This window comes from Nostoc sp. DSM 114167, assembly GCF_052692655.1.
This window is the reverse complement of the sequence record NZ_CP195116.1, coordinates 8,180,614-8,411,299: the sequence shown is the minus strand read 5'-3', so window position 1 is coordinate 8,411,299 and position 230,686 is coordinate 8,180,614. Positions and strand designations below refer to the sequence as shown.

The 230,686-nt window shown below is 40.7% G+C and carries 164 protein-coding genes, 2 tRNA genes, 4 pseudogenes and 1 CRISPR repeat array (2 of these 171 running past the window's edge); of the genes and pseudogenes, 93 read left to right on the top strand and 77 right to left on the bottom strand.

The genetic code is table 11. The features are described 5' to 3' along the window. From NSTC731_RS35415 to NSTC731_RS35305, 23 genes and pseudogenes are all read left to right on the top strand, one after another. On the top strand, nucleotides 1-1,245 hold the 3' portion of the coding sequence (locus NSTC731_RS35415; RefSeq protein WP_445629020.1) for an acyltransferase domain-containing protein. 162 nt of this gene lie to the left of the window's left edge; only the last 1,245 of its 1,407 coding nucleotides appear in the window; the start codon falls outside the window, past its left edge; its stop codon occupies nucleotides 1,243-1,245. Between the two features lie 51 nt (nucleotides 1,246-1,296). Beyond that, on the top strand, nucleotides 1,297-2,151 hold the full coding sequence (locus NSTC731_RS35410; RefSeq protein WP_445629019.1) for a 3-hydroxyacyl-CoA dehydrogenase family protein: 855 nt from the start codon (nucleotides 1,297-1,299) through the stop codon (nucleotides 2,149-2,151). A gap of 19 nt (nucleotides 2,152-2,170) precedes the next feature. Continuing rightward, on the top strand, nucleotides 2,171-2,419 hold the full coding sequence (locus tag NSTC731_RS35405; protein WP_375501059.1) for an acyl carrier protein: 249 nt from the start codon (nucleotides 2,171-2,173) through the stop codon (nucleotides 2,417-2,419). Nucleotides 2,420-2,458: 39 nt separating this feature from the next. Further along, nucleotides 2,459-3,598 carry an acyl-CoA dehydrogenase family protein gene (locus NSTC731_RS35400; protein ID WP_445629018.1) on the top strand — a complete coding sequence of 380 codons (1,140 nt, stop codon included), beginning with the start codon at nucleotides 2,459-2,461 and terminating at the stop codon, nucleotides 3,596-3,598. A gap of 109 nt (nucleotides 3,599-3,707) precedes the next feature. Next, nucleotides 3,708-4,013 carry a hypothetical protein gene (locus NSTC731_RS35395; RefSeq protein WP_445629017.1) on the top strand — a complete coding sequence of 102 codons (306 nt, stop codon included), beginning with the start codon at nucleotides 3,708-3,710 and terminating at the stop codon, nucleotides 4,011-4,013. A gap of 93 nt (nucleotides 4,014-4,106) precedes the next feature. After that, nucleotides 4,107-5,177, top strand: a complete 1,071-nt coding sequence (locus NSTC731_RS35390; RefSeq protein WP_445629016.1) for an HAD-IIIC family phosphatase — start codon at nucleotides 4,107-4,109, stop codon at nucleotides 5,175-5,177. A gap of 38 nt (nucleotides 5,178-5,215) precedes the next feature. Further along, nucleotides 5,216-9,964 (top strand): amino acid adenylation domain-containing protein, encoded by a 4,749-nt coding sequence (locus NSTC731_RS35385; RefSeq protein ID WP_445629015.1) that lies wholly within the window; start codon nucleotides 5,216-5,218, stop codon nucleotides 9,962-9,964. Further along, nucleotides 9,961-11,364 carry a condensation domain-containing protein gene (locus NSTC731_RS35380; protein WP_445629014.1) on the top strand — a complete coding sequence of 468 codons (1,404 nt, stop codon included), beginning with the start codon at nucleotides 9,961-9,963 and terminating at the stop codon, nucleotides 11,362-11,364. The genes NSTC731_RS35385 and NSTC731_RS35380 overlap by 4 nt, the downstream gene beginning before the upstream one ends. Before the next feature lie 215 nt (nucleotides 11,365-11,579). Continuing rightward, complete coding sequence (ectB, locus tag NSTC731_RS35375) at nucleotides 11,580-12,836, top strand: diaminobutyrate--2-oxoglutarate transaminase (RefSeq protein WP_445629013.1); 1,257 nt, start codon at nucleotides 11,580-11,582, stop codon at nucleotides 12,834-12,836. Nucleotides 12,837-12,890: 54 nt separating this feature from the next. Then, entirely contained in the window at nucleotides 12,891-15,662 is a 2,772-nt protein-coding gene (locus NSTC731_RS35370) for a non-ribosomal peptide synthetase (protein ID WP_445629012.1), read from the top strand. A gap of 35 nt (nucleotides 15,663-15,697) precedes the next feature. After that, complete coding sequence (locus NSTC731_RS35365) at nucleotides 15,698-20,449, top strand: SDR family oxidoreductase (RefSeq protein WP_445629011.1); 4,752 nt, start codon at nucleotides 15,698-15,700, stop codon at nucleotides 20,447-20,449. Next, nucleotides 20,446-25,101: an amino acid adenylation domain-containing protein gene (locus tag NSTC731_RS35360; RefSeq protein ID WP_445629010.1), complete on the top strand. Its 4,656-nt coding sequence runs from the start codon at nucleotides 20,446-20,448 to the stop codon at nucleotides 25,099-25,101. Before NSTC731_RS35365 ends, NSTC731_RS35360 begins: the two co-directional genes overlap by 4 nt. A 1-nt stretch (nucleotide 25,102) precedes the next feature. Beyond that, entirely contained in the window at nucleotides 25,103-29,665 is a 4,563-nt protein-coding gene (locus tag NSTC731_RS35355; protein WP_445629009.1) for an amino acid adenylation domain-containing protein, read from the top strand. Nucleotides 29,666-29,822: 157 nt separating this feature from the next. After that, the gene (gene panP / locus NSTC731_RS35350) at nucleotides 29,823-31,469 is read left to right on the top strand and encodes a pyridoxal-dependent aspartate 1-decarboxylase PanP (protein ID WP_445629008.1); all 1,647 of its coding nucleotides are present in this window, start codon (nucleotides 29,823-29,825) and stop codon (nucleotides 31,467-31,469) included. Between the two features lie 46 nt (nucleotides 31,470-31,515). Further along, nucleotides 31,516-36,198 (top strand): SDR family NAD(P)-dependent oxidoreductase, encoded by a 4,683-nt coding sequence (locus NSTC731_RS35345; protein ID WP_445629007.1) that lies wholly within the window; start codon nucleotides 31,516-31,518, stop codon nucleotides 36,196-36,198. A gap of 40 nt (nucleotides 36,199-36,238) precedes the next feature. Continuing rightward, nucleotides 36,239-40,855 (top strand): beta-ketoacyl synthase N-terminal-like domain-containing protein, encoded by a 4,617-nt coding sequence (locus tag NSTC731_RS35340; RefSeq protein WP_445629006.1) that lies wholly within the window; start codon nucleotides 36,239-36,241, stop codon nucleotides 40,853-40,855. Between the two features lie 54 nt (nucleotides 40,856-40,909). Continuing rightward, nucleotides 40,910-41,671 carry a class I SAM-dependent DNA methyltransferase gene (locus NSTC731_RS35335; RefSeq protein ID WP_445629005.1) on the top strand — a complete coding sequence of 254 codons (762 nt, stop codon included), beginning with the start codon at nucleotides 40,910-40,912 and terminating at the stop codon, nucleotides 41,669-41,671. Between the two features lie 187 nt (nucleotides 41,672-41,858). Beyond that, nucleotides 41,859-45,941 carry a non-ribosomal peptide synthetase gene (locus NSTC731_RS35330; RefSeq protein ID WP_445629004.1) on the top strand — a complete coding sequence of 1,361 codons (4,083 nt, stop codon included), beginning with the start codon at nucleotides 41,859-41,861 and terminating at the stop codon, nucleotides 45,939-45,941. Between the two features lie 23 nt (nucleotides 45,942-45,964). Then, nucleotides 45,965-47,344, top strand: a complete 1,380-nt coding sequence (locus NSTC731_RS35325; RefSeq protein WP_445629003.1) for a cytochrome P450 — start codon at nucleotides 45,965-45,967, stop codon at nucleotides 47,342-47,344. 38 nt (nucleotides 47,345-47,382) lie between these two features. Next, complete coding sequence (locus NSTC731_RS35320) at nucleotides 47,383-48,717, top strand: cytochrome P450 (protein WP_445629002.1); 1,335 nt, start codon at nucleotides 47,383-47,385, stop codon at nucleotides 48,715-48,717. Nucleotides 48,718-48,735: 18 nt separating this feature from the next. Continuing rightward, complete coding sequence (locus NSTC731_RS35315; protein WP_445629001.1) at nucleotides 48,736-50,112, top strand: MATE family efflux transporter; 1,377 nt, start codon at nucleotides 48,736-48,738, stop codon at nucleotides 50,110-50,112. Between the two features lie 82 nt (nucleotides 50,113-50,194). Next, a complete protein-coding gene (locus tag NSTC731_RS35310; protein WP_445629000.1) occupies nucleotides 50,195-51,220 on the top strand; it encodes a methyltransferase in 1,026 nt (341 codons plus the stop codon). 54 nt (nucleotides 51,221-51,274) lie between these two features. Continuing rightward, a pseudogene (locus NSTC731_RS35305) lies at nucleotides 51,275-51,379 on the top strand (IS5/IS1182 family transposase); the annotation flags it as partial. Between the two features lie 79 nt (nucleotides 51,380-51,458). On the opposite strand, the pseudogene NSTC731_RS35300 reads toward NSTC731_RS35305, so the two are convergent. Beyond that, nucleotides 51,459-51,804: pseudogene (locus NSTC731_RS35300) on the bottom strand (hypothetical protein); the annotation flags it as partial. Nucleotides 51,805-51,809: 5 nt separating this feature from the next. Here NSTC731_RS35300 and NSTC731_RS35295 point away from each other — a divergent pair. The 3 genes and pseudogenes from NSTC731_RS35295 to NSTC731_RS35285 form a co-directional block, all read left to right on the top strand. After that, nucleotides 51,810-52,007: pseudogene (locus NSTC731_RS35295) on the top strand (IS66 family transposase); the annotation flags it as partial. Between the two features lie 189 nt (nucleotides 52,008-52,196). After that, a protein-coding gene (locus NSTC731_RS35290; protein WP_445632172.1) for an ISAzo13 family transposase occupies nucleotides 52,197-53,419 on the top strand; the annotation gives its coding sequence in 2 pieces (ribosomal slippage) (nucleotides 52,197-52,677 and nucleotides 52,677-53,419; 1,224 coding nt in all). A gap of 565 nt (nucleotides 53,420-53,984) precedes the next feature. Then, entirely contained in the window at nucleotides 53,985-54,362 is a 378-nt protein-coding gene (locus NSTC731_RS35285) for a DUF1636 family protein (RefSeq protein ID WP_322711383.1), read from the top strand. 162 nt (nucleotides 54,363-54,524) lie between these two features. Here the strand turns inward: NSTC731_RS35285 and NSTC731_RS35280 are convergent, their stop codons facing one another. The 5 genes from NSTC731_RS35280 to NSTC731_RS35260 form a co-directional block, all read right to left on the bottom strand. Beyond that, on the bottom strand, nucleotides 54,525-56,336 hold the full coding sequence (locus NSTC731_RS35280) for an ABC transporter ATP-binding protein (protein ID WP_445628999.1): 1,812 nt from the start codon (nucleotides 56,334-56,336) through the stop codon (nucleotides 54,525-54,527). 60 nt (nucleotides 56,337-56,396) lie between these two features. Continuing rightward, entirely contained in the window at nucleotides 56,397-57,215 is an 819-nt protein-coding gene (locus NSTC731_RS35275; protein ID WP_445628998.1) for an ABC transporter ATP-binding protein, read from the bottom strand. Nucleotides 57,216-57,233: 18 nt separating this feature from the next. Next, a complete protein-coding gene (locus NSTC731_RS35270; RefSeq protein ID WP_445628997.1) occupies nucleotides 57,234-58,274 on the bottom strand; it encodes a FecCD family ABC transporter permease in 1,041 nt (346 codons plus the stop codon). Next, complete coding sequence (locus NSTC731_RS35265) at nucleotides 58,271-59,302, bottom strand: FecCD family ABC transporter permease (protein WP_445628996.1); 1,032 nt, start codon at nucleotides 59,300-59,302, stop codon at nucleotides 58,271-58,273. The genes NSTC731_RS35270 and NSTC731_RS35265 overlap by 4 nt, the downstream gene beginning before the upstream one ends. A gap of 751 nt (nucleotides 59,303-60,053) precedes the next feature. Beyond that, nucleotides 60,054-65,972, bottom strand: coding sequence for a PAS domain S-box protein (locus NSTC731_RS35260; protein WP_445628995.1), 5,919 nt, complete (start codon nucleotides 65,970-65,972; stop codon nucleotides 60,054-60,056). Between the two features lie 996 nt (nucleotides 65,973-66,968). Here NSTC731_RS35260 and NSTC731_RS35255 point away from each other — a divergent pair. After that, complete coding sequence (locus NSTC731_RS35255; RefSeq protein ID WP_445628994.1) at nucleotides 66,969-67,472, top strand: Hsp20/alpha crystallin family protein; 504 nt, start codon at nucleotides 66,969-66,971, stop codon at nucleotides 67,470-67,472. Between the two features lie 293 nt (nucleotides 67,473-67,765). Here the strand turns inward: NSTC731_RS35255 and NSTC731_RS35250 are convergent, their stop codons facing one another. Then, nucleotides 67,766-68,125 carry a Rieske (2Fe-2S) protein gene (locus NSTC731_RS35250; RefSeq protein ID WP_334934083.1) on the bottom strand — a complete coding sequence of 120 codons (360 nt, stop codon included), beginning with the start codon at nucleotides 68,123-68,125 and terminating at the stop codon, nucleotides 67,766-67,768. A 257-nt stretch (nucleotides 68,126-68,382) separates the two neighbouring features. On the opposite strand from NSTC731_RS35250, the gene NSTC731_RS35245 reads away from it, so the two are divergent. The 4 genes from NSTC731_RS35245 to NSTC731_RS35230 all read left to right on the top strand — a co-directional run bounded on the left by NSTC731_RS35245 (nucleotide 68,383) and on the right by NSTC731_RS35230 (nucleotide 74,374). After that, a complete protein-coding gene (locus NSTC731_RS35245) occupies nucleotides 68,383-70,221 on the top strand; it encodes a vWA domain-containing protein (protein ID WP_445628993.1) in 1,839 nt (612 codons plus the stop codon). A 278-nt stretch (nucleotides 70,222-70,499) separates the two neighbouring features. Continuing rightward, nucleotides 70,500-71,543, top strand: a complete 1,044-nt coding sequence (gene gap, locus NSTC731_RS35240) for a type I glyceraldehyde-3-phosphate dehydrogenase (protein WP_445628992.1) — start codon at nucleotides 70,500-70,502, stop codon at nucleotides 71,541-71,543. A 247-nt stretch (nucleotides 71,544-71,790) separates the two neighbouring features. Further along, nucleotides 71,791-73,221: a pyruvate kinase gene (gene pyk / locus NSTC731_RS35235; protein WP_445628991.1), complete on the top strand. Its 1,431-nt coding sequence runs from the start codon at nucleotides 71,791-71,793 to the stop codon at nucleotides 73,219-73,221. Between the two features lie 148 nt (nucleotides 73,222-73,369). Next, nucleotides 73,370-74,374 (top strand): transaldolase, encoded by a 1,005-nt coding sequence (locus tag NSTC731_RS35230; protein ID WP_322696243.1) that lies wholly within the window; start codon nucleotides 73,370-73,372, stop codon nucleotides 74,372-74,374. Nucleotides 74,375-74,732: 358 nt separating this feature from the next. On the opposite strand, the gene psbN is transcribed toward NSTC731_RS35230, so the two are convergent. Then, nucleotides 74,733-74,864 (bottom strand): photosystem II reaction center protein PsbN, encoded by a 132-nt coding sequence (gene psbN, locus NSTC731_RS35225; protein WP_322674202.1) that lies wholly within the window; start codon nucleotides 74,862-74,864, stop codon nucleotides 74,733-74,735. Between the two features lie 85 nt (nucleotides 74,865-74,949). Between psbN and psbH the strand changes: the two genes are divergently transcribed. From psbH to pth, 3 genes are all read left to right on the top strand, one after another. Next, the gene (gene psbH, locus NSTC731_RS35220) at nucleotides 74,950-75,153 is read left to right on the top strand and encodes a photosystem II reaction center phosphoprotein PsbH (RefSeq protein ID WP_322674201.1); all 204 of its coding nucleotides are present in this window, start codon (nucleotides 74,950-74,952) and stop codon (nucleotides 75,151-75,153) included. A gap of 142 nt (nucleotides 75,154-75,295) precedes the next feature. Beyond that, nucleotides 75,296-75,568, top strand: a complete 273-nt coding sequence (locus tag NSTC731_RS35215) for a TatA/E family twin arginine-targeting protein translocase (protein WP_094348881.1) — start codon at nucleotides 75,296-75,298, stop codon at nucleotides 75,566-75,568. Nucleotides 75,569-75,805: 237 nt separating this feature from the next. Then, the gene (gene pth, locus NSTC731_RS35210) at nucleotides 75,806-76,447 is read left to right on the top strand and encodes an aminoacyl-tRNA hydrolase (RefSeq protein WP_445628990.1); all 642 of its coding nucleotides are present in this window, start codon (nucleotides 75,806-75,808) and stop codon (nucleotides 76,445-76,447) included. A gap of 270 nt (nucleotides 76,448-76,717) precedes the next feature. Here pth and rpsU read toward each other — a convergent pair whose 3' ends face one another. Together rpsU and NSTC731_RS35200 are read right to left on the bottom strand one after the other, a co-directional pair. Continuing rightward, nucleotides 76,718-76,897, bottom strand: coding sequence for a 30S ribosomal protein S21 (gene rpsU, locus NSTC731_RS35205; protein WP_069073049.1), 180 nt, complete (start codon nucleotides 76,895-76,897; stop codon nucleotides 76,718-76,720). A gap of 441 nt (nucleotides 76,898-77,338) precedes the next feature. Then, the gene (locus NSTC731_RS35200; protein WP_445628989.1) at nucleotides 77,339-77,683 is read right to left on the bottom strand and encodes a hypothetical protein; all 345 of its coding nucleotides are present in this window, start codon (nucleotides 77,681-77,683) and stop codon (nucleotides 77,339-77,341) included. A gap of 407 nt (nucleotides 77,684-78,090) precedes the next feature. On the opposite strand from NSTC731_RS35200, the gene NSTC731_RS35195 reads away from it, so the two are divergent. Next, a complete protein-coding gene (locus NSTC731_RS35195; RefSeq protein ID WP_445628988.1) occupies nucleotides 78,091-78,927 on the top strand; it encodes an SPFH domain-containing protein in 837 nt (278 codons plus the stop codon). Nucleotides 78,928-78,930: 3 nt separating this feature from the next. Here NSTC731_RS35195 and folP read toward each other — a convergent pair whose 3' ends face one another. From folP to NSTC731_RS35165, 6 genes are all read right to left on the bottom strand, one after another. Further along, nucleotides 78,931-79,791, bottom strand: coding sequence for a dihydropteroate synthase (folP, locus tag NSTC731_RS35190; protein ID WP_445628987.1), 861 nt, complete (start codon nucleotides 79,789-79,791; stop codon nucleotides 78,931-78,933). A gap of 95 nt (nucleotides 79,792-79,886) precedes the next feature. After that, on the bottom strand, nucleotides 79,887-81,107 hold the full coding sequence (hpnI, locus tag NSTC731_RS35185; protein ID WP_445628986.1) for a bacteriohopanetetrol glucosamine biosynthesis glycosyltransferase HpnI: 1,221 nt from the start codon (nucleotides 81,105-81,107) through the stop codon (nucleotides 79,887-79,889). Between the two features lie 130 nt (nucleotides 81,108-81,237). Then, complete coding sequence (gene hpnK, locus NSTC731_RS35180) at nucleotides 81,238-82,158, bottom strand: hopanoid biosynthesis-associated protein HpnK (RefSeq protein WP_445628985.1); 921 nt, start codon at nucleotides 82,156-82,158, stop codon at nucleotides 81,238-81,240. Between the two features lie 13 nt (nucleotides 82,159-82,171). Next, nucleotides 82,172-83,032, bottom strand: coding sequence for a ferritin-like domain-containing protein (locus NSTC731_RS35175; RefSeq protein WP_445628984.1), 861 nt, complete (start codon nucleotides 83,030-83,032; stop codon nucleotides 82,172-82,174). 141 nt (nucleotides 83,033-83,173) lie between these two features. Further along, nucleotides 83,174-84,628, bottom strand: a complete 1,455-nt coding sequence (gene hpnJ, locus NSTC731_RS35170; RefSeq protein ID WP_445628983.1) for a hopanoid biosynthesis associated radical SAM protein HpnJ — start codon at nucleotides 84,626-84,628, stop codon at nucleotides 83,174-83,176. A 262-nt stretch (nucleotides 84,629-84,890) separates the two neighbouring features. After that, nucleotides 84,891-85,706, bottom strand: coding sequence for an MBL fold metallo-hydrolase (locus NSTC731_RS35165; protein ID WP_445632245.1), 816 nt, complete (start codon nucleotides 85,704-85,706; stop codon nucleotides 84,891-84,893). Here NSTC731_RS35165 and NSTC731_RS35160 point away from each other — a divergent pair. After that, nucleotides 85,650-85,811 (top strand): hypothetical protein, encoded by a 162-nt coding sequence (locus tag NSTC731_RS35160; RefSeq protein ID WP_445632273.1) that lies wholly within the window; start codon nucleotides 85,650-85,652, stop codon nucleotides 85,809-85,811. The two genes, NSTC731_RS35165 and NSTC731_RS35160, sit on opposite strands and share 57 nt — an antisense overlap. A 493-nt stretch (nucleotides 85,812-86,304) precedes the next feature. Here the strand turns inward: NSTC731_RS35160 and NSTC731_RS35155 are convergent, their stop codons facing one another. Continuing rightward, nucleotides 86,305-87,108: an SDR family NAD(P)-dependent oxidoreductase gene (locus NSTC731_RS35155; RefSeq protein ID WP_445628982.1), complete on the bottom strand. Its 804-nt coding sequence runs from the start codon at nucleotides 87,106-87,108 to the stop codon at nucleotides 86,305-86,307. Between the two features lie 232 nt (nucleotides 87,109-87,340). Further along, entirely contained in the window at nucleotides 87,341-88,996 is a 1,656-nt protein-coding gene (locus tag NSTC731_RS35150; protein WP_445628981.1) for a B12-binding domain-containing radical SAM protein, read from the bottom strand. Between the two features lie 339 nt (nucleotides 88,997-89,335). On the opposite strand from NSTC731_RS35150, the gene NSTC731_RS35145 reads away from it, so the two are divergent. The 4 genes from NSTC731_RS35145 (at nucleotide 89,336) to NSTC731_RS35130 (ending at nucleotide 93,782) form a co-directional block, all read left to right on the top strand. Then, the gene (locus NSTC731_RS35145) at nucleotides 89,336-90,955 is read left to right on the top strand and encodes a cyclic peptide export ABC transporter (RefSeq protein WP_445628980.1); all 1,620 of its coding nucleotides are present in this window, start codon (nucleotides 89,336-89,338) and stop codon (nucleotides 90,953-90,955) included. Nucleotides 90,956-91,014: 59 nt separating this feature from the next. Beyond that, a complete protein-coding gene (locus tag NSTC731_RS35140) occupies nucleotides 91,015-91,245 on the top strand; it encodes a DUF6737 family protein (protein ID WP_099099524.1) in 231 nt (76 codons plus the stop codon). A 1,323-nt stretch (nucleotides 91,246-92,568) separates the two neighbouring features. Continuing rightward, nucleotides 92,569-93,246 carry a GAF domain-containing protein gene (locus NSTC731_RS35135; RefSeq protein ID WP_445628979.1) on the top strand — a complete coding sequence of 226 codons (678 nt, stop codon included), beginning with the start codon at nucleotides 92,569-92,571 and terminating at the stop codon, nucleotides 93,244-93,246. Beyond that, nucleotides 93,156-93,782, top strand: coding sequence for a GGDEF domain-containing protein (locus tag NSTC731_RS35130; RefSeq protein WP_445628978.1), 627 nt, complete (start codon nucleotides 93,156-93,158; stop codon nucleotides 93,780-93,782). Before NSTC731_RS35135 ends, NSTC731_RS35130 begins: the two co-directional genes overlap by 91 nt. Nucleotides 93,783-93,904: 122 nt before the next feature. On the opposite strand, the gene NSTC731_RS35125 is transcribed toward NSTC731_RS35130, so the two are convergent. Both NSTC731_RS35125 and NSTC731_RS35120 read right to left on the bottom strand, forming a co-directional pair. Further along, nucleotides 93,905-94,492 carry a thioredoxin family protein gene (locus tag NSTC731_RS35125; RefSeq protein WP_445628977.1) on the bottom strand — a complete coding sequence of 196 codons (588 nt, stop codon included), beginning with the start codon at nucleotides 94,490-94,492 and terminating at the stop codon, nucleotides 93,905-93,907. Nucleotides 94,493-94,815: 323 nt separating this feature from the next. Next, a complete protein-coding gene (locus NSTC731_RS35120) occupies nucleotides 94,816-96,726 on the bottom strand; it encodes an ATP-binding protein (RefSeq protein ID WP_445628976.1) in 1,911 nt (636 codons plus the stop codon). 328 nt (nucleotides 96,727-97,054) lie between these two features. Here NSTC731_RS35120 and NSTC731_RS35115 point away from each other — a divergent pair, with 328 nt between their 5' ends. Both NSTC731_RS35115 and NSTC731_RS35110 read left to right on the top strand, forming a co-directional pair. Continuing rightward, nucleotides 97,055-97,258 (top strand): hypothetical protein, encoded by a 204-nt coding sequence (locus NSTC731_RS35115; RefSeq protein ID WP_445628975.1) that lies wholly within the window; start codon nucleotides 97,055-97,057, stop codon nucleotides 97,256-97,258. 402 nt (nucleotides 97,259-97,660) lie between these two features. Then, nucleotides 97,661-98,515, top strand: coding sequence for a cyanophycinase (locus NSTC731_RS35110; RefSeq protein ID WP_445628974.1), 855 nt, complete (start codon nucleotides 97,661-97,663; stop codon nucleotides 98,513-98,515). Between the two features lie 511 nt (nucleotides 98,516-99,026). On the opposite strand, the gene NSTC731_RS35105 is transcribed toward NSTC731_RS35110, so the two are convergent. The 8 genes from NSTC731_RS35105 to NSTC731_RS35070 all read right to left on the bottom strand — a co-directional run bounded on the left by NSTC731_RS35105 (nucleotide 99,027) and on the right by NSTC731_RS35070 (nucleotide 106,810). Further along, nucleotides 99,027-99,944: a M23 family metallopeptidase gene (locus tag NSTC731_RS35105; protein ID WP_445628973.1), complete on the bottom strand. Its 918-nt coding sequence runs from the start codon at nucleotides 99,942-99,944 to the stop codon at nucleotides 99,027-99,029. 344 nt (nucleotides 99,945-100,288) lie between these two features. After that, nucleotides 100,289-101,296, bottom strand: coding sequence for a phycobilisome rod-core linker polypeptide (locus NSTC731_RS35100; RefSeq protein ID WP_445628972.1), 1,008 nt, complete (start codon nucleotides 101,294-101,296; stop codon nucleotides 100,289-100,291). Nucleotides 101,297-101,768: 472 nt separating this feature from the next. Then, nucleotides 101,769-102,107, bottom strand: a complete 339-nt coding sequence (locus NSTC731_RS35095; protein WP_445628971.1) for a CpeR family transcriptional regulator — start codon at nucleotides 102,105-102,107, stop codon at nucleotides 101,769-101,771. Between the two features lies 1 nt (nucleotide 102,108). Beyond that, on the bottom strand, nucleotides 102,109-102,732 hold the full coding sequence (locus tag NSTC731_RS35090) for a chromophore lyase CpcT/CpeT (RefSeq protein WP_445628970.1): 624 nt from the start codon (nucleotides 102,730-102,732) through the stop codon (nucleotides 102,109-102,111). A gap of 145 nt (nucleotides 102,733-102,877) precedes the next feature. Next, nucleotides 102,878-103,411 carry a phycobiliprotein lyase gene (locus tag NSTC731_RS35085; RefSeq protein ID WP_445628969.1) on the bottom strand — a complete coding sequence of 178 codons (534 nt, stop codon included), beginning with the start codon at nucleotides 103,409-103,411 and terminating at the stop codon, nucleotides 102,878-102,880. A 267-nt stretch (nucleotides 103,412-103,678) separates the two neighbouring features. Continuing rightward, nucleotides 103,679-104,437: a phycobilisome rod-core linker polypeptide gene (locus NSTC731_RS35080; protein WP_445628968.1), complete on the bottom strand. Its 759-nt coding sequence runs from the start codon at nucleotides 104,435-104,437 to the stop codon at nucleotides 103,679-103,681. A 475-nt stretch (nucleotides 104,438-104,912) separates the two neighbouring features. Beyond that, nucleotides 104,913-105,776: a phycobilisome rod-core linker polypeptide gene (locus tag NSTC731_RS35075; RefSeq protein WP_445628967.1), complete on the bottom strand. Its 864-nt coding sequence runs from the start codon at nucleotides 105,774-105,776 to the stop codon at nucleotides 104,913-104,915. Nucleotides 105,777-106,228: 452 nt separating this feature from the next. Continuing rightward, complete coding sequence (locus tag NSTC731_RS35070; protein ID WP_445628966.1) at nucleotides 106,229-106,810, bottom strand: phycobilisome protein; 582 nt, start codon at nucleotides 106,808-106,810, stop codon at nucleotides 106,229-106,231. A gap of 243 nt (nucleotides 106,811-107,053) precedes the next feature. Between NSTC731_RS35070 and NSTC731_RS35065 the strand changes: the two genes are divergently transcribed. Both NSTC731_RS35065 and NSTC731_RS35060 read left to right on the top strand, forming a co-directional pair. Beyond that, nucleotides 107,054-107,716 carry a HEAT repeat domain-containing protein gene (locus NSTC731_RS35065; protein ID WP_445628965.1) on the top strand — a complete coding sequence of 221 codons (663 nt, stop codon included), beginning with the start codon at nucleotides 107,054-107,056 and terminating at the stop codon, nucleotides 107,714-107,716. A gap of 151 nt (nucleotides 107,717-107,867) precedes the next feature. Further along, a complete protein-coding gene (locus tag NSTC731_RS35060) occupies nucleotides 107,868-108,068 on the top strand; it encodes a hypothetical protein (protein ID WP_445628964.1) in 201 nt (66 codons plus the stop codon). Between the two features lie 284 nt (nucleotides 108,069-108,352). Here the strand turns inward: NSTC731_RS35060 and NSTC731_RS35055 are convergent, their stop codons facing one another. Further along, a complete protein-coding gene (locus tag NSTC731_RS35055) occupies nucleotides 108,353-109,177 on the bottom strand; it encodes a pentapeptide repeat-containing protein (RefSeq protein WP_445628963.1) in 825 nt (274 codons plus the stop codon). A 115-nt stretch (nucleotides 109,178-109,292) separates the two neighbouring features. Between NSTC731_RS35055 and NSTC731_RS35050 the strand changes: the two genes are divergently transcribed. The 5 genes from NSTC731_RS35050 to NSTC731_RS35030 all read left to right on the top strand — a co-directional run bounded on the left by NSTC731_RS35050 (nucleotide 109,293) and on the right by NSTC731_RS35030 (nucleotide 114,812). After that, nucleotides 109,293-109,868, top strand: a complete 576-nt coding sequence (locus NSTC731_RS35050) for a phycobiliprotein lyase (RefSeq protein WP_445628962.1) — start codon at nucleotides 109,293-109,295, stop codon at nucleotides 109,866-109,868. A gap of 262 nt (nucleotides 109,869-110,130) precedes the next feature. Next, nucleotides 110,131-110,865, top strand: a complete 735-nt coding sequence (locus NSTC731_RS35045; RefSeq protein WP_445628961.1) for a 15,16-dihydrobiliverdin:ferredoxin oxidoreductase — start codon at nucleotides 110,131-110,133, stop codon at nucleotides 110,863-110,865. Nucleotides 110,866-110,956: 91 nt separating this feature from the next. Then, on the top strand, nucleotides 110,957-111,703 hold the full coding sequence (locus NSTC731_RS35040; RefSeq protein ID WP_445628960.1) for a phycoerythrobilin:ferredoxin oxidoreductase: 747 nt from the start codon (nucleotides 110,957-110,959) through the stop codon (nucleotides 111,701-111,703). Between the two features lie 283 nt (nucleotides 111,704-111,986). Beyond that, complete coding sequence (locus NSTC731_RS35035; RefSeq protein WP_445628959.1) at nucleotides 111,987-113,123, top strand: FHA domain-containing protein; 1,137 nt, start codon at nucleotides 111,987-111,989, stop codon at nucleotides 113,121-113,123. Nucleotides 113,124-113,546: 423 nt separating this feature from the next. After that, nucleotides 113,547-114,812: a M20 family metallopeptidase gene (locus NSTC731_RS35030; RefSeq protein WP_445628958.1), complete on the top strand. Its 1,266-nt coding sequence runs from the start codon at nucleotides 113,547-113,549 to the stop codon at nucleotides 114,810-114,812. A 92-nt stretch (nucleotides 114,813-114,904) separates the two neighbouring features. Here the strand turns inward: NSTC731_RS35030 and NSTC731_RS35025 are convergent, their stop codons facing one another. Both NSTC731_RS35025 and NSTC731_RS35020 read right to left on the bottom strand, forming a co-directional pair. Beyond that, nucleotides 114,905-116,455, bottom strand: a complete 1,551-nt coding sequence (locus tag NSTC731_RS35025) for a sensor histidine kinase (RefSeq protein WP_445628957.1) — start codon at nucleotides 116,453-116,455, stop codon at nucleotides 114,905-114,907. A 198-nt stretch (nucleotides 116,456-116,653) separates the two neighbouring features. Beyond that, a complete protein-coding gene (locus NSTC731_RS35020) occupies nucleotides 116,654-118,366 on the bottom strand; it encodes an ATP-binding protein (protein WP_445628956.1) in 1,713 nt (570 codons plus the stop codon). Between the two features lie 222 nt (nucleotides 118,367-118,588). On the opposite strand from NSTC731_RS35020, the gene NSTC731_RS35015 reads away from it, so the two are divergent. The 3 genes from NSTC731_RS35015 (at nucleotide 118,589) to NSTC731_RS35005 (ending at nucleotide 122,939) form a co-directional block, all read left to right on the top strand. Next, nucleotides 118,589-119,407 (top strand): SDR family oxidoreductase, encoded by an 819-nt coding sequence (locus NSTC731_RS35015; RefSeq protein WP_445628955.1) that lies wholly within the window; start codon nucleotides 118,589-118,591, stop codon nucleotides 119,405-119,407. A gap of 581 nt (nucleotides 119,408-119,988) precedes the next feature. Further along, nucleotides 119,989-121,917 (top strand): molecular chaperone DnaK, encoded by a 1,929-nt coding sequence (dnaK, locus tag NSTC731_RS35010; RefSeq protein ID WP_445628954.1) that lies wholly within the window; start codon nucleotides 119,989-119,991, stop codon nucleotides 121,915-121,917. 320 nt (nucleotides 121,918-122,237) lie between these two features. Continuing rightward, on the top strand, nucleotides 122,238-122,939 hold the full coding sequence (locus NSTC731_RS35005; protein ID WP_445628953.1) for an acetoacetate decarboxylase family protein: 702 nt from the start codon (nucleotides 122,238-122,240) through the stop codon (nucleotides 122,937-122,939). Nucleotides 122,940-123,242: 303 nt separating this feature from the next. On the opposite strand, the gene NSTC731_RS35000 is transcribed toward NSTC731_RS35005, so the two are convergent. Beyond that, complete coding sequence (locus tag NSTC731_RS35000; RefSeq protein ID WP_445628952.1) at nucleotides 123,243-125,123, bottom strand: ABC transporter ATP-binding protein; 1,881 nt, start codon at nucleotides 125,121-125,123, stop codon at nucleotides 123,243-123,245. A 576-nt stretch (nucleotides 125,124-125,699) separates the two neighbouring features. On the opposite strand from NSTC731_RS35000, the gene NSTC731_RS34995 reads away from it, so the two are divergent. Then, complete coding sequence (locus NSTC731_RS34995) at nucleotides 125,700-126,722, top strand: tetratricopeptide repeat protein (protein WP_445628951.1); 1,023 nt, start codon at nucleotides 125,700-125,702, stop codon at nucleotides 126,720-126,722. A 128-nt stretch (nucleotides 126,723-126,850) separates the two neighbouring features. Then, the gene (locus tag NSTC731_RS34990; RefSeq protein WP_445628950.1) at nucleotides 126,851-127,864 is read left to right on the top strand and encodes a zinc-dependent alcohol dehydrogenase family protein; all 1,014 of its coding nucleotides are present in this window, start codon (nucleotides 126,851-126,853) and stop codon (nucleotides 127,862-127,864) included. A 180-nt stretch (nucleotides 127,865-128,044) separates the two neighbouring features. Here the strand turns inward: NSTC731_RS34990 and NSTC731_RS34985 are convergent, their stop codons facing one another. The 3 genes from NSTC731_RS34985 to NSTC731_RS34975 all read right to left on the bottom strand — a co-directional run bounded on the left by NSTC731_RS34985 (nucleotide 128,045) and on the right by NSTC731_RS34975 (nucleotide 131,336). Next, nucleotides 128,045-128,716, bottom strand: coding sequence for a glutathione S-transferase family protein (locus tag NSTC731_RS34985; RefSeq protein ID WP_445628949.1), 672 nt, complete (start codon nucleotides 128,714-128,716; stop codon nucleotides 128,045-128,047). Nucleotides 128,717-128,964: 248 nt separating this feature from the next. Next, complete coding sequence (locus tag NSTC731_RS34980) at nucleotides 128,965-130,092, bottom strand: aryl-sulfate sulfotransferase (protein ID WP_445628948.1); 1,128 nt, start codon at nucleotides 130,090-130,092, stop codon at nucleotides 128,965-128,967. A gap of 206 nt (nucleotides 130,093-130,298) precedes the next feature. Continuing rightward, on the bottom strand, nucleotides 130,299-131,336 hold the full coding sequence (locus NSTC731_RS34975) for an NADP(H)-dependent aldo-keto reductase (RefSeq protein WP_445628947.1): 1,038 nt from the start codon (nucleotides 131,334-131,336) through the stop codon (nucleotides 130,299-130,301). A gap of 929 nt (nucleotides 131,337-132,265) precedes the next feature. On the opposite strand from NSTC731_RS34975, the gene NSTC731_RS34970 reads away from it, so the two are divergent. The 5 genes from NSTC731_RS34970 (at nucleotide 132,266) to NSTC731_RS34950 (ending at nucleotide 136,297) form a co-directional block, all read left to right on the top strand. Continuing rightward, nucleotides 132,266-133,003: a Crp/Fnr family transcriptional regulator gene (locus NSTC731_RS34970; protein WP_445628946.1), complete on the top strand. Its 738-nt coding sequence runs from the start codon at nucleotides 132,266-132,268 to the stop codon at nucleotides 133,001-133,003. Between the two features lie 314 nt (nucleotides 133,004-133,317). Beyond that, nucleotides 133,318-134,064 (top strand): Crp/Fnr family transcriptional regulator, encoded by a 747-nt coding sequence (locus NSTC731_RS34965; protein ID WP_445628945.1) that lies wholly within the window; start codon nucleotides 133,318-133,320, stop codon nucleotides 134,062-134,064. Nucleotides 134,065-134,144: 80 nt separating this feature from the next. Then, on the top strand, nucleotides 134,145-134,873 hold the full coding sequence (locus NSTC731_RS34960; protein ID WP_445628944.1) for a Crp/Fnr family transcriptional regulator: 729 nt from the start codon (nucleotides 134,145-134,147) through the stop codon (nucleotides 134,871-134,873). A 153-nt stretch (nucleotides 134,874-135,026) separates the two neighbouring features. After that, nucleotides 135,027-135,446 (top strand): response regulator, encoded by a 420-nt coding sequence (locus NSTC731_RS34955; protein ID WP_445628943.1) that lies wholly within the window; start codon nucleotides 135,027-135,029, stop codon nucleotides 135,444-135,446. Between the two features lie 260 nt (nucleotides 135,447-135,706). Further along, on the top strand, nucleotides 135,707-136,297 hold the full coding sequence (locus NSTC731_RS34950; RefSeq protein WP_445628942.1) for a peptidoglycan-binding protein: 591 nt from the start codon (nucleotides 135,707-135,709) through the stop codon (nucleotides 136,295-136,297). A 122-nt stretch (nucleotides 136,298-136,419) separates the two neighbouring features. On the opposite strand, the gene wecB is transcribed toward NSTC731_RS34950, so the two are convergent. Continuing rightward, nucleotides 136,420-137,532, bottom strand: a complete 1,113-nt coding sequence (gene wecB / locus NSTC731_RS34945; protein ID WP_445628941.1) for a non-hydrolyzing UDP-N-acetylglucosamine 2-epimerase — start codon at nucleotides 137,530-137,532, stop codon at nucleotides 136,420-136,422. 260 nt (nucleotides 137,533-137,792) lie between these two features. Continuing rightward, a complete protein-coding gene (locus NSTC731_RS34940; protein WP_094349008.1) occupies nucleotides 137,793-138,164 on the bottom strand; it encodes a hypothetical protein in 372 nt (123 codons plus the stop codon). A gap of 729 nt (nucleotides 138,165-138,893) precedes the next feature. On the opposite strand from NSTC731_RS34940, the gene NSTC731_RS34935 reads away from it, so the two are divergent. Together NSTC731_RS34935 and NSTC731_RS34930 are read left to right on the top strand one after the other, a co-directional pair. Then, on the top strand, nucleotides 138,894-140,180 hold the full coding sequence (locus tag NSTC731_RS34935; protein WP_445628940.1) for a type IV pilus twitching motility protein PilT: 1,287 nt from the start codon (nucleotides 138,894-138,896) through the stop codon (nucleotides 140,178-140,180). Between the two features lie 188 nt (nucleotides 140,181-140,368). Continuing rightward, complete coding sequence (locus NSTC731_RS34930; protein ID WP_445628939.1) at nucleotides 140,369-141,136, top strand: circadian clock KaiB family protein; 768 nt, start codon at nucleotides 140,369-140,371, stop codon at nucleotides 141,134-141,136. A gap of 253 nt (nucleotides 141,137-141,389) precedes the next feature. Beyond that, nucleotides 141,390-142,657: direct repeats of the CRISPR family, unit length 37 nt; unit sequence ATCGCAATCAACTAAAATCCCTATTAGGGATTGAAAC. A gap of 107 nt (nucleotides 142,658-142,764) precedes the next feature. Here the strand turns inward: NSTC731_RS34930 and NSTC731_RS34925 are convergent. Next, a tRNA-Pro gene (locus NSTC731_RS34925) sits at nucleotides 142,765-142,838 on the bottom strand. Nucleotides 142,839-142,978: 140 nt separating this feature from the next. Between NSTC731_RS34925 and lipA the strand changes: the two genes are divergently transcribed. The 4 genes from lipA (at nucleotide 142,979) to NSTC731_RS34905 (ending at nucleotide 147,779) form a co-directional block, all read left to right on the top strand. Continuing rightward, nucleotides 142,979-143,857: a lipoyl synthase gene (lipA, locus tag NSTC731_RS34920; protein WP_445628938.1), complete on the top strand. Its 879-nt coding sequence runs from the start codon at nucleotides 142,979-142,981 to the stop codon at nucleotides 143,855-143,857. Nucleotides 143,858-143,928: 71 nt separating this feature from the next. Continuing rightward, on the top strand, nucleotides 143,929-144,879 hold the full coding sequence (locus NSTC731_RS34915; RefSeq protein ID WP_445628937.1) for an NAD(P)H-dependent glycerol-3-phosphate dehydrogenase: 951 nt from the start codon (nucleotides 143,929-143,931) through the stop codon (nucleotides 144,877-144,879). 708 nt (nucleotides 144,880-145,587) lie between these two features. Next, nucleotides 145,588-146,838, top strand: coding sequence for an RNA polymerase sigma factor SigC (gene sigC / locus NSTC731_RS34910; protein WP_445628936.1), 1,251 nt, complete (start codon nucleotides 145,588-145,590; stop codon nucleotides 146,836-146,838). Nucleotides 146,839-147,323: 485 nt separating this feature from the next. Then, nucleotides 147,324-147,779, top strand: a complete 456-nt coding sequence (locus NSTC731_RS34905) for a Fur family transcriptional regulator (RefSeq protein ID WP_012407750.1) — start codon at nucleotides 147,324-147,326, stop codon at nucleotides 147,777-147,779. A gap of 131 nt (nucleotides 147,780-147,910) precedes the next feature. Here the strand turns inward: NSTC731_RS34905 and NSTC731_RS34900 are convergent, their stop codons facing one another. Beyond that, on the bottom strand, nucleotides 147,911-149,041 hold the full coding sequence (locus NSTC731_RS34900; protein WP_445628935.1) for a peptidoglycan-binding domain-containing protein: 1,131 nt from the start codon (nucleotides 149,039-149,041) through the stop codon (nucleotides 147,911-147,913). Between the two features lie 9 nt (nucleotides 149,042-149,050). Further along, nucleotides 149,051-153,766 carry a cobaltochelatase subunit CobN gene (gene cobN, locus NSTC731_RS34895; protein ID WP_445628934.1) on the bottom strand — a complete coding sequence of 1,572 codons (4,716 nt, stop codon included), beginning with the start codon at nucleotides 153,764-153,766 and terminating at the stop codon, nucleotides 149,051-149,053. 94 nt (nucleotides 153,767-153,860) lie between these two features. On the opposite strand from cobN, the gene NSTC731_RS34890 reads away from it, so the two are divergent. Beyond that, nucleotides 153,861-156,065 carry a GAF domain-containing sensor histidine kinase gene (locus tag NSTC731_RS34890; protein ID WP_445628933.1) on the top strand — a complete coding sequence of 735 codons (2,205 nt, stop codon included), beginning with the start codon at nucleotides 153,861-153,863 and terminating at the stop codon, nucleotides 156,063-156,065. A 169-nt stretch (nucleotides 156,066-156,234) separates the two neighbouring features. Here the strand turns inward: NSTC731_RS34890 and NSTC731_RS34885 are convergent, their stop codons facing one another. From NSTC731_RS34885 to NSTC731_RS34870, 4 genes are all read right to left on the bottom strand, one after another. Further along, on the bottom strand, nucleotides 156,235-156,387 hold the full coding sequence (locus NSTC731_RS34885) for a hypothetical protein (protein ID WP_445628932.1): 153 nt from the start codon (nucleotides 156,385-156,387) through the stop codon (nucleotides 156,235-156,237). A gap of 33 nt (nucleotides 156,388-156,420) precedes the next feature. Next, nucleotides 156,421-156,858 carry a hypothetical protein gene (locus NSTC731_RS34880; RefSeq protein ID WP_445628931.1) on the bottom strand — a complete coding sequence of 146 codons (438 nt, stop codon included), beginning with the start codon at nucleotides 156,856-156,858 and terminating at the stop codon, nucleotides 156,421-156,423. Between the two features lie 410 nt (nucleotides 156,859-157,268). After that, the gene (locus tag NSTC731_RS34875) at nucleotides 157,269-158,099 is read right to left on the bottom strand and encodes an ATP-grasp domain-containing protein (RefSeq protein ID WP_445628930.1); all 831 of its coding nucleotides are present in this window, start codon (nucleotides 158,097-158,099) and stop codon (nucleotides 157,269-157,271) included. Nucleotides 158,100-158,251: 152 nt separating this feature from the next. Continuing rightward, the gene (locus NSTC731_RS34870) at nucleotides 158,252-159,172 is read right to left on the bottom strand and encodes a hypothetical protein (protein WP_445628929.1); all 921 of its coding nucleotides are present in this window, start codon (nucleotides 159,170-159,172) and stop codon (nucleotides 158,252-158,254) included. 136 nt (nucleotides 159,173-159,308) lie between these two features. On the opposite strand from NSTC731_RS34870, the gene NSTC731_RS34865 reads away from it, so the two are divergent. Both NSTC731_RS34865 and NSTC731_RS34860 read left to right on the top strand, forming a co-directional pair. Beyond that, nucleotides 159,309-160,226: a metallophosphoesterase family protein gene (locus NSTC731_RS34865; protein ID WP_445628928.1), complete on the top strand. Its 918-nt coding sequence runs from the start codon at nucleotides 159,309-159,311 to the stop codon at nucleotides 160,224-160,226. A gap of 4 nt (nucleotides 160,227-160,230) precedes the next feature. Then, nucleotides 160,231-160,764 carry a GAF domain-containing protein gene (locus tag NSTC731_RS34860; protein ID WP_445628927.1) on the top strand — a complete coding sequence of 178 codons (534 nt, stop codon included), beginning with the start codon at nucleotides 160,231-160,233 and terminating at the stop codon, nucleotides 160,762-160,764. Between the two features lie 95 nt (nucleotides 160,765-160,859). Here the strand turns inward: NSTC731_RS34860 and NSTC731_RS34855 are convergent, their stop codons facing one another. Together NSTC731_RS34855 and NSTC731_RS34850 are read right to left on the bottom strand one after the other, a co-directional pair. After that, the gene (locus tag NSTC731_RS34855) at nucleotides 160,860-161,114 is read right to left on the bottom strand and encodes an ACP phosphodiesterase (protein ID WP_445632244.1); all 255 of its coding nucleotides are present in this window, start codon (nucleotides 161,112-161,114) and stop codon (nucleotides 160,860-160,862) included. 179 nt (nucleotides 161,115-161,293) lie between these two features. Continuing rightward, nucleotides 161,294-162,322: a DMT family transporter gene (locus NSTC731_RS34850; RefSeq protein WP_445628926.1), complete on the bottom strand. Its 1,029-nt coding sequence runs from the start codon at nucleotides 162,320-162,322 to the stop codon at nucleotides 161,294-161,296. A gap of 251 nt (nucleotides 162,323-162,573) precedes the next feature. On the opposite strand from NSTC731_RS34850, the gene NSTC731_RS34845 reads away from it, so the two are divergent. From NSTC731_RS34845 to NSTC731_RS34825, 5 genes are all read left to right on the top strand, one after another. Then, nucleotides 162,574-162,954, top strand: coding sequence for a hypothetical protein (locus tag NSTC731_RS34845; RefSeq protein WP_445628925.1), 381 nt, complete (start codon nucleotides 162,574-162,576; stop codon nucleotides 162,952-162,954). A 466-nt stretch (nucleotides 162,955-163,420) separates the two neighbouring features. Next, a complete protein-coding gene (locus tag NSTC731_RS34840; protein ID WP_445628924.1) occupies nucleotides 163,421-164,155 on the top strand; it encodes a DUF4079 domain-containing protein in 735 nt (244 codons plus the stop codon). Nucleotides 164,156-164,194: 39 nt separating this feature from the next. Beyond that, nucleotides 164,195-165,613 carry a sensor histidine kinase gene (locus NSTC731_RS34835; RefSeq protein WP_445628923.1) on the top strand — a complete coding sequence of 473 codons (1,419 nt, stop codon included), beginning with the start codon at nucleotides 164,195-164,197 and terminating at the stop codon, nucleotides 165,611-165,613. Nucleotides 165,614-165,677: 64 nt separating this feature from the next. Beyond that, a complete protein-coding gene (locus NSTC731_RS34830) occupies nucleotides 165,678-166,352 on the top strand; it encodes a response regulator transcription factor (RefSeq protein ID WP_445628922.1) in 675 nt (224 codons plus the stop codon). A 47-nt stretch (nucleotides 166,353-166,399) separates the two neighbouring features. Continuing rightward, nucleotides 166,400-166,693, top strand: a complete 294-nt coding sequence (locus NSTC731_RS34825; RefSeq protein ID WP_445628921.1) for an antibiotic biosynthesis monooxygenase family protein — start codon at nucleotides 166,400-166,402, stop codon at nucleotides 166,691-166,693. Nucleotides 166,694-167,090: 397 nt separating this feature from the next. Here the strand turns inward: NSTC731_RS34825 and pcrA are convergent, their stop codons facing one another. Beyond that, nucleotides 167,091-169,418: a DNA helicase PcrA gene (gene pcrA / locus NSTC731_RS34820; protein ID WP_445628920.1), complete on the bottom strand. Its 2,328-nt coding sequence runs from the start codon at nucleotides 169,416-169,418 to the stop codon at nucleotides 167,091-167,093. 15 nt (nucleotides 169,419-169,433) lie between these two features. Between pcrA and NSTC731_RS34815 the strand changes: the two genes are divergently transcribed. The 4 genes from NSTC731_RS34815 (at nucleotide 169,434) to NSTC731_RS34800 (ending at nucleotide 172,176) form a co-directional block, all read left to right on the top strand. Further along, on the top strand, nucleotides 169,434-169,682 hold the full coding sequence (locus NSTC731_RS34815; RefSeq protein WP_445628919.1) for a hypothetical protein: 249 nt from the start codon (nucleotides 169,434-169,436) through the stop codon (nucleotides 169,680-169,682). A gap of 348 nt (nucleotides 169,683-170,030) precedes the next feature. Then, nucleotides 170,031-170,999: a sodium-dependent bicarbonate transport family permease gene (locus tag NSTC731_RS34810; RefSeq protein ID WP_445628918.1), complete on the top strand. Its 969-nt coding sequence runs from the start codon at nucleotides 170,031-170,033 to the stop codon at nucleotides 170,997-170,999. 4 nt (nucleotides 171,000-171,003) lie between these two features. Continuing rightward, nucleotides 171,004-171,315 carry a P-II family nitrogen regulator gene (locus NSTC731_RS34805; RefSeq protein ID WP_322695628.1) on the top strand — a complete coding sequence of 104 codons (312 nt, stop codon included), beginning with the start codon at nucleotides 171,004-171,006 and terminating at the stop codon, nucleotides 171,313-171,315. 147 nt (nucleotides 171,316-171,462) lie between these two features. Next, the gene (locus tag NSTC731_RS34800; RefSeq protein ID WP_445628917.1) at nucleotides 171,463-172,176 is read left to right on the top strand and encodes a carbonic anhydrase; all 714 of its coding nucleotides are present in this window, start codon (nucleotides 171,463-171,465) and stop codon (nucleotides 172,174-172,176) included. Nucleotides 172,177-172,366: 190 nt separating this feature from the next. On the opposite strand, the gene NSTC731_RS34795 is transcribed toward NSTC731_RS34800, so the two are convergent. Then, nucleotides 172,367-174,091 (bottom strand): ATP-binding protein, encoded by a 1,725-nt coding sequence (locus NSTC731_RS34795; protein WP_445628916.1) that lies wholly within the window; start codon nucleotides 174,089-174,091, stop codon nucleotides 172,367-172,369. A 1,151-nt stretch (nucleotides 174,092-175,242) separates the two neighbouring features. Here NSTC731_RS34795 and NSTC731_RS34790 point away from each other — a divergent pair. Next, nucleotides 175,243-175,680 carry a CAAD domain-containing protein gene (locus NSTC731_RS34790; protein ID WP_445628915.1) on the top strand — a complete coding sequence of 146 codons (438 nt, stop codon included), beginning with the start codon at nucleotides 175,243-175,245 and terminating at the stop codon, nucleotides 175,678-175,680. Nucleotides 175,681-176,166: 486 nt separating this feature from the next. Here NSTC731_RS34790 and NSTC731_RS34785 read toward each other — a convergent pair whose 3' ends face one another. Both NSTC731_RS34785 and NSTC731_RS34780 read right to left on the bottom strand, forming a co-directional pair. After that, a complete protein-coding gene (locus NSTC731_RS34785; protein WP_445628914.1) occupies nucleotides 176,167-177,339 on the bottom strand; it encodes an S-layer homology domain-containing protein in 1,173 nt (390 codons plus the stop codon). Between the two features lie 187 nt (nucleotides 177,340-177,526). Further along, nucleotides 177,527-178,339 (bottom strand): Uma2 family endonuclease, encoded by an 813-nt coding sequence (locus NSTC731_RS34780; protein WP_445628913.1) that lies wholly within the window; start codon nucleotides 178,337-178,339, stop codon nucleotides 177,527-177,529. A gap of 300 nt (nucleotides 178,340-178,639) precedes the next feature. Between NSTC731_RS34780 and NSTC731_RS34775 the strand changes: the two genes are divergently transcribed. Continuing rightward, nucleotides 178,640-179,995 carry a sensor histidine kinase gene (locus NSTC731_RS34775; protein ID WP_445628912.1) on the top strand — a complete coding sequence of 452 codons (1,356 nt, stop codon included), beginning with the start codon at nucleotides 178,640-178,642 and terminating at the stop codon, nucleotides 179,993-179,995. Between the two features lie 128 nt (nucleotides 179,996-180,123). On the opposite strand, the gene NSTC731_RS34770 is transcribed toward NSTC731_RS34775, so the two are convergent. The 3 genes from NSTC731_RS34770 to NSTC731_RS34760 all read right to left on the bottom strand — a co-directional run bounded on the left by NSTC731_RS34770 (nucleotide 180,124) and on the right by NSTC731_RS34760 (nucleotide 183,192). Beyond that, on the bottom strand, nucleotides 180,124-180,708 hold the full coding sequence (locus NSTC731_RS34770) for a hypothetical protein (protein ID WP_445628911.1): 585 nt from the start codon (nucleotides 180,706-180,708) through the stop codon (nucleotides 180,124-180,126). Nucleotides 180,709-181,474: 766 nt separating this feature from the next. Further along, nucleotides 181,475-181,606 (bottom strand): hypothetical protein, encoded by a 132-nt coding sequence (locus tag NSTC731_RS34765; protein ID WP_445628910.1) that lies wholly within the window; start codon nucleotides 181,604-181,606, stop codon nucleotides 181,475-181,477. Nucleotides 181,607-181,692: 86 nt separating this feature from the next. Further along, complete coding sequence (locus tag NSTC731_RS34760; protein ID WP_445628909.1) at nucleotides 181,693-183,192, bottom strand: glycosyl hydrolase family 57; 1,500 nt, start codon at nucleotides 183,190-183,192, stop codon at nucleotides 181,693-181,695. A 428-nt stretch (nucleotides 183,193-183,620) separates the two neighbouring features. Here NSTC731_RS34760 and NSTC731_RS34755 point away from each other — a divergent pair, with 428 nt between their 5' ends. Then, entirely contained in the window at nucleotides 183,621-184,850 is a 1,230-nt protein-coding gene (locus NSTC731_RS34755; protein ID WP_445628908.1) for a ScyD/ScyE family protein, read from the top strand. A gap of 157 nt (nucleotides 184,851-185,007) precedes the next feature. Here NSTC731_RS34755 and NSTC731_RS34750 read toward each other — a convergent pair whose 3' ends face one another. Continuing rightward, a complete protein-coding gene (locus NSTC731_RS34750) occupies nucleotides 185,008-185,829 on the bottom strand; it encodes an SDR family NAD(P)-dependent oxidoreductase (protein ID WP_445628907.1) in 822 nt (273 codons plus the stop codon). A gap of 916 nt (nucleotides 185,830-186,745) precedes the next feature. Here NSTC731_RS34750 and NSTC731_RS34745 point away from each other — a divergent pair. Further along, complete coding sequence (locus NSTC731_RS34745) at nucleotides 186,746-187,117, top strand: hypothetical protein (protein WP_445628906.1); 372 nt, start codon at nucleotides 186,746-186,748, stop codon at nucleotides 187,115-187,117. 128 nt (nucleotides 187,118-187,245) lie between these two features. Here the strand turns inward: NSTC731_RS34745 and NSTC731_RS34740 are convergent, their stop codons facing one another. Both NSTC731_RS34740 and NSTC731_RS34735 read right to left on the bottom strand, forming a co-directional pair. Then, nucleotides 187,246-189,390 carry a peptidase domain-containing ABC transporter gene (locus tag NSTC731_RS34740; RefSeq protein WP_445628905.1) on the bottom strand — a complete coding sequence of 715 codons (2,145 nt, stop codon included), beginning with the start codon at nucleotides 189,388-189,390 and terminating at the stop codon, nucleotides 187,246-187,248. Between the two features lie 578 nt (nucleotides 189,391-189,968). Then, the gene (locus NSTC731_RS34735) at nucleotides 189,969-190,154 is read right to left on the bottom strand and encodes a hypothetical protein (RefSeq protein WP_445628904.1); all 186 of its coding nucleotides are present in this window, start codon (nucleotides 190,152-190,154) and stop codon (nucleotides 189,969-189,971) included. A gap of 1,172 nt (nucleotides 190,155-191,326) precedes the next feature. Between NSTC731_RS34735 and NSTC731_RS34730 the strand changes: the two genes are divergently transcribed. After that, entirely contained in the window at nucleotides 191,327-192,658 is a 1,332-nt protein-coding gene (locus NSTC731_RS34730) for an HlyD family efflux transporter periplasmic adaptor subunit (RefSeq protein ID WP_445628903.1), read from the top strand. 141 nt (nucleotides 192,659-192,799) lie between these two features. On the opposite strand, the gene NSTC731_RS34725 is transcribed toward NSTC731_RS34730, so the two are convergent. Further along, nucleotides 192,800-194,515 carry an alpha/beta hydrolase gene (locus NSTC731_RS34725; protein WP_445628902.1) on the bottom strand — a complete coding sequence of 572 codons (1,716 nt, stop codon included), beginning with the start codon at nucleotides 194,513-194,515 and terminating at the stop codon, nucleotides 192,800-192,802. 243 nt (nucleotides 194,516-194,758) lie between these two features. On the opposite strand from NSTC731_RS34725, the gene NSTC731_RS34720 reads away from it, so the two are divergent. After that, nucleotides 194,759-194,953 (top strand): hypothetical protein, encoded by a 195-nt coding sequence (locus NSTC731_RS34720; RefSeq protein ID WP_445628901.1) that lies wholly within the window; start codon nucleotides 194,759-194,761, stop codon nucleotides 194,951-194,953. Between the two features lie 20 nt (nucleotides 194,954-194,973). Here the strand turns inward: NSTC731_RS34720 and NSTC731_RS34715 are convergent, their stop codons facing one another. From NSTC731_RS34715 to NSTC731_RS34700, 4 genes are all read right to left on the bottom strand, one after another. After that, a complete protein-coding gene (locus tag NSTC731_RS34715) occupies nucleotides 194,974-195,888 on the bottom strand; it encodes an ion channel (RefSeq protein ID WP_445628900.1) in 915 nt (304 codons plus the stop codon). A 180-nt stretch (nucleotides 195,889-196,068) separates the two neighbouring features. Then, nucleotides 196,069-196,944 (bottom strand): YsnF/AvaK domain-containing protein, encoded by an 876-nt coding sequence (locus NSTC731_RS34710; protein ID WP_445628899.1) that lies wholly within the window; start codon nucleotides 196,942-196,944, stop codon nucleotides 196,069-196,071. A 372-nt stretch (nucleotides 196,945-197,316) separates the two neighbouring features. Then, nucleotides 197,317-198,225: a DUF2382 domain-containing protein gene (locus NSTC731_RS34705; protein WP_445628898.1), complete on the bottom strand. Its 909-nt coding sequence runs from the start codon at nucleotides 198,223-198,225 to the stop codon at nucleotides 197,317-197,319. Nucleotides 198,226-198,697: 472 nt separating this feature from the next. Next, nucleotides 198,698-199,510 carry a DUF2382 domain-containing protein gene (locus NSTC731_RS34700; RefSeq protein WP_445628897.1) on the bottom strand — a complete coding sequence of 271 codons (813 nt, stop codon included), beginning with the start codon at nucleotides 199,508-199,510 and terminating at the stop codon, nucleotides 198,698-198,700. A gap of 236 nt (nucleotides 199,511-199,746) precedes the next feature. Here NSTC731_RS34700 and NSTC731_RS34695 point away from each other — a divergent pair, with 236 nt between their 5' ends. Next, entirely contained in the window at nucleotides 199,747-200,481 is a 735-nt protein-coding gene (locus tag NSTC731_RS34695) for a DUF1995 family protein (RefSeq protein ID WP_445628896.1), read from the top strand. 355 nt (nucleotides 200,482-200,836) lie between these two features. Here NSTC731_RS34695 and NSTC731_RS34690 read toward each other — a convergent pair whose 3' ends face one another. The 3 genes from NSTC731_RS34690 to NSTC731_RS34680 form a co-directional block, all read right to left on the bottom strand. Next, entirely contained in the window at nucleotides 200,837-201,112 is a 276-nt protein-coding gene (locus NSTC731_RS34690) for a hypothetical protein (RefSeq protein ID WP_445628895.1), read from the bottom strand. 493 nt (nucleotides 201,113-201,605) lie between these two features. Continuing rightward, complete coding sequence (locus tag NSTC731_RS34685; protein WP_445628894.1) at nucleotides 201,606-202,538, bottom strand: hypothetical protein; 933 nt, start codon at nucleotides 202,536-202,538, stop codon at nucleotides 201,606-201,608. A 277-nt stretch (nucleotides 202,539-202,815) separates the two neighbouring features. Further along, entirely contained in the window at nucleotides 202,816-205,836 is a 3,021-nt protein-coding gene (locus NSTC731_RS34680) for a zinc-dependent metalloprotease (RefSeq protein ID WP_445628893.1), read from the bottom strand. A gap of 545 nt (nucleotides 205,837-206,381) precedes the next feature. Between NSTC731_RS34680 and NSTC731_RS34675 the strand changes: the two genes are divergently transcribed. Both NSTC731_RS34675 and NSTC731_RS34670 read left to right on the top strand, forming a co-directional pair. Beyond that, nucleotides 206,382-208,151, top strand: coding sequence for a pentapeptide repeat-containing protein (locus tag NSTC731_RS34675; RefSeq protein WP_445628892.1), 1,770 nt, complete (start codon nucleotides 206,382-206,384; stop codon nucleotides 208,149-208,151). 199 nt (nucleotides 208,152-208,350) lie between these two features. Then, the gene (locus NSTC731_RS34670) at nucleotides 208,351-209,601 is read left to right on the top strand and encodes a pentapeptide repeat-containing protein (protein ID WP_445628891.1); all 1,251 of its coding nucleotides are present in this window, start codon (nucleotides 208,351-208,353) and stop codon (nucleotides 209,599-209,601) included. A gap of 207 nt (nucleotides 209,602-209,808) precedes the next feature. Here the strand turns inward: NSTC731_RS34670 and NSTC731_RS34665 are convergent, their stop codons facing one another. From NSTC731_RS34665 to NSTC731_RS34605, 13 genes and pseudogenes are all read right to left on the bottom strand, one after another. After that, on the bottom strand, nucleotides 209,809-210,729 hold the full coding sequence (locus NSTC731_RS34665; RefSeq protein WP_322713728.1) for an NAD(+) kinase: 921 nt from the start codon (nucleotides 210,727-210,729) through the stop codon (nucleotides 209,809-209,811). A 6-nt stretch (nucleotides 210,730-210,735) separates the two neighbouring features. After that, nucleotides 210,736-211,041: an NADH-quinone oxidoreductase subunit NuoK gene (gene nuoK / locus NSTC731_RS34660; protein WP_006199065.1), complete on the bottom strand. Its 306-nt coding sequence runs from the start codon at nucleotides 211,039-211,041 to the stop codon at nucleotides 210,736-210,738. Nucleotides 211,042-211,101: 60 nt separating this feature from the next. Then, the gene (locus NSTC731_RS34655; protein WP_445628890.1) at nucleotides 211,102-211,716 is read right to left on the bottom strand and encodes an NADH-quinone oxidoreductase subunit J; all 615 of its coding nucleotides are present in this window, start codon (nucleotides 211,714-211,716) and stop codon (nucleotides 211,102-211,104) included. Nucleotides 211,717-211,856: 140 nt separating this feature from the next. Then, entirely contained in the window at nucleotides 211,857-212,441 is a 585-nt protein-coding gene (ndhI, locus tag NSTC731_RS34650; RefSeq protein WP_229462911.1) for an NAD(P)H-quinone oxidoreductase subunit I, read from the bottom strand. 98 nt (nucleotides 212,442-212,539) lie between these two features. Continuing rightward, nucleotides 212,540-213,658: an NADH-quinone oxidoreductase subunit NuoH gene (gene nuoH / locus NSTC731_RS34645; protein ID WP_445628889.1), complete on the bottom strand. Its 1,119-nt coding sequence runs from the start codon at nucleotides 213,656-213,658 to the stop codon at nucleotides 212,540-212,542. A 445-nt stretch (nucleotides 213,659-214,103) separates the two neighbouring features. After that, nucleotides 214,104-215,240, bottom strand: a complete 1,137-nt coding sequence (locus NSTC731_RS34640; RefSeq protein WP_445628888.1) for a citrate synthase — start codon at nucleotides 215,238-215,240, stop codon at nucleotides 214,104-214,106. A gap of 105 nt (nucleotides 215,241-215,345) precedes the next feature. Next, a complete protein-coding gene (gene sixA, locus NSTC731_RS34635) occupies nucleotides 215,346-215,840 on the bottom strand; it encodes a phosphohistidine phosphatase SixA (RefSeq protein ID WP_445628887.1) in 495 nt (164 codons plus the stop codon). A 123-nt stretch (nucleotides 215,841-215,963) separates the two neighbouring features. Further along, nucleotides 215,964-216,152 (bottom strand): annotated as a pseudogene (locus tag NSTC731_RS34630) (hypothetical protein); the annotation flags it as partial. After that, on the bottom strand, nucleotides 216,149-216,349 hold the full coding sequence (locus tag NSTC731_RS34625) for a hypothetical protein (protein WP_445628886.1): 201 nt from the start codon (nucleotides 216,347-216,349) through the stop codon (nucleotides 216,149-216,151). The gene NSTC731_RS34625 and the pseudogene NSTC731_RS34630, both read right to left, overlap by 4 nt. 80 nt (nucleotides 216,350-216,429) lie before the next feature. After that, entirely contained in the window at nucleotides 216,430-217,674 is a 1,245-nt protein-coding gene (locus NSTC731_RS34620; protein WP_445628885.1) for an HNH endonuclease, read from the bottom strand. Between the two features lie 125 nt (nucleotides 217,675-217,799). Then, complete coding sequence (locus NSTC731_RS34615) at nucleotides 217,800-218,270, bottom strand: DUF29 domain-containing protein (RefSeq protein ID WP_445628884.1); 471 nt, start codon at nucleotides 218,268-218,270, stop codon at nucleotides 217,800-217,802. Between the two features lie 175 nt (nucleotides 218,271-218,445). Beyond that, nucleotides 218,446-219,729 carry a DHH family phosphoesterase gene (locus NSTC731_RS34610; protein ID WP_445628883.1) on the bottom strand — a complete coding sequence of 428 codons (1,284 nt, stop codon included), beginning with the start codon at nucleotides 219,727-219,729 and terminating at the stop codon, nucleotides 218,446-218,448. A gap of 664 nt (nucleotides 219,730-220,393) precedes the next feature. After that, nucleotides 220,394-220,891 (bottom strand): HNH endonuclease, encoded by a 498-nt coding sequence (locus tag NSTC731_RS34605; protein WP_094349059.1) that lies wholly within the window; start codon nucleotides 220,889-220,891, stop codon nucleotides 220,394-220,396. Between the two features lie 431 nt (nucleotides 220,892-221,322). Here NSTC731_RS34605 and alr point away from each other — a divergent pair, with 431 nt between their 5' ends. The 7 genes from alr to NSTC731_RS34570 form a co-directional block, all read left to right on the top strand. Next, nucleotides 221,323-222,510 (top strand): alanine racemase, encoded by a 1,188-nt coding sequence (alr, locus tag NSTC731_RS34600; protein ID WP_445628882.1) that lies wholly within the window; start codon nucleotides 221,323-221,325, stop codon nucleotides 222,508-222,510. 184 nt (nucleotides 222,511-222,694) lie between these two features. Continuing rightward, nucleotides 222,695-222,776 (top strand) — tRNA-Leu (locus NSTC731_RS34595). 884 nt (nucleotides 222,777-223,660) lie between these two features. Then, nucleotides 223,661-224,728 carry a response regulator gene (locus NSTC731_RS34590; protein WP_445628881.1) on the top strand — a complete coding sequence of 356 codons (1,068 nt, stop codon included), beginning with the start codon at nucleotides 223,661-223,663 and terminating at the stop codon, nucleotides 224,726-224,728. Nucleotides 224,729-224,790: 62 nt separating this feature from the next. Then, on the top strand, nucleotides 224,791-225,168 hold the full coding sequence (locus tag NSTC731_RS34585) for a response regulator (protein WP_322713717.1): 378 nt from the start codon (nucleotides 224,791-224,793) through the stop codon (nucleotides 225,166-225,168). A gap of 4 nt (nucleotides 225,169-225,172) precedes the next feature. Next, entirely contained in the window at nucleotides 225,173-225,670 is a 498-nt protein-coding gene (locus tag NSTC731_RS34580; protein ID WP_445628880.1) for a chemotaxis protein CheW, read from the top strand. A gap of 211 nt (nucleotides 225,671-225,881) precedes the next feature. Then, on the top strand, nucleotides 225,882-228,692 hold the full coding sequence (locus tag NSTC731_RS34575; RefSeq protein ID WP_445628879.1) for a methyl-accepting chemotaxis protein: 2,811 nt from the start codon (nucleotides 225,882-225,884) through the stop codon (nucleotides 228,690-228,692). 309 nt (nucleotides 228,693-229,001) lie between these two features. Next, nucleotides 229,002-230,686: the 5' portion of a response regulator gene (locus tag NSTC731_RS34570; protein WP_445628878.1), read on the top strand. The gene runs 1,342 nt beyond the window's last position; the window shows 1,685 of its 3,027 coding nt (coding positions 1-1,685); the start codon lies at nucleotides 229,002-229,004; the stop codon falls past the right edge of the window.

Genomic DNA, 230,686 nt, shown 5'->3' with positions numbered 1-230,686 from the left:
TTTAAGCATCGGCGGATGGTTGTTTGTCAGGATATTGAAGATGCTCTAGTTGCACTTCAAGATTCAAGGCGAGTGCTTACCAACATCCAAGAAACAGAAGAACGTCCTATAGCCTTTATGTTTCCTGGACTTGGTACTCATTACGTCAACATGGCTTGGGAAATTTACCAAGTCGAACCCGTATTTCGCGCATCAGTTGACTACTGTTGTGAATTTCTCAAACCCCTTCTTGGTCAAGATTTACAAGATGTAATCTATCCACACAGAGCTTCTCAACAAGACCAGCAGTCTTTGAGAGAAGATTCTCCAGGTCTGGACTTGCGAAAAATGTTAGGTCGCACCCAGACACAAGCGGACGCAAAGATGGTAGCTGCTAAATCTTTACTCAATCAAACTCACCTCGCTCAACCAGCCATTTTTGTAATTGAATATGCCTTAGCAGAACTATTGATATCCTGGGGAATTCGTCCGGCGGCAATGATTGGCTATAGCATTGGTGAATATGTAGCAGCGACTTTAGCAGGGGTTTTATCTTTAGAAGAGGGTTTAACGCTAATTGCTGCAAGAGCGCAAATAATTCAAAAGTTGCCAGGTGGAGCAATGCTTGCAGTTCCACTTTCGCAAACAGAAATATCTCCCCTACTTAATGATAAACTCTCACTCTCTGCGGTCAATGGACCATATATGGGTGTAATCGCAGGTGAAACCAATGCTATAGAAGTTTTAGAACAACAGTTAACACAAAAAGGTTTAGCTTGTCGCCGTCTGGATACGTCTCATGCTTTTCACTCTCAGATGATGGAGGGTGCTACCTCTGACTTACGTGAGTTGGTAAAAACATTTAACCTGCAAGTACCAAAAATTCCCTATATATCTAACGTTACAGGAACTTGGATAACAGCAGCAGAAGCTACAAATCCCGATTATTGGGTTAAGCATCTTTGTCAACCTGTGTTGTTTGCTCAGGGTATGCAGGAGTTGTGGAAACAACAATATCCTATTTTGTTGGAAGTAGGCCCTGGACAGACTCTAGGTAGCTTTGCGCTGCAATGTATAGAAAATAATTTAGCAGTTAGTCAAATTATCTTACCCTCTCTTAGATATTCTTACGATAATAAACCAGACTTAGCATTCTTACTTAAAACATTGGGTAGGCTTTGGTTAACAGGAGTGCAAATAGATTGGGCGAAATTTTATGTACATGAGCATCGTCATTCCATTCCTTTACCTGCCTCTCTTTTTTAATCCAAAAACTACCTTAAATACAATAATATCCAAAGGGAGATGAGTGAAGTTATGAATATTCAAACAGTAGGTGTTGTTGGTGCAGGGGTAATGGGAATAGGGGTTGCACAAAACCTTGCTCAAACAGGTCATCAAGTAATACTCGTAGATATTTCGGAAAATACCCTGGATCAAGCTAAACACGAAATCAGGAATAATATCCGCTTTCAGGGTTTTTTCAAAAAAAGTGACAAAACAGAAACTCCAGATAGTATCCTCGACAAAATAGAGTTTTCTACAAACTATAAAATGTTAGAGAATTCAGATTTTCTAGTCGAAAATGTCACAGAAAAGTGGGATATTAAAAAAGAGGTATATCCTTTACTAGATTCTATCTGTCCAACAAATTGCGTATTCGCCGCTAACACATCAGCAATTCCCATTACCCAGATTGCTTCAGTTACTAAGCGTGCTGATAAAGTTGTTGGTATCCACTTTATGAATCCTGTACCAATGAAGCCGATGGTGGAGATGATTCGTGGATATCATACTTCTGATATGACAATTGAGATAGCAAAAAAAATGCTAGCTCAGATGGGTAAAGAATGTATTATTGTTAATGATTCACCGGGTTTTGTTTCTAACCGGGTGTTGATGTTAACTATTAACGAAGCTGTTTTTCTATTGCAAGACCAAGTTTCTACAGCAGAAGATATAGACAAAATCTTTAAAAGCTGTTTCGGTCACAAAATGGGCCCTTTAGAAACAGCAGATTTGATTGGTTTAGACACCATTTTATTTTCTATCGAAGTCTTATATGAAAGCTTTAACGATAGTAAGTATAGACCATGTCCCTTACTCAAAAAAATGGTAAATGCTGGGTTACATGGTAGAAAAAGTGGTAAAGGATTTTACGCATATCATTAAATAGGAATAATCAAGACAAATGAACGAAATTCAAGCTAAAATCAAAAGCTTTCTGGCAAAATTTTTCGGCAATCATGATTTGCAACCAGATGAAGATATTTTTGCGCTCGGGTTTGTCAATTCTATGTTTGCCATGCAACTTGTTTTGTTTGTAGAGCAGGAGTTTCAGATTACCATTGAAAACGATGATTTAGAATTTGAAAATTTTCGCACAATCAACTCTATCGTCAATTTAATTGAACGTAAAACTACTATTCTTGTGCATTAATCAAACATACGTTGCCATTTTTATGGCATAAATGATATTATGAAGCTAGAACTATCTACCCAACAAAAAAATTATCAAGCTAAATTTAGAGCTTTTGTTAATGAGGAAATATGTCCTAGTGCTGGGGAATGGGATAGAAAAGAATTTACTCCACCAGAACTAATTAAGAAAATCACCGAACATGGTTTTCTCGGTGCCATATTACCCCAGGAATATGGTGGTAAAGGAATGGACATGATTACTTATGGTATTCTCAACGAGGAAATTGGACGGGGATGTTCTTCTGTGCGGAGTTTGCTCACAGTTCATAATATGGTTGCTTATGCTTTGTGTAAATGGGGAAATAAGTTTCAAAAAGAGTATTGGCTGCCCAAATTTGCATCTGGAGAAATCATTGCTGCTTTTGCACTAAGCGAACCTCATGTAGGTAGCGATGCCAAAAGTGTAGAAACAACAGCAACCCTTGCAGGTGATGCTTATATCTTAAATGGGCAAAAGAAATGGATTACCTATGGACAAATAGCAGATGTATTTTTGGTTTTTGCCAAATGTGAAGGTAAACCCACTGCTTTTTTAGTTGAAAAAAATAGCCCAGGACTTTCAGTCAAACCAATGTCTGGTATTTTAGGTCTTAGGGCTTCAATGTCAGCAGAATTGCTGTTTAATAACTGTCACGTTTCTTCAGAAAATCTAGTAGGTAAATTAGGATTTGGATTTTCCTACATTGCATCTTCTGCACTTGATTATGGTAGATATAGCGTAGCATCGGGTTGTGTAGGTATTGCTCAAGCTTGTTTAGAAGCTTGTATCAAGTATACAAATGAACGAAAACAGTTTGGCGTTTATCTCAAAGAACATCAATTAATCCGCCAAATGATTACTCAGATGATAACTAAAGTGAAAGCAGCAAGACTGTTATGTTATCAAGCTGGTTATCTCAAAGACATTAACGACCCCAACTCGATTATGGAGACTTCTATTGCAAAGTACTTTGCATCGACAGTGGCTACCAAAATAGCAAATGATGCCGTGCAAATTCATGGTGGCAATGGTTGTAGTAGTGAGTACCCAGTTGAAAGGTATTTACGAGACTCTAAAATTATGGAAATTATTGAAGGTAGTACTCAAATTCAAGAAATTACTATAGCCGAATCAGGTTATCAGGATTATCTTTTTTAAATATTCCTGTTGGCTTAAAAAAATCTAATTTTCAAATAATATTATTACTCTATAAATAAATATAATTAAATTCATAAAATAAAAATAAGTAGATTCTTGGAGATTGTTTATGAAAGTTAAAACTAGTAACTCAATTTTGAGGATTAAAAATCCTAGTGAAAAAGAATTTTTAGAGCTTTGGAAGCAATATCAGCCTTTTTTAATTGAAGATGTTGCTAAACATTGGGATGCTTGTAGTAAATGGTCTAATGATTATTTGATAAAACAGTGTGGAAATAATATAGTTGATATACAGAATTTTGAAAAATATTTTTTTGAGGATTATAAGATATTTTCTTATGTTGGTGGTTATGAATATCGAAAAATAATTAAATACAAAGAATATATTTCGCACGGAAATAAACTGAGCTTTTGATTTAGCTACGAGCTATTAGCCAAGAACTCATAGCTGATAGCTAATAGCTGACGGCTCAAAGTAATAAGTAACCGAAGAGAAAGGGTTTAATATATGATTAGCATTAAAGAACAAGATGTAAATAGTAAAGAGAAAGATAAAAAAGTTATTAAATGTGTCGTTTGGGATTTAGATAATACTTTATGGCAGGGAGTTTTGCTGGAAGATGAGAAAGTTTATCTGCGAGAAAATATAGTAGAGATTATTCAGATTTTAGATAGTCGTGGTATACTTCAATCCATAGCCAGTAAGAATGAACCTGCTACAGCAATAGCCAAACTAGAAGAATTTGGTTTAAAAGAGTATTTTTTATATCCACAAATAAACTGGAACTCTAAAGCATCTTCTCTCAAAGAAATTGCTAATTTGCTTAATATTGGGATAGATGCGATCGCTTTTATTGACGATCAATTATTTGAATTAGAAGAAGTAAAATTTTCCTGCCCAAAAATCCTGTGTATTAATGCTGATGAAATAGGGTATATTGTCGATATGCCAGTCATGAATCCTCGTTTTATTACAGAGGATTCAAAATTAAGGAGGCTAATGTATCTTAATGATATAGAACGAAATAGTTTCGAGAAACAATTTATTGGAACTCAAGAAGAATTTTTAGCTACACTCAATATGACTTTCACTATCTCTTCTGCTCAAGAAGATGATTTACAAAGAGCCGAAGAATTAACAATAAGAACAAATCAATTAAATACAACTGGTTATACATACTCCTATGACGATCTAAATCAGTTTCGTCAATCTGATAAGCATAAAATGTTAATTAGTAGTTTAGAAGATAAATATGGTAATTATGGAAAAATTGGGTTAGCTCTTGTGGAATGTGAAGAAGTTGTGTGGACTCTAAAACTTTTGCTGATGTCTTGTCGTGTTATGTCTAGAGGTGTCGGCACAATTATGCTAAATCATATTATGAAATTGGCTAAAAACAATAATGTTCGTTTGCGGGCTGAGTTTATTTCAAATAATCGGAATCGCATGATGTACATCTCTTATAAGTTTTCAGGTTTTCAGGAAATGGATAAAAATGGAGATTTGCTGATTTTAGAAAACGATTTAAGTCGAATACAGCCTATCCCTGAGTATGTGAATGTCAAAGTTATAAATTAAAAAATATTGCTGGTTTTTGTAGTTTGACAGGGGAGATTATGGACAAAAAAAAAGATGAAATTTCAAAACGACGGTCAAAGCTTTCACTCGTGCAGCAAGAGTTTCTCAAAAAGCGGTTACAAGGTGAAATTCACTCTGACTTTCAATTAGAAGTTATTCCAAGACGTTCACAAATAAGTCCGGCTCCCCTGTCCTTTGCTCAACAACGCTTATGGTTTTTGTCCCAGTTAGAGCCAAACAGTCCTTTCTACAACATCCCTGCTGCTGTTCGTTTACGGGGACAATTGAATCTAGGAGCATTGCAACAAAGTTTCAACGAAATTATCAGTCGCCATGAAGCGTTGCGAAGCAATTTCCAAACTAGAGAAGGGCAAGCAATATCTGTCATTTCTGAAACGGTGCCCTTAATATTACCAATATTTGATATTAGCGAGCTACCTTTAAATCAACAAGAAGCTGAAGTCAGACAACAGGCTTCCCAAGAAGCACAAAAACCTTTCGATCTCAACAGCGACTTATTACTGAGGGCAAAGCTGTTGAGACTTAGTAAACAAGAACATATATTATTACTGACAATGCACCACATTGTCTCTGACGGTTGGTCGATAGGTGTTATGGTGCGCGAATTAGCAACGCTTTATCAAGCCTTCTGTAATGGACAACCCTCACCGTTACCTGCACTACCCATACAGTATGTAGACTTCGCGGTTTGGCAAAGAGAATGGCTGCAAGGAGAAGTACTCGAAACTCAGATATCTTATTGGCTTAAGCACTTAGAGAACGCACCAAAAGTATTAGAGTTACCTACAGATCGCCCAAGACCAGCAATTCAGACTTTCCGAGGTGCAACCTACTCATTTAAGTTATCAAAAGAATTATCTGCATCCCTAAATAAATTAAGTCAGCAGCAGGGAAGTACTTTATTTATGATCCTGTTAGCAGGTTTCCAAACACTGCTATGGCATTATACGGATCAGGAAGATATTGCGATCGGTTCACCGATCGCTAACCGCAACCGAACAGAAATAGAAGGGTTAATTGGATTTTTTGTCAATACCTTGGTATTGAGAACTAACCTGGCAGGAAATCCCAGCTTTGAAGAGCTACTAAAAAGGGTGCGGGAAGTAGCATTAGGAGCTTATGCACATCAGGATTTGCCTTTTGAGTTGTTAGTTGAGCAACTGCAACCACAGCGAGACTTAAGCTATACACCATTATTTCAAGTGATGTTTGTGCTTCAGAATGCACCGATGTCTGCGTTAGAGTTGCCTGGTTTGACTTTAACTCTTTTTGAAAGCAATAGTGATAGTGCCAAGTTTGATTTAACCCTACAAATGATAGAAACAGAGGAGGGACTAGTTGGAAGCTTAGAATACAATACTGATTTATTTGAAGAAAATACGATACATCGAATGGCGGGTCATTTGCAAACCTTGCTTGAAGGAGTTGTTGCTAATCCACAGCAACATTTGTCGGAGTTACCACTGTTGAGTGAATCTGAACGGCATCAGTTGCTTGTAGAGTGGAATGATACTGAGGTTGAATATCCTCAACAGGAATGTATTCATCAGTTATTTGAAGCGCAAGTAGAACGCACACCTGATTCTATAGCAGTAGTGTTTGAAGACCAACAGTTGACCTATCGGGAATTAAACACCAAAGCAAATCAACTAGCGCATTATTTACAAACTTTAGGAGTAAAACCAGAAGTATTAGTCGGGATTTGTGTAGAGCGATCGCTCGATATGGTCATCGGACTATTAGCAATCCTCAAAGCGGGTGGTGCGTATGTACCTTTAGATCCGATGTACCCACCGGAACGTTTGGCCTTCATGCTAGAGAATGCCGATATATTCGTTTTGTTGACTCATAAACGGCTAGCAGAGCGGTTATCGGAGTACAAAGGGGATGTGATTTGTTTCGACGCAGATTGCGAAACCATTGCCCAAGAAAGCTCAGAAAATCAAGTCAGTGGTGTCACACCAGACAATTTAATGTATGCGATCTACACCTCTGGCTCAACAGGTAAACCCAAGGGTGCAGGAGTCTATCAGCGAAGCTTTGCAAACCTGATGAATTGGTTTGTGACGGAATTCGATTTTACCTGCAATGACCGTGTTTTACTAATATCTTCTTTGAGTTTTGATTTGACGCAGAAGAATATTTATGCCCCTCTTCTCGTTGGAGGTGAGTTGCACCTTTTATCATCTGGATGCTATGACGCTGCACAAATCGCTGAGTCCGTTTGTAACAAACAAGTGACGTGGCTCAACTGCACTCCGAGCGCCTTTTATCCATTGATAGATCAAGGTGATAAAAGCTTGTGCATGAAGAAGACGTTGAAGTATGTATTTTTGGGTGGTGAACCGATTTCAATCTCTAGGCTCAAGGTATGGCTGGACTCTATTCCCTGCAAAACACAAATTGTCAACACTTACGGCCCGACCGAGTGTACAGACATCTGTGCCGCTTATCGGGTTGCTCAACCAGAACAATGGCTAGAAAAATTAGTACCGATTGGGAAACCGATCCATAATGCCAAAGTATACATATTAGATGAAAACCTCAAGCCTTTGCCTGTGGGTATGGTCGGCGAACTATATGTTGGTGGTGAAGGAGTCGGACGAGGATATATCAATAATGTTGATCTGACTTTAGCTAAGTTTGTTTCCGATCCTTTCAGCAACAAGCCGGGCGCACGCCTATACAAGAGCGGGGATCTAGCTCGTTATTTAGCAGATGGTAATATCGAGTACCTTGGACGTATCGATCACCAAGTAAAAATACGCGGTTTTCGCATTGAACTCGGCGAAATTGAAGTAGCGATCAACCAATACCCAGCAGTAAAAGAAACTGTAGTTGTAGTCAGCGAAGAATCGGTAAATTCTAAACGTTTAGTCGCCTATATAGTTCCTCAAAAAGAGCAAACACTGGCAATTCCTGAACTACGTAGCTTCTTAGAGTCAAAGTTGCCACCCTACATGGTACCATCTGCTTTTGTCAGCCTAAAAGCGTTACCATTAACACCTAATGGCAAGATCGATCGTAAGGCACTACCTGTACCAGATACAGCAAGACCTGAATTAGGCAAAGAGCTAGTAGCACCTCGTAATTTTCTAGAAACCAAGCTGGCTGAAATTTGGACAGAAGTGCTTGGTGTGGATAAAGTGGGTATTTTCGATAACTTTTTTGAGTTAGGTGGTGATTCCATCCTTGCCATCGTAGTTATCACCAGGGCCAACCAGGCTGGTCTAAAACTGGCAGTTAAACAGTTATTTCAACATCAAACAGTTGCTGGTTTGGCAAGTGTGGCAGTTGCGAAAAAGGTACAACAAGCTGAACAAGGACTGATTACAGGTTTAGCTTCTCTAACACCAATACAATACTGGTTTTTTGAACAGAATCTACTCGAACCCCACTACTGGAACCAAGCAGTCTTACTAGAAGTTAAACAAGTTCTTGACCTAGCTGTATTAGAAAAATCCGTACAGCAACTGCTGTTACACCATGATGCTCTCCGCTTACGCTTTGAACAAACAGAGTCTAGCTGGCAGCAGGTTATAGCCAGTCCTGATGCAGAAGTACCCTGGATACACTTGGATTTCTCTGCCCTATCAGCAAGCGAACAAGAACTAGCTATCGAAACAGCTGCTACCAAATTACAAGCGAGTCTTAATCTCTCAACAGGCCCATTGATCCGAGTTGCTCTGTTCGACTTAGGGCAGCAACCAAGCCATTTGCTGATAGTCATTCACCATTTAGCCGTAGATGGCGTTTCTTGGCGGATTTTACTGGAGGATTTGGAAACAGTATACCAACAGTTAAGTCAAAGCAAAAAAGCGCAACTGCCAGCAAAGACAACTTCGTTTAAATATTGGTCGCAATGCTTACAGGAATATGCACAATCAGCTACCCTCCAGCAAGAATGGGACTATTGGCTGAGTCCATCTTGGCAGGAGGTTGCTCCTTTACCAGTCGATTTTTCTGACGGCGACAATACTGTGGAGCAAGTTCGGAACATCTCAATTTTTCTGACTGTGGAACAGACTCAAGCCTTGCTAAAAGAAGTACCAAAAGCTTACAATACACAAATTAACGATATTTTGCTCGCGGCATTAGTACAGGCTTTTTCTCAATGGACTGGCAATAGTTCTCTGTTGTTGGCTCTGGAAGGTCATGGGCGGGAAGAAATTTTCGATGATGTAGATTTTTCACGCACATTGGGTTGGTTAACCTCTATTTTTCCTGTACTATTAGATTTAGGAAAAACGTCTGATCCCGTAGAGGCGTTGAAAGTGGTAAAAGAGCAGCTGCGGGGCATTCCAAATAAGGGAATGGGCTATGGTGTCTTACGTTACTTAAGTCATGATACTACGAGAGTCGAGGCACTGCGATCGCTTCCCCAAGCTGAGGTCGTCTTCAATTACTTAGGTCAGTTCGATCAAACATTTTCGGACTCATCAATATTTAGAATCTCTCAGAAATCCCAAGGACAAACGCGCAGTTCGGGGAACCAGGAGACTTATACGCTAAATATCAATGCTTTGGTAATTGATAACCAGTTGAGAGTGAATTGGGCGTACAGCGAAAAAATACATCGACGAAGTACTATCGAACGATTAGCGCAAGAGTTTTTAGAAGCATTGCAAGTACTCATGACTCATTGTCAATCCCCTGAAGACAGAGGATATACACCTTCTGATTTTCCAGAAGCAGATTTGATTCAACAAGACCTCGATCGGTTTTTAGAGAAAATCAACCGAGGGAGTAAAAATAAAACAAGATGAAAGAAGATATCCAAGATATATATCCACTATCTCCGATACAGCATGGTATGCTTTTTCACAGTTTGCACGCTCCGGAAATGGAGCTATACCATGCACAGTCTGTCTACACCTTTAGTGGCAATTTGAACCTTGCGGCTTTTGAATATGCTTGGCAGCAAGTAGCAACCCGACACACAATGTTGCGTACTAGCTTCTATTGGGAAGAATTGGATAAACCACTACAAGTTGTGCATCGCCAAGTAGAAGTACCTGTAGAATATCAAGACTGGCAGGAAATCAATCCATTAGAACAGCAAGAGCGTTTACAGTCTTTTCTCAACAGCGATCGCCTGCGGCGTTTTGATTTTTCCCAAGCACCTCTAATGCGTGTGGCCATCATCCAGATTCAAGAACACGCTTACTATCTTGTTTGGAGTAGCAGCCTGATCGTTCTTGATGGTTGGTCATATCCATTGGTATTAAATGATGTGATTGAAATTTATGAAGCTTATTGTCAGGATAAGGATGCATCCTTAGCAGATGGCAGTTGCTTTAAAGATTATATCAAATGGCTCAAACAGCAGGATTCATCAAAAGCAGAGGAGTTCTGGCGACAGCATCTTCATGGAGTCAAAGAGGCCACTCCTTTAAGGAATTTAGAGTCAAACAACTTATCTCACTTAGAACAACGGTACGAGGATATAAAAATCAGTCTATCGGAAGCAACGACAAAAAATCTATATTTATTAGCAAGACAGCATCACCTCACTATGAGTACCCTCGTTCAGGGAGCTTGGGCTATACTTCTATATCACTACAGTGGCAAAAATGATGTAGTCTATGGCTGTACTACTTCTGGCCGTCCAGTAGATTTAGAGGGTTCGGAGTCAATGGTAGGGGAAATGGTTAATACCTTACCAGTAAACATCAAGGTAAATATGCATGAGTATTTATTACCTTGGCTTCAGCAATTGCAAAATCAGTTAATAGATATTCGTGAATATGAATATTATCCATTGGTAGATATTCAAAAGTGCAGCGAAGTTCGGGGTAACGTAACCTTGTTTGAGAGCATAGTGGTGTTCGAGAACCAAAAAACAGGTAAATTTCTGGAAGAATGGGGGAGTCTAAACATCTCTGAGAAAACTGAATATTACAAAACTAACTATCCTCTAACTATAGTTGGGTATCCTGGTTCAGAACTGACGATTGGAATTAATTATGATTTTCGCCGCTTTGATGGTGCAACAATCAGTAATATATTAGAGCATTTAAAAATATTGCTCGAAGGCGTGGTGACGAATCCTCATGTACGTCTTCAGGAGTTATTGTTACTTACTGAGCAAAAACCCCATATTAAATTATCAATGTTAGAAACAGAAATGTCGTCATTGGATTTTGATTTTGTTTCCACCACTTAAATGGCTAGATAAAACTTAAACAATCAAAGTTAACAAAAAAATACCAAATTTAATTTCCAGCATTTTGATCTTGATTTATTTGTAATTAGAGAAGACGAAGGGGTTTTTGGCTTTTAGCGATCGCTCCTATAGACCCGAAGAGTCTTTTGAAGGAAAACCCCAAATTCAGCAATACCAGATTAATTAATGTATTTTGTAATTCAAATAGAAAACTCATGAATATATTTGAAAAGCGTGAATCAAACGTCAGAAGCTATTGCCGCAATTTTAGGGCCATCTTTCATAGAGCTAAAGGTTCTATAATTTATTCTGAATCAGGTGAAGAATATATTGATTTTTTAGCAGGAGCAGGTGCTTTAAATTATGGACATAATCACGACTATATCAAAGAAAAGGTGATCTCATATTTAGATGCCGATGGAATAACACATGGTTTGGATATGTATACTGCGGCTAAAGAAAAATTTTTAGCCAAGTTTGATGAGGTAATACTAAGTTCAAAAAAACTAGATTATCGCATTCAATTTTGTGGTCCAACAGGAACAAATGCAGTTGAAGCTGCTTTAAAATTAGCGAGAAAAGTAAAACGAAGAACAGGTATATTCTCCTTCATGGGAGCATATCATGGAATGACTTTAGGGAGCTTGTCGATTAGTGGCAACATCGGAATTAGAGCAGGCGCAATTGGTACATCAAGTAATGTAAATTTCATGCCTTATCCTTATGGATTCATGGAAAGTTTTGACACAATAGAATATATAAATTCTGTTTTAAATGATGTCAACTCCGGACTTGAAAAACCAGCAGCAATAATCTTTGAAACAGTGCAAGCTGAAGGTGGGGTTGTTGTAGCTCCCATTGAGTGGATGCAAAGACTAAGAAGGTTATGTGACGAGAATGATATTTTATTAATCTGCGATGATATTCAGGTTGGCTGTGGTCGAACAGGCTCTTTCTTTTCCTTTGAAAGAGCAGATATTATTCCTGATATGGTAGTACTTTCTAAATCTATTAGTGGGTACGGATTTCCAATGTCACTATTATTAATTAAACCAGAATTGGATATATGGGAACCGGGTGAGCATAATGGTACTTTTCGGGGTAATCAATTGGCATTTATAGGAGCAACAGCGGCTCTAGAGTATAGAGAAAGTAGCAATCTCCAACAGGATGTCAAAGCCAAAGAACTTTTTTTGAAAAATTTTCTTAATCAAGAAATAGCACCAATTAGTGAAAATATAGCAATACGTGGAATTGGTATGATTTGGGGTATCGATTTAAAAAATTTTGGCGGCAATAGTTTTGCTAAAAGTATAACATCGCGTTGTTTTGAGCTAGGATTAATAGTTGAACGCGCAGGTAGAAATGATACTGTAATTAAAATTTTGCCACCTTTGGTAATTGATATGTCTACCTTAGAAAAAGGTTGTTCAATTATCAAAGAAGCTTTTAATGACTGTATGTCAAATTAAATTGGCATAATAGTATTCATAATTCAGTAAGTAGTTTGTTATCAGGAAAACAATATGAGTACAAAATCACACTCAAATGACTTATTGTCTCAAAAAATTTATTGGATAAATAAGTTATCAGGGGAACTACCAGAAACAAATCTAATGCTGGACTATGTAAGACCTTCATTTCCTACTGATAGAAACAAATCTCTTAGCTTTGATTTATCAAATGACTTATCTAAAGCAATCATTAAGCTAGCTAAAGGTTCTTATTTTTCAACGTACTTGATATTAGTGTCTGCATTGAATATATTACTACAAAAATATACTCGAAATAATGATGTTATTATTGGAATACCTATATATGAAGAAAATTGTACAGGTTGCGTAAATAGCAAAGTCATTCCCTTGCGTACTCAGGTAACACATCAACTTTCATTCAAAGATTTTATTTTTGAAGTAAAAGATGCAATTATCGGTGCTTTTAACAATCAAAACTATAATTTTAATGAGTTAATTAAGTTGTTAGAGCTATCAACAAGCCCTAATCGTTGTCCAATTTTTGACATAGTAGTTTTATTAGAAAATATTCATAGTAAAAAAGATTTAAATCAACTTAATAATGATATAACAGTTTGTTTTTCAGTTAATGGTGAAGATATTATTATTAATGTTGAGTATAAAGAACATCTTTTTCAAAGTGAAAATATAAAATTGATGATTAGGTATTATGCTAATGGTCTTGAAAGTATTATCAAAAATGTGAATGATAAAATATCAGATATTCTTTTTTTGAAAGAATCTGATACACACCAGTTATTGAAACAATATAACAACAATACTAAAAAATACCCAGTCGATCGGACAATAAATCAATTATTTGAAGAACAGGTATCTCAAACTCCAAACAAAATAGCTGTGGTTCACAAATTAACTAAATTAACCTATCAAGAAGTAAATATAAAAGCTAATCAAATAGCTCGATTATTGCGGAATATAGGAGTTTCTAAAGGAGACTTTGTAGGAATTTTTAAAAACCGCGATATCAATTTTTTGATTGCTATTCTTGCTATCCATAAGGCAGGTGGGGCATATGTGCCGATTGATAGTACTTATCCACCGAATCGAATTAAATATATGCTATCTAATAGCGAAGTTAAATTTATATTAACAGATTGTTCGCTATTAAATTCCTTATCAGAATTGGTAGAAGATGATTCAAAATTATCATCTATTATTTGTTTAGATGATGTCTTGAATAAAACTAAACTAGGGGCTAATAAAACAGAGCTTAAAATATATAGCAAGTGTGATTTTGAACGGCTACCTCATGACAATTTAGAACATCTGAATGATGCTGTGACTCCAGCTTATATGCTTTATACTTCAGGCTCTACAGGATTATCTAAAGGGGCAATTATTAGACATGATGGTGCAATAAATCATATTTATGCTCAATTTGATGAGTTGGAGTTCAGGTCGGAATTTTGTTTTCTCCAAAGCGCTCCTTCTTCAACAGATATTTCTGTATGGCAATTTTTGGCACCACTTTTAATTGGTGGAAAGACTATAATTGTAGATATCGAAACTGTTGCGATTCCCGAACAATTATTTGCAGTACTTAAATCAGAACAAATTACTGTTGTTGAATTAGTACCAACATTATTTGGAGGGTTACTTGAATATACTTCCCAATTACCAAACCATGAACGGATATTACCAGATTTAAAATGGATGATATTATCAGGTGAATCTGTATCGGTTAAATGGGTAAATAAGTGGCTTGAGATATACCCCCATATCAGAATTGCTAATGCTTATGGTCCTACCGAAGCTGCTGATGATATCACCCAGTTTATCGTTAACAAGCCTTTGCCAGAAAATCAGCGAACAGTTCCAATTGGTAAACCATTAGCAAACTTAAATCTCTACATTCTGGATGAAGAAATGCAGCTATTACCCATTGGTGTTCCTGGAGAAATCTGTGTATCGGGAATTGGTGTAGGTGATGGGTATTGGAAAAACGAAGAAAAAACCAGTTTAAGCTTTGTTCCTAACCCGTTTACAGATACCATAAACAGCCTACCTGGTAATCGCAGGGATTTAATTTATAAGACTGGAGATTTAGGAAGGTGGCTGACTGATGGGAACATCGAATTCCTTGGACGTATTGACCATCAAGTGAAGATTCGTGGTTTCCGGGTTGAACTTGGAGAAATTGAGACATTTTTAGGTCAGCACCCGAATGTACGTGAAAATGTAGTTGTGGTTCAACAGGAGCAAGCAGATAACGTGCAATTAGTTGCCTATGTGGTTGCGAAGACCGAAGTAGTTCCTAGTATTAGCGAACTCCGTAGCTTCTTGAAGGGAAAATTACCTGACCACATGATTCCTTCTGCCTTTGTAGTACTGAAAAATCTACCGCTAGCACCAAGCGGTAAAGTAGACCGTAAAGCTCTGCCTAAACCAGATAATCTTCGCCCAGAACTAGAAACAGCTTACGTGTCACCGCGAAATGAGATCGAGCGGACGGTTGCTGAGATTTGGCAAAAAGTACTTAAGGTGGAGAAAGTTGGCATTAAAGATAACTTTTTTGAACTCGGTGGTCATTCGCTAAATGTACTTCAGGTTTATAGCAAAGTGCGAGAACTTTTGAAAGCGGATTTAGCTATAACTGACCTTTTTAAATATCCGACTATAAATTCTTTATCACAGTATTTAACTCAAAAAGATAATAGTGATGAATTATTTGCATCTGAAAGTAATCAAATCAATGAAAATCTAGAAGCTGGTAAAGCTAGATTAAAACAAAGCCGCTTACGAAAGAAACAACAACTTATTTAAAAACGAATAGAAAATTAATTAAAAGGATAAAAATTATGTCTAAATCAGTAGATTATTTAAGTGACAAAACAGGCTTAGAAATAGCTATTATTGGGATGAGTGGCTGTTTTCCCAAATCTCAAAATATTGAGCGATTTTGGCAAAATATTCGAGACGGAGTAGAGTTAATTCATTATTTCACCGCTCAAGAGCTAAAAGATTTAGGTGTAGATTCTGCCGATCTGACAAACCCTTATTATGTCAGGGCGGAGGGTGTAGTTGAAGGTATAGATTTGTTTGATGCTTCATTCTTCGGTATAAATCCCAGAGAAGCTGAAATTATGGACCCCGGACTGCGTTTGTTTTTGGAACATGCATGGACAGCACTTGAAAATGCTGGTTATAGTTCCGAAGCTTACAATCAGCCGATTGGAGTTTATGTGGGTACTAGTTTTGGCGGTTATTTACGTAATATTTATTCAAATTATGAAATTGTAGAATCTCTTGGTGAACAACAAATAGAAAAAGGAACCTCTGGAGCTTCCGTTACATTTGCTTCTTATAAATTAAACTTGCAGGGACCAAGTTATGCAGTTCAAACTACCTGCTCAAGTTCATTAGTTGCTTTACATTTAGCCTGCCAAGGTTTGCTTAGTGGCGAGTGTGATATCGCTTTGGCGGCTGGAGTCTCAATATCAGAAGCAGTCGGTTATGTATATCAGCAAGATGGAACCTCATCTCCTGATGGACATTGCCGTGCTTTTGATGTCAAGGCCAAGGGATGCCCGAGAGGAAGGGGTTTAGGTGTTGTAGTTTTAAAGCGTTTAGAGGAGGCGATCGCAGATGGTGACTGCATCCATGCAGTCATCAAAGGTTCCGCCATTAATAATGATGGAGCAAACAAAGTTAGCTACACTGCACCCAGCGTTGACGGTCAGGCAAAGGTGATTAGAGCGGCTCAGATTATGGCTGAGGTGGAACCCGAAACAATTACCTATATAGAGGCTCACGGGACTGCAACCGCTCTAGGCGACCCCGTTGAAATTGCTGCTTTAACACAAGCTTTCCGCAGCAAAACTCAGAAAAAGGGCTTTTGTGCGATCGGTTCTTTGAAAACCAATATTGGACATTTGGACGAAGCTGCTGGTGTTGCAAGTTTAATCAAAACCGTTTTATCGCTCAAGCATAAACAGATACCACCTAGCTTAAACTTTGAAGAACCTAACCCCCAGATAGATTTTGCTAACAGTCCTTTTTACGTTAACAACACATTGTCTGAGTGGAAAAGCAATGACGCTCCTCGTCGTGCTGGAGTTAGTGCTTTTGGTTTTGGTGGGACAAATGCCCATGTAATTTTAGAAGAAGCGACCATAATTAAACCCTCTAGCCCTTCTCGGTCTTGGCAGTTATTATTACTTTCAGCCAAAACAAATACAGCACTGGAAACTGCTACAGAAAATCTGGCTAATTATCTCCAAAAGCATCCAGATTTCAATCTCGCTGATGTTGCTCATACTTTGCAAGTGGGTCGCTGGACTTTGAACCATCGCCGCATGGTAGTTTGCCAAGACCAAGGAGATGCAATCAAAGCACTGCAAGACCCTCAAATGGCTTTCACCCATTACCAAGAACCTTGTAATCGCTCGATTGTGTTTATGTTTTCTGGACAAGGTTCGCAGTATGTAAACATGGGTCGGGAATTATACGATAGTGAAACCGTATTTAGAGAGCAAGTTGATTACTGCTGCGAGCTACTCATACCTCACTTAGAAGTAGACCTACGTACAATTTTCTACCCCTGTGAACAAAAAACTCAAGAAGCAGCACAAAAATTACAGCAAACAGCAATTATTCAACCAGCTTTGTTTGTGCTTGAATATGCTCTAGCCAAGTTATTGATGGCCTGGGGTGTGCGTCCTGAGACTATGATTGGTCACGGTGTAGGAGAGTATGTAGCTGCCACTGTAGCAGGAGTTTTCTCTTTGGAAGATGCCTTGGCAATAGTAGTTACTCGCGGAAAACTAATGCAGCAATTGCCTGGTGGTGCTATGCTCTCGATTCAGCTTCCAGAACAAGAGGTAGAACAACTGCTAGAAAAGGAAATCTCTCTAGCTGCAAGCAATGCACCTTCTTCCTGCGTGGTGTCTGGTTCGACAGAAGCGATAGACCAATTGCAACAGAAGCTACAACAAATAGGTGTAAGCTGTAGAAATTTGCATACTTCCCACGCCTTTCATTCTCAAATGATGGAACCCATCATTGAGACTTTCACTTGGTCGTTACAAAAAATAAAACTCAATCCCCCGAAAATTCCTTTTGTGTCCAATGTTAGCGGAACTTGGATTACCGTAGCAGAAGCGACAGACCCTAACTATTGGATTAGACATTTAAGGCAGCCAGTGCGTTTTAGCCAAGGGGTAACAGAGTTACTCAAACAGCCAGAGCAAATACTGTTGGAGATTGGCCCGGGAGGGACACTGAGTAGTTTGGCTAAACAACATCAAACAGATGAAGTGATAGCGTTAACCTCTATGCGACATCCTCAAGAGCAACAATCAGATGTAGCATTTTTACTCAAGACCTTGGGTAGACTTTGGGTAGTAGGAGTTCAAATTGATTGGTCTGGTTTTTACGTAGATGAAAAGCGTCATCGTCTACCCTTACCTACTTATCCTTTTGAGCGCAAGCGTTACTGGCTGGAGGTAAATCGAAATGCACTTCTGGCAATGAAGTCGCCAAAAACCTTAGATAAAAAGCCAGATATTGCTGACTGGTTCTACATTCCTCGTTGGAGAGAATCTACACCGCTTGAGCTTTTCCAAAAACAAAAGCTGGTAGAACAAAAGTTATGTTGGCTAGTTTTTGTTGATACCTATGGAGTGGGATCAGAAATTGCAGAAAGACTCAAACAACAAGGTCACGATGTGATTACCGTCAAAGTCGCAGATAATTTTGCGAAACTTAGTGACTGTACATATACAATTAATCCCCAACAGAGAGATGATTATGATATCTTGCTTCAAACACTACGAGAGCAGAATTGGACTGCCCAGGGAATTGCCCATTTTTGGGGCGTTACTCCCAACGATACTCTACACTCTCAAGAGCTAGACGAACAAACACAACATCAATTTTTTGAAGATTGTCAGCATCTCGGTTTCTGGAGTCTACTTTTTTTAGCACAGGCCTTAGGAAAACAAGATATTAGCAATTCTCTGAAGCTGATGGTAGTCACCAGTAATTTATATGATGTAACTGGCGAGGAGAAATTATGCCCTTCTAAAGCAACCGTATTGGGGCCATGTAAGGTAATTTCCAAGGAATATTCAAACATATATTGCCGTAATATTGATATAGTAGTCAATTCTTTAAAAACCCCACTAGGACAAAATGTTTTAGACAATCTGATCGCCGAATTTACAGCAGATCAAACAGATGAGATAGTTGCCTACCGTGGTTATCATCGCTGGATTCAATCCTTCGAGCCTGTGCATTTAGAACAGAGCATAGCTGATAAAACTAAGTTAAAAGAGAGAGGGGTTTACTTAATTACTGGTGGACTAGGCGGTATTGGTTTAGTATTAGCAGAACATCTAGCAAAGAAAGTGCAGGCTAGATTAGTTCTAGTTGCACGAAAGAGTATTCCCGAAAAAGATCATTGGCAAGAATGGTTGGCAACTCACGATCAACAAGATCGGGTTAGCCGGATAATTTGTAAAGTCCAAGTATTAGAGGCTCTTGGGGCAGAAGTTTTGGTAACCAGTGCGGATGTGACTAATTCCGAACAAATGCAGGCTGTGATTGCTCAGTCAACAGAAAAATTTGGTGTGATTAATGGTGTTATCCACGCAGCGGGTATTGCTGGTGGCGGTGTCATCCAACTTAAAACCCCGGATATAGCAAGCAAGGTACTCGCACCAAAAGTCAGAGGAACGATATTACTAGAGCAAGTTTTTCAGAATATTAATCTAGATTTCTTGGTACTTTGTTCATCCCAAAGTTCTATATTGGGTGAATTTGGACAGGTAGATTATTGCGCGGCTAATGCATTTCTTGATGTATATGCATATAATCAAGTTTCTAAATCTGGACGATTAACAATATCCATCGACTGGGATACTTGGCAAGAAGTAGGTATGGCAACGAAGATTATTTTACCAGATAATCTCAAATATCTAGCTGAAGATGTAGTTGCAGAAGAATTAAAAGAAGCAATAATGCCCCAAGAAGGCGCTGATGCTTTTGATCGCATTTTGGGAAGTGCCTTACCTCACGTTGTTGTGTCAACAAAAAATTTCTCAGATGTAATTAAGGAGAATCATTATTTCAATTTTCTGGAAGAAGGATTAAAACTTCTGGAAGATAACTCAGCTTCAGCTAGTATTTCCCAAGCAAACCATCCTCGCCCAAATCTAGGTAATGATTATGTTGCACCTAATAATGAAATTGAAGGAACTATTGCTCAAATCTGGCAACAGATACTGGGAATTAATCAAATAGGTATTTATGATAGTTTTTTTGATTTGGGAGGACATTCCCTATTAGCTACTCAACTTCTCTCTCGATTGCGTCAAGAGTTTCAAGTAAACCTGTCTCTGCATAGCTTTTTTGAAGCACCCACTATCATCGATCAAGCATTGATAGTTGAACAGATCCGAAGTTCGGGAGAAAGATATAGTATCAACATGATTGAAAGAATCGAGCGGAGTAATGGGCAACAGGTGTTGGCAAAGCTCGATCAAATTTCAGACCAAGAAGTTGAGTTACTGCTTAATAAGGTGTTAGCAGAAAAGGGAAGCGAGCAATGACCAGTAATCACGAGAAGATTAATGATATTTCACCAGAAAAAAAACGTGAGTTGTTGGCAAAATTACTTCAAGAAAAGGTTAGCCAGCTTCAGACTTTTCCAATGTCTTTTGGTCAACAACGACTTTGGTTTATAGAGCAATTACAACCTGGTAACTTTGCTAATCACATATCGGCAGCTTTGCGTCTTACAGGTTTCCTGAATCAAGCTGCATTATTGCAAACCCTGGATGAAATAGTGCGACGCCACGAAGTTTTGCGAACTACTTTCGCAACGATAGAAGAAAAACCTGTTCAGGTAATTATTCCTAATTTAAGCTTGAATTTACCTACCATCAATCTGGAGAAATTATCTGAGGTTGAGCAAGAAGCTGAAGTTAAAAGGTTAGTTATACAAGAAATTCAGCAACCCTTTAATTTGAGCCAAGCTCCATTACTGCGAGCTACTTTGCTGCGTCTCAAAGAAACAGAACACATTCTAGTGTTCACAATGCACCATATTATCTCTGACGGATGGTCAATGGGAGTACTGACTCAAGAAGTCGCAGTACTTTACGAAGCCTTCTCGAAAGGGCAACCTTCTTTGCTTTCAGAACTGCCAATACAGTATGTAGACTTTGCAGCTTGGCAGCGAAAACGGCTACAAGGAGAACTACTACAATCACAAATATCTTATTGGAAAAACCAGTTAGAGGGCGCACCAAAATTATTAGAGTTACCCACTGACTACCCACGACCTGCTGTTAGCAGCTTTCAGGGTGCCAGCTATTCATTTGAGTTATCTGATGATTTATATGTAGCCTTAAATAAATTGAGCCAGCAGCATGGAAGTACCTTATTTATGACCCTGTTGGCAGCCTTTCAAACATTACTATGGCGTTATACAGGTAGTGAAGATATTGTAGTTGGCTCGCCTATTGCTAATCGCGATCGCCCAGAATTAGAAGGATTAATTGGTTTTTTTGCTAATACAATTGCGCTGCGAACTAATTTGGCAGGTAATCCTACTTTTGAGGATCTACTAACTCGCGTGCGGACAAAGCTATTAGGAGCTTACGCCCATCAAGATTTACCTTTTGAGCAGCTAGTAGAAGAACTGCAACCACAACGAAACTTGAGCTACACGCCAGTATTTCAAGTAATGTTTGTGCTTCAGAATACACCAATGTCAGTTTTCGAGTTGCCTGGTTTGACTATAAGTCCCTTGACAATTGATAATGGTAGCGCCAAGTTTGATTTGACTCTAGAGATAACAGAAACACCACAAAAACTTTTTGCTAACCTCGAGTTTAATACAGATTTATTCGAGTCAAGTACTATTAAGCGGATGGCTGGACATTTCCAGATATTACTTAAAGAGATTATTGCCAATCCAAAACTACGACTATCAGAATTATCACTGCTAACAGAAGCAGAAAAACGTCAATTGCTAGTGGAGTGGAATGACACTCAGGTTAATTATCCTCAAGATCAATGCATCCATCAGTTATTCGAGGCTCAAGTAGAACGCACACCTGATGCGATCGCAGTGGTGTTTGCAGACCAACAGTTGAGCTACTGCGAACTCAACGCCAGAGCAAATCAGCTAGCTCACTATTTGCAAACTTTAGGAGTAAAACCAGAAGTATTAGTTGGGATTTGCGTAGAGCGATCGCTCGAGATGATAATTGGGCTATTAGCCATCCTGAAAGCAGGTGGTGCATATATACCATTAGACCCCAGCTATCCTCAAGAACGCATTGCATTTATACTAGAAGATACTCAAGCCCCAGTGTTTTTAACTCAAGAGTCGCTTCTTGAGGCGATACCGCAACACAAAGCTAAAGTGGTTTGTTTAGATACCGATTGGCAGACAATTGCCCAACAAACTCAGGAAAATTTATTATCTCTTGTAACTAGTCAGAACCTAGCTTATGTCATCTATACCTCTGGTTCAACAGGCAGACCAAAAGGTGTAATGATTCAACACGCAAGCACAGTTGCAATGTTGGATTGGGCAAACAAAACCTTTGCGATGGAAGCTATGCAAGGAGTTTTAGCATCAACCTCAATTTGCTTCGATCTTTCGGTATTCGAGATATTTGTTCCTCTGTGTTGTGGTGGCAAAGTGATTTTAATCGAGAACGCACTCTTGTTACCAACTTCGTCAGTAGCCTTAGATGTAACCTTAATTAATACTGTCCCAAGTGTAATTTCACAGTTATTAAAAACTGATAGTATTCCAACTTCAGTGCAGATTGTGAATGTTGCAGGTGAACCACTTCATAATAAACTTGTACAACAACTTTATCAGCAAGATAATATACAAAAAGTATTTAACCTATATGGACCTTCAGAAGATACAACTTATTCAACCTTTGCCTGCATACACAAGGATACCAGCAACACTCCACCTATCGGTCGCCCGATTTACAACACCCAGATTTATTTATTAGATCAAAATTTACAACCTGTTCCTGTAGGTGTAGCAGGAATGTTGTATATTGGTGGTGCAGGTTTAGCCCGTGGTTATCTAAACAATGCAAAACTGACTGCGGAGAAATTTATTCCCAATCCTTACGCCAACTTGCCAGGGGAACGGTTATATAAAACTGGAGATCAAGCACGCTATTTGCCTAATGGAGAGATCGAATATATTGGTCGCGTTGACTATCAAGTAAAAGTCCGTGGTTTTCGTATTGAACTGTTAGAAATTGAAGCAGTTATTATTCAACACCCAGCAGTCCAAGAAGCTGTAGTTGTGGTTAATTTTTCACAGACGGATTCTCAACAAATAGTTGCCTATATAGTTCCACAAATAGAGCAAACGCTAACGATTTCTGAATTGCGTGGCTTTCTGGAGTCAAAGTTGCCAAGCTATATGGTGCCAGCAGCTTTTGTCATATTATCAGCACTACCATTAACACCTAATGGTAAGGTTGACCGTAAGGCACTACCGACACCTGATACAACTAGACCTGAAGACAAAGAACTAGTAGCACCGCAGACAACCCTTGAAAAGCAGTTGGCTGGAATCTGGACAGAAGTATTAGGCCTGAAAAATATAAGTATAAACGACAACTTTTTTGGATTAGGTGGGGATTCGATTCTTAGCCTTCAAGTAATATCCAAAGCCAACCAAACAGGGCTGCACCTAACTCCTAAACAGATGTTTCAGTACCAAACTATTGCCCAATTAGCGACAGTAATTGGTGCAACTCAGAAAATTCAAGCTGAACAAGGAGTTTTAACTGGAGCGCTAGAGCTAATACCTATTCAACACTGGTTTTTTGAACAAAAGCAACCAGAACCACACCATTGGAATCAAGCTGTATTATTAGAAAGCAAACAGAATATTGACCCTGTGGTTTTAGAGAAAATTATAAAGTTTCTACAAATACATCATGATGTACTACGTTTACGATTTATACAAGAGGAATTTAGTACTCAAGCACTTATTGTTAGTCCTGATGATGTAATACCACTGACATGCTTTGATTTCTCAGCACTGCCAAAAGATCGACAATCGCCAGCAATAGAGGCAGCAGCAACTAAACTTCAAGCTAGCTTAAATCTGTCACAAGGGCCGTTATTCCAGGTTGCGCTTTTCAACTTGGGCGACAATCAACCCAACCGCTTGCTTTGGATTATTCACCACTTAGCTGTTGATGGTGTCTCTTGGCGAATTTTAATTGAAGATTTTCAAACAGCTTACCAGCAAATTAGTCAAGGCAAAGTAATTAAGTTGCCACCCAAAACAACTTCTTACAAACAATGGTCTAGCCATCTACAAAAATATGCACAAGCTTCAGCACTACTTTCAGAGCTAGACTTTTGGCTGAGAACACAATATCAATCAGTTTCGTCTATACCAAGAGATTTTCCTGATGGAAATAATATAGAAGAAACCACTTCTATGGTATCAGTATCGCTGTCTGTAGAAGAAACCCAAAGTTTGCTGCAACAAGTGCCAGCAGCTTACCAGACACAAATTAATGATGTATTGTTAACAGCACTTATACTAACGTTTAATCACTGGACGGGAGAAAATTCTCTACTAATTGACTTGGAAGGGCATGGGCGAGAAGAAATCTTTGAGGATGTGGACTTATCGAGGACTATCGGTTGGTTTACAACTATTTTCCCAGTACACCTAAAGCTGGAAAATGCCAACGAGCAAGGAAAAGTCTTGAAGTCGATAAAAGAGCAGCTACGAGCAATTCCGAATCGAGGTATTGGCTATGGATTACTGCGCTATCTTAGTCAGGACAAAAAAATAGCGGAAAAATTTTCCTCATCAAAGGCTGAAGTTGCTTTCAACTATTTAGGACAGTTCGATCAAGTTTTATCAGAATCATCTTTATTTAGCTTCGCACAGGAATCAAGTGGTTCTACTAAAAATTTGCACAGTAAACGAACTCATTTACTGGAAATTAACGGTGGTATTTATCAAGGAAATTTAGAAATGAATTGGTATTACAGTAATCAGTTGCATCGACAAACCACGATTGAGGTACTTGCTCAGAAGTTTATTGAGGAACTGCGATCGCTGATTGCTCATTGCCTATCTCCCAATGCAGGTGGTTTTACCCCTTCCGATTTCGCAGATTTTCAGCAAAGCCAATGGGATCAAACCGATCTCGATGCCATTACAGCAGCTATGGGGGATATCTAACATGGGTGTGCAAAACAAAAACATTGAAGATTTTTATCCCCTCTCGCCTATGCAGCAGGGCATTCTGTTCCATAGTCTTGCAGATCCTAAATCTGGCATCTATTTTGAACAATTTAGCTGGACTCTCCACGGAAAACTCAACGTTACAGCCTTTCATCGGGCATGGCAGCATATTGTAGAACGATATTCCATTCTCCGAACCTGCTTTGTTTGGGAAGGCTTAAAAGAACCAGTACAAATTGTGCATCGACAGGTGGTTTTACCGTGGCAGGAGTATAATTGGCAGGATCTCTCCCCAGAAGAACAACAACAAAAGTTAGAACTTTTCTTACAAAGCGATCGCTCTAGTGGCTTTGAACTTAAGCAGCCACCATTGATGCGCTTAACACTGATTCAGCTTTCAGATATTTCCTATAATTTTACCTGGAGTCATCATCATCTGTTGCTAGATGGCTGGTCTGTTGCCTTAGTTTTTAAAGAAGTCCTTGCTTGTTACAAAGCTTTCAGCAATGGTCAAGATTTATACTTAGAATCAATTCGCCCGTATCGAGATTACATTGTCTGGCTACAGCAACAAAACCTATCTGAAGCTGAGACTTTCTGGCGACAGATGCTTAAAGGTTTTACCACTCCGACACAGCTATCGGTGAATCAAAAAGCTAGAAAATTACTGACTCAAACAGATGGCTATGACGAGCGAGAAGTTAAACTTTCTGTAGTAACAACAGCAGCATTGCAGTCTGTAGCAAAGCAACACCAGTTAACGCTGAACACTCTAGTACAGGGAGCCTGGGCTTTGCTATTGAGCTGCTACAGTGGTCAAGAAGACGTAGTTTTTGGGGCAGTAACTTCTGGTCGTCCCCCTACTTTACCTCAAGCCGAGTCTATGGTAGGGCTGTTTATCAACATGTTACCGATTAGAGTACAAGTATCACCGAAAGAATTTCTTTTGCCTTGGCTTCAGAAAATCAAAGATCGACTAGTTGAAGCACGGCAATACGAGTATTGTCCATTAGTGAAAGTCCAAGAATGGAGCGAAGTTTCCAAAGGTGTATCTCTGTTCGAGAGTATATTAGTTTTTGAGAACTATGCTGTAGATCCTTCCTTACGGCAGAGGGATATAAATTTGCAGATAGAGGAATTTCATAGCTTTGAAAAGACTAACTATCCGATAACCCTAAGCGTGAATCCAGGTGAGGAGTTGTTGCTCAATATTACTTGCGATGACAGCGATCGCTTCGACACTGACACTATCACCCGGATGCTAGGACATTTACAGACTTTGCTAGAGGGTATGTCCACCAATCCACAGCAACGTCTTGGTGAGTTATCGCTCTTAACAGAAGATGAGCGACATCAGTTACTTGTGGAGTGGAATCAAACTCAGGTTGAATATTCTCAAGATCAATGCATCCATCAGTTATTCGAGGCTCAAGTAGAACGTACACCTGATGCGATCGCAGTGGTGTTTGAAGACCAACAGTTGAGCTACTGCGAACTCAACGCCAGAGCCAATCAACTAGCATATTATTTACAAACTTTAGGAGTAAAACCAGAAGTATTAGTCGGGATTTGTGTAGAGCGATCGATCGAGATGATAATTGGGCTATTAGCTATCCTCAAAGCTGGGGGAGCCTACGTACCGATCGATCCAACCTATCCACAGCAGCGATTGGCACTGCTGCTAAATGATGCTCCACTTACAGTATTACTTACACAACAGTACCTACTAGCACAACTACCACCACATACAGCAAAAGTCATCTGCTTAGATGACGATATTAATTGGCAAGCCGGATCGTCAGCAATCAAACAAAACCCTGTAAATCAAACCACCCCTGCAAATCTAGTCTATGTGATTTATACATCAGGCTCTACTGGCACACCTAAAGGTGTCACTATTGAACATCAGTCTTTGGTAAACTTTGTCCAAGCAGCGATCGCACAATACCAACTACAAGCACAAGATCGGATCTTGCAATTTGCCTCCATCAGCTTTGATGCCGCTTGTGAAGAAATTTTTCCTTGTTTACTACACGGTGCGACTTTGGTATTGCGAACTGATGAAATGTTGGTTTCGATCGAAACTTTCTTAGAAAAATGCCAACAGCATTGCATATCGGTTTTAGATATACCTACTGCTTTTTGGCATCAGATAACTTCAGAACTTGCAACATCAGCATTAAAGCTACCAGAATCACTGCGCCTAGTTATTATTGGTGGCGAAAAAGCTTTACCAGATAAAGTTAACATTTGGCAACAGCAAGTAGAATCAGGCATACGTTTGATTAATAGCTATGGGCCGACAGAAACCACAGTAGTTGCTACAGTTTGCGACCTGACAACTGTAGAAGGGGAAGTGCCGATTGGCACACCGATCGCTAATATGCAAACTTATGTGTTAAATACTGATTTACAACCGGTTCCCATCGGTGTTTGGGGCGAATTGCACATTGGAGGAATTGGCGTAGCCAGAGGTTATCTGCACCAACCAGGACTAACAGATCAGAAGTTTATACCAAATCCTTTTAGCGATCGCCCAGGTTCTCGTCTTTACAAAACAGGCGATCGGGTACGCTACCGCAGCGATGGTCAAATTGAATTTAGCGATCGTATTGACAACCAAGTAAAAATTAGGGGCTTCCGTATTGAGCTAGGGGAAATAGAAGCACTCATCAACAAACATCCATCTGTTACGGAAGCAACAGTGATTTCTAGGAAAGATGTGTCAGACTACGAGCAGTTAGTGGCTTATGTAGTTGCTAATACATCTGATGTTGTAAAAGAGCAGACATCAGCAGTTGATTTGAACACTCAACAAGCCTCGCAGTGGCAGGCAGTTTTTGATAGCCTTTACAACGAGTTAGACTCAGAACAACAGTCAGGTTTTTATATCAAGGGCTGGGAAAGTAGCTATACAGGCTTGCATCTCCCTGATCGAGAAGTACGTGAATGGATGGATCAAACAGTTGAGCGGATTTCAGCTTTGCAACCAACCCACATCCTAGAAATTGGTTGTGGTGGTAGCGGTCTAATGCTTTTACGTTTTGCTCCTTATTGCACACAATACTGTGCAACTGATATTTCGCAAAATGCTCTAAACATTCTCCAGCAACAATTAAGCAACTTAGGGCAAAATTTGTCAGAAGTGAGTTTTATCCAGAAAGGAGCAGATGACTTCACTGGTATAAATACAGATACTTTCGATGCTGTCTTTATAGTCTCAGTAGCCCAATATTTTCCAAGTGTTGACTACTTATTAAAGGTGTTGGAAGGTGCTGTAAATGTAGTAGAGCCTGGAGGCTTTGTATTTCTAGGAGATGTTCGCAATTTTAGCTTACTAGAAGCTTTTCACACCTCTGTTCAACTACATAAAGCACCAGCCTCTCTCTCTGTAGAAAATTTACAGCAACTTGTGCAAAAGCAAATATTTGCAGAGAAACAGTTAGTTATCGATCCGGCCTTTTTTATCGCCTTAAAGCAGCATCTGCCCAAGATTAGTCATGTAGAAATTCATCTGGAACGCGGGCACTTTCATAATGAGTTGACTAAATTCCGCTACGATGTGATTATCCATGTAGGACATGACAATCCTTCAGTAGATATTTCATGGTTAGATTGGCAGCAAGCAAAGCTGACACTTGCATCTGTCCGCCAATTACTTATAGACACTGAGCCGGATATTTTAGGAATTGTTAATGTGCCTAATGCTCGTGTCTTGCCAGATATAAAAGCTCTAGAATTACTCAAAAAGTCCAAAGACTTAACAAATGTTAGTGAGGTACGCCAAGCTCTTCAGGCAATAGCAACAACTGGCGTAGACCCCGAAGAATTATGGGCTGTTAGTGAAGAATTACCTTATATCGTCGATATTAGCTGGTCAGACGATAGTGTCGATGGTCAATACCAGGTAGTATTCAAAAAGCGCACTGTAGCATCACAAATAAAGCCTATAATGGTGGCTCCTCCTGGCAGTGGAAAAACAGCTAGCTCTCAAACTTGGAGTGATTTTACTAATACTCCACTACAGCAGATGTCTAATACTCAGGTTGTGTCTCAATTACGGCAGCATTTAGAGGCAAAGCTGCCGAACTACATGATGCCGTCAGCGTTCGTGATGCTAGATGCACTACCACTTACACCTAATGGTAAGGTCGATCGCCAAGCATTGCCTGCACCTGGTACCACAAGAGCTAAATTAGAAGCAGCTTATCAGCCACCCGAAACCGAAATAGAAAAAACTATTGCTAGTATATGGCAAGAAATACTGAATGTTGAGAACGTGGGAATTCATGACAATTTCTTTGAACTTGGTGGTCATTCATTGCTATTAATTCAGGTTCATAGCAAGTTGCAAAAAGTATTTCAGGGAGATTTCACCTTGGTTGATATGTTTGAATATCCGACTATAAGTCACTTGGCTAAATATTTTAGTCAGGAATCTAGCGAAGAAACACCTGTTTTACTAGCTGCTCATTACCCAAAGAGCAGAACGGCTTCAATACAGCGGCGAAAACAAGTTAGAAAAGAGTATCGAGAAGCAACAAAGCAAAAAGATGTTTAGTCTCAACAAGGCATTGAAGAAATAAGGGCGATCGCTAGAAGATGGATACCTTATAAAATCGAACATTTTAGAAAGTGCTCATAACACTTAAAAAAAAGAAGGCAAAACCTTCTTATTTCAAAAATGAAGTATAAAAATTTATTGCAACAAATACAATATGACATCGAGCAGCCAAGAAATGCTAAACAAGAATTACCTTTTTGAATCTGAACAGGTATTACATGATGGGATAGAGGAGCAAGTAATGCAAATGTTTGCTTCATTCAATCAGGTAAACTCTATTGAAAAACAAATAGATGAAATAACTGATAATATTTCTCAAGATTTTTTAAGCAATATTGACTCTAATACCAATATTGATTTAGACTCACTACTAGAAAAGTTTTCTGATAGTAAAATTCCACTTCAGCCCACTAACTTTGAGGGCTATCTCAAGTACATAGGCAATAATCTTGTTGCTCATTCAATACATACATCTTCGCCACGATTTATTGGTCACATGACCTCGGCACTTCCTAGTTTTGTACGCCCTTTGGCTACACTCATGACGGCAATGAATCAAAACGCCGTCAAAATAGAGACAGCTAAAGCCCTCACCTTTTGTGAACGTGAGGCTTTGGCTATGTTGCATCGACAGATTTATAATTTTTCTGATGGTTTTTACACTCAACATATTCAAAACAACCTCAGTACACTAGGAATCTTAGTTTCTGGTGGAACAGTGGCGAATATCTCAGCACTTTGGTGCGCGCGAAATGCTTCACTAGGGCCAAAAGATGGATTTCTCGGCGTAGAAAAAGAAGGTTTAGCAGCTGCTCTAGATTTCTATGGCTACAAAGGAGCAGTAATTATTGGCTCTGACTTGATGCACTACTCTTTTGATAAAGCTGCGGATTTGATGGGCATTGGTACTCATAGTTTGATGAGAATCCCTGCTGACTGTAATAATCGAGTTAACTTACAAGCACTGCGCCAAACTGTTATAGACTGTCGTAACCAAAACTTACTAATTATCGCAATTGTAGGGGTTGCTGGCACAACAGATTCAGGTGGAGTTGATTCCCTTAAAGATATTGCGGAGATTGCACAAGAAGCCAATGCTCATTTTCACGTAGATGCTGCTTGGGGTGGCCCGCTGATTTTTTCTGAACAATATCGGTATAAGCTTGCTGGTATAGAAAAAGCTGATTCAGTCACTATTGATGGACATAAACAACTATATTTGCCAATGGGTATTGGTATGGTCTTTTTCCGCAACCCCTATCTAGCTTCTTCAATCGAAAAACAGGCTAGCTATACCATGCGTAAGGGATCGTTTGATTTAGGTAAACGTGCTTTAGAAGGTTCTCGGCCGGGCATGGCTTTATTTTTACACGCTGGTCTAAAACTGATTGGGCTTAAGGGATATGAGTTTTTAATTGATGAAGGAATCCGCAAAACTCAATACATGGCTGCTCGGATTTCGGCGATGCCTGAATTTGAATTGTTGGCAGAACCTGATACTAATCTATTAATCTATCGCTATATTCCAGAGCAATTTAGAGGGCTGATTGCCAAAACACAGTTAACAGAAACAGATAATAAGATTATCAATAATTTTAATGAATATTTACAAAAAATGCAGCGTCATATCGGTCGTACTTTTATCTCACGAACAACAAAAATAATTATTAGCTTGGACAAAGAAATTCCTGTAATTGCCATGCGTGCAGTAATTGCTAATCCATTAACTACTGAAGAAGATATTGAGGCTGTTTTAAATGACCAAATTCAGATTGCTGCTGAAATTTCACTGTCATATTGAACAACTTGCTATTAAAAAATAAATATTTATTATCAGGTTTTGACTTATGGATATAGCCAAGAATTTTATTCATAGCTTAAATGAGAATCTTCAAGACGAAATTGCTATTATTGGTATGGCGGGTCGTTTTCCGGGATCAAATGAAATTGATAACTTTTGGAACAACCTGCGGGATGGCGTAGAGTCAATTTCTTTTTTCACGAATGAAGAACTAATATCTGCTGGGGTAGATCGATCATTGCTTAACGAACCCAATTACGTGAAGGCAAGCGGTATATTAGAAGATATAGAGTTATTTGATGCTTCATTTTTTGGTTTTTCCCCCAGAGAAGCTGAACTTACAGACCCACAACACCGTCTTTTTATGGAAAGTGTTTGGGAAGCTTTAGAAAATGCTGGCTATAATTCGGAAACTTATAGCGGTCAAATAGGTCTTTTCGCTGGTCTTGCTGCCAGTTCCTACCTGCTATCAAACTTATATTCCCATCGGGATTTGATGGAATCAGAAGGCAGTATTACTATTGGGAATGATAAGGATTTTCTCCCAACACAAATTTCTTACAAATTAAACTTAAGAGGGCCAAGTATCAATGTTCAGACAGCCTGTTCTACATCATTGGTTGCTGTTCACCTAGCCTGCCAAAGTTTACTAAATGGTGAAAGTGATATGGCTTTGGCAGGGGGTGTTAGCGTTGGAGTGCCGCAAAAAACTGGTTACCACTATCAACAAGGAGGAATTTATTCTCCTGATGGTCATTGTCGAGCTTTTGATGCTCAAGCGAAAGGAACTAATGGTGGCAGTGGTTTAGGTGTAGTAGTCTTGAAAAGATTAGAGGATGCTATTGCTGATGGTGATTTTATTTATGCAGTAATCAAAGGTTCAGCTGTTAATAACGATGGCTCTTTAAAGGTTGGATATACAGCCCCTAGTGTTGATGGTCAAAGGAAAGTTATTTTAGAAGCTTTAGCTTTAGCCGGAGTCGAACCTGAGACTGTTTCTTATGTAGAAACGCACGGTACAGGAACTATCTTAGGAGACCCGATTGAAATTAAAGCTCTTACACAAGCTTTTCGTGCTAGCACAAATAAAAAAGGTTTTTGTGCTATTGGTTCAGTCAAGACCAATGTTGGACATTTGGATACAGCAGCTGGTGTAACAGGCTTAATTAAAACAGTTCTGGCATTAAAACATAAACAAATACCTCCAAGTTTGCACTTTCAAGAGCCAAATCCACAGATAGACTTTGCCAATAGCCCCTTTTACGTCAATACCAAATTATCCGAGTGGAAAACCAACGGAACACCCCGCAGAGCAGGTGTGAGTTCTTTTGGTATTGGCGGGACTAATGCCCATGTTATTTTGGAAGAAGCTCCAGTAGAGACGCAACTTGGCGCGTCTCTACACTCCCGTCCGTGGCAATTGTTGTTGCTCTCAGCCAAAACCGGCACAGCTTTAGACACTGCAACAGCACAATTGCGTGATTATTTAGAGCAAAACCTCGATATTCCCCTACCAGATGTCGCTCACACCCTACAAGTAGGTCGTCGAGCTTTTGACTATCGCCGTATCGTGATTTGCCAAGACCCAAATGATGCAGTGAAATCGCTTAACAGCCAATACCCACAACGTATTTTTAGTTACCACTACAAGCCAGGTTACTGTCCAGTCATCTTGATGTTTTCAGGACAAGGGTCACAGTATGCAAACATGGGTCGGGAACTGTATGAAGTCGAACCGACGTTTAAAAAACATGTAGATACTTGCGCTGTGATTTTGCAAGAGCATCTAGGTATTGATATCCGTTCCTTACTTTATCCCAGAGAAGAAGACACTCAAGCAGCTAATTTGCAACTACAACAAACAGCCCTGACCCAAAGCGTGTTATTCGTTACAGAGTACGCTCTGACTCAGTTATTAATGTCTTGGGGTGTGCGACCAGAAGCAATGATTGGTCATAGTATTGGGGAATATGTCGCCGCAACCATTGCAGATGTATTTTCTCTCGAAGATGCCTTAAAAATTGTGGCAAAAAGAGGACAGTTGATGCAACAGTTGCCATCTGGGAGTATGCTGGCAATTAGGCTACCAGAAAAAGATGTGCAGTTGCTGCTGTCTGCACAAACGTTGTATCAAACATCTCTACAAATCGCAGCGATTAACAGCCCATCTTCTTGTGTAGTTTCCGGAACAAACCAAGCAGTTGCAGCCCTAGAAAAACAATTATCCTCTCAAGAAGTTGAATGTCGGCTGTTGCATACATCTCATGGATTTCATTCGGCGATGATGGAGCCAATATTGCCAGCATTTATTCAGGTGATAAAAACAGTCAAACTGAATCCACCACGCATCCGGTTTATTTCTAATGTAACTGGTAGTTGGATTAGTCAAGAGCAAGCGACAAATCCGAATTATTGGTGTCAACATTTACGAGAAACTGTCAGATTTTCAGATGGGATATCCCAACTCATACAGCAATTTGAAGGTGTTTTTCTGGAGGTGGGACCAGGGCGAACTTTAAGTACATTAACGACACAGCATTTGGACGGAAATGCCAAGCAACAGATATTGACTTCGTTACGCCATGTTAAAGAACAGCAATCGGATGTTGCTTGGTTGTTGCAAACATTAGGTCGCTTGTGGCTTTCTGGTGTCGAAATAGATTGGTCGGGATTTTATACCCATGAGCAGCGTCATCGTTTGCCTTTGCCTACTTATCCTTTTGAACGACAAAGGTACTGGATTGAACCTAACAAGCAAGGACAAGATGAGCGTCACACTCCAGTATCACTGGGTAAAAAACCTGATATAGCCGACTGGTTTTATATCCCTTTTTGGAAGCCTTCTTTGCCACCATTACAACTTGAACATCAAGAATTAGTATCTGAGAAGTCTTGCACTTTGGTGTTTATCGATGAGTGTGGCTTGGGTAGTAAATTGGTCAAACAATTAGAAACACAAAACCAGGATGTAATTACTGTAAAAGTTGCTGAGAGTTTTACCATACTAAGTGAATCTCAATATACTATTAATCCGAAAAATAATTATGACTACGATATTTTACTCCAGGAGCTTTATAAGCAAAATAAGTTGCCAAAAACGATTGCTCATTTATGGAATATTACACCTGGTAGTGACGAAGAATTAGAAATTGAAAAAGTTGAAAAAGCTCAAGTAATAGGATTTTACAGCTTGCTATATCTTGCTCAAGCTTTAGGAAAACTAGAAACTAGTAATGATTTTCAAATTACAGTTATTTCTAACGACCTACAGTCAGTAAATGGCAATGAAATACTTTCTCCGGAGAAAGCTACTTTACTTGGGCCAATTAAAGTCATCTCTCAAGAATATTCAAATATAAACTGTCGTAGTATTGATGTTATACTTGCAAAACAACGAAATTGGCAAGAAGAAAAACTTGTAAAACAATTGCTGGCGGAACTGATAGTTCCTGATTCTGAAAAACTCATTGCTTATCGAGGTTTAAACCGTTGGGTACAATCTTTTGAACCTGTGCGCTTCGATAAAGCTAAAATCGAAAAGCCTCGACTAAGAGAAAAAGGAGTCTATTTAATTACAGGTGGACTCGGAGGTATTGGACTTGTTTTGGCAAAATACTTGGCTCGAACTGTACAAGCAAAACTAGTATTGATAGGACGTTCTGGTTTACCCAAAAAAGACGAATGGTCTCAATGGCTTGCTACTCACGATGAAACTGATAGGACTAGCTACAAAATTCGCAAAGTTCAAGAAATTGAAGACTTAGGTGCAGAAGTTTTAGCGGTGAGTGCTGATGTGAGCAACATCGAAAAAATGCAAAGTGTCATTACTCGAACTGAACACCAATTTGGTCAGTTAAACGGTATCATCCATGCTGCTGGAATTCCTGGAGGCGGTGTCATTCAGCGAAAAACTCAAGCAGAAGCAGAAAGTATTCTGGCTCCGAAAGTCAAAGGTACAGTAGTTATTGATTCACTTGTCAAAGATATTCAGTTAGATTTCTTTATTCTAGTATCATCAAGCACCTCAATTTTAGGGGATTTTGGACAAGTAGACTATTGTGGAGCAAATGCTTTTCTTGATGCCTTTGCTCACCGTAATGCCTCAAAACATGGCAAATTTATTACAAGTATCAACTGGGATGCTTGGCAAGAAGTTGGAATGGCTGTAAACACAGGAGTTCCTCAACACCTCCAAGAATCACGAATAGAAGAGCTTAAACAAGGCATATTATCTAATGAGGGTGTAGAGGTTTTTCTACGTACTTTGGGAAATACAATATCTCAAGTTGTAATATCTACCTCTGACTTCTTGGATAAACTCAGACATTATAATTCTTCCAAACAAATACAATCCCTAGAATTTTTAGAAACTGCCAATCTATCTAGCTCAAAATATCCCCGGCCGGAATTAAGTAATGATTATGTTGCTCCTCGAAATAAAATTGAGGAACAGCTATTTGAAATTTGGCAACAAATCCTTGGCATTGAAAGAATAGGAATCCATGATAATTTTTTTGAACTTGGTGGTGATTCGCTGATAGGTATTCAACTTATTGCAACATTAAATAAGATATTTAAGGTAAATATTTCTGTTGCAAAACTTTATGAATATCCGAACATCAGTTCGATGGCAAAGATTTTTACACCTGAAGAATCTCAGGAAAATATTTTTGAACAAAGACTAATGCGAGGACAGAAGAGAAGACAGATGAAAATCAAAAGTAACTAAAATATGTTAACTTCAGTTAGTTTATCTAGATCGAGAAATTATGAATACCAATATACAACAAGAACAAACAGCAAATATAGATATAGCAATAGTAGGAATGTCTGGCCGTTTACCTGGAGCAAAAAATATTGATGATTTTTGGCATAATCTTCAAAATGGTGTTGAGTCTATTTCATTTTTTTCCAATCATGACTTAGTAGATTTAAATATTGAAGAGGAAGTTTTAAACGAATTCAATTATGTGAAAGCAGCACCTGTATTAGAAGACATTGAGTATTTTGATGCTAAGTTCTTTGGTTGCAGCCCTAGAGAAGCTGAATTAATGGACCCCCAACATCGCCTATTCATAGAATGTGCCTGGGAAGCTCTTGAAAATGCTGGATACGATCCAGAAACCTATGAAGGTTTGATTGGGGTTTACGCTGGCGTAAGTACAAATAGTTACTTTTTTCACAATATATATGAAAACGTTAATTTAATAAATATTTCCAATAACTATACTCTGAACAAAGATTTTTTGACCACCAATATATCGTATAAATTAAATTTAAAAGGACCAAGTGTAGGTATCCAAACTTACTGTTCTACTTCATTAGTCGCTGTACATTTAGCCTGCAAAAGTTTACTTGATGAAGAGTGTGATATTGCTTTAGCAGGTGGGGTTACGATTATAGTTCCACAAAAGTCAGGTTACTTATATGAAGAGGACGGAATTTTGTCTCCTGATGGTCATTGTCGAGCCTTTGATGCTAAAGCACAGGGTACTATTTTCGGCAGTGGACTGGGAATAGTCGTTTTAAAAAGATTAAAAGATGCAATAGCAGACAGAGATTACATTCATGCAGTTATTAAAGGTTCAGCAATCAACAATGATGGCTCTTTAAAAGTTAGCTATACAGCACCTAGTGTAAATGGCCAGGCTGAAGTTATTGTAGAGGCTCTGGCAAATGCTGGAATAGATGCTGATGATATTTCCTATATTGAAACTCATGGAACTGGAACAGCTGCTGGAGACCCAGTAGAAATTGCTGCGCTCACTAAGGCTTTTCGTGCTTTTACGCGAAGAAATGGCTTCTGCGCTGTAGGTTCAGTAAAACCAAATATTGGACATCTAGACACAGCATCTGGTGTTGCAAGTCTGATCAAAACTGTCCTAGCATTAAAATATAAACAAATACCTCCTAGTATAAATTTTGAAGCTCCCAATCCTGAGATTGATTTTGCTAACAGCCCCTTCTACGTTAATACTAAACTTACCGAGTGGAAAGCTAACAATACTCCCCGGAGAGCAGGAGTTAGTTCCTTAGGTTTTGGTGGAACTAATGCCCATCTGATTCTGGAAGAAGCCCCTGACATTAAATATTTTGATGACTCTAGACCTTGGGAATTGATATTATTATCAGCCAAAACTAGCACAGCCTTAGATACTGCGACTGAAAATTTGGTTACGTATTTAAAACAATATCCAGATATAAATTTAGCTAATGTTGCTCACACTTTAAAAGTGGGTCGTAAAGCTTTTAACCATCGCCGAATTTTGGTGTGTGAGAGTGTTCAAGATGCTGTAAGTGTCTTGGCGACACAGGCGCAGGAACGGATTTTTACTGTATGTCAAGAGCATAGAGAACAGCCAGTCATCTTGATGTTTTCAGGACAAGGGTCACAGTATGCAAACATGGGTCGGGAACTGTATGAAGTCGAACCGACGTTTAAAAAACATGTAGATACTTGCGCTGTGATTTTGCAAGAGCATCTAGGTATTGATATCCGTTCCTTACTTTATCCCAGAGAAGAAGACACTCAAGCAGCTAGTTTGCAACTACAACAAACAGCCCTGACCCAAAGCGCGTTATTCGTTACAGAGTACGCTCTGACTCAGTTATTAATGTCTTGGGGTGTGCGACCAGAAGCAATGATTGGTCATAGTATTGGGGAATATGTCGCCGCAACCATTGCAGATGTATTTTCTCTCGAAGATGCCTTAAAAATTGTGGCAAAAAGAGGACAGTTGATGCAACAGTTGCCCTCTGGGAGTATGCTGGCAATTAGGCTGCCAGAAAAAGATGTGCAGTTGCTGCTGTCTGCACAAACGTTGTATCAAACATCTCTACAAATCGCAGCGATTAACAGCCCATCTTCTTGTGTAGTTTCCGGAACAAACCAAGCAGTTGCAGCCCTAGAAAAACAATTATCCTCTCAAGAAGTTGAATGTCGGCTGTTGCATACATCTCATGGATTTCATTCGGCGATGATGGAGCCAATATTGCCAGCATTTATTCAGGTGATAAAAACAGTCAAACTGAATCCACCACGCATCCGGTTTATTTCTAATGTAACTGGCAGTTGGATTAGTCAAGAGCAAGCGACAAATCCGAATTATTGGTGTCAACATTTACGAGAAACTGTCAGATTTTCAGATGGGATATCCCAACTCATACAGCAATTTGAAGGTGTTTTTCTGGAGGTGGGACCAGGGCGAACTTTAAGTACATTAACGACACAGCATTTGGACAGAAATGCCAAGCAACAGGTATTGACTTCCTTACGCCATGTTAAAGAACAGCAATCGGATGTTGCTTGGTTGTTGCAAACATTAGGTCGCTTGTGGCTTTCTGGTGTCGAAATAGATTGGTCGGGATTTTATACCCATGAGCAGCGTCATCGTTTGCCTTTGCCTACTTATCCTTTTGAACGACAAAGGTACTGGATTGATGCGAAATCCCCATCCACTTTAGTAAATACAAAATCAATAACATTAGATCATAAACAAGATATTGCTGACTGGTTTTATATTCCTTCATGGAAGCGCTCTTTACTGCATAATTCATCCTCTTATCCAATAAAATCTGCACAACAAAAATGGCTATTTTTTGTGGATGATTTGGGAATGGCGGAAAAAGTAATTGATGTATTAAAAAATCAAACTAAAAATATTATTTTTGTTAAAAAAGGAGAATATTTTAGTAAGTTAAATGAGGATATTTATACAATTAATCCATATATAAGTGAAGACTACAATACTTTAATAAAAGAATTAGTATTATCAGGTCAAACTCCAGAAAATGTTGCTTATTTTTGGAGCGTAAGCTATGTTGAAACCCGTCAAAAATGGAATTATTTAGAATTAAACAGTTTACTATTTTTAATGCAGAGCTTTAGTAAACTGAAAATTAGCGATCGCTTGCAAATTTTGGTCGTATCGAACAACATCCAAGAGGTGAATGGGAATGAAAAATTAGACCCAGAGAAAGCAGCCATCTTAGGTTTATGCAAAGTCATCCCTCAAGAGTATCCTAATATTACTTGTCGATGTATTGATATTGCTTTAACTAATCGCAAAGACGCAGAAAAAGGACAAGAAGATTGTGAGAGTAATATTATTGACCAACTTTTGGATGAGTTGACCTCTGTATCGTCAGACATAGTAGTTGCTTATCGCGATCGCTACCGTTGGGTACAAACGTTTGAGCCAGTTCGCTTAGAGTCAGTAGTTAACGAAAAAACACCATTGAGAAAACAAGGTGTTTACCTGTTTACTGGCGGTTTAGAAAGTATTGAAGTTGTGCTTGCAGAATATTTAGCAAAAACTTTTCAAGCAAAACTCATATTTATCGAGGGTTCTAGCTTCCCAGAAAAAGACGATTTCTCGCAATGGCTGGAATCTCACACTCAAGAAGATGAAGTGAGTTGCAAAATTCAACAATTGCTTGTATTAGAGAAATTAGGTGCAAAAGTTTTGGTAATGCGTGCAGATACAACTAATTATGAGCAAATGTCTCATAGTCTTGCATCTGAAAATATTAGACAAATCAATGGGGTCATTTATTCAACTAGAATAAAACGCGAAAATATATTTGGTTCAATTACAGAAATTAGTAAAATAGAATTACAAAAACTTTTAGACTCCCAACTTTGTAAGATTACAGTATTAGAACAAGTCTTACAAAATATAAAATTAGATTTTTGTATTATTTTTTCTTCTTTATCTTCCATTTTAGGAGGATTTGGATTAGGCTTATATTCAGCAGCTAATCAATCCATTGACACCTTTACTAATCGACACAACAGGAATAATTATTTTCCGTGGTATATTATAAATTGGGATAAATTACAACTGAATACTAACCAAGAAGAAACAACACTTGCTCAAGTATATGGGTCAAAATTAGATATTACCCAAACAGAAACTGTAGAACTATTTAAACGAGTGTTTTCTTTAAGAGAAGGAACTCAAATTATTCTTTCTAAAGTAGATATTAATATAAGAAAGAATCATATATTTAGCCTCAACTCTCTGGTAAGTCCAACATCAACTAATCAATTAGATTTATCTTCACACTACTCTAGACCTAGCCTTAGTAATTCCTATGTTGCTCCGACAAATGAGTTGGAAAAACAAATTACAGAAATATGGCAAGAGGTACTTGGGATTGCAGAAATCGGTATTTACGACAACTTCTATGAGTTAGGAGGTGACTCACTAATTGCAACTCAATTAGTTTCTCGATTGCGAACCAAATTCCCTGTAGACTTACCACTACGTGATATTTTATTTGAAGCAATGATACCAGCCAAACAAGCAGAAATAGTTGAACAACTTCTATTGGCAAAGATTGAAGAATTATCCGAAGAAGAAGTAGCAGTTCTTTTGTTATAAGTTTCCCAAAATACTTGATTTTAAATCTTTATCTAGAAATAGGAAAAACAGTTTATGTCTTTAGCCAATAATGATGGAAATCACGATCCTATTGCTTCGGTCTATAACGCTATAGGTGTCACTTCCGAGGCGGAAAGTATAGCACTAGTTTTAGAACAATTAATGCTAAAACACCTCTCTAAAGGAACACATATTCTTGACATTGGTTGCGCTAACGGACAGTTAGTCCAACAGTTTCATATCAGAGGTTATCAAACAACTGGACTTGATTGTTCTGAAAAACTATTGCACCACGCCCAAATGAATGCACCTGAAAGTAAATTTATTCTTAGTGATATACGTAATTTTGAGTCGCTACCCACCTATGATGCAATTTTTTCAAGAAACACTCTCGGCTTCATTCTAAACCTTGAAGAATTGACAACTGTCTTCCGAAACGTATATGCGGCGATGCATAATAATGGTATTTTTGTGTTCGCCATAGTAACTGGGGACAGTGTATTGCGTGATAGTTTTCTACAAGATTACAATATATGTGATGTCAATGATAAATATGTTTATCTTGAAAAAGGCAAATACAACCCAGAAGAAAGGATACGGGAACTCAAGTCCACCACGTTTGAATTGATAAATGGAATTTGGGAGCGTTCGGACAGTACTCTACTGGAAAAAAATTATTTCTCATCAGAAATTCAGTCGGCTTTAGAAAATGTGGGCTTTATAGAAATTAATCAGTATGATAGCAAAGATTTTGGAGACCCTACTCCAGCAGGTGAAGATTGCTTCGTTTGTCGAAAACCATCCCTGACGCCATAGTATAATTGCAGAGATTGGTGGCTAAGTCAAAATTAATTTTTTTGATGATAGGACTTGTCACTTAATAAGCTTTTGATAACAGTATAGTTATCTGAATCAAGAGTTTGAGAATGAGAATTTTTATTAAGCGGCAAGTCAAAATTTAGCTAAAAAACTAAAAATAATAAATATTAATAATTTCTTGGCAATGGATAAACAAGATTTTAATTTATCACCAGCGAAAAAAGCCCTTTTAGACAAATGGAAGAGAGGAAATATTCAAGCTGATATTATCCCCAAACGTCAAGTATTTAAAAATATTCCCTTATCTTTTTCCCAACAAAGACTGTGGTTTATTGACCAGCTTTATCACGGGAGTTCTTTCTACAATATTCCCATCGCTTTTCATATCAAAGGACAGCTGAATATTAAAGTACTTCAGCAAAGTCTGAATGAAATTCTCAAGCGTCATGAAGTTTGGCGCACAACTTTTACCGTTGTAAATGGAGAGCCAGTACAGGAGATTGCCCCTCAATTAACTTGGGATTTATCTATTATTAATCTTGAACATTTGTCTGATAATAACTGGGAGTCGGAGGTTAAGCTATTTGCAGCAGAGTCAGCAAAAAAACCTTTTAATTTAGCTAAAGGACTTTTAGTCAGAGCAACTTTACTGCGCTTGAGTGAAGAAGAACACATTTTGCTTGTGACCATGCACCACATTATTACAGATGGATGGTCTTGTAGTGTGTTCCTGCGCGAGCTGTCAATGCTATACGCTGCTTTCTTGACAAATCAACCTTCTCCCTTACTCAAACTCCCCATTCAGTATGCAGATTTTGCAATTTGGCAACGCGATCGCATCCAAGGTGAATTTCTCGCAACCCAACTAAATTATTGGAAGCAACAACTCAAAGGTGAGTTCCCTGTACTACAATTACCTACATCCCGTCCGCGACCTAAGGTTACTACTTTCAGTGGTGCCAAGCAGTACTTTACATTCTCAAAAGCCCTGACTGATGTACTCAGACAAGTGAGCCAGCGAGAAGATGCGACTTTATTTATGAGTTTGCTGGCAGCATTTAACATATTATTATATCGCTACACAGATCAAGAAGACATCTTAATTGGTTCTCCAATTGCTAACCGCAATCGTGCAGAATTAGAAGGGATGCTGGGTTTATTTGTTAATACTTTGGTGTTACGTAATAACCTCAGTGGTAATCCCAGTTTCCGCGAATTTCTACATCGAGTCCGTGAGGTGACTCTCGATGCTTATGCACATCAAGATTTGCCTTTTGAGATGCTTGTGGAAAAATTGCAACCCGAACGCCACTTAAGCCGAAATCCACTTTATGAAATCATGTTTGTCCTGCAAAATACTCCAACGTCTGTGCAGGAAGTGTCTGGATTAACCTTACGTACTTTGGAATTTGATAGTGGAACAGCTCAACTAGATATTTTCTTGTCGATATCTGAATCTCAAGAAGGGTTAACAGGGTCTTTGGAGTACAATACAGATATTTTTGATTCAACAATGATTACTCAATTTATCAACAACTTCCAAACATTATTAGGGAATATTGTTGATAATCCAGAGCAGCGCATCAGTGAGTTGTCACTACTAACTGCTTCTGAGCAAGAACAACTATTATTTAAATTTAATCAAAATATTGCTGATTATCCTCAAGATGCATCTTTGAATCAATTATTTGAGCAACAAGTAGAATTAACACCTGATTCTTTAGCGTTAATTAGCCAGTCTGAGAAACTGACTTATCGTCAACTTAACCACAGAGTTAATCAACTTGCACATTATCTACAGAAACAGGGTGTAACAAAAGAAACGCTGGTAGCTCTATGTGTGGAACGCTCCATAGAGATAGTGACAGGAATTTTAGCTATTCTTAAAACTGGTGGTGCATACATTCCCCTCGATCCAAGTTATCCAGTGGAACGCCTGAATTTCATGCTTTCTGATTCCCAAGCATCGCTGTTAATTACCAAGCAAGAAATATTAGAAAAACTATCATTATCTTCGGCTAAAACCGTTTGTTTAGATATCCAAAAAGATGAAATTAGTCGAGAAAGTTCAGAAAATCCCATTAGCATCTCTGCATCTGATAAGCTTGCCTATATTATCTATACTTCTGGCTCAACAGGAACACCTAAAGGCGTTCTTGGCACTCATCGCGGTACAGTTAATGGCTTACATTGGCTATGGAAAACCTATCCTTTTACCCAAGGAGAAGTTTGTTGTCAAAAAACAGCTATTAGTTTTGTAGATTCTGTATGGGAAATTTTTGCTCCTTTACTTCAAGGAATTCCTACAGTAATTATCAGTAATGCAACTATACTAGACCCGCAACTATTTATAGAAACTCTGGCCGTTCATCAAGTAAGCCGTATTATACTTGTACCCTCACTACTGCGCTTACTGATTAACAATTACAGTCATCTGCTCAAGAAATTATCGCAGCTCAAACTTTGGATAACTAGCGGGGAAACACTATCTATTAACTTAGCTAAAAGTTTCCGAGAATTAATCCCATTTGCAAAACTAATTAACCTTTATGGCTCCTCGGAAGTTTCCGCCAACGCTACTTACTATGATACTAGTTTATTAGAAGACCAAGCAAGCAGTGTCCCTATCGGTCGTGCTATTGACAATACTCAAACTTATGTGTTGAATCGGGTTTTACAATTAACACCTATAGGAGTGATTGGAGAGCTTTATATTGGTGGTGATGGATTGGCGAATGGTTATTTACATCGTCCGGAATTAACTCAAGAAAAGTTTATTGATAACCCCTTTATTCCTGGAACCAAGCTTTACAAAACAGGCGATTTTGCGCGTCATCTAAACGATGGGAGTTTAGAGTATTTTGGTCGTCAGGATGAACAAGTAAAAATTAGAGGTTTTCGAGTAGAATTGGATGAAATTACATCTGCGATCGCACAACATCCAGATGTACAAGAATCTGTTGTAATTGCCAGCAATGATGCTCAAGAAAATCAGCGTTTGATTGCCTATGTCGTCACAAATAAACAGGATATAGCTACACAACTGTTGCCCTATTTGCAGCATTATTTGCCTAATTATATGCTACCGTCTGCTTTCGTTATACTGGATAAGCTTCCACTTACACCTAATGGCAAAGTAGACAAGCATTCTCTGCCAATTGATGAAGTTATCCGACCAACTACTATCCAATCATTTGTTGCTCCTCGGAATTTTACAGAATTATCATTAGTAAAACTTTGGGAAAATCTCCTAAATACTAATCCTATTGGGGTAACAGATAACTTCTTCGAGTTGGGTGGTCACTCGTTTTTAGCTGTACGCTTAATGGCTCAAATTCATGACAGATTTGAGCATAATCTTCCCCTGTCTACTCTTTTTGAAAACCCAACAATTGAAAAACTAGCAAGCATTGTCAGTCAGCCAGCCCGTCAGAGTTCTAATTCTCCTTTAGTAGCAATTAACTCTTCTGGTTCTAAGATACCTTTTTTCTGTATGCATGGTGCTGGTGGAGGTATTAGTCACTATTTTAATTTATCCAGAAGACTTGGTGAAGATTATCAATTTTACGCTTTGGAAGATACCTTAGAACAAGACAAACCAGAAATTATTTCAGTAGAAGAGACAGCAACTCGCTACCTCCAAGAAATTCGCAAAATACAACCAAATGGCCCTTATCTTTTAGGTGGTCATTGTTATGGCGGTGTACTTGCTTTTGAAATAGCGCAACAATTACAAAATAAGGGTCAAACAGTAAGTTTATTAGTTGTCATCGATGCCATACTATCAGAAACACCCATTGAATCTACAGACGATGACGATGCAAAATTTTTACTCCGTATCGCTGAATCAATAAAAACCGATAATAATATAGACTTTTTAGTACCTTTTGAAGAACTTCGAGATTTGCCATTAAATCAGCAACTTAATTTTATTAATCAAAAAGCAAATTTCATTTTTAGCGAGCCGGAGATTAACGATTTCCTTCACCATTACAAACTGTTTAAATCTCATGTTCAAGCTATGCGAGGTTATATCCCGCAGATTTATCCTGGAAAACTGACTTTATTCCGAGCAAATCAGGAAATAATTCATGATTTTGAAAACCCCGAATGGAATACCGACGATCCATTTCTAGGTTGGAAGAAATTTTCAAAGCAACCTATACAAATGATTGAAATTCCTGGCGACCATTTCTCAATTTTTGTAGAACCTTATATTCAGGAATTAGCAAGATATCTGAGAGTTTGTATTGATAATGCTGTATAAAATAATGGGAGTAAAAAAGACTGATGAAACTACCTCCAGGGCCAAAAACTCCTGCTTGGTTGCTAGCTCTGCAATTCGAGGCTAACCCCTTTGGCTATATGGATGCTAATTCCCAACTTTATGGGGATATGGTGACTAGAATGCTTGGTTCTACGCCGATGATTTATGTTAGTAATCCTTTAGCTATCAAGCAACTTTTCACCAATACTAGAGAAATTACCGCATCTGGTACCTTGAACCAAGATTTTGCCCTGTTCACAGGAACTCAAGGAATACTGCAACTTGATGGTTTAATTCACAAAAATCGACGTAAGCTCCTCATGCAGGCTTTTCATGGAACGCGAATGCAAGCCTGTGGACGACGTATCTGCGAACTTACACAAAAAATTATGGCTCGACAAGCGATTGACAAACCTTTTATCGCTTACTCAAGCATAGAAGAAATTACGCTGTCGATAGGTATAGAGGTTGTACTGGGATTACCTGAAGGTAAACGCTATGACAAACTCAAGCATTTATTTGTTTCTATGTTCAAATCCGAGCGATCTAAACTTTTTAAATTTATTACCAAACTACCTTTAGGAAACCGGGATTTAGGTCGGTGGAGTCCAGAAGGATATATGCTTCATCTCCGACGGGGAATTTTTCAATTGCTATATACGGAAGTGCAGGAACGCCGCCAGCAAGCAGATTATTTACGCACTGATATGCTTACCGATCTGATATTTGCTGCTGATGAAACAGGTGAACCATTAAGTAATCAAGAAGTGCGCGACCTTCTATTATCGCCTATATTTGCAGCTCAAGACGCTTCCGGAACTGCGATCGCTTGGTCTTTGTACTGGATTCACCGTTTACCTGCTATACGATCGCGCCTGCTGGAAGAAATTGATAGTCTTGGTGAAAACCCAGACCCTATGAACATTGTCACATTACCCTACCTAAATGCTGTTTGCAACGAAGCTTTACGAATTTATCCAACTCAGTTGTTTGCATTTCCCAGGTTGGTAGAATCGACCGTTGAGATGATGGGTTACGAGTTGAATCCCGGTACAATACTTATTGCTAATATTTATTCTACACATCAGCGAGAAGATTTATATCCCAATCCCAAAGAATTTCAGCCAGAGCGCTTTTTAGAAAAACAATTTTCTCCCTACGAATTTCTCCCATTTGGTGGTGGTTCTCGTATTTGTATTGGCGGGACTTTTGCTTTATTTGAAATGAAACTTATATTAGCAACTATTCTGGCAAATTATGAATTAGAGCTAGTTAGTCAGCGCCCAGAACGTCCCAAATATGGAGGTCTGATTTGTTATCCAGCTAGCGGTGTGAAGATAGTCATACGTAGTCTGCGTCAAAATCAAAGACAATCGCAACCATCCGTAGTCGGTTTAGTTTAAGAACTATCAATTATTTAACATTTGTCAGAAAAATACCAATGAAACTACCTGATGGACCAAAAACTTCTCCCCGATTACTCAATCAATTTGAGACCGATCCTCTTGCCTTCATGGATGCTATGGGCGATCGCTATGGCGACATTTTCACTATTATGGCTGATTCAATACCTCTAGTAATAATCAGCAACCCAGAAGGGATGAAGCAGATTTTTACTAATGCAAAAGAGATTACAGCTTCTGGTAAGTTGAATCAAGGTGGAGAATCAATTGTCGGCAAGTATGGGTTGCTTGCACTAGATGGGTTGCGTCACAGAAATCGCCGTAAGTTGTTGATGTCACCTATGCGCGAAACCCAGACACAAGAATATGGACAGCATATTTGTAGAGTAACAGAAAAAGTAATGAATCAACTGACTTTAGGTAAATCTTTTTTTGCTTACCCCACTATGCAAAAGATTACCTTAGAAGTAGTTTTGCCATCATTATTTGGATTACATCAAGGAGAGCGTTACGAACAATTTCGACAACTGTTTTCTAATTTAATAAGTTACGCTCGGTCTCGCTGGTTAGATATATCTCTGTCCTACCCTTTTCTCAAAAGGGATTTGGGTCGCTGGAGTCCTTGGGGATACTGGCTTCACTTACAACGGCAATTTGACAAACTACTCTACATCGAAATTGAAGAGCGCCACCAACAAGTAAATCTTTTGCGTACCGATGTATTATCAGAACTGGTCTTGGCTTGCGATGAAATGGGTCAACCAATGACCTATGAATATATACGAGATTTGTTTCCATCATTGCTATTTGGTGGTCAAGATGCGTCAGCTACTGCTATAAGTTGGTCTTTGTACTGGATTCATAGTGTACCTGGTATTCGCGATCGCTTATTAGAAGAACTTGACACTCTTGGTGAATCCCTAGAACCTGCGAAGATTCTCGCATTACCTTACTTAAATGCTGTTTGTAATGAATCCCTACGAATTTATCCAACTCAGGTTGTGACATTTCCACGACTTGTAGAATCACCAATTGAAGTCATGGACTACAAATTAGACCCAGGAACCGTAGTAAGAGGATGTATATACTTGACTCATCAACGAGAAGATTTATATCCACAACCAAAGCAATTCAGACCAGAGCGCTTTCTAGAAAAAGAATATTCTCCTTATGAGTTTCTACCATTTGGTGGTGGCGCTCGTCGCTGTCCAGGTGAGCTACTAGCACTTTTTGAAATGAAACTGGTATTAGCAACAATTCTCTCACGCTATCAATTAGCGTTAGCACATAAAAGAGTAGAGAAACCTAAAGCTAGGGGCGTTAACTATCCTCCTGCTAGTGGCTTGAAGATGGTAATGCTTGGGTCACGGTAATAAGTAAATCAATTAAAAATGACTTCAAAAAATCAATCTAAAATAAAAAATGAGATACTTCAAGGTAACATCTTAAAACTGATGTTAAAGTTATCAGCTCCTGGCATTATAGTAATGCTGCTGATTAATATGAATGCTTTTATTGATGCTCTATTTGCTGGGCAGTTTATCGGAGAAACAGCAATTGCTGGCATATCTTTAGCTCTACCACTTACTGCTATCATTGATGGTTTTGCTTACTTAGTTGGAACAGGTTCAGCTTCTGTACTGAGCCGAGCTATTGGTGCTGGAGATATAAAAACTCAGTCCAAAATATTTGGCAATTTAATTATAATGGGTATTTTTATATCATTTTTTATTACTATAATTGGCTACAGTTTTAGTGAAGAATTAATTAAACTAATGGGAGGAAGTGGTCAAGTAGCTTTTGCCGGTTCTGAATATTTTAAAACTTATATACTAGGCTCAGTATTTTATATTTTAGCAGTAGCTTCCAACCAACTTATTAAGTCAGAAGGTAAAGTTAGATTAGCTATGATTTTTGCAGGTATTTATGTCATTATTAATATAATTTTAAATCCTATATTTGTTGTAGTTTTTCATTGGGGTATCCGAGGAATTTCTCTTGCTACCGTTATTGCTATGATAGTATTTTGCATAATAAACTTTATATATTTCTTATCTGGTAAAAGTTCTATTCCAGTTAATCCTAGAAAGCTTGCTCTAGCAATAAATTTACTTCCGGGAATTTTATCAGTGGGAATGTCAGCACTACTCGCTAATGTTATGGAATTAGTTCAAAATTTTGTTGTTTTTAAATCTATCTCTTATTATGGAACAAATAGTGATATTGCTTTCTATGGAGCAACTATAAGATTAACTTTATTAGCATTCATTCCTTTAAATGGATTTGTTCAAGCATTACAACCAATGATTGGCATAAATTATGGAGCTAGAAATTACGATAGAATAAAAAAAGCTTATTTTACTTTTAGTATTTGTGCGACTGCTTTGGCTGTATTATTTTGGTTACCAATGCAATTATCACCAGAAACATTTCTAAGTTGGCTATTGCCAAATTCGACTTTCACAAACAATGATTTACTCAATTTTCGCGTTTTGAGTTTATTAATACCAACAATAGCTTTTGTTCCCTTTGGTTCAGTTTTATTTCAGTCTATAGGAAAGGGTAAAACTGTTTCTATAATAATTATTTTAAACAATATAGTTTTATTTATTCCATTAGTGGTAATTCTATCAAAATTACTAGGTGTAAATGGTGTATATTATGGAATAGTTCTAACAGATTTTTTACTTATGATTGTTGCCCTTTTGTTAACATTTATTGAATTCAAAAAAATGACGATAAATCATCTAAAAGATAATCCTTATTAGACTATTTATAAAGATTCAATTGTATTGATTTTAAATTGTAGTTCTCACACATCCATATATATTCATTATAAAGGCCAAAAAAATGAATCCAAATAATACAGACCTTCAAATCAGCCCAATGGAATGGGTACATGCTTACTGGGTTTCACAGTGTGTCTATGTCGCCGCTAAATTTGGTATTGCTGATTTGCTTAAGGATGGTTCTCAACATTGCGATACTTTAGCTGCTGCAACAAATACACATAGTGATTCTCTATATCGAGTTTTACGGGCACTCGCCAGTATCGGAATTTTTGCTGAGACACAAACTCGATGCTTTGAGCTAACACCGTTGGCAGATTGCTTGCAAAGCAACGTTCCTGACTCAATTCGTGCTACAGCTATTTTGCGAGGTGAAGAACACTACTATAAATCCTGGGGAAATTTGATGTATAGCGTACAGACAGGGAAAAGTGCCTTTGAAGATTTGTACGGTATGGATTTGTTTAAGTACAACGAGCAAAATCTTAGCCGAGGAGAAATATTTGATCGGGCTATGTCTTCGTCAAAAGACGAATATGCCCCATTAATAGAAGCTTATGATTTTTCGTCAATTGACAAGCTAATTGATATTGGTGGTGGTAATGGTAGTTTACTCACTGCTATCCTCCAAGCTTATCCCACAATAAAAGGAGTGTTGTTTGACCATCCAGATGTGATTGACAGAGCTAATAATTTGCTCGAGACAACAGTTGTGAATGATCGCTGTCAATTAATAGGGGGAAATTTCTTTGATTCTGTCCCAGCAGGAGGAGATGCCTACTTGCTCAAGAATGTTCTTCATAATTGGGATGATAAGCGTGCAAAAGATATTCTTAGGCGCTGTCATAATGCCATGAAAGAACAAGGACGACTATTAGTAATAGACTTCATAATTCCTGCTGGCAATGAGTTTTCTACAGGTAAGTTTATGGACGTAAATATGTTGGTGATGTGCCCTGGTGGACGCGATCGTACTGAAGCTGAGTTTGAAGATTTATTTAAATCAGCAGGTTTCAAACTTACTAAAATTTATCCAACACAATCGGATGTTAGTATTATTGAAGGAGTTAAAATAGATATCAATTAATAATGAAGAATGCTGAGTTAAAAGTGCTGAGTTCTGTGTTGAAAGACAACCCATGTGTATGGTGAAGGATAATGGAAAGTTCGCACACATGGGGTAGGTAAACGACGGACGTGGCGGAAGTTGCATTTGGGAGTCGATCGAGGAAGCGGAGAGATTTTGGCTCTGACTTTTCCCGTTAAGTCTCTCTAGCAAGCTTCCACCCCTCACAGAGGTCGTGTAATTTTAACCAACCTCGCTACAGTACCTGGATATCAATAGGCGTTTTATGTCGATGTTCCAAGTAACCCCCTAAACGAGCGATGCCTACGGTGGTCACTGAAGCTCACTCGAAGTGCGGGCTTCTCTACGAGACGCTTCGCGAACGCCAACGCTTCAACAGCCCAACTAACTGTTAACACCTTGGGTTATCTGGGAGATTTAGCTTTCAAAACGCAAAATTGAAGGGGATTGAGAATTTCAATGGCTGGTGCTAAAGGCTGGGTACGATGTAGGTAAGTCAATTGCAAAAGTTCTACAGCAATCACGCTCAAGAAACCAATCAAAGCCTTCATAACATCAGCAGCAAGTCTGTATCGTTCTACTTGACAAAGCGGTAGCGCAACTAGTAGAACGTCCCATAGAAATAGTTGAGTATCAACGCCATACCTGTATATGTGATTGTGGCAATTTACAAACAGCCGCCTGGCCACAAGACATTATTCCAGGACAAGATTTAGGAACGTCGTTACAGGCATTTTTAGGGTGGGCAAATAATTATGCACATATGCCCTATAAAAAACATATGGATTCACCTTATGGAGCATTTCCTATTTCCCTAGAGGAATTAAGGGACTTCCAAAAAATAAAACATCCCATTTAAGATAATGATAATCATTTTAGGGGGGGGAGAAAGCGGCAGCCGATGGCTGCCGCTTTCTCCCCTCCTTTTTGTAGTAAATTCAGTAATGATGAATTTTTGGGTGCAGCAGAGGTGTCTATAGTATTAACTTCTTCACTGAAACAACTATTAAAACAAACAGCATCTCAATTAAAAGGTGCTGCAAAACGTAAGTTTATAGCGTCAACAGTCCAAGGTTTGGGTGTAGGTGGACAGAGACTTGCAGAATCGGAATTAGGATGGAATCGAGGTACTATCCGTAAAGGGATGAAAGAATTAACTAGTGGTGTTACCTGTATTGACAATATGAGCGCAAAAGGTCGCTATAAAGCAGAATTACATTTACCAAATCTCCTAGAAGATATCAAAAATTTAGTAGATTCCCAAAGCCAGACAGACCCAACTTTTAAAAGTCAAAGACTATATACTCGTCTCTGTGCTACCGAAGTGAGAAAGCAATTAATAGAAAAGTATGATTATAGGAATGAAGATTTACCTACGTCAGAAACGATTCGTCTGAAACTGAACCTCTTAGGCTATAACTTGAGACGAGTAGCTAAAGTTCAACCTCAAAAAAAATTCCCCAAACCGACGCAATCTTTGAGCAACTAGATATAGTAAATCAAAATGCATCTTCTGACGGAAGTGTCTTGCGTCTGTCGCTGGATGGAAAAGCTCGCGTCAAAATTAGCTCATTTGACCGAGGAGGTAAAAGCCGGGCTAAGGTCGAAGCTGATGACCATGATTATCATCCTAAAACAACCGTAACTCCTTATGGGATATTCCTTCCAGAGCTTGATGAACTTTTTTTATATTTTACGGAATCGAAAGTTACAAGCGATTTTATAGTTGATATTTTAGAGGATTTTTGGATGAGTGAGAAACATCGTTTTTCTCACGTTGAAACATTACTGCTCAATCAAGATAATGGGCCAGAGAATAGTTCTCGACGCACCCAGTTTATGAAACGTATAGTAGAGTTTGCCCAGAAATACTCATTGAATATACGTTTAGCTTACTATCCGCCTTACCATAGCAAATATAATCCCATAGAAAGAACATGGGCAGTATTAGAAAATCATTGGAACGGCAGCATCTTAGATGAAATAGAAACGGCTTTAAACTTGGCTGCTAGTATGACATGGAAGGGTAAACATCCAATTGTTAAGTTAGTTACTCAAACTTACGCCACCGGAGTGAAACTCACAAAAAAAGCTATGTCGGAAATTGAGAAACAAATTGAGCGTTTGACTCATTCTCAAAACGAATTTTTTCCCAATCTGGGTAATTGGTTTATTGATATTAATTTTGCCAAAACGTAAGTTATAAATAGTAATTTACAGCTTTATAGTCTTAAATAAACATAACTTCACTTTGCGGCTTGCTCGTGCGAGTGTAGATTTTTTCATGCTTACAAAGGGGGGAAGAGAGCGGCAGCCGACGGCTGCCGCTCTCTTCCCCTTAATAATGATTATCATTATTGATTAACTGCCAAAAGATTAATTTTTGGGACAATTTATTCTTTGGAAGTCCCTTAGAAAAAGCAGATGGCGATATTTTATTTGTGACAACTTATTCAAGGGGTGACAATCAATAGACCTCTTGCAAAAGTGTTTTTTGCAAGAGGTGGGAAAAGGGAAAAGGTTAAAGGGGAAAGCGAAAATAACATACCTTTCCCCCTTTCCCCTTCCCCTTTTACCGACTTCTGCAAGAAGTCTAATTTCTTGAAGATAAACAACGAGAGCCACTTTGGAAAACCCTTAAAGCTGTTCAAGAGAATCATGTTTATTATGTTGATTTTATGTCATGGGCTGCGACAAATATGCTTGGAACTGATGCAGTAATTGATGATCTCTTTAAATATCTCGTCAACACCCCTGAATCCAAATGACCAAACACACGCTATTAGTCTGCAAGTCTTGTCACCGTTCATCTGAAGAACGACCAGAAAATCCGCCTTTTGATGGTGCTATTTTAATTGATCGACTAAACACTTTATGTGTCGAACAATTTCCGTCTGATGAAATTAAAATTCAGCCTGTTGGATGTTTATGGGCTTGTAGTAAAGGCTGTGTTGTATCTGTATCAAGCCATAACAAAGCCACCTATCTTTTTCTTAATCTTACCCCAGAAGATAGCCCAGCAGCATTATTAGAATTTATGCAACTGTATATCAAGAGCCGTAAAGGAGTTTTAGCATGGGAACAGCTTCCTGAGCTTTTACAGTCTGCGATTTTCGCGCAAATTCCGCCTGTAAAATCATAGCTTTGGTAATACAGCACTTCCTGCTGTTATGAAGTACAGTCTCTGTGCATCCACACTCCCTGGTTTTAGACCCTTTCAGCACTAAATACGTACCTCACAATAGCAGGAACTGCTGTATATGTTTTTGCGATCGGGATAAATATCACTTTGACACCCTACTTTTTATTTCATCCTTGACTGCACGTTCCATAAACCAGCATAAATCCCATTTTTCTCTAACAATTGTTCGTGTGTTCCCGATTCCACTAATTCTCCATATTCCATCACATAAATACAATCAGCGTTGCGGATAGTGGAAAGACGATGGGCTATGGCTATCGTCGTTCGATTTACAGTAATCCGTTCCAAAGAACGCTGAATAGCAGCTTCAGTTTCATTATCTACTGCTGAGGTAGCTTCATCTAAAATCAAAATTGGTGGATTCTTTAGAACAGCCCTAGCGATCGCAATTCTTTGGCGTTGTCCACCAGATAATTTTTGACCCCGTTCTCCGACTATTGTCTCATAACCTTGGGGTAGGCGGATAATAAAATCATCAGCTTCGGCAATTTTCGCAGCTGCAATTATTTGTTCGTCGGTAGCATCGAAAGTACCATAGGCAATATTTTCAGCAATAGTACCATGAAATAAAAATACGTCTTGGCTGACCAAACCAATACTGCGACGCAAATCATCCAGATTTAATTTTTGGATATTAATACCATCAATAGCGATCGCTCCAGAAGAAATATCATACAATCGCAATAATAATTTAACTAAAGTGCTTTTACCAGAACCTGTAGAACCAACAATAGCGATCGTTTTACCTGCGGGTATATGTAAAGATAGTTTTTTAATTACTGGCTCTCTATTGTGATAAGCAAAAGTAACTTCTTTAAAGTCTATTTCACCACGCACTTGCTCAATAGGTAAAGATTTCTCTCCCGCCGTAATGTTGATAGGAGTATCTAATAAATCCATGACCCGCTTGGTAGAAGCCATTGACCTTTGATATTTGTCAAATATTTCTCCTAATTCTACGAAGGGCCACAACAATCTCTGTACTAAAACGAGTAAAACACTGTAATTACCAATAGATATCTTACCAGCATACGTTGCCATTCCTCCCCAAAATAATAAAGCTGTAAACCCTGCTAAAACTAGCATTCTAATTAAGGGCACAAATGCAGCAGAAAGTTTAATTGCTTTGGCATTACTTTTTCTATATGCTTCGCTTTCTCCTGCCAGTCTAGCGCTTTCATAATTTTGAGCAGTAAAACTTTTAATTGTGGTAATACCACTGATATTATTTGCTAGCCGTGAGTTTAGAAAGCTTACCCTTTCTCGCACTTCAGCATAACGAGCTTCCAGAAGCTTTTGATATGTAAAGGAACCCCAAATAATAAATGGTATTGGCAACATTGCTACCAAAGTTATAGATACAGGTAAAATTAAAAAACTACCACCAATTAAAATAATAATTGAGGCGATTATACTAATAATTTGATTGGCTCCAAAATTTAAAAAATCTTCTAGTTGGTTGATGTCATCATTCAGAATTGACATTAAACCACCAGTGCTACTTTCTTCAAAGTAAGCTGAATCTAATTCTTGTACATGATTGTAAGCATCCAAGCGTAAATTATGCTGAATGTTTTGGGCTAAATTACGCCAAATTTTATTATACGCATACTCAGAAATTGATTCTAGTATCCAGACAATAATAGTGATAAATGAAAGCAATAAAAATTGCCAAAATACATCTTTTACACCCAACTTGGCAAATACAGAATTTTGCTTTTCCACGAGAATATCTACTGCAATACCAACTAACCACGGTGGTGCTAAATCTAAAATTGTATTGATGATAGAACATGATGTTGCCTGCCAAACTTGTTGACGATATTGGCTACCATAGTTGAGCAAACGTTGTAAAGGTTGGGCTGAGTTTGTTCGATTTTTAGATACTTTAGAAGATTTTGATGTGATTGTCACGACTGTTTATAATTTGTACTTATGTGATTGATGAGAGCAATATCTCTAGTAGAAATCGAATTAGGAATTTAAGTAAATTTGTTTATTATTTACTTTTCCCTTGCGTCCTATCGGTACACACATTGGCGTCTCTACCACTGGATCAGGAATAATCCGACACTCCAACCCAAAAACCTCTTGAACCATTTCTTGAGTCATCACTCGCTTTGGTTCCCCAGCAGCAAAAATTCGACCATCTTTGACTGCAACTAAGTAATCAGCATAACGACACGCTTGATTTAAATCATGCAGTACCATCACAATTGTCCGTCTCTGATTTTGGTTTAACTCATACAACAAATCCAAAATTTCTATCTGGTGCGCCAAATCTAAAAAAGTAGTCGGTTCATCTAAAAGTAAAATATCTGTATCTTGCGCCAACGCCATTGCAATCCAAGCTCTTTGTCGTTGTCCACCAGACAAAGTATCTAATGCTCTATTTGCCAATTCCAACAAATCTGTAATTAAGAGTGCCTGCTGCACGATTTTTTCATCTTTTACTGACCACTGCTGTAACCAATTTTGATAAGGATAACGTCCTTGTGCTACTAAATCTTGCACTGTTAACCCTTCCGGTGCTACTGGTCCTTGGGGCAAAATACCTAACTGCTGTGCTACTTCTTTGGTAGAAAGATTAAAAATAGACGTTCCATCAAGATAGACTGTACCGCCACGGGGTTGAAGCAATCTTGCCAGACCTCGTAACAAAGTTGATTTCCCACAACCATTAGCACCAACTAAAGCACTAATTTGTCCAGCCGGGATTGCCAAATTTAGGTCACGGATAATCAGCGCCCCATCATAAGCTAAAGACAGACTTTTAGTTGAGAGTCCTTTCATAGGTGATATTTACCAGCTTTATTTTTTGCGATTACGAATTAATAAATAAAGAAAATAAGGAGCGCCAATAGCAGCAGTTACAATCCCACAAGGAAGTTCGATAGGTGCAAATAGTGTTCTTCCTAGCAAGTCTGCCATCACAACAATCACTCCCCCCAAAAGTGCGGAAGTAGGAATCAAGCCTTCATGGGTTGCACCTACCAACTGTCGTCCTAAATGGGGTGCGATTAAACCAATAAAACCAATATTTCCGGCGGTGGCGACTCCTGCACCTGCTAAGGCTACACCTACCAGTACGAGTAAACCACGTTGCCATTCCACTTGACTACCTAAACTTTTGGCAACATCATCTCCTAAATTAAGAGCGTTCAAATGCCTTGCTAGTGTCAAAGCCATTGGCACAAAAATAATTAACCAAGGTAACAAAGAAAAGACTTGCTCCCAAGTCCGGCCGTAGACGCTCCCAGCTAACCAAACCAAAGCATTGCTAACATCATAAATTTCTCCAAAGGTAATCATCAAGCTGGTTATGGCACTAGCGATCGCAGACAAGCCAACACCCATTAAAATTAGTAAAATCGGAGAACTACCGTTATTCCAAGCCAGCGAGTAAATTAAAATCGCCATCAGCAATGCACCAGCAAAGGCTGATAGAGGTAAGGTATAAATCGGTGCTGATGGATATAGTATAATTACTGTAACTGCCGCCAAACTCGCCCCAGCATTGATGCCGATAATACCTGGGTCAGCCAATGGATTGCGTGTCAATCCTTGGAAGATAGTGCCAGAAATTGCCAGCGCCACTCCCACCATAAAAGCTACAAGGGTGCGGGGTAAACGCAGATTCTGAATCACGAATACATGGTCTGGGTTTCCTGTATCTAAACCCAATATAGTTTTCACGATATCCAAAGGCGAGATTGGATATTCACCCCGCCCTATATTCATCACCATCGCCACTGCGATCGCTACTGCCAAACATAACAGTATGACTGGTACACGTCGGTCGGTGCGGAAAGATATCGCTTGGGAACGAATGACTAGCCAATCAAAACTCATTTTTTCACCTTTGACTTAGCTAGATAGACAAAAAAAGGAGCGCCAACTATTGCTGTCATTACACCTACAGGTAACTCCTGTGGTTTAAACAATATACGGGCAGCAATATCTGCAACCAACAGTAAAATAGCACCCAAAACTGCACAATAAGGTAATATCCAACGATAATCGGCTTTAATGTAAAATCTCACTATATGGGGAACGACTAAACCAATGAAGCCGATTGGCCCTGCAAGGGCAACGGAACTTCCTGCTAGTAAAACTACGCTGATAGCGGTAAATATTTTGATCCAAGCTGTCTGTTGGCCCAAGCCTTTAGCGACATCTTCACCTAGACTCATAGTGGTAATTTGTCTGCCGAGGGTAAAAGCTAATACTAATCCCATACTGATGAAAGGCAGTAGTAGTAAGAATAAATTAAAATCTCGACCAGATAATGAACCAGCTAACCAAAATCTCACTTGTTCGAGTGTTTGTTGACTGACAATGAGGATACCAGTGGTGAAGGAAGAAATCAGAGCAGTTAACGCCGCTCCCGCTACCGTCAAATTCAGTGGGGTGGCTCCTCCCCGTCCTAGAGAACCAAGAATGTAAACTAACACTGCTGTTAATCCCGCACCCAAAAAGGCCACAAGAGCGTAAATACTTGGGGATGAACTGCCAAAAACAAAAGTTGACACCACGATAAACAGGGCGGCTCCTGACTCAATACCTAAAATACCTGGGTCTGCTAAGGGGTTTCGTGTCAAACCCTGCATCAATGCTCCCGATACAGCAAGGGCTGAACCTACAACAATAGCAATTAGCGATCGCGGTAATCTCACGGTCTGAATAACTAAGCGATCGTAGTCACCATCAGAGGTTATAAAAGATGTCAAAATTTTGTCTAAAGGTATTTCTATTGCACCTAGCGTCACACTGTACACCAAGCAAATTAGCAGTATACATAGCCCTAAAACCAGACCAAATAAGGCTGATGTTTGTGGCTGTTTCAATCCTCTAGGTGACACTGTAGTCGCTTTTATCATGATCCTGCCGTAATTTGAAAATATTACGCTCTGCTTGGCTAGTGGTTTGCCAACCCAAAAATGCGCTTGTGAGGGCGGGGTAAAGGGCAAGGGGTAAAGGGTAAGGGATTTAAAACCTTTCCCCTTTCCCCTTTCCCCCGCCAAGTGAACTTGGCGAACTACTAGTTGTTTTTTCAATAAATAATATCAATATTTCACAGTATTTCAATCATCGAATTGATAATCTTTCTTGATAAATATATAGATTACATGATTGTGTAGCCTTTTAGCCATTTTTTAAACGGAATAAAGGATACTGTTACAATTTTGATATTCTTTCTCAAGAAAATGCGATTGTTAGATCGACTTAAATCTGCTATAACTCTCTTTATCTAGTTCAACTTCTCGATAGCCAGAGTAGTCATATCGTGTCCGGTTAAAGACTTATCATTACAGCTATTTTTCAGGTAAATAGACCACGCTGTAGGGGCACAGCATTGCTGATATGTGTCAACTTTAGCTGGAAATAGCTTATCTGTTGGCTGACATCCCCACCCGAAAATAAATTTTCAGGCTTTTAGCTTAAGTCTACAGAAGTAGACTGGAGATTTTTGGCGATATTTAGTCATATAAAGATGACTTTCGCTATGAGGCGGGAATTAAAATTCCCGACGGACAAGGGGTTTGGCGTTAAGCTTAATTGTGACAATGGTTTCTTAGAAAATGAATGACTAAAGTCCTGATTACGAACTTACTAGTAAATCAATTTGTATTAATTGGATAACACTCCTGCAATACTCGTCAATTCCATAATTTTCTCAAACTGAAAATCATGAGCTAAATTCTTGATAAAATTTTGCAGTACAGCATTTTCTGAAGGGATTTGCTCAATTAATTCTAAAATCAGGTCATCACTACATTGAGCTGCGGCAGTATATAACTGTTTCACCCATTCAGGGGACATTTCAGATAATAGATTCACTAAATCCGTGAGCGTCAATATTGATTTTGGTCTTTGTTGCTTTAAGTTTGTTAGCTGATAGCTTTCTTGTTGATAAATATATTGAACTCCCAAATATTCGCTCAACTTTTCTAGTAATTCTTCCTCGCGGAAAGGCTTGTTAATATAATCGTCGCAACCCGCTTTGATTATTGCCTCTCGTTGTTCCTCAAAAGCATTAGCAGTTAAGGCAATAATAATTGTCTTCCAATTTGGAATTTGGGATTCGGTATTTTGGTTTGAGGTTTCTTCTTTAGTTTTAATTAGGTTTGTGGCTTCGTAGCCGTCCATAATTGGCATCCGCATATCCATTAAGATTAGATGTGGTTGCCATGTCTGCCAAAGTGCGATCGCTTCAATGCCATTTATTGCTTCTTGGACTGCAAAACCGATAGATGTCAAAATTTTCTTTAACACTAAACGGCTGTCTGTGGAATCATCAACCACTAAAATACGGTATTCACTTTGAGCAGGCGCTAAACTAATAACTTGGGGTTTAGTTTGTTCAATCTGGATTTCGCTGGCTATGGCTAAACCAATTTGAATATCAAAAGTAAATTTACTTCCCTCGCCAATAGTGCTAGTGACGCTAATATCTCCTCCCATTAGTTGCACATATTTGCGGCTAATTGCTAAACCTAGTCCTGTTCCCTGTTGCGATTTTCTTCCGGTTTCAGTTTGCCCAAAAGCTTCAAAGAGCAAGTCAATTTCTTGTGGGGCAATACCGCGGCCAGTATCTTGTACCTCGAAGGTTAGGAATTGGGCATTGGGGAGGCAGTGCGGTCTTTCCCCAAGTGGAGCAACTGCCGTCATTGGGCATTGGGAAAGAGAAGGCAGGAGGTGAGTCCAGTCCCCATCTTGGCTTCTGTCGAGAGGGGGAACTGGCGAACCCGAAGGGCAGGAGGCAGGAGGCAGAAGTTCTTTAATTTTGAATTTTGAGTCGCACTTTTGGTGCGCTTCTAGCGCAACTTGAATTTTGAATTGATTTCTCTCCTGCTCCTCTGCTCCTCGGTCACTGAGCGTAGTCGAAGTGCTGCTCCCCTGCTCCCTAATCCCTACCCGCAGTGTTACCCTGCCAGTATCGGTAAATTTGATTGCATTTCCCAGGAGGTTAAGTAAGACTTGACGTAGTTTACTTTCGTCAACTTGGATGTATTGGGGAAGGTGAGATGTATATTCAAAGACCAATTCCAATCCTTTGGAGGTGGCGCGGAAGCGCAACATCTCTTCAAGGTTTTCCAAGAGGCGAATTAAGTCAAAGCTGTTGAGATTTAAGGTTATTCTGCCAGCTTCGATTTTAGACATTTCCAAAATGTCGTTGATTAAATTCAGGAGATGTTCGCCAGCACGATTGATGATTGCTAGATTTTGCTGATGTTCAGTTGATAAATCGCGATCGTGGCTCATGACTTGGGTAAAACCGAGGATGGCGTTAAGTGGAGTACGCAGTTCGTGACTCATGTTGGCCAGGAATTCGCTTTTAGCACGATTAGCAGCATCAGCAACGATCACAGCTTCTTGCAATGCTTGTGATTGCCTTTGAGTTTGCGCTAGCAATTGTGCCTGCTGTAAAGCAACACCCAACTGATTGCCAATTTGAACTACGATATTGATTTCTCCTGGTTTCCATTGGCGGGGATCGGAATTTTGATAACTCGCCAGCAACCCCCAAAGCTGACTACCGTGTAAAATCGGAACAATAATGTAGGCTTTAGCCTGAAAGCGCTCTAAGAGGTTGATATAAGCAGAATGAAAATCAGCGTTGTAAATGTCTGAAACACAGATGAAACTCGCACCTGGGGTTACTTGCAGATCGGGATATTCCACTTGATTATCGGCGCTATCCAAAATTTTCGCTAGACAACGCCCATCTTGTAAAACACCTTCTGTGAGATGAGGATCGTTGTTGTGTTCTTCTATAAGAGAAATCCAACCGTTACCCACCGATTCCGAAACAAATTCGCCATTCCAGTTGGGATTGAAACGATAAACAACAACCCGATCGCAGTTTAGTACTTGGCGCAATTCTTCGGTTGTCGCTGCAAATATCGTCTCTAAATCCAGTGTTTGGCGCATTCTTTGAATCACTTGCGCGATCGCTCTTTCTCGCTCTGCACTCTCACGCAAGGCTTCTTCTGCTAATTTTCTCTCGGTAATATCTGTAATTGTACCGATGTAGCCTTTAAGTTCTCCGTTATCTCTAAATTCTGGCAAAGCATGACAAATTACCCAGACTACTGTACTATCATCATGCAAAAAACGATGTTCGTATTTATAGGTTGACTTAGCAGCTGTTGCTTGATTCCATGCTAACAATAGCTGCTCGCGGTCGTCTGGATGTACGGCATTTGCCCAATGTGTTCCCAGAGATTCTTCTAAACTATATCCAGTAATTTCACTCCAGCGTTGATTAAAATATAAAACATTGCCATCTACATCAGTATGAAATATACAAGCTGGTGAGGCTTCAGCTAGAAGTTGATATCGTTGCTGACCTGATTGCAAAGCCAGTTCTGCCAATTTGCGATCGTTAATGTCTGCCCAATAACCAACCCATTCGATCGGGGAATTCGCTTCGTCACGAATTAACCTCATCTCTTCGTAGAACCAGTGATAAGTTTCGTCAGCGTGTAACCAACGGTATTCGTAAGAAATGTACTCCTGCTTAATAAGGTGGGAAAATTTTTCCGAGATCAGTTTAATATCTTGTGGATGGACGCGATCGAGCCAAAAACTGGAGTTATCGATAAATTCTTGCGCTTCATAGCCCACCATTTCTTTAACGTTTTCACTGATAAAAGTAATGCTAAAATTCTCTGATATTTTGCTGCTATAAATGACTACAGGGCTAGAAGTGAGCAGATATTGTAGGCGTTCGTTGACTAAACGCAGTTCTTGTTCGACGTGTTTGCGTTCGCGTAGGGCTGCATGTAATTCGCTAATTTCTACTAAAACTGTGCCAACACCAGAGGGGCGATCGCCTTCACCTACAATCGGAAAATAAGAAGCTAAGAAGTGGCGGATAATATCTGGTTGTTTGATTGATGTGCTGCTTAATTCTTGATTAATAATCGGTTGACCAGTTATTAGAACTTGTTGATAAATTGGTTCTACTAAAGGGGCGATGTTGGGTAAAACTTCATGGATGGTCTTGCCAATATGAGCTTGCTGGGGTAGTCCATTAATCTCCGCCAACAGTTGGTTAATTTGCACAAACCGCAGTTGGTTATCTACAATATTCATACCGACGGGAGCGCTGCTAAAAAAGGCATTGAGACGAGCTTCTCTGAGCGCTAATTCTTGTTCTAAGGTTTTGCGCTCAATCAACCCACCCAATTGAGCCGCAACAGCGCTGACTAGCAAGAGCAGACGCCGATCTACCAATACTGAGCTACGTTTAAAAAACACTAAAACAGCTAATACTTGGTTCCCAGCCAGTATGGGAACACCAAAACAAGCTTTGAATCCTACCTTGGCGGCTTGTGGCGATGCCTGCGGCGGGCTACACCTACGCAAGAAAACTGGTTCTGTAACTTTAGAAACATCTTTTATCCATTCTGGTTCTTGACTCTGCCAAACTCTTCCTGGTAATCCCACTCCCAGAGCAAATTTCAAAGTTTGGCTTTGCTGGCAGAATTCTTCTAAGCTGCTCTCCTCTCCGTACCAACCCAGACTGTGTTCTAAAACAGTACCATCTTCATTAGGTATCCAGGCTTCACCAAAATCCCAGCCAATGGTCTGACAAATTAAGCGCAAGACCACTGCTAAGGCGCTGTTGACATCGCTAGCGCGAGTGATAGCTTGGGTTGTCAACAGCAACAAACGGCTTTCATTTTCTGCCTGTTTGCGTTCAGTAATATCTTTAGTGGTTCCCAGTACGTACCATTGCCCATCAATCTCGATCATTTCTGCACTCAACAGTGTTGTCCTAATTTCTCCTGTTGAAGTGCAGACATCAATTTCATAGTTGCGGATGGCTTTTGCTTGTTGCAGAATGTGGATGAGAAAATTATATTCTTCTGGATTCACCCAAATATGCAATTCTTCATCGGTGCGATCGATCGCTTGAGAGCGAGAATAACCAAAAAACCGACAAAAGCTGTCGTTTACTTCGATGTAGCGTTTGCCCTGAACAGTAATTAAGGCAATTGGATCGGGAGATGACCGAAAGGCTGATGCTAACTTTTCTTCAGAAGCCCGTCGTGCTGCTTCTGCGCGTTGGCGTTCTTTTGCCTCCAATACCAAGGATACTAAATTACCCAGAGAGCGAGCGAAATTTTGGTCTTCTAGCGTCCAATGATGAGTAACTTCCACTGCCTCCAAACATAAAACTCCTACGGTCTTTCCCTCCAGCCTAATGGGTGTATCGAGGATAGAGGTAATGTTTAATCTTGAGTAAGAGGCAGAAAATTCTTTAATTCTGGGATCGGTATGAGCATCATCTGCGGCGATTGATTGGTTTTGCTGCAAAGCTGCAAAATAAATTGGATAGTCTGCTACTGATAAGAAAAGTCCTTCGCTATGTTGATTGCGACTGCCCTCAAATAGATCGAAACACTGGATTTTTATATCTGTTGCGTCATACAGCCAGACACTAGCTCTTTCTACACCAATATTTTTGACAGATGTTTCTGTGATTTTACCCAAGGCTGCTTTCAAATCACCCTGATAAAGTATTTGATTTTGTGCCAATTGTGTGAGCACGAGATTATGATTGCGGAGCTTAATCGCGCTTTCTCGAAGTAATTTTTCTACACCTCGACGCTGCGTAATATTACTAGCAGTGCCCGTCATGCCTATAACTTGACCGTCTTCGTTGCGTAATGCGATCGCATTCAACATTAGATAAAGTAAAGTACCATCTTTAGCTACACAGGTAGTTTCATGCTGAAAGATAGACTTTCCCTGAAGAACACGCTCAAAGGCTACTTTATCTTGAACAACTTGTGTAGGAGAAATGAAATCAATTAAGGCACGCCCGATCATTTCTTGCGGTTCGTAGCCATAAATCTGCTTGACTGCTGGATTGACAAAGGTAATTAGTCCATCAATGTCCACCGACCAGATCATGTCCTGGGATGTCTCCACTAAAAGCCGATACTGACTTTCACTCTTCTTCAGGGCGGCTTCGACTACCAGGCGTTCGCTTTGATAAACTTCTCTACAAAAGGCTTTGCTAATGCTAACGGGAATTTCTTTAAAAATATCTTCTATTTGTCTGTTGCGAATATTTAACTCAACTGTAAGTCGTTGACGCTCTTGAATTTCCTGTTGCAGTTGGGCATTTGTTTCTTTTAACTGTTTTTTCAGTCTTTGGACATTGAGTTGATTTTGGACGCGTAATAAAACTTCTTTAGTTTGGAATGGTTGAGTAATATAGTCAACATTGCCTAAATTTAAAATGTTTATTTTTTCAAATAAATCATCGATAATTCCGAAAAGAATTATCGGAATATCTTGAGTTTCATCGTTAGCTTTCAGATATTGACATACTTGATAATCATCCCTCTCTATAATGAGAACATTTAGCAAAAGCAAATCCGGGGGAAAAACGAGTGCCGTCTTGATTGCCAATTGCCCAGAAATGACATTTTCTACCTGATAACCTTGGTTTTGAAGGATGTGTGATAAAAAATGTAAATTTTCTAAGTTGTCATCAACTAATAAAATTTTTATTTTTTGAGCATCCATATCAGTTACTAAGTTAATTTTAAATCAGGAAGAATTTCTGGAATAAAACTGAACATGAAATCATAAAGCAAAACTCTGTCACCGGATTGTAAATAAAATCATCCTCGCTTACAACTATACTTCAGCGCTGGGTGTATATAAAAGTTGCATATCAAGCAAGATAACTGTTCATATCATGTCTGCTTGATTACTTAATTAAATCCGAAGAATCCCAAACAGCCAAAGCTACGGTGTACATACAAGTCCTAAAAATTTAGGTTGATGAGGCTTGACTCGTTCCCAGTCTCCGACTGGGAATGCATTCATTGAGTCTCTGACTCAATCTCTGACTGGAGACAGCAGCCCCCAATCAGCCATTGCCATGCTCTGTATGAGAACGAGATAAATCTAAGAACAATCCGAAATCAAGCTTTTTTCTACTTGTGTCCACATCGTAGCCCTTCGCATTGGGGAGACGCCAAAAGCGTTAGCAAGTCTTCATACGGCAAGCTATGTCCAGCGTCTTTGTCAATCTAACCCTGAGATCGGGCTAGAACTTCTGACTACAAGCGAATTTAATTAAATTTACATTACAAGAAATAGTGGGAAGTTTGAAAGCCCACCAGTAGCATCTTGAAAATCCAAAAAGTTTTCAAGATGCTACGTCCTTTAGGGGTGGGATGAAAAACGACTCAAGCGGACAACAGTTGCTTTATGCAGGCGTTCCCGTGCACCGCACTGTCTCCTTCAGCCCCAGTGATACCTTGTATTTGGTAATTTACGATTGCCTACTTCCTTGACATTCAATATTTTCAAGCTTTTCATCCTTTTTTTATTTGATACGGTAAATCCAACCTATGGCTGTACGGTTTACCCAACTATTTTGAGATTCTTCTTTTATTAAATTACTTACTAGAGAGAAGAAACAAAGCAAATAAAGCTCCTCTCTAAAAAATACCTCTAAAACTTTGTTTGATTACCCAAGATTGAATTAGAAAGTTAAGGAGAGATTAAAATATGGCACTCATTCGTTGGGAACCATTCCGTGAAATGGAAATTCTGCGTCGTCAAATGGATCAACTATTCTCTGAGCTGACAGCAGCCGAGCGCGATAACTCCGAGATTTCTGCATCACCGAGAACAGCGTGGGTTCCTGCGGTTGAATTACATGATAATGGTTCAGAGTTGCTATTAAGAGTTGAGATTCCAGGCGTGGAAGCTAAAGACTTGGATATTCAAGTTACTCAAGATGCAATTTCGATAGCTGGTGAGCATCGTTACGAAAAACATTCCCAATCTAACGCTAAAGTTCATTCGGAATTCCGGTATGGCAAGTTCGCGAGAGTAATTCCTCTGCCAACCAAAGTTCAGAATCAAAAAGTTAAAGCAGACTTGAAAGATGGGATTTTAATTTTGAATTTACCCAAACTGGAGCAAGAACAAAGCAAAGTCTTTAAAGTGAATTTAGGCCAATCTCAAAGTGCTACAGCTTCTATAGAAGCTGGCAATGGCAACAACTAACCCAACATAACATCACAGCAAAGTGTTCCAACTGCTTGAGAAGATGTTCTATTTTCTTATTCAATGATTCCTATCTCTCTGGAATAGGTAAATTTTGATAAAAACCCCAGCTAAACTTATCGGCTGGGGTTTTTATTGTTTTTTTACTTAGCACTGTTTGGATAATACCAATTCTGTATCAAGATGCACATGAAAGACCCTCTTGTTAATCCTCTCATGCTTTGGGAGACGGCGTAGCTGGGGGTAAAAATATGCAGCTTCACGAAGAAACGGTATCAATTCAGCAGAGGGTGCTATTCCTCTTGGACATCAACCCAGATACTGCCTTCTTCAACACGAATCGGAAATACTGGCAGTGTTTTTGGTTGTGAAACCAACGAGAGTACCTTACCTACACCAGGTGGCCAGGCACACCATCCTTGTACTTCACCAGTCCGCAGGTCAAAGGCACTGCGATGGAAGGTACAAACTATTGCCCCACTTTCAGTGATTTTCCCACTTTTCAACGGTAATTTTAAGTGAGGGCAGTTGTTATCTACAGCATAAAGCTGACTTTCGTGATTCAAAAGCAAAATTTTTCGGTTGCCAACTTTCACCACTTCTCGCGCACCAGGGGAAAGTGCTTCGACTGCAAGAACTTTAGTCCAACTCATTCGGTTCTCCTCTTTTAATATATCTGCTTACAGTTTCCCGCAATAGTGACCAGTGCGATCGCCTTTCACTACTGGAGAGCCGAGAATGTCTACGACGGGCTTTGTCTACGCTGGGGAAATACTAAAACTATAAAATTTTACATTAAATACCATTTTTATACTGAATAAAATTATTTCTGGGTAAACTAAATAAAGCCCTTACTATCTATGTATCACAAGGCTTATAGCTGAAAATATAAGTTTGAGGAATATAAAAAATGATTAAGACAAGTTACGAATTTGACCAGTCTATCCTCGCCGCAGGATCTTCATTAAAGACAAATATTCTGCTACGTTTTCGTGCCGACATAGCTAAATCTCCTCGACGTAACCTTAACCTTTCGCTTGTAATTGACCGTTCCGGCTCTATGGCAGGCGCTCCCTTGCATCACGCACTCAAAGCCGCTGAGTCTGTGGTAGAGCGACTTGAGCCAGATGACATTCTCTCAGTAGTTGTTTACGACGATGAAGTGGATAGCGTTGTGTCACCCCAGCCTGTGACTAACAAAGCCGCACTGAAAAATTCCATCCGCAAGGTGAGAGCAGGCGGTATTACCAACTTATCGGGGGGATGGCTCAAAGGCTGCGAACACGTGAAGACGCGACTCGATCCCCAAAAAATCAACCGTGTTCTCCTGCTTACCGATGGTCACGCCAATATGGGCATTCAAGACCCCAAAATCCTGACGGCGACAGCAGGGCAAAAAGCTGAAGAAGGCATTATCACAACTACGTTAGGTTTTGCTCAGGGTTTCAACGAAGACCTGCTGATTGGAATGGCAAGGGCAGCCACAGGCAACTTCTACTTCATTCAGAGCATCGATGAAGCAACTGAAGTGTTTAGTATTGAGCTAGATAGTTTAAGAGCAGTAGTGGGACAAAACCTCAAGGTGACACTTGAATTGGCAGATGGTGTCAGCTTGGTTGATACCTTGAGTCTGGCTCAAGTTAGCCAGAATGACGCCAGTCAAACTGTCATCTCTTTAGGAGAGCTTTACGAGGATGAGGACAAACTTCTCGGTTTGAGTCTGGGGATATCAAGCGCTCAAGTTGGTGATTTACCTGTGATGAAACTGCATTACAGCGCTGATGTTGTGCAAGATGACCGGATTCAAAGCGTTTCAGGTACTATAGATGTCGTCGCCAAAGTTGGCACTGTTGAGGAAGCAGCTTTTGCTGCTACAAGCCATATCATTCTGGAACTGAGTCGCCTTACCATTGCTAAAGCCAAAGAGACTGCCCTTAATCTCGCTGAACATGGCAAGCATCAGGAAGCTGAACAAACCCTGCGATCGCTTGTGAAAGATTTGCGAGATAAAGGGTTGAATGAGAATTTTGAAATTGCTGAAGAAATCGATCAGCTCGAATATTTCGCTGGTCGGATTGCTCAAAAAGCTTTAGGCAATGCCGGACGGAAAGAGATGCGGGATCAGACTTACCAAACGATGACGCGCAATCGCAGCGATTTGGTAGGTCGCGGTGTCACTACTGGCGATGAAGTGTACGCTATGCCCATTGTGAATGAAGTCGGTTCAGGTATTGAATTGCACTGTGTTCGTGAAGGGGGTAAACTGCGGGTCAAGGTCATGTCTGAAGGCTACGATCCAACCAAGAACATCCAGTTTCCCCGTGCTATTCGTGCCGAAGGAGCGCGCTATGTCGTTGAAGGATTGGAACTCTCAAGCGATGCTACTTTCTATCGGGTACGTGGTAAGATTACCCGTTTTGCTCAACCCGGCGAAACAGATGTCTTCGTTGCCCCTAGACAATCCAATCGAGCTAACACAGGTAAAGCTTCCAAAGGCCCTGCCAGTGCTGCCGATCTGCCCACAACTGACAGCGTCGGGGACAGTATTTTAGTTCAGTGTGTCAAAGATGGCAGTAAACTACGTGCTAGAGTGGTTTCCGATGGATATGAACCGGATTGGAATATGCGCTTTCCGCGATCGGTGCGCGAAGAAGGAATGCTTTACGTCGTTGATGAAGTCAAAACCGCACCAGATGGCAAATCTTATATTGCCTGTGGTGAAATTAAGCGATTTGTCCAACCCACTTGAATTGGGGGGCAGGGGGGCAGGGAGATGAGGGGACAAGGGGACAAGGGGACAAGGAGATAAACAAAACTCCTAACTCTTAACTCCTAACTCAGCACTCAGCACTCAGCACTCAGCACTCAGCACTCCTAATGCCCCATGCCCAATCCTTAAAATATGCCAAGTAAATATGCCTTAGCTGACTGAGACTGTCAGGATCAAAGAGTAAAGAGTAAAAGGCAATCTATTTTGACTTTTAACTTTCTCCTTTTGTTCAACTTTCCACAACGGGAGTTTTAATCTTGACTAAATTGAAAGTTGGTATCAACGGCTTCGGTCGAATCGGGCGACTTGTACTTCGCGCTGGCATCGATAATCCCAACATTGAGTTTGTGGGCATTAACGACCTAGTACCACCAGATAATCTCGCTTACCTATTAAAGTACGACTCAACCCACGGTCAATTAAAGCACAAGGTTGAAGCCAAGGAAGACGGCATCCTGATTGACGGACATTTTATTCCTTGTGTGTCGGTGAGGAATCCAGCAGAGTTACCTTGGGGAAAATTAGGTGCAGATTATGTAGTGGAAGCTACCGGACTCTTCACTGATTATGAAGGAGCTGCAAACCACCTGAAGGCAGGTGCAAAGCGAGTGGTAATTTCCGCTCCCACCAAAGATCCAGATAGAGTTACTACCCTGTTAATGGGTGTCAATCATCAACTGTTTGACCCTAGCAAGGATATCATTGTCTCCAATGCTAGCTGCACTACAAACTGTCTTGCTCCCATAGCTAAGGTCATTAATGATAACTTTGGGTTGACTGAAGGGTTGATGACCACAGTCCATGCTATGACAGCGACTCAGCCAACTGTAGACGGCCCCAGCAAGAAAGACTGGCGGGGTGGTCGCGGTGCATCCCAAAATATTATTCCCTCTTCCACAGGCGCAGCGAAAGCCGTAGCATTGGTTTTACCAGAATTGAAGGGCAGGTTAACTGGGATGGCATTACGAGTTCCGACTCCCGATGTCTCTGTAGTAGATTTAACTTTCAAAACAGCCAAAACCACCAGTTATCAGGAAATTCGTGCTGCGATGAAGGAGGCTGCCGCAGGTTCACTAAAGGGTATTTTGGGCTACACAGATGAAGAAGTAGTTTCCACAGATTTTCAAGGTGATACTCATTCCAGCATCTTTGACGCAGGTGCTGGGATTGAGTTGAATTCCAACTTCTTCAAGGTAATTGCCTGGTATGACAACGAGTGGGGCTACTCAAATCGTGTGATTGACCTGATGTTGTCTATGTCACAGAAAGAAAAACTCGCCCCGACTGCGGCTGTGGTTTGATTAGTCATTAGTCATTAGTCATTAGTCATTGGTCATTGGTCATTGGTCATTAGCTTTTGACTGCTGACTCTTGACTAGGGACTTTTGGGATTTGGGTCAAATGGTAAATACTCCGAAAACAAAGCGGAATCTAGTATTTTTCTTTAGCAAACCAGTGATATGAAGCACGTGTGAATTTGGATGTTTTGTGCGATCGCTTCGCTCAATGCATCCAAATTTGCAGGTTACTCCTCAACCCCCAATCCCTATGCGTCGAACCAAAATCATTTGTACTGTTGGCCCGGCTACATCTGCACCTGAAAAGCTGCAATCCTTGGTAAAAGCTGGAATGAATGTGGCACGGCTGAATTTTTCCCACGGAGCTTATGAATTCCACGCCCAAACGGCTCACTATCTCAGGCAGATTAGTACTGAGCAGCAAAAGCCGATCGCCATTATGCAAGATTTATGTGGCCCTAAAATTCGCTTGGGAACTTTACCACCGGAAGGGTTAAATTTAGAAGCTGGTACTGAAGTTACCTTTGTTTTGCAAGAAAAGGGTGAGAGTGTTGACGAACTACCCTTACCATTACCAACTTTGTTTGCAATGGTGCGACCTGGCGAACCGATTTTGATTAATGATGGTCGCGTCAAATTGATTGTTAGCGATCGCGATGCCGATCGCATTCGCGCCCAAGTTAAAATTGGCGGGTTAATTTCTACGCACAAGGGAGTGAACCTGCCCCAAACGCCTTTACCTGTCAGTTCGATTACCGAAAAAGACTTGCTGGATCTGCGTTTTGGGATTCAGTTGGGTGTAGACTGGGTGGCGGTATCCTTTGTGCGATCGCCACAAGACTTAGAACCCGCCAAGCGCATGATTGAAGCCGCTGGCGCTTCGATTCGCTTAATTGCCAAAATCGAAAGATCGGAGGCAGTAGAAAACTTTGACTCTATTCTGAACGTTGCCGACGCGATTATGATTGCCCGTGGCGATTTAGGGGTGGAAGTGCCAATTCACGAAGTACCCTTAATTCAAAAAGATGTTATTCGCCGTTGCAATCGTGCTGGCAAGCCGGTGATTACAGCCACCCAAATGCTAGAGTCGATGATTAGCGCTCCCGATCCCACCCGCGCCGAAGCAACCGATGTTGCTAACTCGATCTTGGATGGAACAGACGCAGTAATGCTTTCTGGTGAAACAGCTGTCGGACAATATCCCATCGCTGCCGTCGAAATGATGCACAACATCGCCGTGCGGACAGAACAAGCTCTAGATGAGGGTAGCAAACACGCTTGGTGTCATGAAGCAGGCAGTCTGAGCGTTACCGAATCTGTGGCAGAATCCGTCTGTCGTATCGCCTATGAAACTGGCTCACGGGCAATTCTTTGTAACACTACATCAGGAAGTACGGCGAGAATGGTTTCTAAATATCGGCCGACTTCTCCCATTATTGCCCTCACCTCCGACATCACCGCTTACCGCCAGCTAGCACTTTCTTGGGGTGTGGAAGCTTTGCTGATCCCACCAGTCCACAATGCTGAAGAGATGTTTACCAATGTGGTGAACACAGTTGTAGACATGGGTCTAGCGAATAAGGGCGATAAAGTAGTAATTACCTCTGGTGTTCCAATTGGTAAATCAGGAACAACTAGTTTAATCAAAGTGCATTCCATTGGACAGCCAATTTCGGCATAAGGCACTTAGAATAGGGCTGTGGCTCAAGATAGTAAGCAAAATTGGGCAATGATTAAGAAAAATTGCCAGAATCAGAATTGAAGGAAGAGTAAAGAGTGTAAAGAACTGGGGAATAAGTAAATCCTAAATAAACATCACGGAGTATTTTATGTCTAAGAATTTACTGGAACAATTGCGACAAGTGACTGTTGTAGTCGCAGATACAGGGGATATCCAGGCAATTGAAAAGTTTAAGCCCCAAGACGCTACCACCAATCCTTCGCTGATTACTGCTGCGGCACAGATGCCAGAATATCAGGAAATTGTCGATCAAACTTTACTCCAAGCCCAGAAAGATGCTGGAGCCGGAGCCACCCAAGCACAGATAGTTTCTCTAGCTTTTGACCGTTTGGCAGTTGCCTTTGGATTAAAGATTTTGCAAATCATTCCCGGTCGCGTGTCTACGGAAGTGGATGCTCGTTTGTCCTATGATACTGAAGCTACCGTAACTAAGGCACGGGAATTAATTGCTCAGTATAAAGCTGCTGGAATTGGTCGCGATCGCGTTTTAATTAAAATTGCCAGCACTTGGGAAGGCATTCGCGCTGCGGAAATTCTGGAAAAAGAAGGTATTCACTGTAACCTTACCTTGTTATTTGGTCTTCACCAAGCGATCGCCTGTGCTGAAGCTGGCGTTACTCTAATTTCTCCCTTCGTTGGCCGGATTCTTGACTGGTACAAAAAAGATACCGGACGCGATAGCTACCCAGCAGCCGAAGATCCAGGTGTTTTGTCTGTCACCAAAATCTACAACTACTACAAGAAATTTGGCTATAAAACCGAAGTTATGGGAGCTAGTTTCCGTAACGTTGGTGAAATTACTGAACTTGCAGGTAGTGATTTACTGACCATTTCGCCGTCGCTTTTGGCTGAATTACAAGCAACCATTGGAGAACTGCCACGTAAACTTGACCCTGCGAAGGTAGCAAACTTGTCAATCGAAAAGATATCCATTGACAAAGCTAGCTATGACAAGATGCACGCCGCTGACCGCATGGCAACCGACAAACTAGACGAAGGTATTAAAGGTTTCACCAAGGCACTAGAAGACCTTGAGAAACTTTTGGCAGACCGACTCGTTCGCCTAGAAGGAGAGGTAGTGGCAAGCCATTAGGGACTTCCAATTCAAAAACATCTAAAGTAGTGTGCGTTACGGCTTAAGCCGTAACGCACTTCAAATATTATGTCTGGGTAATTAATTATGATTGCCATAGTCATTTCATTAGACTTCTTGCAAAAGTAACTTTTGCAATAGGGGGGAAAAGGTTAAAGGGAAAAGGGAAAAGGGTTTTTATAAGCCGCTTTCCCCTTTTCCCCTTACCCTTTTCCCCACAAATGCCAAGAAATCTGTTCCACACGCCAGTCGTTCATCGAGAAAACTCTGACAAGCAACAACAATGCTTGTCTACATAGGCGTAGTCCATCGTAGACATCGCATCAAAAATTTCTGCTGCGGACATGATATGACTCTTTTAATCCTCGTGGTCATCGAACGGATCGTTCAATTCCTTGCTAGGAGGGCCAAAGGAGGTATAAATCGAAATTCCAGTGATGGCAATCACCACGGCAGCCACAGAAATGCTAAGAACTATTGCGGGTTCCATAATTGAAAGATAGATGATGAGTGCTATTCTTATAGAATATTACAGAAGATTAAAAAAAGCTTTGGCAAGTAATCTTAGGTGAACTATGGCACAAAGGACTAGGTTGGGAGATATCCTGAAACCACTGAACTCTGAGTATGGGAAAGTGGCTCCAGGTTGGGGTACTACCCCTGTAATGGCTGTTTTTATAGGGCTATTTTTCGTGTTTCTGCTGATTATTCTGCAACTTTACAATAAAACACTGTTGGTTCAGGATGTATTTGTCGATTGGCGCAGTTTAGGACGCTAACACATACACGAGCTAGCGAGTTTGGATAACAAGTTAAGTTACACCCGGTTCTTCCGGGTTTTTTTGTGAGTTGCGATTTCCGACTAGACTAACTATATATGTGAGTTTTTGTAGTGGTTTTAGAGTTTACAGGAGACAAAAAATGAATATATTTGGTATCGGTCTGCCGGAAATGGCTGTAATTATGGTAGTGGCGCTGTTAATCTTTGGCCCAAAAAAGCTACCAGAGATCGGTCGGAGTGTGGGCAAAACAATTCGTAGTTTCCAAGAAGCTTCTAAGGAGTTTCAAAACGAGTTTCAAAAAGAAGCAGAACAGTTAGAAGAAGTTGTACAGACGACTGCTGAATTGGAACCTAAGCAAATCCACCCTGCTAAATCTGAGCAGGATACCGCTAGTTCTTCCCAACCTAGCTAGTCTGTCTAAGTTCGTAGTAAAAACTTTAGTCTTTATTTTCTAAGCACTAAAGTGCTTACTACAAACCCTTCATTACTAGTAGGCAACCTAAAAATGTTAGGTGGAGGTTGGGTAAAGGGTAAAGGGAAAAGGGTAAGGGATAAAAAACCTTTACCCTTTTCCCCTGCCCCTTTACCCCGCCAAGTTGCCAAGGCGTACTACTAGAAGAGTGATAAATATCAATTGACTGTAGGCAAAATGACAGAAGCTGTTACGCAACCAGCTTTGGTGATTCCACAACTAATCGTCGGGTTAGGGAATCCAGAAGCTAAGTACGACCAAACACGCCATAATATCGGTTTTGCTGCTTTAGAAACTCTCTCGCGTTCTTGGCGCATTTCCTTAACAGAAAACCGCAAGTTTCAGGGTGAGTATGGCGAGGGTATGGCCCCAGGTGGAGGTAAAATTCGCTTGTTGAAACCGTTAACTTATATGAATCGCTCAGGACAGGCAATACAAGCGGTGACAAGTTGGTATAAATTGCCGCCTGAGTCAGTGTTGGTTATTTATGACGATATGGATTTGCCCTTGGGAAAAACTCGTTTGCGCTTATCTGGTTCGGCTGGGGGACATAACGGCATGAAAAGTGCGATCGCACATCTTAATACCCAAAACTTTCCTCGTTTGCGAATCGGTATTGGTAAACCCAAAGATGCAGCTAATAACGATGATTCTGGTGCTATCTCTCATGTGCTAGGGCGATTTTCCGCTGCCGAAAATCAGCAGATGTCTCTTGTACTTCAGTTCGTAGTTGAGTGTATTGAACTAAGTCTCAAGCAGGGAGTAGAAAAGGCGATGAATGTTTGTAATAGCCGTACCATTAATAATTCTGAGTTTTAAGGCTGGATGAATACTATCCTATCAGCCGATCGAAGAAAGCTAACCGATGTTTAAAGGCGCTTATTTTGGTTGATGGGCAGCGATTTTAGCTTGCTCCATCTAACCAAGATAAAGTCTCTAACGCGCTCTAAGTATAGGAAAAGTAACTTATTTACACTCTAATTAGTGGTGCGGCAGACTTTGCTTAATATTTGTATGAATAATGGCGCAAGCGCTATTGCTTGTTTTCGGTCATAACCTCAAGCAACGCCGATATCACACCAAATAGGTTTATTTAAAACGTCTTGTGCGTCTAGCTGCCACTGCCTTACGTTTGCGTTTTTCTATTGGTGTTTCAAAGTGCCGATGATATTTTACATCAGCTAATATCCCAGCTTTGGAAACCTGGCGTTTAAACCGACGCAAAGCTGAGTCTATTCCTTCGTTCTCTCCTAGAACCACCTGGGTCATTCTTCCCTTTTCCTCATCATTAATAGTTTCCATTCTAATATTACCCTTAACCTTAGTAAAACCCCTCTGAGCTAAAGTCACAATTAAGAGGCTATTTGTCCGGTTGACGCGGGTTATGTGTACTTCTATCTCGTAAAATCGTTACTTAACTAAAAGTTAATCTAAGTGCCCTAATGCACTCAATACAGTTCGGTTAAAGGGGAAAGGGTAAAGGGGAAAGGGGAATAAAAAACCTTTAACCGCAAACCCATTTCCCTTTTCCCCAAACCCTATTTTGAGTTCAAAATGCTTATCCGAACCGTATTGCTAATGCACTCTCAGAAGCAATGGAGAAGATAGGAAAATTATAATACTAAATTTTTCTGGCTTTACTATGAACTAGCGAATAATGTAATCTTAGCTACTAAGGTAGATGAGTCAATCTGACTATATTTACAGATTTTAAAAGTTGATTCTGCCCTCATTTAGTAATTTATATCCAGCGGCTAATGCTGTAAAAGCAACTATGAAATTCCATAAGCTAGTTGGCTGTAAAATAACTCCACCGCTTAAGAAAACTAGTACTATACCAATGCCTAGAAAAATCCATCCTAAGTTACCAGTTTCTCTTTGAAAAAAGATTAATGCAAATACACCTATCATCGTTGCTAAAACTGAAGCTGTAGCCGGCAAGCTACGGTAAAAATATGAATAGTAACCGCTAACAAATATGATGTTTTGACCAAAAAAGTATAATCCTGTGAAAAGTAGAATTAAACCTATAAGTTTGATTAACAATCTACCCATAATATTTTGATGTTTTTAATAGCCCAAGCTAATTTTTATCCGATTATAGTGGGGTTTTTAAATCTTGCCAAATTTTACCTGAGAGGTTTGATTTTTTAAGTAAATATACTGAACAAAAATCCCGACTGTCTGAAAATGCCAGTGCAAGGACTAATTGATTACATCAATTAGTCCTTGCCAGCGTTTGATCGAGGTGCTTTAATAGCGATGTCTGACGACAAGAAGCAGAGCTTCTACGCATTCTGCAAAACAGTCTCACTTACAGAATATGTACAAAACTTGCAGCGATTCCACCTCACTGCTGGTGTTGATAAAATTACAGACTCAAAACATTAAACTCAAAGATATGACAAGCTAGTAGCATATCTTTGATATTAAATTCTCCCCAAAGCTGAATAGGAGCATACATGGAGCCAATTATTGCTATAGTTTTAGCCCTTATAGGTTATGCATTAGGTTCTGCAAAACTGATTAATCAAGGAAATGAAGCCTTAGTCGAACGCTTAGGGCGGTATCATCGAAAACTTAAGCCGGGGCTGAACTTTATTGTTCCCTTGGTCGATCAGATTGTAATGGAAGATACTACACGAGAGCAGTTTTTAGACATCAAACCTCAGAATGTGATCACCCAAGATAATATTTACGTAGAAGTGGACGCTATTGTATACTGGCGGATTCGAGATATCGAGAAAAGCTTTTACGCGATTGAGGATCTGCAAGGGGCACTGACACAGATCACCACAACTACTCTGCGAGAAATCATTGCTCAGAATACCCTAGAGCAGACCAACGTCTCTAGAGCGGAGATGGACTCAGCTATCTTAGACCAGTTGAATAGTATAACGGCAGATTGGGGAGTTGATATTCTCCGGTTAGATATTCAGAGAATTACTCTACCTGAAAGTGTGCGAAAGTCTAGGGAAGAGGAACAAGCCGCTGTCATCAAAAAACGGGCACTGATTACCGAAGCAGAAGGGGAAAAGGAAGCTGCGATTAAAAAAGCAGAAGGAACTATGGCTTCAGTGCAAATCATTTCTCAAGCTCTCCGTTCCAATCCCGACAGTAGGGATATTTTGCGGTATCTTGTGGCTCAAGATTACGTAGATGCTAGCCAAAAACTTGGTGAGAGCAGTAATGCCAAAATTGTCTTTGTAGACCCAGCTAACTCAAGTGAAATGTTTCAGGAGTTGATAGCCCACCCAGAAAATCCAGAAGGTAACGGCAAAAAATACGAAGAACAGTAATACCTAGCAATTACCTTGTGTGGCTTGTCTTGATAGGGCATCGGCGACTAATGAAACATCGCGCATTTCTTGAACATCATGAACTCGGAGGATATCAGCCCCATTAAAAATAGCAGCACAACAAGCTGCTGCCGTTCCCCAAACTCGTGCTTTGGGATCTGGTTGATTTAAAATGCGACCAATAAAACTTTTACGAGATGCTCCTACCAAGATAGGGCAGTTGAGTGGTGCGAGCGATCGCAAACCGCGAAAAATTTCTAAATTTTGCTCATAGTTTTTAGCAAAACCAATACCAGGATCGATAATAATTTTACCCAGATCGATGCCCGCAGTAGTTGCTGCCTCAATTTGCCGAGCCAAAAAACTATAAATCTCACCAAGCAAATCTTGATAATCAGTCTGTTGTTGCATTGTCTGTGGTGTTCCCCGGATGTGCATTAAAATCATCGGCACACCTAAGTTTGCGACTGTTGCCAACATTTCTGAGTCAAAAGTGCCGCCAGAAATATCATTAATAATATCCGCCCCAGCTTCTACAGATGCCTTGGCTACAGCAGCACGGGTTGTATCTACAGAAATTGGGACTGAAATTTTTGGTCTTAGCACCTGTAGTACCGATAGTACCCGATGGAGTTCCTCCACCAGAGTTATTTGCTTTGCCCCTGGTCGAGTTGATTGACCGCCCACATCAATGATGTCAGCACCAGCAGCCACCAGTGCTTGCGCCTGTACTAAAGCGGTAGAGGTAGTGTTAAACTCACCCCCATCACTAAAGCTATCGGGCGTTACATTTAAAATGCCCATCAAATAAGTCCGCTGTCCCCAATTGAAACAGCGTTCTCGAATTATCAAGTTTCTTGGCATAACCCTGTTTTGTCACTCTTGGAAAACAATAATCGAAGCAAGATTGTGAAACTTTCTGCCAAAACGGGATGCTCCCCATAAGAAAGTTAGCACTGCTATGCGCCCTTATCAATCAAAACCTTGATTGATAATCGATCGTTTTTGTCTTCTGGTACTAATAGCTTTCCATCTTTAGTTAGCTTCAGTTGTTGCCCCCGCCACTCTATAGTGTTGCCAATAAAGCCAAAACACCAAATAACAAAGCTTAATAAGTCGCACCCAAGAACGAGCCACAAAAACTTTTTGACTATTGGATCTTTCAAACTGATAGTACCAACAACCCAAGCCATCACCAATCTTGTTATCCAACAGATAGATAATCCTAGCCATCCTAATATTGAACCATTAGTGGTAATCAGCAGCAACAAGCTGGTGACGACACCATAGGTAAAAATTAGTCCTAGATAACCCCAAGGACGAGAAACTCGTTTACCACGCACCCAACGAATCTGCCGTCTGATGGCATCAACGAAGTTGTTGCTTATCTGTACGTGTTCAACTATGTAGTCAGAAAGTACAACTTTGTAACCTGCTTGGACAGGTAGATAGCCTAGTTGGAAATCATCTGCCAGATAATCAGCGATCGCTTCAAATCCACCGATAGCTTCTAGTACTTTTTTCGGAATGACAATGGTGGAACCAAAGGCAAATTTTATCCCATTTTCTTTAATGTTACTGACTAAAACCCCGGCGTGAAATTCAGTAGTAGTACTAATAGCTTCTAATATCGATATCCATCCTTGAGTTACGGTTCGATACATACAGGTAACTACACCCACGTTTTCATCTTGCAACGGCTGGATAACTCTTTGCAAATAGTCACCTCCAACTCGAATATCACTATCAGCAAGGATTAGAATTTCGTATTTAGCTTTGGTTGCGGCATTGGCTAAGTTGCTAATTTTCAGGTTTGTACCGATGACGCGATCGCTTACAATCAGCAAAATATCCAAATCTGAAAAATTGTGGATGATTTTCTCTACAATCTCTATGCAAGGGTCTTGAGAGTTTCGTACTGCAAAGATAATTTGATATTTGGGATAGTTCTGCTGACAAAATGAGGCGAGGTTTTCATAAGCATTACTATCAAGTCCACAAATGGGTTTGAGGATACTAACAGGTGGATGAAACTCTCGATTAACTGCTTGGGGAGCAGCAAAAAAAGTTATTGCTGCATAAATTGCATAGCAATAAAACAAAACAGACGCTATGCACAAAATTAGGAGAAAATAACTAGCGATCGCATGAATATTTGTTAAGAAGGTAGATGCAAACATAGCCATTCATTACCAGGCAATTAGTATTAGCATTTTCTAGATTCACTGCCGATAAGTTTAGGATTTTTGTATGTACGTTTAATGGGATTTGGATGACAAAGTTATTACTGTGAATTATGGAAAATCAAATTTAGGTGATACGTTGGGATAGCAAATGATGGTTAGTAAGTTCAAAGCCGTTACTCAGGAGGGCTTCGCGTACCTGACGACTTAACAATGCAGCCAGTTCTGCTTCCCCTGTGCTTAGTTCTCCATTGGCGTTGGCGAAGCCCGCACTTCGACATGGTTCGACTTCGCTCACCAGTCGCTCAGTGACCACCGCAGGCATCGCTGGATGAGAGTAAATCTCCACCAAGTTTGCCTGAATCTGAGGTATCAATCCAAGTAAATATTCCTCTGTAATGCCTCCAGTTTGCAATAAACCGTAAACTCTTTGGGTAAAGCTAATACCTTGGACCTCTAGCAGTTTCTCACCATAGTGGCGTAGTCTGCCAAATACTCCTGACCAAACTAGTTTTGTCAGTAGATGATTGCGATTAACTCTTAAGTTCATTCTCAGTTCTTCACTGGGAAGACGAATTACTTTAATATCAAATTCTGCTGCCAAATCAACTAAAATACGCAAGACTACTGGATGTATGTGCAAATGCAAATGTCCATCGACATGAGAAAGAGGTAAATTAGTAGAACGGTATTTTTCTAATTGGGCGCGAATTTCTTGGCGCAGTTCTTGATGGGTTTCTTTGACAAATTGATAGCGCAAACCGGCGAAAAATGGACTGTTGGAAAAGTTACCCTGTTTGTCAACTAAATGAGGAATTTGCTCTGGCGGTAAGACAGAACGACCACATACCAACACAAGATGTAGTCCAACAGCCAGGTTTGGATTTGCTTTTGCCAAAGTCACAGCCTCTTTTGCAGCATCAGCACTCACCATCAGGCTGGTACTAGTTAGCACTCCTTCTTTATGTGCTTTGATAATTGCTTGATTAACTCCTTCAGAGAAACCAAAGTCATCACCATTGATGATGGCGAATCGCTGTGCTTGCATAAGTTTTGGATTTTTAAGGTTCCGATAATTGAGCTATTGAATTAGACTGACGCTGAGGTATAAGCCTAAAAGTTGCTAAGGCAGTTTTCGCTAGGTTTGGTATCAGTTGCGGTTGAAGTAATTCTCGATTAAAGACACCAAGCCGTCGAGTATTTTCTTGCAAGCAAGTAGATAACAATAACTCTGGGGTTAAATTATCTATAAAGTTGCTAGCACCGGTAGCTGTGAAACCCTCTTGTTGTTCTTCGTTAGAACCACTAAAGGCTTTAATCTTATCTTGTAATGCTCTGCTGTAATGTACAAGAGCATTAATTCCCCGCGACCAATTACTTTTACCCTCCTGAATTTGCTGGTATGTAACCCAATTCACAAAAAACATGATATGACGAGCTTCTTCATTAAGAACTGCATCGAAGATATCAAATAATGATTCTGGAATGTAGTTGATATGACGACGAGCAAGCCCAAACAAGCCAAAGGCTAAAAAAGAGTCAAGACATTCACCAAAACCAAAGTCAAGGAAGGCGGTTTTAATATTACTAGGAAGTACAGGTTCAGGAGGCGGGGAAATTTGAATATCGTAGCGCTCGATCAGGAATTTAATTAGTTTACCGTGGCGAACTTCTCCCATCCCTTGGAGAGCGATCGCTTCTTTTAATAAAGGGTCGCTAATTGTGGCTGCAAAAGCGTTTACCATCACTCCTGCTTCTTGTTCGGTATTGAGTGCTTCTCTCCAAAAAGGAATGCTTCGCAAGCTTTCGAGAGCAACATTATCCAGATTTGGCCAAGGGAGGCTTTCTGGTTCATACTCCAAGTGACTTTCAAGAAAGCTACGACAAAAAAGCTCTTTGTGTTCTTTGCTTCCTATTTTCATGGCTGAAGAATTTTTAACTTGTTGATAAGTAGTTCAGACAGAATTAATTACACGGTGCGATCGCGATCGCAGTAAATTATTTTTGTGCGTTTACTCATTTGGCTGGGTTATCGTTAATTCCTCCATAAAAATAACCAACAACTAACCAACAACTACTGATTCTGCTTTCGCAGTTGCTTGGGTGCGACGGTCTTTTAAGTAAGAGAAAAATTCCCGCCCTTCGCGCAAGCGACGCACTAACATTTGGGGATCGGCGAGCATTTCACCAACAATTGGAATAATCGCTCTGGGACGAAAGTAAAACTTCCGATACATCCTTTCAACTGCATCCTCAATTTCAGCGCTGGAGAGATTTGGATATTGCAGTGTAGACATTTGAATTCCAGAACTAGCAACTAAAGAAGTGTTGCTAAACCAATTATTTTCTTGTGCTTGACGATAAAGTTCTGTTCCGGGATAGGGAGCAGCGATGGAAACTTGAATTGTATGCGGACTAATTTCACAAGCAAACCGGACTGTTTCTTCAATTGTTTGTGGGGTTTCGTCGGGTAAACCAATAATAAATGTGCCGTGTACGGTAATGCCAAGTTTATGACAATTTTCCATAAACTTTCGCGCTACTTCCAGCTTGATTCCTTTCTTAATTCCATCTAAAATTTGCTGATTTCCAGATTCAAATCCTACCAAAAGTAGGCGTAAGCCATTATCGCGTAGTTTTTTCAGAGTGTCATAATCTAGATTTGCACGGGCGTTACAACTCCAAGTTAGTTTGAGTCGCCGCATGTGTTCGCTAATGGCGATCGCTCGCTGTTTGTCTATAGTAAATGTGTCATCATCAAACATATATTCCCGCACTTTGTCACCGAAGATCGCTTTCGCTTCTTCCATCTCGCGGCCAACAGCTTCGGGGCTTTTTGTGCGGTATAAGTGTCCGCCAATTGTTTGCGGCCAAAGGCAAAAGGTACATTTTGCCGGACAGCCCCGCCCAGTGTAAAAGGAAATGTATGGATGCAATAAGTAGCCAATAAAGTATTTGGTAATATCTAAATCGCGATGATAAATCGGCAATACACTGGGCATCGAATCCCAATCGTGAATCAAGGGACGATCTTGATTATGATGGATATTACCCTGGCGATCGCGGTAGCTTAAACCTGTGATTTCTTCCCAAGATTTACCCTCTGCGATTTCTTTGCAGGTATAGTCGAATTCGTGACGACACACAAAGTCAATGATTGGGTTTTCAACCAACGTCTGTTCTGGTAATACTGCGACGTGCGCTCCAATCAAGCCAATCTTGACATCAGGGTTGTGAGCTTTGATTGTCTTGGCACACTTGACATCATTAGCCAGCGAAGGCGTGCTGGTGTGCATGATAATTAGCTCGTAATCTTGAGCAATTTCGATGACATCTTCTACTGTTTGACCGTGTGGGGGTGCATCAATCAGCTTGCTACCAGGCACAAGGGCTGCGGGTTGCGCCAACCATGTCGGATACCAGAAAGAAGTAATTTCGCGCTTGGCTTGGTATCGGGAACCTGCACCACCATCAAACCCATCGAAGGAAGGAGGACTGAGAAACAAAGTTTTTTTCACAGGTAGATTTCCCTTTGCAGGTTTTAGCTAACACTTTTTTAGGATAAAACCTAAAGGGCAGCTGATGCGATCGCAGTTCTAAATCATTCATTAAATTTTCTATTTCTCTCTCTTTAGCGAAAAATATTTTTTAATCTGAGGTACAAATCTCTGCGTACCTCTGCGCTTTACTTTGCGTCCCTCTGCGTTACAAAATATTATTTGTACCTCACTTAACTGGGAATCGCTATAACCAAGCTTTTGTTGATTTGGAATGATTGTTTTATTTTTGCCGTGTTGTACTAGATTGGTCAGCGAATGCTTTGAATTCGACAGCATCATGACTACAGAACAGGCGTATATCTTGATTGCGATCGCTTGATAATGCGCGTAGCCGGTCTTGATTGAGCAATCGAGCTTTGCGATCCACTTCCATCATCCATTGGTAGGCGCGTAAACCTGGCGTGCAGCTTTTTTTGGCTGAGTCCATCTCGTGCCGATAAAAGTAGGCATCACCTGCGTGCAAAAGCCAACCCTCTGGTGTATCAATGGCGATACCAGCATGACCTCGTGTGTGACCGACAAGGGGAATGAGGAGAATTTCTGGCGGTAGCCCGTCGAGGTTACGCACTGCTTCAAAGCCGAACCAAGGTTCGCCTCCGGCTGAATAATACTTCCAGTGCTTAACCTCATCCCACTGTTGTGGACGAAAGCGCCTTTTGGCAATGAATCCGCGCCGATCCTGGGCGTTTTCCATCTCAGTTTGCATTACATGTACGGTTGCTTCTGGAAAATCTTCTAGACCACCGGCATGATCGAAATCGAGGTGGGTAAGCACAATATGACGCACATCTCGCGCGGAAAATCCCAACTTTTCAATTTGATCCACTGCTGTGTATTTTTTATCAAACTGGATGCCATTGAAATGAATGAAAAACGGGCTGAGGCGGGAGTAAGGCGAGTTGATATCGCGCAGTCCGAAGCCAGTATCAATTAGAACAAGTCCCTGCTCTGTCTCGATCAGCAGACAGTGGCAGACGAGATGAGCTCTCGGGCCGCGACTGAAGCCATCGAAGAGGGCCCCGCCAATCGGGCACATACAGCCACAATTGAGATGATGAATTTGCATAAATCCTCCGTTACGACTTTGACGGTCAAAATAAGTAGTGATGCACATCTGTGCCTTGGTGTCAACTTAGCGTGAAACCCTTGAAAACCACTCACTTACCATGACTATCCTCGTTACCCCACCCTAACCCTCTTTCTGGGGCAGGTTTTTTTGATTAGACAAATTTTTGGGATTTTAAAACCAAAACCATTGTCTGAGAACTTAAAACTACGTTCAATAATTGAGAACATTCTCAACTATTTATCGAAAGCCTAAAAGCCTGCCCTTGAAAGACCCTAACCCTCCCCTTGTAAAGGGGAGGGAACAAGATTTCTCTCGTTCCCAGTCTCCGACTGGGAATGCCGTCCTAGAGGCTCCGCCTCCCTTGCTGGCGGCTCTGCCGCCAAGAGCAACATTTCCAGCCTAGAGGCTGGAAACGAGATTTGAAAAGGCTTTTAGCTGAAGTTGACACCAATGACAGTTGTACGCCCCTACAGATGTACAAATAATTTGGGATAATTTCTTTTTTCCAAGTCCGTTAGCCCAGGCGATCGCACCCTGCTTAAAATGAGTCTTGATTGGGTACAAATTAGTTGTTGCCCGATCCTGGCTCACTGAGTTTGCGGTGCAGTTCAGCATTGACGGTATCAGGTAAGACCTTGCTCACAGTTCCCTGAAGCTTCGTTTTCAGCGAACCAGCGATGATGTCATCTTTGCCTGCCATCAAAGCTTCAAAACCCTGCTTGGCCACCTCAGCTGGATCGTCCTTTTGATCCGTGCCCACTTTTGTGTCGTCCATACCCGCGCGGTGGAAGAAGTTGGTATCGGTGGGCCCCGGCATCAGGGCGGTGACGGTAACGCCCGTGTCCTTCAATTCGTTGCGTAACCCTTCTGAAAAGGAATGCACAAAAGCTTTGGAGGCGGCGTAGACTGTCTCGAACGGGCCGGGCATCAAAGCGGCAATCGACGACGTGAAAAGGATTCGACCCTTGCCAAGCTCAACCATATCCTTTACCACCCGTTTAGCAAGATGTACAGAGGACACGACATTTAGATCGATCAGATTGAGTTCGTCCTTTAAATCGGTTTCACGGGCGAAATCACCCCCGACTCCAACACCTGCGTTGATGGCGATCGCATCCACTGGTCGCCCAGTTGCCTTAATCTGGTTGTAGAGTGTCTCAACTCCGTCATAGTTAGCGAGATCGGCCTGCACCGTCTCAACTTTAGCACCCAGTTCCTCGAAGGCAATAGCCGCTTCGTCAATGCTCGATCCGGTGGCTGTAACTAGAAGATCGAAGCCGTTTTGAGCAAACTGTTTTGCGAGTTCATAACCGATGCCGTTAGAGGCACCTGTCACGACAGCCAAGGGTCGGGTCACTGAACTGTTCATAACCATTAAAAATTCCTATGTAACTGCTCCACACTCGCTTGCTATGGTTTTATTGCTACCAAATAATTGCATAGACTGTGGGCTTTCAACCCTTACAATCTTAGGTAGGTAGCAGTGCGATCGCGTCTTTCCCAGGAAGTATCGCGAGTGTATCTTCAAGGTTACTTTTTTACAGTTCTGTATATACCTCTAACAGACTTTCAGGCTCTCAAAACTTATTTTAATAGTTACCTTAGCTACGAACTTTCGTAACGATTTTCTGGGAATAAAACGAAGCCGATTCTTCATTTTTGGCACAATCTTGGGCAAACTTAATCAAATGGTGTCCAACAAGTCCAACGTGAACTAAGTTTTCAATATTACCTGCTTTTAGTGCTGGCTTGGCCATTTTCCAGAAAGTCTGACGATAGTTACTAAATAAGCCTATCCGCACCAAAATATTAGTTAAATAAGTTAAACCCTTGCGAATATTAGCCGCAGAAGTTCGAGAGGGGCTGTTAGGTACTTCGATGCGATTTGGATAGGTGTGTTCCATATTGTAGGCAAATCGCTGATATAAAAATTCTGGCTCATAAGCAGTTGTAATGCAGCGCCGCCACATCTCAACAACTTGCTCGTAGGGCATCAAAAATTCAACATTTGATTCCCGGTTTTCATCATAGACAAGTCGCCCTTCTGCTTCTAATCTCCGCCATAATGGAGTTCTCGGTAATGCATGAAGCAGGTTAATTGTCAACATGGGAATTTGCGATGCCCGAATAAATTCGAGAATTCGGTCTGCTGTTTCTGGTGTATCTGTATCTAACCCAATAATGATTCCCGAAACTACTTCCATACCATAACTATTTAAAACCTGAATCGCTTTTAAGATTGGCATACTCAGATTTTGGTCTTTGGAAATCGCATGGAGGGCATTTGGTTCTGGTGTTTCGATCCCGCAAAAGATTGTACAGAAATAAGCTTCGCGCATCATTTCCAGCAGTTTGGGACTTTGAGCGAGGTTAAGGGTTGCTTCACAGGCAAATTGGATGGGATAGCCATTGCGTTTTTGCCAGTCAATCAGATGAGGAAGTAACTTCATGGCGGCGCGGCGATCGCCAACAAAGTTATCATCGACAAAATACACTGCTCCCAAATTCCCAGATTGTCGCATTGCATCTAACTCCGCGACTACTTGCTCTGGCGTTTTCATCCGGGGATTGTTGCCATAGAGTTCGGGAATATCGCAAAACTCGCAGCGATAAGGGCAACCACTAGAAAATTGCACATTTGCCAAGAAATAATCATTGATATTCAGCAAATGATAAGCTGGGGTGGGAAACTCTGTTAAGGGTAAACGTTCCTTGGTTTCAAAGCGAATTTGTTGTTGCGGACGTTGAGAGTTTTGGTCTAGATATTCGATCATGTGATCGCTAGCATCTCCCAACTCACCCAAGTGTAAAATGTCAAAATCAGGATAATATTCTGGACACCCAGATACCGAAGGGCCGCCCACAACGGTAATTTTCCCGGCTCGATGGGCAAGTTCGTTAATTTGATTAATCTGTGGTTTTTGGATATGCATTCCACTCACAATCACCACATCAGCCCATTGGTAATCAGCCCTTGTTGCTGATTTGACATTCTCATCAATAAACCGCACTTCCCATTCTTTAGGTAAGTAGGCAGCCACAATTAAAATACCTTGGGGTGGCATAAAAGCCCGAACACTACCCATCAGTGGGTAAGCATGATGAAAAGTACCAAAGGAACGGCTGTACTTAGGAAAAATACACAGAATGCGTCGATGGTGCGAAGGAACGTAGCGGGTTCCTTGAGTGACAGAAGCGGTTTGAGAATTGCCGGCTACATTAATTTGATTCTCTAAAGACTTTAAATTCACAGTCATTGCAAATTTCACCCTGAAAAACTGAGCAGGTAATTTGACAGTTTCTTGACATAATTAGCTGTAATTCCAACTAGCTTACCAAAGAAAGGCAGAAGGCAGAAGGAATTATAAATGTATTTTTGCTCAAAACAAAGTCCTAAAGATTATAAATCGTCCAATGTTGCCTTCTGCCTGATTCATCGTCATATTTGAAAGGGTATTTAACTGGTAAAATATAAAATCTACCCTCGCAATGCAAATTTGATTGGTTGGCAAACAACTATTATGGAAATCGCGCATGGGACATAAAAAGAGAGATTTTCATTTTTTGTTGTGTCCAACTGGGTATAGGCATCTGTCATGAATTTGATTTACTTTCTTTTGCGTTCTTCGTGGGGGATGGTGGCGATCGCGATCGCTACCGGATTTTTGAGTGGCGGTAGTAGTGCTGGCTTGATTGCCTTAATTAGCCATGCTGCAAGTAGCGGTAATGCTTCCCGCCTCACATCGATAATCTGGGGTTTTGCGGGGCTGGCTATAGTTGCACTAATTACCAGTATCGTTTCTCAAGTGATGCTGATTCGCCTTTCTCAGAATGCAGTCTTGCAATTACGGATGCGTTTAAGTCGTCAGATTCTCGCTTCCGAGTTGAGTCATCTAGAACGCTTAGGGAATCCTCGATTATTGGCTACTTTAACAGAAGATATTCAGGCGGTGGCTAATGCTGTTTATCAGATGCCTTTTATCTTTATTAATTTAGCGATCGTCCTGGGTTGTATAACATATATAACCTGGCTCTCTTGGTTAGTATTGTTGATGGTTTGTGGGATTTCAGTAGTTGCGATCGCTAGTTGTCAATGGCTACTCAACAGAGGCGGTAAATTACTTACTTTAGCTCGTGAAGATGAAGATCGGTTGTTTAAAGATTTTCGCACCATTACCGAAGGAGTCAAGGAACTTAAACTAAATTACAAGCGACGTGAAGACTTTTTAGAAGAAAAATTACAATCAACTGCTAACGATTTTCGCAATCACAACGTTAACGGTCTAAGCCTTTTTGCCATAACTTCAAGTTGGGGTCAACTCATATTCTTTTTTGCTCTCGGTTTTGTATTATTCGTGTTGCCTAATCTGCTTACTATCAATCCCGAAACTCTCTCTGGCTACATTTTGACCTTCACTTACTTGGTGTTACCAATGGATAACATCATTAGTAAACTTCCTCTATTAAGCAAAGCTAGCATTGCTTTACAAAAAATCGAATCGCTGGGTTTATCTCTAGCTAGTCGAACTGAAATATCCACTGTTCCACCTGCTCTGAAATCTGACTGGCAGAGGTTAAAAATTCAAGGTGTCACCCACACTTACTACACAGAGCAAGAAGACAATAGCTTTATTTTTGGCCCCGTCGATCTAACACTTTATCCTCAAGAATTAGTCTTTATTGTTGGCGGTAATGGTAGCGGTAAATCTACATTAGCTAAATTAATTACTGGGCTTTATATCCCAGAAAACGGCGAAATCTGGTTTGATGATGAGTTAATTAGCGAAGAGAATCGAGAATGGTATCGCCAGCATTTTTCCGTGGTGTTTTCCGACTTTTATTTATTTGAAGAACTTTTAGGATTAAAAAATTCTTACTTGGATGCTCAAGCCAGAAAATATTTACAAAAACTGCAACTAGACCATAAGGTGAAAGTTGAGAATGGACAACTTTCTACCACTGCTCTTTCTCAAGGACAACGAAAACGGCTAGCTTTACTCACAGCCTACTTGGAAGATCGACCAATTTATCTGTTTGATGAGTGGGCAGCCGATCAAGATCCAGTATTCAAAGAAATATTCTACACTCAACTTCTCCCAGAAATGCGATCGCGGGGCAAAACAGTACTGGTAATTAGCCATGACGATCGCTATTTTCATTTAGCAGACCGAATTATCAAACTTGACTATGGCAAAATAGAGTACGATAAAACTTAATCTGGCAAAACAATTCATAATTATTAAAAGAATATTTGGAGTTTGACTAAATAAAACTAATGTCTGAACAAAAGCCCATAAATCCTTGGAACTACAAACCTTGGTGGTGTCAACCCTGGTCTATAGTTCTCACAGGTGTAACACTGATTGGTGGTAGCTGGTTACTATTTAAAACTATCTGGCTAACAGTTCTCGTTTCCATCCCAATAGGAACGTGGATGGCATTTTTTGTGTTGTTTTGGCCACAACTAATGATTCGCAGTGGAATTTTAGAGTCGTATAAAGAGTAGTTTGAGCTTAATGTAATGCGGGAAATTAGTCTAGGTAGAGAAAATTATTCCACCGCGTTCGAGAATTTAGCATCTTAGATCGTGTCCAGCTAATTATATCAAGTTCGGGTGATTAAGTAGGTAGGCGTAAATATTTTTCATTGGGATAAGGCAGTCTTGCTGGAGGCTCAGTTGGCAGGAGGGAAGAGGATTTTAGCCTCGTTCATTTTTGTTAATATAGTTTGGTTTTATTTTACCGACCTACTTACTTGTAATAAAATCTATTAATGTAGCGACTGTCTTAAAAGTCAAGCAATTGATTTGTTTGTGAAAATTTATGAAAGCGATGCCTACGATGGTCACTGAGCCAAGTCGAAGTGTGGGCTACGCCTACGCACCTGTGTACTCGATCGCGGTGCGATAAAGTTTGGAGTACCTCAAAACGACTTTTAAGTACCTCAAAACGACTTTGGAGTACCTCAAAACGACTTTGAAGTACCTCGAAACGACTTTGGAGTACCTCAAAACGACTTTGAAGTACCTCGAAACGACTTTGGAGTACCTCGAAACGACTTTGGAGTACCTCGAAACGACTTTGGAGTACCTCGAAACGACTTTGGAGTACCTCGAAACGACTTTGGAGTACCTCAAAACGACTTCGAGGTATCTGTTGCTTATATAGCAGTCCTAAATCATTCGTGACAATTTAAGATCGTTTTAATCCCCTGCCTTGGTCTACCGTGTATATACAAATCCTTCTGACCCCCTTAATCCCCCCGATGTATTGGGGGGAAACAGGAATCTAGTTCCCTCCCCAATATATCGGCTACGGTGTATACATAAGTCGAATTACCCCCCTTAATCCCCCCTTATCAAGGGGGGAAATAAGAAATCTTGTTCCCTCACCAATACATACGGGGAGGGTTAGGGTGGGGTAAAACCGTGTATTTCTCAGCTATTTCAGACTTGTGTATACACCGTAGCTGCCCTTGGTAAGGAGGGACGGTCTACCACTTCTTCTAAAATACGTATCATATTTGCGTAAGCGTGCAGAGATGAGCAAAACTGTGCTGCAAAGTTAAGCGTAGGCGTAGCCCATCGTAGACATCGCTTAAGCAAATTATGAGAAGAAGTTCTCCTAATCCGTTTCTAATCCTCGGAACTCACGTAGATATAAACAAATTAATGGTATCAAAAACATTAATTCATGATAAAGAACTTTAACAACATAATAAGTTTTGATAATTTTTTGCGAATATTGATATTTTTTAAGATTTCTTTGGGCAAAAGACCTTGTAAGTATCTAGATACTTAAGGAATTTGCACAGGGAAAGTTAGGGTGACATGAACAACAGAGCAAACCAAAGGCATGAAGAACATCATGTAATAAAATATTTCTGTATATTCAACCGAATGTTGATTTTTGTTGCAGAGATATTTATGTTACCCAGCTTTGTAGCTGGAGAGGTAGTACTGCGGTTGTTTCAAAATTTACAATGTCTTAGACTTTCCTGGCTAAGGCGTAGACACTCATCTGTGAAAACCCAACCTGTTCCTCTACCTGACAATGAAGCACAAAGGCTCAAAGCGCTGGCAGACTACAATATTCTAGATACCCTACCCGAACAAGCATTTGATGACCTAACTGCGATCGCTGCCTACATTTGTAAGACTCCAATTGCTTTAATTAGCTTAGTTGATAGCGATCGCCAATGGTTTAAATCTAAGCTTGGACTAGAAAGCAGCGAAATAGCCAGAGATGGGTCTTTTTGTTCCTATGCCATTCTACAACCAGAGGAAATATTAGTGGTTCCTAACGCCCTTAAAGACGATCGCTTTAATAACAATCCCTTAGTCAAAGGTAATCCCAAAATTCGTTTTTATGCTGGTGTTCCTTTAATTACGCCTGATGGTTTTCCAATTGGGACGTTGTGTGTTCTAGATACCATTCCTCATCACTTAAGTTATCAGCAGTTAGATGCACTGCGCCGTCTAAGTCGTCAAGCGATATCGCTCAAATAGAACTCATTCAGGAAGTTCGCTACCGCAAACAAGCAGAGATCGAAGGAAGACAGTTATCGCTGACAGATGAACTAACAGGTTTGCATAACCGACGTGCATTCTTGCTGATGGCTGCACAGCAGTTGAAAATTGCTCACCGCATGAAAGTGTTTTGCTGGGTTATCTTCATTGATTTAGATGGACTAAAACAGGTTAACGACACCCTTGGTCATGACATGGGAGATGCCTTGATTATTGATGCTGGTCGATTACTTAAGCAAAGTTTTCGGAACTCAGATATTGTTGCCCGTTTGGGTGGGGATGAGTTCATTGTTTTCATCTCAAGCTACTTTAAGGACGCTGATACTATCCAAGCGCGTCTACAAACAAATATCGCTAACTTTAATCAACAGCAAAACCGTAGCTATAAACTTTCGATGAGTATCGGCATAGAGCGTTACTCACCAGAGAGCAATATGTCACTAGAACAACTAATCGCCAGGTCTGACAAATTAATGTATGCTCAAAAGCGTCTCAAGCGGCAATCTCTTACATAAAATATCCCATTACATAACAGTCTTTAACTACGAATTACGAACTTGTACTGAGCTTGTCCTGAGCGTAGTCGTTGGCGCAGCCTCTCGTAGAGAAGGGCGTAGCCGAAGTATTACGAATTATTTTAATTTACCACCTGGCTCCCATGACTGCGGGGATCGTCTTGATTCGCCGTTGGTGCTACTGGAGCTGAAAATTTGGAAACTTTGCCGCTAGCTTGAGCATAAGGCAGAGAAGAACCAGTAACCAAAGCTTCTAAATTACTAGCCATAATCGTCCGGGGTTGATCGCCGATGGCTTGGGCTATGGTTTCTCCTTGCTGACTCAAAAATACAAAATGGGGAATTCCATCCACCCGATATCTCAGCATTTCCGGCAGCCACTTAGTATTATCTACATTCAGCATGACAAAATTCATCTTGTCAGCATACTCTGTTTCTAGTTGAGTGATATCTGGTGCCATTTTTTGGCAGACAGTACACCAATCAGCATAAAACTCGACTAAAGATGGTTTGCCATTGCTGATTGCTACTTCTAAAGGTGTGGAAGTCTCGCTTAACTTAGCTAGAGTTGCCGAGGTTGTTTCAGTTCGCAATCCTAAGACCAGAGAAACGCTAAGTGCGATCGCTACCATTACAATTAAGAAGTTTCTCAGACGTTTCCCGAATGTAGATTCCGGTTTTTCGGGAGAATTAACAGGTGCAGTACTCATAACAGCAGAATTATTAAAACTTCTTAAGCAATTTCTTCTTTAGTTTAGCTGACTCTAGGCATTCTCCTAAAAAACAAGGCAGGAGGCAGGAGGCAGGAGGCAGGAGGCAGAAGAGAAGAGGATTTGACTTGTTTGTTCCATCCATAATAGAAGCGATCGCGTCCGTAAACAGCTTTAATCTCGCCAGCATTGGAAGGTTGAACTGTAAATTGGGCATGGGAAGAAGCAAAGGGGCAGAGGGTAAAAACTTACTGCAACTTTCTCCTCTACTCCCCTGCTCCCCTGCTCCCCTGCTCCCCTGCCCCATTCGCTATTTACTTCACTTACAAAATTGCTCCAGTTTCCTTCAAATAAACCCGTGTAAATGGTTCATCTTCACCCAAAGTATAATCTTCAATTAACCCTTTGCGACGAATAGAAATATCGTTGCCTTTTTTAATCACCACAGTCGAACCATCAAAAACATCTCGCGCCAAAATCATCTCAGTTTCGGTGGGATTATCCAAAACTACGATATTACTATTTTGGTAAAATATGCCCTGTTCTTCGAGGATTTCTTCAGAATACTCGGCAATTAGCAAATCAAGTTTGGGATGACGTAGCAAAGTTTGAACATTACTGTTGTAATCTTTGCTTAATACTTTTTTCGAGCGATTCACAAAAACGGCATCACGACAAACAGCACCTATTGTCCAGTTGGGATTTTGCAAAAGGATATGGTCAATCGTTGCTTGCAGTTCTTCAACTGAGATTTTGTTAAAGGTCATAATTGGTATCCTGGCATCCGTACCCGACTCAAAAAAGGTTTCTAAAATATGAGAAGGTACATCAACACTTTCACCAACAGAAGGTTTAAGATGCATTAAAACACCTGGTGCAGCATTGATTTCCAAGATAGCAAAGTTACTGGATTTCCAAGATTCTGCAAGACTTTTGGTAATCACATCAATTCCCAGACAAGTCAGTTGGAAATGTTGGGCAATATCTTGCGCCAAGATAATATTGTCAGCATGAACTGTTGAGGTTGCATCAATGCTCATACCTCCAGCTGAAAGATTGGCAACTTTACGCAGGTAAACAGTGCGTCCTTTCTCAATCACGCTGTCTAATGATAAACGCTGTTCCTCTAGGTAGAGTTCCATCGCTTCATCGATCTGAATTTTACTCATCGGCGAGGTTGGCGTGTCTAAACGTGCAGGTTTGCGGTTCTCTTCGCGAATTAACTCTGCAAGCGTTAAATACCCATCACCCACAACTGATGCGGGACGGCGTTCTGTGGCGGCGACGAATCGACCATTGACACACAACATCCGAAAATCCGATCCTGAGATGCTTTTCTCAACAATTATTCGGGTTTGCTGATTTTCGGGAATCGCTGCCAGTGACCGATTATAAGCAGATATCAGTTCTTTTGAGTCTTGCACATCAGCCGTAACGCCAATTCCTTTGTGACCTATCACTGGCTTAACTGCCACTGGGTAGCCAATTTCTCTTGCTGCTGCCAAGGCTTCTTTCTCGGTAAAGACAATGCTACCTTCAGGCACTGGGAAACCCAAGGTTTTCAAAAATGCCTTACAATCATCTTTGCGGGTAGTAAACTCGGAATCTAGATGGCTATCACAGTTAAATGTTGTTGCTACCCCCCGGACGTGTTTTTTTCCTAAACCGTATTGCATCAATCCTTCTTCCCATAAATAAAAGGCGGGAATACCTTTTTCATAAGCTGTTCGCAATAGGGCATAAACCGTGGGGCCTCCGTAGACAGATGCGCGAAATCTATCTTGCAGTCTTACCAGTTGTTCATCAAAGGCAAAGTCTTCGTCTTGGGTAATGGCTTCAAACCAGTCCCAAACAAAGTAAATTACCTCTCTAGTTGTGCGTTCGTGTAGTGATTGGATGCTAATCCGGGTGAGATTTGGATATGGCTTCACACTCCAGCGGTTAAGGTGTAAATCCATGTCCAATTTTCCGGCTTCGGAGACAACTTGGGCAAAGAGATGGGCATAAGATTCGTAGGTCTGATCGCGAAGATTTGGATAGCGATCGCCAATGCTGGCAATATAATCTTCAATGGGTAAAGGCTCTCTAGAGTCAATTAGAGCAAAATCAAATGCTAGCGCCCCTACATTTAAATAAGGGTTGGGGCCAAGGTAATGCTTGAAGTTGAAAATATCGAATACATCCGTTCTTCTAGCATTAATGCGGACTAATTCACTGCTTTTTTGTAGAACCATTGATTACGAACCTTCGGCTAAACACCCTGAATTTTTAATGCTGAGTTGTAGTTACTCAGACTTATTGATTGTAAATTGACTCAGGTTAATTTTGGAGAGTAATGGCTTTGCCACTGAGCTAATCAGAACCCACGTTAACTTTATTACTAAGCATTTTTAACTATCTTAAGGCATAATTAAATCTTCAATCTTCTGTCAGGAACCAAGAACAGTCAATTCATCCTCATGAATAATTGAAGATATAACCTTTGAAAGGTACAACACTCATCTAAAAATTGTATAAATAGATGTAGGGCATTAAAAAGACAGTATAAAAAGACAGCAAAGTATGAATAGCACACAAGCTGCTCTAAGAGATGAAATTCGAGAACTGGCTGACGAAGCTTTTCACCAAAAGCTGATCTCTGGACATGGAGATGGCCCAGACATGAATGAATATCAAATTGTCTACCAAGGCAAACCCAGGCATCTCCCACTCGAACAAGCACGTTTTTTCTTAACTAACTTGCTTTACAAAAGTCAAGTTCATTAGGACTTGCCATCAGACATCTATTTGCATCCAGCTAGGGTCAATACCAATTACTTACATCGCCCGATAAATCTCCAATCGACCATTAGCAATATAGCCAAAAATGCCTCTAGAAAATACTTCTAGAGGCAGTTGATGTTGTAGATTTTATTTAGCAACTGGAAAATTAATAATTTTTCAGAAGAGTACTTTGGTCTAATTGCGATGTCTAACGACAAGCCGCTTCTGTACGAACGCGAACAGCGTGTCGCAGATAGACGCTTTGCATAGCAAGATCCCCGTATGGGTATGCGTCTACGCAAATGTTAACCCTACTTTTATCAAGTAATCTATCAAAGGGATGATTTGATACATTGAATTGTCATGTTTTAGTGAAATTTATTAACTCAAATCCCAGGGGGCATCATGGTTGAAAGTAATATCAAAAAGCAGTTAGTAATTATTGGGGGAGCCGAAGATAAAGAGGGTGATTCCGTAATTTTGCGGGACTTTGTAAGACGCGCTGGAGGCACAAAGGCATATATTGTAATTCTGACAGCAGCCACAGAACTACCAAGAGAAGTGGGAGAAAATTACATCAGAGTGTTTGAGCGCCTGGGAGCCGAAACTGTTCGCATTATTGATACAGAAACCCGTGAAGATGCAGCTTCATCTACCGCATTGGAAGCTATTAGTAAAGCAACTGGGGTGTTTTTTACAGGGGGAGACCAAGCTCGTATTACCAGCATTCTCAAAGATACCGAAATCGATACGGCTATTCACCAACGCTTTTCTGAAGGCGCAGTTATTGCAGGCACAAGCGCCGGAGCTGCTGTAATGCCAGACGTAATGATTGTGGAAGGCGACTCAGAAACACATCCTCGGATTGAAACTGTCGAAATGGGCCCAGGTATGGGATTTTTACCAGGGGTAGTAATTGACCAGCATTTTTCCCAACGAGGACGCTTGGGACGTTTAATATCAGCTTTGATACTACAGCCTGCTGTCTTGGGATTTGGGATTGATGAAAATACCGCTATGGTAGTGGTAGATAACCAAGTTGAAGTAATTGGTGAAGGTGCGGTTACGATTGTTGATGAATCAGAAGCTACATATAACAATATGGGCGAAATTTTGAAGGATGAGTCTTTGGCGATTTGTGGAGCAAAGCTTCATATTTTGCCACATGGCTTCAAATTTGATCTGAAAACTCGTCAGCCTATCCTAAATAATGGCTCTGTGCCAAATGGCTCTCAACCACTTGCTTCAATTAACACTTAACTTTTAGCAAGTGTATTTAAACTGAAAGTTTTATTGAACAGAATTCAAGAGTCAGAATTCTGAATTCTGCATTCTTCTTCAATTGATTGCTGTAATATCCCCTGTCTGAACCTGTGGTAGGCAGGGGATATCAAAGCGGTTCAAAACCTGAGTTTAAGCGAAATAAATAGGAGTTACGCACTCAGATCCCCCAACCCCCTTAAAAAGACGTGAGTTCGACGAGTGCTATTTTGACCTCTCCCCCAGCCCCTCTCCTACAAGGAGAGGGGAGCAAAAACCCTCCTTACTCGTTCTCCTCCTTCTCCTTTAAGGAGAGGAAGGCTGGGAGGGAGAGGTTTGTCGAACTTACGTTAAAAAGGGGGCTTTAGACTTCCCGCCCTTTTTAAGGGGGGTTAGGGGGGATCGGGGTTTCAGGCTTCAGTGCGTAAGTCCTAATAAAGTCTGCGTAGTAGTTAGGTTTTTAACAATCTGGTATAGCAAAGAGTGATATTTAACTAAGGTAGAAAGAATATCAAGGCGATTTCGTTAAATTATAAAAACTGTCAGAACGAATCTGACTACCATTTCGCCAAACTTCAACTCTTTGTGGAGTGACTAAATAATAAAAACTACCATTATCTGCTCGATATCTGTCTTTACCAATATTTAAAGCTAATATCTTTATAGGCTTGCTTGGGGATTGCTTCAATTGCCCAATATAAAATAATTGACCATTTTCTTTACAGACTTTTACACGATAGCTTGCAGTTTCACCTTCAATAAGACTAATTCCATTACATTTCGTATCAGTGCTTACAGGTGCAAAATCTATAGGAATTGGCTGCTGTAAGGGTGAAACTTGATTTGCTACTGGGGGTGGCGAAACTGGATGGTTCTGGTTATCCACTGGCTGAACTTTAGAACCAAAGCCAACACTTGCAGTTACGGATGTCAACAAACGAAGGGGGTCAACTGCTATTCGACCATTTGGATGAACTTCAAAGTGCAGATGAGGTGCTGTACTATTGCCTGTAGATCCCATCTCAGCAATCATTTGACCTTGAATAACCTGTTGACCCTTGCTCACCAACAAACGGCGATTGTGGCCGTAAACAGTAGTGCTGCCATCGAGATGTTTAATAGTTATGGCATTTCCTAATCCCCAATTATCCCAACCTGCTTTAACAACTGTACCGGATGCCGCAGCAACAACAGGAGTTCCAGATTCCCCTGCAATATCAATGCCTTCGTGTTGATATTTGCGGAAGCCTTGAGAAATAAACCCTTTAGTTGGCCAGATTAAGTTAGCAGTAGGGATAGGAGTTTGCCCAATTGGGGAATCGCCTGCCAATTGTGTTAAGGCAGATGTAGATGTAGTTAATACAGCGCTTAAGGATATTAACCCAACTAGTCCATAAGTACGATATCGATAAATTATAGCTTTTTTCATAAGTTGTAAGTCTATTAGAACAATAATTCAGACACTTTCTGATTATTTGTTGTTTCAAGCTTACTCGGAAAATATCAGGAAATCTTTAAGATTTTACGCAAAAAGAAAAGCACATCAACTGGTGAGGTTGTCCTTTGTCAATTGTCCTTTGTCCTTGGTAAACACAAATGACAAAGGACTAATGACTAATGACTAATGACTAATGACTAATGACTTTTAGCTTGTTTGATTTTGAATTCACCAACGAGGTCTGGATTTTATATTATGTATACAGTAAAAAACGGGTGAGTTAAACTTGCCTAACCCACCCGATAAAACTAAACATTAGAGAAATATTAGAGAAATTAGCCATTAAAAACGCGACTGCGCCATTTATTCAACCGGGCTTCCCCAATTGTCGCAGATCGTCGAGCATCAGCAATTTGCTCTTGCAAAGCTGCAATCTGTTTTTCTTGGGCGTCAGCTTGCTGTTGCAAAGATGTATATTCTCCTGTGCTAGTGGGCAAACTAGAAGACTGCCAACTACTACTAAATTTTGTTGTGCCGATGCTGGCAAATGGTCTTAAGTCTGCTAATTGTTGTTGCAAAGTTGCAATCTGGCTTTCTTGCTCTTTAATCTTTTGCCGCAAGCTTTCCTCGGCTGCTGTAGGAGCTGCAATAAATGTATTAACTGGAGCAGCAGTTTCTGGCTTGGGCTTGAATATTTCAGCCAGCAATGCACTAATATCCGTGAGTTTCTGTCTACCGTAGGGAGCGTTGGTAATTAGCGATCGCACCAGTTGAGGTTCATTATTCGATGCTAGATTCTTGTCACTGCTAGAATTGCTCCGAAGCAATTGTAACATATTGGTAAATTCCAATATCTTTTTGCCCGTTTGAGTTTTATAACCCCGGTAATATGGCACTATGTTCTCGCCAAAGGCCTCTAGATACTCGTCGCTATCAAGATAAGAATCAATGTCCGCTTCAAAACCTTTCTCATCTAAAATGTTGCTGTGATATTTAGTTTCAGAGTAGTCATCGGGAGCGCGGCCGAGTAGGTGTTTGAAGTTAAGTTCAATTGCTCGGTAGCGGTAAACGTTATCAAAAAATCTAGAGCGATATAATTCTGATTTGGCAACTTGACGCACAAACTCACGCACATCAATTATGCCTTGCTTGAGTTGGGATTCTGGAACTACGAGCCGCTCACTTTCCATGATGTAAGCATTACCCAACACTTGCCGATAAACTGCTCGAATTACAATTTCAATGTCATCAACTGAAGCAGTATTCCACAGTTCTATAGGTTCTGTTTGGGGAAATGCTTGATATTGGCGTCGTCTGGTTGCTTCGTCTAAGAAGGTCTGCATAGTTGGGTTATTGTGGGTAAAAGGAACTAATTTGTCAAGTAAAATAAAATTTCTGCAGCAGCGTGGGAATACTAAAATGCAAAGGCATAACAGTTCATAATTAAGATTTACTAATTACTAGACATCTTGCAAAAGTAACTTTTGCCTTGATGTTGGGGAAAAGTTAAAGGTTAAAGAGTAAGATAAAATTCCATACCTTTACCCTTTATCCCTTACCCTTTTCCCTACTTCTGCAATAAGTCTACTGGTTATTGATATTAACTTATCAACTTTTGGGGATTTTTTTAGTTACATTTTCTAACAAACTTGGACGGCTAACTATTAATAACTAACAGCTAATCACGATGAGAAATTAGCAATTAGACATTAATAATTAGCCGTCAACCCCCTTGGGGAGTATTTAAAATTCAAAACTTAATTTTGAATTAGAGTATAAACGCCTGTCAGAATAATTTCTACAGGATAGTAACTCTCAAGCACGCTCATCAAATCTAGTGTAGAAACCACCGTATTTGATCCAGTATTGTTTCAAATTATGATGAGGTGTATGTAAACTAGCTTTTGCCTGATATAAAATTACTTGGCGATGATCGCCCATCCAAATTTTGTTAACCGGGTCAACGCATATTACTGTTCCTCCTAAAGAAGCAACGCACTCAGAGAATCTCTCAATCGTTGTATATTCTAATGTCTCGAAGATAAAAAAATTACCCGAACAAATCAAATGGCGGCTGCGAATCCAGCAGCGCATTTTTTTTTCAGCCAGTGGAGGCAACATTTTGGTTTTAACAGATTCAAGCTGAATCAACATTTCAGGCGCTCACCGCACGTAATTCATCAGCAAAACTCTCCCGTTTTTCAAATTGTAATGGCCCAGCAGTAGATCCCCATATTTGCTTATGGGTTTCAATATCCATACCTTTATCTAGACTTATCCAAGTACGCTCGGTTATTTCTACTTCGCTGACAAGATATGTCTGACATCCATTGCGTTGAATCAGACATTGATTGCCTGGTTCCACACTACCTCGAAACATTTCACCTTCTCGTTGGAAAACCATTGAACAGTGATAACGCCGTTCGATACTTTCTGGGGTGATGGTTTTGAGGATATCTAATTCACGAGCTGCACCTGCATAAAGCATCTGGTCTTTCAAGCTGTAATTTTCGATATAAATGCGATCGCCCAAATCGACTAGTCGATGTACTCCTTGACGATAGGGTGTCCATAAATCGTGGTCATAAGCTTGTTCAGAATAGAAACCGATACCAGAAAAAAATTCAATCGGTAAAGGACGAAAATAAATGTGAATGTGGGCGTAAAGTTGCGGATTTGCAAAAGATTGCTTGTAGTTGCTAAAATCTCCTGCCATCCAACAGGCTAAGGTGAGCAAATCGCTAGCGTTAGTGCTAGATTCGCTGGGCGCTATCGTCACGTCGCTTCGCTCCAAATTCAAAACTTGTACTGAGCTTGTCGTTGGCGTAGCCTCTCCGCTAGGAGAAGTATTCAAAATTCACGGCATAAAATCCCCGTAAATAAATTAGGAGATTGTATCCTTTTATGTTTTAACCTGATATTTGCTATTTGGTTGAAGACAAAGAGCGAATCTCTGAAGAAAAGGAAGCTGTAGTCACGCCTTTACCATCACTGGTTTTAATCGTCGCTACCCGAAATCGGAGATTTGGGTTAGCAAACCAAATTCGCTCCTCAGCAGCAGCGAGTTCATACTCTGTGAGCAGAGTAAAAATACCATCGTCACTCAAATGATATTTAGCTACTGCTGGAATTGTTTCAGCGTAACCTTTGTCCCGCAGTAGTTTTCCTCTAGAAGAATTTTCGATATCGGGAATTGGTACTAGTACAGTACTGCCAGAGATTGGTTTATCGTCCCAGTCTGACTCACCTTCCCAAGTCATCCGAAAAGGGTGAGTGATATTGGCGGGTTCAGTGTCATACAATTGACAGATTGCTACCACTGCTGGGTCGTCGATGGATAGAGACTCAATTTCAATGTTGGACAATACTTCTTCAAAGTGGGCAAATGCTAAATGATGAGCGCTACGCTGCGATCGCCATCGTCCAATTGAAAGTTCAAAAAAGTCAGTAATTTCCATTAGAAAAGTGATTTTAAAAAGTAGCTTAAAATCCAAGAGATATCTTGGCAAAAAAGAAAGTTATTCTCTTAGTCTATAATGTTAACCTCCTTGACCACAACTGAATTTGGGAGTGCGGAGTGGGGAGAGACGCGATTAATCGCGTCTGTACAAGAGTTAGGAGTAGAGACGCGATTAACCCAAGTCTTTCCAAGAGTTAGGAGTTTTCTTTTGTCCCCTTGTCCCCCAGTCTCCTTGTCCCCTTGTCCCCAGTCTACTTAGACAAATCTAAGCAACTTCAGTGATACTGATAATTTTGCCGCCTGTGCGATGAATGTTTTGCACTTGTCCAGACAGTTGGTTGTAGTTAACTACGTATTCCAGGTTGCCCAGACGAGTACGGAGATTACCTGCACCTTTAACAGCTTTAATCAAGAAGCGTTTGTCGGTGCTGCTGACACTAGAACCAGCTATGGGAGCCTTGATAGCTGTGGGTAAATTAGAACCGATATCGCCGATTAGTTTGGCTTTGCGATCGCTATCACTGCTAGCGAATCCTCTGACTAAGCTAAAGGTGCGGTTAAAGGTAACATTTTTAATTCCGATTTGGGAGCTTGTGCTGCGAACATAAGGAACAATATTGTCGCCAAAATTCTGCTGATATTCGTTGCTATCGATATAGGAGTCGATCTCAGCATCATAGCCCTGTTCGTTATAGATGCGGACGTGTTCGGAAATTTCTGCTCGATCGGCAGGAGGGCGTCCTAGTAAATGTTTGAAGTTCAGTTCAATGAACCGGTACTGAGAAGAAGAGTTGAAAAACAGGGATTGATAAAGTTCTGATTTGGCAACTATGTTGACGAATTCGCGAACGCTGATTTTGCGATCGCGCAATTGCGATTCAGCAGTGGCTAGTCGCTCACTTTCTAACAAGTGAGCATTACCCAAAACCTGTTTGTAAACTGCCCGAATCAGTGTTTGTAATTCACTTTCGCTGGTGTTCGGACGCAACTCAACAGTAGGTGAATCAATTGCCCAAAGTGACATTGAAGTATCTCCTGAAAAACGCTAATTAAATTAAATTTCCGAGCATTCTACCCCTTGTAGAGATAGAATTTCTCATCAGTTGTCAGTTATTTTTGCTACTGACTAGCTTTTGTAAAACTTTAGTTTGTGAAAGTGTGTTAAATGTCTTCGTATATCACAACCGACGGCGGAATTGGTCAAACTCCAGATTAGCGATCGCTTTGGCTAACTTTTGAGCGATCGGGATTTACGCAAAAAATAGCCGAAAATCATTCTTTTCAGGTAAGGGCAATTTTATGTAGACGCATACTTCTAGGTGGAAGGTAGCTTTGCGGAGTGTCTCGCTCAGAAGCGGCTTTCCGCAGGTATTGCCCTTGAACGCGTTTAGTTTTGCGTAAATCCTAGAACGAGGGGCACTGGGGATTGAAAGATTAGAGACTGAATACAGCAAAATTATTTCCCAATCCCTAATCTTTAAATCCCCAATTTCTATTCTTTAGTTGACAGGGGTAATACTGGCGATCGTGCCACCCTGCTGGTGAATCCGCTGATACTCTTGTGAAAGCTTATTGTATGGTACGAAAAAGACTTGGTTACTGCGGCGAAATTTGGAAATATTATTTACCACATTTGCTTTGTAGCCAGTAACTTCAATCCGGTATACCTTACCATCATCACCAGATCCCACACCTTGACGAGTACGAGGAGTAGATGTTGGGTTGCGGAATGTAGCGCCCTTGCTGGCTGGTGAAACCACAGGAGTAGGTGTGCTTTGAATTAGCAAACTATTTAATTTTGGTTGTTTGCCAGCTAAGTCACCTTTCAGGCTGCTGCTAGAAGAACCACGTACCAGTTGAAATAAGTGGGTAAACTGAACCAAACCTTGAATAGCTTCGGTTTTGTAGCCCCGAATATAAGGCACAATGTTTTCCCCAAAAATTGCTTGGTATTCGTCGCTGTCTAGATAAGAATCAATTTCACCCTCAAAACCCTTTGTATCTAGAATAGTGCTGTGTGTACGCGTTTCTTCTAGATTCAATGGCGCACGACCAAGGAAATGTCTGAAATTTAATTCAATCGCCCGATAACGAGGGGTGTTATCAAAAAACCGCGAACGGTAAAGTTCCGACTTCCCGACTTGACGCACAAACCCGCGAACGCTAATTTCACCCCGTTTGAGTTGGGATTCAGCAACAGAAAGCCGCTCACTCTCCATTACATAAGCGTTGCCTAGAACTTGTTTATAGACAGTTCTAATTACGGTTTCAACATCCTCATTAGAGCGATTTGGCCACAGATCGATGGGATCGGTGTCTTCAAATAGAGCGACCCCTAATCGTGATGCTGGTCCAAAAGCCATTCAAACTATCTCCCAGTTAACAACTAAATTTTATGAGAAGGATATTCAGCAGATGTTAAAAAACTTTACATCATAGTGACAAAGTAGGGGACATAGAGACTTTAAATCCTTATTAGTCGTGATGATTTTAAGTTTTTGCATCGTTTGCCTTTACACATTGTGATACGATGCTGAAACCATATTTATTAAAATTTGTTAAGTTAAATTATACTTTAGAGAAAATTCAGCTTTTTTTTAGTATTGGATTCGCAATTGGGATGCAAGTGATGGTATGGTGCTATTCCCTTGAGCCAAAGTATTAATTGTGCTGATTCACTTAAGTTTATCTCAATCAGTGGGCATGAATAAATTCAACTATCTTACGCAAGATAAAATTAAGTAACATTGTCTGTTAGTCAGAGCTTTAGCCCTGACTACAAACCTTTGATTATTCATGCCTACTTACACTTAACTTATCGAATTTGGAAAGTAGCCAATTGGCTGATTAAATGGTCAAAATAGGGAGCAAGAATTTGCTGCCGATCGCCTTGGCAGCGTTTCAAACTAGCAGCCTTGATGCTTTTTAAGCCTAAAATCATTGCATCCAAGGGAACTTGTAATTCCTGATAGAGCAAATTCATATAATGCAGTCCTGTGGGACTTGTATATTCAGTGTGTCCACCTGCTATGCCATAAGTAATGCAGCGAAGAAAATGCCAAAAATCTCGCCAGCAAGCTTGGGCGCGTTCAGGTGGATAAAGACCGCCTCCAGGCTGGGTAATTTCGGGATAAGTTGCCAAAACTTGTTCTCTAGATTCGTCAACGATTTCGGCGGCGCGATCGCGTAACAATTGAGCAACAGGAATCAACTCAGAATTATCGGGTGACAAGGTTTTAATCTGCAATAAATCTTCATCGCTCAGGTAGCGAAAAGCATCATCCGCAGCTTGAAATATAGCGATCGCTGCTTGTGGATGGGACTGTTCCCACTCAGCAAAGCTGACAATTCTAGCTTTAGCAATTAATTCTTTAACGGTTTCGCTTAATTGAGTCATTGATTTAGGGGATAGGGCATGGGGCATTGGTGTGGGAGATGAGGGAGACAAGGGGACAAGGGAGACAAGGAGATAAATAAAACTCCTAACTCCTAACTCCTAACTCAGCACTGGCTCAACGCCCCGCTGACGCTAACAGCACTCTTAACGCCCAATGCCCTTAAATTCAATCTTCTTAGAATGCGATCGCCATTTGGTGACATCTGTAAAATAAAGTAAAGAATAGCTGTACCAAATGCACTTATGGAAATCCATAAAATCCAAGCAGAACTAAAGAACCCAGATTTTCACTATCGTTTGAAGGCGATCGCTGCCCTCAATGATTATGAATCAGAAGTTGCAGTTCCTCTGCTCACCAGTAAACTTCATGACTCAGAATTTTTAGTGCGTTCTTTTGTGGCTAGGGGTTTGGGTAATCAACAATCAGCGGAATCTTTTGCAGCTTTGATGCAAATTATGAAATTTGATGATACTCCCAACGTGCGGGCTGAGGCGGCAAATTCGTTGTCGCTATTTGGCAGAGTCGCAGTTTCTCATCTAGTTTTGGCATATTATCAGGATGACCACTGGCTAGTTAGACGGAGCATTTTGGCTGCGATCGCGGAAATGGATTGCCCAGAAGAACTATTTGATATATGCGTTCAGGGTTTAAAAGATGAAGATTTCACTGTTCGGGAATCTTCTGTTGATGGACTTGGCTTACTAGCTAATTCTAGTCAACATGCTGCGGCATTATCCCAAATACTAGCGTTGGTGAATGATGAATCTTGGCGGATGCGCGTGCGAGTTAGCTATGCTCTCAAGCGATTTGATGAACCGGAAGCCAAAGCAGCCTTGAACCAACTCAGACAGGATGAGGATCACCGAGTTGTCGGCGCTGCTTTAGAAGACCTGTTGCCACAATAGCGGTGTGGGTTTGTCTGCAATGCAATATTGTGAGAAAACTTGTTAGATAAATAGTAAATATTTTATTTTACCTTAAATTTGACCAAAATATCCGGTGAATCTGCCAAACTCTGGAAGAAAAGATCAACTTTTTCTAGAAGAGGAGGCATTTGTGACTGATACACAAGCTGGTCAAATGATTTGGCGATTACCAGGTTCCTCAGAATGTGCCTTACATTTGCGGCATAATGCTTCGGAACCTTGGCGATCGTATAAAGAATTTCCCCAATATGTTCTACCCGATCCGCCTGGTTTTTCCGAAGGATACGCGACATTTTTAGCACTCCTGAAAAAGAACTGGCAATTATTATGAAAAGTGCTGAGTTAAAAGTGATGAGTTCTGAGTGCTGAGTTAGGAGTTCTTATTTCTCCTCTGCTCCTCTGCTCCTCGGTCACTGAGCGTTGGTCATTGAGCGTAGCCGAAATGAGTCGAAGTGCTGCTCCCCCGGTTACTGAGCGCAGTCGAAGTATGCTCCCCTGTCTCCCCTGCCCTCAAAACGATGGAATATTTCTTAATTGGAAGTCCCTAATTCCTACTCACAACTCAGCACGGGCTAAACGCCCCGCTACCGCTAACGTTACTCAGCACTGTATTGGTCAAGCACTCAAACTTTCACGAGTTGTTTTGCGGGTATAGGCATTCCAAACATCGAGTTCTGAATGTGGACGACTGGAAAGCATGGCTTTAGTTGCTTGTGTGAGTCCTTGAGCAAGAGTAAAATCTGCCCCAGCAATACTTTGAAGATGCTCCATCTCTGCATCACTGAGATCGGTTGCTCGCAGGTCTGTATCCCGCAAATCGGCTCCTATCAATCGAGCATTTCGTAAGCAAGCCCCTGTCAAATAAGCTTTTGTTAGATCGGCACCACTCAAAGAAGCACCTTGCAAATTGGCTCCTGTCAAGTCAGCGCCACTCAGATAGGCTCCACGCAGATTAGCACCTTGTAAATCTGCATTTCGTAAAGAAGCTGTATTCAGAAAAGCACCATTGAGATTAGCACCCGGCCCTACCGCTCCCGAAGCTTTGTAGTTGTATTCTTCGGGCCATTTCGTTTGGGAATCATAACGCGCTACTTGGAGTTTGGCTCCCTCCAAATTTGCACCACTGAGATTTGCTTGTTGGAGGTCAGCACGGTTTAAATAGGCTCCCTGCAAATTAGCCCCACTCAAATCGGCTCCTTGCAGATTAGCGCCTCGCAAATCTGCCCCACTCAAATCGAGATTACTTAATACCACCTCACTGAGGTCGGCTCCTAATAGCTTGGCTTTACTCAAGTTAGCTTGTCGGAAATCGACTTCCTTTAGATTAAATTGATACAAATCTATCGAATCCACAGGAGTTCCGGCTTTCAGGGCTGTTAAAATTTCTGGAGTTGGACTGGGGCGAACGCTTGTAATAAGTTGAATTTCACTATTTGTCATCAGCTGATTAAAATATCACTTTTGGAGTTATTCTACACTTTAGCTAAACCGAGACTTCATCTCATCACTTAGTATTAATAACGCCAAAATTTGATCGAACGAGGTTTCAAAACAGATGCATATAATACCACCTTTGACAATGATCGACTTCTTCCGTAAAAGTGAAGGTACGTGGTTTACGGAACGCGCCGTTCATCATTTTGACTCGGCGGCCGATGAGTCGGGGGAGTCGAATTTGATTATAAAAGTCATGGAAAAGGACGATCCGAAAGTCCAAGAAGTTTGTAAAGCCCAAGGGATAGATCCTAGTAAAGCAACAAGCGGTGCTAGCTTTGCATGGCAGGCTAACTTAGATACCAGACTACCGAATACTGATAATGCTGCGATTTTGGTTGATGTTCCCGACGAAACGAAGCGTTCTGGAAAACTGATTCGCAACCAAGGCTATGTTGAGAGTATTCCAGTTGTGAGCCGATATCGGTTTGCTGATGATGGAGTGCTGACGATTGATACTGACTATGACAACAATCAAGGTCAGGAACGTTGTTGGTTTGTTACGGATGATTTTCGTGTCAGAGTCAGTACGGTACGAATGATGAACGGAATTAACTTGATGACTTATTGTTCCGAGCGTCGCTGTGTTTCCCAAGAAGTCTTGGAGCAAATGATCGGTCGCAATCATGCTAGGTAGGAAGCAGGGGAGCAGGGAGCAGGGGAGTAGGGGAGTAGGGGAGCAGGGAGCAGGGAGCAGGGAGCAGGGAGCAGGGGAGCAGGGAGCAGGAGGAGATGAGGGAGATGAGAGAGAAGAATTGATTAATAACTAATGACCAATGACAAATGACAAATGACCAATGACAAATGTCCCATTAAGGAATGTTGCTTTGTTTCTCATAAATGAGACGTGCACGATCGCCATAACTTATTTTCATGCAAGGGTTAACAAATCATGCTCCATGTATAAGCCTTTCCTGGAATTTTTAGAAAAAGAGCTATTTCAGCGGTTTGATTTACAAAGTAGGGTCATTCCCCCTGGTTTGGAATTCAAAGTTAGCGATCGCGGCAGAAACCCAGCAACTATTCGCAGTTGGTGTTACCAATCTCAAGAGTTGCGGAAAATTCGCTATACCTACATTGATGCTGGAGAAAGCGCTCAAATTTTTAACAGCGTAATTTATCCCAGTCACCATTACGATTTACCTCTGTTAGGGATTGATTTTTTATCTTTTGGAAAAGTCAAAAATCTGATTGTGCTTGATTTCCAGCCTTTATTTCAGGATGAAGATTATCAAAAAAAATATATATTTCCGCTAAAATCTCTCCACGATCGATACCCGGATTTGGCACAAAACTTAGAAATGAAGTTTTACGATGCCAACCAGTATTTTTCTAAATATCTATTGTTTGCCAAAACCGACCCGGAAACAGTGGCAACACGAGTCTTTGAAGCTTTTCAGGATTATTTAAACTTGTATTGGCAAATGTTAGCAGATGCCAAACCGCTCCAAGAAAGAGAAGATATCCAACGGATTGTCAAAGCCCAAAAAGACTATGACCAATATAGTGCAGACCGCGATCCAGCATCTGGTTTGTTTAGCAGTTACTTTGGTCATGAATGGGCAGAACGCTTTCTCCATGAATTCTTATTTGAAGATGCTGTTCCCTTAGCAGTCGGTGTCGGCAAAAGATGAGGGCAGGAGGCAGGAGGCAGAAGTTATTTAATTATTAATTTTGAATACTTCGACAAGCTCAGTACAAGTTTTGAATTCGGAGCGAAGCAACGTGACACTCTATCAGCCATTTCTTGATTATGCGATCGCTTATATGCGATCGCGTTTGGATTTACAGCCCTATCCTATCCCCGCTGGATTTGAGTCCAAGAGTGCTGTTGTGGGCAAGGGAAAGAATCAAGAAGAGGTTGTCACCACTAGTTATGCCTTTCAAACTTCAAAATTGCGGCAAATTCGAGCAGCTCACGTGCAGGGTGGCAATTCGCTGCAAGTGCTGAATTTTGTGATTTTTCCCCGCCTCAACTACGATTTGCCCTTTTTTGGGGCAGATTTGGTGACATTGCCAGGAGGACATCTAATTGCTTTGGATATGCAGCCCCTATTTCGGGACGATTCAGCATATCAAGCGAAGTATACTGAACCAATTCTGCCGATTTTCCACACCCACCAGCAACATTTGTCTTGGGGAGGAGATTTTCCCGAAGAAGCACAGCCTTTTTTCTCTCCCGCTTTTCTGTGGACTCGTCCTCAAGAAACGGCTGTAGTAGAAACTCAGGTGTTTGCTGCTTTCAAAGACTATTTGAAAGCTTATCTCGATTTTGTAGAGCAGGCAGAACCCATAACAGATTCCCAAAGTTTAGTAGCCATTGAGCAAGCTCAACTGCGATACCTCCGATATCGGGCTGAAAAAGACCCAGCGCGAGGAATGTTTAAACGCTTCTATGGTGCCGAATGGACTGAAGAGTATATCCACGGATTTTTATTTGACCTAGAGAGAAAATTAACAGCCATTAATTAGATACTCTTTGACCTTTGACTTCCGCCTTTAAATATTAGTAAACCTTAACCCAAGCCTATTGATTAGACATCTGGTGAAATTAAATATGCGTTACCTGAAATCCTTGTAGAGACTTAGCAGTGCTATGTCTCTATATTCTTTTTCGGAGATATATTCTATTTATATGGTTAAAAAAATTGATATAAATATGGATTAAAAAAAATTGCTGATTTTTACGCAGCTACATCCGAAATCAGAAAGTTGAGAGTTGTAGTTAGCTGTGAAGATTTACAGGGTTAAAGCAATGACAACACTCATGCCACAATGGAAATTTACTCTTCAACATGACGATGCAGGCAAACAACAAACTTGGCAATTTTCTGAACAACAGCCAACTAAAAATCCTGACACTATCCGCATCGGTCGCGATCATCTGAAATGCGATGTAGTTCTTCAAGATAATACTGTATCATCTCTCCACGTCGAAATTTTTTTTAATCAACAGGAAAATCGCATTTTTATTAGGAATTTGCGAGGATTACAAAATCTTCCCCTTGTAGACGGAGTACTATTGTATCCCGACAAAGAATTTTCTTTATACAATAACAGCATTATTTGTTTAGGAAAACAGAAACTCAAAGTTATTGATATTTCCATATTTGGAGTTAGCAACCTTGACGCAACTAATTTAAATTTTTCACCTAAGCCAGATCGTGAGGAAAATTCTGGTAAAGATACAAGTAATAACAAGAATTTCTGGAAAGAGCCAACAGGAATAGCAACAATTATAACTTCAGTATTTACTCTTGGGGGAGTTATTATAACTTCAGTATTTGCTCTGAGTGGAGTTAATCTTACTCAATATACAGAAAGAGAAAAGATAAAATTTGAACAGCAGAAAACACAGTATCAGGTAAAAGCTGACCAAGATAAATTAATGCAAGAGCTACTATCCAAAAAACAAGAAAAGGCTGAAGAAAGATTTTATCAACATAAGGCTGAAGTTTTAAATATGGAAAAAAATGAAACCAAAAGTAAGCAAATCCGATTGAAAAATAATTGTGATAAATTTATTAATATAGCCGTTAATTTCACCGCTTTAAATGATATAGAGGAAACTAGGGGTTGGAATGGAATTTCTCCAGGAGGAACTATAAGTCCTAGTTATTTTGCCCGGAGTGGAACTATATTTATACATGCTGAGGCTATAGACAGCAACGATAAAAAGTATGAATGGGAAGGAGAAAGTTACCGCGAAAAGAACACCATAGAGGCTCATTTTGATTATATTGCTGACGATCTTTCTATTTTGATCTCAGGAGATAAAGAACGAAAATTAAAGAAATTTGAAGCGAAGAAATTTTATGAAGTAAACTTTGAGCCAAATGGGATTACAACTAAAACATTTACTTGTAATGGAAATAGTTTACAGTTAAAGTAATTAAATTTGATTTTTTGGAAGTAACCTTATATAAGAATCAGATTTGATTTTTGAAAAAGCGACCTTTTGGGGAATGAAAGAGGTAATTAATATTTGCCGATGTCTACCTTAAGAAGTCAATTCATCAATCAAATAAGAGTCCTATATCCTGTTTATAAGTTCAAGCTACTGGCTAGCTAATCTTATATTTATCTTGAAAATAGGGAATTGTGGCTAGTAGTTACTTTATATTCATCCAACTCCTAAAAAATAAGGCAGGAGGCAAAAGGCAGGTGGTCACTGAGCGTAGCCGAAGTGAGGCAGAAGGGAAGAGGATTTGACTTGTTTCTTTCGCCCTTCTTGCAACTTCGCCTTTGTTGGAGACTCACGTTAAACTGAGAAAATAATCTAAGTTGGCTGTACTTAAACTAGTTTGTCTTTATAATGGTTTCCACTTTTCCCAATCCTTCTTCTGTCGATCTATCTCGCATCCGACTTTCTATCCGCTCATTGCAACCGCAATTAATAGAGTGGCGGCGGCGATTACATCAACAACCAGAGTTGGGTTTTCAAGAAAAACTGACTGCTGAGTTTGTATCACAAAAGCTGCAAGAATGGGGAATTGAGCATCAAACTGGCATTGCCCACACTGGCATTGTTGCTACCATCAAAGGCAACAAACTTTCTGACTCCCATTCGGCTACGCTCACGGCAAGCCGACTTCCGACTCCCCAAGTTTTAGCGATTCGCGCGGATATGGATGCTTTGCCAATCCAAGAACTCAACGAAGTGCCGTACAAATCGCAGCATGATGGAGTGATGCACGCTTGTGGACATGATGGACATACAGCGATCGCTTTAGGTACAGCTTATTATCTCCAACAGCATCGCCAAGATTTCTCTGGCGTTGTGAAAATTATCTTTCAGCCAGCGGAAGAATCACCAGGAGGCGCAAAGCCAATGATTGAAGCTGGAGTTTTGAAAAACCCTGATGTTGAAGCAATTATTGGTTTGCACTTGTGGAATAATTTGCCTTTAGGAACAGTGGGTGTGCGCGCTGGCGCATTGATGGCAGCTGTAGAGTGCTTTAACTGCACAATTTTGGGTAAAGGTGGACACGGCGCACTACCCCATCAAACTGTTGACTCCGTTGTTGTTGCTGCCCAAATTGTCAATGCTTTACAAACCATTGTCGCTCGGAATGTTAATCCCATTGATTCAGCAGTAGTGACAGTGGGAGAACTTCACGCTGGAACCAAACGTAATGTAATTGCTGATACAGCAAGAATGAGTGCTACTGTCAGGTATTTTAATCCTAGTTTGAAAGGCTTTTTTAACCAGCGTGTCGAGCAGATTATTGCTGGAATTTGTCAAAGTCATGGTGCAAATTATGATTTAGAATATTGGTCACTTTATCCACCAGTAATTAATGATATTAAAGTAGCAGAACTAGTGCGATCTGTAGCAGAAGAAGTGGTAGAAACTCCTCTGGGTATTGTGCCAGAATGTCAAACTATGGCTGCTGAAGATATGTCATTTTTCTTAGAAGAGGTTCCTGGTTGTTATTTCTTTCTGGGTTCTGCTAATCCTACGAAAGACTTAGCATATCCCCATCATCATCCCCGGTTTGATTTTGACGAAACCGCCTTGGCAATGGGTGTGGAAATATTTGTTAGATGTGTGGAAAAGTACTTTGTTTCATGTCATTAGTCATTAGTCATTTGTCCGTTGTAGTCACAAATGACAAAGGACAAAGGACAAAGGACAAAATTTTCACAATCTCATTTAGGATGGCTATATCTCTAATTCGTGACTATCGATTTCTGTTTATTGTTAACTTCTAAAGGCAAGAAAATCGTCATCACTTCCCCATAATGTGGACGCTGGCGCACAATTAGTTTGCCACCGATCGCCTGAAACAAATGCTTGGTTGCAGCGATATTCAAACTAATCGTACCTGTTTCTGGTTGAAACATCAGCAGTTGACCTAAAGCTTTGCGAATTGGTGGCGTTGCAGGTATGGTGGCTTTATTTGAATCTTTGCACCTCAATTGTGGCGATAACTGTAACTTCAGTTGATCTCCTGCGGGGATAACTTGTACTTGAATATGGCTGCCAGCAGGTAAGCTGCGAGTAAAATTTTCCATCAAACCAGTGAGAACCCGATCCAGCATGGTGGGATTGCTCACTACTGTTGGTAGTTGCTGGGGTAAAACAACATTCAAAGTTAAATTCCGCCGATGTGCAGCTTGTTCCCAACGGGGAATGCTCTGCTGCAACACTTGATCTAAAGACATCGGTGTGAGTTGAGTTTTTGACGATTTTGCTGAGGCAGTAGTTTCTAGTTCTGCGGCCTTAAACAGCAATTCCATACGGTCAATTTGCTCGGTACACTCGTGATCGATAATTTTTAAGCGATTGATCGCGCTAGCATCTAAATCTCGCCGCTTCAACAGCAGACGAGTCATGGTGCGAATAGTTGTTAAAGGTGTGCGGACTTCGTGAGCAAAAGCTTGGAGCAATTCTACATCAGGATTTGAGGATTGGACATTCGGCATCGCTTCGGCTTTGCTCAGAGCAAGTGGACATTGAGGATTGGAGAAAACTCTTCTCCCCTGCTCCTCTGCTCCTCTGCTCCCACTTCGGCTACGCTCAGTGACCACCTGCTCCCCTGCTTCTTCCCCAGTCCCTAGTAAACAGTCTTTAGTCTCTTCTGGTTCTGTTAATTCCTGAAGCAATAACTGACTAAAGTGAATCATCATGCGGTAGTCTGGTGCTACCGGAGAATACTGTTCTACTAATGCGTCCAAGCGCCCGAAAAATTCTGGATTAGCCAGCATTACCCGTGCCCCTAGCGATCGCCAAGCCTGCTGCACTATCTCTGGCTCAAAAGAAAATGAAAAAGTTTTTTTACCGTTTTTGTGGGTTGTTAAAACTAGTACTAATCTGAATTTATCTGTAAAAACCAAGCAAAACTGTTCTGCTCCAAGCGGATCGGCAGGTAGTAAAGGAAGTACCGATTCATTGAGAGCAATTTCTTCATTGACAGACGCAATTGCACCTGGCATCTGAAATGGCATCAGTGCCAAAGGGTTAAATGGTTTTGCTGTAAAAGTTACTGTTTGTAAACTTTGAGTTAATTTTGGTTGACTAAACAAGGGTGCTGGTGCAGCTAAAACTAATCCTTGGGTTGTGTCAACTGAAGGGTCTGCTAAAGTATTTAATAGCAAATGTTCTGTCGCTGCGAGGCTGATACGCCACTGCTGCTCTGCTTTAGCAGGTGAACATTCTGCCACACTTGATTGATTTTGGGCCAAGATTTCGCTCAGGCTTGGCAATATCCATTGGTACACAGGCTTTCACCCCTTAATTCAAGAGCGACTAACAGCGTCTAGGTTAGACATTTCACTACTATCTAAGAGGTTATAGCTATTTGTATACTGATGACAGTGGTAGAACCGAACAATTCAGGGGCAATTACCCTCTAACTGCGATGTCTATGACGGGCTATGCTTACGCACTTAGAGGCTGAAAAACATTGGCACTGACTTTTACCGATAGGTGTGGCGATCGCAAATTGATGATTGTGCTGGTTTCCCTACTCGAATTGGGATTGTAATTACAAACTCTGCACCTTGTCCCGGTGATGAAATACATTGCAAAGATCCACCATGCTTGTCAGTAATTATCTGGTAACTTATTGATAAACCCATACCAGTCCCCCTCCCAACTGGTTTCGTTGTGAAAAAAGGATCAAATAAACGCGACTGGATTTCTTCTGGAATTCCTACTCCATTATCAGCAATCCGAATAATTACATTTTCATTTACCTGTTCAGACGAAATGCGAATCAAGGGATTTGGACAAAGTTCTTTTGGGAAACAATCTTCTAAGGCATCAATTGCATTTGTCAAGAGGTTCATAAATACCTGATTCATTTGCCCTGCAAAACACTGGATTTGAGGTATTTCACCATATTCTTTAGCCACTTGAATTTCAGGGCGATTATTTTGTGCCTTGAGTCGGTGTTGTAAAATTAACAGAGTACTGTCGATTCCTTCATGGAGATCGGCCGTTTTGAACTCAGCTTCATCCAAACGAGAGAAAATTCGGAGACTGAGAACAATTTCCCGAATGCGTTTAGCCCCCATCTTCATTGAGGTTAACATTTTAGGCAAATCTTCTGTTAAGTACTCAATATCTGCTTCTGCGTTAGCATTTTTTATTTCTGGCTCTGGGTTAGGATAATGATTTTGATAAAGCTTAATTAACAGCAGCAACTGTTGAGTGTAATCATCAGTGTGTTGTAGATTGCCGTAGATAAAATTAACTGGATTATTGATTTCATGGGCAACTCCCGCTACTAGTTGACCCAGACTCGACATTTTTTCTGATTGAATTAATTGGATTTGGGTTTTTTTCAAGTCTTTCAAAACTTGCTGAAGTTCTGCTTCTGCCTGCTGACGCTCAACAATCTCGTCTCGTAATTGTTCGTTAGCATTGACCAACTCATCTCTAGAACATTGGAGCTCGTCTGCCATTTTGTTGAACAAGGTAGCTAACTCGCCAATTTCATCGTGGGAGCGAATATTAACTCTGGTATCCAGTTTACCCTCAGCCAGATTCATCACAGCTTGCTGGAGTTGCTTAATCGGTTTTGAGATGCTTCTGGAGAGCAGAGAACCGACTGCTAATGCAAAGATGCTACATCCCAAACTAATAAACAACGTGACAACAATATTTTTATGGGCTGTTGCGAGTGCTGCTTTATAAAGTGGTGTATATTCCAAAATTACTGCACCCATTGTTTCACCGTTGCTAGTCTTAAAAGCAACAGCAATCAATTGAATTCCATTTGGGTATTCAGGACTGGACTCAATATAAGTTCTGGGTACACCATCGTGAATAGTTTTACCAACTTCATTATTGCGATCGTGGTCTAATCGCGTACCGATATCTTCCGTAACTACATCTGCTAGAATGATTTTATTGCGGTCTACAATCTCCAAATCGCGCTGACGTTGCTTGTGTAGCGATTGAACATGCTCTTGCAGATGGGCTAGCATCCGATCTTGCGATCGCATTTTGTGGTTTTCAAGCTCATGGCTGACGAAATATCCCAGTAGTCCAGCAACTTCTTCGGCCTCTTGTTGAGCAAGATATTTAGCTATATTCAATTGTTGATTAGCACTAATCGCACCAATTATTCCTGAGAGAATAGCCATTCCTAGAATACCTAAAATTAATTTTTGACTAATTTTCATTGCTTGCTCAAAACCTCAAGTGCTGACTACTGTGCTAATTCAGTTCTAGGGAATTTGCCCTTTTCCTAAAATTCCCACTTATCAACCTGAAAGCGACAGAGTCAATAACCATTAGCAAAATCTTCAATCTCGTTCTATTTTGGCGATGTGGTTAGGCGTAGCTCATCGTAGACATCGCATTTTTTTTAGTAGATTAACAATAGACTATCTCAAGGGCACTTTATGACTTCTTTTGATTCAGCTAAAGATTTGGTACTAGTTGCTGGTGCTACAGGTGGAGTCGGGCAATTAGTAGTAGGCAAGTTACTCGAAAAGGGTTTAAAAGTTCGCGTTCTGACACGCAATGCTGCAAAAGCTGAAGAGATGTTTAACCAAAAAGTGGAAATTGCCGTTGGTGACATCCGTCAGCCAGCTACACTGCCAGCAGCAATGCCAGGTGTTACCCACATCATAAATTGTACCGGAACCACTGCCTTTCCCTCTGCGCGATGGGAGTTTGACGAAACCCCGAACTTGATTGAATGGGGAATTATTTTCTTTAATCCCAAATCTAGTGAAGCAAAAGCAAAGAATAGTCCGACAAAGATTGATGCTCAAGGTGTCAGCAATCTAGTAACAGCAGCACCCCAGAATTTGAAGCGATTCGTTTTCATCTCTTCTTGTGGAATTCTCCGTAAAAATCAGTTTCCTTTTAGTATTCTTAATAGTTTTGGCGTGTTGGATGCCAAACAAAAAGGCGAAGAGTCCATTATTAATTCAGGATTACCCTACACCATTATCCGCCCAGGACGCCTTATTGACGGCCCCTATACCTCATACGACCTCAACACCCTCCTGAAGGCAAAAACTGGGGGTAAATACGGTGTGGTCATAGGCACTGGTGATACGCTTTCGGGTGATGCCAGCCGGATTGACGTTGCAAACGCTTGTGTAGAATGCCTTTTTCAGCCAAATAGCTCTAGGAAAATTTTTGAAATAGTCAACCAAGGACAAAGACCACCTGTGATTGACTGGGAAACTCTTTTTTCTGAGATTGAGTAACTACTGAGTGATTAGTGCTGAGTGCTGAGTGATGAGTGATGAGTGATGAGTGCTGAGTGCTGAGTTAGGAGTTATTATTTCTCCCCTGCTCCCACTTCGGCTACGCTCAGCGATCACCTGCTCCCCCGGTTACTGAGCGCAGTCGAAGTATGCTCCCCTGCTCCCCTGCCCCTCTGCCTCTTTTCAATGCCCCATACCCAATCCCCAACCCTTACTGCTTCTATAGTTTATTGCCTCAAAAGACGGCAAACACCACTCGGACGTTACGGTTCACCCTAATTACTGAAAGTATTAATTCTTCTACATTAGACAGAGTGAAGACAAATTAATCCATGAACCAACTAAAAACAAAATTTAGTTAGTTTAACCGTCCCAAGCAAGGTTCGGGAAACCACCCTTCATGGACTGGCTACCACTAAGCTTCAGTATATATATCAGCATAGTCTGGAGTTTTAACCCCAGGAAAGCCAAATTAAAGGTATTCATGCTGAACTGGCTGATTTCTTGACCCTGTTGGTTCAAAATTTAGTGCTTTATATTCTCATTCATTCATTTGTAGTTATACGGAGCCAGCACCTAAAATGGCAAAAGTAGTTGGAATTGACTTAGGAACAACGAACTCCTGCGTAGCAGTGATGGAAGGTGGTAAACCCACAGTAATTGCTAATGCTGAAGGTTTTCGGACAACGCCATCAGTAGTTGCGTTTGCGAAAAATGGCGATCGCTTGGTTGGTCAAATCGCCAAACGTCAAGCGGTAATGAACCCCGAAAACACGTTTTACTCTGTCAAGCGCTTTATTGGACGCCGCTTTGACGAAGTTACAAAGGAGACTACTGAAGTTTCTTACAAAGTCCTGAGTAGCGGCGGCAATGTCAAGCTAGACTCTCCAGGCGCTGGTAAGCAATTTGCTCCAGAAGAAATTTCTGCACAAGTTCTCCGCAAACTGGTTGAAGATGCCAGCAAATACCTGGGTGAAACTGTAACCCAAGCTGTCATCACTGTTCCTGCATACTTCAATGACTCGCAACGGCAAGCAACAAAAGACGCAGGGAAAATTGCTGGGATTGAAGTTCTGCGGATTATCAACGAGCCTACCGCTGCTTCTCTGGCTTATGGATTTGACAAGAAGAGTAACGAAACCATCCTAGTATTTGACCTTGGTGGTGGTACTTTCGACGTATCCGTGCTGGAAGTAGGAGACGGAGTTTTTGAAGTACTAGCTACATCTGGTGATACCCACCTTGGTGGTGACGACTTTGACAAAAAAATAGTTGATTTCTTAGCTGAGAAGTTCAAGAAAGCCGAAGGTATTGACCTGCGGAAAGACAAGCAAGCTTTACAACGTCTAACGGAAGCCGCAGAAAAAGCGAAAATTGAGCTTTCTAGTGTCAGCCAAGCAGAAATTAACCTACCATTTATCACCGCTACCCAGGATGGGCCCAAGCACCTGGATACAACCCTGACTCGCGCTCAGTTTGAAGAACTTTGTTCTGACTTAATCGACCGTTGCCGTATTCCTGTGGAAAACGCCCTTCGGGATGCCAAGTTAAACAAAGGCGATATTGATGAAGTGGTGTTAGTTGGTGGTTCTACGCGGATTCCCGCAGTCCAACAGATTGTGAAGCAGGTATTGGGTAAAGACCCCAATCAAAGCGTGAACCCTGATGAAGTTGTAGCAGTTGGTGCAGCCATTCAAGCCGGAGTACTGGCTGGTGATGTAACTGGCATCTTGTTGTTAGACGTGACACCCCTATCTTTGGGTGTGGAAACATTGGGCGGCGTGATGACCAAAATTATCCCCCGCAACACCACAATTCCCACCAAGAAATCGGAAGTCTTCTCCACTGCTGTGGATGGACAAACCAACGTAGAAATTCACGTCCTCCAAGGTGAACGCGAATTCTCTAACGATAACAAGAGTTTGGGAACCTTCCGCCTTGATGGTATTCCTCCTGCACCACGTGGCGTTCCTCAAATTGAAGTGGTGTTCGATATTGACGCTAACGGTATCCTTAACGTCACCGCTAAGGACAAAGGTACTGGTAAAGAACAGTCCATCAGCATAACTGGCGCTTCCACCCTGGATAAAAATGACGTTGACCGCATGGTAAGAGAAGCTGAACAAAATGCTTCATCTGACAAAGAACGGCGTGAGAAGATTGAACGCAAGAACCAAGCCGACTCCTTAGCATACCAAGCTGAAAAGCAGTTACAAGAATTGGGCGATAAAGTTCCCGATGCTGACAAGACTAAAGTCGAAGGTTTGGTGAAAGAATTGCGCGAAGCAGTTGCTAAAGAAGACGATGAGCAAATCAAAAAGCTCACCCCAGAATTGCAACAAGCGTTATTCGCTGTTGGTAGCAACATCTATCAACAAGCTGGTGCTAGTGCCAGTGCTGGCGCTGGTGCCGGTGCTACATCTGGTGGTGAACCTCAAGATAGTAGCAGTTCCTCTAGTTCTAGTAACGGCGACGATGTGATTGACGCTGATTTTACAGAGAGCAAATAATTCCTCTACTTTCTTTTGGGAAGATTGTTTTGTTCGACCTCATATTACCCATTCAGGCAAATGCCTGGGTGGGGATTTTTTTTAAGGAGTTAGGAGTTAGAAGTTAGAAGTTAAGAGTTAGGAGTTAGGAGTTACAGTAGAACTAATATTGGTAACTCTCGATCTTAATTCTTAACTTTATTCCTAACTCCTCACTGTCAACTCCTAATACCAATTCACAAAAAATATGATACAGATGCGAACCATAAAACCTATGCTACTTATCACTTTCTTAATTTTGAATTTTGAATGCGTGAATTTTGAATTGGTATAACTCCCTTATGTCATATCCACAAGCACCTTGGATACTCCAAGGTTATGCCATCCAAACTCTGCATTTGGTAAATATTGACCAAGTGCGCCCTTTAATTCCCTTAGAGTTAGAAATTATTTCTGTATGGCCTGGTAAAACCCTTGGTAGCGTGTATTTATCTAATTACGGGTCAGGCTCAGTACTGGAGTATAGTGAGTTAATTGTTGTCCCAGCTTTGATTAATTACCAAAAGAAAAGCGGCGCTTGGGTTTCCCACATTTATGTAGATAATGCTGATTCGGTGGCTGGCGGTCGAGACATTTGGGGGCTACCAAAGGAACTAGCTAAGTTTACCTGGGAACAAGGAAAGTATGTTACTGTGCATCAGGAAAATCGGAAGCTGTGTAGTCTTAACTATAATCAACAAAGCTTGGCATGGAGACAGTGGTTAAGTGCCTCTGCTTTCAGCGCCAAGGATAGTGATTTACTGATATTCCCTGCTGAAGTTGAGTCTGTGTTGGGTTTGATTGGTTCTAAGTTAGAAATCCCCGCCGAAAGTCCTTTTTCTGGAATAGGTTTAGGTCAGCCTTGGTTAACTGTGCGTTGTGAACAGATGAGTTTGCGGGTCGATGCGCCAAGAGTGGTAGGTCAGATGGGTATGAATACTTCTCGGTTAGGCATTTTTAATTCGGAATCGGGTTTTGGGAAAAGGGAAAAGGGTAAGGGTTAAAGGTTTTTTCTTTCCTTTTTCTCTGAGCTTTTTACACTTAACCGAAATGGATTCTTAATAAAATTTAGTAATAGCAACGACCTATTTATACCAATTCAATTAATGATTGCAACACATCCTTGGTTGAAGACGCGATGAATCAGACGCGATTCATCGCGTCTCTACAAATGATCTATTTGTCGCATTCTTTTTTCAAATTGGTATTATTTTGTGCGATCGCACTTTCAATAACAGTATCATTTTAGGCAATGCCTGCGGCGAAGGTAGCGATCGCTCTTTTCCATTTTGGGATTATAAAATATCCTAACTTCCCAACATTTGTAAGTTATGTAAAGTGGCATAAAGCCCTCCTTGTTGCAGTAGTTGCTCGTGACTTCCCTGTTCGATTAATTCGCCACGCTTGAGAACAAAAATCCGGTCTACGTTGCGAATCGTAGACAAGCGGTGAGCGATAATAATGGCAGTACGTCTATGCAAAAGCTGGTTTAATGCCTCTTGAACTGAAGCTTCTGTACCAACATCCAAACTAGCGGTAGCCTCATCTAGTACCAAAATTTGGGGATTGCGAATGGCAGCCCGCGCAAAGGCTAAAAGTTGCTTTTGACCACTAGAAATATTTGTGCCCCGTTCTCGTAGTTGAGTATCATAACCTTGGGGTAATTCTTCTATAAACTGGGCAATGTTGGTTTCTTCGGCTGCTTGTTGAATCTGCTCAATGGTGTAGCCATCTCCTAAAGAGATGTTGCTTTTAACATCGCCAGCAAACAAAAAGCCTTCTTGTAAAATTACTGCCATGTAACGCCGCAGTTCTGCTTGGGGTACTTCCCGAATATCTACCCCATCTATGAGAATGCGTCCTTGGGTGGGTTCGTAAAGGCGGCACAAAAGACGGATAATCGAAGTTTTACCCGCACCTGTAGGGCCGACTAATGCCACTTTTTCACCAGGATGAATGGTAAAATCTAAGTCTTTAATTACGTAATCATCATTTTTATAAGCAAACCAGACACGATCGAAGCGAATCTCTCCCAGTTCTGGGGGGGAAGTGAGGTCTGGGGATTCTAGATTAGCTACGATCTCATCTATGTAGCCAAATTTCGCATCAAATATTGAGAAGCGGACATTGGCGCGATCGCGAATTTCTATCGGTTCATCTAATATATCGCCTACGCGTTCAATGGCAGTGAAACCAGCTTGAATTACTGTAAATTTTTCCGCAAAAGCCCTTAAAGGGTCAAATAATCGCTGGGCATACAATACAAATGTTGATAAAGTCCCAAAAGTCAAGTTTTTTCCCAACAGCAACCATCCACCCACGCACAAAACACTTGCGATCGCAATCAGTCCAATCCATTCTAAGGTTGCTGAAACAAATGAATCATAAAAGATGGTTTTATCCATTTGCTGAATGTAGTTGTTGTTTGTCGCACGAAACAATTCGGCATTAAATTTTTCTCTACGGAACAACTGCACGACGTTAATCCCAAGCACATTTTCTTGTAGCTGTGAATTCATGATCGAAAGTTCTTCTCGCCCTTTGTAATTGGCTTTGCGGTACTGTTTTTGAATGTAAACAATTACCCAGCTAGTTGGTAACAGCATCAATATTAGCAAGCAAGAAAGTTGCCACTGGATGGAAAACATTAAACCCAAAGTCACCAGCATTAAAAACAAATCGGATATGATGCCAACTGCTCCAGTCGAAAAGACATCGCCTAACACTTCCACATCGCTGGTGATTCTGGTAATTAATTTACCTACGGGTGTGCGGTCAAAAAAGCGCACTGCTAGAGATGTTACATGCTGAAATAAGTCTTGGCGAATTGCGGCGGTGATTTGTTGCCCTAGCTTTTGGACTATATAACCTTGAAAACCTGTCAACAGCAATTGGATGCCGATCGCAATTACCAATAATCCCTCTAGGATATTCAGCCCTTGCGAGAAGGGACGATTCCGAAAAAATTCGTAAGTGCTGGGTTCATGACGAATCAGGGAGATTACTTGCCCAATCAAGAAAGGTTGTAAGGCATTAGCTAGTGCGAGCGGTACGAGTAGGCACATCGACAGCGCTAATAGCCGTCCGTTACGACGGGCATAAGGCACCAAACGCAAAAATAACCGCCAGTCATTTTCACGCCGACGATCTGGTGTATAAGATTTTTTCAGAGATTGGTAGATGCTCATAGTAAGAGCATTATATTAATGTTTGGAAAAAAACACGCTTGTTTAAAGTAGCGTTTATCTTCCTACTCTGATACCATGCCTGAGATAGAAACCGCAAGACTACTACTAAGACTCGATATTCCTCAAGATTTGGACGATCCCCTTTACATTTTGCAATCTTAAAAATATCAGTCTTCTACCCAGAAATGTTGCCACTGTTTAATTTAATTTGGCAAGAGTCTAAAAAAGCTTTTAGCTGATTATCTCCTTCCCAGTCTCAGACTGGGAATAATCTTCATTGAGGCTTTGCCTCCCAACTCGCGGCACCGCTAGGAGTAGCATTTCCAGCCAAAGGCTGAAAACGAGATTTTAAAAGGGTTTTGGCTTAAGTTTACACCAATGCACTTCTATGCGCCCCGACAGCATTTGTATTAATTGCTTCATAAATATTCCTGTAAGTATGAAAAAATAGCATACTTATCTATTTAAGTCTTATATCTAAAGATAGAAGATTGAGGTTAAAATTTGGGAAACCTAAGAGGGGTTCATTCCCAAGAGATGTTCTACCTACTTATCGCAGAATGCAACTGAGGTCAGATGACGCAACCTTTAAATCAAGTCAAAGAATGGGAACAACGTCGTGATGAAGCAAACCGCTACTACCAACGGGGGAAATTTCAAGAGTCTCTCGATCTTGCAACCAAAAATTTACACCTGGCTAGAGCAATTCCAGACCGAGCCAGAGAAGGTTATACATTAAACGATCTCGGTTTAGCTCACCTCAGTTGCTGGCAACCTCAAAGAGCATTAGAGCGTTTTCATCAGGCGCTTTCGGTTGCGATTGAAATTGGCAACACGGCAGCAGAAGCAACTGCACTTAGCAATCTGGGTTCTACCTACAGCCGTCTTGGACGCTTTTCGCAAGCGTTGGAATATTTTGACAAAGCACTGCCAATCTTTAGGCGATCGCAAGATACTCAAAGTGAAGTTTCTACTCTTAATGATGTCGCACTAATTTATACCCGCTTAGGAGAACCGAAACGCGCACTGTTGCTACAACACCAAATTTTGAGGATGCGGCGATTGTTAGGTGACTTTTCTGGTGAAGCAACAACGCTCAATGGTATTGGATTTGCCTACAATGTCTTAGGCAAGTTTGAGCAAGCACTAGAATTTTTTCAAGCAGCACTGCCAATTCAACGAGCCGTGAAAAATCTGCTTCAAGAAGCAACCACCTTGAACAATATTGCTTCTGTCTATCATGATTTAGGAAAACCGAAACAAGCGCTATTACTCTACTATCAAGTTCTTTTGACACGTCGAGCAATTAGCGATCGCGCAGGTGAAGCAACAACCCTTCATAACATTGGTTTTACCTACAGCATCCTGGCAGAGCATCGCCAAGCAATGAAGTTCTACAAACAAGCCATTGGGATTTATCAAGAACTGGGCGATAATCTTGGAGAAATTTCAACTTTGCTGAATATGGGAAGTGTTTACGCCACCACAAAACGCAAAAAAATGGCGCGATCGTGCTATCAAAATGCCCAAGAGTTAGCAGAGCAAATTGAATATCAGCCACTTTTAGAAAAAGTACAGCAGTTCATAGATTCTCTGTAGCCTCCAGTTCCTCTTCTCCCAATATGGGAGAAGAGGTTAAGCGAGCAGTATTGCGTAGCACTTGCTACGTCTCTAGATTCTTTTTTACCCTAGCTACAATACCAAAGTTGTAGCTAGGGTAAGGACATATGAAAGCTTACGAAATTCAAAGCAACGCCGGGATTGATGTTTTGGCATTAGTCGATCGCCCCCAAGCAAAACCCGCAGCTGGACAAGTTCTGATTCAAGTCAAAGCAACATCCTTAAATTACCGCGATCTGCTGGTGATTGAAGGAGCTTACGGTTCTGGACAGAAATATCCGTTAATTCCCATGTCTGACGGTGCAGGAGAAGTAGTGGCGGTGGGAGAAGGTGTGACACGGGTGAAAATAGGCGATCGCGTCGCTGGTATTTTCTTTCAAGACTGGATTTATGGCTCTTTAACCAAAGAGAAAATGAAATCCGATTTGGGAGGTGGTATTGATGGAATGCTGGCTGAATATGTCTTATTACACCAAGATGGTTTAGTAATATTACCTGACCACTTATCCTATATTGAAGGCGCAACTTTACCCTGTGCAGCAGTCACAGCTTGGCACGGCCTAGTGACAAAAGGTAATATTGGTGCAGGTGATAGTGTTTTATTACTCGGTACTGGAGGAGTTTCAATTTTTGCTCTCCAGTTTGCCAAGATACATGGCGCTAGAGTGATTATTACTTCTAGCAGTGATGAGAAGTTGGCACGAGCGAAACAGCTTGGTGCTGACGAGACAATCAACTACAAAACAACACCAGATTGGGAAAAGCAAGTTTATCAATTAACCAATCGCACAGGTGTAGACCATGTAGTTGAGGTAGGCGGTGCAGGTACTCTACCAAAATCCTTACAAGCAGTCCGCATTGGAGGACGTATTAGTTTGATTGGCGTATTGTCAGGAAGAGGAAGTGAAATTGACCCCATGCCAATACTTTTTAAGAGTTTAACAGTTCAGGGAATTTATGTCGGCAGTCGGGAAATGTTTGAGGCGATGAATCAGGCGATGCAACAGCATCAAATTAAACCAGTTATCGATCGAGTTTTCCCCTTCAATGAAGCACGAGAGGCTTATCATTACCTCAAAAGTGCGGCTCACTTCGGTAAAGTCGTAATTTGTAATTCGTAATTTTCAAGAGTTTAATTCTATGTTTCAAGTGGGGTTTGAATTCCCAGTTGAAACATAGTTATACCAATTAGAAAAAAGAATGCGACAAATAGACCACTTGTAGAGACGCAATTCATCGCGTCTTTACTTTACCCAAGGATGTGTTGCAATCATTAATCCAATTGGTATTATAAATTACCTTTAAACAGCAGCGAGAGTAGGTGCAGCGAATTTAGCATATCGCTCGATGTAGAATTCTTTAGAGTGAGCGATCGCTTTCACAGATTCACGCTCTTTTAAAGCACGTTTCCATTGGCGTAGACGGGGAAATTGCTCTGGCACTCCAAAGCCGCGATACTGCTTCAGTGCAGCCCAACGCTCAAACCAAGGGAAGTAAGTGAAATCGACCAAACTAATAGATTCACCAAACCAGTAAGGGCCTTCTTTAGAAAGCTTTGCTAAACCTTCGTTTTCAATGAATTCCAGATGTTTAGATAGTTCCTGTTTCGCTTCTTCTTGTTTTTCGGGATCTGAACTCCGCAGCAGGGTAGAAAAAGCGGGAACGAATCTGGTATTAGCAAAATCGATCCAGATGCGAGCTTGTGCCCTATCAATGGGGTTGCTGGGTAACAATGGCGGATTGGGAAATACCTCATCAAGATATTCGTTAATTACCGCTGACTCCCAAACTCGGTTATCGCCGTGAGTTAGTGCAGGCACTTTTCCATAAGGGGAAACTTGGGTAAACCCTTCCGGTTTATTCTGCAAATCAATCTCAATCAAATCGAAGTCGATGCCTTTCTCTTGGAGTACCAAGCGGGTACGGTGAGCATAAGGACAAACAACTGCACTGTATACTTTAATTTCAGCCATGTTTAAGTTCCTTGGTAAATTAGGACTTGTTAATCGGCATTGAGAATTGAATTTTCATTCAAAATCCCAAATCTTTAATTGTTAATGTCGCAAACTCTTGTTGAAGCGAATGTAGCGTGAAAATTTCTCGACACTAACCAAACTTTTAATAATCAGAAGTTCGTAGTAAGCACTTTAGTGCTTAGAAAATAAGGACTAAAGTCCTTACTACAAACTTGCTTACCCATCAATTTAAACTTGACAGACTCCTAAAGCCAGGGCACTTCTTCAGGTGCATAACGAAAGGCGCGGAAGACTGTATTTTGCTCTCCACGAGTTACCGGTGACTTTTCACCTGGAATATTCCTAGATGCAAAGTAGGGATTAATGTATTCCCAAACTATTTCTCCTGTAACTGTCACCTCGAATATTCGACCATAAGCACCTTCTGTAATTAAGGTATTGCCATTGGCCAAACGTTGCGCTCCTGATATGTATGCACTAAAGAAATTTTGGGGCGGGTTATCGGTGTATTCCCAAACTATTTCTTTGGTTTGACGGTTCACCTCAATCACACGGGAAAAATTGAGAGCGATGTTACGGCGATGTGCGCCATTGTCGAAAATCAGGATATTACCGTTAGCTAGTTCGTTCGGGAAGTGCTGCTGTGCTAGCACATCATCGCCTAGCGTCCAGATGATTTCGCCAGTTTTGCGATCGACGATGACAACTGTGGAGATATTACGAAAGCTCACTATAATGTTGCCATCAGCGAGTTCACCCACAGTATTCCCATGAGTCCATTCGTGTCGATGATCCTGGGGTGTAATCGTAAATATATCTGGATCGAGGTGTTCGTGGGCGTGCCAAGTCCAAACGATTTCACCTGCTGGAGTCACCTCATAAAGCACATCCGCATAGATATCACCATCTGGTTCTGTACCTGGTACGCCACCTTTGATCCGAGGAACCAAAGACTCAGGTATCTTTTCAATGGCGAGTAGAATTATGTTGCCATTGGCTAATCTGCGTCCGTCATGATGATGATCTGGATGCTTATATTCCCAAATAATATTTCCTTTGGGATTTGCTTCTAAAACAACGCCACTTTTGAATGCAGCCCATAAAGCAAAACGTAGGGGTTCTTCTGGTGGAGTTTTACCATTATAAAAAAGGTTGCCATTGGGCAAAAGATAACCGTATAACCCTGGTGGATAAGGCAGATTCCACTGGTGTACTACTTCTCCTTCCAAGTTGAGAAGGTAGACTTCACCTTGACCTGTCAAAGGTGTGAAAAGTGTGTATCCTTTAAATACTTTTTCGGGATTGTAAGCTCTTAAACCAGTACCCCGACGACGAATAGTATTTTGGTCAACTAATGTTGCTGTAAAAGTCATATTTTACCGACTAAATATCTAGTTTTGAATCTAAGAATTGAGAGAGAGTACATGGCGCATCTTTACTTCTACTCTGTGAGAGCCAGAGGCTCTAGGAAGGCATTACCAGGCTCCAGCCTGGTAACGAGGCGAACTATCTAAAATGTTTGAATTTTGAATTTTGAATACTTCGACAAGCTCAGTACAAGTTTTGAATTTTGAATTGTTTATGGTGCTGGGTTTGGCGACTGAGCATGAACTATATCCAACTCTTCCAAAATATCTTTGTTGAGAACTACATTCACACTTTCTAAATTCTCTTTAAGTTGTTCCAGTGTCGTAGCACCAATAATTGTGCTAGGCACAAACCAACGACTCCGCACAAATGCTAAGGCCAGATGCGCTGGACTTAATTGATGGCGCTTGGCAATTTCTACATAAGCTGATACGGCTTGACTGACTTTCGGTTTCAGATAGCGCTGACCGAAATTTTCAAACAAAGTGATTCTTGTTTTCTCTGGTTTGCCGTTTAGATATTTGCCAGTTAAGAAACCAAATGCTAAAGGACTATAAGCTAGTAACCCAATTTCTTCGTAATAAACTGCTTCTGCTAAGGCTCCATCAAATACTCGATTTAGCAAGTTGTAAGCATTTTGAATCGAAACAACTTTGGGCAATCCTAATTGTTTAGCAGCATTACTAAATTGGGCAACTCCCCAAGGGGTTTCGTTACTCAAACCGATATAGCGAATTTTACCAGCCTTAATTACATCGTCAAAAACTGCTAGCTGTTCAGCAATGGGAACCGTTTCTCCCACCTGAGTCGGATCGAAGACTGTTTGTCCAAATCGTGGCACGTAGCGATCTGGCCAGTGGATCTGATACAAATCGATATAGTCTGTCTGTAATCTTTTTAGACTATCATCTACAGCTTGTTTGATATTATCACGATCGATTGCTTTGGCTCCTCCACGTACCCATTTAAAACCTCGACCAGGACCAGCAATTTTAGTAGCTATAATAACTCGATCTCTTTGTTGACGCTTTAACCATTCCCCAATGTAAGTTTCAGTTAATCCATAAGTTTCGCCACTTGGTGGGACAGGGTACATCTCAGCCGCATCAATAAAGTTGACTCCTTGGGCAATAGCATAATCTAGCTGCTCGTGGGCTTCTTCAATGGTGTTTTGCTTTCCATAAGTCATAGTGCCCAGACAAATTTCGGAAACTTTTAAGTCACTTTTACCAAGTTGGTTATACTTCATATTTCGCGTTGTTATTCACTCGATTGAACAGTGATATTTTTGTTAGAGATTTTACATTTTGTCAAGGGCATTATTATTTTTTAAGTAAATTAGCTTCAAACAATACTGGATTTGGCACTAAGCCAATATAAGTTTTTCAGAGAATATAGAGTCTATACTACTATAAATCGATAGATAAACTGTATTTGAGGCATATAGCTGTTTATTATTGCATAGATTAACCAGATAAGTAAGTTAGTTTTGGGTAATCAAAATTTTAAATATGTAGTAGAAAATACTTGCTTTTATTGAGTATTTATGAAATAGACTGTTTTAGGCTGAGTATATAGTACAATAAATCGGTAGACTTGCAGTAGTATGTCAAAAATCTTAAGATTCTTCTAGGATGAAGTCTTAATAAATATTCATATTAATCTGCTTATTTCTAAGTATCTTCTTTTTAAGATAATAAAAATATACCAAGGCTAGTTGGGACTAAAAACATTTGTAGCAATGAAAAAGATTTAGGTTTTAATGACTTGTATAATCAGGAATTTTTTACTGCGATCGCTTCCAACTATGCTCATATCTATAGCAATATGATTAGCGAACATAATTTCATTTAATTATGCGATCGCAAATGCAATCAAGTTAATGTATTCGGATTTGTTGTTATTATAAACAACTCATTTTGTTATATTATAGATACAAGTATAAAAACCTTAGTTCCTTACTAGAACTTTTTTAGGGAATACACCTTTTGACATTAAGGCTAGACTTTTAATTTTCTCCTTATGCCGTGAGTTGTCTTTTCTAAGGACGGCTACATTCACAATACGGTTCGGTTAAAGGTGAAAGGGGAAAGGTTTTTAATACATCCTTTCCCCAAACCACAAGGAAAGTAAAAAATGCTTATCCGAACCGTATTGGCTACATTCTGGAGAATCACAATGTCATTAGACACAAATATTCTTGAGCAACCAGCAAATAAGCTGCTGGCAGCTTTGCCAGCCAGTGATTACGAACGTCTTGCTTCTCATCTAAAACTTGTTCCGCTCTCAAATCGGCAAATACTTTACGAACCAGGCGAACCGATCGCACAGGTATATTTTCCTAATAAAGCAGTGATTTCTATAATCACCACTATGGAAGATGGCTCAACTGTAGAAGCTGGTTTAGTGAGTAATGAAGGCATGGTGGGTATCCCGGTAATTTTAGGAGACAACATCCCAACCACAACAGCATTAGTGCAGATTCCAGACAGTGCGATGAAGATGGATGCGGATATACTCACAAGTGAGTTTAATCGGGGTACAGCCCTTCAAAGCCTGTTACTGCGCTACGTACAAGGTGTATACACTCAAATAGCACAAGGATCTGCCTGCAACCGTCTTCATAAACTAGAGAGGCGGCTGGCTCGCTGGCTGCTAACAGTTTCTGATCGTCTGGAATCAGAAGAATTTCCGCTCACCCAGGAATTTATCGCACAGATGCTAGGTGTACGTCGCGTTGGTGTCACTGAAGCAGCTAATATCCTCAGCAATGCCGGAATCATCACCTACTACCGTGGTCATATTAACATCTTGAATCGAGAGGCTTTACAAAAAACCTCCTGCGAATGTTATCAGATTATAGAAGATGAATATGTCCGTTTATTGGGCAATAAGCCCAATAAACGGAAAAAATAATTTTTTTGAGCTTCTATGTACGAAACCGCACAGACTCCAAGAACTGTGTTATTTTAAGATTTTCCAGATTGTTCACCGTGTTCCTTTAGAGAATACACCTTTTAACATTAGGATCAGAACCTTAATCCTTTAGACATCTTGCAAAAGTTCCTTTTCCAAGATTTCGGGGAAAGGTTAAAGGGTAAAGGGAAGGGTAAAATTCCATCCATTTCCCCCTTCCCCCTTCTCCTTTCCCCCACTTCTGCAAGAAGTCCTTTCCTTATGCTCTGAGTTGGTTTTTCTAAAGTCACCTACCTTAAGGAGAGTGACTTCTAATGCCATTAAAACAAAATCTCTTTCAGCAACGACCAAATAAGCTGCTGGCAGCTTTGTCAGACAGTGATTATCAGCGTCTTTTCCCCTATCTAAAGCTAGTTCCGCTCCAAGTTCAGCAGATCCTTTACGAAGCAGCCGAACCAATCACACAGGTCTATTTTCCTGATAAGGCAGTAGTTTCTATAGTCACCACTATGAAAGATGGCTCAACGGCGGAAGTTGGGATAGTAAGTAATGAAGGCATGGTGGGTATCCCGGTAATTTTAGGAGACAACACCACAACCACAACAGCCTTTGTGCAAATTTCGGGCGCTGCTATGCAAATCAATGCAGATGTATTGAAAGCCGAGTTCAATCGGGGCGGAGCTATTCAAAACGTGCTGCTGCGCTATGTACAAGCTGTATACTCTGAACTGGCGCAAGGTGCTGCCTGCAACCGTCTCCATACACTGGAAGAACGGCTGGCTCGCTGGCTGCTTACAGTCTCTGACCGTCTCGAATCAGAAGATTTTCCCCTCACGCAAGAATTTATCTCCCAGATGTTAGGTGTACGTCGTTCTGGTGTGACAGTAGCAGCTAGCACTCTCAGCCGAGCCGGAATGATTGCCTACCAACGCGGTCAAATTAGCATCCTGAACCGAGAGGATTTAGAAGCAAGTTCCTGCGAGTGTTATCGAGTCATCCAAAATGAATTGGCTCGGTTACTGGGCTTCATGCCCAGTAACCGAGCCAAAAAATTTTTTTGAGTTATGTGTGCGAAACCGAACAGACTGGCAAAAGCAACTTGATTTAAAGTATTTTGAGCAAATTTCTCTTTTAATGTTCAGTGAGCGACAAGATAATTAAGCCGCAAGTAAATAGGTTACTTGCGGCTTTGCCAACCAGTGATTATGAGCGTCTTATTTCGCACCTAAAGTTAGTTCCGCTTCCCACTCGGCAAGTTCTTTACGAACCAGGAGAACCCGTCACACAGGTCTATTTTCCCCAACAGGCAGTGGTTTCTATCGTCACTATTATGCAAGATGGTTCGACGGTGGAAATTGGGATAGTGAGCAATGAAGGCATGGTAGGTATCCCAGTAATTTTAGGAGGCAAGACAACAACCACAAAAGCGTTTGTCCAAGTTGCCGGCGCTGCAATGCAGATGGATGCAGATGTACTTAGAACCGAGTTCAATCGGGGCGGAGCTATTCAAAAGCTGCTGCTGCGCTATGTACGAGCTATATATACCGAACTTACACAATCATGTGCCTGCAACCGTCTTCATACCCTAGAAGAACGGCTGGCTCGTTGGCTGCTCACAGTATCTGACCGTTTGGAATCAGAAGAATTTCCGTTGACGCAAGAATTTATCGCCCAGATGCTGGGTGTAAGGCGCTCTGGTGTGACAGTAGCGGCTAGCACCCTGAGCCGAGCCGGAATGATTCGCTATCAACGCGGTCAAATTAGCATTATAAACCGAGAGGATTTGGAAGCAACTTGCTGCGAGTGTTATCGAGTTATCCAAAAAGAATTTGCTCGGTTGCTAGGGAATCAGCTAAGACGCGATCGCTAATGAATTATTTTAAGTTACTATGTCCGACACCGGACAGACGTTTGCTAATTGCTTCCTTTAAGATTTAGTAAAGTATGCATCAAATAGCGTCAAATAAGTAGTACTTGATGCAATCGCTACTTCAAGTCTTTGAGCTATGGGGCGGTAAGAAGAATGTCTAATCAATCGATATCTTTTCAAGGTCTGCGATTGCTCGTTGTTGATGATGATGCTGATACAAGAATATTACTTACCTTCCTTTTTGAATTAGAAGGAGCAGAGGTGATTGCAGCTGCTTCAGCAGACGAGGCTCTCAAAAGAATGTCATCTTTTAAACCAGACATCCTAATTAGTGACATTTGCTTACCCGATGAAGATGGCTACTCGCTACTCTTGAAGGTCAGAAATTTGGAAGCAAAGCGAGGTAGAAAGATTCCAGCGATCGCTCTGACAGCATCTACTTTCGAGGATGACCATAAACGTGCATTATTAGCAGGTTATGATATATACCAATGCAAGCCAATAGACTTAGATGAGTTAACTTTTATGGTTGCTAGTTTAGTTGGAATCGAACAATACGTTTGTCATATTTAGATATAACCAGGGATAAGTCATTAAGTAAAAAAGCTTTAACTAAATTTTATTTATTTTCAAAATGCGATGTCTACGACGAGCTAAACCGTTGTAGACATCGCATTTTTGCAGCAATCTTTTGACTAATTTTATTTTTTATTAATTTCGCTATCAGTAAAAAACTTTTAAAATACAGTGATATAAAATATACTAAGGATAAATACAGAGAACGACTAAGTAATTCTCTGCGAGTACTCATTTTTCATATTAAGGAGTGCATTATGGAATATCTTGCTTATTCCCAGATGTTTATAGCTCAAGAAGAGGCATCTGGAAACACTAAGTATCATCTTCCTCAACCTCAATTCAATTGGAAAAAACTGCTTAAATCTTCGGCTTGGTTAACTTTTGCTGGTGTCGGTGTATTATTCGCTGTTGTAACCCAAATTCAAATAAGTTCGGCTGCCTATGTAAAGACTAACGGCAGTTGTTTGCGTGTCCGTACCGGCCCAAGCAGCAACTACTCGTATGTGGACTGTGTACCAAATGGCGCAACACTTCCAGCAATTGAACGATATGAAAATGGTTTTGCCAGACTTTCTACAGGTAGATACGTTTTTGCCCGATGGATTGGTGATAGACCGAACAATCTTCCTGTGACTAGACCCGGTGGTGTTGGCGGTTCGGTGATTCTTACTCCTGGTTCAAAAGGTCAGCTCGTCAGAGACGTGCAAACAGCTTTAGGTAATCTTAGAATTGATGGAATTTACGGTCAAGAAACTGTTAGCCGAGTCCGAAGCTTTCAGCAAAGCAAAGGTCTACTTGTAGATGGTGTTGTAGGTCCCGAAACTCGATCGGCTCTGGGTGTTTAACCAGAAGCCACCCTTGGAAAATCTCGTGGTTTGGTTAAATATTGTCAAACTAGTTTTGAGGGTTTGTAGTAAGCACTTTAGTGCTTAGGAAATAAGGACTAAAGTCCTTACTACGAACTTACTTACCCATGAATGTAATTTTGTACAATCTGCAAAATGCGCTCTGCTGCATGACCATCCCCAAAGGGATTGATTGCGTTTGCCATCGCTTCATAAGCATCTGAGTCACTGAGTAACTCAGCAGCGGCTGCAACAATGTTCTCAGTCGTAGTGCCAACAAGTTTAGCTGTACCAGCTACCACAGCCTCTGGTCTTTCGGTAGTGTCTCTCAAAACTAGTACTGGTTTTCCTAAGCTGGGAGCTTCTTCTTGCAAGCCACCAGAGTCAGTGAGCAAAAGATGCGATCGCCCAATTGCTCCCACCAAATCTCCATAATCTAGAGGATCTGTCAAGAAAATTCGGGGATGATTCCCTAAAAGTTCCTGCAACGGAACTCGCACTGTCGGATTGCGGTGCAATGGTAGTAGTAAAGCTGTATCAGGAAACTTGTCTAAAATTTGTAAAAAGCCCTGAGCGATCGCTAACAGAGGTTCTCCCCAATTCTCCCGACGATGAACTGTTGCTAACAAAACCCGATATGATTCCCAGTTTAAGCCTGGAACATCGCAAACTACTTGGGTTGCAGCGACATTTAACAATGCATCAATTACAGTGTTACCTGTCATGTGGATTTCACCCAAAACACCAGAACGATGCAAATTTTCCACAGCCCAAGGAGTCGGCGCAAAGTGCAACTGAGTAATTTGAGAAATCAACCGCCGATTAGCTTCTTCTGGGTAAGGATTGAAGATATCATCAGTTCTTAACCCTGCTTCTACATGACCAATAGGAATTTTTTGATAAAAAGCTGCCAAAGCTGCGGCAAAAGCAGTGGTGGTGTCTCCCTGCACAATTACTAAATCTGGCTTTTTTGCTTTAAATAATGCTTCTAATCCTTGTAAACTACGACAGGTAATATCATTTAGAGATTGCTGAACCTGCATAATTTCCAAGTTATAATCCGACTTGATATTAAACAGTTGCATAACCTGCTCAACCATCTCCCGATGTTGTCCAGTTAGAATTACTTGCAACTGAAATTCTGAAGACTTTTGGAAAACCTGAATCACTGGAGCAAGTTTAATTGCTTCCGGGCGAGTACCTAAGATAATGCAAACGCGTTTTTGATTAGTCATTAGTTATCTGTAATTTACCATCTATAGTCAATGGTCTATAGTCAATGGTCTATGGTCAATAGTCGGCGGTCAATCCTCACATAAACCATAAATATTAATGGATAAATCACACAAGATATAAAAAAACCAGCTTAACTGGGCAAATGCATTGTTTGTTTAATTAAGCTGTAATGACTATTTAAAATTTCAAGTTATAAAAACCATGAAAAAACCCGGCTTAACCGGGCAGACGCACTGTTTGTCTAATTAACCTGTAATAACTATTTAATTTCACAAGTTAGAGGGCAAGCAGCGTAAACAGTAGCCTGCATTTGGTCTGCCTCTCCATGCAGCCAGCTTAACCATTTAACTTCACTAGGATGAACTCCCTTAACAGTTAGCACACCCGCAGCCAATACAACTGCCATGACATTAAACATTATTAAAGCACCTGCAACAAGCAAAACCGCACTAACAGGCATCACAGATTGCAAGATAATCGACAACAGACATCCGACCGTAGCCATTAAGACAACTAGTGGAAAACCCACAACCAACAAACATACTGCTAATGTAAAAGTCCATATTAAAAAGCTTTTAATCATCAACAAGGAGTAGGTCTTTCCTTGATTAGAGCTTTGAGCAGAAACCATGACTTTTCCTCCCAGAATACACAACAGATTTTAATTTCAGTAATATCTCACTTTTTTGCGAGTAAACTGAATTGTCTCAGTGAAATTCAGTATATAAAAACTAATTGGGAAAATGAGCATTTAGTTACTAAAGTTTACAGTTAATTTTTTGCAATTATGGATATAAAGTCAATTTTCTATCTATGAGAAAAACTTGTTTACTGCATCTGCCTTCAGGTATAGAACTGAAAAGGTATGAGCTTTAAACCTCGATCCCCAGGAGATCGCTCCTATTCAACTTAACATTTCTTATAAAAACTAGTAGTCTTTCTCATAATTCCTAGACGGGCTGAATAAATGAACTGCTAGTATTTGTACTGTTAATTGCTAGCAATTTGTGCCTATGCCTGGGATAAATTTCTCATCTAAGTCATGAGAATATTTATTTTAAAATAAAAGCATAAAATATTACTTTATACTCTCTGTGTATTTGCTGAGGTCTTTTAAGTACTTGCGTGTGTTAAACCAGTTTAGATAGGTTAAATAATCTATCTAAATATTCTGAGTATTGAAATCTTAGGAAATAAAAGATACCAATTGGGTGGATGAAATAGATTGACCGTGGTTCTAGAGTTTCCATCGCCTTCTATCACCGCTAAGGCTTGTAGACAAGCATTCTCCAAAAGTCATCAAAGCAAGTGACTTTACTTCTCGTTAATTCAACTTTTTAACTACCAAATGTGAAGATATATGACAGAAGCACAGTCTCCATTAAATTCTAACTCTGCTGCCGGACGTAATTTGCCACCAATGCCGCCGCCTCCACCGCCAACCCCAACCTTTAGTACGCAGCGACAGATGACACAAACACTCGATATGTCAATAGATAGGGGCACTACTAATCCGCCTGTTGCAGGTCATCGTCCGGGTAGTCCACCGCCAATACCTAGTTCAGTTCGCCCTCAAAACAGCAGTCCAGAACTAACTTTAGAAAAGTTAATTAGAGAAGCTTACGATCAGGGATATTCTGACTTGCACTTGGGTGTGGGTGAACCACCCCGCTTCCGCAGCCGAGGAGAAATTCAATCAGGAGATCATCCAGAAACAGATAAAGAAACTTTTATGAGTTGGTTGCGGGAGGTGATGACTGAGGGAGAAATTCAGCGCTTTGAAGAATCCTTAGAATTTGACGGAGCAACTCAATACGAATTTGCTCGCGTGCGGATTAATGTTTTTGGCTCTCTCAAAGGGCCTGCAATGGTGTTGCGGTTGATTCCGCTAAAAATCTTAACTATGGAACAGTTGAGATTACCTCCAGTTTTTCGAGATATTTGTCATCACCATAAAGGTTTGATTTTGGTAACAGGGCCCACTGGTTCTGGTAAGTCCACCACAATGGCAGCGATGATTGACTACATCAATAAGGAGATGGCCAAGCATATCATCACCATTGAAGACCCGATAGAATTTGTCCATCAAAGCCGCAAGTCCTTAGTCAAACAGCGGGAAGTGGGAATGCATACCCGGAAATTTGATAACGCATTGAAAGCAGCTTTGCGGGAAGACCCAGATTTGATTCTGGTAGGGGAAATGCGGGACAAGGAAACTGTTAACACTGCCCTAAAAGCTGCTCAGACTGGTCACTTAGTCATGGGAACACTGCATACCAATAGTGCGGTCAAAACCATTGAACGGATTCTCAACCTCTATTCTGGTGATGAACAGGATGCAATGCGGGTAGCGATTTCTGAGTCTTTAGTGGCAGTAATTGCTCAAGGTTTGTGTCGCACTACTGACGGTAAGCGAGCTGCTTTCCATGATGTGCTGATCAATACTGAGGCAATTAAAGAATGGATCAAAGACGGTAAGTATGATGAAATTGGCGAGCTGATGAAACAAGCTGGCTTTGACGGCATGATTACGATGAATCAGTCATTGCTGAATCTCTATCAAGACGGACGCATCACTGAAGAAACTGCTTTGGAAATGTCACCAACTCCTAACGAAATGGCGCAGTTTCTCCGAGGTCGAGTTTAATAATTGGGGCATTGGAATTAGGGTAGAGGTGACATGTGACAGGTTATAGGGAATAATCTGTGCCCTGTAACCTTTACCCTATTCCCTTCTTTACTCCTCAATCTCAAATATCTTTGCGATCCTGGTTGAGGTTATAGCTAAGGTAAAAGGTAAAAGAGAGAATTTTTACTTTTAGTTGCCTAACCTCTGTGAATAATTTGACGACAAATAAACTATCTACACCCCAGCTGTTTAAAGGCATTGCGCTATTTACACCTGGAGGAGATTTAATTTACTGCATCGACCCTAGCAAGCAAGGTCGATGGCATTTGCATTTGTGCTCGGCTTTGCAAGAAATTCTAGATTTACCAGAGCCACCGCACTTTTTAGTGCCTTGTTATACCGCAACTATTGACAATTGGTTAGATGCGCGTACTCAACAAGTACGAACTTTTGCTGAAGCTTATCCGGCTGTAATTAGACATCAAGCTTTGCTGAATGCTGTTTTTGGCACGGGAGAATTAGTATGGCAAGCAGCTCCTTGGCAAGAGGGATTGTGCGATCGCATGGTGTTAACAACCTATCGTTCGTCATTTGGACAGCTTTGGGAGGATCACGATTTAATTGTCCGTCTAGACCTTTCTGAACCTGTGCCAAAATATAACCAACCAGTAATAGTACAAAAAAAAGAAGCTATTACCCAAGGCTATGTTCTCCGCTTATTTGTTGCCGGACATAGCAATTCTACTGAACGCATTCTGCAAAATTTACACGAATTGTTAGAGCGATCGCTTGGACACCCTTATACCCTGAAGGTGATTGATGTTTTAAGTCATCCAGAACAAGCAGAACTAAATCAGGTTTCTGCAACTCCTACCCTTGTCAAGGTTTGGCCTCATCCAATTCGGCGCATCGTTGGAGAGTTGGATCGTGTAGAAAAGATTTTACAGATGTTAGCTGTTAAGGAAAACTTTTAAGTAATTAAACTAGTTTTTTTGCTAAGTGCGCGAATGGGTAGGTGTTGGTGAAAGGGTTAGTACAAAAATGGCTAGATTGCTTTATTTGCAAGAAATTGAGAGCTTTAGCATCTTGAAACCATCCGCGCACTTCGTATAAACTGACTTTTAGCTATTTACAGTTAGGACAATTCCCAGTCCTTATGTTATGATTTTCGCATTCGCGCTGTTGAACCTTGAAAACCAAATAACACAGGGCTTTCAGACGCCTGCGATCGCAATCAACTAAAATCCCTATTAGGGATTGAAACTAATCCGCTGGCGCGACCGGGTAGTTCTGGCTTCCACATCGCAATCAACTAAAATCCCTATTAGGGATTGAAACCGAATACTGGGATTTCTTTGCTGGTTTCATCGGTCAAATCGCAATCAACTAAAATCCCTATTAGGGATTGAAACTAATCCGCTGGCGCGACCGGGTAGTTCTGGCTTCCACATCGCAATCAACTAAAATCCCTATTAGGGATTGAAACCGAATACTGGGATTTCTTTGCTGGTTTCATCGGTCAAATCGCAATCAACTAAAATCCCTATTAGGGATTGAAACTCAAGACCTTGTACAAAGTGATAAGTTACTCCAAATCGCAATCAACTAAAATCCCTATTAGGGATTGAAACATCTCAAGGTCAAGTACCACCGGTACTCCTGACCGCTTTTATCGCAATCAACTAAAATCCCTATTAGGGATTGAAACATCTCAAGGTGTCATTTGTGTATGTCACCCATGAAATCGCAATCAACTAAAATCCCTATTAGGGATTGAAACAAAGATTCCCAAAAAGCGCAAGAAGAATATGAAATCGCAATCAACTAAAATCCCTATTAGGGATTGAAACTACTTGCTTGAAAAACCTCCCAGCAATTTCAATCATCGCAATCAACTAAAATCCCTATTAGGGATTGAAACTAACGGACACCCATTCACTCATAAAGCGATCGCCTATCGCAATCAACTAAAATCCCTATTAGGGATTGAAACTGCGATCGCAGATTGATTAATGCGATCGCAAACATCGCAATCAACTAAAATCCCTATTAGGGATTGAAACACAGCGTTGCTTTAGGTAATCAAATCGTAAACACATCGCAATCAACTAAAATCCCTATTAGGGATTGAAACGGCTTTGGCTAAGTCGCGCAAGCAGGGATTGTCAATCGCAATCAACTAAAATCCCTATTAGGGATTGAAACGAGCAACCTTAACCTGCAAAAAGATGCAGCTAGATCGCAATCAACTAAAATCCCTATTAGGGATTGAAACACTACAGAAACCGCTCAAGTAGCTGAAGGCGTACAAAATCGCAATCAACTAAAATCCCTATTAGGGATTGAAACAACTGCTCCAACTGACGTAATAAATAGGAGCGTGCCTTATCGCAATCAACTAAAATCCCTATTAGGGATTGAAACAATTACGAGTCAGTTAAAGAAGGCATTCCAAAATTTCGCAATCAACTAAAATCCCTATTAGGGATTGAAACCTTTTAGTATACGACTTCAGGCGATACTGTTTAAACTCAAAGAAAGTCAGCTATATTTAAGTTAATAGAGGAGCATTCGACAAATAATTTGTCGCTCTATAAATAAATCGGGATGACTGGATTCGAACCAGCGGCCCCTTCGTCCCGAACGAAGTGCGCTACCAAGCTGCGCCACATCCCGCCATAAAAATGGCATTATAAATTAAGAATATCACAACCTGCACTAAATAGCAGAATTACATCTATATACATCCGATCGCTTCATCAAAGACTTTGCTTGCTAGGATTAAATTTGTATAACTCTAGTGGTAAAAACGGATTGTGACTGTAAAACCAGACTGGTTGCGGGTGAAAGCACCTGGACGTGAGCGCATCGGTAACGTTAAAGAAATTTTGCGGGATTTAGCCCTCAATACAGTTTGCGAGGAAGCGTCCTGTCCGAATATTGGTGAATGCTTCAACGCTGGGACTGCCACGTTTTTGATTATGGGGCCCGCTTGTACACGCGCTTGTCCCTACTGCGATATTGATTTTGAGAAAAAACCCAAACCACTAGACCCCACAGAACCTACACGACTGGCCCAAGCTGTTCGCCGCCTGAACCTTAATCATGTAGTCATCACTTCTGTAAACCGAGATGACTTGCTTGATGGTGGTGCATCTCAGTTTATAGCGTGTATTGATGCAGTTAACTCTGTTTCACCCAACACCACAATTGAGGTGCTAATTCCTGACTTATGCGGTAATTGGAATGCTCTGGAGTTAATTCTACAGGCTGCGCCAGAGGTATTAAACCATAATACCGAAACTGTTCCACGCCTATATCGCCGGGTGCGTCCCCAAGGAAACTACGATCGCACATTAGAATTATTGCAGCGCACTCGCCAACTTTCTCCTAGCACATACACTAAATCTGGGATCATGGTTGGACTTGGTGAAACTGATGCCGAAATTCGCCAAGTCATGCAAGACTTGCGAACTGTCGATTGCGATATTTTGACCATTGGGCAATATCTCCAACCCAGCCAAAAACACTTGCAGGTAAACGAATTTGTCAATCCAGAACAATTTGCTGACTGGAAAGCATTCGGCGAAGAAATCGGATTTTTACAAGTTGTTTCTTCACCATTGACAAGAAGCTCCTATCATGCTGAACAAGTTAGGGAATTAATGGAACGCTACCCACGCAGCCAATTTTAGATTTTAGATTTTAGATTTTAGATTGGTGAGCGAAGAAATGGAGAGATAGGAGGACTTTTGACTGTTAAGTAATGACTAATCCAAAATCCGAAATCCAAAATCCAAAATTTGTTGCAATTCTGGGTGCGGGTGCTTGGGGTGCATCTCTAGCAAATCTCGCCGCTGCAAATGGTCATCAGGTGCGCGTGTGGTCGCGTCAAGGTTCCCAAACTCTCGAAGCAGTTTTAAAAGATGTCCAAATAGTCCTCTTTGCTATCTCAATGATTGGTGTGAGAGATGTTGCTTCCCAAGTTGAGTCTTTCCCCTTTTCTCCAGAGACAATTTTTGTGACAGCGACGAAAGGCTTAGATCCCCAAACCACCTGCACACCTTCACAAATTTGGCAAACAATATTTCCTAACCATCCAGTGGTTGTTTTGTCCGGGCCCAATTTATCAAAAGAAATTCAAATGGAATTACCAGCAGCTACGGTGGTAGCCAGTAACATCCCCACGGCTGCGGAAGTAGTGCAGTTAGTATTTTCTTCTCATCGTTTTCGGGTATATACCAATCTTGATCCCTTGGGGGTAGAACTGGGGGGAACACTGAAAAATGTGATTGCGATCGCCGCCGGTGTATGCGATGGTTTACAACTGGGAACTAATGCCAAAGCTGCTTTAGTTACCCGTGGACTGACAGAAATGGTTCGTATCGGCAACAACTGGGGCGCTAAGACGGAAACATTTTATGGTTTATCGGGTCTAGGAGATTTGTTAGCAACGTGCAATAGTCCCTTGAGTCGCAATTACCAAGTCGGCTATCAGTTAGCTGGTGGTAAGTCACTTACAGAAACTCTCGCAAATTTACAAGGAACTGCTGAAGGAGTAAACACTTGCCGAGTTTTGATGCAACGAGCCAACCAACAAAACATCGCAGTCCCAATTACCGAGCAAGTTTATCGGTTACTTCAAGGCGAAATCACACCCAGACAAGCACTTGATGAACTGATGTTGCGAGATATCAAACCAGAGTACAACTACTAGTAGTCTGCCAACCTAAAAATGTTAGGTGGAGGTTGGGTAAAGGTTAAAGGGAATTCATGGTAAGGGATAAAAAACCTTTCTCCTTTCCCCCTTTCCCTTTCCTCGCCGGCGTTGCCAAGGCGTACTAGTAGTCTGTCAACTTGAAATTGGCACTTTAAGACTCACATACAAGACGACGCAGGAACACGGAGAGGGTGTTTGATAACTTATCCGCATCTTCTATCTCCGTGTCGAGAGAATTTTCGCCGTTAATGCTAATCACTTCCCCGACATCTATTAGTTCTACTTATACCTGAATAATCCTGAGAAAAAATTGCTAAATCGTCAGGATATTACTTTTGCACCCATGTAAATGTGACTATGCCAATTATAAAGATGACATTCACTGAAGGATGTTTATACTGTGTTACAAAAGTTACTATTAAAAAACCATCAAGGTTGAAATATTAACTAAGTAGTTCAAATATTGCAAACCTAGCTGTGGATTTAAATAGCTATTGGTTTAATCAAAAGTTTAGCAGCCGATTAAGTTCAGTAATTCTGTATCCAATAAAACCCTTACAGTTAATTTCTAAAAAAAATTGTCAGGGAACGTTCAACCATGTTAGTTCATCGTTAATCGCGGGAACAATAGCAACAGTTGAATAGCTGACCGTAATCTAAGCTGACCGAAATCTATTGTTACCTGGAGCCATTGAGACGATCTTTATGCCAGCAACATCTTTTTATGCAGACGCCCCTTACAACACCAAAAAGTCTAGCCAGGCTTTGGACTCGGATCTCACGGTTGATGACAGTGAGTTATCGGTAGATGACCTACAGGAGCTAGAACTGGCAACTGTAGACAATGCTAACCTTGCTGCTAACACCAACCGTCGGAGTACAGACCTAGTACGTCTATATCTTCAAGAAATTGGTCGGGTTCGCTTGTTGGGGCGCGATGAAGAGGTTTCAGAAGCTCAAAAAGTCCAACGCTACTTGCGGATGCGGATAGTACTTGCTAACGCCGCAAAGCAAGGGGATGAAGTGATTACACCCTATCTAAGGTTAGTTGAAGTTCAAGAACGTCTAACCTCAGAACTAGGACATCGCCCGTCTTTGGAAAGATGGGCTGCCACTGCTGACATAATTTTATCCGATCTCAGACCGATTTTGGCAAATGGGAAACGTCGCTGGGCTGAAATCGCTAAGTTGACTGTAGAAGAGTTGGAGCAAGTCCAGTCCCAAGGACTCCAAGCAAAAGAACACATGATTAAGGCGAATCTTCGCTTAGTTGTGTCTGTTGCTAAGAAGTATCAAAATCGTGGTTTGGAATTGTTAGATTTAGTCCAAGAAGGTACATTAGGTTTGGAGCGGGCTGTAGAAAAATTTGACCCAACTAAGGGTTATCGCTTCAGTACCTATGCTTACTGGTGGATTCGTCAGGGTATTACACGGGCGATCGCTACTTCTAGTCGCACGATTCGCCTACCGGTCCATATTACCGAAAAGTTAAACAAAATTAAAAAAGCTCAACGCAAAATTGCTCAAGAAAAAGGTCGCACTCCAACTCTGGAAGATTTAGCAACTGAGTTAGAGATGACACCGACCCAAGTACGAGAAGTTTTGTTGCGGGTTCCTCGCTCCGTTTCTTTGGAAACCAAAGTAGGAAAAGATAAAGACACTGAGTTAGGCGAATTACTCGAAACTGACAGTGTAACTCCAGAAGAGATGTTAATGCGAGAATCTTTACAAAGAGATTTGCATCATCTTCTATCAGATTTGACTAGTCGGGAGCGCGATGTAATTCTGATGCGGTTTGGTTTGGCGGATGGTCATCCTTATTCTTTAGCAGAAATTGGCCGCGCTCTTGACTTATCGCGCGAACGAGTCCGCCAAATTGAATCTAAGGCTTTGCAAAAGCTACGTCAACCCAAGCGCCGCAACCTCATCCGCGACTATTTGGAATCTCTGAGTTAGTCATTTGTCACTTGTACTGAGTTTCGACTGCGCTCAACTACCGCGAAGCCGTTGGCGCAGCCTCTCGTAGAGAAGTATTAGTCATTTGTCATTAGAAAATTACACTTGACAAATGACTAGGAACAAAAGTGTGATTTTATTCCCAGGTTAAAAGCCTTTTATCGGCTTACAGCAAATAATTAGCATTAAACTGTATAAAAGTTGTCCCCAATCTTTGCTCAAATATCTTGAAGGTGGGGAGCAACTAAGAATTCAAATTTAACTTATGCGAAATTCAAAGTCAAGGGATGCAATCGTTACAAGTATCCTCACTATTAGCTGTATGCAAATTAAATGCACTACAGCTGATTACTTGAATTTTGCTCAAGATTTGATGAATTGTTCTTAAATATTTAGTAAGAATTCTCAATAGGCAATGATTGTTGCAAATTGCTCCCAAGATTTGTTATATTCTCAACTAACAAGCTTTGTTGAGAACTATTAGTATGACTGTCTACACAACTACTTCACTCAAGGCAGAACTGAACGAACGAGGCTGGCGTTTAACTCCCCAGCGCGAAACAATTTTACACATTTTTCAAGAACTTCCGCAAGGCGAACATCTGAGTGCGGAGGATCTTTATCATCGGCTCGAAACTGATGGTGAAGGGATCAGTCTGTCAACTATTTATCGGACTTTGAAGTTGATGGCAAGGATGGGAATTTTAAGGGAATTAGAATTGGGCGAGGGACATAAGCATTATGAGATCAACCAGCCCTATCCCCACCATCACCATCACTTAATTTGTGTTCGGTGCAACTCAACTATTGAGTTTAAAAATGATTCAATTTTAAAAATTGGGTCAAAAACCGCTCAAAAAGAAGGTTTTCACCTCTTAGATTGTCAAATGACCATCCATGCAGTGTGTCCCAAGTGCCAACGGGCGCTGATGCCGCTTTAGCACTTGGGTGAATAAATAAGACGAAACTACTCAAATTAACCAAATAAATGGAATCTGAGCAGTTCGTAATTTGCTGTTACTGGAGGCAAGCAACCAGTTGGGAACTGATACTAACGACACCAAAGCGGATGTTAAAAGCGTCCGCTCTTAAGATCCTTAAGACTAATCCCGTAGAATTCTTGGGCTTGTTTAATCGCTTTTTTGGTGTCATCTGCCATCACACCATTGAGCTTGCCTTTATAAAAACCTCGCTCCCGTAGTCGGGTTTGAATTTCTAAGGTATTAAATTCGCTTTTGCTAGTAGTATTAACTGAGCTATATAACTTAGCTCGCGTAGTTGGGCCAGCAACACCACTTGCTGCTAAGAAATTAGCCGCCTGAAATCTCTTTACAGCATCAGCAGTGTAAGGGCCATAGTAGCCATTTGGCTCTCCCTCTAAATATCCTGCCTGGATCAATTGTTCTTGAAGAATTCTAACTGGCTCACCGCGATCGCCTACACGAAGTTTGTCTCGATTGACTACCTTTGAGGGAGCCTCTTCTCCATCACCGATGCCAACTCCCGGCAATTTACTTAATGTTGCTGGGCCAACAACCCCATCAACGCTTAATTTGTAAGAATCTTGGAACCGCTTGACAGCTTCTTCGGTAATTGGGCCAAATATGCCTGTGGCGTTTCCGTAATAAAAGCCTGCGATTCTTAACTTTTCTTGCAAAGCTTTGACATCTTCGCCTTCATCCCCCTTAGTCAGGTAGTTGGGATTTCGGCGTTTACTGGTGGCTGAATTAGTAGTACTGGGCTTTTTGGCTTGTGCGCTTACAGCAGTGGTTCTTTGAGCTTGTGTAGCCCTATTTGTAGGCTTTTTCGCTTGCCAATTTTCTAATTTTTGCAGGGTGCTTGCTCCAACAATGCCGTCCACTGGTAAACCAGCGGCCTTTTGGAAGCGCCGCACAGCTTCTTGTGTGGATGCGTCATATACTTGGGTAACAGAAGATTGGTAAAAACCTGCTGTTCTCAATTTTTGTTGTAAATTTCTCACAGAAGGGCCTCGATCGCCTTTTTCTAGTGCCATGACGCTGCTAACAGCGCCAAGAATAGATAAAGACAGAGCAAGGGGCAACATATACTTCCAAGCCCTACCTGAAAGCCTTTTCCAGTCTGGTGCAGCTGCGTCCTTAAACAAAGAACTGAGCCAGACCAATTCACTGGGTGTGCTGTCTTCGTAGGCGAAAGCTAGGTGCAAATACGCAAGATTCTCCATATTTGTTTCCTACACCATTGATTTTTCTTCGATAACTGCTTCAGCTTGATGTACTAGGTTTCTCAAAGCTTCTAATGTTCCTATATTTACATCCTCCCATAAATTGCGCTTGTGTGCTTCTAATAATTTTTCAGCAATATCACGCAGTGCGTAAGGGTTCTTTTGCTGAATAAATTCTACAACAACTGGATCGAGTAAATAAGCTTCCACTATGCCTTGATACATGTAATCTTCGACACATTTAGCGGTTGCATCGTAGGCAAATAGATAATCTACCGTCGCCGCCATTTCAAAGGCTCCCTTGTATCCGTGGCGCATGACTCCTGCAATCCACTTGGGATTAACTACGCGAGAACGATACACTCGTGCAATTTCTGCTTTCAGTTGGCGAACGCGTGGTTGGGTGGGTATAGAATTATCTCCAAAATAAGTTTGAGGATTTTTTCCCTGTAGAGAACGCACTGCCGCCGTTAAGCCACCCTGAAATTGGTAATAATCATCAGAATCGAGTAAATCGTGTTCGCGGTTGTCTTGATTGTGCAGGACAATTTGCATTTGAGACAAGCGTTGCTCGAAGGCTTCGGGAGAAGGGAGTGGGGAGTTAGGAGTTAGGAGTGAGGAGTTAGGTGTGGAAATTGGGGACTGGGAGTTAGGAAGAATTTCTCCTCCTCTGCTCCCACTTCGGCTACGCTCAGTGACCACCTGCTCCCCTGCTCCCACTTCGGCTACGCTCAGTGACCACCTGCTCCCCTGCTCCTCTGCTCCCCTGCTCCCACTTCGGCTACGCTCAGTGACCACCTGCTCCCCTGTTCCCACTTCGGCTACGCTCAGTGACCACCTGCTCCCCTGCTCCCCTGCCAAGTTTTCCGATGAATAGGCGTAAGAACTCCAGTTAATGTAGGCGCGGGCTAAATCTTCGTCATCTGTCCAGTTTTGCGATTCGATTAAACCTTGGAGTCCAGCGCCGTAAGCACCTGGGCGAGAACCAAAGATGCGATAGCGCGATCGCACCACGGCTGCTTCTAAAGTTAATCCTTGGCTTGTCCACAATTCAGTTTCTTGGCGAACTGCATCTGCTAGAGGATTTTGTTCTGGCGGTTCATCTAAATCTGCTACTGCTGATACTGCTTGAGCGAATAAGTCAATTAAGTTGGGAAACGCATCGCGGAAGAATCCCGAAATTCGCAAGGTGACATCTACACGGGGACGCCCCAAAATCGTTAAGGGTAAAATTTCAAAATCTACTACTCGCCGTGCTGCACCATCCCATACTGGTTGGACTCCAAGTAAAGCTAAGGCTTCGGCTATATCATCACCGCCTGTTCTCATAGTGGCTGTGCCCCACAATGATAAGCCTAGTGTTTTGGGATACTCGCCATGTTCTTGAGTGTAATATTCTACGAGAGTTTCAGCAGCTTTTCTGCCGATATCCCAAGCTGTCTCTGTGGGAATGGCGCGAATATCGACAGAATAAAAGTTTCTTCCTGTTGGGAGAACTTCCGGGCGGCCGCGTGTGGGTGCGCCAGATGCAGCGCTGGGGACATATCCGCCATCGAGTCCGTGTAATAAATGGGTAATTTCTTCGTGGGTTTGTTGTAAAGCTGGAAGCAGGCGATCGCGTATCCAGGTAGAGACACCATTCATCGCGTCTCCCCCGCCAGCACAGACGCGATGAATCGCGTCTCTACAAGATTCCTGAATTCTCAATTCTGAATCCTGATTTATTAGTTGTTCTACTAGAAGGGCGGCGTGTTCTTCTAGGACTTCGACAATATCACCGAGGGTGCGGCATTTTGTGCTATTGACTATTGAGTATTCACCACTAGGCATTGACAAATCTGCTGTGAGGGGATCGAAGTCTAGATCCCAATCTTGAGCGATCGCACGGGTAATACCTGAAGAATGGCGATTGGGGATGCGAGCGATCGCTACTATTAAATCCCTTAATTGCCGTCCTTGGGGACATTGCCCAAAAATGTGCAAGCCGTCGCGGATTTGGGCTTCTTTTAATTCACACAGATAACCACCTATGGAATTCAAAATTAAAAATTCAAAATTCAAAATTTCTTCGTTTTGAATCCCCAAATCCTGGTGTAAATTTTCTTTGATTACCAGTTCGTGGATGCGATCGCGAATTACTGGCAAACGCGAAGGATCTAAACTGTCGGCTTCATAATACTCATCAATTAAATTTTCTAACTGTTGCAAAGAACCGTAGAGTTCTGCGCGAGTCATTGGCGGCGTGAGATGATCTATAATCACCGCTTGGGCGCGACGTTTGGCTTGGGAACCTTCACCAGGATCGTTGACAATAAACGGGTACAGGTGGGGAAGTGCGCCGAAGGCTACTTCTGGATAACAATTACTCGATAAAGCCACACTTTTACCCGGTAGCCATTCTAGATTTCCGTGTTTTCCCACATGAACTACAGCATCAGCACCAAAAGTTTCTCTAACCCAATAGTAGAAAGCTAAATAAGCATGAGTTGGTTCTAAATCCGGCGCATGATAATTCAAACTGGGGTCATTATCATAACCCCTTGCTGGCTGAATTCCTACGAAGATGTTGCCGAGTTGAATTCCGGGAACGGGAATTGGGGATTGGGTATTGGGTATTGGGGATTGGGCATGAAGAAGAGACAAGGGAGACAAGGAGGAGGGGGGAGACTTGGGAGAGATTTGTTCAATAATTCCCCTTGTCTCCTTGTCCCCCTTGTCCCCCTTGTCCCTCTTGTCCCCCTTGTCCCTCTTGTCCCCATGCCCCATTCCCCACCTTTCACTAATACCTTGCTGAACTGCTGGCGGTAATGAAGCGAAATATTCTTGGTATTCTTCCCAAGAGACGCTTTGGTGTACCGGAAGCGATTCTCTACCTTCTGGATCGTTGGTTACACCATCTGTCAGCCGTTGAATCAACTCGTCTCCTTGAGCAGGTGGATTTTCTACTTCATACCCAGCTTGACGTAAAGCTTGCAGGATTTCTACACAACTTGCTGGGGTGTCGAGTCCCACACCATTGGCGAGGCGGCCATTGCGGTTGGGGTAGTTTGCCAGAATTAAGGCAATTCGCCGTTCTTGGGGTGGTTTGGAACGTAGACGCGCCCAATTTGCTGCTAGTTTAGCAACGAACTCGATGCGATCGCTCACTGGTTCATAAATTACCACATCTGTTTCTAAATGGGGATTACGAGTTTGCAAGGCTTTAAAAGACACAGCACGAGTAATAATCCGTCCATCTACTTCTGGTAGCGCCACATTCATCCCAATATCGCGGGGAGAAAGCCCTTGAAATTGTGACTCCCACTGCTCAATCGATCCGCCACTGAGGATTACCTGCAACACAGGCACATCTAATTTTTGCCAAAGTTCAGTTTGGGGTGTTTCACTTTCCAAGCGTGCTAGAGAAAAACTGGTGGTATTTAGCAGCACAGCGATTGATTCGGCTTCTTTGGGTTGGAAAAATTCACTCAACTCAACTTGCACATCTGGTTCGCGCAATGAGGAAACAAATACTGGTACTGGTTGTAAATTTTTCTGTGCCAATGCTTCGCATAAAGCATCAATTACTTTAGTATTCCCCGCTAAATAATGAGCGCGGTAGAAAAGGATGCCGATTTTGGGGATTGGGGATTGGGGATTGGGGACAAGGGGACAAGGGGACGAGGTGGATTCATCCGGTTCAAAGGTGGATGAACGAGTATCTGAGGTGGATTCATCCGGTTCAAAGGTGGATGAACGGAGTTCTGAGGTGGATTCATCCAGTTCAAAGGTGGATGAACGAGTATCTGAGGTGGATTCATCCAGTTCAAAGGTGGATGAACGAGTATCTGAGGTGGATTCATCCAGTTCAAAGGTGGATGAACGAGTATCTGAGGTGGATTCATCCAGTTCAAAGGTGGATGAACGAGTATCTGAGGTGGATTCATCCGGTTCAAAGGTGGATGAACGAGTATCTGAGGTGGATTCATCCGGTTCAAAGGTGGATGAACGAGTATCTGAGGTGGATTCATCCGGTTCAAAGGTGGATGAACGAGTATCTGAGGTGGATTCATCCAGTTCAAAGGTGGATGAACGAGTATCTGAGGTGGATTCATCCAGTTCAAAGGTGGATGAATGAAGTTCTAACTCTCCTCTGCTCCCCTGCTCCCCTGCTCCCCTGCTTCCCTGCTCCCCTGCTCCCCATTCATACAAGCCGACGCGCGGAATCGGCTGAGGTAGTGCAGGATTATATGCAGTTAATAAGCAACTATCGGAGATAAATTGCAGAGCATTAACGAAATTTTCCACGCCGCCTTCGCTAAAATACTGCCATACCTGGTTAACAATAGCCAAGGGCACGGTAGACTGGGAAATTAAATCGGGATCGAAAGCGTCATCCCCTGGCATTACAATGAGGGTTCTACCATTTCGTTGCACAATTTCTTGCACTACTTCTAAGCCATAACCCCAGTAAGAGCGTCCTCCTAATAAGCGCAAAATAATTACTTGGGCATGTTCTAAAACTTGCTCGCCATAAGTATCTATGCTTAATTGTTGCTGCAACTGCAACAGGTTGGCGACTCTTAATGCCGGAAAGCTTGGGGGTAACTTTGTCACCGCAGCTGCTAAGGTTTGAATGTCAGTATCAGCAGCCGTAATCAAGACAAAAGGCGCGGGAGTTTGTTCTAAAAAAATTATACCTTCTGACTGATTCCATCCACCCGATGTGCTACTTATACGATGCATAATCCTGTGTTACCGTTTTAAGTTATTGGTTAGTACATAATCAAAACAAACTTTTTTCCCTGGATTGTGCCCTCTCTTACCAAAATGACTGAAAATGCTTAGTTCTCCTGATTTGAGCTTTTCTCGAACCTTGCCTATTGTTGTATTTAATCAGCTTGGGGAGTTGTTAGAACAGATGGCTCAAACGGTGGGAAGTGCCGTTTTGATACTGACTGAAGCTGCGTTGGCGCGGATTTACATCCCTGTGGAGTGGCAAAGGCAAAGGTTTACATTAGTGGTTTCTGAGCAGTTTAGTGCGCTCTTGGTAGGAACATTTGAGGAGGGGCAAGGGAGCAGGGAGGCAGGGGAGCATACTTCGACTACGCCCTTCGACGCCGCTCAGGCTAAACTCAGTAACCAGGGGAGCAGGGGGGCAGGGGAGCAGGTGGTCACTGAGCGTAGCCGAAGTGGGGGCAGGGGAGCAGGGGAGCAAGAAATTCATTCAGAACTGGGCACTCAGCACGGGCTAAACGCCCTGCTACCGCTAACAGAAATCAATGCTCAGTTGACGTTTAATTTGGAGGCGATCGCTTCTTTTGTCTACGAGTTGAGAAACTTGTTTGAGTGCGATTCTTATACTCACCAAAATCTCGAACGTTATCAGCAAATCATTAAACCCAATGATGCCAAGCTCCAAAGTCAATTCACGCTGTTGTTATTAGAATATCTCCTCACTCAGCCAAACCAAGAAATAATAGCATCTCCCAGCCCAATTGGGCCAGCAGTTTATATCTGTCAGCCAGTGGAAGATGCTTTAAAAAAACAGATTTCCCAAGAGCGGTTGTTAAATCAGGTAACAACACAGATCCGCAAAAGCCTGGATTTGTCGGTCATTATGGCAACGGCAATTACACAGGTGCGTGAGTTTTTGGAATTAGACAGATTAGTAATTTATAAATTTGCAGCTTCTCAAGTAAATACTCAACCATACCAGTCTGATACTATTCCCTTCAATGAAACGGCACTGACAACAGACATGGAACCATCGGTTAGGGAACCTGCCGAAATCTATTTTTCTCTACACGAAAACCACAATGGACACTCGCCTTTTATATCAACAAATAATCAACCTCTACTAAGAGACTGCCAAAAGTATGGAGGTTATATTGTCTATGAAGCTCGTGCTACAGATGCTATTACATCGGTGTTGAATTACACGGAAAAAAATTGCTTTATCCGAACCTCTCAGTGTTGGGAGAAGTATCAGCAAGGTTTTACCTTAGCTGTGGATGATGTCGAAAAAACTTATGCTCTAGAAGAATGTTTGTTGAATTTTTTAAGGGAATGCCAAGTTAGGGCTAAGTTCGCTGCACCGATTATGTTTGAGGATAAACTGTGGGGATTGCTGATTGCTCATCAGTGCGATCGCCCACACCAGTGGAATGATAGCGAAAAAAGCTTGCTGGTTGCGATCGCAGAACAATTAGCGATCGCGATTCACCAAGCTGAGTTAATGCAAACTCTCACCCAAGAAAAACAAAATCTCGAACAACGAGTTATTGAGCGGACAATGGCCCTGCGTGATGCTTTACTCGCGGCCGAAGCTGCTAGCCGGATTAGAAGTGAGTTTCTCGCTACTATCAGTCATGAATTGCTCACGCCTTTAACTTATGTGATTGGGATGTCTTCGACGTTATTACGTTGGCCTTTGGGTGAATTGAGCCAACGACAACGGGGTTATCTGCAAACCATCCACGACAGTGGAGAACATTTATTAGAAATGATTAATGACATCCTCGATTTATCGCAAATCGAGGCTGGTAAGACAGCTTTAAATATTTCGGAATTTTCTTTAGTAAATGTTGCCGAAAATGCTGTAAAATCGCTGCAAAAAAAAGCAGCAAGCGAACAAATTAATCTCATACTTGATTTGCAAATCGATCCCAGGTGCGATCGCTTTATCGGCGATGCCAAACGAGTAGAACAAATTCTTTGGAATCTGTTAACTAACGCGATTAAATTCACCCCTGAAAGTGGCAGTGTTACTTTACGTCTTTGGGTGGAAGATAATACCGCTATTTTTCAAGTAGAAGATACCGGAATTGGCATTCCTGAAGAACAATTACCATTACTGTTTGAGAAATTTCAGCAACTCGATACACCCTATCGCCGCCGCTACGAAGGCACTGGGCTTGGATTAGCTTTAACTAAACAACTCGTAGAACTTCATCGAGGTCGAATTGAAGTAGAATCAACTGTAAGTATCGGCTCAATTTTTACTGTATGGATACCAACTCAGGCAATGAGAGTGGGGAGTTAGAAATTAAGAGTTAGGAGTTTGGAGTTTTACTCTCCAACGCTATAAGGTTTAGGATTAGGGGTTAGGTTTGTATTGGACTCAACTGCAAACCGATATATTAGCTAATCAAAGTAGTGAATTTTGGCGTTTATGAAAATATTAATGTTTTGAATATGTCTTTCTAGAACGCCTATTCTGATTTTAAGACTGCTAGGAGAATTCGCATTAGTTCTTCTAAATCTTCTGGAACTCTATAACTATTAATTGCTAATTCAAAATATTTGTTTGCTCTATCTAATCTAGCAAACTGCCATATCTTACCTGTAGTTACAGAACCGATCAAAATAGGTTGCTCTGTAATTGCAGGAGATTCTTCTCACCGATCTAACGCTATCATTTCGGCAACTAATTGAGTGAATCCTCTAGTTAAATCTTCATATTTAGCTTCAACTACTAACAATTGATTTGTTTTATAAGTTCTAATTAGATAATCTAAATTTCCCTGAAGTAGATTAGAAACTTTGATGCCAAATTCAATTCTAATCTGAACATTTGTATAATGAATTAACTCTAAGACTACCTTAGATATTATTACTTCTCTTCTTGCCAACTCCGTAGTTAAAGGTACATAAGGCAGTACTTCAGTAATTCTATCTCTTAGTTCAGCTAATCTATCTAACTCTCCTTGATATAGTGGTAATATTAAATTAACTAGGACTAACTGATACCCGAAATAATCAGCTAAGTCTTCTGAATAATAACCATTTTCAAAATACTTATTAAAGGTATAATTTTGATTAGGATCTAACTTCACTTGATACACCTCTACTTTCTAAAAACTCTATCTGCTTGCAGTCACAAAAGAGGGTTAAGCTTACGTGGCTGACGTAAATATGAGTTATGCAGACCCAATACTGCTCGGTTAAAGGGAAAAGGGTAAGGGGAAAAGGAGTAGAAGGCTCGATATATAAGGTTTTTCCCTTTTAACATGAGTCCCTTTCCCCAAAACCCGATAAGTATTAGGATGCAGACCTTGGACATTGCTCTGGCGATGTCTACGATGGTCACTGACTTGTACTGAGTTTCGACTGCGCTCAACTACCGCGCAGTCGAAGTAGCCTTGTCGTACCCCTCCGGGAAGCAAGGCTACGCAAAGCGTCTCCAAGAGTTGTGCAGGCTACGCCTACACTTAAATTCATACTTTAATTATGCAATGCCAATTTTTTATTTTGAGGCTAGACTAATTAGCATTTTTTCAAAAATTTTCAACACATGCTCCTCTCCATTGTCTCTAATAAAAATGCCAAAATTGGGGTGAGAATTGATTTCAATTAACCAATATTGATTATCTCGATCTAATACGATATCAAAACCACCATAATCAAGGTCTAATTCTTCAAAAACTGGTTGAGCAAAATTAGCAATTTCTGACAGTATTTGTGGATCGTTGATATACTTGGCTTTCGCACCATCCCAGTGTAGAGGACTGAGATTACCGACAAATTTTGCATCAGTTATATCTTTTTCATAGAGCAGAACCAACTCTTTATTTAAGAAAACGGCTCTATATTCAGATTTGATCTGAATAAATTCTTGAGCAAGAGCAATGTAATCATACTTATGATTGATACTAAAAATTTCTTTTAAAGCAGTTTCAATTTCATTTATATTTTTACATAAAAAGACATTATGTCCGCTTGCACCAGAATTTCTTTTAATAATCACTGGCGTTTCAAAGTTTTCTTTTATTTCCAATACGATATCTTGAATAGTTGGAAATTTTAAGTAAATCTTATATTTGGTGTCACAAAAAGGGGAAAGAAAACCCACCGTTCGAGGAAGTTTAACTTTTTTATTTAAAACATGATAAGTATATTCTTTGTCTTTGAGCAGGTGTGCTACTGCTTGATTAAGTAAGGGAGTGCTATAGTTACAAAAATAATGCTGTTTACTATTCAATTTGATTTTGACTAAATTTTCCGAAGGATGAAGAATTTCATAGCTGATATTTAAATTGTCACAAGCTTTCAGCAATAGCGAAATATTGTCTAACATAAATACTTAAAGTTAAACTCCAAATTACGAATTACCTTAGCGATGCAAGAGCGTCATTACGAATTACGTAGCTTGCTTTTCGCCTTTGGCAAGTATTACGAATTACGAACTTGTACTGAGCGTAGCCGAAGTATTACGAATTACGAATTATTTTAACTTGCTATTTGCCGTTTAAAAATTACTATCTCAGTCCCAACAACCGGGTTACGAGCTATTAGCGTATTTTGGGAATCGATAATTTCTAAATGAGTAAAATCAAGTTCTTGAGAGCGTTGTAATATCTCCGCAGCTAGTTTGTCTTGCTGAGATTCATTGAGAGTGTACCAATCATTACTAATTTTGACAGTCAAGTTACTGGTACGGAAGTTGGCTTGAATTGACTTTATCAGACCAGAGGCAACGCGATCGCTAATTTCAGCGACCTGATTTTCAATAGCCGCAATCAAAGCTTGTTCAGGTGTCAATTCTATGATGGGTGTAGGCGTTGGCGTTGGTGTTGGGATTGGCGTTGGCGTAGGAATTGGTTCTGGTTCTGGTTCTGATTCTGGTTCCGGTGTTGGTGTAATTTGTGCTTCTGGTGGCGTAATTTGTACTTCTGGCGGCGTAATTTCCTCTGTTGGCTGTGGTTCTGGTACGACTGATTCCGGTGGAGTAGTTATCGTTGGTGTTGGTATCGGAACCTCTTCAACTGGGGGAACAGTTGCTATTTCCGTAGGTTTCCCAGTAAAAATAGTCGTAGTTGTCCAAACGAGAATTACAGCAATTCCAGTTACAATTCCTGTCAAAGCTGTATCTGATAACTTTGTTGACAAATTTGATGGTAAAAACAAGCGGATTGTCCTTAATAGTCCACCCCACCACAACTGAAGCTGCTGAAAAAAACCTGGTTTTTCCTCACTACCAGGTGGGGGTGCTTTCTCCAGTTTTTCCACCGTTACTTCTAGAACCCCAATCGTTCCTTGGAGAAGTTGGATAATTTTAGCCTTCCAAAATGGCTGAACTCTCTGGTAAGGTTTTTGGGGAGGTTGAGTTATCTGCTCATCCGTCGGTTTTGACTGATTGTCTTGTGACATGGAACTTTCACCAAAAGCAGCGAATCAAAGACAAACAACGTACATTATTACTGGTGCTGCCTTCTTTTGCATTAATGTATCACTTCATTGCTCAAAGTTTTCCGCTAAACTGACTATTTATTAAATTTGGTGACTTATGAAACTGAAACGCCGTCAATTTTTATTTTTAAGTAGCTTCAGCGCCATTGGTACAGGATTTTTAGCCTGGATGTTTGCTCATCAAAATCATCCAAGTGCTGATATTAGCGATTCAACAACAGCTATAGCCGCCAACCCAGCCAAAAAAGACTTGTTATTACGTTTTGTGTCTGTAGCAGATACGGGAACTGGGGCTAAAGGACAGTATGCTGTGGCTAGAGCAATGAATGCGTATCATCAGAAAAATCCTTATGATTTAGTCATTTTAGCTGGAGACAACATTTACAATAACGGCGAAATTGAGAAAATTAATGCAGTTTTTGAGCGTCCTTATCAACCTTTACTGAAACAAGGTGTTAAATTTCAGGCTTGTTTAGGCAATCACGATATTCGTACTGATAATGGCGATCCACAAGTCAAGTATGCTGGCTTTAATATGAAGGGACGTTACTATACGTTTAAACGTAATCAAGTACAATTTTTTGCTTTAGATACTAACAGTAATGCTGATTGGAAAAACCAGCTAAGTTGGTTAGAAAAAGAATTAAGTCTTAGTAATGCTCCTTGGAAAGTCGTGTTTGGTCATCATCCGATTTATTCATCGGGTCAATATGGGAATAATCCAGATTTTATTAAAACTTTTACTCCTCTATTTCAAAAATACGGCGTTCAACTTTACATCAATGGCCACGAGCATAATTATGAACGCACTCGTGCTATTGATGGTACAACTTACTTAATTTGTGGTGCGGGTGCTGGCAATCGTCCTGTAGGGCGTTCTGAGTGGACAGGGTATTCTACCAGTGATTTAAGTTTTGCTTCTTATGAAGTATATAAAGATAGAATAGAAATAAGTGCGATCGCTACTAATAATCGCGTTTTTGATAAAGGGATTATTCAATTAAAATCAGCTTAATTATATGACTCAGCCAGAACTTCCTTCTGCACTCAAAAATATTTTAGAATCGTACCAAGCACCAGATGCTTTTTTTTCTGCACTGTTGCCAGCCGTAGGCGATTTTTTACAGTCCGACAGATGTTTTCTATACCTGCACAATCCCCAAAATGACCTTGGTAGAGTTGCCTTTTGTTGGGTTCGCACTCCAGATATACCTACTGTTTATAATGAAGAATGGGCAGCACAACCCCCAACTTTAGTAGATGATGATCCGATGTTTGCTGCTGCACTACGTGCTAAACCTTCAATCTTTGTCGAAGATGTAGAAACTGCTGATTCTCAGGTTTTAAATCGGGAATTTGAACAGAAGTATTTTGGACATCGCGCCCTTATTCATGCCCATATCCGCCAGGATGGACAACTCTGGGGAATTTTACAACCATGCATTTTTGGTCATCCCAGAATTTGGACTGAATATGAACGAGGCGTGATTAATAATCTTGTGGAAAAAATTACGCCTATTGCGGTTGATTATGTCAAGTCTGCTTTTAATTAGCTGACAATACAAATTATTTGTATAGCTCATTAAATCGCAGAAAAAATCTAAAAAGTTTGATTTAATTGTTGATAATTAGATAATAAATCTTCTATTCAAGATTTTATATAATTTTCTCTTTTCACTCTAGCTGATATTCTCTTTAGAGCATTTTCAACTGCGGCAACCTCCCTATATGATGTAAGCCAGTCTTGAGAAATCATACTAAGAAGAATAAACTTTAATGATTCAGGCAATAAATCTTGATTACTTTGTAATAGTTTATAAACATGTTGCGAAAAAAGGAATAATTCAGTGTTTGAATATTCATACCAATTTTTAACTAAAAAATGGCCATAAAATAAATCAATTTATGAAGTGTATAAAGATAGAATAGAAGTAAGTGCGATCGCTACTAATAATCGCGTTTTTGATAAAGGGATTATTCAATTAAAATCAGCTTAGTTATATGACTCAGCCAGAACTTACTTGTGCGATCGCCAATATTTTAGGGGAGATGAGAGAGAAATAACTTCTGACTCAGCACTTTTCAGATTCCTTTAAATCCCATACCTTGTTCTACTTGAGTTGCAACTTTACGAGAAATCTGAAAACGAATACCAACTTGGCCCAGGAATATTCCAGCTAAAATCAAGCTACCACCGATATATTGAGCAAAGGTCGGGACTTCACCCAATACCAAATAAGCTGCGAAAATTCCCACAATTGGAGTAAAAGAGCCAGCTAAAGAAGCCGTTGACACGGTAGAAGCTCTCAAGCCTTTGAGCCAAAATGATTGACCTAAAACCACAATCACAGCAGCATAAACAAGCATCCACTGCCACAAAAAAGGTGAAAATACATCCATAAAGTGGTCGCTGCCATAGAGAATTAAAGCAGTAAAGAAAAATATTACAGTTCCTAGAGCAGTACGAAAGATACTAAAAATTCCTGCTGGGATATCGGAAAGCCATTCTTTAACAATAATTATTGAAACTACTGAAGCTACAGCTGCGATCGCCGCCAATAATTCCCCAATACCTAATTTTAAAACACCCATATCGATCGTAGTCATCTGTGAGGGTTGTAGGAAAATAGTTAGGGTAACACCGACAAATGCAGCGATCGCTCCTACAACTTCCCAACGATTTACCCGTTCCTTCAGTAACCAGACTGATAAAGCCATAGCCAGAGGTGGTTCCAAGCGTCCAATCAAAATAATATTGTTCACCGCTGTTAATGCTAATGCCTGAAAAATTAAGCCAGGGACAAGCGCTCCTGATAAAATAGCTACTGCTATCAGCGCCAACCAATCTTTCTTTGACAGTTGTTGCAAAGCTTTTTTGTTCCACTGTCGCCGATAAATAGGTAACATAACTATCAAGGCACATAAATTCCCTACGAATAAAACATTACATAAAGAAATCGGATTTCGACCATCCATGAAATGTTGAGCGCCAATTTGTGTCAACTTGCGGGTAACTGCACTCGAAGCTCCAAAAATCAAAATTGCTAGCCAGAGATAGGTTTGACCGGGAATTTTATAAATAAAAGAATGCCATCTTTTCGGTCTACTCATAATAATACTGCTGCAAAAAATACTCTTTACTATACTCTGCTAACTTGGGTAATTTAAGGTGAGATGAATCTGAGAAAACACTTAAAGCAGGCTGAGATTGAAAACATCACGCTTTCCTGAGAATCTGCTGAGTCTAAACTAAGTTTTTCTAAGAGATAAATTCAGACAATTACTAGATTGGTTTCACTTGAACTTCAGTAGCAGATGAGATGCTTTAGTTCATCAGGAAACTTCAACATAAGGAAAAACAAATGAAAATTGCTTCTTCTCTGCTCACAGGTGTTGCTCTTGTTGGTATGCTAACAGTTTGGGATGTTCCACTTAAAATTGTGAGTCCTTCACTGATGCAAGCATCAGCCGCAGAAAAGAAAGATGTTACAGGTTTGACTACTCAACAAAAGATTGATTTGGTCATCAAGCATAAAGGTCAGTTTGGTGGTGGTGATGAACTACGTCGTTTCTTTTTTGGCGATCTTGAACCGCTAGGTATTCAACCCGGTGGTGCAGGTATGGTGGTTAATCTTTACAATAAAGCCAATAATGTCACCTTTTCATACTGTTCTACCTTTGATGTAATAGTTGCGGTTAAAAAAGGTAAAGTAACAAAGTTTGAGGCTGATGAGGTCAAGTAATCCTTAGTTACAAGTAGGTAGGGCTATTTCCTTCTCATCTAGCCCGCCTTAGAATTTATTCTGAGGCTAATAGCACTCATTCGTCTAAAGACGACTAATAAAGGCTTTTAATCCACCAAGCGTGGACTTGGGCTATGAGCCGCAAAACTTTAGTTCTGGGCGGTTTGTGTTTAGAACGAAATAGTCCTGATAAATAGGTAGACAAAAATAATTTAAACCTCGTCTACCTTGAAAACCGTAGTTTTGTAGGTTGGGTGCAGCGATAGCGTAACCCAACATAAAATTTGGTGGTAATGTTGGGTTGCGTTTCACTCCACCCAACCTACAAAAATATATTTTTTAAAAAACTCTAGGTTTCAACATAGATGAGGTTTAAGAGGAATTCAGGGGCGTCTTTGGCTTTGCTCCTGAATCCTGAATTCTGTTCGATAAAAACTAATTTGTAACTTTTGATGAGAGGTCAGATATGGAATTTAGAGATGCTATCTTGTTGTTACATCCAGCGATCGCTGTACTAGTAGTATTTCCCTTAATTGGCGTCATTGTCAACCGCGCTTTACAAGTCCGTCAACGCCGATTGCAAACTTTAGCCATAGGTAAGAGTAAAATTCCCGCCACTGTAGGACAAGAGCATACCCAGTTGGGTCGCTGGCTAACGGGAGCAGTTGTAGGTATTGTTTTAATAGCGTTTGCCAACGATATTTTTGGTAATATTTTAGAAAATCAACTTTGGATTAAAGCACCATTTCAGGTAGTATTTATCGCATTATTGTTTGTGGCTGCGATCGCTTCTCTGTATTTCCTCTATCAGGCAAAACAGAAAAACTGGCGTGCCATATTTGCAACCCTCACAGGAATAGGATTAGTGGTGCTTGGATGTCAAGATGGTATCTACCGTAAAACTGACCAATGGTATACCTCTCACTATTATTATGGGATAACCTCTGCTCTACTGATGATTATTTCACTCTCTATTTTGCCAGAAATTTATAAAGATAAGACCAATCGCTGGCGCAAGGTTCACATTACTATTAGTTCCCTTGCTCTATTACTATTTATCGGGCAGGGGATAACAGGAACACGAGCATTGTTAGAAGTTCCCCTCACTTGGCAAGAACGCTATATCAATATGCTTTATGAGCAAAAATGTGATGTTAAACCTTGTATAGTTCAGCCACAATCTCTACCTAAAAATCAATAATGAATAACAATATTATCAATACTCTAGACAAAACTAAAAGTGAAGCACCCCACAAAGGTTTGGATAAATCTTGATCCTTTTTCATTACAATTACGGCTAACTATTGGTCTTGCTACATTTTCAACTTTAATATTAGGTAGTTTTGCTGCATGGACTAGTTGGAAAATGCAGCAAATTTTGATTGATAGTCGTAAACATAATATAGAAGAAATCACTGAGCGGTTGCCGCGTGATGTGCAACTTTACAGTGAAATGATGCAACCAGAAACTGGATTGCAAAAAGCTATTAATAACTTAGCAAGTACTAACCTATTTTTATGGGTAAAAAGTCCTGATAATAAAATTTTGATAAAATCTGCTAATTTTGATTTGTTATCTGACTCTACTGTGAGTGAGTTAATGTCTCTTAGTAATATGCAGATTAAAGCACAAATTTATAAAGTTAATCAAAGCTACTTTGTTATGAGTAGTAGTTCTTTGCAAGTGCAGGGTCAGTCTCTGGGTAAGCTATTCGTAGTACATAATATTACTCGCGAACAGACAATGTTTATGGCAATGCTGCGGAATTTGAATATTAGCAGTATTTTGGCAATTATTGTAATAATAACGATAAGTGCATTTTATATTAGGCATTCTCTGCAACCACTGCGCCAGCTAAGTCAGATGACTTCTGTCATTTCTATAGAAGATTTAGGACAAGCACAACTATATGTTGATAATGCACCCAGCGAAGTCAAAGAATTAGCTCAAACTTTAACCATGTTGTTATCGCGGCTCTCGCAATCTTGGCAGCAAGAACGAGAATTTGTGAGTAATGTTTCTCATGAGTTACGCACACCATTGACGATTGTACATGGTTACTTACAAAGCGTCTTGCGACGGCAGAATAACTTAACCGAAATTCAACAAGAAGCTTTAGAAACTGCTGCCTCAGAAGCCGAGCGTACCATTCGCTTGCTCCAAGATTTACTTGATTTAGCACGAGCAGATAGTGGTTATTTGAATTTTCAAATGAAATCTTATGTGTTGAATGACTTAGTTGAAGAAGTCGTGGTGATGGCGCAAAAATATAGCGATCGCTTAATTACAATCGAGTCAACAACTTATCCCATCGAAGTTAAAATAGACTACAGCCGTTTTAAACAAATATTGCTCAATTTGATTGATAACGCTATTAAGTATTCTGAAGCTAGCACGCCGATAATTTTAAAGTTAAATCAGTTTCATGACAAAGCAATTATTCAAGTTTGTGACAAAGGTTATGGTATTCCTTTACAACACCAAACACGGATTTTCGAGCGATTTTACCGTGTAGGTGAATCCCGTTCTCATGCGACTGGCGGTTGTGGTTTGGGTTTATCCATTGTTAAAACACTTGTAGAGGGTATGGGGGGTAGTGTATCTGTGCAATCAAAATTAGGAGAAGGGAGTGTGTTTACCATCACTCTACTTACATAGCTAGTCAAAGTCAGGTTAAAGTAAACACTTTGATTGTCACTCTGTACACTTTAAAATCACAAATATGACAGCAAATATCCTCTTGGTTGAAGATGAAGTTAAACTAGCGCGATTTGTCGAACTAGAACTAAGTAGCGAAGGTTACAATATAAGCGTGGCACATGATGGCATCGCTGGTTTAACGTTAGCACGGGAGTTATCGCCAGATTTAGTCATTCTTGATTGGATGCTTCCAGAGCTGTCAGGCTTGGAAATCTGTCGTAGGTTGAGGGCAACTGGTATCTCAATACCAGTAATTTTACTGACAGCAAAAGATGAAGTTAACGATCGCGTGGCAGGTTTGGATGCAGGAGCTGATGATTATGTAGTCAAACCATTTAGTATAGAGGAACTGCTAGCTAGAATCCGCGCTCATCTACGCCGCACTCAAGAAACAGATCAAGATATTTTTCAGTTTGAAGACTTGAGTTTAAATCACCGGACTCGCCAAGTTTACCGGGGTAAGCGGGCAATTGAGTTAACCGCTAAAGAGTTCGACTTATTGGAATATATACTCTCACATCCCCGTCAGGTATTTACTAAAGACCAAATTCTACAAAAAGTTTGGGGTTACGACTTTATGGGTAATTCCAATATCATCGAAGTATACATCCGCTACTTGCGTCTAAAACTAGAGGAAAATAATGAAAAACGCTTGATTCATACGGTGCGTGGTGTGGGCTATGTACTTCGGGAATAGTAAATTGATATTATATAACATTATTTTAATTATCACCGAAAAACTTTATGATTCTTGAGGCAGTTATGCTTCATGTTAAACCTGGTTTGGAATCAGATTTTGAAGCTGCTTTCAAAAAAGCTTCTAAAGTTATTTCCTTAATGGACGGATATTTATCTCATGAATTGCATAAATGTATAGAAGTTCAAGGTAAATACTTATTATTTGTCAGGTGGGAAACTTTAGAATCTCATACTGTAGGATTTAGAAGTTCTGCTGAGTATCAAGAGTGGAAAAAACTTCTGCATCATTTTTATGAGCCATTTCCCACTGTTGAACACTTTGAAGAAATTGAAATATGAAAAACAATTAAGCTACAAAAACTCATCCTTTGATAAGTTCAAAAGAAGCTAGAGTTAATACAACCTAAGCTCAATTTATAAATGTTGGTGTTTTAGTTACAAATAACTCGTTATTAGATAAGTAAAACTAAAGTTGGGTTGAAGAAAATTAATGATTAATTATCAAAAGTCCAAAAATGATAAGTAAAATAGGAGCTTTAGTTAATAAAACTTCTTCCTAACTTATTAATGAACAAGTTTTAGTTAGTCCGGCACGTTCTGGAGCTACAAATGAACAAGTTTTAGTTAGTACAGTATGTTCTGGAGCTATAAATGCTTCTTCTGTAGTTGACACAGCTTGTTCTGTAGCAACACACCATCAAAGTATAGTCAGTCTATTTGGTCGTTTAGAAACCTCTTACTCTACTCGTTGCAACTGCGCTACTCTGGGATCAATAATTTTTGGTGAAACAATACTAGCAAACTTAATCGCTACAGAAAGATTATTACCCCTTGGAAAAACATGAGTGATTTCACCAAGACCAAAGATTTTATGTAATACCCGATCGCCTACTTGCCAATTCTGCTTCGTGTCTTGCTTTCCATTAGAAATAGAGGCACTTTTGGTATAACTTTGACGACTCAGGCGTTGAGTAGTTAATAATTCTTCTGGCAATTCGTCGAGAAATTGCGATCGCACCGCAGGTTCGCGCGAACCATACAAACGCCGTTCCCGCGCGTGTGACAAATATAACCTTTCTTGGGCGCGAGTAATCCCCACATAACACAGGCGGCGTTCTTCTTCCAAAGATGCCGGATCGGACAGCGAACGGTAGCCGGGAAATAGCCCTTGTTCTAATCCTACTAAAAACACTACGGGAAACTCCAAACCTTTGGAAGCGTGCAAAGTCATCAAAGAAACGGCTGTCTGCCCTTCTTTTAAGTTATCCAAATCCGAACTGAGGGCAGCACTACTTAAAAAATCTCGCAGGGAAATTTCTTCGTTTTCTTCTTGAAATTGCAGTGCGGCGTTGTAAAGTTCCTGAACGTTTTGTACCCGATCTGTGGCTTCATCTGTGCCTTGATTCATCAAGTCTTGAACATAACCAGAGTCTTCTAATATTCCTTGCAAAACCTCTGTCACCGGAAGCGTAGCGACTTGTCCTTGCCAACGGCTAATCATTGCGGCAAAGTTATTTACAGCTTTTGTTGCCCGTCCAGCTAGTGTATTAACTGATGTTTCATCGCTAAGTATTTCCCACAAAGTTGTCCCTAGTTGTTGAGAGGCGTTTACCAAAGCGTCAATAGTGGTTTTGCCAATTCCCCGCCGGGGAGTATTGATGACTCGTAATAAACTGACTGTATCAGCTGGGTTAGCGATCGCTCTTAAATAAGCAACTACATCTTTAATTTCTTTGCGATCGTAAAATCTCATTCCCCCTACAACTGTGTAAGGAATTTGAAATTTAACTAGCAATTCTTCAAAAGGACGAGATTGGGCATTTGTCCGATAAAGTATGGCAAAACTACCCCAATTTAATTCAGGATTTTTCTGTTCTAAAGTGCGAATTTGATGAATTACAAAGTCAGCTTCTTCTAGTTCATTATCCGCTTTATGAGAATAAATTTGCTCGCCCGGCCCCCGCGTCGGTTTGAGAATTTTATCAATTCGTTGGGTGTTATTTTCAATCAGTTCGTTAGCTGCTTGCAGAATATTTTCACAAGAACGATAATTTTCCTCAAGTTTTACCATTGTGCGGGTATCATCATCTGCTAAACCATCACCAAAGTTATTTTGGAATTCCAGCAAAATGGTGAAATCTGCCATGCGAAAACTGTAAATAGATTGGTCTGCATCACCAACTACAAAAACTGAGCGATTTTCCCATTCCCATTCACTCTTTTTGGTTTCACCATTAGTTACCAATAAATGAATAAGTTGATATTGAGTTCGGTTAGTATCTTGATATTCATCTACGAGAATATGGCGAAACTTACGATGCCAATAACCTAATACTTGTTCATTTTGTTGAAATAATCTAGTAGGTACGAGAATTAGATCGTCAAAATCCAAAGCGTTATTTTCTACTAATTTATTTTGATAGCGATTATAAACATCGGCAATTACCCGGCCGCGATAATTGGGTTGCTCGTTTTCAAATTCTTGGGGTGAAAAGCCTTGGTTTTTGGCGTTACTAATAGCGTAGCGGACAGAGCGAGCATCAAACTTCTTATCGTCTAAATTTAGTTCTTTGTTAACGATTTCTTTTATTAAACTTATTACATCTGATTCATCAAAGATAGAAAAATTGCGATTCCACTTGCGTCCTTTTTCGTCTACGTATTTTTCAATATCAAAGCGGAGAATGCGAGAAAAGAGACTGTGGAAAGTGCCACACCATAAGTCTTTAATCGTATCTTTGTAAACTTGCGATCGCAGTAGCGTTTGTTGGTATTCTGTCAACAAATCCAATCGCTGACCGTGTTGTTTCATCGCCAGTTGTTCGGCAAACAAGCGTTGAATCCGTTCTTTCATTTCCCGCGCGGCTTTATTGGTAAAAGTAACCGCCAGGATATTTTCTGGATCGACACGGTGTTTCAAAATTAGATTTGCAATGCGATAAGTCAGCGCTCGTGTTTTACCGGAACCTGCGCCAGCAACAACTAGCAACGGGCCGCAGTAGTGTTCGACAGCTTGACGTTGGCTGGGGTTAAGGTGACTGAGAAAGTCGATGGTTGTTGTCATAGATGTGAAAAAGCGATGTCTCCGACGGTCACTGAGCGCAGCCGAAGTGCGGGCTACGCCTACGCCTGGGGTCACATCAATAGAAAGTCGCTATTGCCCAGATTACAACATCCTAACGAAACTTGGTCAACAAAGATTGTCAGGTATCATCTTTATCGGATTTATGCCAAAAATCCGCGAAACATCGACCACAACATTGTCGGGGCAATTCATAATTGCCATAACAATACGTTAATTTTTCTACGTAGAAAACTTAGCCACTAGTTATTCCGGTGCGTTGTGTCGTAAAATCAGCCACGGGGAATCAAACATCAAAACATCGTGAGCAAGCTCTAACTTGTTCTGTTGTCAACAGTAGGGGCAATTAAATTAATAAATTGCCCCAATACGTTTTTGTGGGGACATGACAATGTTTCCTAGACCGTGGTTTATTTGCTTGAAAAACACTGTAATACCTAACTGAAAGTATAGTCACCAATAAGACTATTCACTCTTTGAGTACCCAATTTACATTAGGTAACAATACCAGATACATCATCATTGAACCGTTAAATTTTTAAAGATGAAAAATTTCTTGAATTGTAGGTTTCACAAGTATAAAGAGGGGTGGATATGGATTTTAGCTTAGTTGTATCCAACATTTTGAATCCGCCAATTCTGTTTTTCTTTTTAGGCATGACTGCTATTTTTGTCAAGTCTGATTTGGAAATTCCCCCACCAGTACCCAAACTGCTTTCGTTGTATTTGCTGTTTGCTATTGGTTTTAAAGGAGGAGTAGAACTAATCAAAAGCGGACTGAATCAGGAAGTAATTTTAACACTCCTGGCAGCAATGTTGATGGCTTGTGTTGTTCCAATTTACACCTTTTTTATCCTGAAGTGGAAACTGGATACTTACGATGCTGCGGCGATCGCAGCAACCTATGGTTCTATCAGTGCCGTCACTTTCATCACTGCTGGCGCTTTTCTCACTGAGCTTGGTATTCAGTATGATGGTTATATGGTAGCAGCTCTGGCCCTGATGGAATCTCCGGCGATCATTGTAGGTCTGATCTTGGTAAGTATATTCACCGCCGATGAAAAGCGAGAATTTGCTTGGTCGGAAGTTTTGCAAGAAGCATTTCTTAATAGTTCAGTTTTTCTACTAGTCGGTAGCCTCTTAATCGGCGTCTTGACAGGAGAACGTGGTTGGCACGTATTAGAACCCTTTACTCAAGGATTGTTTTATGGCATTCTTACCTTCTTTTTACTAGATATGGGACTAGTAGCTGCCAGAAGAATTAAAGACTTGCAAAAAACCGGAGTTTTCCTGATTTTATTTGCCATACTAATTCCAATACTCAATGCAGGAATTGGATTAGCGATCGCCAAATTCATCGGTATGCCTCGCGGAGATTCGCTGTTGTTCGCTGTATTGTGTGCCAGTGCTTCTTACATCGCTGTCCCTGCGGCTATGCGGATGACTGTTCCCGAAGCAAATCCCAGCCTGTATGTTTCAACCGCTTTAGCAGTAACATTCCCGTTCAATATTATTGTGGGAATTCCGTTATATCTCTACGGAATTAACCTATTTTGGAGGTAATAATATGCACGTAGTTAAAAAGATAGAAATTATCGCTAATTCCTTTGAGCTTGCCAAAATTTTAGATAATTTAGACAAGTCGGGTGTACATAACCATGCCGTAATCCGAAATGTTGTTGGTAAAGGATTACGAGGAACGACAGAAGATTTAGACATGACCATGCTTGATAATGTTTACATCCTCGCGTTTTGTATGCCAGAACAACTCAAGCGTGTTGTCGAAAATATCAAACCAGTCCTTAATAAGTTCGGAGGTACTTGTTACGTTTCCGATGTCATGGAGATTCGCTCTGTCAGATGTGTTGCGTCGATGTAAGTAGGTTGGCGTAAATATTTGTAGTTGGGATAAAGCAGAAGGCAGTTCTTGCTGGAGGCAGGAGGAAAGAGGGTTGTAGGCTAGTTAATTTTTCTTCATATAATTTGATTTTTTCCCGCCGACTTACTTAAGAGAGTGATAAATTCAATGAAGCATTTCATAGAACGTCGTGACTTTTTGAAGTTAGGAATGACCGGGGCGTGTGGGATGATGCTATCTGCCAGCGATTTACTTTGGCGGGTAGAACAGGCTAAAGCTGCCGAAATTCCCTCAACTTCCCCTGAATCTCTCAGTCCCGATGCAGCATTGCAAAAGCTGATTGACGGAAATCAGCGCTTTGTCGCTCATCATCCCCAATACCCCGATCAATCTGAACTGCGGCTGCACGAAGTTGCTCAAGCTCAACATCCATTTGCAACTATTCTTAGTTGTGCGGATTCACGAGTACCCGCAGAAATTGTTTTCGATCAAGGCATTGGAGACATTTTTGATGTTCGGATTGCCGGAAATATTGCCACACATGAAGCGATCGGCAGTATTGAATATGCAGTTGTCTTATTAGGTTCTCCACTGCTGATGGTGATGGGTCATGAGCGTTGTGGCGCAGTAACCGCAGCTGTCCAAAACGAATCGTTACTCGGTGATATTAGTACTTTTGTGAAGGCAATTAAGCCAGCAGTGGAAAAGGTCAAAGATCAGTCGGGCGATGCAGTTGAAAATGCTGTGGTGGCAAACGTGCAATATCAAATTGAACGATTGAAGCGCTCAAAGCTTTTAACTGAGCAGGTGGAGTCAGGCAAATTGAAAATTGTCGGAGGACGTTACGACTTGGATACAGGGAGGGTGAGTATCATTACTTAATTCAGGGGAAACGGGAGCAGGGAGCAGGGGAGCAGGGAGCAGGGAGCAAGGGAGCAGGGAGCAGGGAGCAGGGGGACAAGGGGGAATTATTGAACAAATCTCTCCCAAGTCTTCCCCCTCTTCCTTGTCTACCTTGTCTCTTTTCCATGCCCAATCCCCAATGTCCAATGCCCAATCCCCAATGCCCCATTCAATCCTGCACAGTCATTGGCAGACGAATAGTGAAAGTAGAACCAATTCCTGGCTGACTTTTGACAATAATTTCACCACCCATCATCTGACAAAAGTGGCGGCTAATTGCCAAACCCAGTCCTGTACCTCCATACTTTTTCGTCGTTGAAGTATCACCTTGGGTAAAAGGTTGAAATAACTGCTGCTGTTGACGGTTAGACATACCGATACCTGTGTCGGTAACGGTGAAAATAATGCTGCCCAAAGGAGCTTCCGGTCGAAATTCATCCTTTTCTATGTTGACTGTCAGCGTTACCTTGCCGTTTGTAGTAAATTTACTGGCGTTGCTGAGTAAGTTTAACAATACCTGCCGCATCCTAGTTTGATCGGCGTACATTGTGCCAAGTTGCTCATCAAAATTTACTTCTAAAACATTGGCATTTTTTTCTATAGCTGGTTTGACTGTGAGAACAACGTTATGAATTAGCGTTGCAATCTCGAATGTCTCAGGATACAAGGTCATTTTCCCCGCTTCAATTTTTGACAAGTCGAGGATTTCGTTAATCAAGTGCAGTAGATGCTTACCAGCAGCGTTAATTGTTTCTAAGTCGGTGATAAAGTCTGGCGATAAACCAAGATCCGTAGCGTCGTCTTCTAGTAGTTGGCTTAAGCCAATAACAGCATTTAATGGTGTGCGTAATTCGTGGCTGACATTGGCCAAAAATATGCTTTTTGCTTTGCTAGCAGCTTCGGCTAATTCTTTAGCTTGTTGTAGTTCTTTTGTTCGCTCAGATACGCGCTCAATCAGACGATTTAGAGATTTGGCAAGTAGCCCAATTTCATCTTCAGTGGTAACAGGCGCTCGCAAATCAAAATTATGTTTCCTTGCAACTTGTTCAGCTACTTGGGTTACAGTGATAACTGGTTCAGCGATCGCTCGACTAGTACGCCAAGCTACAATAGCTGCGATCGCTACCGAAACCAGCATACTCACGATCACGATCAACCGTTCAACTATTCTCGCCTGCTCAACGGCATTTTGCCTTTCTTGCTCTTGATCTTGGGCAGTTTGCAGGATGTTAGTCAAGCTTTGAGAAAGCTGGTCTAGGCGCATGGCTGTTTCACCACGCATTATTGTTAATAACTGCGATCGGGCCGAAGAAATTTTCTGAGGCTGCACTTTTGGGGAGTCAATTTTCTGTAAGACGACCTCGATTTGGTCAACGTAGGCTTTTAAATTAGTTTTATAATCCAGCAATAATGTCTGTAAAGTCGAACTTGTTGCTGCTAGTCTTTTAGGTTTACTATCGAGAAATCCGCCAATTTTTGACTCTAGTTGCTTGGCTTTTTCAACATTCTCCAGAAAATCAGCTTTTTTGCTTTGCAGTTGTTGTGAATTTTCTAATACGGCAACTAGGTTATAACTATGTAATTGCGCCCCTACTACTGCATCTTTATAATTACTCAGTAATTGTCCTTGTTCATAAGCTTGATTGAATTGTCTAACTTCCCTTCCTCGGTAGTAATTAGCAATCACTAACCCAGTCAGTGAGCCAAAAAAGCCAATTCCAATAGCTACAAAGTACCCATAACCAATTTTTTGATGGATACGCCAAGAACTAGCTTTGAGTTTCCCTCGTGAAGGAAATTCTATAGTTGGGAGTTCGTCTGTCGATGGCTCTTCGGCTGACACTTTTTTGCTTTCTGAACTGCTGTAGATAGGGGTTGGCTTTTGAGTCGGCATTTCTCAAACCTCCTTGCCTTCCCGCAAAAATAATCAAATTAGTTTAGATTGTCAAAATACCTTAATTAGTCATTAACATCTACATTATCTTCTTTTATCGCAAGAGCAAATCATTGCTTGCTAGATAATTAGTACCACCTTAAATTATATAAGTAAATTTTCCAACTATTTATCTAAGTATGATTACTAGTTTTAGATAACTTACTTTTTTAGGATCGACGATATAATTTCCTCCACCAAAGACCCACCTGAGAGCGTCTTCTCCTTACTACTACACTACTTTCCACAATATGCAGTTGATAGCAAGCAATGAGTTCTTGCGATCGCTTAAGCCACTACTCTACCTTACTGCTTCCTTATAAAATTAATACAATCAGGAAAAAAACAAAAGGTTTTATACTTGTTGGGGATGGGACATTGGGGATTGGGCATTGGGCATTGGGGATTGGGCATTGGGGATTGGGCATGGAAAAGAGACAAGGTAGACAAGGTAGACAAGGAAGAGGGGGAAGACTTGGGAGAGATTTGTTCAATAATTCCCCCTTGTCCCCCTTGTCTCCCTTGTCCCCCTTGTCTCCCTGCTCCCTGCTCCTGCTCCCTGCTCCCTGCTCCCTGCTCCTCTGCTCCCCTGCTCCCACACTCCAGGCACATATATCATAAAACAGGTTAAAAGTCTAGTCTATATGAACGCACAAAAAAATTTATTACGTATTAATATCAATACGAATGCGTGAATTGACGAACGCGGCTTAAGATAGCTTTAATATCGGATAAAATCGGCTTCTAGGCTTATATAAATGAGAAGTGGAGTGATTTTTGCATAATTTGTACTTAGATTTAGTACGATTATGAGCAAATGACACAGAATGGGATAATCACAACCTGAGGATTCCAGTTGATTCCAAAAATAGAACTCAGGAAGTTGATTATAATACATCCTGCTGCCTTCTGAGTTCTATCCTCCTACTGACTGTCTATCTTGTAGTTGATGCAGTAGATAGTATGGGGCAACTATGGTTATAGGACACTAAAATCTTTTTGTGCCTTTCACCAAATTGTACTGATTCACAAGTACATTACCTAATCAACAATCTTTTGGTTGTAATTATCCAGATTAGAAAAACTCAACTGTCAAATTAATAGGAGTGAAAATGCCAGAACAAGAATTTACCGAAACCCCATCTAAAGAAACTACAGTGGCAGAGATCAACAGCCAAACGGGAACCATCACCAAACTCCAGCCTCCGGCACAGTCTCAAGATGAATGGCTAAAATACGGGGAGCAAATTTCTACCTTTTTAGCAACATTACCAGATTATCTGGGAAGCTTCTTTAATCAATATAAGCAACCCCTGGTAACAGTTGGTTTGATTGTAGGATCAATTGTTGCCGTTAAAGTACTCTTGGCAATATTAGATGCTTTGAATGATATCCCTTTGGTAGCACCTACTTTTGAGCTGATCGGTATTGGTTACTCTGCCTGGTTTGTTTACCGTTATTTACTCAAAGCCTCAACCAGGAAAGAGTTAACGAGTGAAATCACCACTCTTAAATCACAAGTTGTCGGCAAACAAATTCCAGAAGCTTAATATCTAATCATCAAGGAAGGCAGTTCTTGCTGGAGGAAAACTGCCCGATTGTTGAGCGACTTGCCCTCTTGGTAGTCATAAAGCCTGCGGCATAGCTACGCTTCGGGCGCAGCCTCTCCAAGAGTTGGGAGTCGAAACACTGTTTCCTGCCGTGACCAAATGGGTCTTGGGTTTAAGAACCCTCACAAAACAAGAAAATTTGGGGTTGCTTATTAAGGAAGGTTTGAATCCCCTTCTTAATAAAACCTCCAGCATAGCTGCCTACTTCAACGCTTCTCTATGAGACGCTACGCCCAGCCTTGCTCTTTGTAGAAGTACACTCTAATTCCAAATCCCCAAAGACTGGACGCCGGAAGTCGGTGTCCAGTCTTTTCTCAAAGTTCCTGACGAAATCTTTAACAATTTGTAATATTAAGACTACACCCATAATGCTAGTACCCGTAGAAGTCGCTTCCTGCGATCCTTGGTTTAATTACGAATTAGTAATTATTGTTGAGGCGAACCTCCGCTGGGTAATTTAACTTTTGGGTTTGGTTTTGGAGTCTGTGGAAGTTCTGGAGATATATTGGGCGATGCCTGCGGTGGGCTAGCCCTATGCACTATATTCGGAGATGTAATTGCCGCCAGTTTGCCCCGTTTGACTAAAGCTTGATGAATCATCGCCGCCACTTCCGCCCGACTAGCTACTTTGTTGGGATCGAGGACTTGGGGATTTGGGTAGTTAACTACCAGACCATTAGTTGTAGCGGCAGCAATTTTGCCGATAGCATAAGGTGGAATATCTTTAGCATCTTTATAGAAACTGATAATCTGGTTTGGGGAAGTGGGTGCTTTCAAATTCAACCCACTAACAAGGGCAACTAAAACTTGCACTCGTGAAATATTTTGTTGTGGTTTGAAGGTTTTTTTCGGGTAGCCCTTGAGAAATCCCGCACTGATGGCTTGGTCAATTGCTGAAGTTGCCCAGAATTTTGTTGGTACATCTTGAAATGCGATCGCAGTCTTAGATGGTTCTTGGTCAAAAGCTTTTTCTAGTATGGCAGCAAATTCAGCGCGGTTTACAGGCTGATTTGGTCTAAAAGAATAATCAGGAAACCCTTTGAGAATCCCACGGGCAGAAAGAACGTCTATAAAACGCCTACCCCAAAAGTCATTAGGCACATCGTTAAATGCAATTGGCGGCGGAATGATTGATTTTGGTTTTGCCGGAGTTACTAAAGGCAACGCTGATGATTTGAGTGATGACTCAAGTTCTGTTGCAGGAGATATAGGTCTTTGTGGTTGTGGGGATTGAGTTGGGATTACCAGAATAGATGGTAACGTTGCGCGGTAAGGAGTTGCGCTGTTAGTTGGGAATGAAGGTGTCTTGGGTTCAACAACAGCTTCAGGTGAAGAATAGGGCAAAACGTTGTTGGGGACTGTATAAGGTTCTACCTTGCCAGTAGGAGAGGGCAATACTTGATTTGGTTGAACGCTAGGAGATGGAGTGGAGGAAGGCAACAGCAGTCCGTTTAAGTTCCAGCTAGAATCTCTGCGGGACAATGACCAAAAAAGAATCGCTCCGATAGTGGTGAAGGCAACCAAAATGGCTATAAATTCATCAAAGCCAAGGGCCGTTTTTGGGGATGACTCCGGTTCGGAAGGAGGTCTATTTGTCATCGTGATTACCCTGCTAGCAGTAAAATTTGTGTCTAAACAAATTAAGCCACAGATGACTCTTTTACACCAGCCCTTTTTTAATTCGTAATTCGTAATACTCGCCAAAGGCGAGAAGCAAGCTACGTAATTCGTAATTCGTAATGAGGCTTCTGCGTCGCTAACGTAATTCGTAGTTTGTAGTACGGTATTAGATTTCTGGTTCAACGCCGAGCGATCGCAATTGGGCAGCTAGGCGATCGGCTCTTTGGGATTCTTGTTCGGCTCTTTGGGATTCTTGTTCTGCTCTTTGGGATTCTTGTTCTGCTCTTTGGGATTCTTGTTCTGCTCTTTGGGATTCTTGTTCTGCTCTTTCATCGCCACTCAACAACAAATTCCCTTGTAAATCCCACCAACGCAACCAGGGTAATTCCACATTCTGATATTTTCCCTGCCATAAGCCTAATTCAACACCCAAAGCAACTATAGGATAATGTCCTCGTTCATTTGCTGGTAAAATCTGATACTGTCCTTCAATTAGATGATAAACTTCTAGGCTGGCTTTACTCGCTTCATAAATGCCGTAGAAGGCAGGACGAATGACTTGCTCGTAAATCCAAAATTTACCCTTCAAAGGAGTTTTATCTCGTTCTTCACTACCATCCCCAGAGACAAATTCTAAGACAATCAACGGGGCAATAAACTCTCGCCACATCACATAAGAACGTCGGGTTTGTCCATTGAGCAAAAATGGTACATTCGGGACATAAAACCAATCTGGTGCTTCCGCGCCTTTTTCAAGGGGATCGGTCAACCGCCAGTAAATCCCTAAGTCTTGCCCTATACAGTATTCACCTTCAGGATTTAATTGCTTGAGGAGGGGTGTAATAGAGTCAGTTAGTAGGAGGCTTTGGGGATGCTCTTGCCAATTTTTCACGAACGTACCGTTGGACTCAGGAAGTTGAGTATGATCCGGGAAAGGGAAAGGAGCGAGGGCGTTGGGTGGATTGGTTACAGAGGTCATAACGCTACCTTTGCACTCTTCGTAAAGGTTATTTTTAGTTTAGCTTGCGTAGCCCGCACTTCTCTACGAGACGCTGCGCGAACGGCTGCGCTCAGTGACCGTCGTAGACATCGCTTTCTCAATATTCTCCACCCAGATTATAAATTGCACGCCAATTACTTCCAGTCGCCTGAGAAAGATTTTCAGCTTGATAAACCCTTGGTTTTATTAGATACCTAAACTAAAACCGGATTTTGAGGGTGGCAGAATGTAAAATATTAACTTATTCTTTACCTGTCTTTGAAAAAATCAGGGTGTCTAGTGCCAGAAGAATTTAGTTGCCAAATCTCACCGCCATTTTTGTCTGAGGGTAGCGATCGCGATCTTGGTTTAGATTCAACCCTCCAAGAACTACCAATGTATAATTTCTCGGTGGAAATTAGCCACACCGGGATGGAAGTGGCTAGTTTTTTGGACAAATACCCCCTACTACCAGGAGTAATTTTGGTAGAACAGGGACAGTTTATTGGGATGATTTCGCGGCGACGACTACTGGAATTTTTAATTCGTCCATTCGGACAAGAGTTATTTGTTCAGCAACCATTAGCTGTTCTCTACAGCTATGTGCGGACACCGATGTTGCTTGTTACTGATACAACATCGATTTTAACTACAATGCAACTGAGCTTAAAGCGATCGCCAGAATTATTAGCAGAACCAATTGTAGTAGAAACCGAATCTGGCTCTTATAGATTATTAGATGTCCAAGAATTGAATATTATTTCTTGGCAAATTCGGGGAATCGACAATCTGATCCGGTACGAACGCAGTCAAGCCCAAATGATTCAAAATGATAAGATGGCAAATTTGGGGCGTTTAGTAGACGGTGTAGCCCACGAAATTTTAGACCCAGTGGGTTTTATTTGGGGTAACATAATTTATGTTTCAAACTACAGTCAAGATTTACTCAAACTAATCGCAGCTTACGAGCAATTATCATCAGCTTCTCCGGTAATTAATCAGATTAAAGAAGAAATTGAATTTGATTTTTTAGAACAAGATTTATCGCGATCGCTTGCTAGTATTCGTACAGGAGCGGAAAGATTAAAAAAACTCGTTACTAGCTTGCAAAACTTCTGTCATATTGATGAACTTTTTCCCAAGCCCGTAGATTTACACGCTTGTATCGATAGTATTATTTTATTAATTAATAGCCGTCTTCAAGGAGAAATTGAAATCGTCAAATACTACGGTCAATTACCCCCAGTATATTGCTTTATGGGGCAATTAAACCAGGTTTTGATGAGTATTTTAAGTGAAGTTGTGGATACTTTACTCAATGAAGGAGTGCGACAGCAGTTACATTTAGAAGAGACAAAGACTGTTCAAAAACCCCGAATTGAGATTACCACAGAAGTTGTATCACAAGAAGCAAGCAACCCAGATGCACCAGATTCTCGCTGGGTTTTAATTCGCATTGCTGACAATGGCTCTGGAATGTCTGAAGAATTACAACAACAAATTCTAGAGTCTTTTTCTCTGGAAACAAAGAATGGTAAAAATACAGGTTTAGCAGTAAGTTATCGAATTATCACTGTGAGACATGGCGGTAAATTGAATTTTCATTCACAGATTGGTATAGGTACAAAATTTGAAATATTGTTACCTTTGGTGTAGCAATATGCTTTTTAGGAAAATAAGCTAAATGTGAACATTTTCCAATCAATAATTGTTAAAATACTGATTGTTAAATCAGTATTTATTTGTGTTGAAATTATTTTTTTATCAGTTTAAGAGACAAAGAATTAAATAGTATTTAAGGTTTCCCATTCATCCAAAGAAACTTGAAACTCTATATTAACTTGTTCCATAAGTAACTTTTCTGTTTCAAAATAGCCAATTTCAGTAATTTCTCCAGCTTGTGATACATCGAAACGGTAAAAGCCAGCATCTGTTGTATATTGCACAATTCTAACTTCTTTAGGTGGATCTAAGTCTTTTTCTATCCCATCTATACATATACGTCGATATATAGCTCCAGTATATTTATGGTTTTGATTTAAAAAAACACGATACTTGGGTACAGGAAATCTTTGCTTAAATAATTCAAAGAGTTCAAAGAATACATCACATGCTTTTGCTTCGTCTCCAACTTCTTGGAGAATGATATTTTTCCATCCTGCTGTTGATTCATTCCATTTATAATATCGAGCTACCCAGTCGTGGAACTGTGTAAAAGGAGGTGTCTCTTCTCCATAAAAGATCCCATTTTGCGCCAGAGCACAAGAATAGCCACCAATAAATCCATCTAACGCAGTTAAGGAACGCTGTCCTAAATACATTGCTGGTCTTGGTTTAATCATTTCTAAAATTTCATAAATATTTTTCATTTATACTGCCTATTGAAAAACTAATTTACTTGCTTTAGTAAACATTAAATTGTAGGATACGTTAAGCATTACTATAACACTTTTTTAAACTCCCAAATCCTTGCATAGCCGTAACACACCCTACTTAATATTTTACTTTATAAATAGGTTATAAACCTCTTATTCATCTATTAGACTTATTGCAGAGAAGTCGAGAAAAGAGAAAGGGGGTAAGGGGTAAGAAAAACCCTTTCCCTTTAACCTTTTCCCTTTCCCCCCTCTTGCAAAAATACTTTTGCAAAAGGTCTATTTATTTGTAGGTTGTGTTCAAGGATAAAACCCAATATTTACTTTGGCATCGAAATTATAAGGAATATTTTCAGTAAGTTCACTTTAACTTCATCTTTTGACTAAATTCATTAAGGAAAATACTTAAATGCTTTCTCGAAATGCTTGATTGCTTTCTCAAAATGCTTAAATGCTTTCTCATTTCGGTAAATTCAGCAAGCAAAAAGGCATATTGCTTTATCAAAAAGCTTAAATGCTTTCTCTTTTCGGTAGATTCAGCAAGCAAAAAGGCATATTGCTTTCTCAAAATGCTTGATTACTTTCTCATTTCGGTATATCGCGTATTTATTTTGGTAGATTCAGCAAGCATTAATTTGTCGGGTGCGTTAAAACAGGCGTAACGCACCAAGAAATACAGTGCGTTACGGCTAAGGGACTTCAAAATAAAAAAATACTCAATTACTTATTGTGGGGTGGGCATCTTGCCATTGGTGTCAACTTAAGCCCAAACCCTTTTAAAACCTCGTTTCCAGCCAGAGGCTGGAAATGCTGCTCCTGGCGGCTCTGCCGCCAGCAAGGGAGGCAGAGCCTCTAAAACGGCATTCCCAGTCTGAGACTGGGAACGAGACAAATTACTTATTGTGGGGTGGGCAACATGAGCGCCCACCCCACAAGACTGGATAATTTATTTCTTGGAAGTCCCTAAACACCCATTAATTAAAATGTCTTTTGCAGTAAGCTTTCGCCACGTTGATAAATTTCCCGCGCGTAATCAGTCCAAGCACCTTGTCCCCAATAACGAAAACAACTTGTTTGCAGCAAAAGGTTATGTAGAAGAACGTTACGGTATTGAGATTGTCTAGCAATCGGTTCTGCTGAGTCAGTTTGCAGTAATGGATCGATCTTTTGATGAAATAAACTGCTTAATTGATACATGGGAGACAACACATTTTCATATCCTTTTACCCAACTGATATGATTTGTCCACGAGGCTCCATCTAGATGAAAATTAGAGTTCGTTTGCTTTAATTCTTGAATGGCATTCTCTACAGCTTCCGGTTGAATATTGTCTGGTGAAACTCGCTGCCAAATTTGATGTTGTCCCACTGGCTGACAAGTTGGATAATCTTCAGGTGTGCATCCTGCTGCTTCGATTAATTCTAAATATTCTGTACCACACACACCAACAACACCTGATTTTCCTCCTCCATTATTTACCATATCCCACCAAGCTTGTTTAAAAGCGCTCGGAAATTCATTCATCATCACGCCGCCATTTTCACCATCGCCAATTTGGCTAACTATTGGTGGCACAAATACATCCCCAATTTGTTGCTTGGATAATGTTTTTGCTTCATAATAAGGCTGCATCTGAGCAACTAATTTAGTATCGGAACCTTGGGTTTTAATTAAAGCTGTGATGCTAATTGTTTCGCCTTGAGAATTCCGGGCAATTAGACGATGTGGTAAATGTTTATAAGTGAGAGATTGACCAGTAAGAGTTTCTACAGAATGTTCTTGAACAAGTAGCCAGCGATATCCACATTCTTTCAGCGCTTTCACAAATTCAAAGAGAGCATCGGGGTGATTTGGTAGGTGCATTTCTGGGGGCGAAAATCCTTTGACTCGCGCTAATGCTTCCCAGCCAAAAATTGCCGCAAAGTGATGTTGCCATGCAACGATCTGCAATTTAATATCTGCTATGGGTGTGGAAGGAATAACTGCATGACTCCACATTGTACCCAGCCATTCTACATAAGGTTGGTAGGTGCGATCGCAAGTAATCCGTTTGAGGTTATCCAGAACATCACCGCGTCCCATTTGCCGCAGTCCCCACAGCAGATTACCAGAGTAATCCAACATCACACGCGGATTGCAACCTTGACTTACAAGTTCCGGGATGAAGTCTCCCATCCGGCTGTAACAATAGGCAAAAGGATCGGCATTGTGGTTATCCCCTTCATGGGGATGTTCAAACATATATTGCAGATTGCTGATGAGTGTACCACCATTTCCAGCAGGTATAGTTGGCTGGTGCATGTGCAAAGCGATCGCAAACACAGCATTTACATCTTCTAAACGAATATTCGTGGTTGGTAAAAATACTGGTCGATCTTGGTTAACTACAGAGAGAACCTCTGTTTCCCAACCAGAAATATTCGGTAAGCCATCAATGATTTCGGGCAAAGGAGTCAGGGTTGTGGGGGAAGAAAGCATTTCTGATTGCTCCGAAACAAGGTATGTCTAATTATGCGATCGCCCAGCAATTTCTGAACTGCAACTTTATGTATTGATGCAAACTGCGATCGTCTTGTAGTCCCGCACTATAATTCAACAGTTCGATTCTTACACTTGTATAAAAAGCGTTAGAACATATCCAGTAATCCTATTTAATTTTGTTGCTATAAGCGTACATCTGTACGCCCCTATAGCCAATTCATGATGTTGCAAAGATTTTTGGAAATGGTATGATACAACTCAAAATTCAGAAATTCAGATTTCATCTGGCTTTCTGGGTTTGCATCTGTTTCCCTCTTTTAATAAACTGTGAAATCCACAGAAAGTATACACATTAAATATTATTATTTATCAACATAAAATTTTCTCTTCTATGCTTACGCAAATTTAATTTTAGGAGGAGTCTCATGAAACTAAAACAATTTGGAATTACATTTTTGAGTGTTTGTATTGCTGCTTTTTCGGGAATGAAAGCAGCAGAAGCGGCATCATTTTCAGTAATTGCCGATGGTCTTAATAATCCACGGGGTCTAAGTTTTGCTCCTGATGGAAGTCTCTACGTTACAGAAGCAGGAACAGGCGGCAGTGGAGCTTGTGTTCCTTCACCGAGCGTTGCAAACCAATCTTTATGTTATGGCACAACTGGTGCAGTAACCAAAATTGGAAATGGTACGCAACAACGTATACTGACAGGACTTCCTTCTTTAGCATTACCAGATGGTACTGATACTTCTGGGCCTCAAGATATAAAATTTGATGCTACTGGCAAGCCTTATATTGCAATTGGGTATGGTTCAAATCCCACATTTCGCGCCACATTAGGTAACACTGATTTAGGAAAAATCATCACTGCTAATTTCAATACAAATTCCTGGACTAGTGTGACTGATTTAGCTAATTATGAACTTGCAAATAATCCTGATGAAGGCGATGTAATTAGCAATCCCTTCTCTATTCTTTTAGATGGAAATAAGATTGTTGCAGTTGATGCTGGTGCTAATGAGTTACTCACTGTAGGGACTGATGGAAGTAATTTAAAAGCGATCGCCACAATTCCCCGCCAGACATTAACTAATCCAGTTTTTCCCACTGGCGCATCGTCATCGCCATTTGAAATCCAAGCAGTACCGACAAATGTCGCCAAAGGCCCAGATGGCGCTTATTATATTAGTCAATTAACTGGTTTTCCTTTTCCCGAAGGTAAAGCAAAAATCTATCGAGTTGGTGCTGATAATAAACCAACAGTTTATAGCGATGGATTTACTCAACTTACTGACTTAGATTTTGATAGTCAAGGTAATTTATATGCTTTACAGTACGCCAATCAGTCACTCTGGAAAGGTAATCTAGATGGTTCTGTAATTAAGATAGCAAGGGATGGGACTCGCACAACTATTCTTAGTGGCAATGGATTAGAGTCTCCTACTGCTTTGACTATTGGTGCTGATGATGCTATTTACGTGACAAACCGAGGCGATCGCCCAGGACTTGGACAAGTTATCAAAATTGAGAATTCCAAGTCTGTTCCTGAATCTACTTCTACTTTCAGCTTATTAGCTTTTTTTGGCACTGCGAGCCTTACTTTTTTGCACAAGGGTAAAGCCAAACGACTGAAGATTTCGGACAAGTTTGTTTAGGAGACATCTTGCAAAAGTTAGTTTTGCAAGATGTTGGGGAAAGGGGAAAGGTTAAAGGGTAAGGGAAAATTCCATACCTTTTCCCCACTTCTGCAAAAAGTTCAGAAATGCTAAGTGTTGAGTTAGCGAAGCGATCGCTCTCGGTGTCTCTCCTTCTCTACGAGACGCTACGCGAAGGGATAAGTTTTTCAATCAGCCGTTGTCTGCTTGGTGCTGGCGGTGTTGCTATTCGTAAAATTAGCTCTAACAACCAAGGGGCGAGGCGTTGACACAACACGGCTAAATGACTTTGCCATCCAACTAAAATTTCTGATGAATCATTCTGCATTCCGGTGACGAGTGCTTTAGCCACTTGCTGGGGAGTCATGGGGATCACCCAGCGAAATAATTTTAAGTCGCGCACCATGTCTGTGTCTGTCAAGGAAGGCAGTAATGCAATGACGCGGATATTATGTTCGGCTAATTCTTGGCGCAAGGCTTGGGTAAATCCTAAGATGGCAAACTTGGTTGCTGAGTATGTCGCCATCGTTGGTGCTGCAACTTTCCCCATCAAGCTCGATACATTGACAATTGTCCCTTGTCTTTGGCTGGCCATGCGTCGAGCAATCAAACTAGTGAGGTTGTACATTCCTAACAAGTTCACAGAAATTTCTTCTCGAACTTGGGGCATTTTAGATTGCAGAAATGAACTTTGGTATGCGACTCCCGCACAATTAACCAGCAGGTGAATCTGTCCATAATTGCGCCAGAGTTGGGCAACAGCGATATTCACTTCTATTGTCTGCGTTAAATCTAAAGCCACGATCGCAGCTTCCGTACCCATCGCCTCGATTTCGTTGGCTACCTCTAGTAACTTGCGGCGATCGCGTGCTACCAATATCATCCGCTTGATGCCTTGTTGCGCTAATTCGATGGCGATCGCTCGTCCAATTCCACGCGAAGCCCCTGTAATTAGGGCAACTTTACCTTGAATCTCCATTAGTTTTATTCTCCAAAATTTAAGTCTTACCAAACTCCTCGTTATTGCCGATACACACAAGCAAAAACTACTCACTTGTCGGCACAAAGTAAGACAAATAATCAATCGCAATTGAAATCAAACTGAAACTAAGCCTTTAGCAACGAGACATTTCTTGGTTAATCTGCAATCCCTCATAGTTGTCTATATGAGGCAGAAATTTCTCGTTTTGAACCCGTCAAAGCCTAACACACTTGGCTGAATAGATATAGCTCATAGATTTTATTTCTCCTAGATCCGAGCGTTCATCAGCATCGCTGTCATACACACGTTAGCAATTAAATCAAGCTATTGCAATATTCTTTAATAAGAATTTCTTAATACTTCTTAACGACAAGTATATATATACAAAAGATTTTATTAAATAAGTTTTTATGAATCCCTCAGTACCAATATCTCATTTTCCTGACAAATAGCCTTGTTTTAGGAAATTGTGATATTTAATTCATGGTTTAGAAACAAAAAAGACATATAGCATTTTGATTAATGGTTGCAATGGTTAGAGTTTTTAACTCACAAAATTACATCAGTATATTTACTGTTTTATTAAAAATAAAGGTTGATGACCTTTATTGATGGAAAATAATCAAAAATGGCTAGATTGTTGTCTAAAATTATCAGCCAAAACTTTAGAAGAAATAGTAATTTATTTAGGTTTAGCTTTGAGTTCATCAAAGTAATGCTTGAGACTTGCTTTGTCTATAACCAACTTCAATCATTCATTAATAATAAGATCCCCGATTTCTCTAATAAGTTGGGGATCTAACTGTAAGTCAACATGATTCCTAATTGATGATTCTGCCTAAAGTCGTACTCCGTAAATTTACGTAATTAGTAATTATTACCCCACGCTTAAATCGACTTACTCGCAGCAAGGATGGATATCAAGACTGCTCGGTTAAGAATATTTGTAAAACAGATACCTCGAAGTCGTTTTGAGGTACTCCAAAGTCGTTTTGAGGTACTTAAAAGTCGTTTTGAGGTACTCCAAAGTCATTTCGAGGTACTTAAAAGTCGTTTTGAGGTACTTAAAAGTCGTTTTGAGGTACTTAAAAGTCGTTTCGAGGTACTTAAAAGTCGTTTTGAGGTACTTAAAAGTCGTTTTGAGGTACTTAAAAGTCGTTTTGAGGTACTTAAAAGTCGTTTTGAGGTACTCCAAAGTCGTTTTGAGGTACTTAAAAGTCGTTTCGAGGTACTTCAAACTTTATCGCGCCGCGATCGAGTACACAGGTGCGTAGGTGTAGCTTGACTTTTAAAACAGTCGCTACACATTTCTATTTTTTAGGCAAAATCTATGCAGTATTGACACCACTCTCTATTCCCCGTCTAAGTTGTGGTCTAAATACCTGAAAAATGCTAAAAAGCCCATCAGTTTAATTAAGGAGTTAAAAAGTCTAAATGGTTTCCTGGTTGGGCACGCAAATCTTCCACAGTTCCCTGGATTTGTAATTTGCCTTGATTTAATAGCACAATCCAATCAGCACGGACAATTACTCTCGGACGGTGGCTAATCAAAATCGTAGTTTTGCCTTGGCGATGCAACAATAGCTGATTCAAAACTTGAGCTTCACTAACTGGATCGAGTCCAGCTGTTGATTCATCTAAAATCAAAACTGGTGGATCGTTGATAATGGCTCTAGCTATAGCCAATCTTTGCCGTTGTCCACCAGAAATATTTGACCCAAATTCACCTAATACAGTTTGATATTTTTCAGGTAGTTTACTGATAAAATCGTCTGCCTCAGCAATTTGGCAAGCATCGACAATTTGCTCAAAAGTGACGTGAGGAGAACCTAACCGAAAATTATCAATAATAGAGCGACTCCAAAAATGAGCTTCTTGCGGAACAAGGACTACTTGTTGCCGCAAACAATCAAGGGCTAGGTCTTGTAGATTATAAATACCAATGCGAATGTTACCAGAATTAGGCAAGTATAAACCTGCAATCAGTTTAGCAAGAGAACTTTTACCGCAGCCAGATGTACCAATTAGAGCAATAACTTTACCGCCAGGAATAGTTAGGGAGAAATCTTGCAGTAACTCTAGTCTCCCAGGATAGTGAAAGTTGAGATTTGTGCAAATAATATCAGCCTTGTTAGGAATCTTCGTAAAAGGTTTTTTAGTATCGCCTTGATTTTCAGGTGTGGAATCGATAACTTCTGTTAAGCGCTGCGTAGCAGTTTTTGCACGAGTAAATTCATCTATAAAGTTGAGTACAGTACCAATGAATGCTAAAAAATTACCATTCATTCCGTTAAATGCCAGCAGTTGACCGATGCTGAGTTCCTTGTTAATAACTAGGATGCTGCCGAAACCAATCAAACTAATGCTGCCAATACTAGAAACTAAACTAGAGAAGATGCCGTTAATAATTCCAATCTGAACTGTGCGGAATGTTTGATTTGCTAAACGACCAAATCGGTTTTGAAATTCTTCCCAAAACTGGGGAGCGGCGGTAGTAGTTTTGAGTGTCAAAGCGCCTTTAAAGCTTTCAACGAGAACACCTTGGTTTTCTGCATCTAAAACTAAGACACTTCTGATTTTTTGTTGAAGTGTAGGCAGAAAAACAATCGTAGACAAACTCATTACAATCGCAATAATCACACCAACTAAGGTAAGTTTCCAGCTATAGAACAGCATGAAACTTAAAGAAACTGCTGCAACAAATAATTGGCTTGGTAAACTAATAATTGCTTGAGAAATTAATTGATTAATTTGTTGAATATCTTGCAATCTGCTGACAATCTCGCCACTGCGACGCGATTCATAGTAAGTCAAAGGCAACCGCAGAATTGTCCTAGCAAATTCTAGAATTAATCCTAACTCCAGCCGTTGGGCAAAATGGGCAATCAGGTTATATTGAACTAGTTTTAAACTACTTGACACAACATTCATCACCACAACGGCAATAATTACAGTAACAAGAAGCTGGGTGTCACCCCGAACTAGTACATCATCCGTCAGAATTTGAAGCAGAATGGGAGAAGCTAATGAAAGCAGACCAATAATTAAAGCGCAGAGAAAAGCCTCGAATAGTATGCCTTGATAAGGCAATACACGCCGTACAAAGCGCCCAAAGCCGTCTATTTTGTCATCAGGTTGAGCATAAAAGCGAACCGAATCTGGCTCTAATAAAAGCATCACTTTATCTGACCAAGCCTCCGTTAACTCTTTTCTAGAGACATAACGGATATTAACGGCTGGATCGGCAACTATATATTTCTTACCTTTTTGGCCATACAAAACAACCCAGTGGTAGCCTCTCCAGTGAATGATTGCTGGCAGTGGCGCTTGGTTCATCTTGTCTAATATTTCATTTGATGCTCTGACTGAGCGTGCATTAAAACCAAGAGCCTCGGCTCCCCGCCTCAGTCCTAACAATGTTGTTCCTAGTTGACCAGTGCCTACCGCTTCCCGGATGTGATTTAGTGTAAAGTTGCGCTGGTAATGTTTGGCAATGGAAGCAAGACAAGCCGCTCCACAATCTTCTTCACTATGTTGTGTAACAACTTGGTATTTCATTTCGCACTCCAATATTTATATCGTGACAAAACCAAAAAAATAGCAGGGTCTTATCCCTGCATGGTTAAAAATTTAGCCCATAGTTTAGTCGCACTATGGTTTTAATACTTAGACAGACTATCGTATTTTGATGCTCAGAGGGCTGTAACCAGCAACTTATGTTAGTTATTTTGAATTTACTTTGTTAAATAAAAGTTGATACAAACTGTATTAATTTGTACTATTTTTACCTATCTTTAAGATCGATCAAAAGTTATGGATATTGTGAACGAAAAGCCCAAGTAAAGTGTTATTGATAATCACCACTAGCAATTATCAATAACACGTTGTTAACTTTTTTAAAGAAAAGTAGATGGATAGGAATAAACGTATGTTAGGATGACTGCCATAGAGAAACAGCTAATGGCTACTAGGATTAAGTCGATTAGCAATTAAGCCGCACGTAAAATTAATTTAAACTGCGTCAACAGTGTAAATTACTTGAAACGTGAACTTTGATCCTGAGTAGAGACACGTTAATCGTGTCTTTACGTTTATTATTTCCCTTCTACTGAACTTCATACAAATTGCCTATTGCCCTAGTTGTCGATATAAACGCTGTTGTAGTTGCTAGCATATGCAGTTGGATAAAAACCTTTTGCTACAGCAACAGCAACTTGGTTTGTTTTTACTACATTTACATTAATATTGGGTCTGTTAAAGAAACCACCAGACAGATTGGCTTCTTCGTTGGTGGTTAATGCAGTAAACAATGTGCTTTCCATAGTTTTAGTTCTCACTTGATTGTTGAGTTTTAGATAACATCACACTACATTCATCAATGCAAACAGCGCATTTATGAATGTTTTTGTGTTGTTAAGGAAATTATATGAGTGAAACTAGTGTAATAAAACAACTATTTCCTAAAGAAATGTGTATTACAAGTTCTTAACAAACATACTACTTGGCTAATAATTATACTATTTTCACTGTTTTCTGAAAAAACTGTGAATTTTATTCTCTTTAAATAGATAAATATTCTGGATTGAATTGTATGGCAAAAATATATATGCGTATAAAGATTTTCTGATAAATAATGTCTAATTTTAGACTAAAATAAACAAGAGAATTAACGTATTAATACTATTATTGAGGCACAAAACCTTAAAGAAAGAGTATCAAATCAGTTAAATAGTATTTTCTTATACAAAATCGTCAAAAAGCAAATTTAGAAAACTTAAAAATTTTACTTAATTTTTTGTATCACGTATTATCACGCAAGTATTCTTTTTTTTGTACTTTGCTTATACAGAGTCTATTGAAAATAGCATAAAAGATTGTAATAACAATGCTTTTAAACTAGCTTAACTACTTATTAATTAGAAAATAAAAGAAAAATTTTTCTCTCTATTATAGAATTTTTTGCAAGTAAATAAAGAAAAGGTAAAATTTTAGAAGAAAATTATAAAGATTTGGTCTTTTTACTAAAAGCCACTAATTGTTATATAGACTTAGGCTATGGATCGGTTTTTAGCTATTGCTGATGGAAAAACCTCTAAGACAAGCGGCTTATCTTCTCCCAAGGGAAGAGGATAAGAAGACTAAGCTTTCAGAGGATGTTTGAAAAGTTGCAAAGTATACTAGAAAACCCTTTACAAACCTCTCCCAAAAGGTCGAGAGGCTTTGAAATCCTCCCTTTTCTTCTAAAAAAGGGAGATAAAGACGTTAGATTTATGGGGCTTAGATGTTAGCACTAATACTTTTCAAACAACCTCTCAGAGTGATAAAAGAGGCTCCTAAGTTGAAAATGCTTGTTCAATAAATATCTATATATATAGATGTAATGTCGCTTTGCATTTTCATACTTGGTAGTGTACGAAGTTCATAACTATCACCTTCTTAGACTAGCTAGCTATTTGCTAAATTCTTTGCACAACCAAAATATTTTTTAACGTATATGCTTATTGACCCCCAACCGGACTTTCTCCGCCCAGTTGAAAGCGACGAATATCTTCCTCCGATTAGCAGTTGGACAAGGCTGGGAGGGATATTTTTAATTGGAAGTGTTGGCGCTGCCTTCGGACTTGCAAGTGTCATTCAATACAACATAGTCGTGAGAGCAGATGGTACTGTCCGTCCCACGGGAGAAATACGGTTAGTGCAAGCAGCAGTAGAGGGAACGGTTAGAAGCATTCGGGTGAAGGAAAATCAAGTTGTGAAAAGGGGAGATGAGATTGCACTGCTCTACGACACCCAATTACAAAGTAAAAAAAGCCAAATTGCCGGCAATATCCGGCAGAATCATTTACAAAGAACGCAAATCGATGCACAACTAAGAGCGCTACAGAATCAAATCACAGCTGAATCCAATTCTATGGGACAAGCGATTATCTCTGCGCAAGCCGATCTTAGTCGTAATCAACGGGATTATGGAGACAAGCGAATTACCAGTAAGGCAGAAGTGGATGAAGTAGAAGCCTCTGTAGAGTTAGCAAGGGAAGAACTGAAGCGATATCAGCAGTTAGCAAAGACTGGAGCGATCGCAACTCTACAGATTAAGGAAAAAGAACAAGCTTTCAAAGCTGCACTTGCCAGATTAGAAGGGATTAAAACTGGACTCAATCCCACTAGCGCAAATGTGGAGATCGCCCAAGAACGCATTGCCCAAGAACGGGCAAAAGGTGAGTCTATGCTTGCGGCATTGAACAAAGAAAGACAAGAACTGATTGGGCGTCAAGTAGAAATTCAAAATCAAATCAGCAGCGCTCAAGAAGAGCTAAAACAACTCTCAACAGAACTGCAAAAAACTGTAATTCAGGCTTCAGAGGCAGGTACTATCCTAAAACTAGAATTAAGGAATCCTGGGCAAGTTGTTCGTGCTGGGGATGCGATCGCTCAAATTGCTCCTAGTAAAGCACCTCTGGTCATCAAAGCCCGTGTTGCTGCTTCTGATATTAGCAAAGTACAGGTGTGTAAAGTCGTACAAGTAACGAAATGTTCACAAGGGGAAGTACAAATGCGGTTTTCTGCCTATCCGTACCCAGATTACGGCATCCTCAAAGGAGCTGTTAGAGCTATAACCGCCGACGCTATTACATCTCAAGTTAACGGCAATCCAATTGCGCCTTACTATGAGGTGACAATTGAGGCAGAGAGACCTTATTTAAAAAAGGACAATAAATCCTATCCCATTCAACCGGGGATGGAAGTTACAGCTGATATCATTTCCAAAAAAGAAACCGTAATGACATTTATTTTGAGAAAAGCAAGGTTGCTAACAGATTTGTAGGCTTTTTCTTGTATTCCACGCCATTAAGAATCACTCAGGATTTATGCATTAGACCTCTTGCACGGTTTTAGATCCCCCCTAACCCCCCTTAAAAAAGGGGGAACTAGAATCAAAGTCCCCCTTTTGAAGGGCAGGGCTGTTTCATTGCCTCAAAGGTTGATAAGGGGTGGAAGTAGGTTGAGGATTTGATGGTTTGCTGGACTGGGGAGTTGGCCCACTCCAAACTCGATCGAACTGAGCTACCGACAACGACTGTAAAATACTAAGATTAAGCGGCTCTTTGCTGATAAATGTGGCATAGGAAGGCTGCAAATAGGAACGGTATTCAGGGCGGTTAAGGAGATGGGTTTCTAAAAAAGCGACGCTAAGGGCGTTGAGATAGGAAAAAACAGCCGCACGATCGGGGCCCAGTAAAGCAGGTGGTACAGGTAAGACATTGTTTTGAGAAGTCGGTTCGGCGATCGCTGAAAAGTGGGTGGCATTTTCAATCAAAGCCAGGTACTTATTGGAGTCAGAAAGCCAGGTAAAGGGGCGAATTTGTTCAGATACGGGTGGTGCGAAAACATCTTGACTACCTGCTACCAGCATGACGGGAATTTTAATTTGACTGATTTGCCCCTGACCTAAAACTGAGCTGTCAATGGGATTAATCGCAATGATGGCCTTGATGCGATCGTCTTTGAGTTCGTAATTCTTTGGAGGTAAATCGTTTGCTTGACACTGCAAAAACAGTGATAAATTAAAGGATGAATTATCGGGATTACAATCTTGCCTCAGTTGGCTAAAGTTAATATCGGCTCCTGCTAAAGTCAAAACAGTATAACCACCAAAGGACTGACCGATCGCCCCAACTTGCTGAAAATTAAGTTTTCCTTGGAGGGTGGGATCGGATTTATCTAGACGCTGGAGTTCATTGAGTAGATATTTGATATCCAAAGGTCGGTTGACAAATTCTGCTGCATCTGGCGGCCCTGCCAAACCCGCAAAATATTGTTGAAAGCGTTCGGCATTACTACCAGGGTGTTCCAGTACAGCAACAGCAAAACCATAGGATGCTAGATGTTCAGCTAGATAGACAAAGGTAGAGCGATCTGAAGCCAGTCCATGAGAAATTACAATCAAAGGGAAGGGAGGAGAGAATAATTCTCCAGCTTTTTGTGAACCTGCTGACGGCAGATAGATATCTACGGGTAGACGGCGCGAGCGAGAAATGTCATTTAACTCCAGGCTTTTTTTCTGCCAGGTGAATTTTCCTGGCGATCGCAAATCTGGTTTTTGGGAGAAATCAATTTTGGAAGTGGCTGCTTGAGCGATCGCTTCTTTTTGCAGAGAGGCAAAAACTTCATCCTTTTTTTTAATCAATTGCGACAAGTCATCGACTATCCTTAATCCCTCTGTGAAATTCACCCGGATAGTATCGCTAGGAAATTTCCGCAGTAAATTCACAACCGTTAACCCCTCTTGTCGATCGGCAGCAGACAAAATTAAAGAGGCACGTATGGCATAGAAGCCATTCTTTCGAGACTCAGTGAGCAGTAATTTTCCCAGTTGTTGCACCAACTGCTCTCCTATCGGTGAGTAGGTAACTTGAGATACTAGTGTAGGAGTGAGATTAAAGCGTTGCTGGAGTAAATCCCGCAGTTGGGCGAGTTGTTCAGGAGTCGCACGGCTAGCATAAAAGGACAAATCCTGATCGATTTTGCCCTCTTTAGCAAAGGTTTCCAGCGAGTCCACCGATAAATAAAATTCGCCGAAGGGAGGATAATAAAAGCTAATGCGTTCAGCCCCCAATCCGGGAGTAGCAGTCAAGAACGTAGATAGAAAACCTAAACCCAGATATCTCAAAAATTTTTTCATTAGAAAAACCCACTATCTAACCCTGGCAAACAACTTTGGGCAGGGAGGAAAGCGGGGCGGGATCTATAACCGCTTTCCTGTTGAATTGGTTTAGATATATCAAACAGGCTATAAGCACAATAAAGCAAGTACTTACGAGAAATTTGACGGAGCTTTGAACGATCAAAATACATGAGTAGCAAATTTTTCACTCAAACAGCATCAGTAGCGCGATAATAGATATAGAGATCAAAATTAAGTTATATGTCCTTTGCTTCCTGCCCCTGTTGTGTTGTCGTCCTCAACCAACAACAAGAGCAAAATATCGCCCACCAAAAGCAGTGCCAGGATGTGCCAGTTAACCACAGTAAGAGTGCGGTTAAAAGTTGCACTGTAATTGAAAATGGTCGAGTGGTCGTTAAATCCTTACAACCACCACTCAATCAAACTTTCGAGTAACTTTCAGAAATTTCACCCCTTTACTCTAAAGGTAAAACATCGTGGAAGCGGTTGTAATCAATGTAGCGATTTCCATCGGGTGTGTGGTAAATGATATCGACAAATTGATTGTTCCACAAAATCTCATTCGCACTATAGCTATGACGGGCATGAACAACCTGGACAACCGTTTCATCAATGCCACTCAAAGAGACAATCAGCATAGTATTTGTCTGGGTTAACGATTCTGGTGTCATCCCATACAAAGGACTAAACTCATCAATGACATGCATCACTGACCAGCTTAACGTGAAGCTAGGTGTTTGGTTCCTCACCAGTTTAAGATCGTGGAACCGACGTATGAACTGTCCTTCTAGGGTTATTTCGTCGCGCATCAAGTAGACTCGCATCTGCGCTTCCAGAATCGTATTGCGACGCTTATTAGCGCTGCGAAATATCAGAGTCGGCATCGCATTATGAGGTGTAATGACAGCAACACGGCTAAAAAGTACACGGGCTGTAGGTCGAGAGAACCGAGCAAACGCTAGTCCTGTCATCACAGCAATTCCCACCAAACCGATCATTGCTTCAATCGTGACAATAATGTTGGCGTAAGTTGTTTTCGGATACATTGCCCCATAGCCAATAGATGCTAGGGTTTGGACGCTAAAGAAAAATAAATCTAAAAAAGAGCCAGGTTGGGCGTTGGCAATACAATCTCCTCCGATCGAGTAAGCTAGGGCAAATAGAGCATTAATCGTTATATAGAAAGTACAAATTAGCAGCAGAAAGCCAATCCAAGGAATCGTTAACAGCAGATGATAAGGATCGCGCCAGTAGGAATGCCATGCACCCATACCTATAATTTCAAATTTTCCATCTTGAACTTGAATCTTAATCGGTGGGATCGGACGCTGTCGTTTCTTGGGTGAAAGTCTCTTCAGTCGAAATTTCATTGCAAGTAGCCAAAAGAACGCCAACTACTTAGTATTGTAAATTAAGTTGCATTAGAGACATTCACTCTAGACAATTAGGCAGTAGAAATTTAGCTTTCTTTTCTTAAATCAGCAAAAAAATAGGGTGTGCAATGCCCACCCTACTAATTTATCTGCTAGAAACTTGTTAAAAACTTGTTGTTATGGCTTTAGTGATTGACCTTTAGAACAGCGGTCAAACCACTCCTGGTATTTTTTCTGGTGCAACTCATCTTCAACAGCAATGGTAACACGCACCTGCTTGCAGCCGTGATTTCGCTCTAGTGCGATCGCATTCAATAATAAATTAGCAATTTTAGGTGAGCTAAACTCGCCGCTTACCGTTAAACCGCTGTCATGTGTAACTTCAAGTCTTTCTACTTCCGTCAAATCAAGCCCAGAAATTTCTCCTTGTCCTAAATCAATTTCTGCAAGTTGTTTGTGTTCTGGGCTAATTTGTTCCACAATCAGCTTTTCACGCCGGACAGGAACTTGTACCATCCGAGTTTCAATTACTTTGCGAACAATTACCTCACCAACTTTACGCTTACTGCTTTCAACAACTAGCCGTTCTTCTAGTAGACGAATAATCTGTTCTTCAGGAATCTGTTCTAAATTATTTAATGACTCAACTGAGCTATTTGTAGTTTGATTGTTAGCTACTTGCTCAGTTGAGTTAAAATCGCCTGGTGTTTCTGATTCTAAATATTCAGGCATATATTCAATTTCTGATTTGTTTAAGTCTATGAAAACAGATTGAGTCGGCTTGTCTATTTTTTTGATTCTCTGGCTCTGCAACTGAAATAAAGAAGGATGTTTATCAGCTAACTGCTGGCTAGATTCAGCAGTTTTTTGATTAGCCTGGTTCGATATTACGAGGTTTAGCCGACGATTAGCATCCACAATTAAATCATGAACTACTCCTACTAGCTGACCTTGATTATCAAATACAGCAAAATTGTTCACCTTCTTTCTTAAATCTACCAGCGAGGAGATAGTGCGAGAATTACCCTTTGCCTGTAATGTGTTTTTTGCCATAGTTTGGCTATTCATCTGGAAAGTTTACTAACTGCTTTCTACTTAGCTAAATTAAATGTATTAATCATCTGGATACCATTTAGAAGGTATTTGCACTCAATGGATTTATCCAACTCATATCCAGAGTAATATTTGCAATCAAAAATCCTCAGTGAGATCGATACTTTTCGCTTCAGCGAGAAAGGGGAAAGGGTAACGATTTTAATTTACCTTTACCCCTTTCCCCAGACCAAAAGAGAGATTGTTGGGTTTATCCGAAAAGTATTGTAAGTGGTATCAGCGTAAGGACAGGTAAAGCTAATTCAACTGCTTCACCTGTACTGTATAGAATTAATTATTAGTCATTAGCTAGTAACTAATGACTATGTATAGTTAGCGTTCTTCAATGGGAAGATTACCAGAATTCACATCTAACTCTTCACGACGCACAGTTTCTTGAGTTTCAACTGTGTCTTGATCGACCACTTTTCTAACTCTGACTTCTTCACGCAGAAATGCTTCTTTGCGAATATCAGGAGTTTCTTCATGGATTTCTATGCGAGCAACTTCGCCTTCACGGAAGTCTGCTTCGCGCCCAGAAACAGGCGTACCCGCATCTGCTGGAGTTACACGTTCAATCACGACTCGTTCTCTTTCTACTGGCACTGCAACCCGTGCGGTATCAGTTTCAACATGCTTGCCAATCGTTACTTCTCCAGTTTTTTGGCGTCGTTTGCTGGCAATCAACCGTTCTTCATACAATCTCAGAGTTTGATGATCTTGCTCGTTTAAACCGTATAAAGCAGGCTCATTTTCGTAAGTGTAGCTATCACGGGCGTAAGTGGGAGTTGTACCCAATGGTGCTACAGGCGTTCCTAAAGGATCTAATCCTGCTGAAGGATCTAATGGTGTTGCAGCTTCTACAGGAAGGTTGTTGTAGTCTGTGGGTTGGCGATATACCCCACGCACCCGTTCTTCATAGTCGTAATCAAGGGTTTGACGTTCATCGAACTCAGGCAAATCTTCAGCTTGCTCTCTAGTCAAACCAATTGTGTAAACGCGATCGGTATTATAGTCGATACGAGCGCGGCCGATTGGTAGTAATACTTTTTTACCAAAAATCCAGAAGCCTAAGTCAACAACTAGATAGCGAAAATGACCTTCTTCATCAACTAAAATATCGCTAACAGTACCAACTTTTTCATCAGTTCCCTGTGTATAGACACCCTGCCCTTTAATGTCATGACCATCAAAACTCTCTTGATAGCTAGGCTCAAAATCTTCTAATTTGTAAAGAACCATTATTTTTAACCTCAAATATTTTTTGTCAATCTCTTAATAACTAAAGTAGACATTGATTTATTTTTGTACATCCTTCTGCCGAATGAATTATTTCCAGAGTTAAATAATCGAAAGTTATAGATAATTTTGGGCGATATGGCTAACTAGAGACATGAAATTAGGAGCATCTCACTTGACTGTTGTAAAGATATGTCTAGCTTTAGTACGCGGGATTCACCAGATATATTAAGATTTTTAATGCAAAGTTTTGTATTTTGTATCTTGTATCCTTGGATCTATAGATGGTTTCTCAAGATATAATTTTTTGAATGTTAAGATTACTTACTTTTTAGAAACTTGAAAATCTTGTTATTGAATAAAAAATACAGGCAGAGATCAAATTAACTTTGCCTGTATGATAATTTTTAGATAAATCTATCAAACAAATTTATCAACCAGCTAATTAAATAGCTTTATATGCAGTAACACCAAATTATTGCACATCTAAATTACCCGCAGTATCAACATCTAATTCTTCTCGACGAATAGTGTCTTGTGCTTCCACAATGTCCTGTTCTACTATTTTTTTCACCCGGACTTCTTCACGCACAAACGCTTCTTTCTGTATCTCAGGCGTTTCTTCGTACACTTCTATGCGTGCTACTTCTCCTTCTTGAAACTTAAGTTCATTGGGATTTACAACCTTTCCTGCTTCTGTTGGCGTAATTCGCTCAATCAAAACTCGTTCTTTTTGAACGGGTACTGTAACGCTTACAGTTTCTGTTTCAATATGCTTACCAACCGTGACTTCTCCGGTTTTGATGCGCTGTTTATTGGCAATTAATCGTTCTTCATAGAGTTTAAAAGTTTGATGAGATTGCTCATTCAATCCATATAAATTGGGATTTTCTTGGTAATTGTATGTATCGCGATCGGAAGTCACACCGCTAGTTGGAGAACGAAATACACTACGTACCTTTTCTTCGTAATCATTATTAACGATCGCATCTTCTGTATGATCGGGTAAACCTTCTATTTGCTGTCTGCTTAACCCATCAACATAGACGCGCCTTTCTAGATAACTGATCCGGCAAAGACCAGTTGGTAGTAAGATTTTCTTGTTAACAAAATCTAAGCTGACATCAATAATTAAATAGCGGAAATGACCATCATCATCAACTAAAACGTCAGCAACTGAGCCAACTCTGTCCCCACCCTCAGTATAAAGATCCAACGCTTTGAGATCGTCTCCGCCAAAAGTATCTCGATAATTTGGGTCAAAGCGTTCAAGTTTATGAAGAGGCATACGCTGTTCCTAAGTTGTTTATAAGGTTTATTTGTGAGTATAAAAAATATTGAGCTAAGTATCCTCCTGCTGGCGACTGAGTTTAATGGAAATATTTGAGGATTTATATTATTAGGGGAATACTCAAGTGAAACAGTCCTACGTTTTAAGGGGATTGGGCAATCTCATCTGTGTAAGTCCTAATTAAGAGCCAATACTGAAACAATGGGAATAGACACTACAGAACCATGCAAATTATGAGTGAACTTCCAAATAGTCTTGAAGATGCGATCGCCCAATCTCGTGTAGCCGTTCAAGCTGCCCTTACAGATGGCTGCACTCGGCTACAAGTTGAGTTCCTGTTCCCGGAACTGAAGTTTATGCCAATAGCAGAACAATTTCTGCCGGCGTTTACAGATTATGATTCCCGTTTGAAGATTTTCTTTGCTGACGCTGGGGCTGCGGCCCTAGCCCGTCGTGATTGGGCAGATGCACCATTTCAAATTTTGGATATTGGTACGGGTAGGGCTGCTTCTTTGCAGACAAAAATTCAGCCAGAGGATGAAATTTTCTTATTCATCGCCCCCACATCCGTAGAAGTGCCGCAGTTGGAAAAGTTGTGTGAAGTAATAGGCGATCGCCCTTTAGTTTTGTTGAATCCCCGTTTAGAAGATTCTGGAACCGTGGGCATTGGTTATACAGCCAGAAAAATCCGCGATCGCTTTATCAGTACCATTGAATCCGCTTATTACGTGCGCCCCATCGACGATCAAAGTGCCTTATATCGCTGCTACCCAGGACAGTGGGAAGTTTGGCTGGAAACCGACGGCGAATATCAAAGAATTGCCGAATTACCCACAAAACCATCTGGTGACGATTTGGATCTCATTGTTTTAAAAGGACAACCGCAAACAACAACAGACGCGACACCTGCGAGAAAGCCCAGTGTGTTTAAGAGTTTGCAACGCTTTTTAAAGGCGTTGAGTAGTTAGTGGGACTTAGACAAAAAACACCCAGAAAATGTTTAAGTCCCGTTAGGAGAAAGTAGAGGTAGCAGGGAGAGATTTTGTTATCTGCTGCCTCATTTTATTTGGCTTGGTTAGCTCGACTTTATTCAAGATTAAAAACTCGGTTTTGTTTTGTTTATCCAGTAAAAACCCTGGCTTTTTGGCAAATACTTTTTCCACGTCACAGATTATCTATGAAGTTAAAAAAGTAAAACTACTGTCTCACAGAAGTTGCAGTGATAGCGATCGCGTTGTGAAAAAATGGATAAAGTCGAGGTTAATAGAAGCCTACATCGACCGCTTGCGGCGATCTAAGTAGTTCATTCTTACTAGCCCTTACCTAACTAAAAGCTACTGCTGCTGCCAGAATCATTGCTACTGCTAGTGCTGGAGTCACAGCTACTGCTACTGCTAGAATCATTGCTACTGCTACTCCCAGAATCACAGCTACTGCTGCTGTTAGAATCATTGCTATTATTGGTGCTGGAGTCATAGCTATTACTGGAATCATTTCCTCCAGTATTACCAACATACCAACTACTGTCGCTGTTACTAAAAGAGTTACCATTGCTTCTACGACTTTTACCGGAACTGTTTCTACCAGATGAAGTAGCACCTTTGATGAGAGCGATGAAGCCCAGTACAATCAGTAAAAATATAATTAAGCTCCACATAGTTTTTATCCTGTGGTGATGATTGCAACAACTAACTTCAATTTTTTTGGCTGTGATTACGGATTTCATCTAACTTGCAGGCGCTGCCTCGATATCCTGCCACATCAACTCAAGATACAGCAGTTTTTATTTGCATATTGGATAGCGGTAAATTGAGCGATATTTCTGCCGAAAAAGTTTTTCAGCAAATTCATGCGTCTCTGCGATGAAAAACGTTATATAGCAATCCTTTTGCACAGCAAGAATTAATTGATGCTGTAGTTTATTACGAAGAGCAAAGACTCAGACTTGGGCTGGAGTATCTTGGAGAAATAGAACACGCAGTAAACTTCCTCATCGAAGCACTTCTAAATGCAAAATTACTTACCATTCAGTGCATATCACAGTTAAGGGCATCAATGAGATTTGATATTTATGTTTTCGGTGATATTGATATTAATCTAAACATTGACCATGATATAGTTTTTTATCATCATTTTTTGAATGGTCTTCATATATACGATAGTGACAAAACTGGTCATGAGCGCAGCCTTTTATTATAGCAGTTCCTTTTGTGCCTACTATTTCTAGACTTATTACTGCCCAATCATCGCCATCTAAATCCATGCTCCAGTAATTTTTTCCTTCTGCTAATGCAACATTTTGAATTTCTCCAATCAGAGATACGATCTCAGAACAAGATTTAATTTCTTCTATCGCTTCTTGATATTTATTAGGAAATTGTTGCATTCCCCAAAAGTTTCTTAATTGATTTGGAATAATTAACCCAGGAGAGGGATTATAATCAGAAGTTTTAAATGTTATCAAAGAGATAAGTATAATTATAAATATTGCCGGAGTAGCATAAAATAATCTTTTGATTTTACTAATTGGTTTACGAACTTGGAACAGACAACCAAGAAAAACAAATATAAGAGGAAATGTATAAAAAACCACAGTTGCAAAAAATAGGTTGATTGTGTTTACTATCCAAAGAATTATTTCAGCAACAACTGTATTTCTTAAACTACCTGTAACCAAGATAAATAGACCAATAAACATGGAAAATAAACCACTAATAAATGATTCAATTTGTGTATTTACACTTAATCTTGATATACAGCCTATAAATACAAACAAAGCTAAGATTATCGGATTGTAGTCTTTATTATTATTTTTAATTATCCAAAGCAAAATTATACTGGAAACTAGTGAAATAAATAAGGCTATAACATAACTAAAGGGATAATCATAAGGGGATAGTAACCAGAATCCAAAAAATTGATTGAGATTTAGTAGAGTTAATAAAGCAAGAGCTAATAAAAACGGTATACTCCAAATAAATATTTTTAAAGTCGGAAAAATGGCATTTAGAATAAAATCAATCATTGTTTTTTAGGTTATATATGATTCTAATTGTTCAATATATTAATGATGAATTTAATAGACAATTGTATTTATTCAAAAGAACATAAAGTTTTACATAGATTGATTTTGCTCTTAGCTCGACTTCTCGAAATTTAAAATATAGCCGCCTCAATTGTAAATTCAATAAGACTTAAGCAAAAAGCCTTTATCCCACAGCATAATCAATATATTTTGCCAAAATCATAGAAGAAAAAGAAAAGTGAGGAATTTTACTATTAACTCCTCACTCCTAACTTTTTTAATTTGTTTGTAACGGTGCATTCAAGACTTTCTCGATGCGATCGCGCGTTTCTAATAAGTGCGCTTTGGTATATTCATCCTCAGAATTAACTCCCTTAAGTTTTTCATCAAGCTGTTTTAGTTTATACCAAGCTAAAGTACGAGCATCTTCTGGAACATTTTCTTTTCGCAAGACCATACTAGTCAAAATGTCCAAATACTGACGCTGCAAACCTCGCCGCAAACTGGCAATCTTCATCGGTTTACCTTTTGGTTTGATGACTTCCGTCCAAATATCTGATTGTAAAGTGTCAAATAGTTCTGGTAGAGTAAGTGCTTTTCCTTCGGGAGTTTTGAGTTCAATATCCTTGAGACGAGAGAGGCGATCGCTTGAGAGTAAATCTCGCAACACAGAACCCTGCATCAGTAGCACCAAGTCATGAATGGGAAAATCCAAACGACCAACTTGTGGAGAACTACCCCAATGTCGCCAACGAGAAGGTGCTAATTTATTCAGTAATTCTGGTGAAAAACTCAGGGCATCTTCTGCGAATACATATTTTTGTAGCGTTTCTAAAGCTTGGCGTTGTTCTTCAACTGGTACTGGTTCAAATGGTAAACGGTGTCGGAGAACTCCAGAGACTTTCTCGGCAGGTATCTCGCTGGGGTGAATGCGATAGAAAGATTGTCCCCCGATGTATTTTGTGGTGTAATAGATTTGCTGAAAATAGTTACCTAATACTGTGCTAAAACGTTCGCTCACATCGCTGTAACTATCACCAGCCTTTGGGAAACGCTTATCCAGACGTTCCCACATCACCCGCGAATTATTCAACTGCCACTGAGAATAAAGCAGCACATTACTGCTGTTATCCCAAGCATCAGCTGTGGGGTCAAGGTCATATACATCTTCATCTGTGGAATAACTCAACTCTGGCTTATAAGATTGTGCAGCAATTTCCTCCAAAATTGGCTTTTCTGCTATAGGAGTTGATGTCTGAATTGTTGTATAGCCGTACTTAATTGCCCATTCATCATAAGGCCCCACCATACTCGGAAAATAATCTCCTTGTTTTGTACCTTGAGGGGCAATATTTGGAGGAATATAGTCCATGACAGAAGTTGTCAGGCCTTTATTTTTGGTAATTTCGGTATTATTCATCTCCTGTGGTGGTAACAGTGTACTACCACGGAAGTTATGACGTAAACCCAGAGTATGTCCAACTTCGTGAGCGATGATTAAACGCAAATATTGATTAATATATTCTTTCACCTTGTCTGGAGTAGCCATAGTATCAGGCAGCAGAGACATTGCCAGTGAACCAAAGGCAAACTGGTTAGCAGCTTCCATGCCATAGCATAAATCGTACTGACCTGCCATTTTCGATAGACGATTCAACAACCCCTCTTGTCCTTGCATCTTCTGGGGGACACCATTGTTTTTCCCATCTAAACCATTGGCGCAAAGTAGGCGATTTTGCATCAAAGCTGATAAAGTCGTGCGATTTTCTGTTTGGCTGGGTTGGACGATTTTGCGATATTCACCCTTGAGTGCCCGGATAAAGCTAGCATCTACGAGAATATCTGCATCCAAAATTTCCCCTGTCAATGGGTTAACGCGAGATGGCCCCATTGCAAAGTAGCCATCAACTGTATTAATCCAGCGAATTGTGTTGTAACGAATATCTGCCGGGTCCCAGGTAGCATCATCTGGCATTTGGCGGACTTCAATTGCATCCTTGAATCCAGCTTTGAGAAAGGCTTTGTTCCACATAAGAATGCCTTCTTTCATGGCATCGCGGTATTCTAAGGGTACAGCGTTATCAATCCAGAAGACAATCGGTTTTTTGGGACGAGAAATGGCTGCTTTCGGGTCTTGTTTTTCTAAATGCCAGCGATTGATATAGCGGACAAAAGAATCGCCGCGATCGTCATCTTTGGATAAATCTTGATAGGCGGTGATGAAATAGCCAACGCGATCGTCAGCAAGGCGCGGTCGATAATCTAGATCGGGTAGTTGGGAAAGGCTGTAGTGAACGCGCAGGGTAAAGCCACGGTTGTCAGCTAGCGACCCAAAGTTTGCCGCTTCACTGTTGGGTTCAGCACTATCAGAGTAATTCAAAATTGATTCGACTTCTAAGTTTTGAGGAAAGGCTTTAGCAGTACCAAAATAGGACTGGCTGGTGCTTTTGGGAACTCCTAAACCTACAGATAATCCAGCTAAGTCTGTGAGTAACAAATCTTCTAAGTCAATGAGAATAGTTTTGCGTTCTGGATGAATGCTTTTAATGGGAATGGTGTAGAGAACAGAATCACTAAACGATCGCGTCAGCGATCGCACTTGGGGATCTCCCTCACGAGTGCGAAAATTCACATTGCGGATGACAAAGTGTAATTTATCATCTACCCGTTTGAAATAAAATAAAAAATCTTGCAGAGGCATACCACTGTAAATACCCCGTTCGCCAATACCCGATTCCAGGGTTGCCGTAGCTAGGTAATTTTTATTAAGTTGTTCTGGCTTAATTTCTAGATAAATCTTGTTCTTTTCTTTATTACGATAAAGGGTGAACAATCCCCCTGATTTTTGGGTGTTTTTAATTACTTCGTTAAATGGCTCTAAATCATCCTTTGCTGCTGGTTTCGCGGTAGTACTAGGCTTGGCATTTGCTTTCTCTGAGGGGTTTGCGACTTGTAAAAATGGTTGCTGACCTGCTTGTTTCAGGTTTTTTACTATCCAAATAAACGGTTGAGGCTGTGCGGGTTTATTTTGATTAACTACCCAAACTTGATTTGACGGTAGCCTCTGTTTCTGAGGAATATTAATATTATTTAATGATAAATTTGAGATTTTCGTTGAAGAAGTTTCTGTCGATAACTGACTATTAGATTTATCTTCACTGCTGACTGTTACCACATTTTCTCCAACAATATGCTTGGCTGTATCAACATTGTTAACAAACGGTGACTTAGCACTAGCTGTCGCTATCCCTAAAAACAAACTATGTAACAAAATCATATAAAAGGTTAATTTGTTCATCGCATTCATTACCTGATAACTATCTCTCGTTAATTTTTAACTTTTGCAAAGCCATATAGCCTGCCGTATGGCGCTTATCTTAGCTGCTTTATATTAGGCAATAAACTTTCAGCTTAAATTTTAATTGCCATTTTTCAGCTTTGTTGTGCTGTTTTAGTGTAGGATTTTTTCTAACAATTGCATCTCCTACAAACAATAAGTATGATTTTTACATCACACTCAGAAATTTCTTGGATAAAAAGTATCACAAATTAACTAAATCATAGAATTAGTTGAGCTGGTAAATAATTTTGAAGTTAACACTTTATTTACATTATGAGAGGAAGCTTAAGGCTACTACAGGTGAGCAAGAAGCCGACATCCAAAAACGCCGTTAGCAAATTCATCAGAAGTAGCCTGCCCTAAATATCGTCAACTCATGATTTTTTTACTATAGTATTTATTTATACTATTGATTATTGGGAATGCAAAACCAACTGGCATAGAAAAGTTTTTAATTCAGGATTATCAAAAACAGTTATTTAAATGTAACAACGGAAACAAAAATGTCAACATATTTATCTCAAGTTTGGCAGCTGCTGAGAAATTATGTGAGGGGTACAAGGTTACAAGAGATGCCAAAGGCCACATCCCTAGAAACTGAAGCAGTTTTACCTCTAGGAAAAAATATTAAAGAACCAGACAAAAGCGTTAGATTAGCTCAAGATAATTTGCAAGAATATTTATACTCTGCAAGACTGCAAAAAAGCTTAGAAAAATGGACAGTACCAAAGAACGGTTTGACTTCTCAGATAGACGATCGCACATTGGGCACTTTATCTACTGGGTTTTGCTTTAAAGTATGCGATCGCCAGATGCATGAAGAGATTTATGATTTATTGGGCAGTGCTGCCCTGAAACCTGAGATAGTCAAGCAACTAATGGAATTGGTTGTGACTGGTCAAAAAATTCGTCCAGAATTGCTTTTTGGGCGGCTAGAAGATTTTTATCGTCGCTGGTGTCAGGGAGAATTTATCGATAGCACACCAGATGATAACCTGCCTCAGCAAACAAAGTTAAAGCTAGCGGCACAAAATATTGCGATCGGATTGAGACAGGTAGACATATATACAGGGCTGAACGTACTGATTTTATTACTAGAGTTACACCGTTACGCCCAAGGGCAAAATGAACTCAAACAAAAAATCAACTTTTACCCATCTGCCCAACCGGACACAGACAATTTTTTCACATCCCAACTGCTGCGGATTATCAATTATAGCGATGCCCTAGAAATTGGCAACTTTAGCAGTATAGTTGGACAATTCCTCAAAGGCGGCAACTTTAGGGGTGCTTACCTCGGCGATGCCAACCTTACCGGGGCAGACTTTAGCGGTGCCGACCTTAGCCTTGCTTATCTTGGCGATGCCAACTTAACTGGCGTAAACTTCAGCGGTGCCAACCTTAGCGGTGCCAACCTCGGCGATGCCAACCTCAGCGGTGCCAACCTCACTGGTGCTAACCTTAGCTGTGCCGACCTCAGTAGTACCAACTTCAGCGGTGCTAACCTTAGCTGTGCCAATCTTAGCCGCGCCGACCTCAACCGCGCCGACCTTAGCAGCACTAATCTCAGCCGCGCCGACCTTAACCGCGCCGACCTCAACCGCGCCGACCTTAGCAGCACTAATCTCAGCCATGCTGACCTAAGTAACGCCATCCTTTTCGGTGCAAATCTGAGTGAAGCCAACCTTAATAGCGTCAGCCTTAGCCATGCCGACCTTTGCCGCGCCGACCTCAGTGGTGCTGATTTGAGTCACGCCATCCTCAACGGTACTAACCTCAGTGACACAATTCTTTTCAGTACCAACCTCAGCAACGCTATCCTGGTTGCCGCAGACCTCAGCTATGCCAAACTTAATGGTGCCAAACTTAACAATGCTAGACTTAACGGTGCAATGTTCTTAGGTGCCGACCTCAGCGGTGTAGACCTGAGTCGGGTGATTCTCAACGAAGCTGACCTTAGCGGCGTGATTCTCAACGACGCTGACCTCAGTGGTGCTGACCTCACCGACGCCATCCTGTTTGGCACAGACTTCAGCTATGCCAACCTTAACAATGCTAACCTTAGTGGCAGTAACCTCAGTGGTGCTATCCTCAACGGCGCGGATCTCAGCCATAGCAACCTCAGTTATGCCATTCTGGGTGGTGCAGACCTCAGCGACGCCAATTTAGAAGAGATGATCTGGGGTAAAAAGCAGCAGTGGGAAGGTGTGCGGGGATTAGAGACAGCAGTTAATGTACCGGAGGAGTTGAAGGAAGAACTGGGACTGAATTGAGATGAGGCAGATGAGAGAAAGGTAAAACCCAAGCTTGATGCGATCCCTTTCCTCTTCCTCTATTCTTCCTCCGTGTTCTCTGCGCCTCTGTGGTCGTCTGTGGAAAGCTGCTACGCGTCTACGTCATTCTTCCCACACCCATCAACCCCAAATTTTACACTAAACTCTAAATAATCAGTAATTGCACGAGTCCCAGTGAATGAACAAGCGTTTATCGCAAACCTGGCAGAAGTTTCAGGAATCCTTCTCAATAGAAGAGAATCTGAACACCACAGTTGAGACTGGCAAGGCAGTTTTGGAAGCCGCTGAACACCTGAAAGCGTGGACACAATACGAAGAAACAGAAGACGGAAAACAACTAGTTATTCTCGAAGACCAAATGAATTGGCAAATTTATGATTTGCTGGGTTTTGGCAGACTCACACCAGAAATTGTGGAATCTTTAATGAGGCTGCTTACTGAAAAACAAGATTTCTCTTGGGAGCAATTATTTAAACGCTTAGACAATTTTTACCATAACTGGTGTAAAGGGAAGTTTATTGACTCTGCGAAAGAGACTTTGCCTCAGAAAAAGCTACAACAGTTGCAACAGTATGGGATTCAAGGGCTAGGTCAGCGTGAGGTGGATATTTATGCTGGGTTGAATGTGATGATTTTGCTTTTGGAGTTGCACCGTTATGCTAAAGGGCGAGATGATATTAAACAAGAAATTGTTTTCTATCCGTCTGGTCAAACTGGTGCAGACAATTTTGAAGAATACCAATTAACTCGTGTCATCAATTACAGTGATTGCTTTCAGCTTGGAACTTTTAGTAGTGTAGTTGGGCAATTCCTCAGCGACGCCAACCTTAGCGGCGCAACCTTCATTGGTGCAAACCTCATTCGTGCAAACCTTAGCGAAGCAAATCTTAGTGGCGCATACTTTGGCCTCGCAAACCTCAGCGGAGCAAATCTCAGCGACGCAAGCCTCAGTGCTGCAAGCCTCTATGGTGCAAACCTCAGCGGAGCAAATCTCAGCGGAGCAACCCTCAGCGGAGCAACCCTCATTGGTGCAAACCTTTTCTTCGCAGTTCTTGGCGAAGCAAACCTTAGCAAAGCAAACCTTAGAGGTGCAGAACTTGGCGAAGCAAACCTCAGCGGCGCAAATCTCAGCGGTGCAAATCTTAGCGGTGCAGACCTTAGCTACGTAAATCTCAGCCGCGCAGACCTCAGTGGCGCAAATCTCAAACGCGCAAATCTCACCCGCGCAAACCTCAAAGGCGCAAATCTCAAAGGCGCAAACCTTAGCGGTGCAGACCTCTGGGGCGCAAACCTCAGCCGTGCAAATCTCAGCCAGAAGAAGTTAGGAGATATAGACTGGGATGAAAATACAAACTGGGAAAATGTGGAAGGACTTGATACAGCAGTGAATGTACCAAAAGCCTTAAAGAAACAGTTGCGGCTGAGTTAAAAAGAGGTGGAAGTAAAGGAGCCTTTCCCTACTTGACTTTTTTTATACCAATTTAAATTGTCAGCCAATAAACAGTATCAGCAAATAAATTCACAATAATAGCAGAAAGCCCCCGGATGAATCTAGGGGCTTGGGTAATTTGGGTTGCGATCGCCTACACTCGTTATGCGATCGCAATCTATGGTAAATGCACTCTCAAATACTTAATTAATTACGGTGATTATTGCTGTAGTGAACCCTTGTACCTGCCCACAGCAACTTTTCTCGTAGCGTCTGATAGTAGGAATTGTTCTCGCGCAAAATAATAAATTTAGCCCGACACTCTGCCATCCGTACATCAACGCGGTGTCCGGGCCAAATTGAAGTCCCTAAAACCCCATCTGTCCACAGCTTAGTACTCAAATCGTAATCCCCCAAAGGCCAAATGCTCACCACAGAACCAGGGGGTAAAACGAGAGGACGACTAGAAAGGCTCATTGCACAAATAGGAGTGATGGTAAGGGCTTCCATACCATCATGCATAATTGGCCCATTCGCAGAAACGGTATAACCTGTGGAACCTGTAGGAGTGGAAATAATCAACCCATCGCCGACGTATTGATCGACTACCTCACCGTCGATTTCCATTTCCAGAATTGAGGTGATCATTCGGTCAGCGGAGGCTGGTTTGACACAGAATTCATTCAAAGCCAGGTAACGTTCGCTCACTGGTTCTAAATTAGATCCATGACCCTCATATACCGCAGCTTGTAACATCATCCGTCGTTGGATAGCATAACGATCCTCAAACAGCCGATCCCAAACTTTCTCTGTATCCTGAAACTCTTCCACTGACTCAGTTAAAAACCCCAGATGGCCTCCTACATTCACTCCCAGAATTGGGATACCAGCTGGGGCTAAATGTCTGGCACCAGTTAAAACAGTACCATCGCCACCGAGTACCAAAGCGAGATCGATTGGTTGACCCGCCGAAGCCAAAAAGACTGGATAAGGGTTGTCTTTCGGCCCGCTAGGCCCCATCAACACTTGGCAATCGCGACTTTCTAGTTGTTTCGCACAGATTTCTGCCCATTGTTTACTCCGGGCATCCCGCGCTTTATAAGCAATGATTATCTGCTTGAGTTGCACGCACAATTACCACTTCAGGAGATTAAACTGCTCCATATCGACGGTATCGCGGTTGCGATAAATGGCCAGCACGATCGCTAAACCCACCGCCGCCTCGGCTGCGGCCACAGTAATCACAAATACTGTGAAAACCTGACCCTTAATTAATGTTGAGTCGAGGAAGTTGGAAAATGCCATTAAATTCAGATTAACAGCATTAAGCAGTAATTCAATTGACATCAGCACCCGTACAGCGTTGCGGCTAGTAATTAAACCGTAGATGCCAATGCAGAATAAAGCTGCTGCTAGTAATAAAAAGTACTGGAGTTGCATGAATCTGAGTATCCCTCCTGAAAAAATCTGGCTGTTTATCTGCGACTCAGGTTGCAAATATTACTCTTTTGTTTCGCTGGTTGTTGATACTAGTTCTCTGGGGCGTTCTTGCAAAGTCAAAACAGTTTGCCCCAGTTTGGATGGCGTCAACAGGTCTGGCAAATACTCGCGGCGTGCCAAAATAATTGCTCCTACCATTGCTATCAGCAGCAAAATGGAAGCTAGTTCAAAAGGCAGTAAAAAGTCAGTGAAGAAATGTTCTCCAATTAAAACTATAGAACTTTTGCCACCCGCCACAGGAGCAGCTGAGTAAGCCCAGGGAGTAGCCAGCACCATCGTACTTAAAAGACCAAACAATCCTACACTAACTACACCCGTAAGTGCTTTCCGCACCCAAGAGTTGGGAAATGCTACAAAATTCTGCCGCTTGTTCACCAACATAATGGCAAACAAAATCAGCACGTTAACCGCTCCAACGTAAATTAGTATTTGTGCAGCTGCAACAAAATCAGCATTTAGCAACAGGTAGATTCCCGCTATGCTGATAAACACACCCCCCAGCAAAAAGGCAGAATAAACGATATTGGAGAACAGCACCACACCAATGGCTGCCCCAATCATCATCACGCCTAGTATGCCAAGTGATACTAACTGTACTCCTTCTGCTAGATTCACTGTTTTTTGTCCTTAGTCAATTGTCATTGATCGTTGGTCATTGGTCATTGGTCATTGGTCATTTGTCAAATAACATAGACGCCCTTTGGCGGCTTCCCGTAGGGTAGGACAAAGGACAAATGACAATGGACAAATGACATTTATTTTTCTGTTTGTTCTACCAAGTCTTCTGGACGCGCACCTGCACGCGGCGCATCTGCGGGCAGCCCATGTGGTTCGAGGACGCCTTTGGGTAGGTAAACTAGTTCGCGCAGTGGTGTCACCATTGGATCGTCTGTTACTTTATACGGCAGACGACCTAGCGCTACGTTGTCGTAGTTCAATTCATGGCGATCGTAAGTGGAAAGCTCATATTCTTCTGTCATCGATAGACAGTTAGTGGGGCAAAATTCCACACAATTACCGCAAAAGATACAAACTCCAAAGTCAATGCTGTAGTGGTTGAGTTTTTTCTTTTTGCTGGCTTTGTCGAATTCCCAATCTACTACAGGTAAGTTAATTGGACAAACGCGAACGCAAACTTCGCAAGCGATGCACTTATCAAATTCAAAATGAATCCTACCGCGAAACCGTTCGCCAGGAATTAGTTTTTCGTAAGGGTACTGTACAGTAATTGGACGTCGCCGCATGTGGTCGAAGGTGACAGAAAGACCCTGACCAATGTAACGCGCAGCTTGTACTGTTTCTTTGGCGTAATCGCCAACTTGTTTTAGGAACTTTAGCATTGTGCTTCACTCTCTCTTTTTAAGCTATCAGCGTTATTTGTCCCTTGTCCTTCGTCCTTGGTCATTAGTCATTAGTACAAATGACTAATGACTAATGACTAACCACCAAAAGCGAAGGGAAAGGCTAGTTTCAGGGCGGCGGTTAATAGGAGATTAACCAAACCAACTGGCAACAAAAACTTCCATCCTAAATCTAACAGTTGGTCAATCCGTACCCGTGGCACTGTCCAGCGCAACAGGATGGCGACAAACACTAGTAAATAGGCTTTGAACACAGTCATGGTGATACCCAAAGCCGCAGTGACTATCTGGAACACGGGATTTAATTCACTGACTCCCAGCCAACCAGCGATCAGGTTGAGGGGAAGGGGAAAGTCCCAACCGCCCAGGTAGAGAATTGCTACTAGTAAGGAAGAAAGGATTAAGTTAACGTATGAACCCAGGTAGAACAGACCAAATTTCATACCTGAGTATTCAGTTTGATAGCCTGCGACGATTTCTTCTTCCGCTTCGGGTAAGTCAAAGGGTAATCGTTCGCATTCAGCGAGGGCGGCTATCCAAAAGATCAGAAAACCAATTGGTTGTCGCCAAATGTTCCAGCCCAGAATGCCGTAGCCAGATTGTTGATTGACAATATCAACGGTGTCGAGGCTATTAGACATCATAGCGATCGCTAACACCGCTAACGCCAAAGGAATTTCATAACTAATAGATTGCGCTGCTGCCCGCAAGCCCCCTAAGAGGGAGTATTTGTTATTAGATGCATAGCCAGCCATCAGCAAGCCAATGGGTTGAATGCTTGACAAGGCAATCCACAAGAATACACCCATACCCACATTGCTAATTACGATATTCTGTCCAAAGGGCACAATCAGGAACGACAGAAACACCGGAATTACAACAAGAATGGGACCGAGGGTAAACAGCCAGGGGTCAGACTTGGCTGGTACTATATCTTCTTTAAATACCAGCTTCAGACCATCCGCTACAGGTACCAGCAACCCAAAAGGCCCTTGGTATTCTGGCCCAATTCGCTGCTGTGCTGAGGCAGAAATTTTCCGTTCTAGCCAAGTAGCAACTAATACTCCTACTGTTGCCCCAATCAGCATCAGTATCATTGGCAGCGGCATCCAAATCGCTTTGGCTGTTCCTGCTGGTATACCTAAATCCCGGAGGGATTCAATAAAAGTTCCTTGGAGGTCAATTCCTGAATTCATGTTTGGTGCTCTTTAAGACATAGAGTCATGGTGAGTTACAACTATTAGTTAAATTAATACCTGTAAATTCACCCATTTTTAATTTTTGCTGTGATGACGCCCGATTGAAGATTTGTTGCCAATTCCCATGCCTAGTATATCGTTGGATGGTTTGACCACCCTGAAGCGAGATGAGAATTCTACTTATGGTTGGCATTGAGATTGATTATTGTGAGGAGACGGGGATAGGGGCAGGGGAGCAGGGGAGCAGCACTTCTCTGCGAGACGCTCCGCGTAGCTTGCTTCCACGAAGTGGTACGACTACGCTCAGTGACCGAGGAGCAGGGGAGCAGGTGGTCACTGAGCGTAGCCGAAGTGGGAGCAGGGAGCAGAGGGAGAATAACTCCTAACTCCTAACTCCTAACTCATTACTCAGCACTCCTAACGCCCCATGCCCCATGCCCAGTTACCGTTGCTCAATGGGAGTATAAGTAACTTCGTGCAGACCGTTGTAAACCTGGGTAGGACGGAAAATCCGGTTTTCTGCTAGTTGTTCTTTCCAATGGGCTAGCCAACCGGCAACGCGAGCGATCGCAAATATTGGCGTAAATAAGTCTGTAGGAATACCCATCTTCCTATATACCAAACCGGAGTAAAAGTCAATATTGGGATAAATCCCCTTGCTTCCGAGTTTTTCCTCTACAACTCGTTCCATTTCTTGAGCAATGTCATAGAACTTGTCATGACCAAATTTTTCAAACAATTGCTCTGCTAATCCTTGTAAAATTATGGCTCGTGGGTCTTTCACCTTATAAACACGATGTCCAAAGCCCATAATCTTAGATTTAGTTTGCAGACAATGCTCTATGTAGGGACGGACATTTTCCACAGAGCCAATTTTTTCTAACATCTGAATTACTTCTTCATTGGCTCCACCATGCAGAGGCCCGCCCAAAGTTCCCACAGCACTAGCAACCACAGCATAAGGATCGGTCAAGGTGGAAGCTGTCACCCTGGCACTGAAGGTAGAAGCATTCATTGTATGCTCAACTTGAAGTATCAAGCAGATATCAAAAATCCGCGCCATCAGAGGATCGGGTTCTTTCTCATCGAGCATGTATAGAAAGTTGGCCGAGTAGTCTAAGTCATCACGGGGACGTACCGGATCGTTGCCTTTTCGCATCAGTTGGAAGGCCGCCACCATCGTCGGAATAGTTGCTATCAGGCGCACCACCGAATCTCGAATGTAGATAGGATTATGTAAATCGCGGAGCGAATAAAATAAGCCTAAAGCAGCAGCAGAGGCTTGCAAGGCATCCATTGGGTGGCCGCTTTCTGGAAAGCATTTCATCATGTCCCGAATGCGGTATTTTATCCGCCGATGGTAACGAACTTCATGCTCAAATGTTTCCAGTTCTTCTTTGCTTGGCAGTTTACCCCAGATCAAGAGATAAGCAGTTTCTAAGAATGTACTTTTTTCTGCTAATTCCTCAATCCTAATGCCACGATATTCTAGTATTCCCTTTTGCCCATCAACATAGCTGATACTTGATTGAGCGGCGGGAATGCCTTCTAGACCAGGCTTGTATTCGCACACCATCATGGCAACACCATTTGCTTTTTGAAATTGCTGAAGGTAACTTACCAGAAATTTATTGCTGCCATAACAGTAGACGTTCTAACAACAATCGAAAATGTTGAAAAACTGTTATAGCAGGTACTTGGGTGGTGTCAACCAAAACATCTGACTACGACCCAGAGGAGAACCTGTTTCTGGTAGTTTTATCCCAATCATACCTGCTTTTTTCAAGACTAAGCTTTCTTTGACTTCTCCCCACAGGAGAATTTCTGCCCAATTGGTCAAATCAGGTTCGTGTCCAACCAGCGCCAGTTGGGTATTTTGGGAATAATTTCTTGGCTCTAACCACTCTTTTAGCCAACTAGAAATTTGACCATCGTGAGCGAGGTGGCTAGATTCTTCTAACTGGGAGCTTAGTTTTTCTGCTATCAGGATTTCAGCCGTTTGGCGCGCCCGCACCAAGGGACTGGTGAGAATTAAATCAAAGTTTAAACCTAATTTAACAAGTTTCTGGGCAACTTTCTCAGTTTTTTGCCTTCCTTCTTTGGTTAGGCTGCGCTCCTCATCTTTGATGCCTAATCCCTTGTCTTCGGCGATGCCATGACGAATTAAGTATAGTTCCATATTTTGTATTATGAGCGATCGGTTAGGCTGCTCTTAGGCAATGTTAGAACGCTATTCACCACTTAGCAATCAGTCATACTCTGGATGCGATCCAATCCAAAACCATACAAAATTCTCATCTTATTTTACAGCAAGCGCCCGATAATATATACCAATACGCACTGACCAAAACTGACCGACTTTTTTGAAATGTAATGATGGATATTTGGGATCTTGCTGAAGAAACTCGTAACATCGATCGGCAAGTTCTTGGATATCAATTGGTAACTGGCGATAGTAATACCAAAAATTAGGGGTTGCTCGATGTTTCACAGATCGGTACAACGCCCTTCTCGGAGATGCTTGAGTGCTTTCTGTGCCAATGCATCTAACCGACCAGCAGCGACATCTTCTTCAATCTGTTTATCCCAGGATGCTGCATCAAATTCCGCAAACCAGGCACGAAAAGCGGCGAGATCCTCTGGTGAAAGTTGACTAATAGCGAGTTCTACTTGCTTTAGGGTACTCATATATCTAGGTAAATCAAGGTTGTCATTCTCTAACTTAAATATACAAAGACTTCCGACCAAAATAGCTGAATTAATTTAGGCTAAATATTTTGGCACCATTCACACTGCTCAAATCTCTGTTTCAAAAATTGTTGGTTGGTACAGCACATTTCATCTTTTAGTATTCGTAATTCTTTACCATCGATTGTTTTGTATTCAGTTTTTTTGAGAAGAGGGGAAAGATGTACTTTCATTGTTTTTGGATCGATGGCAATAAGGTTTAAGTCAAATAACGTGTGCAAGTCAGCACGTAATAATAAACCATTTGACGGATGATTATTTTCTGTTTCAATATAAGGAATTATATGGGCAGCTTCAAGCGCAGCCTCAGCATCAAAATTGGTAATAGCGCACTTACTAGAATAAGCATCTAGTAAAGACTTACGAAATTGTGATTGTCCCTGTCTGCTAGCTATTGATACAGTAATTTTTTGACGAGCGTCGGCATCACTTTTAAAATTGAAAAATTTTTGTTTATCAAGTTCTTCTCTAGCAAGTAATAGTTCGTTAGTCTCTGGCGATGGCTTCGGCTCTAATGAGGGTATTTTAGGCTCTGGTATTATCGGTAGTTCTGGAGGCTTCGGCGTTTCGCTAATCTTCTTTAAAATTGATTCGTAATAACTTATTCTATTAATTGCTTTGACATATTTAGGATCAACTTCCAAGGCTAATTTGTAAGCATCTATTGCAGCTTGATACTCCTTATTTTGCTTAAATACCTCTCCCTTATCAAAAAAGATGTCAACAAGTCTAACTCCTCGCCTTTGCCTTTGTTGTATTAGGGAATGCTTCTCCCATTCTGAATCTAAAAATGGAGCAGCTTTACTATTGAATCTACAACCGCCACCTCCAAAATTAAAATTTATACCTTGAAATTGAGGTAATCTTCTTAAATTCTTTTGTTCCAGAGGGAAATCAAAATCAACAACTGAATCTATTTGAATGTAAACGAAAAAATATCCAGCATTATCGGATATGTACGCTTCACTTAAGTCTGAATATTTTTTGCTATCTAAAACCTTTAGTTGATAATCTTTTGGTGCTGCAATAATATGACCAGCAGCAATAAAGCCACTAGGTTCATTGCCAGTATTTCCGCTTCTCTGAAAGTAGGCTCTATCTCCAACCTGTATGAATCTAGAATTCGAGCAACTCCAGGATGTTTCGTAGTATTCTCCTGACGAAATTTCTGACTTTATCAAGCCAGGAAGTTTACTATTTTTAATGATTCCTTGTCCACTGTTATATTTTGCTTCACCGTTGCAAAGAAAAATTATAGTTTCCATCAAATATAAAAATGACTAATCATGATTGTCATGATGTTAGCCATTTAGTATACTAAAGATAAGCCGTATATTTACTCAATTTAGAGTATAACGTAGCAGTTCTTATAGGGTAAATAACCTTACGATCATTGGTCAGGGTTAGGATAAAAGTCTAAGTCTAAAATCTGATCGACAGAAAACGGACAAGCGATCGCAAAGTTATCTTCTGATAAACTTGTTTCCACCATTGCCTCTCGCCGCGCTCTTTGATAAGTAGTATTTATCCACTCGGCATCATTTAAAAAACGCCGCAAGCTGGGACTTTCTTGCAGCAATTCATCTATATTCAATCGCTCACGGGTAATGGTAACTTGCCAACTGTGACTACGACGTTCTGGTTGATACTTCCACTTCAATAAATGCAACAACACCAACCGCAACGCACTTTGCAACGCCCGTTGTTGACTCTTACCCAAGTCCACCACTTCCTCAATTAAATGTTCTAAATCCAGCGTGTCCCAGTGGTGCGATCGCAAAAGTTCTGCTGTCTGCTCTACCCAAGCGTAAAAATCTTGCTCATACAGAGTTTGTAAGATTTGGAGTTTTATAGACTTCATGGCGCTCCTTCTTCACAAATAAATAGGTAGGCGCAAGTTAACTTTGATTTAGTTCAGCATTCTTGATAAAACTCAAATTCCCGACTTTTATCAAAAATCGGGAAGGTATACTATCTGAATAAACACTTTGACTGCTGCATTACTTAGGAGTTTTTTGCGTCTCCTTGATATGTCTCTACTCCGACTGAATCGGATTATCTCTGGGGTTAACTAACCTCAACAGTTTTTGCTTAATTTGAGCGTCGAATACTTCCCATTTCATTTTCGCATAAGCGGAATTTTCGTTACTGCCAGATAAGAAGCCCATTGGGATTTCAAAGCCACCTGCGCTTGTTCTTCCACCGCCGAAAAAGCGCCCTGCACTATCTTGTCCAAATGCTTCTTTAATGAATTCATCGGGGTCAAGCGTGAGTTTACTGGTTCTCAGGGAGCCGATGACTATTTCCAGTTCTTCGTCTTCATCGTGAACAATGCCGTAAACTACGGCGGTATGGACGTTTTCTTCGGTAACGAGAAAATCAGCCGCTTGGGGGATGGCATCGCGGTCTTCGTAGCGGAGATAACCAACACCGGCAATGGAAAAGTTATTTTGGACGATGCGGTTTTTCAGCGATCGCTCGATCACATCCATTACCCGCTTAGAACGGTTGGCCTGTAAAATGGCATTCAGCAGTTGGGCGTCATAAAATCGGCTTAAATACGCTGCTGCCATAAAGTCTTCTTCTTGCGCTTGCATGAGCCGATCTGTATCCGATCGCAAGCCATGCATCAAGGCAGTAGCACATTTGACGTGTTGATTTATGCTGCTATCTAATGCCAATAATCCTGTTTGGAGGTATTGAGTAAAAATTGTTGCCGTCGCTCTTACATAAGGACGGATATCCTCAAACTCTGATTGCAGATCGCCTTGGATGCTGTGATGATCGACGAGTACCACTAGAGGGATTCCAGCTTGCTGCACTGTTGACAGTAGTTGTGAAGTTGTTCCCTGGTTGTCAATTAATACAAAACCTTGATAAGATGACAAATCTTTTGTTTTCAAGGTTTGGGTTGTCCAGCGTTGGATAGGTAAATTAGTCAGCCTTACCAAGGCAATATTTTCTTGATGGCTCAATGCGCCAGCATAAATTATTTCACATTTGATATCATATTGCTGGGCAATTAACTGATAAGCCCAGGCACAGGAAAGGGCATCAGGGTCAGGAAAATCTTGCAGAATTACCAGTTGGCGATCGTGTCGGTGTGCCAAAAGGGTTCTTTGCAGTTCTTCTGACTTTTGTTGTGCTAGAGAGTTACCACGGTTACTGAGATATATAGCTCCATCACCTACCGATGGCGGTAATGACGGACTTTTAAATGCAACTTCCACTGGCGCTTTCTCGATTTCAGGTTCCTCTGGGTTTGGCTCTGTGGTCAACGACAAACTCTCAAACTGAGTAACGGGAGAATTAAAGTACATAGGGAACTTTTTTTAAAGTGTGAGGCTCCTTTAATTCAGAAATACTACGAGCAGCAATTCCCTGAATTTAGCCACATTAATTACGATCTTCGCAAAAATCTCAAGACATTGCACTATACATCTAAGTATATTTCTTGTCAGTAACAGTGCTCAACAATCAACTAACTTCCACTAAAGGGGATACAGCAAGGAAGTTGACGATATTGGGCTGTATCTGGCAGCACAAATATGTTTGAGGAGTTTTGTTCTCTTTCGTAAATTCAATCAGGGAGATTTTTATCTAACTTAGGGTATACTTTCTATCTTACACTTTAGAATTAGTCCTTGAGATTTGAAATATTCTTATGCTTAATATTCTCATTATTGTGACTATTGAGCAATTAACAATTATTTTTGATGAACAACGTCTGTTTTGTATCCCTTTTGAAAATTCTGAAAATTTCGAGTAAAATCCAATGGAAAAGGGCAGAATACATAGGGAAGTAAAGAGGAAAGGGGAAACTCTATATACATACAACAAACTTAAAAGCTTGATAGTTGATGCAATTACCTTTGTTGCAAGCCTATAGCCACCAATTTTTTAAAACTCCAAAACTAAAGTTATTGGCTATCTCCCAAAGAAAGAGGGTATTTCTCCTTTCTCCTTTGCTCCTGTGTTTTTTGCTCAAAGACCTATAACATACTTTTGCCACTCTGTATGCAGTCCACTCTTAAGATGTTTGCTGACCTCGAAATAGAGACTGCTATAAGGTTGGCGCGGGGGATGACGCAAAGGCATGTGAGCTTCGTGGGGAGTCCGACTGCCTTTTTTGACATTGCAACGGACACAAGCGGTAACAATATTCTCCCAAGTATCGCCTCCGCCGCGCGATCGCGGTATTACATGGTCTAGTGTCAATTCATCCCCTGTGTAACCACAGTATTGACAGGCATGACCATCACGGTGCAATATATTTCGGCGAGTTAAAGGGATTTCTTTATAAGGAACGCGTACATAATGACGCAACCGGATCACGGTCGGCAACGGGAAATCCGTGTACAGAAATTTACCGTTGTGTTCCACGCGTTCTGCTTTGCCCTTGATTAAAAGAACTACAGCACGACGCCAACTCGTTATATTGAGAGGTTCGTAAGAGGCGTTTAAGACTAAAACCTTCCCCATTATTTGCGCTGAGGGTATGAGTTTTACAATATATTAACACAAATACACCCTGCTAGGGAGATGAGAAGAAATTATACTTTCGAGAGAATTTGAAAATTAAGTTAGCAGTGAGGAGTTAAGAGTTAGGAGTTAAGAGTTAGGAGTTGGAAAGTCAAATTTATTACTTAATTAAAATTATTACTTAGACTGACGCAATCGCGCAGCGTCTCGTTGAGAAGAACGGAGTGAAAGATTGAGCTGTAAGATTTACTTTTAACTCATAACTTATAACTCATAACTCATAACTCATAACTTTTACTTTAGCACAGTAACATCTTGTATCAATTCCAATCTGAAGGTTAAACTTCCTATTTAATCTGATCTCGCTTTTAAAAGCGTGTATAGATAGATAATTTGCAAGTTTAGCCGTGGCGGGATAGGAGTCAGTACAAATGTTAAGTCGCAAACAAATCCCTGGTATAGTTCCTAATCAGCAGTGCGATACCTACGCGTGGTTTTCGCAACGAGCTTGGGTAGAAATTGATTTAGAGGCGTTGTCGTCCAATGTCAAGCAACTGGTGCAGTTTTTATCGCCGCGTACCCAGTTAATGGCAGTAGTAAAAGCTGATGCCTATGGACATGGAGCGGTAACAGTCGCTCAAATTGCCATCCAATCGGGAGCTAGTTGCCTGGGAGTAGCTACAGTTCCAGAAGCTATTCAATTGCGAGAAGGCGGGATTCAAGCGCCCATTTTGATTTTAGGGGCAACTCATACACTCGAGCAGATTCATGCGATCGCCCAATGGAAACTTCAGCCCACACTCTGTAGCCCTAAACAAGCTTTAGTATTTTCTGATACCTTAGAATCGATGAATCATGGTTCTCCAGTGCCCGTACACATTAAATTAGACACGGGAATGTCTAGGTTGGGGACTGATTGGCGGCAAGCAGGCGAATTTGTGCAATTAGTGCAGCGATTACCACATCTATCTATTGCCAGTATTTATTCTCATTTAGCGACAGCAGACGATCCCGATACCACGGCAATGGAAGAACAGCATAAACGATTTGAGGATGCGATCGCTCAAATCAAAGCAATGGGAATTGAAGTACCTTGCCTGCACTTGGCAAACTCAGCTGCCGCACTTACAAATCCAGCATTACACTACGATATGGTGCGTGTAGGTTTAGCCGTTTACGGACTCTATCCAGCACCGCATTTACAAAATGCGATCGATCTCAAGCCTGTTTTGCAACTCAAAGCAAGAGTCACCCAAGTTAAAACAATTGCCGCAGGAACAGCTGTTAGCTATGGTCATAAATTTATTGCCCCGCGCGAACTTCGCCTCGCTGTTGTGGGAATTGGCTATGCTGACGGCGTTCCTCGCAGTCTTTCCAACAAAATGCAGGTGTTAATTCGCGGTCAGCGCGTGCCGCAAATTGGGACAATTACAATGGATCAGTTAATGCTGGATGTAAGTGCCATACCCAATATCCAAGAAGGAGAAGTAGTCACCTTATTAGGAGAACAGGGAAAAGAACAAATTTCAGCGGACGACTGGGCAAAACAATTAAACACTATTTCTTGGGAAATTCTCTGTGGATTCAAGCATCGTCTGCCTCGCGTTGCAGTTATGTAATTGGGCATGGGGCATGGAGAAGAGGCAGAGGGGTAGAAAGCAGAGAGCAGAGGGGAAAGATGTAATTTTTTATTCTTTCCATTGCCCCGATAAGAATTTCTTCTTAATCTACCCCTGCCTCCTCTGCTTCTTCCCCATTCCTTATTCCCAAAAATAATTTCTTATGGTATGATAGTAAACTGATGCGGATGTGGCGGAATTGGCAGACGCGCTAGATTTAGGTTCTAGTTCCGAAAGGAGTGAAGGTTCAAGTCCTTTCATCCGCACTTTTGATAAATTAAATTGCCTTATCTAGGCTGGTACTTACACTTGAGTTAAAAGTTCAAGAATAGTTACCAGCCTATTTAAATATTGCTTAAATAAAAAAATATGTTTCGCCAGCATAGCTTCAAATACAAGAGGGTATTTGAAAATTTGTTTGTGGTAAAATGCGCCTGTGAACAAGACAGGGAAAGACTTTTAACTTAATAAGTCTATTCTCCAAATGATAGTAAATGTGTCAAAGTGCATAAGTCCTAATGGATTTAATAACCTACAATTTTCGTAGGTAGGATGTGTTAGGGACATAACGTACCATTCTGAGAACTTTCAATACCTATTCTCGGCGATAAAACACTCTGCAAAAAATAAGTTTTGCATTCTGTTTCATCTAATTTCTTAAATACAAATAACAAAAAATACATTTATTGCTTTCAATAAATAAGTGTTGTTACTGTGGTCAATTTGAAGTTACTCGATGCAAAGTGGCTTCATTCAGTCCTTACTTGTTTAAAAAATAAATTTTAACTAAGTGTAAATACAGAAGCTCAAAGAGAGCGCCATTAATAAAATCAGTATTATTCCTGTGGTCAGATTGGGGTTACTCAATGGAAAGTGGCTTCATCTAGTCTTGACATTTTTATGTCTTATTTCTCGAAAGATGTTGATAAATCTCAGTAACACTAAGTAGATTAATCACAATTTACGAATTTACTAAGATTTGCTCATCTGAAAATAACGCTACTATCGTTGAGTTTCACCACAAACCTAGATGTAAACTGATGTACTTTAAAATCCAAAAGTTTAATGCTTTTTACTTGATTTTGATTGTGGAATAACTTTACACGAATTTAGCTTACACGTATCGAATTTTAGCTGAAGTAAAAGCAAAATGAGCACAACTCCTATAGGTAGCTACAGGTTGTTCCAGAAACTACATCCGCTATCTCTGTTGGCACAATTAACAAGTCGGCGTGCTACGGGTTGCTTAAGCGTATTTACCGGGATAGTTTCTTGGTCAATCTATCTAGAGGACGGTAAACTTACTTATGCCTCCTATTCAGATAAACTATTTGAGCGCCTTGACAGTCACTTACGGCGCTTGAGTCAGCAAATTCCTGCTCTCAACAGCGCCACTCGCGTACAGATGCGGCTGATGTTTGAGACAAAGGATGAATATCAATCAATACCAAATGCAGATTACCAAGCTATTTGTTGGTTAGTAAATCAGGACTATATTACCTCTGTGCAAGCAGGAAACCTGATAGACGAATTAGCAAAAGAAGTAATGGAATCATTTCTGTGTTTAAAAGAAGGTAGCTATGAATTTAGTCCAGAAAGCTCTTTGGATGAACTACCAAAGTTCTGTCACCTGGATTTAAGGTTGCTTGTTGAACACTGTCAAAAACAGTTACGAAATCGGCAAAATATTCAGTCATCAATTCCGGCTGGTGGGAGTTCTCAAGTTTTTTCTACAACACAATCGTCTCAAGTTCAGCCACAGTTGCAAATAAAGATTGGGCAAAACTTGCCAATTCCAATCAATTTTGAGCTTCCGGAAACTAATAAAAATCCTCAGTCCAATGTTGGCAAAAAACTATATACAATTGCCTGCATTGATGATAGCCAAACTGTTTTGAATTCTATTAAACACTTTTTAGATGAAAACACATTTACAGTTGTAACAATCAACGATCCGGTAAAAGCTTTAATGCAAATTCTACGGAGTAAGCCCGATCTAATTTTGCTAGATGTTGAAATGCCAAGTTTGGATGGTTATGAGCTATGTTCTTTATTACGTAAACATTCAGCTTTTAAAAATACACCGATCGTTATGGTGACTGGTAGAACAGGATTTATCGACAGGGCAAAAGCTAAAATGGTCAGATCCTCAGGATATTTAACCAAGCCTTTTACACAATCAGAATTGCTAAAAATGGTTTTTAAGCATCTTGGTTGATTGAAATAAGGCAAATAAAAATAACAAAATATGTTTAATTTATTGTTTTAGGAGATTTGATAGTGAGCCTGACTTTGCTTGGCACAATTTTGATTGTAGAAGATTCTCCCAGCGAATTGGAATTAATGAGCCATTATCTCAAAGAGAGTGGTTACAACGTAATTAAAGCAAGTGGTGCAAAAGAGGGTTTAGAAAAAGCTGTGTTAGAAAAACCAGATGCGATCGTTACTGATGTAGTAATGCCAGAAATGAGTGGATTTGAATTGTGTCGTTCTCTGAGAAGAAATCCAATTACTGCAAAAGTGCCGATTGTGGTTTGTAGTTCCAAAAATCAAGAAATCGATCGTTTGTGGGCGATGAGACAAGGTGCAGATGCCTATATAACTAAACCTTACACCCGCGAACATCTCCTACGTACTATTAAATCAATGGTAATTTGAATCAATGACCAGTACAAACATTACTCTTTCTTCAAAACCAATCCCAAATAATTTAGCAGATAGTTATCTGAAGTTTCAGCTAAATCAACAAACTACTGCTGTTTTATCAATGAAGCATACACAAGAAGCAATTCTTGTCCCTGTTGAATCTATTACGTCAATACCGAATATGCCATCCTGCATATTAGGATTAATGAATTGGCGGAGTCGGATAATTTGGGTAGTTGATTTACCAAGAATGCTCAATTTAGAATCCCTAGATTATCGACTGCGACAATACAATGCGATCGTTATCCAAGTGGAATCATTAGTGTTGGGATTAGTTGTACAAGAAATAAAAGGTACAACCAAGTTCATAGTTGATGATATTCATTCTCCTATCGGACAAGTGACATCCAGTTTAGTTCCTTATTTATGTGGGTGCGTTGTGCAACAGGAAGAAATATTACTGGTATTAGATGCACAGGCGATTGTGCAATCTTCTATTCTCCGCAGTGATTAGATTTTACTACTAAAAAAGAATTCAAGAGTCAGAATTCAGGAGCGGAGCCGGAGACTCCGAAAGCTCCGGTCAGAATAGTTGAATCAGGAGGAAATAATTTTACTATTCATACCAAACTATAATAAATTCTGACTTCTGACTCCTGAGTTCTGAATTCTTTCTAAAAAAGATTTTTAGTGTTCTTATTCACATACTTAGGAGAACTACTTTTATGTTTAATAAAACTAACACGAATCAAGGTAACAGCGCTCAAAATCGAGCATCGCTGATTTCATCTCAAAAAGCCATTGGAACTGTAGTAAAGCTACCAACTAAGCTGACTACTGAAAGTGCTAATAATTCTTCTTGGAATCAGGGGATTGCCTATTTTACCAGGCTGGGATTGGTTAAGAAAGCGACTATTTTGGCGATCGCAATTGGTACAATACCAGTTTTGGGCATCGGTGCGATCGCTTTTGGTTTGGCCAACAAATCCATTACTAAGCAAATTACTCAATCTCAACAAGCCGAAGCCACTGGATTGAGTGATAAAGTTAACCGCTTTATGCTGGGACGCTACGGTGATATTCAGGTAATATCAAACTTGCTATTTTTGACAAATTCTCAAGCTAGTATTAGTACTCAAGAAAAGCAAGCAGTCTTAGATCGGGTTGTCGAAGCCTACAAAGCTTATGACAGTATTGCTGTTTTCGATCGCCAAGGTAACTTGATTGTCCAGTCCACAGGCGAACCCCTGGAAAATCAAAAAGACCGCACCTATTTTCAAGACGCTTTACAAAAAGATACTCCTGTCATCAGCCAACCGGAAGCAGCAAAAAATACAGGTGTCGTGAGTATTTATCTAGCTGCACCTGTGAAAGAAACTAGGACGGGCCAAACTATTGGCGTGGTACAAGCACGTATGCCCGTAAAATCTTTAGAGGAAGTTACCAAAAACTACGCAGCCAACGGACAACAATACTATTTGCTTGATGCTTCGGGAACAGTTTTCTTGAGTCCCCAAAAGGAATTATTGGGGAAACAGGCCAAGGCAGAGTATTCTAATTTACCTAAACTGCTAGCAGCTAAAAAGGTAAATAGTTTTATAGAAGTTCCGAAAACTCACAAAAAACAAGAACTAGTCAGCTATGTACCAGCTAGTACCTTAGATGGCTTACCTGATTTAAACTGGCAGGTACTTTTAGCTACAGATACCGCAACTGTATTTGAGCCGCAAAGACAATTGTTGTGGACTATAGCCATCGGTACAGCAGTGACAGCATTGATTGTAGGTGCGATCGCATCTCGGTTAGCTAAACTGACTACACTACCAATTCTCAATGCAACTGCGGCATTAGCAAAACTAGGTCAAGGTAAATTTAATACCCGTCTGGAAATTGAAAGAGAAGACGAATTAGGGGTATTGAGTGCAAATATCAACCTGATGGCTGAACAATTGCAGGTCTTAGTTAAAGAACAGCAGCAGGAACTAGACGTTGAAGGGACAAAATTACTAGCAGATATTACCTTACGGATTCGGAAAGTTCTTAAAACTGAAGATATATATCACGCAGCAGTCAAAGAAGTTCAGCAAATTCTCAAAACAGACCGGGTAATCATTTATAGTTTGAATCCAGGTACTTTGACTGGCGTTGTCGTTGCGGAATCGGGAACTGATAATTGGCCCAAAATGCTGGGAGTGCAAATTGACGACCCTTATTTTAAGGAACATTATCTAGAAAGCGATCGCAATGAACAAGTGCAAGCAGTTGCCGATATTCATCAAGACCAAAGCCTGAAAAATGCAGACAGTTACATGCAACTGTTGGAAAAATTTGCTGTCAAAAGTCATTTAATTGTACCGATTCTTGCCCAAGAAAAACTTTTAGGCTTATTAATTGCTCATCATTGCGAAACTCCTTGTGTTTGGCAACAGCCGGAAATTGACTTGTTTCAACAGATAGCAATTCAAGTCGGCTATGCCTTAGAACAAGCCAAGTTATTAGAAGAGATCGAAAAAGTCAGAAATGTAACTATAAGTGGGTCAGACGAAACACTGCAACAACAACTTTTACAACTACTCAACGACGTAGAAGGTGCAGCCAGAGGCGATTTGACAGTGCGTGCAGACGTAACTGCTGGGGAGATTGGTACTGTTGCCGACTTCTTCAACTCCATTGTGGAAAGCCTCCGGGATATTGTTACCCAAGTTAAACAAGCTGCCATCCATGTAAATAGTGCCATTGGCTCTAACGAAGGAGCCATCCGCCACCTAGCAGAAGAAGCACTAACCCAAGCTGCTGAAATCAACCGCACCCTTGATGCTGTTGACCAAATGACCCAATCCATGAAAGCCGTAGCCGAAAGTGCCGAAAAAGCTGCCTTCATTGCTAACCATGCTGCTCACACCGCCACCAATAGCGGACACGCGATGGATTTGACAGTACAAAATATCCTCTCTTTGCGGGAAACTGTGGGTGAAACTGCTAAGAAAGTGAAACGTTTGGGAGAGTCTTCGCAACAAATTTCTCGCGTGGTTTCTTTGATTAACCAAATTGCGATTCAAACCAACTTGCTTGCCATTAACGCCGGCATCGAAGCAGCACGTGCAGGTGAAGAAGGTCAAGGTTTTGCCGTAGTAGCTGAAGAAGTCGGCGAACTAGCAGTTAGGAGTGCCGCCGCAACCCAAGAAATTGAACAAATTGTTGAAAATATTCAACGAGAAACCAGTGAAGTGGTGCAAGCAATGGAAATAGGCACTACCCAAGTCGTAGAAGGTACTCGAATTGTGGAGGAAGCTAAACAAAGTCTGAGTGAAATTTTGGATGTATCTTCTCAAATTGACTCCTTAGTACAGTCGATTTCTACCGCGACTGCATCTCAGGTTGAAACATCCCAAAGTGTTAGCCAATTGATGAAAGATATCGCTGCTATATCACAACGTAGCAGCGATTCTTCTCGCCAAGTTTCTGAATCTCTGCAACAAACTGTGGATATTTCCCAGCAGTTGCAAGAGACTGTCGAGGCTTTCAAAGTTAGTTAATGTTTGTCATTTGTTATTTGTTATTTGTCATTTGTCATTTGTCACTTGTCCTTTGTCCTTTGTCCTTTGTCATTTTACCAATGACTAATGACTTTTATTATTTGTCCGTTGTCATTTGTCCTTTGTCCTTTTACTAAGGCTAATGACCAATACTTCGGCTTCGCGGTAGTTGAGCGCAGTCGAAACTCAGTACAAGTGACTAATGACCAATGACCAATGACCAATACTTCGGCTTCGCGGTAGTTGAGCGCAGTCGAAACTCAGTACAAGTGACTAATGACCAATGACCAATGACTAAGGACAAAAACCATGCTACAAGACAAAGAATTAGAAATCCAGATGCAGTTTCTGGAAGAAGCAACGGATTACTTAAATACCTTAGAAGGGGTATTGCTGGAAATCGATACTAGTAATCGCATCGATTTGGATAAAATCAATGCTGCACTCCGGGCCACTCATTCTATTAAAGGTGGTGCGGGAATGATGGGATTTAAATCGCTAAGTGATTTATCTCACCGTCTGGAAGATTCTTTTAAAGTTTTAAAAACCAAAAAAAATTCTTTAGAAATCGATACTCAGTTGCAAAGTTTATTGCTATCTGGAGTTGACTGGCTGCGTCAAATTGTCGAATTGCTTGCAGAAGGGAATGTTGTCGAAGATCAGTGGTTAGCAACTTTTTGTTATCCCATCTTCGATGAGTTGCACGATCGCTTGGGCGACCCCACCCCAGAAGATGCCTCAACTATGCTATCCCCAGAGGACGGGCAAGACGTTATCCCTTTGCTATTTGCCACAGAAGTAGAAGAGTGTTTGCAACGTCTAGAATCTATATTGGCAGATAGCGAACAAGCCGGATTGCATGAAAATATTGCGATTCTGGCAGCTGAATTAGGCGGTTTGGGAGAAATGCTTCAGTTGCAAGCTTTTAGCAAGCTTTGTGAGTCGGTAACGCAGCATTTGGAAACTGTTAGTAGAGAACGCATTCCCGAAATTGCCCAGTTAGCATTGCAAGCATGGCGGCGATCGCAAGCTTTGGTGCTGACAAATCAGCTAGATAACTTACCTACAGCCATTGACTTGGTAAGTTCGCAATCCCTACCGCTATTACCAGCAGAAGTGACACCACAACTTCTCCCTACAGATGTAGCGTCAACAGCGGTTTGGCAAGCAGAGATAACTCCAGAAACTTGGGTGAAAGATGAAGAGTTGGCGCAGCCCACCGCAGGTGTCGCAGCCAATTTTACATTTGTAGATGCAGAATTTGCTGAGGATGTAAATGCTGTCAATGTCACCGAGCATAATACAATCTTTGCTAAAGAAGAGAATCCTCCAGATGGCAAATTGAGCGAAGGTAAAGGAGAAGCAGTTGCCGTTGCTAAAGAACGAGAAATTCATGAAAATAGCGTCCGAGTTCCTAGCAAACAGTTAGAGCAAATTAATGATTTATTTGGCGAACTGATTGTTCAGCGAAATGGCTTAAACTCACAACTAGAAAGATTACGCAAACTCGTTCGCAACCTCAACCAGCGAGTTCAAATTCTCGACCGCGAAAACCAGGAATTACGTATAGTCTCTGATAAGATTTCCACTCAAGCTACCATGTTTAATGGGACGCATCTACAAGCTGAAAATGCCCAGCAACTACAAAATCCAAACACCGAATTTGATGCCTTAGAAATGGATCGCTATAACGAATTAAACCTGCGATCGCAGGAAGTTATGGAAACCATTGTTCAGGTACAGGAAGTCACAACAGATGTGCAACTCAGTGTAGATGATACAGACCATATTGCTCGGAAACTAAACAAAACATCAAAACAGTTACAAACCAAGCTAAATCACATCCGAATGCGACCGCTGTCTGATTTAATCGAACGTTTTCCGAGAGCTATACGCGATTTAAATGTCGAGTATGGCAAAAATGTTCAGTTAAAAATCGAAGGTGGCAACACTTTAATTGAACGCAGCATTTTAGAAGCTTTAAACGAACCTTT

Bases quoted from the DNA above. Each gene is read 5' to 3' on its own strand.
- NSTC731_RS34605 (WP_094349059.1), bottom strand. From the start codon at position 220,891: ATGGGGAAGGTTTTAGTCTTAAACGCCTCTTACGAACCTCTCAATATA.
- NSTC731_RS34815 (WP_445628919.1), top strand. From the start codon at position 169,434: ATGTCTCCGACGGTCACTGAGCGCAGCCGAAGTGCGGGCTACGCCTAC.
- dnaK (WP_445628954.1), top strand. From the start codon at position 119,989: ATGGCAAAAGTAGTTGGAATTGACTTAGGAACAACGAACTCCTGCGTA.
- NSTC731_RS35230 (WP_322696243.1), top strand. From the start codon at position 73,370: ATGTCTAAGAATTTACTGGAACAATTGCGACAAGTGACTGTTGTAGTC.
- NSTC731_RS34785 (WP_445628914.1), bottom strand. From the start codon at position 177,339: ATGACAAATAGACCTCCTTCCGAACCGGAGTCATCCCCAAAAACGGCC.
- NSTC731_RS34750 (WP_445628907.1), bottom strand. From the start codon at position 185,829: ATGGAGATTCAAGGTAAAGTTGCCCTAATTACAGGGGCTTCGCGTGGA.
- NSTC731_RS35390 (WP_445629016.1), top strand. From the start codon at position 4,107: ATGATTAGCATTAAAGAACAAGATGTAAATAGTAAAGAGAAAGATAAA.
- NSTC731_RS34985 (WP_445628949.1), bottom strand. From the start codon at position 128,716: ATGGCTGAAATTAAAGTATACAGTGCAGTTGTTTGTCCTTATGCTCAC.
- NSTC731_RS34625 (WP_445628886.1), bottom strand. From the start codon at position 216,349: ATGAGTACCCTAAAGCAAGTAGAACTCGCTATTAGTCAACTTTCACCA.
- NSTC731_RS34575 (WP_445628879.1), top strand. From the start codon at position 225,882: ATGTTTAATAAAACTAACACGAATCAAGGTAACAGCGCTCAAAATCGA.
- NSTC731_RS34980 (WP_445628948.1), bottom strand. From the start codon at position 130,092: ATGACTTTTACAGCAACATTAGTTGACCAAAATACTATTCGTCGTCGG.
- NSTC731_RS35000 (WP_445628952.1), bottom strand. From the start codon at position 125,123: ATGAGCATCTACCAATCTCTGAAAAAATCTTATACACCAGATCGTCGG.
- NSTC731_RS35165 (WP_445632245.1), bottom strand. From the start codon at position 85,706: ATGTGCCCGATTGGCGGGGCCCTCTTCGATGGCTTCAGTCGCGGCCCG.
- NSTC731_RS34680 (WP_445628893.1), bottom strand. From the start codon at position 205,836: ATGAACAAATTAACCTTTTATATGATTTTGTTACATAGTTTGTTTTTA.
- NSTC731_RS35160 (WP_445632273.1), top strand. From the start codon at position 85,650: ATGAGCTCTCGGGCCGCGACTGAAGCCATCGAAGAGGGCCCCGCCAAT.
- NSTC731_RS35315 (WP_445629001.1), top strand. From the start codon at position 48,736: ATGACTTCAAAAAATCAATCTAAAATAAAAAATGAGATACTTCAAGGT.
- nuoH (WP_445628889.1), bottom strand. From the start codon at position 213,658: ATGAATTCAGGAATTGACCTCCAAGGAACTTTTATTGAATCCCTCCGG.
- NSTC731_RS34915 (WP_445628937.1), top strand. From the start codon at position 143,929: ATGACTAATCCAAAATCCGAAATCCAAAATCCAAAATTTGTTGCAATT.
- NSTC731_RS34670 (WP_445628891.1), top strand. From the start codon at position 208,351: ATGAACAAGCGTTTATCGCAAACCTGGCAGAAGTTTCAGGAATCCTTC.
- NSTC731_RS34695 (WP_445628896.1), top strand. From the start codon at position 199,747: ATGAGTGAACTTCCAAATAGTCTTGAAGATGCGATCGCCCAATCTCGT.
- NSTC731_RS35145 (WP_445628980.1), top strand. From the start codon at position 89,336: ATGAATTTGATTTACTTTCTTTTGCGTTCTTCGTGGGGGATGGTGGCG.
- NSTC731_RS34800 (WP_445628917.1), top strand. From the start codon at position 171,463: ATGAAGCATTTCATAGAACGTCGTGACTTTTTGAAGTTAGGAATGACC.
- NSTC731_RS35035 (WP_445628959.1), top strand. From the start codon at position 111,987: ATGACAACACTCATGCCACAATGGAAATTTACTCTTCAACATGACGAT.
- NSTC731_RS35360 (WP_445629010.1), top strand. From the start codon at position 20,446: ATGACCAGTAATCACGAGAAGATTAATGATATTTCACCAGAAAAAAAA.
- NSTC731_RS34770 (WP_445628911.1), bottom strand. From the start codon at position 180,708: ATGAAAAATATTTATGAAATTTTAGAAATGATTAAACCAAGACCAGCA.
- NSTC731_RS35400 (WP_445629018.1), top strand. From the start codon at position 2,459: ATGAAGCTAGAACTATCTACCCAACAAAAAAATTATCAAGCTAAATTT.
- psbN (WP_322674202.1), bottom strand. From the start codon at position 74,864: ATGGAACCCGCAATAGTTCTTAGCATTTCTGTGGCTGCCGTGGTGATT.
- NSTC731_RS35355 (WP_445629009.1), top strand. From the start codon at position 25,103: ATGGGTGTGCAAAACAAAAACATTGAAGATTTTTATCCCCTCTCGCCT.
- NSTC731_RS34580 (WP_445628880.1), top strand. From the start codon at position 225,173: ATGACCAGTACAAACATTACTCTTTCTTCAAAACCAATCCCAAATAAT.
- NSTC731_RS34850 (WP_445628926.1), bottom strand. From the start codon at position 162,322: ATGAGTAGACCGAAAAGATGGCATTCTTTTATTTATAAAATTCCCGGT.
- NSTC731_RS35365 (WP_445629011.1), top strand. From the start codon at position 15,698: ATGTCTAAATCAGTAGATTATTTAAGTGACAAAACAGGCTTAGAAATA.
- NSTC731_RS35330 (WP_445629004.1), top strand. From the start codon at position 41,859: ATGGATAAACAAGATTTTAATTTATCACCAGCGAAAAAAGCCCTTTTA.
- NSTC731_RS34865 (WP_445628928.1), top strand. From the start codon at position 159,309: ATGAAACTGAAACGCCGTCAATTTTTATTTTTAAGTAGCTTCAGCGCC.
- NSTC731_RS34975 (WP_445628947.1), bottom strand. From the start codon at position 131,336: ATGAAGTATAACCAACTTGGTAAAAGTGACTTAAAAGTTTCCGAAATT.
- NSTC731_RS34590 (WP_445628881.1), top strand. From the start codon at position 223,661: ATGAGCACAACTCCTATAGGTAGCTACAGGTTGTTCCAGAAACTACAT.
- sigC (WP_445628936.1), top strand. From the start codon at position 145,588: ATGCCAGCAACATCTTTTTATGCAGACGCCCCTTACAACACCAAAAAG.
- NSTC731_RS35385 (WP_445629015.1), top strand. From the start codon at position 5,216: ATGGACAAAAAAAAAGATGAAATTTCAAAACGACGGTCAAAGCTTTCA.
- NSTC731_RS34760 (WP_445628909.1), bottom strand. From the start codon at position 183,192: ATGCTTTCTTCCCCCACAACCCTGACTCCTTTGCCCGAAATCATTGAT.
- folP (WP_445628987.1), bottom strand. From the start codon at position 79,791: ATGCCAAGAAACTTGATAATTCGAGAACGCTGTTTCAATTGGGGACAG.
- NSTC731_RS35200 (WP_445628989.1), bottom strand. From the start codon at position 77,683: ATGGGTAGATTGTTAATCAAACTTATAGGTTTAATTCTACTTTTCACA.
- ectB (WP_445629013.1), top strand. From the start codon at position 11,580: ATGAATATATTTGAAAAGCGTGAATCAAACGTCAGAAGCTATTGCCGC.
- NSTC731_RS34715 (WP_445628900.1), bottom strand. From the start codon at position 195,888: ATGAAATTTCGACTGAAGAGACTTTCACCCAAGAAACGACAGCGTCCG.
- NSTC731_RS35030 (WP_445628958.1), top strand. From the start codon at position 113,547: ATGGTTTCCACTTTTCCCAATCCTTCTTCTGTCGATCTATCTCGCATC.
- NSTC731_RS35345 (WP_445629007.1), top strand. From the start codon at position 31,516: ATGGATATAGCCAAGAATTTTATTCATAGCTTAAATGAGAATCTTCAA.
- NSTC731_RS34805 (WP_322695628.1), top strand. From the start codon at position 171,004: ATGCACGTAGTTAAAAAGATAGAAATTATCGCTAATTCCTTTGAGCTT.
- NSTC731_RS35105 (WP_445628973.1), bottom strand. From the start codon at position 99,944: ATGAAAAAAGCTATAATTTATCGATATCGTACTTATGGACTAGTTGGG.
- NSTC731_RS35270 (WP_445628997.1), bottom strand. From the start codon at position 58,274: ATGAGTTTTGATTGGCTAGTCATTCGTTCCCAAGCGATATCTTTCCGC.
- NSTC731_RS34685 (WP_445628894.1), bottom strand. From the start codon at position 202,538: ATGATTGATTTTATTCTAAATGCCATTTTTCCGACTTTAAAAATATTT.
- NSTC731_RS34935 (WP_445628940.1), top strand. From the start codon at position 138,894: ATGACAGAAGCACAGTCTCCATTAAATTCTAACTCTGCTGCCGGACGT.
- NSTC731_RS35120 (WP_445628976.1), bottom strand. From the start codon at position 96,726: ATGGTTCTACAAAAAAGCAGTGAATTAGTCCGCATTAATGCTAGAAGA.
- NSTC731_RS35335 (WP_445629005.1), top strand. From the start codon at position 40,910: ATGTCTTTAGCCAATAATGATGGAAATCACGATCCTATTGCTTCGGTC.
- NSTC731_RS34740 (WP_445628905.1), bottom strand. From the start codon at position 189,390: ATGAAATACCAAGTTGTTACACAACATAGTGAAGAAGATTGTGGAGCG.
- NSTC731_RS34990 (WP_445628950.1), top strand. From the start codon at position 126,851: ATGAAAGCTTACGAAATTCAAAGCAACGCCGGGATTGATGTTTTGGCA.
- wecB (WP_445628941.1), bottom strand. From the start codon at position 137,532: ATGACTAATCAAAAACGCGTTTGCATTATCTTAGGTACTCGCCCGGAA.
- NSTC731_RS34940 (WP_094349008.1), bottom strand. From the start codon at position 138,164: ATGGTTTCTGCTCAAAGCTCTAATCAAGGAAAGACCTACTCCTTGTTG.
- NSTC731_RS35080 (WP_445628968.1), bottom strand. From the start codon at position 104,437: ATGTCACTTTGGGCAATTGATTCACCTACTGTTGAGTTGCGTCCGAAC.
- NSTC731_RS34830 (WP_445628922.1), top strand. From the start codon at position 165,678: ATGACAGCAAATATCCTCTTGGTTGAAGATGAAGTTAAACTAGCGCGA.
- NSTC731_RS35260 (WP_445628995.1), bottom strand. From the start codon at position 65,972: ATGGATGCTCAAAAAATAAAAATTTTATTAGTTGATGACAACTTAGAA.
- pcrA (WP_445628920.1), bottom strand. From the start codon at position 169,418: ATGACAACAACCATCGACTTTCTCAGTCACCTTAACCCCAGCCAACGT.
- NSTC731_RS35155 (WP_445628982.1), bottom strand. From the start codon at position 87,108: ATGAACAGTTCAGTGACCCGACCCTTGGCTGTCGTGACAGGTGCCTCT.
- NSTC731_RS35110 (WP_445628974.1), top strand. From the start codon at position 97,661: ATGGTTGAAAGTAATATCAAAAAGCAGTTAGTAATTATTGGGGGAGCC.
- NSTC731_RS34735 (WP_445628904.1), bottom strand. From the start codon at position 190,154: ATGGAAAGCACATTGTTTACTGCATTAACCACCAACGAAGAAGCCAAT.
- NSTC731_RS35085 (WP_445628969.1), bottom strand. From the start codon at position 103,411: ATGGAAATTACTGACTTTTTTGAACTTTCAATTGGACGATGGCGATCG.
- NSTC731_RS34795 (WP_445628916.1), bottom strand. From the start codon at position 174,091: ATGCCGACTCAAAAGCCAACCCCTATCTACAGCAGTTCAGAAAGCAAA.
- NSTC731_RS35340 (WP_445629006.1), top strand. From the start codon at position 36,239: ATGAATACCAATATACAACAAGAACAAACAGCAAATATAGATATAGCA.
- sixA (WP_445628887.1), bottom strand. From the start codon at position 215,840: ATGGAACTATACTTAATTCGTCATGGCATCGCCGAAGACAAGGGATTA.
- NSTC731_RS35150 (WP_445628981.1), bottom strand. From the start codon at position 88,996: ATGACTGTGAATTTAAAGTCTTTAGAGAATCAAATTAATGTAGCCGGC.
- NSTC731_RS35055 (WP_445628963.1), bottom strand. From the start codon at position 109,177: ATGACAAATAGTGAAATTCAACTTATTACAAGCGTTCGCCCCAGTCCA.
- NSTC731_RS35275 (WP_445628998.1), bottom strand. From the start codon at position 57,215: ATGAAAGGACTCTCAACTAAAAGTCTGTCTTTAGCTTATGATGGGGCG.
- NSTC731_RS34710 (WP_445628899.1), bottom strand. From the start codon at position 196,944: ATGGCAAAAAACACATTACAGGCAAAGGGTAATTCTCGCACTATCTCC.
- NSTC731_RS35100 (WP_445628972.1), bottom strand. From the start codon at position 101,296: ATGCAGACCTTCTTAGACGAAGCAACCAGACGACGCCAATATCAAGCA.
- NSTC731_RS34790 (WP_445628915.1), top strand. From the start codon at position 175,243: ATGCCAGAACAAGAATTTACCGAAACCCCATCTAAAGAAACTACAGTG.
- NSTC731_RS34965 (WP_445628945.1), top strand. From the start codon at position 133,318: ATGCCATTAAAACAAAATCTCTTTCAGCAACGACCAAATAAGCTGCTG.
- nuoK (WP_006199065.1), bottom strand. From the start codon at position 211,041: ATGCAACTCCAGTACTTTTTATTACTAGCAGCAGCTTTATTCTGCATT.
- NSTC731_RS35405 (WP_375501059.1), top strand. From the start codon at position 2,171: ATGAACGAAATTCAAGCTAAAATCAAAAGCTTTCTGGCAAAATTTTTC.
- NSTC731_RS35395 (WP_445629017.1), top strand. From the start codon at position 3,708: ATGAAAGTTAAAACTAGTAACTCAATTTTGAGGATTAAAAATCCTAGT.
- hpnI (WP_445628986.1), bottom strand. From the start codon at position 81,107: ATGTTTGCATCTACCTTCTTAACAAATATTCATGCGATCGCTAGTTAT.
- NSTC731_RS34725 (WP_445628902.1), bottom strand. From the start codon at position 194,515: ATGAAAAAATTTTTGAGATATCTGGGTTTAGGTTTTCTATCTACGTTC.
- NSTC731_RS34730 (WP_445628903.1), top strand. From the start codon at position 191,327: ATGCTTATTGACCCCCAACCGGACTTTCTCCGCCCAGTTGAAAGCGAC.
- hpnK (WP_445628985.1), bottom strand. From the start codon at position 82,158: ATGCAAGCACAGCGATTCGCCATCATCAATGGTGATGACTTTGGTTTC.
- NSTC731_RS35215 (WP_094348881.1), top strand. From the start codon at position 75,296: ATGAATATATTTGGTATCGGTCTGCCGGAAATGGCTGTAATTATGGTA.
- panP (WP_445629008.1), top strand. From the start codon at position 29,823: ATGACATCGAGCAGCCAAGAAATGCTAAACAAGAATTACCTTTTTGAA.
- NSTC731_RS35070 (WP_445628966.1), bottom strand. From the start codon at position 106,810: ATGACTCAATTAAGCGAAACCGTTAAAGAATTAATTGCTAAAGCTAGA.
- cobN (WP_445628934.1), bottom strand. From the start codon at position 153,766: ATGCATCGTATAAGTAGCACATCGGGTGGATGGAATCAGTCAGAAGGT.
- NSTC731_RS35370 (WP_445629012.1), top strand. From the start codon at position 12,891: ATGAGTACAAAATCACACTCAAATGACTTATTGTCTCAAAAAATTTAT.
- NSTC731_RS34870 (WP_445628929.1), bottom strand. From the start codon at position 159,172: ATGTCACAAGACAATCAGTCAAAACCGACGGATGAGCAGATAACTCAA.
- NSTC731_RS35095 (WP_445628971.1), bottom strand. From the start codon at position 102,107: ATGTTGATTCAGCTTGAATCTGTTAAAACCAAAATGTTGCCTCCACTG.
- NSTC731_RS34620 (WP_445628885.1), bottom strand. From the start codon at position 217,674: ATGGAAACTATAATTTTTCTTTGCAACGGTGAAGCAAAATATAACAGT.
- NSTC731_RS34905 (WP_012407750.1), top strand. From the start codon at position 147,324: ATGACTGTCTACACAACTACTTCACTCAAGGCAGAACTGAACGAACGA.
- NSTC731_RS34900 (WP_445628935.1), bottom strand. From the start codon at position 149,041: ATGGAGAATCTTGCGTATTTGCACCTAGCTTTCGCCTACGAAGACAGC.
- NSTC731_RS35175 (WP_445628984.1), bottom strand. From the start codon at position 83,032: ATGAAAATAGGAAGCAAAGAACACAAAGAGCTTTTTTGTCGTAGCTTT.
- NSTC731_RS35135 (WP_445628979.1), top strand. From the start codon at position 92,569: ATGAACAACAGAGCAAACCAAAGGCATGAAGAACATCATGTAATAAAA.
- NSTC731_RS34720 (WP_445628901.1), top strand. From the start codon at position 194,759: ATGTCCTTTGCTTCCTGCCCCTGTTGTGTTGTCGTCCTCAACCAACAA.
- NSTC731_RS34640 (WP_445628888.1), bottom strand. From the start codon at position 215,240: ATGATGGTGTGCGAATACAAGCCTGGTCTAGAAGGCATTCCCGCCGCT.
- NSTC731_RS35380 (WP_445629014.1), top strand. From the start codon at position 9,961: ATGAAAGAAGATATCCAAGATATATATCCACTATCTCCGATACAGCAT.
- psbH (WP_322674201.1), top strand. From the start codon at position 74,950: ATGGCACAAAGGACTAGGTTGGGAGATATCCTGAAACCACTGAACTCT.
- NSTC731_RS34700 (WP_445628897.1), bottom strand. From the start codon at position 199,510: ATGCCTCTTCATAAACTTGAACGCTTTGACCCAAATTATCGAGATACT.
- NSTC731_RS34705 (WP_445628898.1), bottom strand. From the start codon at position 198,225: ATGGTTCTTTACAAATTAGAAGATTTTGAGCCTAGCTATCAAGAGAGT.
- NSTC731_RS34995 (WP_445628951.1), top strand. From the start codon at position 125,700: ATGACGCAACCTTTAAATCAAGTCAAAGAATGGGAACAACGTCGTGAT.
- NSTC731_RS35015 (WP_445628955.1), top strand. From the start codon at position 118,589: ATGACTTCTTTTGATTCAGCTAAAGATTTGGTACTAGTTGCTGGTGCT.
- NSTC731_RS35140 (WP_099099524.1), top strand. From the start codon at position 91,015: ATGTCTGAACAAAAGCCCATAAATCCTTGGAACTACAAACCTTGGTGG.
- NSTC731_RS34950 (WP_445628942.1), top strand. From the start codon at position 135,707: ATGGAATATCTTGCTTATTCCCAGATGTTTATAGCTCAAGAAGAGGCA.
- NSTC731_RS35005 (WP_445628953.1), top strand. From the start codon at position 122,238: ATGTCATATCCACAAGCACCTTGGATACTCCAAGGTTATGCCATCCAA.
- NSTC731_RS34845 (WP_445628925.1), top strand. From the start codon at position 162,574: ATGAAAATTGCTTCTTCTCTGCTCACAGGTGTTGCTCTTGTTGGTATG.
- ndhI (WP_229462911.1), bottom strand. From the start codon at position 212,441: ATGCTAAAGTTCCTAAAACAAGTTGGCGATTACGCCAAAGAAACAGTA.
- NSTC731_RS34780 (WP_445628913.1), bottom strand. From the start codon at position 178,339: ATGACCTCTGTAACCAATCCACCCAACGCCCTCGCTCCTTTCCCTTTC.
- NSTC731_RS35325 (WP_445629003.1), top strand. From the start codon at position 45,965: ATGAAACTACCTCCAGGGCCAAAAACTCCTGCTTGGTTGCTAGCTCTG.
- NSTC731_RS35020 (WP_445628956.1), bottom strand. From the start codon at position 118,366: ATGAAAATTAGTCAAAAATTAATTTTAGGTATTCTAGGAATGGCTATT.
- NSTC731_RS34840 (WP_445628924.1), top strand. From the start codon at position 163,421: ATGGAATTTAGAGATGCTATCTTGTTGTTACATCCAGCGATCGCTGTA.
- NSTC731_RS34860 (WP_445628927.1), top strand. From the start codon at position 160,231: ATGACTCAGCCAGAACTTCCTTCTGCACTCAAAAATATTTTAGAATCG.
- NSTC731_RS35310 (WP_445629000.1), top strand. From the start codon at position 50,195: ATGAATCCAAATAATACAGACCTTCAAATCAGCCCAATGGAATGGGTA.
- NSTC731_RS34615 (WP_445628884.1), bottom strand. From the start codon at position 218,270: ATGAAGTCTATAAAACTCCAAATCTTACAAACTCTGTATGAGCAAGAT.
- NSTC731_RS35410 (WP_445629019.1), top strand. From the start codon at position 1,297: ATGAATATTCAAACAGTAGGTGTTGTTGGTGCAGGGGTAATGGGAATA.
- NSTC731_RS34875 (WP_445628930.1), bottom strand. From the start codon at position 158,099: ATGTTAGACAATATTTCGCTATTGCTGAAAGCTTGTGACAATTTAAAT.
- NSTC731_RS35195 (WP_445628988.1), top strand. From the start codon at position 78,091: ATGGAGCCAATTATTGCTATAGTTTTAGCCCTTATAGGTTATGCATTA.
- NSTC731_RS35050 (WP_445628962.1), top strand. From the start codon at position 109,293: ATGCATATAATACCACCTTTGACAATGATCGACTTCTTCCGTAAAAGT.
- NSTC731_RS34825 (WP_445628921.1), top strand. From the start codon at position 166,400: ATGATTCTTGAGGCAGTTATGCTTCATGTTAAACCTGGTTTGGAATCA.
- NSTC731_RS34810 (WP_445628918.1), top strand. From the start codon at position 170,031: ATGGATTTTAGCTTAGTTGTATCCAACATTTTGAATCCGCCAATTCTG.
- pyk (WP_445628991.1), top strand. From the start codon at position 71,791: ATGCGTCGAACCAAAATCATTTGTACTGTTGGCCCGGCTACATCTGCA.
- NSTC731_RS35320 (WP_445629002.1), top strand. From the start codon at position 47,383: ATGAAACTACCTGATGGACCAAAAACTTCTCCCCGATTACTCAATCAA.
- NSTC731_RS35045 (WP_445628961.1), top strand. From the start codon at position 110,131: ATGTATAAGCCTTTCCTGGAATTTTTAGAAAAAGAGCTATTTCAGCGG.
- NSTC731_RS35125 (WP_445628977.1), bottom strand. From the start codon at position 94,492: ATGAGTACTGCACCTGTTAATTCTCCCGAAAAACCGGAATCTACATTC.
- NSTC731_RS35255 (WP_445628994.1), top strand. From the start codon at position 66,969: ATGGCACTCATTCGTTGGGAACCATTCCGTGAAATGGAAATTCTGCGT.
- NSTC731_RS34955 (WP_445628943.1), top strand. From the start codon at position 135,027: ATGTCTAATCAATCGATATCTTTTCAAGGTCTGCGATTGCTCGTTGTT.
- NSTC731_RS34675 (WP_445628892.1), top strand. From the start codon at position 206,382: ATGTCAACATATTTATCTCAAGTTTGGCAGCTGCTGAGAAATTATGTG.
- NSTC731_RS34745 (WP_445628906.1), top strand. From the start codon at position 186,746: ATGGATATCAAGACTGCTCGGTTAAGAATATTTGTAAAACAGATACCT.
- alr (WP_445628882.1), top strand. From the start codon at position 221,323: ATGTTAAGTCGCAAACAAATCCCTGGTATAGTTCCTAATCAGCAGTGC.
- NSTC731_RS35245 (WP_445628993.1), top strand. From the start codon at position 68,383: ATGATTAAGACAAGTTACGAATTTGACCAGTCTATCCTCGCCGCAGGA.
- NSTC731_RS35285 (WP_322711383.1), top strand. From the start codon at position 53,985: ATGACCAAACACACGCTATTAGTCTGCAAGTCTTGTCACCGTTCATCT.
- NSTC731_RS34610 (WP_445628883.1), bottom strand. From the start codon at position 219,729: ATGTACTTTAATTCTCCCGTTACTCAGTTTGAGAGTTTGTCGTTGACC.
- NSTC731_RS34890 (WP_445628933.1), top strand. From the start codon at position 153,861: ATGCTTAGTTCTCCTGATTTGAGCTTTTCTCGAACCTTGCCTATTGTT.
- NSTC731_RS35115 (WP_445628975.1), top strand. From the start codon at position 97,055: ATGAATAGCACACAAGCTGCTCTAAGAGATGAAATTCGAGAACTGGCT.
- NSTC731_RS34755 (WP_445628908.1), top strand. From the start codon at position 183,621: ATGAAACTAAAACAATTTGGAATTACATTTTTGAGTGTTTGTATTGCT.
- NSTC731_RS35075 (WP_445628967.1), bottom strand. From the start codon at position 105,776: ATGGCTTTTGGACCAGCATCACGATTAGGGGTCGCTCTATTTGAAGAC.
- NSTC731_RS35250 (WP_334934083.1), bottom strand. From the start codon at position 68,125: ATGAGTTGGACTAAAGTTCTTGCAGTCGAAGCACTTTCCCCTGGTGCG.
- NSTC731_RS35065 (WP_445628965.1), top strand. From the start codon at position 107,054: ATGGAAATCCATAAAATCCAAGCAGAACTAAAGAACCCAGATTTTCAC.
- NSTC731_RS34970 (WP_445628946.1), top strand. From the start codon at position 132,266: ATGTCATTAGACACAAATATTCTTGAGCAACCAGCAAATAAGCTGCTG.
- rpsU (WP_069073049.1), bottom strand. From the start codon at position 76,897: ATGACCCAGGTGGTTCTAGGAGAGAACGAAGGAATAGACTCAGCTTTG.
- pth (WP_445628990.1), top strand. From the start codon at position 75,806: ATGACAGAAGCTGTTACGCAACCAGCTTTGGTGATTCCACAACTAATC.
- NSTC731_RS35265 (WP_445628996.1), bottom strand. From the start codon at position 59,302: ATGATAAAAGCGACTACAGTGTCACCTAGAGGATTGAAACAGCCACAA.